The organism is Marinomonas sp. PE14-40, assembly GCF_051623805.1.
Taxonomy (GTDB): domain Bacteria; phylum Pseudomonadota; class Gammaproteobacteria; order Pseudomonadales; family Marinomonadaceae; genus Marinomonas.
The window spans coordinates 2,188,792-2,419,477 of record NZ_CP130700.1 but is presented as its reverse complement, the minus strand read 5'-3'; the positions used below and the strand labels follow the sequence as shown (position 1 = coordinate 2,419,477).

At 39.7% G+C, this 230,686-nt stretch carries 225 protein-coding genes, 3 tRNA genes and 1 pseudogene (1 of these 229 cut by a window edge); 151 read left to right on the top strand and 78 right to left on the bottom strand.

Annotated elements, in window-relative coordinates; genetic code table 11:
* From flhB to Q0A08_RS11100, 14 genes are all read left to right on the top strand, one after another.
* A protein-coding gene (flhB, locus tag Q0A08_RS11165; RefSeq protein WP_438467259.1) for a flagellar biosynthesis protein FlhB crosses the window boundary here: on the top strand, positions 1–37 show its 3' end. It extends 1,106 nt beyond the left edge of the window; only the last 37 of its 1,143 coding nucleotides appear in the window; its start codon lies beyond the left edge, outside the window; it ends in the stop codon at positions 35–37.
* A 51-nt stretch (positions 38–88) separates the two neighbouring features.
* Positions 89–2,212 carry a flagellar biosynthesis protein FlhA gene (gene flhA / locus Q0A08_RS11160; RefSeq protein ID WP_438467257.1) on the top strand — a complete coding sequence of 708 codons (2,124 nt, stop codon included), beginning with the start codon at positions 89–91 and terminating at the stop codon, positions 2,210–2,212.
* A 99-nt stretch (positions 2,213–2,311) separates the two neighbouring features.
* Positions 2,312–3,598 carry a flagellar biosynthesis protein FlhF gene (gene flhF / locus Q0A08_RS11155; protein ID WP_438467255.1) on the top strand — a complete coding sequence of 429 codons (1,287 nt, stop codon included), beginning with the start codon at positions 2,312–2,314 and terminating at the stop codon, positions 3,596–3,598.
* Between the two features lie 100 nt (positions 3,599–3,698).
* Complete coding sequence (locus Q0A08_RS11150; RefSeq protein ID WP_438467627.1) at positions 3,699–4,433, top strand: RNA polymerase sigma factor FliA; 735 nt, start codon at positions 3,699–3,701, stop codon at positions 4,431–4,433.
* A 54-nt stretch (positions 4,434–4,487) separates the two neighbouring features.
* Entirely contained in the window at positions 4,488–4,868 is a 381-nt protein-coding gene (locus Q0A08_RS11145) for a chemotaxis response regulator CheY (RefSeq protein WP_438467626.1), read from the top strand.
* Positions 4,869–4,877: 9 nt separating this feature from the next.
* Complete coding sequence (locus tag Q0A08_RS11140) at positions 4,878–5,660, top strand: protein phosphatase CheZ (RefSeq protein ID WP_438467253.1); 783 nt, start codon at positions 4,878–4,880, stop codon at positions 5,658–5,660.
* A gap of 11 nt (positions 5,661–5,671) precedes the next feature.
* Positions 5,672–7,966: a chemotaxis protein CheW gene (locus tag Q0A08_RS11135; RefSeq protein ID WP_438467251.1), complete on the top strand. Its 2,295-nt coding sequence runs from the start codon at positions 5,672–5,674 to the stop codon at positions 7,964–7,966.
* Positions 7,967–7,993: 27 nt separating this feature from the next.
* Positions 7,994–9,058, top strand: a complete 1,065-nt coding sequence (locus Q0A08_RS11130; protein ID WP_438467249.1) for a protein-glutamate methylesterase/protein-glutamine glutaminase — start codon at positions 7,994–7,996, stop codon at positions 9,056–9,058.
* Entirely contained in the window at positions 9,058–9,798 is a 741-nt protein-coding gene (locus Q0A08_RS11125; RefSeq protein WP_438467247.1) for a flagellar motor protein, read from the top strand. The genes Q0A08_RS11130 and Q0A08_RS11125 overlap by 1 nt, the downstream gene beginning before the upstream one ends.
* On the top strand, positions 9,788–10,633 hold the full coding sequence (locus Q0A08_RS11120) for an OmpA family protein (RefSeq protein ID WP_438467246.1): 846 nt from the start codon (positions 9,788–9,790) through the stop codon (positions 10,631–10,633). The genes Q0A08_RS11125 and Q0A08_RS11120 overlap by 11 nt, the downstream gene beginning before the upstream one ends.
* A 73-nt stretch (positions 10,634–10,706) precedes the next feature.
* Positions 10,707–11,480 (top strand): ParA family protein, encoded by a 774-nt coding sequence (locus tag Q0A08_RS11115; protein WP_438467244.1) that lies wholly within the window; start codon positions 10,707–10,709, stop codon positions 11,478–11,480.
* The gene (locus Q0A08_RS11110) at positions 11,481–12,521 is read left to right on the top strand and encodes a chemotaxis protein CheW (RefSeq protein ID WP_438467242.1); all 1,041 of its coding nucleotides are present in this window, start codon (positions 11,481–11,483) and stop codon (positions 12,519–12,521) included.
* 42 nt (positions 12,522–12,563) lie between these two features.
* Positions 12,564–13,046, top strand: coding sequence for a chemotaxis protein CheW (locus Q0A08_RS11105; protein ID WP_438467240.1), 483 nt, complete (start codon positions 12,564–12,566; stop codon positions 13,044–13,046).
* An 18-nt stretch (positions 13,047–13,064) separates the two neighbouring features.
* A complete protein-coding gene (locus Q0A08_RS11100) occupies positions 13,065–13,475 on the top strand; it encodes a DUF2802 domain-containing protein (protein WP_046015184.1) in 411 nt (136 codons plus the stop codon).
* Positions 13,476–13,524: 49 nt separating this feature from the next.
* Here Q0A08_RS11100 and Q0A08_RS11095 read toward each other — a convergent pair whose 3' ends face one another.
* Together Q0A08_RS11095 and fliK are read right to left on the bottom strand one after the other, a co-directional pair.
* A complete protein-coding gene (locus tag Q0A08_RS11095) occupies positions 13,525–13,764 on the bottom strand; it encodes an EscU/YscU/HrcU family type III secretion system export apparatus switch protein (protein ID WP_438467238.1) in 240 nt (79 codons plus the stop codon).
* Positions 13,764–15,872, bottom strand: a complete 2,109-nt coding sequence (gene fliK / locus Q0A08_RS11090; protein WP_438467236.1) for a flagellar hook-length control protein FliK — start codon at positions 15,870–15,872, stop codon at positions 13,764–13,766. Before fliK ends, Q0A08_RS11095 begins: the two co-directional genes overlap by 1 nt.
* Positions 15,873–16,038: 166 nt before the next feature.
* Here fliK and ccmA point away from each other — a divergent pair, with 166 nt between their 5' ends.
* The 12 genes from ccmA (at position 16,039) to Q0A08_RS11030 (ending at position 26,186) form a co-directional block, all read left to right on the top strand.
* Positions 16,039–16,653, top strand: a complete 615-nt coding sequence (ccmA, locus tag Q0A08_RS11085; RefSeq protein WP_438467234.1) for a cytochrome c biogenesis heme-transporting ATPase CcmA — start codon at positions 16,039–16,041, stop codon at positions 16,651–16,653.
* Positions 16,653–17,315: a heme exporter protein CcmB gene (gene ccmB / locus Q0A08_RS11080; protein ID WP_438467232.1), complete on the top strand. Its 663-nt coding sequence runs from the start codon at positions 16,653–16,655 to the stop codon at positions 17,313–17,315. The genes ccmA and ccmB overlap by 1 nt, the downstream gene beginning before the upstream one ends.
* Positions 17,315–18,061, top strand: a complete 747-nt coding sequence (locus Q0A08_RS11075) for a heme ABC transporter permease (RefSeq protein ID WP_438467230.1) — start codon at positions 17,315–17,317, stop codon at positions 18,059–18,061. The genes ccmB and Q0A08_RS11075 overlap by 1 nt, the downstream gene beginning before the upstream one ends.
* Positions 18,051–18,227: a heme exporter protein CcmD gene (gene ccmD / locus Q0A08_RS11070; protein WP_438467228.1), complete on the top strand. Its 177-nt coding sequence runs from the start codon at positions 18,051–18,053 to the stop codon at positions 18,225–18,227. Before Q0A08_RS11075 ends, ccmD begins: the two co-directional genes overlap by 11 nt.
* The gene (gene ccmE, locus Q0A08_RS11065; RefSeq protein ID WP_438467226.1) at positions 18,227–18,664 is read left to right on the top strand and encodes a cytochrome c maturation protein CcmE; all 438 of its coding nucleotides are present in this window, start codon (positions 18,227–18,229) and stop codon (positions 18,662–18,664) included. Before ccmD ends, ccmE begins: the two co-directional genes overlap by 1 nt.
* Positions 18,665–18,717: 53 nt before the next feature.
* Positions 18,718–20,661 (top strand): heme lyase CcmF/NrfE family subunit, encoded by a 1,944-nt coding sequence (locus tag Q0A08_RS11060; protein WP_438467224.1) that lies wholly within the window; start codon positions 18,718–18,720, stop codon positions 20,659–20,661.
* On the top strand, positions 20,658–21,191 hold the full coding sequence (locus Q0A08_RS11055) for a DsbE family thiol:disulfide interchange protein (protein WP_438467222.1): 534 nt from the start codon (positions 20,658–20,660) through the stop codon (positions 21,189–21,191). Before Q0A08_RS11060 ends, Q0A08_RS11055 begins: the two co-directional genes overlap by 4 nt.
* Entirely contained in the window at positions 21,188–21,610 is a 423-nt protein-coding gene (locus tag Q0A08_RS11050) for a cytochrome c-type biogenesis protein (RefSeq protein ID WP_438467221.1), read from the top strand. The genes Q0A08_RS11055 and Q0A08_RS11050 overlap by 4 nt, the downstream gene beginning before the upstream one ends.
* Entirely contained in the window at positions 21,610–22,797 is a 1,188-nt protein-coding gene (locus tag Q0A08_RS11045) for a c-type cytochrome biogenesis protein CcmI/CycH (RefSeq protein WP_438467219.1), read from the top strand. Before Q0A08_RS11050 ends, Q0A08_RS11045 begins: the two co-directional genes overlap by 1 nt.
* 64 nt (positions 22,798–22,861) lie before the next feature.
* Positions 22,862–23,830: a cell division protein ZipA gene (zipA, locus tag Q0A08_RS11040; protein ID WP_438467217.1), complete on the top strand. Its 969-nt coding sequence runs from the start codon at positions 22,862–22,864 to the stop codon at positions 23,828–23,830.
* Between the two features lie 89 nt (positions 23,831–23,919).
* On the top strand, positions 23,920–25,950 hold the full coding sequence (ligA, locus tag Q0A08_RS11035) for an NAD-dependent DNA ligase LigA (RefSeq protein WP_438467215.1): 2,031 nt from the start codon (positions 23,920–23,922) through the stop codon (positions 25,948–25,950).
* Positions 25,950–26,186, top strand: coding sequence for a YheU family protein (locus tag Q0A08_RS11030; RefSeq protein ID WP_438467213.1), 237 nt, complete (start codon positions 25,950–25,952; stop codon positions 26,184–26,186). Before ligA ends, Q0A08_RS11030 begins: the two co-directional genes overlap by 1 nt.
* Positions 26,187–26,250: 64 nt before the next feature.
* On the opposite strand, the gene cysE is transcribed toward Q0A08_RS11030, so the two are convergent.
* Positions 26,251–27,087: a serine O-acetyltransferase gene (gene cysE, locus Q0A08_RS11025; RefSeq protein WP_438467211.1), complete on the bottom strand. Its 837-nt coding sequence runs from the start codon at positions 27,085–27,087 to the stop codon at positions 26,251–26,253.
* Positions 27,088–27,197: 110 nt separating this feature from the next.
* Between cysE and Q0A08_RS11020 the strand changes: the two genes are divergently transcribed.
* Positions 27,198–27,536: a hypothetical protein gene (locus Q0A08_RS11020; RefSeq protein WP_438467210.1), complete on the top strand. Its 339-nt coding sequence runs from the start codon at positions 27,198–27,200 to the stop codon at positions 27,534–27,536.
* A gap of 57 nt (positions 27,537–27,593) precedes the next feature.
* Here Q0A08_RS11020 and mnmC read toward each other — a convergent pair whose 3' ends face one another.
* Both mnmC and Q0A08_RS11010 read right to left on the bottom strand, forming a co-directional pair.
* A complete protein-coding gene (mnmC, locus tag Q0A08_RS11015; RefSeq protein WP_438467208.1) occupies positions 27,594–29,579 on the bottom strand; it encodes a bifunctional tRNA (5-methylaminomethyl-2-thiouridine)(34)-methyltransferase MnmD/FAD-dependent 5-carboxymethylaminomethyl-2-thiouridine(34) oxidoreductase MnmC in 1,986 nt (661 codons plus the stop codon).
* 21 nt (positions 29,580–29,600) lie between these two features.
* Positions 29,601–30,143, bottom strand: a complete 543-nt coding sequence (locus tag Q0A08_RS11010; RefSeq protein ID WP_438467206.1) for a peptidylprolyl isomerase — start codon at positions 30,141–30,143, stop codon at positions 29,601–29,603.
* A 115-nt stretch (positions 30,144–30,258) separates the two neighbouring features.
* Here Q0A08_RS11010 and Q0A08_RS11005 point away from each other — a divergent pair, with 115 nt between their 5' ends.
* The gene (locus Q0A08_RS11005) at positions 30,259–30,549 is read left to right on the top strand and encodes a SelT/SelW/SelH family protein (protein ID WP_438467204.1); all 291 of its coding nucleotides are present in this window, start codon (positions 30,259–30,261) and stop codon (positions 30,547–30,549) included.
* A gap of 33 nt (positions 30,550–30,582) precedes the next feature.
* On the opposite strand, the gene Q0A08_RS11000 is transcribed toward Q0A08_RS11005, so the two are convergent.
* Together Q0A08_RS11000 and Q0A08_RS10995 are read right to left on the bottom strand one after the other, a co-directional pair.
* A complete protein-coding gene (locus tag Q0A08_RS11000; RefSeq protein WP_438467202.1) occupies positions 30,583–30,879 on the bottom strand; it encodes a YciI family protein in 297 nt (98 codons plus the stop codon).
* Positions 30,880–30,881: 2 nt separating this feature from the next.
* On the bottom strand, positions 30,882–31,418 hold the full coding sequence (locus tag Q0A08_RS10995; RefSeq protein WP_438467200.1) for a septation protein A: 537 nt from the start codon (positions 31,416–31,418) through the stop codon (positions 30,882–30,884).
* A gap of 66 nt (positions 31,419–31,484) precedes the next feature.
* Here Q0A08_RS10995 and Q0A08_RS10990 point away from each other — a divergent pair, with 66 nt between their 5' ends.
* The 6 genes from Q0A08_RS10990 (at position 31,485) to Q0A08_RS10965 (ending at position 36,857) form a co-directional block, all read left to right on the top strand.
* On the top strand, positions 31,485–32,336 hold the full coding sequence (locus tag Q0A08_RS10990) for a PHP domain-containing protein (RefSeq protein WP_438467198.1): 852 nt from the start codon (positions 31,485–31,487) through the stop codon (positions 32,334–32,336).
* A gap of 103 nt (positions 32,337–32,439) precedes the next feature.
* On the top strand, positions 32,440–33,060 hold the full coding sequence (locus tag Q0A08_RS10985) for an L-threonylcarbamoyladenylate synthase (RefSeq protein WP_438467196.1): 621 nt from the start codon (positions 32,440–32,442) through the stop codon (positions 33,058–33,060).
* Between the two features lie 130 nt (positions 33,061–33,190).
* Positions 33,191–34,081, top strand: coding sequence for a 23S rRNA pseudouridine(2605) synthase RluB (gene rluB / locus Q0A08_RS10980; protein WP_438467194.1), 891 nt, complete (start codon positions 33,191–33,193; stop codon positions 34,079–34,081).
* A gap of 15 nt (positions 34,082–34,096) precedes the next feature.
* Positions 34,097–34,552, top strand: coding sequence for a DUF1499 domain-containing protein (locus tag Q0A08_RS10975; RefSeq protein WP_438467192.1), 456 nt, complete (start codon positions 34,097–34,099; stop codon positions 34,550–34,552).
* A gap of 67 nt (positions 34,553–34,619) precedes the next feature.
* Positions 34,620–35,339: a response regulator transcription factor gene (locus tag Q0A08_RS10970; RefSeq protein ID WP_046015206.1), complete on the top strand. Its 720-nt coding sequence runs from the start codon at positions 34,620–34,622 to the stop codon at positions 35,337–35,339.
* 84 nt (positions 35,340–35,423) lie between these two features.
* Entirely contained in the window at positions 35,424–36,857 is a 1,434-nt protein-coding gene (locus tag Q0A08_RS10965) for an ATP-binding protein (protein WP_438467190.1), read from the top strand.
* Positions 36,858–36,924: 67 nt separating this feature from the next.
* Here the strand turns inward: Q0A08_RS10965 and Q0A08_RS10960 are convergent, their stop codons facing one another.
* Together Q0A08_RS10960 and argF are read right to left on the bottom strand one after the other, a co-directional pair.
* Positions 36,925–37,851, bottom strand: coding sequence for a LysR family transcriptional regulator (locus tag Q0A08_RS10960; protein WP_438467188.1), 927 nt, complete (start codon positions 37,849–37,851; stop codon positions 36,925–36,927).
* Between the two features lie 68 nt (positions 37,852–37,919).
* The gene (gene argF, locus Q0A08_RS10955) at positions 37,920–38,825 is read right to left on the bottom strand and encodes an ornithine carbamoyltransferase (RefSeq protein ID WP_438467186.1); all 906 of its coding nucleotides are present in this window, start codon (positions 38,823–38,825) and stop codon (positions 37,920–37,922) included.
* Between the two features lie 222 nt (positions 38,826–39,047).
* Between argF and grxD the strand changes: the two genes are divergently transcribed.
* Together grxD and Q0A08_RS10945 are read left to right on the top strand one after the other, a co-directional pair.
* Complete coding sequence (gene grxD / locus Q0A08_RS10950) at positions 39,048–39,383, top strand: Grx4 family monothiol glutaredoxin (RefSeq protein WP_438467184.1); 336 nt, start codon at positions 39,048–39,050, stop codon at positions 39,381–39,383.
* Positions 39,384–39,576: 193 nt separating this feature from the next.
* Positions 39,577–40,200, top strand: a complete 624-nt coding sequence (locus tag Q0A08_RS10945) for a peroxiredoxin (protein WP_046015210.1) — start codon at positions 39,577–39,579, stop codon at positions 40,198–40,200.
* A 72-nt stretch (positions 40,201–40,272) separates the two neighbouring features.
* On the opposite strand, the gene Q0A08_RS10940 is transcribed toward Q0A08_RS10945, so the two are convergent.
* The gene (locus Q0A08_RS10940) at positions 40,273–41,226 is read right to left on the bottom strand and encodes a LysR family transcriptional regulator (protein WP_438467181.1); all 954 of its coding nucleotides are present in this window, start codon (positions 41,224–41,226) and stop codon (positions 40,273–40,275) included.
* A 322-nt stretch (positions 41,227–41,548) separates the two neighbouring features.
* On the opposite strand from Q0A08_RS10940, the gene Q0A08_RS10935 reads away from it, so the two are divergent.
* Positions 41,549–41,941 (top strand): GFA family protein, encoded by a 393-nt coding sequence (locus Q0A08_RS10935; RefSeq protein ID WP_438467179.1) that lies wholly within the window; start codon positions 41,549–41,551, stop codon positions 41,939–41,941.
* Position 41,942: 1 nt separating this feature from the next.
* Here Q0A08_RS10935 and Q0A08_RS10930 read toward each other — a convergent pair whose 3' ends face one another.
* Both Q0A08_RS10930 and Q0A08_RS10925 read right to left on the bottom strand, forming a co-directional pair.
* Entirely contained in the window at positions 41,943–42,839 is an 897-nt protein-coding gene (locus Q0A08_RS10930; protein ID WP_438467177.1) for a LysR substrate-binding domain-containing protein, read from the bottom strand.
* A gap of 46 nt (positions 42,840–42,885) precedes the next feature.
* Positions 42,886–43,878, bottom strand: coding sequence for a 2-hydroxyacid dehydrogenase (locus Q0A08_RS10925; RefSeq protein WP_438467175.1), 993 nt, complete (start codon positions 43,876–43,878; stop codon positions 42,886–42,888).
* Between the two features lie 518 nt (positions 43,879–44,396).
* Between Q0A08_RS10925 and Q0A08_RS10920 the strand changes: the two genes are divergently transcribed.
* A complete protein-coding gene (locus Q0A08_RS10920; protein ID WP_009835384.1) occupies positions 44,397–44,606 on the top strand; it encodes a cold-shock protein in 210 nt (69 codons plus the stop codon).
* 227 nt (positions 44,607–44,833) lie between these two features.
* Here Q0A08_RS10920 and Q0A08_RS10915 read toward each other — a convergent pair whose 3' ends face one another.
* Complete coding sequence (locus Q0A08_RS10915; protein WP_438467173.1) at positions 44,834–45,592, bottom strand: sulfite exporter TauE/SafE family protein; 759 nt, start codon at positions 45,590–45,592, stop codon at positions 44,834–44,836.
* A gap of 117 nt (positions 45,593–45,709) precedes the next feature.
* Between Q0A08_RS10915 and Q0A08_RS10910 the strand changes: the two genes are divergently transcribed.
* Together Q0A08_RS10910 and Q0A08_RS10905 are read left to right on the top strand one after the other, a co-directional pair.
* A complete protein-coding gene (locus Q0A08_RS10910) occupies positions 45,710–46,261 on the top strand; it encodes a DUF2058 domain-containing protein (RefSeq protein ID WP_438467171.1) in 552 nt (183 codons plus the stop codon).
* 395 nt (positions 46,262–46,656) lie between these two features.
* On the top strand, positions 46,657–47,568 hold the full coding sequence (locus Q0A08_RS10905) for a porin (RefSeq protein WP_438467169.1): 912 nt from the start codon (positions 46,657–46,659) through the stop codon (positions 47,566–47,568).
* Between the two features lie 253 nt (positions 47,569–47,821).
* On the opposite strand, the gene Q0A08_RS10900 is transcribed toward Q0A08_RS10905, so the two are convergent.
* Together Q0A08_RS10900 and hpaR are read right to left on the bottom strand one after the other, a co-directional pair.
* The gene (locus tag Q0A08_RS10900) at positions 47,822–49,171 is read right to left on the bottom strand and encodes an aminotransferase class III-fold pyridoxal phosphate-dependent enzyme (protein ID WP_438467167.1); all 1,350 of its coding nucleotides are present in this window, start codon (positions 49,169–49,171) and stop codon (positions 47,822–47,824) included.
* A 243-nt stretch (positions 49,172–49,414) separates the two neighbouring features.
* Positions 49,415–49,837 (bottom strand): homoprotocatechuate degradation operon regulator HpaR, encoded by a 423-nt coding sequence (hpaR, locus tag Q0A08_RS10895; protein ID WP_046015219.1) that lies wholly within the window; start codon positions 49,835–49,837, stop codon positions 49,415–49,417.
* Between the two features lie 372 nt (positions 49,838–50,209).
* On the opposite strand from hpaR, the gene Q0A08_RS10890 reads away from it, so the two are divergent.
* The 8 genes from Q0A08_RS10890 (at position 50,210) to Q0A08_RS10855 (ending at position 58,372) form a co-directional block, all read left to right on the top strand.
* Positions 50,210–51,169 carry a tripartite tricarboxylate transporter substrate binding protein gene (locus Q0A08_RS10890; RefSeq protein ID WP_438467165.1) on the top strand — a complete coding sequence of 320 codons (960 nt, stop codon included), beginning with the start codon at positions 50,210–50,212 and terminating at the stop codon, positions 51,167–51,169.
* A gap of 33 nt (positions 51,170–51,202) precedes the next feature.
* Complete coding sequence (locus Q0A08_RS10885; RefSeq protein WP_438467163.1) at positions 51,203–52,600, top strand: aldehyde dehydrogenase family protein; 1,398 nt, start codon at positions 51,203–51,205, stop codon at positions 52,598–52,600.
* Positions 52,601–52,649: 49 nt separating this feature from the next.
* Complete coding sequence (locus tag Q0A08_RS10880; protein WP_438467161.1) at positions 52,650–53,177, top strand: universal stress protein; 528 nt, start codon at positions 52,650–52,652, stop codon at positions 53,175–53,177.
* Positions 53,164–53,694: a hypothetical protein gene (locus Q0A08_RS10875; protein WP_438467159.1), complete on the top strand. Its 531-nt coding sequence runs from the start codon at positions 53,164–53,166 to the stop codon at positions 53,692–53,694. The genes Q0A08_RS10880 and Q0A08_RS10875 overlap by 14 nt, the downstream gene beginning before the upstream one ends.
* Positions 53,695–53,707: 13 nt before the next feature.
* Positions 53,708–55,189 carry a tripartite tricarboxylate transporter permease gene (locus tag Q0A08_RS10870; RefSeq protein ID WP_438467157.1) on the top strand — a complete coding sequence of 494 codons (1,482 nt, stop codon included), beginning with the start codon at positions 53,708–53,710 and terminating at the stop codon, positions 55,187–55,189.
* A gap of 39 nt (positions 55,190–55,228) precedes the next feature.
* A complete protein-coding gene (locus tag Q0A08_RS10865; RefSeq protein ID WP_438467155.1) occupies positions 55,229–55,915 on the top strand; it encodes a response regulator transcription factor in 687 nt (228 codons plus the stop codon).
* Positions 55,916–56,045: 130 nt separating this feature from the next.
* Positions 56,046–57,350: an aspartate aminotransferase family protein gene (locus Q0A08_RS10860; RefSeq protein WP_438467153.1), complete on the top strand. Its 1,305-nt coding sequence runs from the start codon at positions 56,046–56,048 to the stop codon at positions 57,348–57,350.
* Positions 57,350–58,372 carry a phosphotransferase enzyme family protein gene (locus tag Q0A08_RS10855; protein WP_438467151.1) on the top strand — a complete coding sequence of 341 codons (1,023 nt, stop codon included), beginning with the start codon at positions 57,350–57,352 and terminating at the stop codon, positions 58,370–58,372. Before Q0A08_RS10860 ends, Q0A08_RS10855 begins: the two co-directional genes overlap by 1 nt.
* Positions 58,373–58,419: 47 nt before the next feature.
* On the opposite strand, the gene Q0A08_RS10850 is transcribed toward Q0A08_RS10855, so the two are convergent.
* The 11 genes from Q0A08_RS10850 to Q0A08_RS10800 all read right to left on the bottom strand — a co-directional run bounded on the left by Q0A08_RS10850 (position 58,420) and on the right by Q0A08_RS10800 (position 68,425).
* The gene (locus tag Q0A08_RS10850; protein ID WP_438467149.1) at positions 58,420–59,346 is read right to left on the bottom strand and encodes a p-hydroxyphenylacetate 3-hydroxylase reductase component; all 927 of its coding nucleotides are present in this window, start codon (positions 59,344–59,346) and stop codon (positions 58,420–58,422) included.
* A gap of 36 nt (positions 59,347–59,382) precedes the next feature.
* On the bottom strand, positions 59,383–60,552 hold the full coding sequence (locus Q0A08_RS10845; RefSeq protein ID WP_438467147.1) for a p-hydroxyphenylacetate 3-hydroxylase oxygenase component: 1,170 nt from the start codon (positions 60,550–60,552) through the stop codon (positions 59,383–59,385).
* Between the two features lie 127 nt (positions 60,553–60,679).
* Positions 60,680–61,858, bottom strand: a complete 1,179-nt coding sequence (locus Q0A08_RS10840) for a Bcr/CflA family multidrug efflux MFS transporter (RefSeq protein ID WP_438467145.1) — start codon at positions 61,856–61,858, stop codon at positions 60,680–60,682.
* A gap of 9 nt (positions 61,859–61,867) precedes the next feature.
* Positions 61,868–62,308, bottom strand: coding sequence for a GlcG/HbpS family heme-binding protein (locus tag Q0A08_RS10835; protein ID WP_438467143.1), 441 nt, complete (start codon positions 62,306–62,308; stop codon positions 61,868–61,870).
* Positions 62,309–62,324: 16 nt separating this feature from the next.
* Positions 62,325–63,188: a 3,4-dihydroxyphenylacetate 2,3-dioxygenase gene (hpaD, locus tag Q0A08_RS10830; protein ID WP_438467141.1), complete on the bottom strand. Its 864-nt coding sequence runs from the start codon at positions 63,186–63,188 to the stop codon at positions 62,325–62,327.
* 212 nt (positions 63,189–63,400) lie between these two features.
* On the bottom strand, positions 63,401–64,306 hold the full coding sequence (hpaA, locus tag Q0A08_RS10825; protein WP_438467139.1) for a 4-hydroxyphenylacetate catabolism regulatory protein HpaA: 906 nt from the start codon (positions 64,304–64,306) through the stop codon (positions 63,401–63,403).
* Positions 64,307–64,364: 58 nt separating this feature from the next.
* The gene (hpaI, locus tag Q0A08_RS10820) at positions 64,365–65,174 is read right to left on the bottom strand and encodes a 4-hydroxy-2-oxoheptanedioate aldolase (protein ID WP_438467137.1); all 810 of its coding nucleotides are present in this window, start codon (positions 65,172–65,174) and stop codon (positions 64,365–64,367) included.
* 9 nt (positions 65,175–65,183) lie between these two features.
* Positions 65,184–65,987 carry a 2-oxo-hept-4-ene-1,7-dioate hydratase gene (hpaH, locus tag Q0A08_RS10815; RefSeq protein ID WP_438467135.1) on the bottom strand — a complete coding sequence of 268 codons (804 nt, stop codon included), beginning with the start codon at positions 65,985–65,987 and terminating at the stop codon, positions 65,184–65,186.
* 9 nt (positions 65,988–65,996) lie between these two features.
* Positions 65,997–66,764, bottom strand: coding sequence for a fumarylacetoacetate hydrolase family protein (locus Q0A08_RS10810; protein WP_046015235.1), 768 nt, complete (start codon positions 66,762–66,764; stop codon positions 65,997–65,999).
* On the bottom strand, positions 66,764–67,510 hold the full coding sequence (locus tag Q0A08_RS10805; protein ID WP_438467133.1) for a fumarylacetoacetate hydrolase family protein: 747 nt from the start codon (positions 67,508–67,510) through the stop codon (positions 66,764–66,766). Before Q0A08_RS10805 ends, Q0A08_RS10810 begins: the two co-directional genes overlap by 1 nt.
* Positions 67,511–67,663: 153 nt before the next feature.
* Positions 67,664–68,425, bottom strand: coding sequence for a helix-turn-helix transcriptional regulator (locus Q0A08_RS10800; protein WP_438467131.1), 762 nt, complete (start codon positions 68,423–68,425; stop codon positions 67,664–67,666).
* A gap of 296 nt (positions 68,426–68,721) precedes the next feature.
* Here Q0A08_RS10800 and hpaE point away from each other — a divergent pair, with 296 nt between their 5' ends.
* The 5 genes from hpaE (at position 68,722) to Q0A08_RS10775 (ending at position 73,637) form a co-directional block, all read left to right on the top strand.
* Positions 68,722–70,173, top strand: a complete 1,452-nt coding sequence (gene hpaE, locus Q0A08_RS10795; RefSeq protein WP_438467129.1) for a 5-carboxymethyl-2-hydroxymuconate semialdehyde dehydrogenase — start codon at positions 68,722–68,724, stop codon at positions 70,171–70,173.
* A gap of 81 nt (positions 70,174–70,254) precedes the next feature.
* Entirely contained in the window at positions 70,255–70,635 is a 381-nt protein-coding gene (locus Q0A08_RS10790) for a 5-carboxymethyl-2-hydroxymuconate Delta-isomerase (protein WP_438467127.1), read from the top strand.
* Positions 70,636–70,735: 100 nt separating this feature from the next.
* The gene (locus Q0A08_RS10785) at positions 70,736–71,764 is read left to right on the top strand and encodes a TRAP transporter substrate-binding protein (RefSeq protein WP_438467125.1); all 1,029 of its coding nucleotides are present in this window, start codon (positions 70,736–70,738) and stop codon (positions 71,762–71,764) included.
* A 9-nt stretch (positions 71,765–71,773) separates the two neighbouring features.
* A complete protein-coding gene (locus Q0A08_RS10780) occupies positions 71,774–72,298 on the top strand; it encodes a TRAP transporter small permease (RefSeq protein WP_438467123.1) in 525 nt (174 codons plus the stop codon).
* Between the two features lie 10 nt (positions 72,299–72,308).
* On the top strand, positions 72,309–73,637 hold the full coding sequence (locus Q0A08_RS10775) for a TRAP transporter large permease (protein ID WP_438467121.1): 1,329 nt from the start codon (positions 72,309–72,311) through the stop codon (positions 73,635–73,637).
* Between the two features lie 149 nt (positions 73,638–73,786).
* Here Q0A08_RS10775 and Q0A08_RS10770 read toward each other — a convergent pair whose 3' ends face one another.
* Positions 73,787–76,681, bottom strand: coding sequence for a bifunctional diguanylate cyclase/phosphodiesterase (locus Q0A08_RS10770; RefSeq protein ID WP_438467119.1), 2,895 nt, complete (start codon positions 76,679–76,681; stop codon positions 73,787–73,789).
* Positions 76,682–76,960: 279 nt separating this feature from the next.
* Between Q0A08_RS10770 and Q0A08_RS10765 the strand changes: the two genes are divergently transcribed.
* Positions 76,961–77,605, top strand: coding sequence for a cupin domain-containing protein (locus Q0A08_RS10765; protein ID WP_438467117.1), 645 nt, complete (start codon positions 76,961–76,963; stop codon positions 77,603–77,605).
* A 65-nt stretch (positions 77,606–77,670) separates the two neighbouring features.
* On the opposite strand, the gene Q0A08_RS10760 is transcribed toward Q0A08_RS10765, so the two are convergent.
* Positions 77,671–78,168 carry a DTW domain-containing protein gene (locus Q0A08_RS10760; RefSeq protein WP_438467115.1) on the bottom strand — a complete coding sequence of 166 codons (498 nt, stop codon included), beginning with the start codon at positions 78,166–78,168 and terminating at the stop codon, positions 77,671–77,673.
* Positions 78,169–78,772: 604 nt separating this feature from the next.
* Here Q0A08_RS10760 and Q0A08_RS10755 point away from each other — a divergent pair.
* Entirely contained in the window at positions 78,773–78,985 is a 213-nt protein-coding gene (locus Q0A08_RS10755; RefSeq protein ID WP_046015243.1) for a cold-shock protein, read from the top strand.
* A gap of 110 nt (positions 78,986–79,095) precedes the next feature.
* Entirely contained in the window at positions 79,096–79,731 is a 636-nt protein-coding gene (locus Q0A08_RS10750) for a glutathione S-transferase (RefSeq protein WP_438467113.1), read from the top strand.
* Between the two features lie 45 nt (positions 79,732–79,776).
* Here the strand turns inward: Q0A08_RS10750 and Q0A08_RS10745 are convergent, their stop codons facing one another.
* Positions 79,777–80,619, bottom strand: coding sequence for an outer membrane protein assembly factor BamD (locus tag Q0A08_RS10745; protein WP_438467111.1), 843 nt, complete (start codon positions 80,617–80,619; stop codon positions 79,777–79,779).
* 164 nt (positions 80,620–80,783) lie between these two features.
* On the opposite strand from Q0A08_RS10745, the gene rluD reads away from it, so the two are divergent.
* From rluD to clpB, 3 genes are all read left to right on the top strand, one after another.
* A complete protein-coding gene (rluD, locus tag Q0A08_RS10740; protein WP_438467109.1) occupies positions 80,784–81,764 on the top strand; it encodes a 23S rRNA pseudouridine(1911/1915/1917) synthase RluD in 981 nt (326 codons plus the stop codon).
* A 33-nt stretch (positions 81,765–81,797) separates the two neighbouring features.
* Positions 81,798–82,559: a peptidoglycan editing factor PgeF gene (gene pgeF, locus Q0A08_RS10735; protein ID WP_438467107.1), complete on the top strand. Its 762-nt coding sequence runs from the start codon at positions 81,798–81,800 to the stop codon at positions 82,557–82,559.
* 126 nt (positions 82,560–82,685) lie between these two features.
* Entirely contained in the window at positions 82,686–85,265 is a 2,580-nt protein-coding gene (gene clpB / locus Q0A08_RS10730; protein ID WP_438467105.1) for an ATP-dependent chaperone ClpB, read from the top strand.
* Between the two features lie 77 nt (positions 85,266–85,342).
* Here the strand turns inward: clpB and Q0A08_RS10725 are convergent, their stop codons facing one another.
* Both Q0A08_RS10725 and Q0A08_RS10720 read right to left on the bottom strand, forming a co-directional pair.
* Positions 85,343–86,287 (bottom strand): adenosylmethionine decarboxylase, encoded by a 945-nt coding sequence (locus Q0A08_RS10725; protein ID WP_438467103.1) that lies wholly within the window; start codon positions 86,285–86,287, stop codon positions 85,343–85,345.
* Between the two features lie 301 nt (positions 86,288–86,588).
* A complete protein-coding gene (locus Q0A08_RS10720) occupies positions 86,589–87,602 on the bottom strand; it encodes a GlxA family transcriptional regulator (protein ID WP_046019216.1) in 1,014 nt (337 codons plus the stop codon).
* A 697-nt stretch (positions 87,603–88,299) separates the two neighbouring features.
* Between Q0A08_RS10720 and Q0A08_RS10715 the strand changes: the two genes are divergently transcribed.
* The 10 genes from Q0A08_RS10715 (at position 88,300) to Q0A08_RS10670 (ending at position 100,524) form a co-directional block, all read left to right on the top strand.
* A complete protein-coding gene (locus Q0A08_RS10715; protein ID WP_438467101.1) occupies positions 88,300–89,391 on the top strand; it encodes an FAD-binding oxidoreductase in 1,092 nt (363 codons plus the stop codon).
* A gap of 115 nt (positions 89,392–89,506) precedes the next feature.
* Complete coding sequence (locus tag Q0A08_RS10710) at positions 89,507–90,889, top strand: L-serine ammonia-lyase (protein ID WP_438467099.1); 1,383 nt, start codon at positions 89,507–89,509, stop codon at positions 90,887–90,889.
* 86 nt (positions 90,890–90,975) lie between these two features.
* Positions 90,976–92,226, top strand: coding sequence for a sarcosine oxidase subunit beta family protein (locus Q0A08_RS10705; RefSeq protein WP_438467097.1), 1,251 nt, complete (start codon positions 90,976–90,978; stop codon positions 92,224–92,226).
* Between the two features lie 11 nt (positions 92,227–92,237).
* Complete coding sequence (locus Q0A08_RS10700) at positions 92,238–92,534, top strand: sarcosine oxidase subunit delta (RefSeq protein ID WP_438467095.1); 297 nt, start codon at positions 92,238–92,240, stop codon at positions 92,532–92,534.
* Complete coding sequence (locus tag Q0A08_RS10695; RefSeq protein ID WP_438467093.1) at positions 92,531–95,548, top strand: sarcosine oxidase subunit alpha; 3,018 nt, start codon at positions 92,531–92,533, stop codon at positions 95,546–95,548. Before Q0A08_RS10700 ends, Q0A08_RS10695 begins: the two co-directional genes overlap by 4 nt.
* On the top strand, positions 95,541–96,134 hold the full coding sequence (locus Q0A08_RS10690; protein ID WP_438467091.1) for a sarcosine oxidase subunit gamma: 594 nt from the start codon (positions 95,541–95,543) through the stop codon (positions 96,132–96,134). The genes Q0A08_RS10695 and Q0A08_RS10690 overlap by 8 nt, the downstream gene beginning before the upstream one ends.
* Positions 96,135–96,482: 348 nt before the next feature.
* Positions 96,483–98,063 (top strand): inorganic phosphate transporter, encoded by a 1,581-nt coding sequence (locus tag Q0A08_RS10685; protein WP_438467089.1) that lies wholly within the window; start codon positions 96,483–96,485, stop codon positions 98,061–98,063.
* A gap of 141 nt (positions 98,064–98,204) precedes the next feature.
* Positions 98,205–98,921 carry a hypothetical protein gene (locus Q0A08_RS10680; protein WP_438467088.1) on the top strand — a complete coding sequence of 239 codons (717 nt, stop codon included), beginning with the start codon at positions 98,205–98,207 and terminating at the stop codon, positions 98,919–98,921.
* 82 nt (positions 98,922–99,003) lie between these two features.
* Positions 99,004–99,783 carry a hypothetical protein gene (locus Q0A08_RS10675; RefSeq protein WP_438467086.1) on the top strand — a complete coding sequence of 260 codons (780 nt, stop codon included), beginning with the start codon at positions 99,004–99,006 and terminating at the stop codon, positions 99,781–99,783.
* Between the two features lie 120 nt (positions 99,784–99,903).
* Positions 99,904–100,524, top strand: a complete 621-nt coding sequence (locus Q0A08_RS10670; RefSeq protein ID WP_438467084.1) for a LysE family translocator — start codon at positions 99,904–99,906, stop codon at positions 100,522–100,524.
* A 56-nt stretch (positions 100,525–100,580) separates the two neighbouring features.
* On the opposite strand, the gene Q0A08_RS10665 is transcribed toward Q0A08_RS10670, so the two are convergent.
* The 3 genes from Q0A08_RS10665 to Q0A08_RS10655 all read right to left on the bottom strand — a co-directional run bounded on the left by Q0A08_RS10665 (position 100,581) and on the right by Q0A08_RS10655 (position 103,861).
* A complete protein-coding gene (locus Q0A08_RS10665; RefSeq protein WP_438467082.1) occupies positions 100,581–102,524 on the bottom strand; it encodes a DNA topoisomerase III in 1,944 nt (647 codons plus the stop codon).
* A 591-nt stretch (positions 102,525–103,115) separates the two neighbouring features.
* Positions 103,116–103,595, bottom strand: coding sequence for a universal stress protein (locus tag Q0A08_RS10660; RefSeq protein ID WP_438467080.1), 480 nt, complete (start codon positions 103,593–103,595; stop codon positions 103,116–103,118).
* Between the two features lie 80 nt (positions 103,596–103,675).
* Positions 103,676–103,861, bottom strand: coding sequence for a hypothetical protein (locus tag Q0A08_RS10655; protein ID WP_438467078.1), 186 nt, complete (start codon positions 103,859–103,861; stop codon positions 103,676–103,678).
* A gap of 153 nt (positions 103,862–104,014) precedes the next feature.
* On the opposite strand from Q0A08_RS10655, the gene Q0A08_RS10650 reads away from it, so the two are divergent.
* A complete protein-coding gene (locus Q0A08_RS10650) occupies positions 104,015–104,635 on the top strand; it encodes an FKBP-type peptidyl-prolyl cis-trans isomerase (RefSeq protein WP_438467076.1) in 621 nt (206 codons plus the stop codon).
* Positions 104,636–104,736: 101 nt separating this feature from the next.
* Here the strand turns inward: Q0A08_RS10650 and Q0A08_RS10645 are convergent, their stop codons facing one another.
* The 8 genes from Q0A08_RS10645 to Q0A08_RS10610 form a co-directional block, all read right to left on the bottom strand.
* On the bottom strand, positions 104,737–105,153 hold the full coding sequence (locus Q0A08_RS10645; RefSeq protein WP_438467075.1) for a GNAT family N-acetyltransferase: 417 nt from the start codon (positions 105,151–105,153) through the stop codon (positions 104,737–104,739).
* A gap of 9 nt (positions 105,154–105,162) precedes the next feature.
* Positions 105,163–106,353, bottom strand: a complete 1,191-nt coding sequence (locus Q0A08_RS10640; protein WP_438467073.1) for a ribosomal protein uL16 3-hydroxylase — start codon at positions 106,351–106,353, stop codon at positions 105,163–105,165.
* Positions 106,354–106,455: 102 nt separating this feature from the next.
* Positions 106,456–107,829 (bottom strand): adenylosuccinate lyase, encoded by a 1,374-nt coding sequence (purB, locus tag Q0A08_RS10635; RefSeq protein ID WP_438467071.1) that lies wholly within the window; start codon positions 107,827–107,829, stop codon positions 106,456–106,458.
* A gap of 224 nt (positions 107,830–108,053) precedes the next feature.
* Positions 108,054–108,683, bottom strand: a complete 630-nt coding sequence (hflD, locus tag Q0A08_RS10630) for a high frequency lysogenization protein HflD (protein WP_438467069.1) — start codon at positions 108,681–108,683, stop codon at positions 108,054–108,056.
* A 12-nt stretch (positions 108,684–108,695) separates the two neighbouring features.
* Entirely contained in the window at positions 108,696–109,841 is a 1,146-nt protein-coding gene (gene mnmA, locus Q0A08_RS10625; protein ID WP_438467067.1) for a tRNA 2-thiouridine(34) synthase MnmA, read from the bottom strand.
* Between the two features lie 57 nt (positions 109,842–109,898).
* The gene (locus Q0A08_RS10620) at positions 109,899–110,279 is read right to left on the bottom strand and encodes an NUDIX domain-containing protein (RefSeq protein ID WP_438467065.1); all 381 of its coding nucleotides are present in this window, start codon (positions 110,277–110,279) and stop codon (positions 109,899–109,901) included.
* On the bottom strand, positions 110,221–110,949 hold the full coding sequence (locus Q0A08_RS10615) for a pseudouridine synthase (RefSeq protein WP_438467063.1): 729 nt from the start codon (positions 110,947–110,949) through the stop codon (positions 110,221–110,223). Before Q0A08_RS10615 ends, Q0A08_RS10620 begins: the two co-directional genes overlap by 59 nt.
* Positions 110,950–111,034: 85 nt before the next feature.
* Positions 111,035–111,316, bottom strand: coding sequence for a cold shock domain-containing protein (locus Q0A08_RS10610; protein WP_438467061.1), 282 nt, complete (start codon positions 111,314–111,316; stop codon positions 111,035–111,037).
* A gap of 299 nt (positions 111,317–111,615) precedes the next feature.
* Between Q0A08_RS10610 and clpS the strand changes: the two genes are divergently transcribed.
* Positions 111,616–111,960: an ATP-dependent Clp protease adapter ClpS gene (clpS, locus tag Q0A08_RS10605; protein ID WP_438467059.1), complete on the top strand. Its 345-nt coding sequence runs from the start codon at positions 111,616–111,618 to the stop codon at positions 111,958–111,960.
* Between the two features lie 21 nt (positions 111,961–111,981).
* On the top strand, positions 111,982–114,234 hold the full coding sequence (gene clpA / locus Q0A08_RS10600; RefSeq protein WP_438467057.1) for an ATP-dependent Clp protease ATP-binding subunit ClpA: 2,253 nt from the start codon (positions 111,982–111,984) through the stop codon (positions 114,232–114,234).
* Positions 114,235–114,310: 76 nt separating this feature from the next.
* On the opposite strand, the gene infA is transcribed toward clpA, so the two are convergent.
* Entirely contained in the window at positions 114,311–114,529 is a 219-nt protein-coding gene (gene infA, locus Q0A08_RS10595; protein ID WP_009835335.1) for a translation initiation factor IF-1, read from the bottom strand.
* Between the two features lie 280 nt (positions 114,530–114,809).
* Positions 114,810–115,529: a leucyl/phenylalanyl-tRNA--protein transferase gene (gene aat / locus Q0A08_RS10590; protein ID WP_438467055.1), complete on the bottom strand. Its 720-nt coding sequence runs from the start codon at positions 115,527–115,529 to the stop codon at positions 114,810–114,812.
* Positions 115,530–115,936: 407 nt separating this feature from the next.
* Here aat and Q0A08_RS10585 point away from each other — a divergent pair, with 407 nt between their 5' ends.
* The 7 genes from Q0A08_RS10585 to cobA all read left to right on the top strand — a co-directional run bounded on the left by Q0A08_RS10585 (position 115,937) and on the right by cobA (position 124,618).
* Positions 115,937–116,773: a hypothetical protein gene (locus tag Q0A08_RS10585; RefSeq protein ID WP_438467053.1), complete on the top strand. Its 837-nt coding sequence runs from the start codon at positions 115,937–115,939 to the stop codon at positions 116,771–116,773.
* A gap of 201 nt (positions 116,774–116,974) precedes the next feature.
* Positions 116,975–119,821, top strand: coding sequence for a DNA translocase FtsK (locus Q0A08_RS10580; protein ID WP_438467051.1), 2,847 nt, complete (start codon positions 116,975–116,977; stop codon positions 119,819–119,821).
* Between the two features lie 79 nt (positions 119,822–119,900).
* Positions 119,901–120,536 (top strand): outer membrane lipoprotein carrier protein LolA, encoded by a 636-nt coding sequence (locus Q0A08_RS10575; protein ID WP_438467049.1) that lies wholly within the window; start codon positions 119,901–119,903, stop codon positions 120,534–120,536.
* On the top strand, positions 120,536–121,936 hold the full coding sequence (locus Q0A08_RS10570) for a replication-associated recombination protein A (protein WP_438467047.1): 1,401 nt from the start codon (positions 120,536–120,538) through the stop codon (positions 121,934–121,936). The genes Q0A08_RS10575 and Q0A08_RS10570 overlap by 1 nt, the downstream gene beginning before the upstream one ends.
* 32 nt (positions 121,937–121,968) lie before the next feature.
* Positions 121,969–122,343, top strand: a complete 375-nt coding sequence (gene crcB, locus Q0A08_RS10565) for a fluoride efflux transporter CrcB (RefSeq protein ID WP_438467045.1) — start codon at positions 121,969–121,971, stop codon at positions 122,341–122,343.
* A 146-nt stretch (positions 122,344–122,489) separates the two neighbouring features.
* Positions 122,490–123,797, top strand: coding sequence for a serine--tRNA ligase (gene serS / locus Q0A08_RS10560; protein WP_438467043.1), 1,308 nt, complete (start codon positions 122,490–122,492; stop codon positions 123,795–123,797).
* Positions 123,798–123,877: 80 nt separating this feature from the next.
* Positions 123,878–124,618, top strand: coding sequence for a uroporphyrinogen-III C-methyltransferase (gene cobA / locus Q0A08_RS10555; RefSeq protein WP_438467042.1), 741 nt, complete (start codon positions 123,878–123,880; stop codon positions 124,616–124,618).
* A gap of 42 nt (positions 124,619–124,660) precedes the next feature.
* Here the strand turns inward: cobA and Q0A08_RS10550 are convergent, their stop codons facing one another.
* The 6 genes from Q0A08_RS10550 to hpf all read right to left on the bottom strand — a co-directional run bounded on the left by Q0A08_RS10550 (position 124,661) and on the right by hpf (position 127,282).
* A complete protein-coding gene (locus tag Q0A08_RS10550; RefSeq protein ID WP_438467040.1) occupies positions 124,661–124,981 on the bottom strand; it encodes a TusE/DsrC/DsvC family sulfur relay protein in 321 nt (106 codons plus the stop codon).
* 6 nt (positions 124,982–124,987) lie between these two features.
* A complete protein-coding gene (locus Q0A08_RS10545) occupies positions 124,988–125,275 on the bottom strand; it encodes a DsrH/TusB family sulfur metabolism protein (RefSeq protein WP_438467038.1) in 288 nt (95 codons plus the stop codon).
* A 2-nt stretch (positions 125,276–125,277) separates the two neighbouring features.
* The gene (locus Q0A08_RS10540; protein ID WP_438467036.1) at positions 125,278–125,625 is read right to left on the bottom strand and encodes a DsrE family protein; all 348 of its coding nucleotides are present in this window, start codon (positions 125,623–125,625) and stop codon (positions 125,278–125,280) included.
* A 7-nt stretch (positions 125,626–125,632) separates the two neighbouring features.
* Positions 125,633–126,025, bottom strand: a complete 393-nt coding sequence (tusD, locus tag Q0A08_RS10535) for a sulfurtransferase complex subunit TusD (protein WP_438467034.1) — start codon at positions 126,023–126,025, stop codon at positions 125,633–125,635.
* A gap of 99 nt (positions 126,026–126,124) precedes the next feature.
* Complete coding sequence (locus Q0A08_RS10530) at positions 126,125–126,784, bottom strand: Bax inhibitor-1/YccA family protein (RefSeq protein WP_438467033.1); 660 nt, start codon at positions 126,782–126,784, stop codon at positions 126,125–126,127.
* A 180-nt stretch (positions 126,785–126,964) separates the two neighbouring features.
* Entirely contained in the window at positions 126,965–127,282 is a 318-nt protein-coding gene (hpf, locus tag Q0A08_RS10525; RefSeq protein WP_046019251.1) for a ribosome hibernation-promoting factor, HPF/YfiA family, read from the bottom strand.
* Positions 127,283–127,516: 234 nt separating this feature from the next.
* Here hpf and Q0A08_RS10520 point away from each other — a divergent pair, with 234 nt between their 5' ends.
* The 52 genes and pseudogenes from Q0A08_RS10520 to Q0A08_RS10265 all read left to right on the top strand — a co-directional run bounded on the left by Q0A08_RS10520 (position 127,517) and on the right by Q0A08_RS10265 (position 167,441).
* Entirely contained in the window at positions 127,517–128,446 is a 930-nt protein-coding gene (locus Q0A08_RS10520) for a DnaT-like ssDNA-binding domain-containing protein (RefSeq protein ID WP_438467030.1), read from the top strand.
* Positions 128,412–129,170 (top strand): replication protein P, encoded by a 759-nt coding sequence (locus Q0A08_RS10515; RefSeq protein WP_438467028.1) that lies wholly within the window; start codon positions 128,412–128,414, stop codon positions 129,168–129,170. Before Q0A08_RS10520 ends, Q0A08_RS10515 begins: the two co-directional genes overlap by 35 nt.
* Positions 129,171–129,349: 179 nt before the next feature.
* A complete protein-coding gene (uvrY, locus tag Q0A08_RS10510) occupies positions 129,350–130,000 on the top strand; it encodes a UvrY/SirA/GacA family response regulator transcription factor (protein WP_438467026.1) in 651 nt (216 codons plus the stop codon).
* 140 nt (positions 130,001–130,140) lie between these two features.
* A complete protein-coding gene (gene uvrC, locus Q0A08_RS10505) occupies positions 130,141–131,961 on the top strand; it encodes an excinuclease ABC subunit UvrC (protein ID WP_438467024.1) in 1,821 nt (606 codons plus the stop codon).
* Between the two features lie 105 nt (positions 131,962–132,066).
* Positions 132,067–132,627 carry a CDP-diacylglycerol--glycerol-3-phosphate 3-phosphatidyltransferase gene (gene pgsA, locus Q0A08_RS10500; protein ID WP_438467022.1) on the top strand — a complete coding sequence of 187 codons (561 nt, stop codon included), beginning with the start codon at positions 132,067–132,069 and terminating at the stop codon, positions 132,625–132,627.
* 116 nt (positions 132,628–132,743) lie between these two features.
* Positions 132,744–132,818 (top strand) — tRNA-Gly (locus Q0A08_RS10495).
* Positions 132,819–132,839: 21 nt separating this feature from the next.
* Positions 132,840–132,913: transfer RNA gene (locus Q0A08_RS10490), tRNA-Cys, on the top strand.
* Between the two features lie 30 nt (positions 132,914–132,943).
* Positions 132,944–133,030 (top strand) — tRNA-Leu (locus tag Q0A08_RS10485).
* A gap of 187 nt (positions 133,031–133,217) precedes the next feature.
* Positions 133,218–133,637 carry an Arm DNA-binding domain-containing protein gene (locus Q0A08_RS10480; RefSeq protein ID WP_438467020.1) on the top strand — a complete coding sequence of 140 codons (420 nt, stop codon included), beginning with the start codon at positions 133,218–133,220 and terminating at the stop codon, positions 133,635–133,637.
* Positions 133,638–133,876: 239 nt separating this feature from the next.
* Positions 133,877–134,059: a KilA-N domain-containing protein gene (locus Q0A08_RS10475; protein WP_438467018.1), complete on the top strand. Its 183-nt coding sequence runs from the start codon at positions 133,877–133,879 to the stop codon at positions 134,057–134,059.
* Complete coding sequence (locus Q0A08_RS10470) at positions 134,034–134,180, top strand: KilA-N domain-containing protein (RefSeq protein WP_438467624.1); 147 nt, start codon at positions 134,034–134,036, stop codon at positions 134,178–134,180. The genes Q0A08_RS10475 and Q0A08_RS10470 overlap by 26 nt, the downstream gene beginning before the upstream one ends.
* Positions 134,113–134,385: a hypothetical protein gene (locus Q0A08_RS10465; protein WP_438467016.1), complete on the top strand. Its 273-nt coding sequence runs from the start codon at positions 134,113–134,115 to the stop codon at positions 134,383–134,385. Before Q0A08_RS10470 ends, Q0A08_RS10465 begins: the two co-directional genes overlap by 68 nt.
* Before the next feature lie 427 nt (positions 134,386–134,812).
* Complete coding sequence (locus tag Q0A08_RS10460; protein WP_438467014.1) at positions 134,813–135,220, top strand: hypothetical protein; 408 nt, start codon at positions 134,813–134,815, stop codon at positions 135,218–135,220.
* Between the two features lie 361 nt (positions 135,221–135,581).
* On the top strand, positions 135,582–136,328 hold the full coding sequence (locus tag Q0A08_RS10455) for a hypothetical protein (protein ID WP_438467012.1): 747 nt from the start codon (positions 135,582–135,584) through the stop codon (positions 136,326–136,328).
* Between the two features lie 531 nt (positions 136,329–136,859).
* Positions 136,860–137,156: a hypothetical protein gene (locus tag Q0A08_RS10450; protein WP_438467011.1), complete on the top strand. Its 297-nt coding sequence runs from the start codon at positions 136,860–136,862 to the stop codon at positions 137,154–137,156.
* A 616-nt stretch (positions 137,157–137,772) separates the two neighbouring features.
* Positions 137,773–138,792 carry an IS110 family transposase gene (locus Q0A08_RS10445; RefSeq protein WP_438467009.1) on the top strand — a complete coding sequence of 340 codons (1,020 nt, stop codon included), beginning with the start codon at positions 137,773–137,775 and terminating at the stop codon, positions 138,790–138,792.
* A 518-nt stretch (positions 138,793–139,310) separates the two neighbouring features.
* The gene (locus tag Q0A08_RS10440) at positions 139,311–139,520 is read left to right on the top strand and encodes a hypothetical protein (protein ID WP_438467007.1); all 210 of its coding nucleotides are present in this window, start codon (positions 139,311–139,313) and stop codon (positions 139,518–139,520) included.
* A gap of 29 nt (positions 139,521–139,549) precedes the next feature.
* Complete coding sequence (locus tag Q0A08_RS10435) at positions 139,550–140,077, top strand: hypothetical protein (protein ID WP_438467005.1); 528 nt, start codon at positions 139,550–139,552, stop codon at positions 140,075–140,077.
* A gap of 104 nt (positions 140,078–140,181) precedes the next feature.
* Positions 140,182–140,646, top strand: a complete 465-nt coding sequence (locus Q0A08_RS10430; protein ID WP_438467003.1) for a hypothetical protein — start codon at positions 140,182–140,184, stop codon at positions 140,644–140,646.
* A gap of 1,067 nt (positions 140,647–141,713) precedes the next feature.
* Positions 141,714–142,373: a hypothetical protein gene (locus Q0A08_RS10425; RefSeq protein WP_438467001.1), complete on the top strand. Its 660-nt coding sequence runs from the start codon at positions 141,714–141,716 to the stop codon at positions 142,371–142,373.
* A gap of 142 nt (positions 142,374–142,515) precedes the next feature.
* Entirely contained in the window at positions 142,516–143,307 is a 792-nt protein-coding gene (locus Q0A08_RS10420; RefSeq protein ID WP_438466999.1) for a hypothetical protein, read from the top strand.
* A gap of 117 nt (positions 143,308–143,424) precedes the next feature.
* Positions 143,425–143,847, top strand: coding sequence for a hypothetical protein (locus tag Q0A08_RS10415; RefSeq protein ID WP_438466997.1), 423 nt, complete (start codon positions 143,425–143,427; stop codon positions 143,845–143,847).
* Between the two features lie 119 nt (positions 143,848–143,966).
* Complete coding sequence (locus tag Q0A08_RS10410; protein ID WP_438466995.1) at positions 143,967–144,323, top strand: hypothetical protein; 357 nt, start codon at positions 143,967–143,969, stop codon at positions 144,321–144,323.
* A gap of 81 nt (positions 144,324–144,404) precedes the next feature.
* Positions 144,405–144,668, top strand: a complete 264-nt coding sequence (locus Q0A08_RS10405) for a DUF7660 family protein (RefSeq protein WP_438466993.1) — start codon at positions 144,405–144,407, stop codon at positions 144,666–144,668.
* 586 nt (positions 144,669–145,254) lie between these two features.
* Positions 145,255–145,590 carry a hypothetical protein gene (locus Q0A08_RS10400; protein ID WP_438466992.1) on the top strand — a complete coding sequence of 112 codons (336 nt, stop codon included), beginning with the start codon at positions 145,255–145,257 and terminating at the stop codon, positions 145,588–145,590.
* Position 145,591: 1 nt separating this feature from the next.
* Positions 145,592–146,167 (top strand): hypothetical protein, encoded by a 576-nt coding sequence (locus Q0A08_RS10395; RefSeq protein WP_438466990.1) that lies wholly within the window; start codon positions 145,592–145,594, stop codon positions 146,165–146,167.
* Positions 146,168–146,375: 208 nt separating this feature from the next.
* A complete protein-coding gene (locus tag Q0A08_RS10390) occupies positions 146,376–147,080 on the top strand; it encodes a hypothetical protein (protein ID WP_438466988.1) in 705 nt (234 codons plus the stop codon).
* Between the two features lie 436 nt (positions 147,081–147,516).
* Positions 147,517–147,810: a phage holin family protein gene (locus tag Q0A08_RS10385; protein WP_438466986.1), complete on the top strand. Its 294-nt coding sequence runs from the start codon at positions 147,517–147,519 to the stop codon at positions 147,808–147,810.
* Positions 147,807–148,328, top strand: coding sequence for a hypothetical protein (locus Q0A08_RS10380; RefSeq protein ID WP_438466984.1), 522 nt, complete (start codon positions 147,807–147,809; stop codon positions 148,326–148,328). Before Q0A08_RS10385 ends, Q0A08_RS10380 begins: the two co-directional genes overlap by 4 nt.
* Positions 148,325–148,636: a hypothetical protein gene (locus Q0A08_RS10375; RefSeq protein ID WP_438466982.1), complete on the top strand. Its 312-nt coding sequence runs from the start codon at positions 148,325–148,327 to the stop codon at positions 148,634–148,636. Before Q0A08_RS10380 ends, Q0A08_RS10375 begins: the two co-directional genes overlap by 4 nt.
* A 170-nt stretch (positions 148,637–148,806) precedes the next feature.
* A complete protein-coding gene (locus Q0A08_RS10370; RefSeq protein ID WP_438466980.1) occupies positions 148,807–149,382 on the top strand; it encodes a hypothetical protein in 576 nt (191 codons plus the stop codon).
* Positions 149,291–151,213, top strand: coding sequence for a terminase gpA endonuclease subunit (locus tag Q0A08_RS10365; protein ID WP_438466978.1), 1,923 nt, complete (start codon positions 149,291–149,293; stop codon positions 151,211–151,213). The genes Q0A08_RS10370 and Q0A08_RS10365 overlap by 92 nt, the downstream gene beginning before the upstream one ends.
* Positions 151,210–151,443, top strand: coding sequence for a gpW family head-tail joining protein (gene gpW, locus Q0A08_RS10360; RefSeq protein ID WP_438466976.1), 234 nt, complete (start codon positions 151,210–151,212; stop codon positions 151,441–151,443). Before Q0A08_RS10365 ends, gpW begins: the two co-directional genes overlap by 4 nt.
* Positions 151,440–152,795: pseudogene (locus tag Q0A08_RS10355) on the top strand (phage portal protein). Before gpW ends, Q0A08_RS10355 begins: the two are co-directional and overlap by 4 nt.
* The gene (locus Q0A08_RS10350) at positions 152,743–153,663 is read left to right on the top strand and encodes a S49 family peptidase (protein ID WP_438466974.1); all 921 of its coding nucleotides are present in this window, start codon (positions 152,743–152,745) and stop codon (positions 153,661–153,663) included. Before Q0A08_RS10355 ends, Q0A08_RS10350 begins: the two are co-directional and overlap by 53 nt.
* A gap of 26 nt (positions 153,664–153,689) precedes the next feature.
* Positions 153,690–154,466 (top strand): hypothetical protein, encoded by a 777-nt coding sequence (locus Q0A08_RS10345; RefSeq protein ID WP_438466972.1) that lies wholly within the window; start codon positions 153,690–153,692, stop codon positions 154,464–154,466.
* Positions 154,467–154,492: 26 nt separating this feature from the next.
* Positions 154,493–154,885 (top strand): phage tail protein, encoded by a 393-nt coding sequence (locus Q0A08_RS10340; RefSeq protein ID WP_438466970.1) that lies wholly within the window; start codon positions 154,493–154,495, stop codon positions 154,883–154,885.
* Positions 154,869–155,093 (top strand): tail protein X, encoded by a 225-nt coding sequence (locus Q0A08_RS10335; protein WP_438466968.1) that lies wholly within the window; start codon positions 154,869–154,871, stop codon positions 155,091–155,093. The genes Q0A08_RS10340 and Q0A08_RS10335 overlap by 17 nt, the downstream gene beginning before the upstream one ends.
* A 260-nt stretch (positions 155,094–155,353) precedes the next feature.
* Positions 155,354–156,106: a contractile injection system protein, VgrG/Pvc8 family gene (locus Q0A08_RS10330; RefSeq protein WP_438466967.1), complete on the top strand. Its 753-nt coding sequence runs from the start codon at positions 155,354–155,356 to the stop codon at positions 156,104–156,106.
* A 425-nt stretch (positions 156,107–156,531) separates the two neighbouring features.
* Positions 156,532–156,966, top strand: coding sequence for a hypothetical protein (locus Q0A08_RS10325; protein WP_438466965.1), 435 nt, complete (start codon positions 156,532–156,534; stop codon positions 156,964–156,966).
* A gap of 737 nt (positions 156,967–157,703) precedes the next feature.
* The gene (locus Q0A08_RS10320) at positions 157,704–158,033 is read left to right on the top strand and encodes a hypothetical protein (RefSeq protein WP_438466963.1); all 330 of its coding nucleotides are present in this window, start codon (positions 157,704–157,706) and stop codon (positions 158,031–158,033) included.
* A gap of 324 nt (positions 158,034–158,357) precedes the next feature.
* Positions 158,358–158,855 carry a hypothetical protein gene (locus tag Q0A08_RS10315; RefSeq protein WP_438466962.1) on the top strand — a complete coding sequence of 166 codons (498 nt, stop codon included), beginning with the start codon at positions 158,358–158,360 and terminating at the stop codon, positions 158,853–158,855.
* Between the two features lie 121 nt (positions 158,856–158,976).
* Positions 158,977–159,207, top strand: a complete 231-nt coding sequence (locus Q0A08_RS10310) for a hypothetical protein (protein WP_438466960.1) — start codon at positions 158,977–158,979, stop codon at positions 159,205–159,207.
* A 77-nt stretch (positions 159,208–159,284) separates the two neighbouring features.
* Entirely contained in the window at positions 159,285–159,635 is a 351-nt protein-coding gene (locus Q0A08_RS10305; RefSeq protein ID WP_438466958.1) for a hypothetical protein, read from the top strand.
* 817 nt (positions 159,636–160,452) lie between these two features.
* Entirely contained in the window at positions 160,453–160,887 is a 435-nt protein-coding gene (locus Q0A08_RS10300; RefSeq protein WP_438466956.1) for a hypothetical protein, read from the top strand.
* 457 nt (positions 160,888–161,344) lie between these two features.
* Positions 161,345–162,076, top strand: coding sequence for an ankyrin repeat domain-containing protein (locus tag Q0A08_RS10295; RefSeq protein WP_438466955.1), 732 nt, complete (start codon positions 161,345–161,347; stop codon positions 162,074–162,076).
* A gap of 459 nt (positions 162,077–162,535) precedes the next feature.
* Positions 162,536–162,964, top strand: a complete 429-nt coding sequence (locus Q0A08_RS10290; RefSeq protein ID WP_438466953.1) for a hypothetical protein — start codon at positions 162,536–162,538, stop codon at positions 162,962–162,964.
* A 50-nt stretch (positions 162,965–163,014) separates the two neighbouring features.
* Positions 163,015–163,551 carry a hypothetical protein gene (locus tag Q0A08_RS10285; protein WP_438466951.1) on the top strand — a complete coding sequence of 179 codons (537 nt, stop codon included), beginning with the start codon at positions 163,015–163,017 and terminating at the stop codon, positions 163,549–163,551.
* Positions 163,552–164,204: 653 nt separating this feature from the next.
* Positions 164,205–164,951, top strand: coding sequence for an ankyrin repeat domain-containing protein (locus Q0A08_RS10280; RefSeq protein WP_438466949.1), 747 nt, complete (start codon positions 164,205–164,207; stop codon positions 164,949–164,951).
* A 531-nt stretch (positions 164,952–165,482) separates the two neighbouring features.
* Positions 165,483–166,355, top strand: coding sequence for an antA/AntB antirepressor family protein (locus tag Q0A08_RS10275; protein ID WP_438466947.1), 873 nt, complete (start codon positions 165,483–165,485; stop codon positions 166,353–166,355).
* 490 nt (positions 166,356–166,845) lie between these two features.
* Positions 166,846–167,103, top strand: coding sequence for a hypothetical protein (locus Q0A08_RS10270; protein ID WP_438466945.1), 258 nt, complete (start codon positions 166,846–166,848; stop codon positions 167,101–167,103).
* A gap of 35 nt (positions 167,104–167,138) precedes the next feature.
* Complete coding sequence (locus Q0A08_RS10265; RefSeq protein WP_438466943.1) at positions 167,139–167,441, top strand: hypothetical protein; 303 nt, start codon at positions 167,139–167,141, stop codon at positions 167,439–167,441.
* A gap of 93 nt (positions 167,442–167,534) precedes the next feature.
* Here the strand turns inward: Q0A08_RS10265 and Q0A08_RS10260 are convergent, their stop codons facing one another.
* The 3 genes from Q0A08_RS10260 to Q0A08_RS10250 all read right to left on the bottom strand — a co-directional run bounded on the left by Q0A08_RS10260 (position 167,535) and on the right by Q0A08_RS10250 (position 171,437).
* A complete protein-coding gene (locus Q0A08_RS10260; RefSeq protein ID WP_438466941.1) occupies positions 167,535–168,314 on the bottom strand; it encodes an outer membrane protein in 780 nt (259 codons plus the stop codon).
* Between the two features lie 345 nt (positions 168,315–168,659).
* Positions 168,660–169,814, bottom strand: coding sequence for a hypothetical protein (locus Q0A08_RS10255; protein WP_438466939.1), 1,155 nt, complete (start codon positions 169,812–169,814; stop codon positions 168,660–168,662).
* A 504-nt stretch (positions 169,815–170,318) separates the two neighbouring features.
* Positions 170,319–171,437 carry a TRAP transporter substrate-binding protein gene (locus tag Q0A08_RS10250; protein WP_438466937.1) on the bottom strand — a complete coding sequence of 373 codons (1,119 nt, stop codon included), beginning with the start codon at positions 171,435–171,437 and terminating at the stop codon, positions 170,319–170,321.
* 713 nt (positions 171,438–172,150) lie between these two features.
* On the opposite strand from Q0A08_RS10250, the gene Q0A08_RS10245 reads away from it, so the two are divergent.
* The 5 genes from Q0A08_RS10245 to Q0A08_RS10225 all read left to right on the top strand — a co-directional run bounded on the left by Q0A08_RS10245 (position 172,151) and on the right by Q0A08_RS10225 (position 176,159).
* A complete protein-coding gene (locus tag Q0A08_RS10245; protein WP_438466935.1) occupies positions 172,151–172,987 on the top strand; it encodes a glycosyl transferase family 90 in 837 nt (278 codons plus the stop codon).
* A gap of 34 nt (positions 172,988–173,021) precedes the next feature.
* Positions 173,022–173,699, top strand: coding sequence for a glycosyltransferase family 25 protein (locus Q0A08_RS10240; RefSeq protein ID WP_438466933.1), 678 nt, complete (start codon positions 173,022–173,024; stop codon positions 173,697–173,699).
* 326 nt (positions 173,700–174,025) lie between these two features.
* Entirely contained in the window at positions 174,026–174,505 is a 480-nt protein-coding gene (locus tag Q0A08_RS10235) for a DUF1203 domain-containing protein (protein ID WP_438466931.1), read from the top strand.
* Between the two features lie 305 nt (positions 174,506–174,810).
* Positions 174,811–175,551 (top strand): substrate-binding periplasmic protein, encoded by a 741-nt coding sequence (locus Q0A08_RS10230; protein ID WP_438466929.1) that lies wholly within the window; start codon positions 174,811–174,813, stop codon positions 175,549–175,551.
* A 209-nt stretch (positions 175,552–175,760) separates the two neighbouring features.
* Positions 175,761–176,159: a hypothetical protein gene (locus Q0A08_RS10225; RefSeq protein WP_438466927.1), complete on the top strand. Its 399-nt coding sequence runs from the start codon at positions 175,761–175,763 to the stop codon at positions 176,157–176,159.
* A gap of 118 nt (positions 176,160–176,277) precedes the next feature.
* Here Q0A08_RS10225 and Q0A08_RS10220 read toward each other — a convergent pair whose 3' ends face one another.
* The gene (locus tag Q0A08_RS10220; protein ID WP_438466925.1) at positions 176,278–176,751 is read right to left on the bottom strand and encodes an FKBP-type peptidyl-prolyl cis-trans isomerase; all 474 of its coding nucleotides are present in this window, start codon (positions 176,749–176,751) and stop codon (positions 176,278–176,280) included.
* Between the two features lie 265 nt (positions 176,752–177,016).
* Between Q0A08_RS10220 and nadE the strand changes: the two genes are divergently transcribed.
* On the top strand, positions 177,017–177,835 hold the full coding sequence (gene nadE / locus Q0A08_RS10215) for an ammonia-dependent NAD(+) synthetase (RefSeq protein WP_438466923.1): 819 nt from the start codon (positions 177,017–177,019) through the stop codon (positions 177,833–177,835).
* Between the two features lie 135 nt (positions 177,836–177,970).
* Positions 177,971–178,645 carry a hypothetical protein gene (locus Q0A08_RS10210; RefSeq protein WP_438466921.1) on the top strand — a complete coding sequence of 225 codons (675 nt, stop codon included), beginning with the start codon at positions 177,971–177,973 and terminating at the stop codon, positions 178,643–178,645.
* Between the two features lie 135 nt (positions 178,646–178,780).
* On the opposite strand, the gene Q0A08_RS10205 is transcribed toward Q0A08_RS10210, so the two are convergent.
* On the bottom strand, positions 178,781–179,710 hold the full coding sequence (locus tag Q0A08_RS10205; RefSeq protein ID WP_438466919.1) for a LysR substrate-binding domain-containing protein: 930 nt from the start codon (positions 179,708–179,710) through the stop codon (positions 178,781–178,783).
* A gap of 118 nt (positions 179,711–179,828) precedes the next feature.
* Between Q0A08_RS10205 and yjjG the strand changes: the two genes are divergently transcribed.
* Positions 179,829–180,524: a pyrimidine 5'-nucleotidase gene (yjjG, locus tag Q0A08_RS10200; protein ID WP_438466917.1), complete on the top strand. Its 696-nt coding sequence runs from the start codon at positions 179,829–179,831 to the stop codon at positions 180,522–180,524.
* Positions 180,525–180,597: 73 nt separating this feature from the next.
* Here yjjG and Q0A08_RS10195 read toward each other — a convergent pair whose 3' ends face one another.
* Positions 180,598–181,809, bottom strand: a complete 1,212-nt coding sequence (locus Q0A08_RS10195) for an ammonium transporter (protein ID WP_438466915.1) — start codon at positions 181,807–181,809, stop codon at positions 180,598–180,600.
* 285 nt (positions 181,810–182,094) lie between these two features.
* On the opposite strand from Q0A08_RS10195, the gene Q0A08_RS10190 reads away from it, so the two are divergent.
* Positions 182,095–186,054 (top strand): PAS domain S-box protein, encoded by a 3,960-nt coding sequence (locus Q0A08_RS10190; protein WP_438466913.1) that lies wholly within the window; start codon positions 182,095–182,097, stop codon positions 186,052–186,054.
* 83 nt (positions 186,055–186,137) lie between these two features.
* Here Q0A08_RS10190 and Q0A08_RS10185 read toward each other — a convergent pair whose 3' ends face one another.
* From Q0A08_RS10185 to hemC, 4 genes are all read right to left on the bottom strand, one after another.
* Positions 186,138–187,382 (bottom strand): heme biosynthesis HemY N-terminal domain-containing protein, encoded by a 1,245-nt coding sequence (locus Q0A08_RS10185; RefSeq protein WP_438466911.1) that lies wholly within the window; start codon positions 187,380–187,382, stop codon positions 186,138–186,140.
* On the bottom strand, positions 187,379–188,968 hold the full coding sequence (locus tag Q0A08_RS10180) for a uroporphyrinogen-III C-methyltransferase (protein WP_438466909.1): 1,590 nt from the start codon (positions 188,966–188,968) through the stop codon (positions 187,379–187,381). Before Q0A08_RS10180 ends, Q0A08_RS10185 begins: the two co-directional genes overlap by 4 nt.
* Before the next feature lie 9 nt (positions 188,969–188,977).
* The gene (locus tag Q0A08_RS10175; RefSeq protein ID WP_438466907.1) at positions 188,978–189,739 is read right to left on the bottom strand and encodes a uroporphyrinogen-III synthase; all 762 of its coding nucleotides are present in this window, start codon (positions 189,737–189,739) and stop codon (positions 188,978–188,980) included.
* 72 nt (positions 189,740–189,811) lie between these two features.
* On the bottom strand, positions 189,812–190,738 hold the full coding sequence (gene hemC / locus Q0A08_RS10170) for a hydroxymethylbilane synthase (protein WP_438466905.1): 927 nt from the start codon (positions 190,736–190,738) through the stop codon (positions 189,812–189,814).
* 183 nt (positions 190,739–190,921) lie between these two features.
* On the opposite strand from hemC, the gene argH reads away from it, so the two are divergent.
* The 7 genes from argH (at position 190,922) to Q0A08_RS10135 (ending at position 200,247) form a co-directional block, all read left to right on the top strand.
* A complete protein-coding gene (argH, locus tag Q0A08_RS10165) occupies positions 190,922–192,322 on the top strand; it encodes an argininosuccinate lyase (RefSeq protein ID WP_438466903.1) in 1,401 nt (466 codons plus the stop codon).
* Between the two features lie 176 nt (positions 192,323–192,498).
* A complete protein-coding gene (locus tag Q0A08_RS10160; RefSeq protein ID WP_438466901.1) occupies positions 192,499–192,930 on the top strand; it encodes a DUF3015 family protein in 432 nt (143 codons plus the stop codon).
* Positions 192,931–193,111: 181 nt separating this feature from the next.
* On the top strand, positions 193,112–195,073 hold the full coding sequence (locus Q0A08_RS10155; protein ID WP_438466899.1) for an Lnb N-terminal periplasmic domain-containing protein: 1,962 nt from the start codon (positions 193,112–193,114) through the stop codon (positions 195,071–195,073).
* A 226-nt stretch (positions 195,074–195,299) separates the two neighbouring features.
* On the top strand, positions 195,300–196,532 hold the full coding sequence (locus Q0A08_RS10150) for an argininosuccinate synthase (protein WP_438466897.1): 1,233 nt from the start codon (positions 195,300–195,302) through the stop codon (positions 196,530–196,532).
* Positions 196,533–196,777: 245 nt separating this feature from the next.
* Positions 196,778–197,674, top strand: coding sequence for a ribokinase (locus tag Q0A08_RS10145; protein ID WP_438466895.1), 897 nt, complete (start codon positions 196,778–196,780; stop codon positions 197,672–197,674).
* A gap of 65 nt (positions 197,675–197,739) precedes the next feature.
* Positions 197,740–198,684 carry a nucleoside hydrolase gene (locus Q0A08_RS10140; RefSeq protein WP_438466893.1) on the top strand — a complete coding sequence of 315 codons (945 nt, stop codon included), beginning with the start codon at positions 197,740–197,742 and terminating at the stop codon, positions 198,682–198,684.
* Between the two features lie 321 nt (positions 198,685–199,005).
* Positions 199,006–200,247, top strand: coding sequence for an MFS transporter (locus Q0A08_RS10135; protein WP_438466891.1), 1,242 nt, complete (start codon positions 199,006–199,008; stop codon positions 200,245–200,247).
* 37 nt (positions 200,248–200,284) lie between these two features.
* Here the strand turns inward: Q0A08_RS10135 and Q0A08_RS10130 are convergent, their stop codons facing one another.
* The 13 genes from Q0A08_RS10130 to metG all read right to left on the bottom strand — a co-directional run bounded on the left by Q0A08_RS10130 (position 200,285) and on the right by metG (position 214,900).
* Entirely contained in the window at positions 200,285–200,614 is a 330-nt protein-coding gene (locus Q0A08_RS10130; protein ID WP_438466889.1) for a hypothetical protein, read from the bottom strand.
* Between the two features lie 207 nt (positions 200,615–200,821).
* A complete protein-coding gene (locus Q0A08_RS10125) occupies positions 200,822–202,156 on the bottom strand; it encodes an aspartate aminotransferase family protein (protein ID WP_438466888.1) in 1,335 nt (444 codons plus the stop codon).
* A gap of 349 nt (positions 202,157–202,505) precedes the next feature.
* Complete coding sequence (locus Q0A08_RS10120; protein ID WP_438466886.1) at positions 202,506–203,486, bottom strand: ABC transporter substrate-binding protein; 981 nt, start codon at positions 203,484–203,486, stop codon at positions 202,506–202,508.
* Positions 203,487–203,533: 47 nt separating this feature from the next.
* Complete coding sequence (locus tag Q0A08_RS10115) at positions 203,534–203,770, bottom strand: DUF1294 domain-containing protein (protein ID WP_438467622.1); 237 nt, start codon at positions 203,768–203,770, stop codon at positions 203,534–203,536.
* 110 nt (positions 203,771–203,880) lie between these two features.
* Positions 203,881–204,435, bottom strand: coding sequence for a GNAT family N-acetyltransferase (locus Q0A08_RS10110; RefSeq protein ID WP_438466884.1), 555 nt, complete (start codon positions 204,433–204,435; stop codon positions 203,881–203,883).
* Between the two features lie 25 nt (positions 204,436–204,460).
* Positions 204,461–205,096, bottom strand: a complete 636-nt coding sequence (nth, locus tag Q0A08_RS10105; RefSeq protein WP_438466882.1) for an endonuclease III — start codon at positions 205,094–205,096, stop codon at positions 204,461–204,463.
* Positions 205,097–205,124: 28 nt separating this feature from the next.
* On the bottom strand, positions 205,125–205,898 hold the full coding sequence (locus Q0A08_RS10100; protein WP_438466880.1) for an electron transport complex subunit E: 774 nt from the start codon (positions 205,896–205,898) through the stop codon (positions 205,125–205,127).
* A 26-nt stretch (positions 205,899–205,924) separates the two neighbouring features.
* Entirely contained in the window at positions 205,925–206,542 is a 618-nt protein-coding gene (gene rsxG, locus Q0A08_RS10095; RefSeq protein ID WP_438466878.1) for an electron transport complex subunit RsxG, read from the bottom strand.
* Positions 206,542–207,603, bottom strand: coding sequence for an electron transport complex subunit RsxD (rsxD, locus tag Q0A08_RS10090; protein ID WP_438466876.1), 1,062 nt, complete (start codon positions 207,601–207,603; stop codon positions 206,542–206,544). Before rsxD ends, rsxG begins: the two co-directional genes overlap by 1 nt.
* Entirely contained in the window at positions 207,604–211,362 is a 3,759-nt protein-coding gene (rsxC, locus tag Q0A08_RS10085) for an electron transport complex subunit RsxC (RefSeq protein WP_438466874.1), read from the bottom strand.
* Positions 211,362–211,961, bottom strand: coding sequence for an electron transport complex subunit RsxB (gene rsxB, locus Q0A08_RS10080; protein WP_438466872.1), 600 nt, complete (start codon positions 211,959–211,961; stop codon positions 211,362–211,364). Before rsxB ends, rsxC begins: the two co-directional genes overlap by 1 nt.
* 9 nt (positions 211,962–211,970) lie before the next feature.
* Complete coding sequence (gene rsxA / locus Q0A08_RS10075; protein WP_009832231.1) at positions 211,971–212,552, bottom strand: electron transport complex subunit RsxA; 582 nt, start codon at positions 212,550–212,552, stop codon at positions 211,971–211,973.
* 290 nt (positions 212,553–212,842) lie between these two features.
* Positions 212,843–214,900, bottom strand: coding sequence for a methionine--tRNA ligase (gene metG / locus Q0A08_RS10070; RefSeq protein WP_438466870.1), 2,058 nt, complete (start codon positions 214,898–214,900; stop codon positions 212,843–212,845).
* A 261-nt stretch (positions 214,901–215,161) separates the two neighbouring features.
* On the opposite strand from metG, the gene apbC reads away from it, so the two are divergent.
* From apbC to Q0A08_RS10055, 3 genes are read left to right on the top strand one after another with little or no spacing between them, the layout of a single operon-like run.
* Positions 215,162–216,229 (top strand): iron-sulfur cluster carrier protein ApbC, encoded by a 1,068-nt coding sequence (gene apbC, locus Q0A08_RS10065; protein ID WP_438466868.1) that lies wholly within the window; start codon positions 215,162–215,164, stop codon positions 216,227–216,229.
* Between the two features lie 48 nt (positions 216,230–216,277).
* Positions 216,278–216,859, top strand: a complete 582-nt coding sequence (dcd, locus tag Q0A08_RS10060) for a dCTP deaminase (RefSeq protein ID WP_438466866.1) — start codon at positions 216,278–216,280, stop codon at positions 216,857–216,859.
* 31 nt (positions 216,860–216,890) lie between these two features.
* Positions 216,891–218,048: a CobW family GTP-binding protein gene (locus tag Q0A08_RS10055; RefSeq protein ID WP_438466864.1), complete on the top strand. Its 1,158-nt coding sequence runs from the start codon at positions 216,891–216,893 to the stop codon at positions 218,046–218,048.
* Between the two features lie 10 nt (positions 218,049–218,058).
* On the opposite strand, the gene Q0A08_RS10050 is transcribed toward Q0A08_RS10055, so the two are convergent.
* The 4 genes from Q0A08_RS10050 to Q0A08_RS10035 all read right to left on the bottom strand — a co-directional run bounded on the left by Q0A08_RS10050 (position 218,059) and on the right by Q0A08_RS10035 (position 226,888).
* Positions 218,059–218,964, bottom strand: coding sequence for a response regulator (locus Q0A08_RS10050; RefSeq protein WP_438466862.1), 906 nt, complete (start codon positions 218,962–218,964; stop codon positions 218,059–218,061).
* Between the two features lie 107 nt (positions 218,965–219,071).
* Positions 219,072–219,476: a response regulator gene (locus Q0A08_RS10045; protein ID WP_438466860.1), complete on the bottom strand. Its 405-nt coding sequence runs from the start codon at positions 219,474–219,476 to the stop codon at positions 219,072–219,074.
* Positions 219,477–219,504: 28 nt separating this feature from the next.
* A complete protein-coding gene (locus Q0A08_RS10040; RefSeq protein WP_438466858.1) occupies positions 219,505–220,488 on the bottom strand; it encodes a GGDEF domain-containing response regulator in 984 nt (327 codons plus the stop codon).
* Between the two features lies 1 nt (position 220,489).
* The gene (locus tag Q0A08_RS10035) at positions 220,490–226,888 is read right to left on the bottom strand and encodes a protein kinase domain-containing protein (protein WP_438466856.1); all 6,399 of its coding nucleotides are present in this window, start codon (positions 226,886–226,888) and stop codon (positions 220,490–220,492) included.
* 184 nt (positions 226,889–227,072) lie between these two features.
* Between Q0A08_RS10035 and Q0A08_RS10030 the strand changes: the two genes are divergently transcribed.
* The gene (locus Q0A08_RS10030; protein WP_438466854.1) at positions 227,073–229,268 is read left to right on the top strand and encodes an NAD(P)-binding protein; all 2,196 of its coding nucleotides are present in this window, start codon (positions 227,073–227,075) and stop codon (positions 229,266–229,268) included.
* A gap of 70 nt (positions 229,269–229,338) precedes the next feature.
* Here Q0A08_RS10030 and Q0A08_RS10025 read toward each other — a convergent pair whose 3' ends face one another.
* Positions 229,339–230,238: a hypothetical protein gene (locus tag Q0A08_RS10025; RefSeq protein WP_438466852.1), complete on the bottom strand. Its 900-nt coding sequence runs from the start codon at positions 230,236–230,238 to the stop codon at positions 229,339–229,341.
* Positions 230,239–230,686 lie beyond the last annotated feature (448 nt).

Genomic DNA, 230,686 nt, shown 5'->3' with positions numbered 1-230,686 from the left:
TGTGCCTCAGGAGTTTCATTGGGACGGTGAATATTAAATTGACTGTTATTTTTTGTTAAAAAACATAGTGTAGTTTTAGGATTTAATATTGAAGTTTGATCGTCAACAGGTACTTGGCCAAGCCAAGGGGTTAGCAAATGGTAACTTAGGAGTGCCATTCCTGCTTTTATCCCTTTTGGCGATGATGATATTGCCAATTCCAGCGTTTTTACTGGATGTACTTTTCACCTTTAATATTGCGTTAGCTATCGTTGTATTACTTGTTTCTATCTATTCTTTACGACCTTTAGATTTTGCTGTATTCCCTACTGTTTTGTTGGTCGCTACCTTATTACGTTTAGCACTGAATGTGGCTTCAACCCGAGTGGTTCTTTTAAATGGGCATGAGGGTGGCGATGCCGCTGGTAAAGTGATCGAGGCGTTTGGTGAGGTAGTTGTTGGTGGTAACTATGTTGTCGGTTTTGTTGTCTTCGCTATCTTAATGATCATTAACTTTGCTGTGATAACAAAAGGTGCTGGACGAATATCTGAAGTAAGCGCTCGCTTTACACTTGATGCTATGCCTGGTAAGCAAATGGCAATAGATGCGGACTTGAATGCAGGCATGATAAATCCTGATGAAGCTAAAATAAGACGAACAGAAATCGCGTCTGAAGCTGAATTTTATGGGTCGATGGATGGTGCGAGCAAGTTTGTTAAAGGTGATGCTGTTGCTGGCTTAATGATATTAGGTATCAATATCATAGGTGGTTTTGCGATCGGTATGGCGCAGCACGGTTTGACCTTTAATGATGCTATTACAAAATATTCGTTACTGACGATAGGTGATGGTTTGGTGGCTCAAATTCCATCTCTAATGCTTTCAACATCTGCTGCTATTATGGTAACTCGTGTTAATGAAGCTGGCGACATGGGGAGTCAGGTTGTTCGCCAAATGTTCTCCAGTTCAAAGGCGCTGTATGTCGCTGCAGCTGTGATGGGAGTTATGGGGATAGTGCCTGGTATGCCGCACTTTTCTTTCTTGTCACTTGCTGCTTTGATGGCTGGTCTGGCTTACTTCTTTGAGTATAGAGAAAAGCAAAAAAGCCAAGCGAAAATAAAAATGCGAACTACTTCAGTAGATGGCTCAGATGCACCACAGACACCAGAGTCAAAAGATTTAAGCTGGGATGACGTCGCGCCTGTCGATATCTTAGGTCTAGAAGTAGGCTATCGACTTATACCTCTAGTTGATAAGTCACAAGGTGGTGAGTTGTTAGCAAGGATTAAAGGGGTAAGGCGTAAGTTATCTCAAGATTTAGGCTTTTTAGTGCCTAGTGTTCATATTAGGGATAATTTAGATCTTTTACCTAATGCTTATAGAGTGACCCTCATGGGGGTTAGTTTGGCTGATGCCGAGGTTCATTCAGATAAAGAATTGGCAATCGACCCAGGGCAAGTGTTTGGTAAGTTAGATGGAATTCCTGATAAAGACCCTTCTTTTGGTCTAGATGCTGTATGGATAGACCCCAAAAAGCGTGATCAAGCTCAGACCTATGGATATACGGTTGTTGATGTAAGTACTGTGGTAGCTACCCATATTAATCAGATTATGCATAAACATGCTCATGAGTTAATTGGTCACGATGAAGTGCAGCAACTGCTAGAGTTGCTAAAACAACATAACCCTAAATTGGCTGAAGAGTTAGTACCTAACACTGTGCCGGTAAGTGTGTTGCTGAAAATATTGCAAAACCTTTTAGTTGAAGGTGTTCCTTTGCGAGATATGAGGACTATTGCAGAAGCTGTAATGGGTGTTGTTCCTAAATCTCAAGACCCAATGGTCCTGACGGCTGCCGTGAGAACCTCGTTATCACGTTTAATTGTACAAACTTTGGCTGAAGGAGTGGATGAGATTCCAGTGCTAACATTGGATCCTGAATTGGAGAAAATGTTAATGCAAACGGTGCAGCAGAGTCAGCAAGCCGGAGTGAAGAATGAAGAAGCTTTGATTTTAGAGCCTTCAATGGCTGAGCAGCTTCAAACTTCGTTAAGGCAGTCTTCTGAGCAACAAGAAAGTAATGGTAATACACCAATTCTTATTGTATCTGCGCCTATTAGGCCTATGCTGGCGAGGTTCATGCGTTATGGTGGTATAAACATGGCTGTTTTGTCTTACCAAGAGGTGCCTGATCATAAGCGAATTACGGTTGTTGGCGTTATTGGTCAGTAAAATTGCTGTACTTGCCCTGATATCTTTCTATATTTATCAAATTCTTTCGGGTAAGCTATGGATTTGTAAGAGAAATTAACTTTAAAGGATAGGTCTTTAATGCAGATAAGGCGGTTTCGAGCAGCAGACATGCGCCAAGCGATTCGCAAAGTACGCGACGCTGTAGGCCCTGATGCCGTAATTCTGTCGAATCAACGTCTTGCAAATGGAGAGATCGAAATTGTTGCCGCTTTAGATTATGACGGTAGCATGCCTTCTAATTACGCTAGTCAGCCTAAATCGGAGCCACATCCGCCTGCCGCAGCTAAATCGGCACCACAACAAAGCTATCAAGAGCGTATTGAGCAGGCTAAGCAACCAGAAGTTAGTCAGTCAAATCAAGCCGATATTGCTCGGCAAATGTCCTCTGTGCCTGCTAATAAATATGTTTCTATGGTTGATGAAGATCCTATTATTGAAGAATCTTTATCTATTAAACAGCCTGAAGAAAGCGTTCAATTGAAAGAAATGGAAGCTGAGCTGCAAAAGGTAAAAGAACTGCTTGAGCAACAGCGTAAGCTTGGTGAGGTAAAGAAAAATGACCTTGATCCTGCACAAGCAAAAGTAAAAGAGAGATTGACCTCCCTTGGTTTATCGTCAAGTATTGTTTCTGGTATTCTCGATGATGTTGAATTATTAGGCCGAGAAGACGACTGGAATCGAGTGCTATCTCACTTGGCAGAGCATATTCCAGTTAAAAAGCAAGGTTCTGAAATGCATGGGTGCTATGCGTTTATGGGACCGACTGGCGTTGGGAAAACAACGACAATAGGTAAGATCGCAGCGCAACATGTGTTAAAACATGGTTCGGATAGTGTTGTTTTAGTCACCACAGATACCTATAGAATTGCAGCGCATGAACAGCTTCGTACATTTGGGCGTATATTAAATGTGCCCGTTGTTGTTGTAAATGAATATTCAGATTTGAATGAAGTGCTTGATAAATACTCTAATTTCTCACTTGTTCTGGTTGATACTGCTGGTATGAATCCGAGGGATAGAAACCTAGAGCGTCAATTGCTTATGATGAAAAGAGCTCATTCAAATCTAAAGAAACTGCTAGTGTTACCCTGTACAAGTCAAAGACAAGTATTAAAAACTGTTGTTGATGTGTATGCTCAGGTGCAATTAGATGGTTGTGTGTTAAGTAAGTTAGATGAGTCTGCTTCACTAGGTGAAGCGGTTAGTGTTGTTATTGAAGAGAGGTTGCCAGTCGTCTACATCGCAGACGGTCAGCGCATTCCAGATGATATTCAACCAGCAAGGGCACATAATATAATAAGCCGAGCAGTATATACTGCAGAGCAATATAGTCACATATACAGCTCATTGAAATACGGTAGTTAGTAACTTTATGTTATTTCAACCAGTAAGTTATAGAACAATATAGTACAGTTATTTCAAGAGTATTGGTTTAACAAATATAAGGTTACGTTCATCTTTGATTATGCAGTCCAGAACAGGTCTAAATGCCTATAATCAAAAACCGGCACCATCAGTTAATCAAATTATTGATGAATACGGTTTCTTGGTTAAAAAAATTGCCTATCATCTGCTTGCAAGGTTACCAAGCAGTGTTGAGCTGGATGATTTAATTCAAGCGGGGATGATGGGATTGATTGAAGCGTTCAAACGTTTCGAATCGACAAAAGGTGCTAGTTTTGAAACTTATGCAGGAATCCGTATTCGTGGTTCTATAATGGATGAGGTTCGTAAAAGTGACTGGGCTCCTAGGTCGGTACGTCGAAATGGACGAGCAATAGCGAGTGCGATTAAAGAATTAGAAGCTAAGCTTGGTCGTGAGGCTAGTGATTTTGAAATATCTCAGGCAATGGATATTGGTATAAATGAATATCATGAGATGTTGCAATCAAGTATGTCTACTCAGTTATTTAGCTTCGAAGAGTTGCTTGACTCTGAAGGGTTAAATATTGAGACAGATAATGAAGAGGATAGTGCGCCATACTCTTTTGTTGAAGATTTAGGTTTTCAAAAACAATTGGCGCAAGAAATAGATTCTTTACCAGAACGAGAAAAGTTAGTTCTATCTTTGTATTACAATGATGAACTTAACCTTAAAGAAATTGGTTCTGTGTTAGGTGTGAGTGAATCGCGAGTGAGTCAGATACATAGTCAAGCAGCTATGCGTCTTAAAGCTAGATTAAGTGATTGGCGAGATTAAATATGAGCTTTGATAGACTACCTTTGGGTTGTGGAGGTTGCATTGGATAAAAACATGAAGATCCTAATCGTTGATGATTTCTCAACAATGAGGCGTATCATCAAAAATTTACTAAGGGATTTGGGATTTACCAATACAGTTGAAGCTGATGATGGGACAACTGCATTACCTATATTACAAACAGGAACCATAGATTTCTTGGTTACTGATTGGAATATGCCAGGTATGACTGGGATTGAGTTACTACGTTCGGTTAGAGCGGATGAGAAGCTCAAAACGATTCCTGTATTGATGGTTACTGCTGAAGCTAAGCGAGACCAAATTATTTCCGCTGCACAAGCAGGGGTTAATGGTTATGTTGTAAAACCATTTACTGCAGTGGCGTTAAAAGAAAAAATCGAGAAGATTTTTGAACGAATTGATGCCGGAAAATAGGGGCTGAGAATGTCTGATAATTCTAAGTTACGGCTTGGTGAATTTGAGACTCAGGTGAAAGATGGTGCAGTAGATTTAATTAATCGTATTGAAACTGGCGACTTTGCCGGAGCGATTAAAATTATTCAAGATCTTAGTGAAGCGCGACATAACAACTTCTATAACGAAGTTGGCTACCTGACTCGCAGCCTTCACGATGCTATCCGAGATTTCAAAGTTGATTCTGTTGATCAAATCGTTGACCAAGTCGACGGCGCATCAAAAATTACTGATGCAACTGATCGCTTAAACTATGTCATTGATATGACCAACAGCGCTGCAAACACTACTATGGATATGGTCGATAGTAGCGTTCCAGTTGCTAGCCAACTACAAAATCAAGCAAGAGACCTAAGAAAAGATTGGGGTCGCCTTATACAGCGAGATTTAACCCCCGCTGAATTTCGTGAACTCTACAAAAGAATTGATGTATTTCTGCAAACAGCAGATGAAAGTGCAACAACCTTACATTCGAACTTGAATGCGATTCTTTTGGAACAAGGTTATCAAGATTTAACAGGGCAAGTTATTACTCGAGTCACAGAACTTATCCGTGATGTTGAAGAAAAGCTTGTTCATCTTGTTGCTGTTGCTGGGCGTGTTGATAGCATTTCTGGTATGGAACATGAAGACGTAGAAGATGAGGTTGATGACACAAAAGGTCATGGTCCAGCCATCAATAGTGACAACAACCCTGAAGTATTGAATAGCCAAGACGAAGTTGATGACTTGCTATCCAGTCTTGGTTTCTAGAGGAGCTGAGGATGAGTTTCGAAGTTGATGAAGAGATCCTACAGGATTTTTTAGTTGAAGCAGGTGAAATCCTTGAACAGCTATCCGAACAACTGGTTGATTTAGAACAAAACCCAGACGATATCGCTTTATTGAATGCAATCTTTAGAGGATTTCATACAGTTAAAGGTGGCGCCGGATTTTTACAGTTAAATGCATTAGTTAATTGCTGTCACTACGCTGAAAACGTATTTGATATTTTACGTAATGGGCAGAGAAGCGTTACCGCAGAGCTTATGGATGTTGTGTTACAGGCTCTTGACGCGGTTAATGAAATGTTTGAGGTGGTGCGTGCAGGTGGAGAGCCGGAGCCTGCTGACCCTGAAATAATCAACGCTTTGAGTAAATATGCCTGTCCAGCTACAGAAGATGAAGAAGCAGAAACTGAAGTAGAAATTGAAGATGTAGTAGATGAAGAGCCAGAAGAGCAAGTTGAAGAGGTAAACTCTACAACCGAAGATGAGAATGTTGACATTTCAGATGATGAATTTGAGTCACTTTTGAATGCTTTAGGTGATGATGAAGCTGCTCCTGCTAAAGTGCAACCTGAAGCTTCGCAGTCAGATAGTGCTGCGCCGGCTGGCGGTGATGATATTACGGAAAGTGAGTTTGATGCGCTTCTAGATCAATTGCATGGTGAAGGTGTACCTGGTGCAACAGATGATGCTGCTCCAGAACCAGAGCCTGTTAAAGAAACTCAAGCAACAGATGCAAGTTCAGATGAAATTACTGAAGATGAATTTGAGAAACTATTAAATCAACTTCATGGAGGTGGTGCTCCTGGGCAAGACGCGGCTAAAGAAAGCGAGAAACCTAAAGCTGAAAAAGTGGCAAGTGCTGCTGCAGGCCCTGATTCTGATCTAATCACAGAAGATGAATTTGAATCTTTATTAGATACTTTGCAAGCTGAGAAGCAGCAAGCACCAGAGACGCCTGTACCTGAAAGTAAGCCTAAAGAAGAAGCAAAAGCTAAGCCTAAACCTAAGACTGAGGCGAAAACTAAGCCAAAAGCAGAAGCAAAACCTAAGCCTAAAAAAGCAGAAGTTGTTGCGAAAGACCCTGCTAAGGCCAAAGATGATAAACCTAACGCGCCTGTTGTTCAGGAAACAACGGTTAGGGTCGATACTAAGCGCTTAGATGACATTATGAATATGGTGGGTGAGCTTGTATTAGTTCGAAACCGTCTAGTTCGTCTTGGTTTGCAAAGTGAAGATGAGTCAATGGGGAAAGCAGTTGCTAACCTTGATGTGGTGACTGGCGATCTTCAAAATGCAGTAATGAAAACTCGAATGCAGCCAATTAAGAAAGTATTTGGCCGTTTCCCACGAGTTGTTCGAGACCTTGCTAGAAACCTGAAGAAAGAGGTTAATTTAGAGCTTAGAGGTGAAGAAACCGATTTAGATAAAAACTTGGTTGAGGCACTTGCTGATCCATTAGTCCACTTAGTGAGAAACTCAGTTGACCATGGTGTAGAAGCGCCTGATATTCGTGAAGCCAACGGTAAGCCTCGCGGCGGTAAGGTTATTCTTTCCGCTGAGCAGGAAGGTGATCATATACTTCTATCCATCGAAGATGATGGTGCGGGTATGGATGCCGATAAACTGCGTCAGAAAGCTGTTGAGAAAGGCTTGATGGATACAGATGCTGCTGAACGATTATCGGATGATGAAGCTTTTAACCTGATTTTTGCTCCTGGCTTTTCGACTAAAGTTGAAATTACCGATGTGTCCGGCCGCGGTGTTGGTATGGACGTAGTTAAGACAAAAATTTCTCAACTTAACGGTACATTAGATATTAAATCAGTTTTGGGTAAAGGATCGCGCTTCTCAATTAAAGTGCCTTTAACCTTAGCTATTATGCCAACGTTAATGGTTATGTTAGAAGATCAAGCCTTTGCATTCCCATTAGTGAGTGTGAATGAAATCTTCCATTTAAATCTTAAAAAGACAAACATAGTCGATGGTCAGCAAGTGGTGGTAATTCGTGGTAAAACGCTGCCTATTTTCCACTTGAAGCACTGGTTAGTTAAAGGCCAGGCTGCCGATCTTAATCCAGAAGAAGCCCATGTGGTTGTGGTTCAGGTTGGGATGAATGAAGTCGGATTTGTTGTTGATCAGTTAGTCGGTCAAGAGGAAGTTGTGATTAAGCCTCTTGGTAAAATGTTGCAAGGCACATCTGGCATGGCTGGTGCGACTATTACCGGAGACGGACGAATTGCATTAATTTTAGATGTTCCTAGCATGCTTAAGAGTTATGCATCGCGATAGGTTAATTGGATTTTTAGGAGACGCTTTATGCCAGTAAATGTACTGGTGGTAGACGATTCTGGTTTTTTTCGAAGACGTCTGGTTGAAATTTTTGATGCTGATCCACGCTTAAAGGTTATAGGTACTGCAACCAACGGACAAGAAGCCGTTGATAAGGTGCAATCACTAAAACCTGATGTGGTGACAATGGACTACGAAATGCCTGTACTAGATGGTATAGCGGCAGTCGCCAGCATTATGAAATCACGACCAACACCTGTTTTAATGTTTTCTTCATTAACGCATGAAGGGGCAAGGGTTACGCTTGATGCACTTGAAGCAGGTGCGGTCGATTTCATGCCAAAAAACTTTGAAGACATTTCGCGTGATTCTACAGTGGTGAAAAAAACCTTAATTGAACGTGTTTTAGCTGTGGCACGAACTCGCTTTATGGGGCAGACAAAAATTGCTGCTCCAACAGAAAGGAAAGCAGCGCCAGCGCCTATTGTCTTAGAGCAAGGGGTAATCATTCCTCGTAGGCGTAAGAATGTCAGTTTAGTCGCAATAGGAACATCAACAGGTGGTCCTATGGCTTTGCAAACAGTCTTAACGAAGTTACCGAAAAACTTATCGGCACCACTTGTATTAATTCAGCATATGCCTGCTGCTTTTACTGGTGCTTTTGCAGAGCGTTTAAATCAGATCTGTGAAATTACCGTAAAAGAAGCAAAAGATGGTGACAAGCTTGAAGCAGGGGTCGCATTATTAGCGCCTGGTGGTAAGCAGATGATGGTAGATCCTAGAAATGGGGGCTGTGTCAGAATTCTTGATGGTGATGAGCGCTTAAATTATAAGCCTTCTGTTGATGTGACTTTTGGGTCTGCGTCAAAATGCTACCCGGGAAGAGTGCTTTCAGTTGTAATGACTGGAATGGGCGTTGACGGACGTGAAGGCGCTAGGATGCTAAAAGATACAGGTTCTCGAGTTTGGTCACAAAGTGAAGAAACTTGTGTTATCTACGGTATGCCAATGGCAGTAGAAAAAGCTAATTTATCTGATGATGTTATTCATCTAGAACAAATAGGCGAGCGTATTGTTAAAGAGGTTGGTTAATGGATCTATTGACCTTAGCCGGCCTTTTTATAGCCTTTTCTTCAGTAGTATTATCTAACCTTCTCGGTGGAGGTGAAATGGTACTACTGATAAACCTCCCTTCTGCAATTATTGTTATTTTTGGTAGTCTTGGTGCCGCTCTTGTACAAAGTAACATTGTAGAGGCAACTCGTTCACTATCACTTTTGAAATGGTCATTATTCCCTCCCGTTTTTGAATTTAGTAATGCTCGTGAACTAATCTATAAATTAGCTAATCAAGCTAGGCGTCAATCTGTTGTGAGCTTGGAGTCGGAGCTAAACTCATTAAATGATGGCTTTTCTGAAAGAGCTTTGCAGATGGCGATTGATGGTGCTGATCCTGAAAGCTTCTCTGAGTTATTACATGACGAGGTTCTGAGGTTTAGGGATAAGAGAATGGCTAGTGTGGACTTTCTTGAATCAATTGGTGGCTACGCTCCAACATTAGGCATTATGGGATCAGTGTTGGGTCTAATTCAAGCTATGGCTAATTTAGATAGCCCAGAAGCATTAGGGCACGGTATTGCTGTTGCTTTTGTATCCACACTATACGGACAAGGTTTTGCTAACCTGATTATTTTTCCAATTACTAAAAAGCTAACAAACTATGTTGATAAAGAGGCATTGTATTATCAGCTGATAGTAGATGGTATTTATGGTATTGCGACAGGTAAAAATCCTCACCGCCTTGATATTGAGTTGAGTGGTTATGAGCAATGATAAACCTGGTTCAAGGTACCGCTCTAGACGCAGACGGCATTTAGGGGTTCGTAATGATACGAATCAGAACAAAGATCGCTGGATTCTGTCTTATGCTGACTTTATAACATTGCTTTTTGCTTTTTTTGTAGCGCTTTATTCCATATCGTTAAAAAATCAGGGTGACTCTAAACTTCTTACAGAAACTCTCGAAGGTGTACTTGAGGCTGTTCAGTTATCTGTTAAGCCGATTAATATTGGACAAGTGACAACTGGCGAGGCTGAGGACGATGTATTTCAAGAGTTAACACCTGATAGGGATAGTAATCCAATTCCTAGCCCAAAACAGAACCCAAAAACAGTATTGAAAAAAGAGCTTAAGGTTGTCCAAGAGCTTAATCAAATGATACTAACTCATATGGGTGAATATCAGCAGAACGGTTTGATTTCAATAAATGAAAGTGAGCTTTGGATTGAAATTGAACTTAAAGCAGGATTACTTTTCTCATCTGGAGAGTTTGAGCTAACCAATGAGGCTGTTGCTGTACTTATTTCGATTAGTCAGGTCTTGAATCGATATAGTTATCCTGTTGTTGTTGAAGGGCACACTGATGATCTTCCAGTTAATAACTTTTATACCTCAAATTGGCAACTATCAAGTGCTAGGGCATCGTCAGTTGTTGATGAGTTAATTAACGGTGGTGTTAATCCAAAACTTATTGCTGTGATGGGGTTGAGTAGTGAGAAGCCAAAAGTGAGAAATAACAGTGACTTCTCAAGAGCAAGAAACAGACGAGTAACATTGAAAATTGGTAAAATTGAAGCAGAAAACCTATACGACTACTTGTTTGAATAGTTATATACTTCAATAAGATAATCATAGAAACTGTAAGTAAAATAATAGTATAGGCATTATTAGGGGATACAAGGTGCACATTTGGGCGGTAGCTAACCAAAAAGGTGGAGTAGGTAAGACAACTAGTGTAGTAACCTTGTCAGGTTTACTTGCAGATGCGGGTCATCGTGTCTTAATGGTTGACCTTGATCCTCATGGTTCTTTAACAAGCTATTTTCGTTTTGATCCGGACTCAATTGAGCACAGTGCTTATGATTTGTTTCTAGGTAATGGAAAAATCCAAGAGAATTTGCCAAAAGAACTTATTCTAGAAACAGGGCATCCAAATTTATCTTTATTGCCTTCATCTACAGCTTTGGCAACGTTAGAGCGTCATGCTCAAGCGCAAGGTGGTATGGGGCTCGTCATTTCTAAGACGTTGGCCATTTTATGGGATGACTACGATTATGTATTGATAGATAGCCCTCCTGTTTTGGGTGTTTTAATGATTAATGCATTAGCGGCTTGTCAGCAGCTTATTATTCCTGTGCAGACCGAGTTTTTGGCAATAAAAGGTTTAGAACGAATGGTTAGAACCTTAACCATGATAAATAGGGCTAGAAAGCGCCCCGTTCCTTATTTAATTGTGCCGACTTTATTTGATAGAAGAACCCAGGCTTCAAATAAAAGTTTAAGAAGCCTAAAAGAAGCTTATGATGAAGCTGTTTGGCATTCTGTGATTCCTATTGATACTAAGTTGAGAGATGCAAGTACAGCAGGTATTGCTCCATCTGCTTTAGATAATAATGCCAGGGGTGTTAAGGCTTATACTAGTTTGGTGACGACGCTATTGGAGCCAATGAGTTAAATGAAAGACGATAAACCATCAACAGAAGTGCTGATCGCGCCTCAGCTAGCAGTTCAGCGTTATTTGGATGAATTACTCCAAGATGCCACTGTGCATGTTGACGCTATTCCTGATGCTGATGATGTGCAGGTTAGTGAAGAGCAAGCTAGTGATGAAAAAAATAGTGAAAAGCAGCAAGAAGCGTTAGAGCTTCAAGGTAAAACAGATGCTGAAATTAAGCACGATCAGCAAGATGAGCGTGTTTTACATGAAATTGAAAATGAAGAAGATGCCTTTGCCGCTTTTGAATTTGCTGTTGCAGCGCTTGAGAACGAAACAGAAGTAGATGAGACTGGTTTTGTTGAAAAAAGCGAACCCGTTTTAGAGAAGGCACTGGTTGAAGATAAACACTTAGGTCAATCAGAACTTACTGAAGAAAATACCGAGCTCAACTCAGTAACTGAGCAAAAAACTGAATCAGAGACTAAATTAGATGAAACTGTTCAGGAAACGCAAGTAGAATCAGAACCTGCGAAAGAGCAGGAAGAAATTGCTTCCATTGAGACAGAATTTGTTTCCGATAAAACCAAACCTTTACCTTGGGCTGAAAGCCGTTTCGAGTGTTTATTGTTCAATGTTGGTGGTTTGAAGATGGCAGTACCCTTAGTTGAATTAGGTGGTATTCAAAAAGCAGATTATGAAAAAGTAACCAAAATATTTGGTCAACCAAATTGGTTTATTGGGGTTTCAAGCGTTAATGACCTCAGAATTCGAACTGTAGATACTGCTCAATGGGTAATGCCGAACCATTATAAAGGTGAGTTACATGACTCATTTAAGTTTATAATCCAGTTAGATCGCTCTAATTGGGGCTTAGCATGCGAAGATGTTGCGGAAGCAATTTCGTTGGAGCCTTCAGAGGTGAAGTGGCGATCAGATAGAAGTAAAAGACCTTGGTTAGCTGGCACAGTAATTGATCATATGTGTGCTATTTTAGATGTACAAGGTTTTATAGAATTGCTCGATGATCCTAAAAATGGATTTAAGGCTCATCTTAAATAACGATGCAGGTAAACGCAATCTTTCCACATTTGGAGAAATAATATGACGACAGGTAGAGCGGTACAGGAAGTAGATGATCCAGTATTACAATGGGTGACCTTTCGATTAGACGATGAAATTTATGGTGTTAACGTAATGCAGGTAAAGGAAGTATTACGTTACTCAGAGATTGCTCCAGTGCCTGGTGCACCTTCTTTTGTACTTGGTATTATCAACTTGCGTGGCAGTGTTGTGACTGTTATTGATACTTGCCAAAGGTTTGGGATTCAAACGGGTGAAATTTCAGACTCTACACGAATAATGATTCTAGAAGTGGATGGTCATGTTATTGGCATTTTAGTTGATGCTGTTTCAGAAGTGGTTTATCTTCGTCAATCTGAAATTGAACCATCTCCTAATGTTGGTAATGATGAGTCGTCGAAATTCATTCAAGGTGTGTGTAATAAGAGTGACACCTTATTGATTTTAGTCGATTTAGATCGATTGTTATCTGAAGATGAATGGTCTGATATTTCTTCCATGTAAGTTGGGTATGAGTGTTAAATGGAATCACAATGGCTATTTAATCTGCTGTTAGTCTTGTCTTTTATTTTGGTGGTTGCTTTATCAATTTGGATATTGGTAATTTCTAAAAAATTGAAAAAAGCATTACTTTTTCAAGCTGAAAGTGAAAGTAATCAAAAGAAACAAGTGCAAGTATTGGCTTCAGGTTCGATTGGCATGGGCAGGCGCTTGGTAGCAATAGAAAAGAAACTGAACATTGCAGTAGAAAGACAAACAGAGATTCTCTCCAAGGAAGGTGGTGTTTCATATAATAGAGCAATGGAACTATTAGAAATGGGCGCGACTGTTGATGATCTTGTTGCAAAGTGTGGTTTGATTCGCGCCGAAGCAGAGTTAATCGATTTACTCTTCAAAGAGTCTAAGCGAAGTGCTAATCACAAATATGAATAAAGGCCTAAGGGCCTTTTTTTATTGCCTATCAAATTTATTAGTGGCGGAATTACTTGAGAGAATGAGCAAAAGCAATGATCTCAGCAACAGCAAGATATAATGCTTCAGGGATTTCATCCCCTAATTCAAGACTGCTCAATACTTCTACCAATTCTGGGCTTTTATGAATAACAATGCCATTTTCTTCAGCTACCTGCATTATTCTTTCGGCAATTAATCCACTCCCTTTTGCGCTTACCTTTGGAGCCCCTTGGTAATCATAATGTAATGCGACTGCTTTCTTGTTCATTAGGTTCTCACATCAATTAGGTTACGCTTTACTTTTGTCTGAGTCTTTTCTTCAATAGGTTTGCAGAAACTATCTACTTGAGTAACCTCAAGCCCTTTGTTAGTGAGCTGTTTTGTTAAGCTCCTTGTTTGTTTTTGTATTCTATTTACGGTATCCCTTTCCTCAGCAACAAAGATGACCGCTAATTTATTACCTTCCACGTTGAGCCTTGCTTCAAATTTTCCTGTTTCAGGGAAATCGAATAGAAGTTTAGCTAACCATCTACGTTTATTGGGAGGCGCTGCACTGCTATTTTGATCTTTATTTATTTGAAGTTGAAATACAGACGTTTCACCTTTGTCTTGAATTGGGAACTCTATTGTTAAAGGTAAGTTCAAGCCTTCAGTTTTATTGGCTTCTAATAGGTTTCTAATTTGTGATGACGTTATTCGTTCAATGGCTTGTGATATAGCTAGACCTGTTTTTTGATCTAGACTTTCTTTCATGTAGGTTTGAGTGTTAGTTGATTCAGATTGGGGTTGAGCTAGATTTGTTTGTAGTTTTAGTAAATTTGCTTTTAAGTCATGAGTTAAATTGTCAGGACTTTTAAATAACTTATTTTCAAGAAATAGACCGCTGTTTGATAAGGCCTGCTTTAGCTCTTGAGGTGATTCAATGTTCTGACTTTGAGGGATGCTAGTTAAAATTTGTTGTATTAATCTTTGGGTGTTTTTATCGGTCTCAGGGTTTGTCTGTATTTGATTGAAGGAGTGAATGAGTTGGCTTAGCTCTGCTTTTGTTAACTGTTGGGGAAGGCTTTTAGCCAAATTCGAATCGAGTGTTTTACTTGGGAGCTCTTGAGTATTTGGAATTAACTGTAGCTTACCGTTTTCGTCCCTAATAACAGGGATTTTTTCGCCTGGGTTCAATGGCCGAGCGGACTCTAATATGAATTCTTGTGATGATTGGCTAACCTTGTATTGATTAGGTTTGCTTATTAGTTCAGTGCTTAATACTTGGCCTTGAACTATACGGCTCTCAGCTTTTTCTGGATTATTACTGGTTAAGTTAAAGCTGGGTTTGAAATTGTGAGTGATAGCTTCTGCTACATGTTTACTTGAAAGAGCCTGTATTGGTTTTGCATTTAGCTGGTTCTGTTCTTGCTGTATTGCTGTTGGTATTGGTGAAAAAGGTTTAGTGATTTGTTTAGAATCTGAACCTTCTATAGAAGGCTTACTTAAATATGTTTGGCTTTTATCCTGTTGAGCTGTGGGGTTTGAGTTTTGAATAGATTGCTTTTGCTGAACTTCGGTTTCGGATTGTGGTATTTTCGTGTCTATTGCTAATGATTGGGTAGGTATACTATTGATGCTTACTGGGGTTGTAGGCCCTTTTTGAGATTGCCCCTGAGCATTGGTTTCTGGTTTTATTTGAGAATAACGATTAAATTGAGTTTCTGTTTTTTGCTTCTGAGGCGGGTTCACTAATTGAGAGTCTATTAATAGGCTGCTTTGGCGAGGGTTAGTTGCTTTGGGCTCATCTTGTGATGGGAGCTTTGCTAATACGCTTATATATTCGATTTTTGAGGCTAGGCGTACGGGTATTTCTATATTCTTGTTTTGTCCATTGAGTGGGGGAGTCGTTCTTGGCTCACTTGTGGCACTCGCTTGATTTTGATAATGTTTATTAATAATCGCGTTTTGATTTTTTTGATCTAAGTTGTTGCTTTTTATATATGTGTTTTCGCTTTTTAAGCTAGTTGAGTCGTTTTTCAAGCTTCTTGATTGAGCTTCATTTCGTTTTGTTTCCTCGTTAAAGCTCAAGATAAATTGCTTTTTTGGGCTGTCGACAGTTAATCCAGCCTGCTTTACTTTATCGAGTGCTGGCTGTATTTGCTCACTTACCATGGTAAAGCTTTTATTATCCATGGTTCTAGCTTCTAAAAGCTGGGCAGGTTTACTATCAATAAATACTTCCCTACTGCCTGTGAGTTTAATTGGCTGAAAGCCCTCTATTAGTTTAATTTCGTTTACTAATTTCGTGAGTTTTCCAAGTTCCTTTGTTGAAACTGAATTGCCATTTAACAGGTTAAGCTTGTCATTTGTCATTGAGTTAATGAGGTTAGCCATTCACAAGTTCCAATAAAGTCGTTATTTAGATAGCTTTCTTTTATAATAAGTCGCTTTTTGATTTAGCAATATGTCGCTTTCTTACTCTTTAAGGCTAAATCAAGTGTATGTATGTAAGATAGTTTAGCGTCTTACTCCTATAATATCGGCTGATTTAGGTAAACCTTTGCACGCAAATCTTGATTTATCCATTTCTGGTTTGGTTATAGAGCGATCGGAAAGACTTCTGTGTGAAAACTTTTCTTGTTTTGTTAAAGCAGGAGAAGTCGCTCGAATCATGGGAGAAAATGGCGCTGGTAAAAGTACATTGCTGAAGGTAATTGCCGGCATACTCCAGCCTCTCGAAGGAAAAATTACTTTTTCTGGAGAAGATATAAGCTATCACAGAGACATACTTCATAGAGAGCTTTTGTATTTAGGGCATCATGCTGGCATAAAAGCTGTGTTTAGTGTCGCTGAAAACTTAAACTGGTATTGTCCTGGACAATCGATCGAAGCAATTGAGACTGCATTGGAAACCGTTGGATTGGCGGGATATTCGGATACACCGGCCCATCAACTTTCTGCAGGTCAACAAAGGCGTATTGCCTTGGCTAGGTTATGGTTAACTGACAAGAAAGTGTGGCTGCTAGATGAGCCATTTACGGCATTGGATGTGAAAGGGGTCGCGGTATTGGAAGCTAAGATAAAGCAACACACAGATACGGGTGGTTTAGTGATACTTACTACTCATCAAGCGCTTGATGACTCCTTGTCTGTGAAAGAGATAAAACTGGTTTAATGACTTATTCATCCTTTTTCTATTCCGAAGTGTTAGCAATCTTTCGACGTAAGCAAGATGCGGTTAATGCGCTTGTCTTTTTCTTGTTGGTGATTACATTATTTCCCTTAGGCGTTAGCCCTTCAAAAGAATTCTTGCAACCCGCTGCTGGTGGCATTATTTGGTGTGCTGTTGCTTTAGCTGTGCTCATGTCTGTGGAAGGTATGTTTAAAGAGGATTATAACGATGGTTCTCTTGAACAGCTTGTTGTCAGTGGTTTGTATTTACCCGTTTTAGTTTTGTTAAAACTTGCGGTGCAGTGGCTTGCTATCATGCTTCCCTTATTGATTCTGACGCCTATTTTGTCGCAGATGCTGTTTATAAATTGGGAAATATTGTGGGTTTTAATTTTAACTCTGATTTTAGGCAGCCCTGCACTGTTTTTGATTGGTACAATAGGCGCTGCTTTAACCGTGTCTTTAAGGCGAGGTGCAGTATTAATGCTGCTGATAATTTTACCTTTTTATTTACCAGTGATTATTTTTTCAACCGGAGCAATAGCTGCGGCGCAGATAGGGCAGCCATATAACGGTCAATTGGCTATCCTAGGTGCTATTTCTTTAATGACATTGACCTTGTCACCCATTATGGCTGCGGTCTCTATAAAAGCGAGTGTAAATTAATGAATTGGATATGGTTTCATAAACTGGGATCACCCAAGTGGTTTTTTCAATGGGCGAATAAATGGAGTAAGTTCGCTTTTGTGATTGGTCTTTTGATGCTTGCTGTCGGCATTGTATGGGGGCTGGCTTTTGCCCCAGCAGATTATCAGCAAGGCAATAGCTTTCGTATTATTTACATTCATGTACCAAGTGCTATTTTAGCACAGTCTTGTTATCTAGGATTAGGTGTTGCTGGTCTCGTTTCCCTTGTCTGGCGTATGAAGATGGCCCCTGTTTTTATTAAGGCTGTTGCGCCTTTAGGTGCTGTAATGGCATTGATCGCACTCGTATCTGGTGCTATTTGGGGTAAACCAACCTGGGGTGCTTGGTGGGTATGGGATGCAAGATTAACTTCTGTATTGATTCTATTCTTACTCTACATGGGAGTGATAGCCATTCAAAACAGCCTAGATGATATGCAGCTGGCAGATAAGGCTGTTGCAGTTATTAGCGTCGTTGGCCTTATTAACCTACCTATCATTAAGTATTCTGTTGAATGGTGGAATACGCTTCATCAACCTGCAACTTTTACTATTACTGCAAAACCTGCAATGCCAATGGAGATGTGGCTCCCTTTGTTATTATCAACTGTAGGTATGTACGGCTTTATTGCCGCTGTTGCTATGTGGCGTATGCAAACAGAAGTTTTAGTTCGTGAACACAGATCAAATTGGGTTAAAAAGGAAATTTTAGATAATGGCATTTGAATCAATAAATGAGTTCATTTCCATGGGAACTCATGGGCTATATGTGTGGTCTGTATATGGCATTTCTCTGATTTTACTTTTAGGAAGTTATCTCGCGAGTGTAAAAGCGAAAAAAAATCAGATAAAAAGGCTTAAACAAAGGTATTTAAGGGAGCAGAAGAGTTAATGCATCCAGTTAGAAAAAAACGCTTAATTACAATAAGCGCTATCCTCATCATTATTGGCGCTGCGGTAGGGCTAATGCTTTATGCGTTACAGCAGAATATCAATTTATTCTACTCACCAAGTCAAATTGCCGAGGACGAAGCTCCTGATAATGTGATGCTCCGAGTCGGTGGTATGGTTGTAGATGGAAGTGTAAAGCGCGACCCGAAAAGTTTGGCTGTTCAATTTCAAGTGACTGACTTTGCTCATAAGGTAACAATTGAATACAAGGGTATCTTGCCAGACTTGTTTAGAGAGGGGCAAGGAATCGTTGCACAAGGCAAGTTGAATCAAGATAAGGTGTTGATAGCTCAAGAAGTGTTGGCAAAGCATGATGAAAAATATATGCCACCAGAGATTACAGAAGCGCTGGAAAATGCCAAGAAAAAAGAAGATTGATGATAGTTCAATCTAACCTAACGAATCTTAATTTATAGTGAGTTGTATCTTTCATGTTGCCTGAAATTGGTCACTTTGCGTTAATTCTTTCGCTGTTTTTTGCATCAGCTTTATCTTTTATTCCTATTTTAGGATATATCAAAAAGAATAAAGTTTTAATGGCTTATTCAACACCACTGACTCATGTGTCGAGTCTACTTGTGCTGTTTAGCTTTATTGTTTTGTCTTATAGTTTTGCTGTAGATGACTTTTCTGTCCTTTATGTTAGCCAGCATTCAAATAGCTTACTCCCATTTGTATTTAAGTTGAGTGCTGTTTGGGGCGGACACGAGGGCTCTTTGTTGCTATGGGTTTTGATCCTTTGTGGTTGGTCATCTGCTGTTGCTTACAAAGGGAAAACCTTACCAGAAGATATCAGAGCGTTAGTGTTGGCGACATTAGGTACTGTAACCACAGGTTTCCTTGCCTTTTTGCTCTTTACCTCTTCACCTTTCGTACGCCTTTTACCTGATATGCCAGCAGAGGGCGCAGACTTAAACCCTTTATTACAAGATGTTGGCCTGATCATCCACCCGCCAATGCTTTATATGGGTTATGTTGGCTTCTCCGTTGCCTTTGCATTTGCGATCGCTGCTCTTATCTCAGGTAATTTAAACTCTTCTTGGGCAAGATGGGCAAGGCCTTGGACATCTGTTTCTTGGGCGTTTTTAACCTTAGGTATAGGGCTAGGTAGCTGGTGGGCTTATTATGAACTTGGCTGGGGCGGCTGGTGGTTCTGGGATCCTGTTGAAAATGCGTCTTTTATGCCTTGGCTTGCCGGTACCGCCTTGATTCACTCTCTCGCTGTGACAGAGAAACGAGGCGTATTTAAAAGTTGGACTGTTTTACTTGCTATCTTTACCTTTAGTTTAAGCCTATTAGGTACATTTTTAGTGCGATCTGGTGTTTTAACATCAGTACATGCATTTGCCGCTGACCCGACTCGTGGTGTTTTCATTCTAGTTTTGCTCTTCTTGTTTGTAGGTGGCAGCTTACTCTTATATGCCATGCGTGCAGCAGATGTTAAATCAGATGTCTCATTTGGATTTACCGGGCGGGAAGCAGGGCTTTTAATTAATAATATTGTGTTAGTTACTTTAACTTTAACTGTATTGCTAGGTACTTTATTCCCTTTATTGTTTGATGCTCTTGATATGGGGAAAATATCGGTTGGTGCTCCTTACTTTAATAGTATGTTTTCGCCAATAGCTTTGATTCTAATGTTAGTAATGGCTATAGGGCCGCTATTGAAATGGAATCGTACCAAGTTGGATACCTTAATTAAGCAGCTTTTATTTCCTTTTATTTTAGCCAGCGTGTTAACAGGCATTACCTTAATCTGGCAAAAGTTTGAATGGATTACACTTATCAGTTTGTTTGTTGCTTATTGGGTGTTGTTGCTAAGCCTAATTGATTGGATTTCTAAACTTGGAAATGCAGGGTCAAACTGGTGGCAAAGAGCTAAAAAACTGCCTCGTAACTATTATGGGATGTTGATTGCTCACTTGGGGATGGCTGTAAGTTTGATTGGTATTTTGTTTGTGAGTGTACAAAGCCAAGAAGAAATGGTTCGTATGGCGCAGAACGATAGTGTAACACTGTCAGGTTATGAGTTTGTCTTTAATGGTGTGTCGCAAGTTCAAGGCCCTAATTATACCGCTGATAGAGCGAATGTTTCTGTCTTTAAAGATGGTCGTCAAGTTGCTTCTTTGACTCCAGAAAAACGTGTGTATCAGGCGCGAACCCAGATGATGACAGAGGCATCCATTGATGCTGGATTATTCCGTGATCTATATCTTTCTTTAGGCGAACAACTAGATGGTAATACTTGGGGACTTAGAGTACATGTAAAGCCTTTTGTTCGCTGGATTTGGCTAGGTGGCATTTTAATGATGTTAGGTGGATTCCTGTCAGCATTGGATAAGCGTTATAGAAAAGTAGCAGGAGCGAGAATATGAGTGAGGGTAAAAATAGTAAAATGAAAAAAGTTGCGTTATTTATGCCTTTTTTAGTTTTTGCCTTATTAGCGGGAGTTTTCTTTTCTCAGTTAGGTAAAGACACTCAATACATGCCTTCTGCTTTAATCGGTAAAACTTTGCCTGATTTTTCTTTGGTTAGCCTTGAATCGAACAAGATCATGAATAAGCAGGACCTTGGAGAACAAGGTTTCTTAATCAACTTTTGGGGGACATGGTGTCCCGCTTGTAGCTTTGAGCATGATTATCTAATGAAACTTGCTTCTGAAGGTATCAATATAGTCGGAATTGACTATAAAGATGAAACACCAGCGGCGATTAAATGGCTTGATGAAAAAGGTGATCCTTATTCTGTTGTATTGCTAGATGAGCTAGGCAATTTTGGTGTTGATATGGGGGTCACTGGCGCACCAGAAACCTTTGTTGTAAATGCAGAAGGTGTTGTGACCTATCGTCATCAAGGAATTGTTAATGAGCAAGTGTGGCAAGAAATGAAGGGTTATTTGAAATGATAAGTTTACGTTTTTTAAGTATTGCTCTATTGGCTTTTTTCAGTCTCTCTTTGAGCGCCGAAGCTGAAAAGGTGCTGAACTTTAAGTCTGATGTTGACCAAATTCGATACCATGACTTAATCAGTGAGTTGCGTTGCCCTAAGTGCCAAAATCAAAACTTAGCGGACTCTAATGCACAAATCGCTATAGATTTACGTACTCATGTTTATGACATGGTAAATGATGGTACAAGTGATACCGAAATCTTAGCTTATATGGTGGCAAGATACGGTGAATTTGTTTTGTATAGCCCGCAAAAAAAGGGCGTTAATTTCATCCTCTGGTACGGACCATTTATCATTTTAGGTATAGGTTTACTCGGATTTATTTTGGTCATACGTAGAAATGCAAAACGTAGAAAACAGAGGACTAAAGGCTAATGCTTAGTTGGATTTTGATGGGGGCAATTTTAGTATTGTCACTCACTTATGTTGCCTATTATGTTAAGCGTACCATGCTTGAAGATACTGAATCTGATTTGGCAAATTTCTCTAAAGTCAGAGCGGCTGAAATCGATGACGAGTGTCAATCTGGCCGAATTAGTGATGCTGAAGCCAGTGTATTAAAAGCGGATTTAGCAACAGAAATAAATCTTGCTTCTGAACCCTCTAAAACTATTAGAGACAACTTTACGCAAAATGCTGGGCGACTGCCTAGTCAGATGTTCGCTTTAATACTTGTTATGGCGACGCTTGGGTCTGTCGCTTTATACCAGCATCTAGGATTTTCTAAAGAAGTGATTTTTACTGAGAAGATGCGATCGGGTAACATAACTCAAGAAGGTATGAGTGAGTTTTTACTATTTCGTGCTGAAAAGAATCAAAGGCCTCAAGATTGGTTTTTTGTTGCTCAAGATAAAGTAAGCCAACAGGATTACTTAGGAGCGCAATTTGCTTTTGAGCAGGCCATGAATAATCCTCCGGAAGACCCGAATGATGTGGTAGTGATTCTAACTGAATACGCACAAAGTATTTTCTTTGCTAATCAAAGAAAAGTTGATCCTAAGCTTGAATCTGTGATTGCGCAGATACTCGCAATTGATGCTAATAACTCAACTGCTTTAGGTCTACAGGGTATTATTGAGTTTGATCGTGGAGCATATAAAGAAGCGGTGTTGGTTTGGCAGCAAGCAATAAAATTTGGTGCAAGCATTGCAGAAAGAGAAGGCCTTCTACAAGGAATACAGCAAGCTCGAGAAATAGGTGGTATTACACAAGAGCAAGTGCCTAGTTTGATTAGTCATAAAATTAAACTAAGTTTTAGCATAGAAAATCCAGATAAACTGGCGTCAGATGCTGTTTTTCTTGTTTATGCTAAATTACCTTTAAGACCAATGCCAATAGCGATAAAGCGTTTGGGTCATGAGGCTTTGTTATCTCAAGTTGAGCTGACTAATCTAGATAACCTTATGCCAGGCATGACACTTGCTGAAGCTCAAAAGGTTGATTTAGTTGTAAAATTAGCCAGTTCTAGCGATCAGGATCTGACTAAAGGCTTAGAAATTGCTAAATTAAAGGATGTTTTGGTAAATCAGAACAAAGTTTTTCATATCTCTATCGAGTTGTAATTGCAACTGATGGGACTTAGCTTGATAATATCATTAACTTTATTGATGTAAGTCGGAATAAATAATGGAATTTAGCTTACGCGAATGGCTAATCTTAATCGGTGTGATCATCATAGTGGTGATTTTAGTCGACGGATTTCGAAGATATAAAAAATCGCAAAAATTTGATGAAGCAGAAGACGAAGATTATGTCGATCAGGATATGCTTTTAAAAGAAGCTATGTTGAGACGTGAATTACCCAATGGTGGTGCACGTTCTTCTTCTGATCCTGTTAAAAATGCTTTTCAAAATGCTAAGCAAACAGTTAATGCTCCATTAACTGATTTGCCGCATAAGGTTGATGCAGGACCTGAAATAGATAAAGCAGATGATTTACAGTTTGATGAACTCGCCTCTTTGGTTCCTGAAAGATTGGACTCTGAAGCTAATAGTCAAAAAGATTACTCAGACTTGCCTGATGAGACTGAATCTTTTGATCAAGAAGATGATTACTCAGAAGACAGCTTTGAGCGTCAGTATTCCAATGTTGATGTTAGCCAAGTAACGCCGCATGGCACTGCTGATGATCTTGACGATGATGATTTTGATGCGGAAATTGAAGAAGTTATTGTGATTAATGTATTTGCAGCTGAAGACAAGCCTTTTATTGGGATGGAACTCTTACAGTTGGTGCTTAATTGTGGCATGCGCTATGGGGATATGGATATTTTTCATCGCCATGAAGATGGTTTTGATCAGGGTAAAGTTCAGTTTAGCATGGCGAATGCTGTCGAACCTGGGACCTTCAATTTAGACACCATGGGTGATAATACATCGCCTGGTGTGAGTTTCTTTATGGGACTGCCTGGCCCTAAAAACAGCATGAGAGCGTTTGACTTTATGCTAGAAACCGCACAAACCTTGGTGCGTAACCTTGATGGTGAACTGCGCGATGAAAGGCGCACTCTGATGAGTGAGCAAAGTATTGAACATTGCCGTCAGCGTATTCGCGATTTTGAACGTCGCCGCTTAATGCGAGTAAAAAGTAATTAGTCACTTTGATGGTCCTTATCTTAGGATGAGGGCCATAATTACCTTTCAGTTTTTCCCCCTATCTTCATATCTAATAAGAGTTACCCATAATGTCAGATTCTATTGCCGTTCAAATTAGCGAGCTTGTAACCCGTTTAAATGACTACAGCTATGCTTATCATGTTAAAGATGAGCCTAAGGTATCTGATGCTGAGTATGATCTTGATTATCAAGCTTTAGTTGCCCTAGAAAGGCAATCTCCTGAATTGATACAAGCAGACTCGCCAACACAAAGAGTGGGAGAGAAACCTGACAGTGGTTTTCAAACCGTTGCTCACACTGTGCCTATGCTTTCTCTTGATAATGCCTTTAGTGATGAGCAGCTTGATGAATTCGAGCAAAGACTATTCAAATTAATTGGTACTCAAGCAATCAGCTATTGTTGTGAGCCTAAGCTTGATGGATTGGCTATAAGCCTTAGATATGAAGAGGGTATTTTAGTAAGAGGCTTAACACGGGGTGATGGTGTTGCTGGTGAAGATATAACCTCAAACATTAAAACTATAGGTTCAATACCGCTTAAACTCAGAACTCAAACACCGCCTCCTGTATTAGAAGTCCGTGGTGAAATTTATATGCCTAAGGCTGGCTTTGAAGCCCTGAATCAACAGACAGAAGAAAAAGGTGAGAAAGCCTTTGTAAATCCAAGAAATGCAGCAGCTGGTAGTCTGAGGCAACTTGACCCTAGTGTTACGGCTAAACGACCTTTGGTTTTATGTGCTTACTCAATTGGTCACACTGAAGGCTGGATCCAGCCTGACAGTCACTATGATTCATTGACCTTGATGTCTGAGTGGGGGTTTAAAACTAACCCTTTAATGGAGAAAGTAAGCAGTATTAAGGGCTGTATGGAATACTATCAACGCCTTACTGTGCTACGTCCAGATCTTACCTATGATATTGATGGTATCGTTTATAAAGTAGATTCTTTGAATTTACAGCAAGAGCTCGGTTTTATTGCCAGAGCACCTCGTTGGGCAATCGCGAGAAAATTTCCTGCAGAAGAAGCTATTACCCAAATTTTAGACGTTGATTTTCAGGTAGGTAGAACGGGTGCTATTACACCTGTTGCACGTTTAGAACCTGTGTTTGTCGGTGGCGTAACCGTATCGAATGCAACCTTACATAATAAGGACGAAATTAGTCGTCTTGGCGTTAAAGTGAAAGACTTTGTTAGTATTCGAAGAGCTGGGGATGTTATTCCTCAGGTAGTTAAAGTGATTCATGATAAGCGTGATCAGAATACCCTTGATGTTGTCTTTCCTGAAGTGTGCCCTATCTGCCAGTCTGAGCTTGAGCAAGTGACAGGTGAGGCGGTAATTCGCTGCACTGGTGGCTTAATTTGTGCAGCCCAAAGAAAGGAAGCGTTAAAGCATTTTGTATCCCGTAAGGCGATGGATATTGATGGTCTGGGAGATAAACTGATTGAGCAACTGGTTGATCTCGAGTTTATAAAAACACCTGTTGATATTTACCATTTATCCGATAAAAAAGAGCAGTTATTAGCCCTTGAGCGTATGGGGGAGAAGTCTGTAGAAAAGCTATTAACTTCTATTGAAGTATCAAAGCAGACAGAATTTCATCGCTTTATTTATGCATTAGGTATTAGAGAAGTTGGTGAGGCAACGGCGAGAACACTGACTAGTCACTTTAAAACCTTAGATAAAATTATAGAGGCGAATACTGAAAGCCTAGTAAAAGTAGATGATGTTGGTCCCATTGTTGCTCAGCACTTAAGACGTTTCTTCTACAAAGAATCTAATAAAGAGATGGTGATGGCATTACTTGATGCTGGACTTTATTGGCAAGAGAAGGAGGCTTCCTCAGGAGAGACTGCTCAGCCTTTGTTAGGGCTTACTTATGTTGTCACAGGTACCTTAACAGCACTTAAAAGAGACGAAGTTAAAGATAAGCTTATTTCATTGGGCGCTAAAGTTAGTGGCTCTGTTTCAGCTAAAACACATTGTTTGATAGCGGGAGAAAAAGCGGGCTCAAAATTGACGAAAGCTCAGGACCTTGGGATTCAAATACTTGATGAAGCAGGTATGTTGGCCTTACTAGAAGAGCATGGAGCTGTCTGATGGATACTATTATTCCCTTTGATTCTTTAGCCGAAGAAACTTTGAATAATATCTTAGTTGAAGTAGTGACGCGTGATGGCACCGATTATGGTGATTATGATCTGTCATTAGAACAAAAATGTCAGCAAGCTCATTTAATGCTTAAAAATCAGCAAGCCTTTTTGCTCTTTGATACAGAGAGTGAAACGATTAAGTTAGTGAGCCGTGACCAGATGTCACAATATGACATGGACTAGAATAGTGGACGAAAGTAAACACTTACTTTCGTCCACCGGCTTAAATAAAGTATTTAGAGAGAAGCTACTTACATTCACCTGAGGGTGTACGAACACAATGATTAATATTGTGATCCATTCCCAATGCAGGCTCGGCTTCAGTGTTGCGGCCAACTTCTTTAGCGGGAACCCCTGCAACAGTCGTATGTGATCTCACCGCTTCAAGAACAACACTACCAGCACCTACTTTTGCGCCTTCACCGACTTCAATGTTACCTAAAATTTTAGCGCCGGCACCGATTAATACACCACGTCTAATTTTTGGATGTCGATCGCCGTGCTGTTTACCTGTACCGCCTAGGGTGACAGATTGGAGGATAGATACATTATTCTCTATGACACAAGTTTCTCCAACAACCAAACCTGTAGCGTGATCGAGCATGATACCTGAACCTATTTTTGCAGCGGGATGTATATCAACACCGAACGCAATAGACATCTGCCCCTGTAAATACAGTGCTAAACTTTCTCTGCCATTATTCCATAGCCAATGGGCTACACGATAAGTCTGAAGGGCATGGAAGCCTTTGAAAAACAATAATGGTGTAGTTAATGACTCGCATGCAGCATCTCGATCAGGTATAGCCAAAATGTCATTTTCAATGTCTTTGACTATGCCTGATTCTGGATCAGAAAAGGCTTCTTGGATAACTTCTCTAAGTACCAAGGCAGGTACAGATATGCTATCTAATTTACTCGCGAGTAAAAAACTCAAAGCACAGCTTAAAGAATCATGCCTTAGTATGGTAGTGTTGAATAAACTGGCTAGAATCGGTTCACCCTGTGCTAATTGTTTGGCTTCATCTTTTAAAGATGACCATAAATTGCTTGATGTCACAGAGGATGTTGTTGAATGGCTCAAGATCTGTCTACCTATTTGAATTTGAAGCTAGAATGAAGCTTAATATGGGTAGAATGTAACAAAACAAGGGGGAGTGCAATGATTGCTGCTTCACCTAAGTTGGAGAGAATATGACTATCAAGACTGTTGCAGATGCTTTGCATGTGTTTTACGAATTAAACAGTGAGTTTTCTAATGCTTATTGGGAAATGAATGAAATCAATAATAAGGATATGTTTTTTGCAATGAAGTGCATGTTGCAAGACGAGCTTGATGAATTGCATAAGCTAAGCATGCAGGATCACGAATATCCATATGAAGTGATAAACCCAGTGGTCCTTAACTTAAGTATTAAACTGAGAAGGGTTTTACCTAAACTAGATACTGTCGTGTTTAGAACTGAAACGCTGAATAATTTAGAGAGGTTGATACCATTAGCTTGTGAGCTATTTGAAAGCAAAGCAAACTAATTAACAGTCAGCTTATCGATTAAAAACGCTTATGTTTTCCACATAAGCGCTTTTTTGTTATTGGCCTTTTTTTAAGCTTCTCGCGAGAAATCTAGCAGGGTGGATCGCATTTTCTATGTCTCTTTCATAAACGGAAGTTTCTGAAAGAATCAAGCTAGCTAAATACTCTCCTGATAAAGGCGCTGATATGAGCCCGCGAGAGCCATGACCAATATTGATATAAAGGCCTGGAAGGCTCTCAATGATTTGATTCGTTTTCCATTTCGCATTTTTTGAAAGGGTTTTGTAAGCTTCCCTAAACGCTCTCTGATCAGGGATAGGGCCAACAATCGGAGCGTAATCAGAAACCGTACAGCGAAAGGATACTCTTCCACTACAGTCAATATCTCTAGCTAGCCAATCATGCTCAGGTAAGAGCTCAGAGAGCTTTCTAAGGTTGCTTTGATGGTCTGCTAAGGTGACTTCTTTGCTGGTATCGTTCAATCCGTAAGAAGAGCCGAAATTGAGTACATTATCAATTGCTGGAGAAACATAGCCTGTTTGGCAAAGTACTTTATTTAAGGTTAATGGCTTAGATAAAGTGAGCGCTGATACTTGCCCTCTAATTGCTTTAGTCGGCAGATGAAGAAAGCGATCAACTACTTCTTTGTGATTTGCTGTACATAAAATAAGGGTGTTTACTTTTTCGGTTTTTGTCTCACCGGTTAGGGTAAGGTTTGCACTTACTTCCCAGCCTGAGTCTATTTGCTGCAGCTCTGCTAGCTGGTGGCTAGCATGAAATTGAATATTCTCATGTTGAACGAGTTGTTGACACCATTTTTTAGGGCATACCCAACCAGAAAGAGGTAAGTAAATTGCCCCTTTATCTGCTGGCTCGACGATACTGTCAGGATATAAACCTTGATGGATTAGTTTGTCGAACTTTGCAGCCTCACTATCACTGGTTGGTCTTTGTTCAAGACCTGTTTGTTGCCAAATTCCTCTATTGTCTGCCCCTAATTGGTTGAGCTTTCTATTTGCATATAAATAAGAGCTAAGATAGAAGCGGTTAATGCTGGTATCTTGACTTGCAAGTTTTGGATAAAGCATACCTTGCACATTGCCAGAGGCCTCTTCGGCAACGCTTGGGTGCGAGTCCCAAATGTCTACTTTGATTCCTTTATTAGCAAGCGCTCTTGCGGTATGACAGCCAGCAAGACCTGCCCCAATAATTAATACTTTTTCATGAGAAAGGGGTTGTGTTGCTCTATTGTTGAACCAAGCGAGACCTTCACTTTGGCGTTGGCCATAGCTCAAAGCTTGTTCGTTCAATTTACCTACGGCCATCTCTCGTTTATGCCCAAAGCCTTTAACCTTGTTAACTTCAAAACCTATGGACTTAAGGCCGCGGCGCACTATGCCAGCAGCCGTAAACGTTGAAAAACTTGTACCTGACTTACTAAGCCTTTTGATTTGTTGGAAAAGGTCTTCATTCCACATTTCAGGGTTTTTACTGGGGGCAAAACCATCTAAAAACCAAGCATCGACATCGGCATTCATGCTGGCAAACCCTTCGGCTGCCTCACCAAAATATAGGCTAAGCTGCATGCGACCTTGATCGAGCTCTATTCTATGTAAGCCTTGGCATAAAGTAGGATATTTAGCGATCAGTTCATCTGATAGATGACTCAATGATGGCCACATATTTAATGCATTTTTAAGCATCTCTTTACTAAGTGGATATTTCTCAACTGAAATGAAATGCAGGCAACTGTGTTCAAGGTTGGGCTTATTTTCTTGGTTTAGCTCTTGCCATAGTGACCAAGCACACAGGAAGTTTAACCCTGTACCAAATCCAGTTTCTGCGATTGTGAAACTGCTTCTGTTGCTGTCTTGTGCAAGTCTTTGCCACCTTTCTTTAAGCTGGTTATGCTGTAGAAAAACATAATTGGTTTCATCCAGGCCGGACTTCTGGTCAAAGTAAATATCATCGAATTGGTTTGAACGGGGAACACCATCAGCACCCCATGAAAGTTGAGGTGCTTCAATTTTATAGCTTTTCAAGCCGAGTTAACCTTTTATCTGTTAGTTGCGAGTAATGCTTTTAATGATGACGGGCGTTTGCGGTACATTCTGATAAGGGCCAACATTTCCTGTTCGCTGAGCTGCGATTTTATCAACCACATCCATACCATTTAAAACTTTACCAAAGACAGTATAACCATAACCATTTACGCCATGATTAAGAAAGGGGTTAGATACATGGTTAATAAAGAACTGTGATGTGGCGCTATTTGGATTAGAGGTTCTAGCCATTGCTAATGTGCCTCTGTCATTGAAAAGACCATTTTGACCTTCATAAGGAATAGGCTTTTTGCTTTTCTTTTGCGCCAAATCTTTAGTGAATCCACCACCTTGGACCATGAAACCTGGCATAACCCGATGAAAGATGGTGTCGGAATAATAGCCTTCATCAACATAGGTTAGAAAATTCTGTACCGTGATAGGTGATTCATTATCGTATAGCTCTACTTCAATGTTTCCAAGGTTTGTGGTGATACTTACCTGAGTTGCAAAGGCAGACATGCTAGATAAAGTGATAAACAATAGGCAAATGAGCTGTTTCATAGATTGAATCTTCCTTATAAAATTTGCTTTATACTAGTGATTCGATTCTCTTGAGCCAATAGCTTAAGTTGAATTTTAAAGAATTAATGAAGAATTTTGATATATATGGTGATGTATGCGAAATGTCGATGTAGAAATTGAGTACTGTACCTTATGTCGTTGGATGTTGCGGGCAGCTTGGTTGTCGCAAGAGTTACTGTCGACTTTTGATGAAGATATTAAAAGTGTAAAGTTGATTCCTGTACAGGGCGGGATATTCAAAGTCAGAGCGAATGGCGAAGAAATTTGGTGCCGTAAGCAAGAGGATGGCTTTCCAGATGCAAAAGCATTAAAGCAAAGACTAAGGGATTTAATTGACCCTGAAAGAGACCTCGGACATCTAGATAAGCACAAAAAAGCCCAATAATAGTTGGGCTTTTTTGTTTAGCTGGAAAACCTTTTAGAAAACTTGTTTAAAAGGTTTTACGGTAACTGATTGGTAAACGCCTGCTTTAAGATAAGGATCTGAATCTGCCCAGCTTTGTGCACTTTCAAGGTTATCAAATTCAGCAACGACTAAACTGCCGCTAAAACCTGCATTACCTGGATCATTGTTATCAATTGCTGGGTGTGGACCTGCTATGACTAAACGACCTTCGTTGCGAAGAGCTTGCAAACGCTCTAGATGAGCTGGTCTAGCTGCTTGTCTGCCGGCTAGGCTATTTTCAACGTCTTGGCTAATAACAGCGTAAAGCATGATTAATCCTTATTTTGAATGTGTGAAGACAGGTAAATACCTTGAATAATGACGAAAACAAAGGTTAAGCCAAGTAATCCAAAGAGTTTAAAGTTAACCCAAATTTCTTCACTAAATTGAAAGGCAACGTAAAGGTTTAATGTGCCAGATACTAAGAAGAAACCGACCCAAGCAAGGTTCAGAGTGCGCCAGACTTTAAAGGGAAGCTGAATTTTCTCTCCCATCATACGCTGCATGATATTTTTCTGGCCAATAAATTGACTGCCAAAGAACACAACTGCGAATAACCAGTTAACTATGGTTGGTTTCCACTTAATAAAATCGCCGTTGCCAAACAAAATTGTGGCACCACCTAATAAAATGACGAGAACAAGTGATACTAGGTGCATCTTTTCAACTGTCTTGTGCTTAATCCAGTTGTAACCGACTTGAATAATGGTTGCTGGAATAAGAACTGCTGTTGCCATGATTAAATCTCCTGTGTACTTATACACTGCGAAGAAGATAATGATGGGTAAAAAATCGAATAAAATTTTCATATAAAAACCAAATTATGTATGCTGGAAGCATAATACCTACCTATAGACCCAAAGAACAAGAGAGACATGCAAGAGTCTTTATTACATCGCCGTATCGATTTACACACACATTCCACCTGTTCAGATGGAATGTTAACACCTACAGAGCTTTTAACTAAAGCGAAAGAGCAGAATGTTGAAGTCTTCTCTTTAACTGATCACGATACACTAACGGGTTTGGAAGAAGCCCAAGAAGCGGCAGACGAACTGGGGATTAAACTTATTCCAGGTGTCGAGCTATCTGTTCAATGGTCAGGCATTCCATTGCATATGGTGGTGCTAGGCTTTGATAAAAACAATGATGTTTTAGCGTCGATTGTTGCAAAAAATCAACAGACTCGATTAGAAAGAGCAAAGCGAATTGCTCAACTATTGGTTAAGCAAGGTTTGCCGGATCTATATGAAAAAGCAGTATTAGAGGCTGGTCCTAGCCAAATAGGCAGACCTCACTTTGCAAGGGTAATGGTGAGAGAAGGTTTAGTGAAAGATGATAATAAGGCTTTTGATCAATACCTAGGGAATAAACGTTTAGGCAAATTGCGAGATGTTTGGCCAACTCTTGAAGATGTGGTGCCTGATTTGGCGAAAACCTCTTGTGATTTAGTGATGGCACACCCTAAACGTTACCCTCTGACATTAACTAAGTTAAGGCGCTTAATGACACACTTTTCTGAGCTTGGCGGTAACGCAATGGAAGTGTCCTCTGGTAATGAAAATCCACAAAGTGTTCGACTCCTAGAAACCATTAGTCGTGATTTAGGATTATCTGTATCAGTTGGCAGTGATTTTCATGGACCATATGGACCTTGGTGTCAGGTTGGAAAGTTCACTTCAATTCAAGAGGCGAGTTTAAATCCTATTTGGCATAAATGGCTGTAAATATTAGATTGATGATTTAAATCGGATTTTGCTTCATTAATAGGCTAGTATCTAATTGATGTCTAAATATTTTCTCAAGGAATGAGGCGGGAGAGATTAAATCATGAGTCAGTTCTTTCAGATCCACCCAGATAACCCTCAAGCAAGATTGATCCGTCAAGCTACGGATATTATTCGCAATGGTGGTGTTATTGTCTACCCTACCGATTGCGGCTATTCCTTGGGGTGCCATATAGGGGACAAATCGGCTCTTGATCGAATTCGTCAAATTAGACGCTTAGATGACAAACATAACTTTACGCTTGTGTGTAAGGATTTATCTGAGATATCGACTTATGCCCGCTTTGATAATGGTCTTTACCGTTTGCTAAAACATCATACTCCTGGGCCTTATACCTTTATCTTTGGGGCAACCTCTGAAGTACCAAGACGTTTATTACATCCTAAGCGTAAAACGATTGGTATCCGTATTCCAGAAAACAAAATCGTACAGGCTTTATTAGATGAATTAGGCGAACCTATTATGAGCTCGTCGTTAATCTTGCCTAATGAAACTCTACCTATGATGGACCCTTATGATATTCGTGACACTTTGCAGCATCAATTAGACTTAGTAATTGATGGCGGATACTGTGGAATGGAGCCGACAACCGTGATTAAAATGGATGTTGATGATATGGCTGTGCTTCGCCAAGGGGCCGGAGATGCCAGCGCATTTATTTAATTACATTTGATCACTTGGTATTAAAAGGCGTGCCGCTTATAATGCGCCCAATTGCATTAGTTTTGCATGACACACAGAATTTGAATTTTAGTAATAAGGTTGCTGAGAAGCATTCCAAAAAGAGGTCGTAATGGACGAGAAGTTACAAAAAGTATTAGCACGTGCTGGGCAAGGTTCACGCCGTGAAATGGAAACGCGAATTCGTGAAGGACGCGTTTTAGTTAATGGCGAAGTAGCAACTTTGGGTGACCGAGTGAAGGTTACTGACACTATTAAACTTGATGGTTATGAAGTAAAAGCCACAGAAGCAGGTGCAAGTCGCAGAGTTATTATTTATAACAAACCAGAAGGTGAAGTCTGTACTCGTAAAGACCCGGAAGGTCGTCCTACTGTGTTTGATAAGTTGCCTAAGTTGAAAGGCGAGCGCTGGATCGCGGTTGGTCGCCTTGATATTAATACGTCTGGACTATTGTTATTTACTACAGATGGTGAGCTTGCTAATAAATTGATGCACCCATCAACAGAAATTGATCGTGAATACCTAGTACGTGTTATGGGTGAAATTAATGATGATCATATTGAAACTCTGAAAAAAGGGGTTTTACTTGATGATGGTATGGCGAAATTTACTGATATCGTTGATGGTGGTGGTGAAGGTATTAACCGTTGGTTCTATGTCTGTGTCATGGAAGGCCGTAACCGTGAAGTAAGACGTTTATGGGAATCTCAAGGGGTTAAGGTTAACCGTCTGAAACGAGTTCGTTTTGGGCCTGTATTCTTGCCATCAAAAGCAAAAATGGGCCGCAGTGTTGAAATGGATGAATCAGAAGTAAATGGTCTTTGTGACCTAGTTGGTTTGTCTCATGGTGCAGTGAAACCTAAAACACAGCAACAGAAATCGGATGCCAAGCGCCTTAAAGGTAAATCTATGGGAACCCGTAAGCCAAAAGGGTTTGATTGGCAGTCCTCAGATAAACCTGAATTTAAGCCTAAAAAATCAGGTAAGCGTACTTTTAGATAATGGAATAGGAAGTTTATGATGCGTTGGTTGGTTTTATTATTAATTAGTTTGTTGGTTGCAGCTTTTGTTTATATCAATATTAATAATGGTACTCCGGAAGAACTTGGTGTGACGAATGGACAATTTAACGTCTGCCCTGAGTCTCCTAACTGCGTGTCTAGCCTATCGGATATCAGCGATGAACAGCATTTTGTTGAGGCGATTAGTTATCAGGTTAGTCGTCCTCAGATGCAGTTGGCACTAGAAAAGTACCTGCTTTCGACCTCGAAATATCGAATTGTAAAAAGTGAATTAGGTTACCTGCATACGGAAGTGAAGAGTGATTTAATTGGTTTTATAGATGATGTTGAGTTTTATTTACCTAAAAATGAAAATGTTATCCATATTAGATCTGCATCACGTGTTGGTTTTTCTGATTTCGATGTTAATCGAAACCGAGTTAGACAAATCAGCGCGGCTCTTGTAAAGTAATTTGGTATGTTAAACATGGACTTAACTTAAGTTTAAGTCATTAAAATATTGTGGATGAGGGCTGGCAATGAGCGCCGAAGAAAGTCAATCAATTCTAATCGTAGAAGATGATGAGAGATTAGCGTTACTCACCAAGGAATATTTACAAAAAAATGGTTATCAAGTCGATGTGGAAGCAGACGGAAGTCGAGCAATCACACGAATAATTGAAACCCAGCCATCCTTAGTGATTTTAGATTTAATGCTTCCAGGAGCTGATGGTTTTACGGTTTGCCGTAGTGTGAGAGAGGGGTATAAATCACCTATTCTTATGCTGACAGCACGTAGTGATGATGTGGATCAGATTCTAGGTTTAGAAATTGGTGCAGATGACTATGTATCTAAGCCAGTAAAACCACGTGTCCTTCTTGCTAGGGTTCAATCATTACTACGTCGCAGTGTGATGGATGTTGGCAAACAAACAGGTGGTAGCCAAGGTGAGCAAAACTTGACCTTTGGGCCTCTTGTTATTGATAACACACGCCGCGAAGCTTGGGTGCATGGTGAAGAAATTGAATTAACCAGTGCTGAGTTTGACCTACTATGGTTATTGGCAAGCAATGCTGGACGTATCTTGAGCCGTGAAGAGATTTTTGGTGAGCTACGTGGTATTGAGTATGATGGCCAGGATCGTTCTGTTGATGTGAGAATTTCACGTATTCGATCTAAAATCGGTGATGACCCTGTTCATCCAAGAAGGATTAAAACAATTCGTAGCAAAGGCTACTTATTTGTTAAAGAAGTCTAGAGGCTCATGCGTCCTGAGTTCTGGCGGTTATATCGCCATTTAATCTTTGGAAGTATACTGGTAATCCTTACCAGTATACTTTTTTTGCTTTTCTCAAGTGTTCAACGAAATACCTTATTAGCTCAGAGTAATGTATGTGCTGATGCTGAAATTAGCTTAGCAATGGCATTACATGGCATACCTTTGCAAACACCTTATGACTCCCAGTTTGATCTCTCGTCTTTGAGTGGCGACACTTATTCAGACGCAGATATTAAAGACATCATTCAAAATAAAAAAATCATTACTTCTTCTCTAGGTATTTCGAATTTAGTGCTGCCGGATACAGCCCAATCCGCAGAAATAAAAAGTACGCGGGATGATAATGTACTCCCTCTTACTCGTTTGTTTTCACAGTTCCTACAAACACCTCATATTATTGAAGCGAAAAAGCTTGAAATGCTTAATTGGATGGAATGTGTGCAAATTAGTCCATTTGAGCAAGCTAAGCAGCCACTCGCCACAGACTTTTCTCATGTATTCATTCAGGGAGAAGGCTTTGCATACCTTTGGCAGTTGGCTGATAAACGAGTATTTCAAGTATCTATCGTTTATAAACGTTATTATCAAACAGCGATCATTATTACGATAGTGTCAATTGCCATGTTGATTATGCTGGTTTTTGTTTGGAAAGAGTTTTCTTCGCTCGAAAATCGCCGTAAGAGTTTTGAGAACTTTACCCGAAAAATTGCGCAAGGTAATGGCCGGATTCCGGATGAAATTCCAGATGGTAGTGGAGCCTTAAAAGAGTTGGCCTATTCTTTTGATTCTATGTCATCTCATATACAAAGATTATTAAAAGTACAAAGGGAGATGATTAATGCGATTTCCCATGAACTTAGAACACCGATAGCCAGATTACGTTTTGGTTTAGAGGTGATTAAAGATGAAGTTGATCAAGATAACTTAATGACAATAGAGGCATTAGAAGGGGATGTAGAAGAGCTCAATACCCTTGTTGATGAAGTGCTCACTTATGGTAAGTTAGAGCAAGGCTCTCTCAATCTTCATTTTGAAGACACTAATATACGTCAGCTTGTGGATGGTGTGCTACAACATAACTCTCTCTTACTTTCTCATCTAAAGGTTGAGGTTGCTTTTAATGAAGATGAATCTGGTGTACTAGCAGATGCTCACCATATGCACAGGGCATTGCAGAACTTGATATTAAATGCAGCAAAATATGCTAATACCAAGGTAAGAGTTGTTTTTCATCAAGATGCAGAGCGTTGGCAAGTTGATATCGAAGATGATGGATCAGGTATACCGCTAGAAGATAGAGATAAGGTATTTATTCCTTTCCAACGTCTAGATAATAGTCGCACACGAGCATCTGGTGGCTATGGTTTAGGTCTTGCCATTGTTCAGCGTATTGCTTTTTGGCATGGTGGCGCTGTGCTGGTGGATGAGTCTAGTCTTGGTGGCGCCAAGTTTAGTTTTATTTGGTCTCGTAACCAGCATAAGAACACATTGTCATAGTTCAGCTAGTAATAAAAAAACCGCCCTTAGGCGGTTTTTTTATTACTAGCTGAACCTGCGTTCTTAATCAAAGGTCTGCAGCTAAAATTCCCTTTAGGTTTTTAAAGCAGGTGTTTTTCGCTGTATTAATCAAGTCTTCCATATAAGCGTTATGCCTTTGGTCTTTTCTTACCGCAAGGTAAAGCTTACACCAGACACCTTCTTCACCTAACGATTTGGTAATAACGTATTGACGATTTGTATATTCAGTCAATGCCCAATTTGGTAAACAGCATACACCGCGGCCACTGGCAACCAACTGCATCATCATGAGAGTTAATTCACTGTGACGTACTTTTTTGGGTGAAACACCAGCAGGCTCTAAAAAGTGCTTAAACACATCCAATCGTTCTGATTCAACTGGGTAGCTTATTAGAGTCTCTTCTATGAAGTCTTTAGGTTCAAAGAATTCTTTTTTAGCTAAAGGGTGGTGACGTGATAACGCAACCTGAGATTCGTATTGAAATAATGGAATATAATCAATATTTGGCAAGTCAGTTGGATCTGATGTGACAACTAGGTCTAGGTCTCCGCGAGCCAAAGCGGGTAGAGGCATAAAGCTGAAAGCGTTGGATAAATCTAACTCTACATCAGGCCAATGTTCGCGGAAATGATCTATGGTCGGCATTAGCCATTCATAACAAGAGTGGCACTCTATCGCAATATGAAGTCGGCCGCTTTCCCCTTCGGCAAAACGCTGAATATCTCTCTGAGCAGTACGAAAAGAAAGCAATACATCATCCGCTAATTGCAGTAAACGTAAACCAGAGCTGGTAAATCGTACTGGTTTTGTTTTACGAATAAATAATGGACAGCCTAGCTTTTCTTCTAAATCTTTTAGTTGATGAGAAAGGGCTGATTGAGTTAGGTGAACGCGTTCTGCAGCTTCCACTAAACTACCTGTTTCGCGTAATGCGGTGAGGGTTTTAAGATGACGAACTTCGATGATACTCATGTTTGAACTAGATCTGGCTCAAAGGGTGATGGTAAGGGCTGAGGTAATGTTACAGCCCTTATCAAGTGTTAGCTACATAATAAGAACTCAAGTAGCGCTTTTTGTGCGTGTAGGCGGTTTTCGGCTTCATCCCAAACAACTGAATCAGCAGCGTCAATCACATCTGCTGTTACTTCTTCACCTCTGTGTGCCGGTAAACAATGCATGAATAAAGCGTCATCATGTGCCAGTGCCATCAACTCTTTATTGACTTGGAAGCCGTCAAAGTCTTGTAGGCGAGCATCTTGTTCATCTTCTTGACCCATTGATGCAAATACGTCGGTAACGATAAGGTCTGCATCCGTTGCCGCTGCTTGAACATCTTGAGTGATAGTCACACGGTCTGCGTATTTTGCTGTTAGTTCTGTATTTGGTTCATAGCCCTTAGGGCATGCAACAACAAGTTGGAAATCTAAAAGGTGTGCCGCATTCATATAGGAGTGACACATGTTATTGCCATCACCAACCCAAACTACTTTTTTCCCTTGTATTGAGCCTCTATGCTCTAGGTAAGTTTGCATGTCAGCTAATAATTGGCAAGGGTGGAAATCATCCGTCAGGGCATTAATGACAGGAACCGATGAGTACTCCGCAAAACGTGCAACCTTTTCGTGCTCAAAAGTACGTATCATGACAACATCTACCATGCTTGAAATAACACGTGCACTGTCTTCAATTGGTTCGCCACGGCCTAACTGAGAATCACGAGGAGAGAGGAAGAGTGCATGTCCACCAAATTGGGCCATACCTGCTTCAAAAGAGACTCGTGTTCGTGTTGATGATTTTTCAAAAATCATAGCCATGACTCGATTCTTAAGCGGCTGGTATTGGGTACCATCACGGTGCATTTTTTTAAGTTCAATAGCGCGTGAAAGTAGCTGCTTTAGCTCGTCAGAAGTAAGGTCTGTAAGCGTAAGAAAATGTCTTGGCGACACGATAGTCTCCTTGAGTTTTTAAAAGTGAATCGGCGAATGTAATACAGTCAAAACCGCTAGTAAAGCAGGTTTTGTTGATAGTTATGAAAAATTAACCTTGTAATCGTAAAAAGGCACCCCATAATCTGCTATCAATCGCCTTTAATTTTTGTTGGTATATAAAATATACAAAATGAGTCAAGGCTAATCCGGTTAATTAGATAGTTTAAATGAGGTTTTATTGTGAGTACTTTAGATACGATTAAAGAACAAATCGAGAATAACTCGGTACTGTTATACATGAAAGGTACACCTCGTATGCCTCAGTGTGGTTTTTCTGCTCAAACTGTTCAGGCTTTGATGTCTTGTGGTGAACGTTTTGCTTTTGTAAATATCTTAGAAAATCCTGAAATTCGCGCAGAGCTTCCTAAATATGCTAACTGGCCAACTTTCCCTCAACTTTGGGTTAATGGCGAGCTAATTGGTGGTTGTGACATTGTTGTTGAAATGGCTAACAATGGTGAATTAACGCCTATTGTTAAAGCTGCATCAGGCGAGTCTGACGAAGCGGCTGAATAAATTTTACAATTTAAATTTAGCTAAAGCTTGATTTGTTTAAATGATAATAGCCTTTTTATATCAGGCTAATAAATTGTTTCAATCAGTCTGTCATAAAAAAATCGGTATAATGCTAAATCATATTGAGTTGTTAAAACCTAAGCTAAATTTTTTACGTTAAATACTTTAACTACATAAATGGAGAACTATTAAGATGTCTATCTTAGTTGGTAAAAAAGCACCTGATTTCACTACTCCAGCAGTACTTGCTGATGGCTCTATCGTTGATTCTTTCAACCTAGCTGAGACAATTAAAGGCAAATACGCTGTTGTATTCTTCTATCCTTTGGATTTCACTTTCGTATGTCCTTCTGAAATCATTGCTATGTCTAACCGCATGGAAGAATTTCGTAAAATGGGTGTTGAAGTTGTAGGTATCTCTATCGATTCTCACTTCACTCATAACGCTTGGAGAAACACTCCAGTAAACGAAGGTGGTATTGGCCAGGTTGAATACACACTTGCTGCTGATATGGATCACGCAATTGCTCAAGCATACGGTATCGAATCTGAAGGTGGTGACTCTTACTACCCAGCTGGTGTTGCTATGCGTGCTTCTTTCGTAATTGACCAAAAAGGCTTTGTACGTTCTCAAATCGTAAATGATGAGCCTATTGGCCGCAACATGGACGAGCTAGTACGTATCGTTGATGCGCTTCAGTTCTTCGAAGAAAATGGTCAAGTTTGTCCTGCTGGTTGGAACAAAGGTGACAAAGGTATGGTTAATACACCAGAAGGTGTTGCTTCTTACCTAGCTGAAAGCAGCGAAGGTCTATAATACATAGCCCTTGCTCAAGCAAAAAAAAAGCCGACATTTATGTCGGCTTTTTTGTTTCTGTAAGTCGTATTATTAACGTTTAGCTTGGGCTTGGAGTTCGTTAGCTAAGGCAATGACTTGCTTTCGGAACCAGTTATGACTCGCGTCATGATGTAGTAATGGGCTCCAAATCATCTTTAATTCGATTGGAGGGATGGTAAAAGGTGGTTCTAAAATTACCACGTCTGGATTATTTTTGTTAACCATGGCAACTTTACGAGGTAAAGTCGCAATCAAATCTTGCTCGTGGGCTAAGTGCATCGCGGTATGATAACTACGTGTAAAAACACGAATACTGCGTTTTCTGCCAATTGTCTGTAAAGCTTCATCGACCCATCCAAGCTTTTGCACATCATTTGGGTCCATACCGACACCAACGCCAAACCCTGTTTTACTAACCCAAATATGTTGTGCTTCTAGGTAAGCGTCGAGATTGAAGTTGTTTTTTAATGGGTTGTCAGAACTCATCATACAAACAAAAGTATCATGCCAAACACTTTTCTCGTGGAAAGACTGAGGCAACTCTTCAAATCTATTGATTGCCATATCAATCTTGCCAGCTTCCACATCATGAAAAGTAACATCACTTGGTGTCATGATATCCAAGGTAATGCCAGGTGCATTTTCTCTTAGACGGTTTAATAAACCAGGAATCACAGTAGATGCGGCATAATCGCTAGCCATAATGCGAAATACGCGTGTACTTGTTTTCTCATTGAAGTCAGCTTCTGGCTGTAATGCCTCCTCTAACTCTAATAAGACTTTACGAACGATCGGTTGAAGCCTTAATGCTTTTTCTGTTGGCTTCATACCTTCACTGGTTCGAACAAGCAAAGGGTCACCAAGTAAGTCTCTCAGTCTTTTAAGGCCATTACTCATGGCAGGTTGTGTGATATTTAACTTGTTAGCCGAACGAGTAACATTGCATTCACGTAGGAGCACGTCGAGATAAATAAGCAGATTCAGGTCAATTTTATTTATATTCATTATCGTTATGCAGTTAACTTCCAAAAGAGTGATGAGCCGAGTAGTTAGTAATACTACTTTGCTATTTGAATTAAGAGATAAAAAGTCGCTCTATTGTAAACGACTGTTCAAGCTTAGTTAAAATATTTTATTAAGTAGATCATATTTTTACAGAAATGGCTTAACAAAATGTGAGTCAGTTTAGAATAGTGTGAGTTTGATTAAAGCCATAAAGCATAGCTTGGAGCAAGGCTTAAGCTCTGGCATAATGCCGAGATAACTAAAGCGCTTAATTTTAGTGCATGCATTTTGTCGACAAAATCGGCGTTAGCAGAGGCTTTATATGAACGCATCTTGTTTATGTGGACAGGTTAAACTCGAAATCAAAACAGCATTTATTAGTTCAAGTATTTGTCATTGTCAGCAATGCCAAAAATCTCATGGCGCTGCAAATGCAGCTTATGGTGTTGCATTAAAGTCAGATGTTGAATGGATCTCTGGCAAAAAAAGAGTGAGAAAATTTGCTTCTTCAGAACGAGTGAGACGAGGTTTTTGTAAAGACTGCGGTACTAATATCTATTTCTACGATAAGGATTGCCCTAATCACTTAGATATACCGTTAGCAATTTTAGATTCTGAGCCTAGTGTTACACCTCAGTGCCATATTTTTGTTGATTCAAAAGCTGCTTGGGAGTCCATACTAGATGACCTCCCACAGCACAGTGCTAGTTACTAACTTATTCTTGATTTCTTATCTCTTCATTACTTAGACTACGGCATTGATCTACAAAACACTGTGCGTTTTGGGTGAGGGCTGAGCCTTTAGGTGTAACAATTAGAAGGTTACGGTTAAGTTTTAGTGGTGTTTTATAAAGACGAATGTGACCCGTTTCTAATTCTTGAGAAACGGCCATTCGAGAAAGGCAGCCTAGGCCCATCTGGTGAATAACGGCTTGTTTCACTGCTTCCATATGAGTGAGTGATAGGGAAACTTTTAATTGGGTGAGTTGTTCAGAAATAGCTTGCTCGAGAATCGTTCTGGTACCTGATCCTCCTTCTCGCATGACCCAATTAGACTCTGCTAGCTCTTCCCAGCTGAGTTCGTCACCTCTATCTTCTTTAGCAGATCCAAAAACCACTAGCTCATCTTGTAACCAAGGTTCCACAGTTAACTCTGCATGTTGACAATAACCTTCGATAAAACCTACTTCAGCTTTGCCTGTGAGTAATTGCTGAATTACACTTTGTGTATTGCCAATATCTAAGTTAAAGCGGATTTGAGGATGTTGCTGGCTAAAGCTTGCCATTTGCTTTGGTAATAAATAGTTACCGATACTGACACTGGTTGCTAAATGAAGGGAACCACTTAACTCGTCAGATGTGCCCATACTTTCAATTTGATCTATTTGGGATAACACCGCTCTTGCTTGAGGAAGTAAATTTCTAGCTTGAGGCGTAATTTGTAACCTTTTTCCATGGCGTCTAAATAAAGGGCGGCCTAAAAGAGCTTCAAGTTCTCTAAGTGCTTGGCTAGCAGCGGGCTGACTGATTGCAACTAAATCAGCCGCCGCGGTCACTGAACCAGTATGTACTACTGCTTCGAAAATTTGTAATTGGCGTAATGTTATCTTCATGGTGCCCTTAACTAAGACTGACTATAAGGGATGAATTCTACACGCTTTAGGCTGTAAGTTGCCGATTATTTGATTTTCCTGATTGAAAACAGGTGAGATTTTCTATGCTGGTTTGAGCAATGTGCTCTAAGGCTATGTCCGTAAAGTAGCCTTGATGTCCAGTTACCATAACATTGGGGAAAGTTAATAATAATTGAAACACACTGTCTTGAATTATGGTGTCAGACATATCTTCAAAAAACAGCGATCCTTCTTGCTCGTAAACATCTAGTCCAAGATAACCTATTTTCTTTTGATATAACCCATCAAGGGCATCTTGAACATTGACTAAGCCACCTCTACTTGTATTTATTATCATCACCCCATCTTTCATTTGAGCTAGACTATTTTTATTAATCATATGTTGGGTGTGTTCGTTTAATGGACAGTGTAGGCTAATGATATCTGCTTCTTTATAAATATCTTCTAATGATGAATATTTTACCCCTTGCTTTAATAAGTCCTCATTGGGATATGGATCATGGCAGATTACATGACAGCCAAAACCTTGCATTATTTTAACAAAAGCCAGTCCAATACGGCCTGTTCCAATACAAGCAAGGGTTTTACCTGAAAGGTTAAAGCCCATTAGACCTTCTAAAGCAAAATTTCCTTCCTTGACCCTTTGATATGCTTTATGTGTCTTTCTGTTTAAGCTCAATATGAGGGCAACTGCGTGTTCAGCAACTGAGGTAGGGCTATAATCGGGTACATGAAAAACCTGTAAACCGAGTGTGCCTGCGGCCTCTAAGTCGACATTATTAAAGCCTGCGCATCTAAGAGCGATACATTTAATTCGATTGGCAGCGAGCTGTTTTATAACTTGTTTATTAAGTTGGTCGTTAACAAAGCAGGATACAGCATCAAAGTCTTTAGTAAGACTAACCGTTTCTTCACTCAATCGACTTTCAAAAAAGTGGAGTTGGATATTCGTGTTTTTATTGGCTATATCTAATGTGCGTTGGTCATAGGGTTTGCAAGAAAAAACAGCAACTTTCATAAAAACCTCTTCCTGAGTTATCTATTGGCGTTTAGTGATGAAACGAAGAATTATATTAGCAAGATAGTGTTAGATAATTAATAAAAGTCACTTATATGGCCATTATTCCCTACAAATATTTAAAAAAATAAGCTCAGATAAGTCTGAATTATAAGAAGAAATTATTTCAATAAGTTTTATTATTTACGACCATCGGGCTCATAAGATAAATAAAACGCCATGATATTTGTGTTCCTTGTCTGAATAGGCGCATTTTTAGCATTTTAGATTAGACTTTGACCAATCGTTTATAAAAAATAAGCGTGACATTTCATTGACCCATGATTTTTAGGGGGATACAATGTCCGCGTTAGAAAAGAGTTGGCAATGTATTTATGTCCAGAGTTACGATGTTACCTTCAAGTAATTTCGCGTCCTGTTCGTCATAAGTAATTCCGAGTTTTTCAGCAATCTCTTATTTACGCATAATCTATTTTGGATATGTGGATGAGTTAATTTATTTAATACAGGATAACGTTATGTCTGAAGTAGTAACAGGTACAGTAAAATTCTTTAACGAAACTAAAGGTTTCGGTTTCATCACTCAGGACAAAGGTCCAGACGTTTTTGTTCATTTCTCTGCAATCAACTCTAGCGGCTTCAAAACTCTTGCTGAAGGCCAAAAGGTTGAGTTTCAAGTAGCAGACGGCAAAAAAGGTCCAGAAGCACAAAACGTAACTCCTTTATAAGATCTCTTTTTTGAGACAAAGGAAGTAACGTTCGAGAATTTCTCGAGTGTAGACTTTTAAAAAAGACGACTTAGGTCGTCTTTTTTTATGTTTATAATTTAACTTATTTCGTCTTTATGTTTTTTGGGGTAAGATTTCATTGATTATATTTAATATGACAGAGTAAAGCCTAAGTCGTTTAAAGGCGGCAATAACCACCTTTAAAGTTCTTAGTTGAACAGTCTATTTTAAGTGAGAAGTGCTGCGATACTGCCACAAACTGTCATAATAAAGAGGAACCATTTTAGGGTTTTTGGATTGGCTTTAAGTGCAAATTTGACCGCTAAATGTGAGCCAAACATGGTGCCAACAGCTAAGATCAAACCAGGTATCCACATAATCTGATCATTCCAGATAAAAACAGCTAATGAGATGATTGTAAAAGCAATCGTACATAGCATTTTTAATGCATTAGTACGAATTAAGTCATACCTTAGTGTACCTGCAAGAGCTGCAATGAGAATAAATCCTACCCCGGCTTGAACAAAGCCACCATAAATACCTGCTACAAATAAAGCTATCCAAGCACTGGGTTTTTCTCTTATTTTATGAGGTATGGTGTCTTCAGGTGGAGAGATAACACCTGGTTTAATCAACATGATTAGGGTCATGCTCACCATAGCAATCAGCAGTAAAGGCTTTAGGTATTGAGGATCAACATAGGAAGCTAGCAAGCTACCGATTAGCCCTCCAACTAATGTCGGTATTAAAACGGGTGTAATATCATTAGTATCAAGCTTTTTAGCTTTTTTAAAGCCTGCAACTCCAACAATAGATTGCATTATGACGCCAACACGGTTGGTTGCATTGGCAATATCTGCAGGCATTCCCATTACCATAAGTGCTGGTAGCGTTAAATTCGAGCCACCGCCAGCTAAAGTGTTTATAATGCCTGCTATAAAGCCTGTACCTATTAATAGGCTGACTGTAAAAAAGCTAATGTCCATTAAAGCTAATCCTTTATATAAGAGGGGGGGGTATAGAGGCTGTATTTTAATCGCCTCAAAACGGGTGCTGTAACAGTATTTTATTAATGGGCGTGACAATAACATAAAGGAGCATTCATGGCCGCAAAATCTCTACAAGATCAATTACTAAAAGCTGGATTGGTAGACAAAAAGAAAGCGAATAAATTAAAAGCTGAAAAACTGCAAAAAAAGCAGAAAATTAAGACGGGCAAAGCTGTTGCAGAAGACGATTCTGCCAAGCAAGCAGATCTAAAGAAACAACGTGATGAAAAAATAGAACGAGATAAAGCGCTTAATAAGGCTAAAGAAGAGGCAATGCAGTTAAAAGCTGTACAAGCTCAAATTCGTCAAATGATCGAACTTAATAAGTTAACCCATAAAGATGGCGAAGTTGCCTATAACTTTAAAGACGAGAAAAAAGTTAAGAAAATCTATGTGAGTGAAAGCATTCATAAAGATCTTTCTGTTGGTCGCTTAGCCATTGTTAAACTTGATGAAGGCTATGAGATTATCCCTGAGCAGGTTGCCGCTAAGATTGCGCAAAGGGACGAGTCATATATTCTGGTCTGTAATGATAGATCCGAAGAAGAGTTTGATGAAGATGATCCTTACGCGGACTTTAAAATTCCTGATGATTTAATGTGGTAAGCATTTAAATCGAGTAAGAACGGCCATATTTGATGGCCGTTTTTTTTTGCTTTTTTCTAAGCTTAATCTTATTTACTTCATAAATTGATAAATAGCAGGATTTTTGGAATTTGAAATTAGCAAGAAATAAGTACTTGTTCTTAATAGTAATAATTCTTTTCTTAAAGTTATCTCATTGTTTTAAAAGATAAAAAAATAGAATCGGAAGATTTTAATGAAATCCTTATTTCCTGTGATATTTCAATTAGTTAGCAATTAACTGTGAAGAAGGAAGAAACCAAGCATCAACTTATTGAGTTAATTCTCGCTGAGGTTAAATTGGTGTTGTTTTCTGTTTCTACTAATAAACAGTGAAGCTGAATAATGATTGAAATAAATAAAACGGGGATCTTGAAATGAAAAAAACACTAGTTGCAGTTGCTGTTACTACTGCTGCCTTTACAGCTGTCACTGCACAAGCTGCTGACATCAATACTTACGGTAACATTCAATTAGTTTATGCTGATGGCGAAGATACAGCTGAACTAACTGATAACGGTTCTACTTTTGGCTTTAAAGGCGAGAAAGAACTTAAACACGGTCTAACAGGTTTTTTCAAGTATGAACTTGAAGCTGATGCTGACGAAAAAACATCTGATGTCGACGTTAACCTAGACCAAGCATACGTTGGTTTAAAAGGTGACTTCGGTAAAGTACAAGTTGGTACTTTTGACAGCATCTATAACAATGCAATCCAAGACGGTATCGATTCTTATGAATATGCTGGTCTAACTGGTTCTTCAACTACAACTGAAGGCGATACAATTGCTTACTTCTCACCAGAAATGAATGGTTTTGAAGTACAAGTTTCTGCTCAAGTAACTGGCGACGGTGAGTCCGAAGTGACAGCGACTACTCCAACTCAAGAAGACGGCACAGCACTAACCGCAGTTGTTAAGTATTCTGCTGGTGATTTAGAGCTAGCTGTTGGTTATGACTCTTTAGAAAATGCTATCAACAAAGATAGTACTATTGGTCTAGCTGCTTCTTATGACCTAGGCGTAGCGAATGTTATGGCTAAATATGAAGACAACTCTGATGAAGGTACAAACATCGGTCTTGGTTTTAACGCTGATCATGCTGATGGCCTTCTTTATGGTTCAGTTCAAACTGTTGATCTTGAAACAGGTTCTGACTATGACGAATATGCAGTTGGCGTAACTTATAACTTAGACTACGACGGTGACGTTTATGTTTATGTTGAAGCTGGTCAACAAGGTACAGCAGAAGATTCTTTCTCTGCGCTAGGTGCTGTTTACGCTTTCTAAGTGTAACTTGATAGCCTGATAAAATTGATTATCTGACGTTATCATTGGGCTCTTGCTTGCGAGAGTCCAAGCATAACTTTAGCTAACCAGCCAAAGTCCCTATCATTCAAGGTTCCATTTTGTCTTTTAGATCGATTGGAACATTTGCGTCTAAGCCGTCAGGTTTAGGCGCTTTTTTTATTCTAAAAAATAGCCTAATCAAATATTGATTAGGCTAAAGGGTCCCACGGGTGTAGCCGAGAAATACTTAAACTTATTGTGCTTCTTGAAATGCTAAATCAAGAGCATAAGCAATCTTATCTGCTTCAGACTCTGTCAGAGTAAGCGGTGGAGATAAGATGATTTTGGTTCCGACTGGCCTAACTAAAACACCATTGTTTTTTGCGATATCTGCAACTTGATTTGCATAACCTTCCATTGGGTTAACTGGCTCTCGTGTTGCTTTATCTTTGACAAGATCAATTGCTAACATTAAGCCTTTACCTCTAACTTCGCCAACAGCATCATATTTTTCAGTGAGTGGTTGTAACTTTTTATTTAAATGAGCACCTATTTGGGCTGCATTAGCTGGCAGGTCTTCTTGCTCGACAATATCTAATACGGCAAGTGCAGCAGCACAAGCAACGGGATGCCCTGAGTAGGTGTAGCCATGCATTATCATGCTAGCAAAGCTTTGACTGTTTTCAATTGCATCGCTGATACGTTTGTTAAATACCGTTGCACCTAAAGGAATATACCCAGCAGATATGCCTTTTGCTAAACAAAGAATGTCTGGTTTAACCCCCCATCCACGTGAACCTAACATGCAACCAGAGCGGCCAAATCCTGTGACTACTTCATCTGCAATCATTAGAATATTATATTTATTCAATAATTCTCGCACCGCAGGCCAGTAACTATCTGGTGGTACAATAACACCACCTGCGCCTTGAACAGGTTCAGCGATAAAGGCGGCAATATTTTCTGGGCCATTGAAAACAATTTGCTCTTCTAACTGCTTGATACAATGTTGAGTTAATTGCTCTGGGTCTTCACAGTTCCAAGGGTTACGGTATAACCAAGGTGTATCCACCTGTATGCAACCTGCTAGCATAGGCCCGTGATTTAATAGAAAGACGTTATTACCACCAATAGAGGTGCCGCCCATATGGACACCGTGATAACCATTTCTTAAGGAAATAAACTTAGTACGTTGTGGCTCTCCTGCTGCAATCCAATATTGGCGTGTCATTTTGAGTGCGGTTTCTACTGCATCAGAACCACCACTGCTGAAAAGTACTCGTGCCATATCTTCTGGCTGAAACATTTTAATAAGTTTGTCGGCTAAATCATATGCTCTTGGATGAGCAATGCCATCAAACATCTGATAATAGGATAGCTCATCCATCTGCTTGTTAATTGCTGCTTTTACTTGAGGGTGGTTGTGACCGATATTGACATTCCATAGGCCACCAACGCCATCAATCATTTGATTGTTATCAACATCAGTGACATGGTTTCCATCGGCAGAAGCGATAATAAGCGTCTCGCCTTTATTCCCTGGAGAGGTAGGACCCATAGGATGCCAGAAGTTTTTTGGGGCGGTTTTATATTTTTCGTACATTATTTACTCCGATAATCTAATAACTCACATACGTGAAAAGAGTGTTATTAATTCAAGTGATAATGCCGATCTTAAAGCCTTGAAGGCTAACATCTGCTCCCATAAAACTAGATATATTCAAAGTTTTAACAGCGAGCTGGCATAGTCACTTGTTCTATCTTTTGTGAAGATGCCATTAAGTCTATGGTTTTGAAGAGAGGAATCTATGTCCCGAAAGGGACATATTTGGTTTCTACTGGTTTGCTAAGGTTTGATATTACAAAGTTGATTTAGCAAATCGTTTAATTGATCCATTTTATCTTGAGATAGTTGGCTGGTCATTTGAGCATACTTAGCTTCGAGCCTAGGGCTGATTTCGTCAAACATAGTTTGCGCTTTATCACTAAGACTAATTAATACTCGTCTTTGGTCCTCGGTAGACTTTTTTCTCACTATATAGCCTTGAGCTTCTAGTCTATTTAAGATACCTGTTAGGCTAGGGCTTAAAATGCAGCAATGTACGGCAAGCTGTTTGGACTCTAATTCAGCATGCTCATTTAATGCTCGTATAACCCGCCATTGTTGCTCAGTTAGATCAACCTCTTGTAATAATGGTCTGAAAAATACCATTGTCGCTTCTCTCGCTTTGAGTAATTTTAGAGGCAGAGAGTCGTCAAATTTTCGCATAAGTTATGCCTATCCATACTGAGTAATAAGTGATTTCAATTTGTATTTTATAGCAAATATTTAAGGCTATAAAACTAATTAATATGTTAAATTAAATTTAAATTCCTTTCACTCGAAATCTAACCTTTATTAAACCAAAATTAATAAAATCATTTTTCAAATTAAATAAGATGTTGATTTTAAAGTATATTAATACATTTTTATTATTGATTTACTCGCTCTTGATTAAGCCTACCTTCTTTAACTCATAAATTTTTTCTGATTAAAAAATAGCCCTTAATTTATAAAAATGTCCCTTTAGGGACATGGGGGAGCTTAAAAGCTTTGTGCTAATTTAGGTTTAAATCAAAAAAATAAAAAGGTAGAAGGTTTATGAGACACTCTAAAATAGTTAAAACATTTAGCATGCTAGCTATCGCTGCTTCATCTGTTGTAATGAGTGCTAGCGTCACTGCTGCAGATAATTATCCAAATCGTCCTGTGAAGTTTATCGTGCCTTGGCCTCCTGGCGACCTTGAAGATATATTAACACGTGTTATTGCCGAAGAAATGAGTAAAGAGACAGGTATGCCAGCGACAGTGGTGAATAAACCTGGCGGCGGTGGGGTACTTGGCGCTGCTGAAGTTGCACGTTCACGTACTGATGGTTCAGTGATTGGTTCATTTGTAGTGGACCTACTGACAACGAGCGTTATGTCAGGTAATGCGCCTTATAGTCGAAATGATTTTGAACCAGTCGGGATCTTTTTAGATTATCCTTTTGTATTAGCCGTAAGAGCTGATGCGCCCTACAGTACATTGGAAGAACTGGCTGATTATTCACAACAGAATAACGTTTCTTTGGCTCATTTTGGTTATCAAAATTTACCTACAGCTTTGACTTTTAAAGCGGCCGAACAACTCAATATCAAGTTCTCATCAGATGCCGCTTTTGACTCCAATGATTGCTCAACCCTAGCCAATGGCGATGCTGATGTTATAAATACAACGACTCAGCAAATTCTTCCTTGTATCAATTCAAAACAAGTAAAACTACTTACCTCCTTTACCCATGACAGATTGAGAATTGCACCAGAACTACCAACTTTGTTTGAGAAAACAGGTATTTCACAAACACCTTGGAATGGTTTGTTTGTTAAATCAGGCACATCTGAAAAAATCAAAGAACGTATTGCTCAAATATCAGAGAAAGCACTTCAAAGCCCTAGAGTGCTTGAGTTAATTGAAAATACGGGGGCTGTTGTGTATTGGACAGGCCGTAATGATGCCGAAAAAGTAGTCGAGCTGGATTACAACAACTCAGAAAAATTAATTGAATACATGAATAAGTAATTTTTTCTGGTGAAGAATGAGAAGGTAAAAATGATGTTAAATGACGAATGTGTTTTCACTGGTAATCAACAAACAAAAGTAATTAATCCAGCGACAAAACAAGCGATAACTTCTGTTTCAATCAGTGATGTTGATGATGTGAATAAAGCAGTACTAAATGCTCAACAGGCTTTTTCCGAATGGTCTAATTTGGATCAAGCTGAAAGAGGTAAACGGCTTCATAAAATTGCTGATGCCATTGAAGCTGCTCAAACGGATTTAGCTGAAACAATAGTGGCAGAGCAAGGAAAGCCTATGCCATTAGCTATGATGGAAGTGGGTGGTGCAATTGGTTGGACTCGTTATCATGCTGAGTTAGAGATTCCTGTTGAAGTACTAGAAGATAGCCCTCAAAGGAAAGTTGAAGTTCATCGAAAACCAGTTGGTGTGGTGGCGTCTATCACGCCTTGGAATTGGCCTTTGATGATTGCCTGCTGGCATATTATGCCGGCATTAAAAGCCGGTAATACAGTGGTGATTAAGCCCTCAACATTTACGCCTTTAAGCACACTTAAGTTAGTAAAGATTATTAATCAGGCTTTGCCTGAGAAAGGTGTTGTTAATTTTGTATTAGGTGAAAAGGATGTAGGGGAAGCCCTAGTTCAAAATACCTTAGTGAATAAGGTCGTGTTTACTGGATCTACATTAGTTGGTAAGCATATAGCAGGTTTGGTTTCGCCTACTTTAAAAAAGGTGACTTTAGAACTAGGTGGTAATGATGCTGGGATCGTACTCAAGGGTGCTGATATTAGTAAAATTGCAGAGCCAATTTTTAATACTGCTTTTGTCAATATGGGTCAAACTTGCGCAGCCTTGAAACGCTTGTATGTTCATCGAAGTCAATATCATGCTTTATCGGATGCTCTTGTTGAACTTGCCATGAGCCAAAAGGTAGGTGATGGCATGCAAGATGGTGTGAGTTTTGGTCCTGTACAAAATGCTGCTCAATTTAATAAGGTTTCAGAGCTAATTACTGAGGCTGAAGCCGCAGGCGCTGAAGTTCTGAGAGCAGATCTTCCAGCAGATCTTCAAGGTTACTTTATTGCGCCAACGATTGTGAAAGGGGCTTTAACAACCATGAGAGTGGTTAGTGAAGAGCAATTTGGGCCTGTTTTACCTATCATAGTTTATGACGAATTAGATGACGCCATTACGCAAGCAACCAATACTGATTTTGCACTAGGTGGATCTGTATGGGGAGAGACAGGTGAAGAAATGGACTATGCAGTGGAGCAATTGGATTCCGGAACAGTATGGATAAATAACCACGCTGAGGTTTTGCCCCATGTACCATTTGGCGGTAATAAAAGCTCTGGTTACGGTGTCGAATTTGGTCTTGAAGGCCTGTTAGAAAATACAGTTCGTAAAGTTGTAAACCTTACAAAATCATAATCTCAAGTGAAAGGGAGGGCGAAAGTCCTCCTTTTTTTATGGAGCTTTTATGGATAAGAATTTCAATAGCATTCTCTATTCGTCTGATTTAAATCGAGGAAGTAGAGATGTGTTTAAAATTGCTGTAAAGCAAGCAATACAGAATAAATCGACTATTTATTTTTTACATGTATTTGAACCCTTTATTCGTGACGATGGCGAAGCATCAAGCCAATTTCGAATCAAAAAAGCACATAAGCAACATCTAGACTCAGTTACCAAAGACATGAAAGCGCTGCTAAATAAGCGTATTTATGACTTTATGGTAGAGGAGCTAGAAGAGAACTCTATTGATATTGAGTCAATTGAAGTATTAGTTGAGTTTGGCGAGCCCAGCAAAACCATCATAGATATGTCTAAGCAATATGATATTGATTTAATTGTAATGGGCGATCGTAGAGTAAATGCTTTAACACGAGTTTTTTTGGGCTCTACTGCACAAAAAGTCATTCATAAATCAAAAATACCTGTGTTGATTGTGCCTATCTCAAACCAACTTAAGAATAAAAAAGAGGGTTCGAGTAATGGCACCTACTGAAAAAAAAGATGATTACCTGTTTATCTATGTATTTGTGATTACATTAATCCTCATCTTGATACATCCCACTCAAACGAAAGAGATTAGCTCTAGCAGAGGTTGGTTTACTCAGCCTTATGTTGCGCCTTTGTTTGGTTTATCCATATTGGCTTTTTTTTCTTTTATTAAGTCTGTTATTTATCTGAAAAGCACGCGAGATTTTAGTGATTTCTCTCTCGATTTTTTGATGACTGCATTGTCGAACTATCGTGTCATGCTTATTACTTCGGTTCTGTTTTACTTCTATGTATCGAGTATTTCATTAATAGGCTTTTTCTTTTCAACCTTAATTTTTGTTCATTTATTGTTGTGGCTATCTCGTTTATTAAACCCATTCTGGTCCCTTTGCACCTGCTTAACTGTCATTGGTGTTGTACTCATATTCCGTGTAGGTGTGAATATTTGGTTTCCAGACGTTGCCCTATATGAAGCTTTCTTTGAAGGCGAATTATTGTGGTTTATGAATAAATATTTTTAGTTAAGAGACGCGTATGGAACTGCTAACGTTAGGCATTAATGAAGTCTTTAGTAATGGCGTTATTTTTGCGGTAATTCTTGGGGCCTTAATTGGTGTCACAATTGGCTCTATTCCTGGTTTAGAGCCAGCAGGTGTAATGGCAATCTTGCTGCCACTCACTTTTTCGATGGAACCATTATTTGGCGTCACCCTGCTACTTGGTGTCTATGGAGGCGCTTGGTATGGCGGTGCCATACCTGCAATATTGATGAATACTCCTGGTACTCCTGTTGCAGTGTTGACAACCTATGATGGTCATCCAATGGCAAAAAAAGGTAAGGGTAAGAAAGCTCTTTCTATTGCCTACACCTCCTCTTTTTTCGGAGGCATTATCAGTGTGTTATCACTGGTATTTTTTGCTCCAATTCTATCCCAAGTAGCAACTCTTTTTGGAAGTGCAGAATTTGCGATGCTAGCCTTGTTAGGCATGGTATTTGTGGTGCTGGCTCACAATAAATTTGTACTTGAGGCGGCTACTATGATTGGTCTAGGGATCTTTTTGGGGACAGTTGGCATCGACCGATCTTATAACACTCAAGTATATACCTTTGATCAAGAGTGGCTGCTAGGTGGAGTGCCCCTTGTACCAGCTGTGATTGGTCTATTTGCCATGTCACAAGCTTATATTTTGCTTTCAACTAGAGGGCAAGACTCAAGTACTACAAAACTGGAAAAGGGTGACTTCTTTGAGGGCTTCTTTATCCTAATGCGCAATAAGGTAACCGCTGTGCGTTCTGCCTTTTTAGGCGTGGTAATGGGGCTTTTACCTGGTGTAGGCGAGTTTGGCTCTCAGTTTTTCTCCTATACGCTAGCGCAAAAATTCTCAAAAAAACCTGAGGAGTTTGGTCATGGTGCAGAAGCGGGTTTAATTGCCTCTGAAACGTCAAATAATGCGGTAACAGCCTCGGTATTGATTCCATTGTTGGCCTTTGGTATTCCTGCTGATGCATTAATGGCGATGTTGTTATCTGTTTTTATGGTGCATAACTATATCCCAGGGCCTAGGTTGTTCTCAGAACACCCTGAGTTTATCTCCGGGCTTTATGTTTCCTTATTTGTCATGAATGTCTTTGTTTTCTTTTATTTAAGTATGGCAAGTAGATTCATCGTAAACATTACTCGTATTCGTGGACGATTTATTGGTGCGTTCATTTTAGTATTGGGCTTCCTCGGTGCTTATAGCCAAAATTACCAATTCAGTGATGCTTTGATTGCACTCTTCTTCTCTATCATTGGGTACATTATGAAGCGCAACAATATTCCGGCAGTGCCAATTATTTTAGGGCTAGTTTTAGGGCCAGTATTTCTCACCCGAATGAGACAAGCCTTGGGGGTATCTGGTGGAGACTTTATGGTTTTTATTGAGCGACCTATCAGTTTAACTTTGCTAACGGTTACTCTTTTAGCCATATTGATTTTTGCCTATGGCCGTTTCAAATCATTCGCTAAACATTGATAAGTGTCGGAGGCTAAAGTTTTAGCCTCCGACATTATTATGATGCTACCAAACGCCACTTTTTTACCTCAATTTCAAACTCAGAGCCTGAGTCTTATTAATTCACTCATGCCAATCACTGATGCCGTTTTTTTTCTGGTCGAAGAAAATGACCATCATAATAGTGTTGTTAGTTATAGGGGAAAATACGATATAGAGAGTCAGTATTGCCGTAATTATAAACAGTTTGACCCATTGAACCTAACAAAATTTAAGGGGAGCAAGATCAAACTTGCAACCTTGGATTCACAAATTAAGCCTCACTTTTTAAAACAAACTCGCTACTTTCAAGACTTTATGGTGCCTAATAACCATAGATATGTACTTGATATTTTTTTGCGTGTTGAAGGCAAGATAGTGGCTGTGATTAGCCTTTTAAGAGAACAAATTTTAGACGACTTTAGCCAGCAAGAATTAGATTTGTTAAAGAAGTTACAGCCTTTTTTAGAGTTCTCTTTAGGGACGATATATTTGCCTCAGCGAACCAATCAAAAGCAGAGCCTGAAAACCAAATTTGGCCTAACTCAAAGGGAGTTTGATGTTTTAGCTTTGTTATTAAGAGGCATGCAGAACAAACATATTGCGAATGAGTTAGGCCTAAGTCTCGCGACAGTGAAAACCCATCTAATTCATATTTTTCGTAAATGTCAGGTCAATTCACGTAGTCAACTAATGATGCTTTCTTAGCTCAAACCTAAATTTAAACGGCCTATCATCAAGTTTAATAAAATAGGGTTTCAACCTTTTGGTTGATGCCCAATTTGCCCGCCTAACTTGATACTTATCTTCTAACATTTGAAACATAGAAGATAAGGTTATGAAAAAAAGTACGACTCATGAGCTACTCGCTCGCCGCTTTCAGGTGATGGGGCAACATAGCCCTGTTTTTTATGAGCAGCCTTTACATCTGGTACGTGGAGAAGGTGTCTGGCTTTATGATAAACAAGGGCGTCGATATTTAGATGTCTACAATAATGTACCTCATGTAGGCCACTGTCATCCTCATGTGGTTGAAACCTTAAATAAGCAAGCAAGTCAGCTAAATATCCACAGCCGTTACCTTAACGATAATGTGGTTGAGTATTTAGAGCGTTTAACAGCAAGCTTTGATGACTCACTATCCATGGCTATGCTGACCTGTACTGGCAGCGAAGCGAATGAATTAGCCTTACGTATGGCTCGCCATGCAACCAATGCTCAAGGTGTGATAGTGACAGATTTTGCTTATCACGGTAATACTGAATCGGTGGCCGAAATTGGTACAGGTTTTATGCCAGAGGCAAAACGAACCAAGCGTGTCAAAGCCTTTGCAATACCAGATTCTTACCGAGGTTTAGCGGGTGTAAAACATGAGGAGCTTGCACAAGCTTATGCTGCTCAAGTACGCACAGCGGTTGATGAATTTGAAGACGCCGGAATAAAGGTTGCAGCTATATTAGTCTGTCCTGACTTTGCTAATGAAGGTTTATTAAATGTACCCGCAGGTTTTTTAGAGGAAGCTGTAGCCGTAGTGCGTAAGGCTGGTGGACTCTTTATTGCTGATGAAGTGCAAGCGGGTTTTGGGCGTACTGGCAAGCATATGTGGGCTCATCAGGCCTATGGTGTGACTCCAGATATTGTCACTTTAGGTAAGCCCATGGGCAATGGTCACCCACTAGCTGGTGTGGTCGCAAGGCCTGACTTAGTAGAAAATTTCAGTAAGCAAGCCATGTACTTTAATACTTTTGCTGGTACCCCCGTATCCAGTGCGGTTGGTATGGCTGTATTGGATGTTTTAGCTAATGAAAACCTTCAACAAAATGCGATATCCATAGGAGATTATGTAATTAAGGGCTTAAAACGATTACAGAGTAAGTTTGAGCTTATTGGTGATGTTCGAGGCTTAGGAATGTTTTTTGCTCTGGAGTTAGTGCTTGATAGAAAAACTAAGCTGCCAGCGATCCATCAAGCGAAACGTCTTATCAATATTATGCGAGAGAAAGGAGTATTAATTAGCACAATAGGTGTTACCGACTCAATTCTAAAACTACGTCCTCCCATGCCTTTTAATGAAACTCATGCAAACCTTTTATTAGAGACTTTAGACGCTTCTTTTGAGCAATTAATTGAGGAGGGGCATTGATGAAAGGTTTCTATCAATTAGATCAGTATGAACAAGAAAAAAGACTGCAATCATTAGGCTCGAAAGCTTTAGCTTTTTGGGGGTTAGAAGAGGCTGATTTAAGCTTAATTAAATATCGAGAAAATGCCGTTTATGAAGTAAGACTGAAGGATGGCAGAAAATATGCTTTGCGTATCCACAGGCCTGGTTATCACACTGACAAAGCGTTAAATAGTGAACTGCTTTGGTTAGGCGCGTTAGCTGAGTCGAATATTTTAGTGCCCGAAGTGATTCCTTCTTTAACTGGCGAGCTGTCTATTGTGGTTCAGATTGAAGAGGTGCCAGAGGCTAGGCAAGTCGACTTATTTGCTTGGGTTGAGGGTAAGCAAATTGGCTCTATTGAAGCTGGGTTAGGACAAAATATAGCTGAGATAGACTGTATGTTTGCTTGTCTAGGCGAGCTTGCGGCCAAACTGCACAACCAATCGAGTCGTTGGCCATTACCCGAAGGCTTTGAGAGGCATTCGTGGGATCAAGCTGGCCTTGTTGGAGAACAGCCTTTTTGGGGGCGATTTTGGGAGTTGGCATTATTAACCCAAGAACAAAAAACGCTACTTATTGAAGTGAGAGAAAAGCTTGAGAAAGACTTATCTCACTTGGATAAAAAGCAGAATAATTATGGTTTGATTCATGCGGATTTTGTTCCTGAGAATCTGATAAATGATGCTGGAAAAGTACGCTTGATAGACTTTGATGATGCTGGCTTTGGTTGGCATATGTTTGAGCTGGCTACTGCGCTTTATTTCATACGAGAAGAAGAAATTTACCCTGTAGCAAAAGCTGCGTTATTTGCAGGTTATAGAAAGTATCGTAATTTAAGTGAGGCAGAAGAATCTAAGTTAGACTTATTTTTAACTGCTCGAGCAATGACATATCTTGGTTGGATTCGGACTCGACAAGAGACAAGTACCGCAAGGGATATGGCGCCTAAGTTAATTCGTTTAGCCTGTAATCAAGCTTTGCGTTATTTAAACAAAGGATAAGCAAAGTGCCCCATTAAAATTGAAATACGTTAATGGGGCAATTAACTTTAAGTGAGTAATTTAATAAGAGATTGATTGAAAGACGCGATTTGATCTTGGCTAAAGTTTTGAAATACTTTCTCCTGTTGTTGCTGAGCTAGACTCCATAACTGATCCGCTTTTTTAGCGCCTTTCTCTGTTAGTTTAATAAAGTCTTCTAACTGTCGAATAAAACCTTTATCAACTAAGCCTTCAATGGTGTTGTTCACATCAATAGCCGGCATGGCAACAGCTTCCTCTAACTGCACTAAAGGCAAGCTTGGTGCTTCGGCAATTATCATTAGTATTCGTGCTTCACTAACGCTAAGCCCCATAGACTCTTGAATAGGTTGATAGCTTTGTTGATATTTTCGTACAACTTGGGTCATTAAATAAAAAAGATTTGATTCTAACTTTTTCGGCTGATGACTAAAGATATCTGCGGCATTCATGTCCTTTTTGGGAGCAGGGAAAGGGACGGCTCCTGCATAGCTGCCTTGAGCATAAAGCAAAGGCGCTTTATTTGAGGTATTAAAGCTCATGACTTTACCAAGCATGATCCAATGGTCACCGCCATCTAGTATTTGATGGTTTTCGCATTCAAATTGAGCAGTACAATTCTCTAGAAGAGGTGCTTGGCCTAAACCAAATGTGTGTGGGATATCAGCAAACTTATTATCACTAGGTTTGGCAAAATTATTTGATAAATCTATTTGGTCAGCAGCTAGAATATTTACAGCGAAATGACTTGCTTGCTCAAAAATAGTAAAGCTACTGGACTGTTTTGCGATACTCCATAAAATTAATGGGGGATCAAGTGAGACAGAGTTAAAACTATTCGCGGTAACGCCAGCTAATGCACCGTTAGTGTCTTGTGCTGTAATGACAGTGACGCCCGTGGCAAAACTACCTAAAGCGTTACGAAAGGACTTAGTATCAAAGTTTGAATCAGACATATGAATACCTACTTTTAATATTGAATATAATGTGGCTTAAAGTAATGCTGGATCGGGTTCTAGCCCCATCAACTCTCGACCTAAAATCTGAGCGCAAACATCATAATCTGTATAAGCATGTGCTCCTGTCATATGACAATCTCTGAATAGTCTTTGAGCTTCTTTATCTTCAAACCAGTTATTACCGCCAATGGCTTCAAATAAACGATCTACCGCTTGAATACACATTTTGACGGCATAAGCTTGGTTTGTTCGCCAATGTGTTAGGGTTTCTGTACTTGGATATTTATGCTCTAACGCGTGTTGTTTATGCTCCTGCCATGTTGCTTGCATAAAAGCTTTAGCGGCACTGACTTGATGATGAGATTCAGCTAAACGCATTAAGGCTGGGGTTGCTGCGCCCACTTTTGCACCAGTATAAGCTCTTACACGAGTTTTCGTAACATCTCGAAAAACCTCTACCATACGTTCAGCAACACCCAAGCTCATTGCCGCAAAGCCAGATGCAAAATAAGGACGATATGGGGCAAAATATATTTCAGATTCTGGGTATAAATTGAAACCTGATGAGCGTCCTTCCATCATATCTTTAGCTTTCTCGATACGATGTTCAGGGACAAAAGCATTTTTTATTTGTAAGGTTTTTGTACCGCTGCCTTTCATGGCCATCGCATGCCAATCATCATCAATTTGATAGTCACAAGCAGGGATGACAGCAAAACAATAGTCCTTAGCGCCTGCTTTGTTATCTCTTAAAAAGCCAACAATCGCCCATTCAGCATGATCACAGCCACTGCTCCAACGCATGTCGCCGTTAAAGATAATACCGCCTTCAGTTTCTTGAGTTTTACCAAAAGGTGCGATGCTACTGCAGGCAGTGGCATCTGGATCGTCTCTCCATACATCTTCTTGTAACTGTTTTGAGAACATTGCCATTTGGTGGTTGTGAGTACAAAGCAAGCTGAAGGCCCATGCAGTACTACAACAAGCACCTGCTAATGCTGAAATACACTCGGTAAATTCAGGTAATGACACTTCAAAGCCGCCGTATACCTTAGGCAGAAATGCTTTGTGTAAACCAACACTTTTTAATAGTCGGATATTTTCATCTGGCACACGGCGCAAGTCTTCAGCGTCACAAGCGTTTTTAGCGATAAGAGGAAGAATACCTTTTAGGTCATCTAATAGAGGGTTTTGAATCTGCATAGGGCACCTTTTATTGTTATTGAATGACTTCACTTACTGAAGTCTTGGTTCAATTATTAAAAAAAAGGCGTTGGGTTTGAATGTAGTTTTCTGAGGAAAACGGGTACTTTTCTGTTTGGCAACGAATTTATGTACTGTGGTTCTTTTGGCTGAGTTTTAGAAAGAAGAGGCCAGATAAACCACACAGTGACATGATTAAAACCATGGCTTTAGGGCTAGCATCAAAGAAAAAACCAACAAAAAAGCTAGCAATAGCACCTAATCCAAATTGTATCGCGACGGCTAAACCTGCAGCTGCACCTGCTTGTTTGGCAAAAAGGTTGAGTAAATTGGCGGTTGAGTTCGCTGCAATGACGCCAGTAACACTGATATACAAAAAGGTAAAAAGTACCATTGTAGTTAATTGATCAAAGAGCCAATAACTAACAATAATAGCGACACCACTTAAGCCACTTAAATGGCTTGCATAAGATAGTAGGGCTTTTGAGGTATCGTGCTTTAACCGTTTGGCATTCGCTAATGTCATGATAAATATTCCTGCAATATTTAAGCTGAATAACCAAGCGTAGGTTTGGGCTGACGTACCATAATATTGAATATATACAAACGAAGAGCCTGTTATATAAGCAAACATACCACTGAATGAAAAAGCATTGCAGAGTATTAAACACAAGGCTGTTGGCTGTTTTAAAATCAGGAAATAGCTGTTAAAAGCGCTTTTTACGCTTGGTGTATCAAGTGTTTCTGGTCGGGATTCCTGAATTTTTGTTTGAACAAAGAAAAAACAGATGCAAGCAAGCAGCATGAGTAAGATGAAAATAATGCGCCAACCTAAAAAGAGAATAAGGTATCCCCCTAATAAAGGGGCTATAAGTGTCGCAACCATAGTCACTAGATGCATTAGGGACAAGATTCTAGCGGTATCCTTGGCCGCAAAAATATCTCTTACGATTGCTCGAGCGAGCACAGAGGCTGCACCGCCTCCTAGTGCTTGAATAAATCGCCAAATGAGTAACTGATCAATATCTTGAGCCATAGCGCAGCCAAAACTTGCCAGAAAATAAAGGCCAATACCAATTAATAAAGGAGGTTTACGGCCATATTTATCCGATAGAGGGCCGTATAAAAGCATGCCTAGAAACAGGCCAAACAAGAATACCGTAATGCTCTTTTGTACATCAGATTCTATAGCGTTTAAGCTAGTTGCAATCAAAGGCAGGCTAGGCAGATACATATCAATAGACAAGGGGCCAAAGGCAACCAGGCTAGCTAATAAAATAATAAGGTAACGGGGGGATAGCGTCATAGGTGTGCTTTATAACCTTGCTTCAAGCAGACTGCTAAGAGCATTTATCGCTATTTGCGCACATTGCATGTCCTCTTTTTCACTGGCACCTGAGACACCAATTGCAGCAATGACTTCTCCTTGATATATCAACGGAAAACCTCCTCCCAAAGATGTAAATTTTGGTTGTAAGGAAAGGGCATTCAAGGTTTCTGTTTGGCTGGCAAGTTTTTGTTTCCAGCTATGGCTTGCTAATCCAAAGCTGGCGCTAGTATAGGCTTTATCTAATGCTATTTTTGCACTATGAAGAGGAGCCTTGTTCATATTTAGGCTTACCAGCATCGCACCTTTTGGGCAAAGGATGCTGATGCAAATATGTAAGTTTTCTTGTTCAGCATAGTCAGCTACAAGAGCGGCCAAAGACATGGCCGTCTGGTAACTTAATGCTTGATGTTGGATAAGCGCATTCATATTGATGAGTCGGCACTTAATCTAGGGGTAAAACAGGAAAAACCATATTAATTTGACCTGTTCCTGAGCTTGGGAAATAGGGCGTGATTATTTCGCCTTTTCCTTGGTATTTTTCCCAACCAAGTGCGCCAAATAGCATGGCTGTATCATGCATTCCTCCTTCACCACTACATAGGTTTGCATAATCAGGTAGCATGGCTAAAAAGGTGCTGATATCCCCTTTTTCCAGTAGTTCAACTGCTCTTAAATCTACTTGTCGGTTAAACTCTTTAGAAATGGTAAAGGTACCGTTATTTGCTTCGTATTTATCGTTATCCCAAATACGGTGAGAGAGCGAGCCTGATGCCAGTAGCATAACTTTACTGTCTGACTCTTCGATTGCTTCACGAATGGCTTCCCCTAGCTGACGCGAATCTTCAATACTATGTACTGTACCCCAAGCTGCAACTGAAACTATTTTGAGGTCCGCTTCTTTATTCATAAAGTGCATAGGGACTAAAGTGCCGTATTCTAACGTTAAGGTTTCAACTTTATGGGAAAGGGTAAAGACCCCTTTAGCCGTCGCTTTTTCTGCAATGGCATCGCCTAACGCGCCATTCCCTTTATATTGATAACCCATGTTCTGAATAAAATGGGGAAACTCATGACTGGTATAAACACCTTCAAAGTGCTCATTACTGTTTATATGAAAACCTGCATTCACAAGCCAATGGGTATCAAGTACAACGACAGTGTCGACACCAGCTTCACGAGCACGACGAACAATCTCTTTATGCCCATCTATCGCAGGTTGACGACAGCCTTCAAGTCTTCCTGGTTGTTCTGACATTAACATGGTTGGGACATGTGTAATTTTGGCTGCAATACTAAGCTCACCCATAAACTGGCTCCTAAAAAAGTTGATTGCTGAATGCGGATTTAAAAAAATAGTTAACATGTTAATAATTTATGTGTCTTCAATAACAAAGTCAATCATTAAAGCTGGTACAAAAATGTTTGAAAGAGGGTTTTTTATGACCTCAGTGCTAGTTATGAAAAAGCATTACTTTTCTTTCTGCTGAGCTGCCAAAAATAACGCTAACAACCGCTCCTCTAATTGTTTTGATTTAAATTGTAACGGAACAGTTTTGGGTTGATGCCCCGATATTTCCTAAAAAATCGTGAAAAATAGGACGGGTCTTGGAAGCCTAGATGATAGCAAATTTGACTCATACTCTTATTTGTATGGGTAAGTAATCGCTCACTTTCTTTTATTAGGCGATGATTTATCAGCTTTTTAGGTGGTGTACTCGATACTCTCTGGCAAATGTTATTAAGCCGACTTTCACTGATATTTAATGCTTCGCAGTATTGGGTGAGTGGTTCATGTAGAGTGTAATTTTGCTCAATTAAATTACAAAAATTTCGAAATATTCTTATCTCTTCAAAGTTTGAGGTAGAGGTTTTAGCCTTGGTTGCCGAAATACGTTTTAAGTGGATAAGGAGTAAGCGAATTAAGGTTTCTAGAGCCAGCATTTTATCATCTGAGTCCTGATCCCACTCATTTTGTATTAGCTGCAATGTTGCTAGAAAAGCCGACCAGTGAGCTTGTTGTTCATGTGGGATCTGGCTTTCTTCAATGCACATAGCAGGAATGCTATCTCGGTAACCTTCCTGGATCTGGCAATCTTGTATTAGATTCCAAACTAACGAGTTATGGATTGTGATGACTGAACCTTGGGCATTGTCATCTGTTAAAATAGCATGAGGGGTTGATGCAGGCGTTAAGAAACAAGCTCGGCCTGATACATGATAAACCTTCTCTTCCAAATGAAAGTGTGTTTCTCCTTCATTAATAACATGAATTTGTAGATATTGAGCATGTAAATGGATAGGCATATCTCGACCAAAGTGGTCAGCCAAATGGGTAAGTTTATCTAAATGGATATTGGCGTTGAGGTACTTTTTATCGTAGTCATTACCTATATCAATATTGGGAATCCAATCATCATTAGTCATATTAACCACTTTTAAAAAAAGCCCATGATGTCATGGGCTACAAGGCTAGTTCCAATCTTTAGTATATGCTCACAGGTGTTTCTGTGGCTGATGTTTTAGCTGTTTGTTTAAAACTGCTAACTAAATCACCGCTTGATTTCATCAATAAACCAGTATCACTGCCTACCGCAACAAACTTGGCTCCTAACTCTATATACTTTTTGGCCAAGGTCTTGTCTGCCATTAAAATACCAGCAGCTTTACCCGCATTTTTAATTAAGCAGATTGACTCTTCTATTACTTTTTGAACATCAGGGTGAGTTGGATTACCAATATGTCCCATGGCAGCGCTTAAATCCGCTGGGCCAATAAAAACCCCGTCAACACCTTCTACCGCTAAGATGTCTGATAAACTCTCAACACCTTTAAGGGTTTCTATTTGAATCAGAACACAAATTTCTTCATTTGCTGTTTGAAGGTAATTAGGTGTCCGGTTAAATTGAGAGGCACGTGCTAAAGCACTACCAACACCACGAATCCCAGCAGGTGGGTAACGACTTGCTTTGACTACATCGATGGCTTGCTCTGCCGTTTCTATCATAGGTGCCAAAATAGTTTGTGCCCCTAAATCCAAAATTTGCTTAATACGAACAGCATCAGGCCAAACGGGTCGAATGATAGGGCTAGTGTTATATGCAGCTATGGCTTGTAATTGAGAGAGCATTTCTTGTTGGTCATTTGGTGCATGCTCAGCATCTATTAATAACCAATCAAACCCAGCACTCGCAATTAATTCAGCGCTATAGCTATTTGCTAACCCTAGCCAAAGACCAATTAAAGCTTGCTCTTGTAGTAACGCCTTTTTGAAATGATTTGTTGAAGCACTCATTTTAATCTCCTAAACAAAATGACAAGAGATGTTGCCAAGTGGTCCATAGTCAACACTAAACGTGTCACCCTTCTTGGCTGCCACAGGGCGAGTAAAAGAGCCGCCGAGTATAATTTGGCCGGCTTCAAGGCTAATGCCATGGGGGTGTAATTTATTTGCCAGCCATGCAACCCCATTTGCAGGGTGGTTTAAAACCCCAGCGGCCACACCTGTTTCTTCAATCACCCCATTTTTCGACATAATAGCGCTGACCCATCTAAGATCCAACTCATCCACTTTAATTGGGCGGCCGCCTAAAATAATACCTGCATTAGCAGCGTTATCAGAAATAGTATCGAATACTTTACGAGGTCGACCTGAGCTAGGATCGATCGATTGGCTACGAGCATCAATTAGCTCAAGAGCAGGTATGACATAACTTGTTGCGTTATAAACATCAAATAAGGTGCAATTAGGACCGCTTAGCGGCTTATCAAGAATAAAAGCGAGTTCAACTTCGATTCTTGGTACGATAAACCTCTCGGTAGGAATTTCTCCACCATCTTGAAACAACATATCATCGAGTAAGGTACCATAATCTGGCTCATCTATTTGGGATGACATCTGCATTGCGCGGGAGGTTAGGCCAATTTTATGACCAATCACTTTTCGGCCTTCTTCAATTTTTTTATCTATCCAAACTTTTTGAATTGCATAGGCATCTTCAATACAAATTTCCGGATATTGCAAAGAAAGCTGGTGGACTTGTTTACGCGATATTTCAGCTTGATGTAACTGCTCGGCACAATCATGAATAATGTCTTTTGATAACATATCTTTTTCCTATTTTGCCTGCTTATTTAAATAATCTTCTTCACTGATAATGGTGTTACGCAATTGGCCTACGCCTTCAACTTCCACTATGACTTCGTCACCAGGTTTAACATCGGCAAGACCTTCAGGAGTACCTGTAAAAATCATATCGCCGGCGGATAAGGTCATGATGCCACTTAGGTATTCAACAAGGTAAGGAATGTTAAAAATCATATCTTTAGTACTACCTGATTGTTTTAGTTCGCCATTGATATAGGTTTTAAGCGCTAAATTATGCGGGTCACTTATTGCCTTAGCGTCAAGAATGAAAGGGCCAACAGGAGTACAAGTATCTCGACTTTTTACTCTTAAATTTGGGCGATAATAGTTCTCAAGGTAATCTCGGATCGCATAGTCATTGCCTAAGGTATAACCTCCTATGTACTCCATAGCGTCGGCTTGACTGACATTTTTTGCTGTTTTACCTATGACGGCGACAAGCTCACATTCATAATGCATGTAATCAACATTTGCAGGACGAACTGTTTCTTGGTTATGTCCGATTAAGGTATTCGGGCCCTTTAAAAAAACTAATGGTTCAGTTGGAGCGCTGAAAGCAAGTTCACTTGCGTGATCGGCATAGTTAAGGCCGAGAACAAAAATCTTGCCATCACAAGGTGGAAGCCAATGAGCATCGCCTTCTTCGATCAGGTTTCCATCAGGGAGAACAGCTTGATAATCATTGTTTACCTGAACCTGAGTAATTTCATTATTTAATAAAATTCGACCATGTTTCATTAGATTTGCTCTCCTTCAAAAACGACTTTATTACTCAACTGTCCAATACCTTCTATCTCTATCATGACCTCATCGTTTACTGCCAAGGCAAGTTGCTCTGTGCGAAGAGGTGTTCCTGCAATAACTAAGTCACCTGGTTGTAAGCTAATGAAGCTGCTGATGTAGCTGATAATTTGAGCGACGTTATAGTGCAGCTGATCTGTGTTAGTTTGATGCTTTAACTGGCCATTAACATAAGTATCAATATTTAGCTTATTTGCATCTGATACTTGGGCTTTATCAACAATAGCTGGGCCAATAGGGCAAAAACCATCACGACATTTTGCTTTTACTGCCGGACGGTAAAAGGAGGTTTCTTCTAGGCTAACTTCATTTACTAAGGTATAGCCTTGAATAAAATCTTCTGCTTGCTCTTCGCTCACACGACTACAAACCTTACCAATAACGATACCAAGTGAGGGCCCAGCATAAATTGTTTCTCCTGAACTTGGGGCAGGAATGTTTTGCCCAAAGCCAATATGAGTATTATCTGTTTTGATATGTAAGACGGGGGTATTTGGAGGTGAAACATGTGGTTTTTCATTAAAAGCCGTTTCCATACTTTCTCTCAGGCCTTTATCGTTCAAAGCCACCCCTAAAACTGTGCCTGTAATTGCAGGTAACAGATGATATTTATTTGGATCTAGGGCTGATGGGCTCGAAATAGCATTCACACCCTTGTTACTTAACACTCGGTAATGAAACATAAAACATAAACTCGCATTTTAGTTAATATGTTAACTATATTTATACTTAAAGATTTATTTGTCAAGTATTTAATATATTAAGTATTTATTTTTGGATTTCAAGTTTTCACTTTTATCTAAATTTTATTAGAAAAGAAGTGTTACTGATTTTTGTTAGTGGCTGTTGTTCAGAAATAGGTGAAAGAGCTCACATTGAGACTTCACACCAAGCTTTCGATAGATACTTTTTCTGTGATTTTTCACTGTACCCTCGGATACAAAGCACTTTTCAGCAATGGTGGGCGATGGATTGCCATCAAGGATAAGAGTGACAATTTCGGCTTCACGCTTAGTAAGAGCATGCTCTTCATATAGAGGGTTACAAACAGGGATAACTGCCTCAAAGTTATGTGAGCTTGGCTCTAACGTTAATTGTTGAGAGTTAAGGTGCTGATAGATAGCGGCATTCAGAGACTTGAAAAAGCTTTGTTTCATTTCTTGTTCAAGAATTTCTTTGTCGTTACATGGGGTAAAACTGATGCTAATGACATTGCCAGAATCATGATTTACGATTAAAGAAGTTTCGTTCTTCCACCCCGTTTTTTTATAAAAATCAGTGTAATAGCTAGTATTCTTAAAGTTTTCAGGGGCTAACCTATCTAGGCTATATATCCCTGTCTCAACATGCCCTTGAATGGCATTGTAAACAGGGTCTTCTAAATAGGCGCTATTTGAGTAGATTTTATCAAGTTGCTGAATATGATTGCTTTTTTCACTATGAATAAAACTAGGATGCTCTTTTTCTGAGTAGCGAATCACATTAACCCCTGTTAAAGGTTGGATAGATCTTAATGCTTTGACGACATGTGCATAGAAATCAACTTGTCCTATGTGCATAATTACTGCGGGTAAAGTGTCATAAATTCTTGTTTTCATAGTGTTATCTTTCTTATCATGAATAAAGTCTAAAATTCAGCCTCCATACCACCTTATAACAAAGATATTTCTCAGGCCAGCAATCCACTGAAGCCCCATCTAATTTTTATTCTATCTAGTTTTATAACTGAATTAAAAATAGTAGATAGAGTTATAAAAATCAATTTAAAAGTTATTAGTTAATATATTTACTAACAGTTTGTTGACAAGGTGTATGCCGCTAAATTAAATTAGTTAATATATTAAGTAAATAACTATTTTACTTTTCACATTTAATTTTTTTGGAGTGACTCGAAATGATAAAAAATTTAATTAATGGTAAATGGATTGAATCTAAACAAACATTTGAAACAACTAACCCGGTAAATGGGGATGTACTAGCTGAAGTGGCGCACGCATCTGATCAACAAGTGGCCGAAGCAGTTCAAGCTGCAAAAGATGCTTTTCCTGCATGGGCGGGTATGCCTGTGGCCAAACGTTCAAAAATTATTACTCGTCTAGGTGATTTAATTGCCGATAATGTCACTGAGTTGGCCTTAATGGAAACTAATGATACGGGTTTACCGCTTTATCAAACTCATAATGCCTTGGTTCCAAGAGCGGCAAATAACTTCTACTTTTTTGCTGAAATGACGAAGCAAATGAATGGTCATACTTACCCTATGGATGACCAAATGTTGAACTATACCTTGCATCAACCTGTCGGTGTGTGTGCACTTATCTCTCCTTGGAATGTGCCATTCATGACAGGTACGTGGAAAACAGCACCTTGCCTTGCGCTTGGAAATACAGCAGTAATGAAACAATCAGAACTCTCTCCTATGACCACTGACTTCTTAGGTCATTTAGCCTTAGAAGCGGGTATACCAGCAGGTGTATTTAATATCGTACATGGTATGGGTGCTACAACGGGTAATGCTTTAATCCAAAATAAAGATGTTGATGTTATTTCTTTTACTGGGGGGACTAAGACAGGTGAGCACATCATAGCGAATGCCGGTCTTAAGAAGTTCTCTATGGAGCTGGGTGGTAAGTCTCCAGTGATGATTTTTGATGATTGTGATTATGACAGAGCTATGGATGCTGCTGTATTTGGTATCTTCTCTATCAATGGTGAACGTTGTACTGCGGGTTCGCGTATATTTATACAAGAAAGTATTTATGAAAAGTTTGCGGCTGAATTTGCTGAGCGAGCTAATAACATTAAAGTTGGCGACCCTCTTGATATGCAGACCCAGGTTGGTTCTTTAATCTCTAAACAGCACTGGGATAAGGTAACTAGTTACATAAAATTAGGGGTTGAGGAAGGCGCTAGTTTAATTGCTGGTGGAATCACTGAATTCTCAGGTTCATTAAGCCAAGGTAACTTCTTAAGACCGACTGTATTCAAAGATGTCAAAAATAGTATGCGTATTGCACAAGAAGAAATCTTCGGCCCTGTTGCTGTTTTAATTCCTTTTAAAGATGAGGCAGATGTATTGGCGATGGCCAATGATAACGAATATGGTCTTGCTTCTTATCTTTGGACCAGTGATAACGGACGAGTACACCGTATCGGTCGCCAAATTGAAGCTGGTATGTTGTTTGTAAATAGCCAAAACGTTCGTGACTTACGTCAACCGTTTGGCGGCATTAAGTCCTCTGGTACAGGGCGCGAAGGAGGAACTTATAGTTTTGAGGTTTTCTCAGAGCTTAAAAATGTTTGCATAAGCATGGGTGATCATCATATTCCTAAGTGGGGTGTGTAACACAAGAGCTATTAGAGTTGGGCATGAATAAATTATTGATGCCCATTTTAAGTTATAGATGCTGTTATCAAAGGAAGTCTTATGCCTCATTTTATCCTTGAGTATTCATCAAATTTACATGAAAAATTGGCTTTTCAAACATTATTTGAATCATTACATAAGTATCTAGTTTCGACTCAAGCTTTTCCTTTAGGAGGCATTCGCAGTCGCGCAATTCGTTGCCAAGACTATAGAGTGGCAGATGGAAGAGAAGAGTTTGCCTTTATCAATCTTAATTTAAAGATAGGGCCAGGCCGAGACATGGCACTTAAAAAAGAGGTCGCTGATCAAGTGTTTAAAATTTTTTGTGATTGGATGGAACCAATTACCAAAGAGGATTATTGCCAGATCTCATTTGAAATGACTGAGTTGGATCCAGTTCTAAAATTTAATAAAAATAATATCCACTCACTCTTTAAGTAATCCACGAAATATGAAGAAATGAAAATGTACATTTAAACCCCTTATCCAAATCTGAGCTTTATGTTTAGAAAGTGCTATTTTAATTAAGTCGGAGAATCTAATGAAAACAATAATATCAAATATCCGTATCGGTCTTATCTCGCTAGTATTGTTAACTTCAAATCATTTATTTGCAGATACTGTTCTTAGAGTCGCTAGCTGGTTACCTCCAACAAACCCAATGAATCAAGTGGTTATTCCAACTTGGGGGAAATGGATTGAAGAGGCTACAGAAGGTCGAGTTAGTATCAAAATAGAATATGGAATGGGTCACCCTAAAACGATGTTTAACTTAGTTGAAGATGGGGTTGTTGATGCCAGTTATGGCTATCATGGTTATGTGCCAGGCCGTTTTAAATTACCTCAAATAGTAGAACAACCAGGGTTGGAAGGAAATGCGGAAATGGCTTCTTATGCACTTTGGAATGTGTATAACAAATATTTCCTAGATGCGAATGAATTCGAAGGGTTAGAGCTAATGGCTCTCTTTACCCATGGACCCGGACAAATACATTCTTCTTTTAAAGTAGACTCTATTGAAAGTTTGACGGGTAAAAAAATTCGAATTGGCGGCGGTGTACAAAGTGAATTAGCAGAACGTCTTGAAGTCACTCCTGTTGGTGCTCCTGCTCCTAAAGTCTATGAGATGATGCAACAAGGTGTCGTTGATGGCGCTTTTTTACCTTCTGTAGAACAAAAAGTACTGCGCCTTTCAGAAGTAAGTAAGCACCTAACCATTTTTCCAAATGGTATGTATTTAGGTAGTTTTTCTATGATTATGAACCCTGAATTTATGGAATATTTAAGCAAAGAAGATCAAGATGCGATTCGCTCAGTATCTGGAGAGCGACTTTCGTTATTAGCTGGTAAAGCCTGGGATGAGAGTGATACAGCAGGTATTGCTAGTGCTCAAGAGCAAGGGGTAGAAATTTATTTTGTGCAGCAGAATGATGAATTAAACATTGCTTTTAATGACTTAGCGAAAGGTGTTTCACAGGTTTGGTTGAACAGTGTTGCTAAAAAGGATGTTGATGCATTAGGAGCATTAAAGGAACTTAGAAGTATGGCCCAAAGTTACTCTACTAAGTAGGGGGATAAGATGAAGCTTAATGCTTGGTTAGCCACCCATTATGATGAGACTGGGGTAGCTAAATGGCTATCTTTTACCCTCGAGTGTTTTGCTGGAGCGACTCTTTTTGCGTTAATGGTACTCACTTGTGCTGATGTGATTGGGCGTTATTTTTTTAATAACTCTATCAATGGCGCGACCGAATTAACTGAGCTTGCCATTGCGATAATGATTTTTGCCGAAATGCCTGTCATTACCTTAAAAGGAGGACATGTGGTGGTGGATATCTTGGACCGTGTGCTAGGAAATAAGCTAATTAAAGCCTTTACATTGGTGTCTTATCTTCTGATTTCGTTTGCATTTTATGCGCTTGCTGAACGTATGTTAGTACAAGCTGGAAGAGCACTTCGTCGCGAGGAAGTGACTGAATATCTTGCTCTCCCAGTGGGTCATATTATCGAATACATTGCCACTATGAGCTATTTAACGGCGGCCGTATTGGTTCTATTTGGCATTCGCCGTCTTTTTATTACTTCTCAACCAATTTCAAAATAAGGAGCCAGTTATGAGTGCGGCATTAATGGGCTTTGCCATTTTATTGGTGTTTATCTTGGTAATGCGTATTCCTATTGCTTTTGCGATGGGGTTGGTCGGCTTTTTTGGCTTCGCTTTTTTACAGGGGCTAGGTTTTGATAATTTATTGAGTTTTCGTTGGACAAGTGTGCTATCTCTGGCTTCTAACCGAGTCATAGATACAGTCCAAGATTACAGCTTATCTGTGATTCCCCTTTTTATTTTAATGGGAAATTTTGTGACTAAGTCGGGTTTGTCATTAGATTTATATCAAGCCTCAAATGCATTTTTAGGGCACAAAAAAGGTGGTCTTTCTATGGCGACAGTCGTCGCTTGTGGTGGTTTCTCTGCCATATGTGGCTCGAGTTTAGCGACATCCGCAACGATGGCAAAAGTTGCTATGCCACCTATGCGAAAGTACGCTTATGCGGACTCTTTGGCGACTGCATCTATTGCTGCCGGTTCAACTTTGGGAATATTAATTCCTCCAAGTGTGATTTTGGTGGTGTATGGCTTATTAACTGAAACCAGTATTCGAGAATTATTTGCAGCAGGATTTATTCCTGGGTTACTGGGTATTGGTTTATACCTTTTAGCTGTTAGGTATACAGTATGGCGTAACCCAGATGCAGGTCCTCAAGGGGAGCGTTTACCTTGGCCTCAAAGGCTTGCGACTTTAAAAGGCGTAGCTGGGGTATTAATGCTTTTTGTACTTGTTATGGGAGGAATATATTTAGGTATCTTCACACCCTCGGAAGCAGCCGGAATAGGTGCTGGCGGCGCATTTATAATTGCCTTGAGTCGTCGTAGTTTAAACCTTGGGGATTTGTTCTTATGCTTGAGCGATACTTTAAGAACATCGGCTATGCTATTTTCGGTTTTAATTGGTGCCTTGATCTTCTCTGATTTTATTAATAGAGCGGGTTTACCTGCTGACCTTTTAAGTTTTGTGAGTGGTTTAGACGCGTCACCTATGATGGTTATCGTGGCTATTTTAGCCATCTATATTGTGCTTGGAATGGTATTTGAGAGTTTGTCCATGCTGTTGCTGACAGTGCCTATATTCTATCCTCTAGTGCAAAGTATGGGTTTTGACTTAGTCTGGTTTGGTATTGTCGTTGTAGTGGTGACAGAAATAAGTCTAATTACGCCGCCAGTTGGGATGAATGTGTTTGTTTTAAGTGCAGTACTCAAAGGTGTTCCAACAGGCACAATCTTCCGTGGAATAACCCCTTTTTGGACCGTAGATATGATACGTCTTGCACTGATTACTTTCTTTTCTAGTATATCTCTTTTTCTTCCTTCTCTTTTATATCGCTAATCTTGCTAAAGAGAATACTTCTTTTAAGTTAGTGGAGGCTGTCAGATATGAGGCCTCTAACCGCGAATAAAAGCCTAAGATTGAACTCACTTTTAATTGTCCATCTTATCAAAGTATAAGCCCAGATCAGGGCTTATACTTCAATCAACTTAAACCACCTCATAGCTGTTAATTAAGTTAGGCTTACCATGTTGTCCATGCTTAAACCTTTGTGCCATGGCGTGAGCAGTAAGAGGCTTATCATAATAAAAGCCTTGTCCCTGTGAGCAGTTCAGCTCTTCCAGTAGGCTTTCTTGGTCTGTATTTTCAATCCCTTCAGCAATGGTTGTCAGGTTAAAATGCTCAGCAACAGCTAAGACTGACGCAATGATGGCACTATCGTCACTATCATTAGGAAGGTCTTTAACGAACGCTCTATCAATTTTAAGCTTATCCAGAGGGAAGCGCTTTAAGTAAGACAGGCTTGAGAAACCAGTGCCAAAGTCATCAAGTGCAATCTTAATACCTAACTGACGTAGTTGAGATAGAGTGCCTATTACTTGTTCTGGATCTTGAACCAATATGCTTTCAGTGATTTCTAGGGTTAAGCAGTGACTAGGGAGTTTGCTTTGTTTTAGTGCCTTAATCACGGTAGCAACTAACTTATCATTGAACTGTCTAGCGGATAGGTTAATGGCCATATCGATAGGGCGTTTATACTCCTCACTCCATCTAGCGGCTTGTTTACAAGCTTCAAATAGTACCCATTCGCCTATCTCATTGATCATGCCAGTTTCTTCCGCCAATGGGATAAAATCGATAGGAGATACAAAACCCTTAGTTGGGTGGTGCCAACGTATTAGAGCTTCACAACCTATGACCTGTTTATTATTTAAATCGACCTGTGGTTGGTAATAAATTTCAAATTGCTTTTTCTTCAAAGCACGGCGTAAATCGTTTTCTAATGACAATCTTTTCAGCGCGTCTCTATTTAGATTTGTAGTAAAAAATTGCACATTATTACGACCTTGCTCTTTTGCTCGATAGAGAGCTGCATCGGCGTTTTTCAGTAAAATATTGGTACGGTTACCGTCTTTAGGATAAAGCGTCGCGCCGATACTCGGGGTGACAATAAGAGAACGGCCAAGCACATCCATTGGCTTTTCGATACTTAGCATCAAGTCTTTGCAGAAATTTCTAACCGCTTGCTCAGAGGAAATATCCTGTAAAACAATGACAAACTCATCACCACCAAGTCGACTGACTATAGTGTTTTCATCCTTATGCTCAAGCAATCTTTCTGCGATGATTCTGAGTACTTTATCTCCTGCACTATGTCCAAGACTGTCATTGATAAACTTAAAGTAATCGAGGTCTAAAAAGAGTAGAGCAAACTTATTAATAGGTTCAGTTGGCTTTCTTTGTTTATCAACATCAATAATGTGATCAATTTGTTCTTTGAAAAAACGTCTATTTGGTAGGTCTGTTAAAGAGTCATAGTCCGCAAGATGCTGAAGGGTATTCTCTGCCTGCTTTCGCTTGCTGATATCAACTATGCTGCCAATATAGTTAATTGTTTTTCCTGATTGGTCTTTATAAACATTGATAGATAACCATTCTGGAAAAAGGTGGCCTTTCTTATGTTGATTGATTACTTCTCCCTGCCACAGACCTTTCGTTGTGATTGAATGCCACATATCACTGTAAATCTCTGGGTCTGTGAGTCCTGAAGCAAACGTGTTCGGTGTTAGCCCTATGATCTCTTCTTTTTCATAGCCAGTTATGCGGCAAAAAGAAGAGTTGCAGGTAATGATTTGATTAAACTCATTTGTAATCATTATGCCTTCAGAGGTGCTATCAAACACCCTAGCAGCAAGTTCTAACTCCGACTTGTTTTTTAATAATAACTCATGCTGTTTTTGGCTATGATTATGATAGTTTACGAAAGCGTTCCTCAGCCATAAGGCCACCCCTAAAGCGATTACGAGGGAGAGACTGGTAAGCAGTGAAAACTCAAATAAGAGGGTCTGCATGCTTTTTTGTTGGCTTGTCTTGAGCATATCTAATTGGGATTCAGCAGCGAATAAAATGTTCTTATTGTTATAGCCGCCTACTATTGTCCAGCCCCAATGATTGATTGTGCTAGTGAAAGAGAAAGTATTGTTTCCCTTGGTGATATTTAAATCATTATTAGCAAAATTGGTTTCTAATCTATTTTCTATTTGAGTGATGAAACGTTTTGCTGAACTTGCTTCTTGTAATTTTTCTGCGAACTCTTCCGACAAGCCTTGAGCTTGGTAAATAAACTTGCCTTCATTGTCGAAAATAATAAAAAAACTGTTTTTTTGTATTTCTAATGAGGATAACTGATTGATCGCTTTTTGCTGGAAGTCAGTTTCCACTTGTTGCATATAATCGCCTGTGCCTATCACCCAATTATAAGGTTCAAATTGACGCATAAAGCTGATTTTATCTTGCATTTCTTCTTTGCTGTTTGGCGCATACCAGCGGTATTGATAGTAACCTTGTTTATTCTCGTTTTGAGTCGCCTTAATAATATTACGTATGTGGATGACCCCTTTATCATCAACTTGACTATAAAGGGACTTACCTTCTAGAGAGGGAAAAGTTGGAAGTAAAACAGAGGTACCATCCATTTCATCAATAAATAGATAGCCTCTACCAGAAAAAAAGCGTATCTCTCGCAAGGCTTCTTTAATCGCTAGTTTAATCTCTTTATCTGCTAATAAGGGTTGTAAATTATGGTGGAGGGAGCGTGCAATTGCATGGGCCTTATCAACTTGAAGTTTTGATTCTGCCTTAAGATAGGGTATTGTCTGTAAACTAAAGTTGTTTAAATTTTCAACAATTTTTAAACCATCGGAATTTATTTTTTGCTCTTGTTGGGTGATGAGTTGACCAACTAATTTTGTTCTCTGCTCTTCGCTAATATTACCTTCTCTAATAATGAGATAACCCATAATGCAAGACATGGTACTGATAACGACAAACAGTACGGCAAATGTTTGCTTTAAAGGAATTTGAGAAGGGGGAAGTAGCGTCATTCTTCACTCGTAGAAAACTAATCAATGGTTTAAGTTGGGCGCTGATTCGGTTTGATACTCGATAATTTAGTTAGATTAATCGACCTTATTAGCTGATGGATTTTAGAGCAGGTATAACTCTACCTTATCTTCGTGATGAGTTGTTTGCATTTAATCGCTTTGTTGATTTAAATCATAAAGCCAATAATAAGAATAAAATTATAACGATTGTCTGGCTTATCCCTTGCTTATTTGAAACTAATTTAAGGTGTAATCCAGAACTGCTTCGGAGACGTTGTCATGTTAAATATGGACTTTCTAAAAGAAGTTCTTATCGATAGTAAGAATCTTGATTGGCAAGCAAGTCCAATGGCTGGTGTTTGGCGTAAGCCGTTAGCACGAGAAGAGGCTGAAAGAGGTCATGCAACAAGTATTGTGAAGTATGAAGCGGGTTCTTTTTTCCGGTCCCACCCCCACCCAGGAGGAGAAGAGATCTTTGTGATTAGAGGTACCTTCTCCGATGAATCTGGCGATTATCATGCTGGATCTTATTTTCGAAACCCTCCTGGTACATCCCACGCGCCACATAGCGAAAGTGGCTGCGAGCTTTTTGTTAAATTACACCAATTTGATGTGAATGATAGAGAGCAGGTATTTATTGATACCAATGCATTTCTACAAAGCGAGATAAATTTTCATCTTTTACACGTACATGAAAAAGAAAGTGTTTACTGGATTAAATTAACGCAAACGTCTGATTTATCTCGTTTATATGAAAAAACGGAAGGAAATAAATCGATCGAAATTCTTATGTTAAAAGGTAAACTAAGCTATCAGCATAATATGCTAAACGAAGAGTCTTGGTTTAGGTGTCATGACTTTAAAGCTGACCTTTTGAATATAGAAGCCAGCGCTATTCTTTTATGTAAAATAGGTCATTTTTAATATTTGGTAATAATAATTATAAATATTATTACCAAATCTTCTAAAAAACGAGAGATGAATACGACTTAGGCTTCCTGACTCGTATCGATTCCCAAATTGAATTTATTATATAAACTCTCAAGTTTGTTCGCTTGAACTAATTCAGCTCTCTGTTTGAGCAATTCAATCGCTACTTCAGCAGTACAAAGGCCAGTACTTTTCTGGTTGCGTCTCAGCTGATAACTTGAGGGATAATCAATGTTTAAAGGGTAGTGAGCTAATGAATGTAAATAAGGGCTACGGTTATACATCTTTCTTGCTTCTTGCCAGGTTCCATCAAGAATAATAAAAGTATTAAATTCAACTAAAGCATTAGAGTTTTTTATTACAGGAGCCTGTTTATGTGTTTCTGGATATATAAGTAATGCTTTAGTGGTATCTAATTTGCTGGTTAAGCGACTATCTGGTTCTGTACGTGACCATTCAATCACATCACATTGATTACTAAGCGCTTGCTTAACAAGTGGCCCAGTAGCTGATTTTTTGTTTAACTCACGAGAGTGGGTAAGAAGGATAAAGTACATGGATAAAAAATAAAGCTAGTTTAGATATTGGATTAGTTATGATAACAGTTTAATGGCTCTATGAGTCTCATTTTTTGTTATCGCAATGCTTAGCCAAGAATAAAAATGAATGCTTCATGATGTGAGAGCAGAAAACCAAAAAAAACATTTCTTTAAATTTGAATCAAGCTCAATACTTAATCATTATGACATTTTAGTTAATTATTAAAGATTAAATTTATTTATTTAACCTATTACTTATTAAGATAATGCTAAGTCACTAAAACATATCAGGTTTAATAATGATAAAAAGAATGCTTTTTTATTAAATGGTTATTAGTAAAGATAAATATTACTAATACTATCTTGAACTTATTTAAAATTTCCTGGTTTCGTTTCATAAAGTTACATTTCAATTAATATATTTTACATAATTTAACTAAGTTTATTTTTTGCGCCTTCCTATTTTTTTTTTATCGTCATATTATCGATATAGTTAAGTATTTTGATTTGGACCACCTTCTGATAAATAACTTGACCATTATGGATAATGTTGAAAGGTCTAATGCTTTCAATGCTAAAACTAAACTGTATATATGCAGTAGATAGAAAAGATGAGGTTTGTATGTCAGGTCAATTAGTTTCCGGTATCGTTAAATGGTTTAACGACGAAAAAGGATTTGGTTTCATCGAGCGCGAAGGCGGTCCAGATGTTTTTGTTCACTTCCGTGCTATTAATGGTACTGGTCGTCGTACACTACAAGAAGGCCAAAAAGTAACTTTTGAAGTTACTCAAGGTCAAAAAGGTCCTCAAGCAGAAAACGTATCAGTTGTTTAATCTGTAAGACCTTTTAAAAAACCGCTCTTCTTTTAAGGGCGGTTTTTTTATGTCTGCTTTTTTGTTTTAATCAGGTTTAGATAAACTGTTTTTTGATTTAGAGATATTCTGTGTTTCCTATTTTATATTCTTTTAGACGTTGCCCTTATGCGATTAGAGCTCGCTACGCCCTGTCTCTCCTAAATATTAAAGTTGAAATTAGAGAAGTGGTGCTAAGAAATAAGCCTGAAGCTTTATTAAGATTAGGTGGACGCTCTAGTGTTCCACAAATGATTTGTGAACAAGGGGTCCGTTATCCAGAGAGTATGGATATTATTCGCTGGGCAATGGCCAGAAAGCAGAATGCGAACATCTACTCTAAGCCACAAGAAAGAGAGATTGCCGCTTGGCTTTTTCAGACTGATCACAGGTTTAAGTTTTGGTTAGATAAATATAAATATGCAGATCGCCATCCTGATTTCTCGCAAGAATATTATCGCTCCCAAGGTGAAAGGTTTTTACGCAGGCTAGAGAGCAAGTTAAGTAAACAGGCTTTTTTGTTGGGTGATGAAATGAGTATGGCTGATGTGCTTGTGTTTCCGTTTATACGTCAGTTCCGTGGTGTTGATAATACTTGGTTCGATCAATCTCAATATACGAGTGTGAAGTTATGGCTGAATCAGATCATTGAAGATAAGACTTTTGAAAAAGTAATGATCAAATTGCCACCTTGGCAAGAAGTTGATGAACCTAGGTATTTCCCTTAACAACAAAAAAGCCGACATAAAGTCGGCTTTTTAATGTAGCGAATGTTAGTCCATCCAGCCTAATGTCACCCAATACCAAAAATCAGGATCGGCATCTTTTGGTCTTGCTGGAATGATAAGTTGTCCATTTTCATCAAGATGCGTTGAGTCCGGATAGTTTTCTACTAAGATGGCTAGGCTTCTGCCTGCCAGCTCTTCTTGCTCTAATTCAATATAAGCTTGAACGCTAACGGCTAATGCTTCTTCTATAGAGTCTGAGCTAGGGTATTGGTTTAACACTGTTTGACTTCTATGTAGTGCTGCAAGTGGTGCGTCACGTTTGAAGTAATACTTGGCAACCTGTAGCTCGTGTTTCGCAATGGTATTACGTAAATAAATCATACGAGATTTAGCATCATTCGCATATGAGCTTTCAGGGAAGCGTTTGAGCAGGTCAGCAAATTCACGAAATGCTTTAACAAACTCACTGGTATCTCTTTGGCTTGGGTCTTGATTCAAAAAGCGAGCGCTGAGTGTTTGGTCACCTTTAAATGTTGAAAGGGCGCGATAATAAAAAACATAATCTATGGTTTCAAAGTCTGGGTACTTCTTAATAAAGCGTTCAGCATTTGCATGTGCAGAAATATAGTCACTTGCTAAGAAATAAGCATAAATCAATTCAAGCTCTGCTCTCTGGCTGAACTCACCAAATGGATAGCGACTATCAAGGTCTTTTAAGTTTTTAACTGCGACAAGTGGGCGACCTTGATCAAATGCTTCTTGGGCATTTTGATAATATTCTCTTTCAGGTAGGTCTGGTTCTTGAACCGGAGTGTTGGAGCAAGCCCCTAGTAATAAAGAAATTCCTACGAAACCAGATAATTGCAGCAAAGACTTGCGTAATCCCATGTATAATCAAACCTTGAATAGTTAAATGTAGTGCTGCCTTGATTGACTCTAAAATAGTCATAAAGTTTCCAATGGCAGCTAGATACACCTTTTTTCTTTGTAACTTGATCGATAATACGTAAAATTTACGCAAATTAAGATCAACTCGAATTTAAGTACATTGTATGGCAGAGCGCATAGTAAAAGAAGCCCAAGTTCCATTTGAATTGAATGGGCAAAGGTTTGATTTAGTCGCAACAGAACTCTTTAGTGATTATTCAAGGTCACGTATCCAAACATGGATCAAAGAAGGGGTTCTATTGGTTGATGGCAAAAAGTCAAAGGCAAAAGAGAAGTTGTTTGTAGGTGAAGTTATTAGCCTAGAGACCGTGGTTGAAGATATTGATGACCATCAGCCGGAAGACATCCCTCTAGATATAGTCTTTGAAGACGAAGATATTATCGTGGTGAATAAACCATCTGGTTTAGTTGTTCACCCTGCAGTAGGTCATCGTACAGGGACTTTGATGAATGCTATTCTATTTCATTGTCCTGAATCTGCTCATGTTCCTAGAGCGGGTATTGTTCACCGTCTTGATAAAGAAACCACTGGTTTGATGGTTGTTGCTAAAACATTGGCAGCACAAACTGAATTGGTTTCTCAGTTACAAGATAGAAGCATGGGACGTGAATATGAAGCGGTGACGATAGGGATAATGACTGGCGGTGGTACTGTAAATGAACCAATCGGTCGTCATCCTCAGAACCGTCAAAAAATGGCAGTGGAGCCTTTAAATGGTAAAGATGCGGTAACGCATTATCGTTTATTACAGCGTTTTAAAAACCATACTCATATTCGATTAAAGCTTGAAACAGGACGTACTCACCAAATTCGTGTGCATATGTCCCATATTCAATTTCCTTTATTAGGTGACCCTCAATATGCGGGACGCATGAAAATGCCTAAAGCCTGTATTCCTGAGTTGAGAGATGAACTGCAAAACTTTAGACGCCAAGCGTTACATGCAAAAAGGTTAGAGCTCTCACACCCTATTACGGGCGAGTTTATGGAATGGGAAGTCGACTTGCCTGATGATATGAAGCAATTAATTGAGTTACTTAACCAAGATTTGGTGGAAACGGACAGCGTAGAAGGCGACTTCTAGGCCCTGTTTTCCTTTAATTTATTTGGAGATAAAGTGACCTCAACTTACTCAAATGTGTCGTATATCTGCCCGCAATGGCCTGCACCGAAACAGATCAAGGCTTTCTCATCGACTCGCCAAGGTGGTGTAAGTGAAATGCCTTATGGCTCGTTAAATTTAGGTGCTCATGTAGGTGATCAGATGGAAGCTGTTACTGAGAACCGACAGCGCTTTGCTCGCCACATAGATATGCCCTCAAGCTTGCGTTGGCTTAACCAAGTTCATGGTACTAAAACGGTCACCTTGCCTTCAAAAGCCTTGGGTGATTTAGAAGCCGATGCCTCTTTTTCACAAACAAAGGGGCAAGTGTGTGCTGTAATGACAGCTGATTGCCTGCCCTTGTTGATTTGTAATAATAAGGGAACACAAGTTGCTGCGTGTCATGCTGGCTGGCGAGGGCTATGTGACGGCGTCATTGAGTCCAGTATTGCAGAATTTGATGATGCGAGCGATGTGATGGTTTGGCTTGGTCCCGCCATAGGTGCGAATGCTTTTGAAGTTGGTGGTGAGGTTAAAGATGCGTTTTTGCTGCAAGATAAGCACGCAGAAAGTGCTTTTAAGGCATCTAAAAATGAAGGTAAATGGCTGGCTGATATTTATTTATTAGCCCAGTTGAGGCTAAAAGCCTTAGGCGTAAATAAAATTTACGGAGGTAATTATTGCACTCATGAGGATGAGGCGCAGTTTTTCTCCTATCGACGGGATAAACAAACAGGTCGATTAGCCAGCGTGATATGGATTGACGCAGATATTTGATAAAAGGAGCCGAGAGGCTCTTTTTTTATGAGTGTCAAAAAAATGACACTCAACAATTGAATTTTAAAAAGTGGGACCTATCTAGAAAGGTATCAAAGGTATTTTTCGGATAATTAGGACTTTAATATGAGAATCGACCGATTAACCAGTAAATTACAAATCGCACTTTCTGATGCTCAGTCTGTTGCTTTGGGCAGAGACCACGCCTACATAGATGCCGTCCATTTATTAGTTGCTTTATTTGATCAACAAGGCAGCGGTATTCGTCCTATTTTACAACAGGCAGGTATTCAGGTAGCGAAATTTCGTGAAACCTTAAACCTTATTCTTGATAACTTGCCTGAGATGCAAGATCACGATGGCAATATTCAAATGTCGCCAGAGTTAGGTCGCTTATTGAACCTAGCGGATAAAGAAGCACAGAAGCGAAAAGATCAATATATTTCCTCAGAATTAATTTTGCTAGCCATGTTTGATGGTAAAGACGAACTAGCCAAAGCCCTTAAAAAAACGGGTGTCAGTAAAGCTGATATTGTTGCTGTTATCGATCAAGTACGAGGTGGCGAAGGGGTTAATGATCCGAATGCAGAAGAAAGCCGCCAAGCGTTAGACAAATTTACTGTGGATTTAACCGCACGTGCCGCTGAAGGTCAGTTAGATCCAGTGATAGGTCGAGATGATGAGATACGCCGCACGATTCAAGTACTACAGCGCCGTCGTAAAAATAACCCTGTTTTGATTGGTGAACCTGGGGTGGGTAAAACCGCCATTGCTGAGGGGTTAGCCCAACGCATAGTCAATGGCGAAGTGCCTGAAGGGTTAAAGAATAAGCGTGTTTTATCATTAGATATGGCGGCTTTGATTGCGGGTGCAAAATACCGTGGAGAATTTGAAGAAAGGCTGAAATCCTTATTAACAGAGCTTTCCAAGCAGGAAGGTCAGGTTATCCTGTTTATTGATGAAATACATACCATGGTCGGTGCGGGTAAGTCTGAAGGCTCTATGGATGCGGGCAATATGCTTAAACCTGCGCTTTCTCGTGGTGAGCTGCATTGTGTGGGCGCAACAACGCTAGATGAGTATCGTCAATTTATTGAAAAAGATGCAGCCTTAGAGCGACGCTTCCAAAAGGTGTTGGTAGAAGAGCCTAGTGTGTCGGATACCATCGCCATTTTGCGTGGTTTAAAAGAACGTTATGAAATTCACCATGGGGTGGATATTACAGATTCGGCAATTATTGCAGCCGCTAAACTATCGCAACGTTATATTACCGACAGGCAACTACCTGATAAGGCGATTGATTTAATTGATGAGGCAGGCAGTCGTATCCGTATGGAAATGGATTCTAAACCTGAAGATATGGACAGGCTTGAACGTCGTCTGATTCAGTTAAAAATTGAAAAGGAAGCCCTGAAGAAAGAGAAGGATAGGGCCTCTAAACAACGACTTTCAAAACTAGAGTCTGATATAGCTATTGCTGAAAAACAGTTTAGTGATCTAGAGGAAATCTGGAATGCTGAGAAAGCCCAATTACAAGGGGCGCAAAAGCTAAAAGAGGAATTAGAGTCAGTACGTCAAGAGATGGAAGAGGCCAGACGTGATGGTAATCTTGCTAAGATGTCTGAGCTGCAGTATGGAGTGATTCCCATGCTAGAGACGGAAATAGAAAAAGCCAGTATGGCAGAAGAACTAGATCAAGCTCAGTTACTTAAAAATCGCGTCTCCGAAGAAGAAGTGGCGACGGTTGTGTCTCGCTGGACAGGGATTCCTGTAGATAAAATGCTGCAAGGTGAGCGTGAGAAGTTATTGACCATGGAGACAGATCTGCATAACTCTGTTATTGGACAAGAAGAGGCGGTAACGGCAGTGGCTAATGCCGTAAGACGCTCCCGTTCTGGCTTAGCTGATCCGAACCGTCCTAATGGTTCTTTCTTATTCTTAGGGCCAACAGGGGTGGGTAAAACCGAACTCTGTAAATCTTTAGCGACTTTTTTGTTTGATACAGAAGCATCTATGGTCAGAGTGGATATGTCTGAGTTTATGGAGAAACATTCTGTTGCTCGTTTGATTGGTTCCCCACCTGGTTATGTGGGTTATGAGGAAGGCGGCTATCTAACGGAAGCCGTAAGGCGTCGACCTTATTCTGTACTCTTACTCGATGAAATTGAAAAAGCACACCCGGATGTTTTTAATATTTTATTGCAGGTGTTAGATGATGGTCGCTTGACTGATGGGCAAGGTCGTACGGTTGATTTTAGAAACACTGTGATAGTGATGACATCTAATCTAGGTTCAGATTTGATTCAAAACTATCGTACTAATGAGCAATATGAAGAAATTAAACAAGAAGTGCTTGGCGTCGTAGGCAATCACTTTAGACCAGAGTTTATTAACCGAATAGATGAAACAGTGGTGTTTCATCCGCTTATGCAGAGCCAGATCCATGGTATTGCACGTATTCAGATGACACACTTAAATGCCAGGTTACAAGAAATGGGAATGACATTAACCTTGTCTGAACCTGCGTTGGACCACCTTGCCGAAGTAGGCTATGACCCTGTTTATGGTGCAAGGCCACTTAAAAGAGCAATACAACATTGGCTTGAAAATCCATTGGCCAATGAACTTCTGGCAGGCAACTTCGTATCGGGAGATGCCATAGTGGCAGATTTAGAAGCGGGAAGTATTGTTTTTAAAAAGCAGTAGTGTTCTTTCTGAATCATACTAAGCCGCCAAGATAATAAGCTTATCTTGGCGGCTTTTTTTATTGTTTTAAAGTGCAGTTAAATTTCAATCAAACTTGCGGCACTGATTTTTTGCTGCTTCATGTATTCCTTAAAACGTATGGTATAACCACAGCTTAAGCTTTGTTCGACTTGATTCATTAAGGTGTGTTCAGTATGAATTTCAGCTTCATCGTTAAAGCTAATAATGTCAAAACAACTAGGTTGAAGTAGATGAATTAATTGGTTAAAGATATTCACCCTGTGCTGTTTTATATCAAGGTTTGTTTCAAAGCTAACATAGGAGCTTTTTTCCTGGGGCGTGATATGCATAGTGGCATATTTATCTCCAAGAATGGCATTCAGCGAATAGCCAAAGGGCTCAAATACATATTCATCAATTGTGAAACCTGGCAACAAGGTATCAAGGCTTAGCATGCTACGAATTGTGCTTGTGTCCTGACCTTCTTGTCGTAAGTAATTTGCCGCTTTGCCTTCGATGTGATACATCAATAGTTCAAAGGTTTTATCTGACTGATTCGGGGAATAAGGCTTATCAAGGTGATAAATATAATTGTGATGGCTATCAAGATTGCCAAGTTGAAACGCCACACCTTTAAGTCTTTTTTGTAACTTAGTAATGTCTTGTTCAAATGATGTTTTCTGCAGGTGTGACTGGTACTCATTTTTACGTTGGAAAATGATGGATTCAATTAACTCAAATTGACCTTCAAATTGGCTTTCAAGATGATCGAGAAATGCCTGTAGTGAATTGACTAGGGTCGTGGTGCCGCACGTAAGCATCAAGAAGTGATGGTCCCAGACAAACAAACTAGATTCAGATAAAAGGTAAGCATCACATTGGTCATTAGAAATGCTTGAAAGAATTTCAGCTTCACATTGAGCCACTATGCTGGACCAAAAGTCGACGCCAAGACTTCTTAATGAGACAGCATCATGTGACATGACAAGCTCAACTTTTTTCTCTGAACCTTCAAAGAACATAGGACAATCCTCTATATACTAGGGCGCCCTAAAATGTGGTTAAAGCAACTATTCGCTCAACACAATTCAGGGCGTTTTTACTTTTAATTTATGAGACCTCTTAGCAAGTTTTATGCTTGCTGAAATTTGAGTGCGGCTATTGTATCCATCTTTTTTAAAAGCGAAAGACAATTTTTACCCTAGCGTTAAAAAGTTAATAAAAAATTAAAGATGTCAGTTAAACAGGTATAAAAAAAGAGCCTTAAATGGCTCTTTAATTTGATGTTTTTTGTCGCTTACAGATACTTTTTAAGTACTTTGCTTAAGCACTAAAAGCGGCACCCTGAATTCCCATGAAAGGGACTTGAGTATGGGGTGTGATACGTTCATTGCGTGGCGGTATGCCAAAATATTCTCGATAGCACTTACTAAAATGGGGGGTGGAAACAAAACCACAGGCGATACCTATGTCGGTAATAGACATGTTTGTCTGTGTCAGGAGTTTTCTAGCCCTAACTAAACGCAGTTTTAGGTAATAACGTGATGGTGTGCAATTTAAATGTTTTTGGAATTGTCGTTCAAGCTGGCGCCTAGACATGCTGACAAAACTGGCAAGCTCATCTAATGAAATAGGTTCTTCTAGATTTGCTTCCATTAATGAAACCACTTCCATTAACTTAGAATGGCTTGGGCCTAAGTAAGTTCTCAGTGGGATACGCTGTAAGTCGCTTTCTGTACGAATTCGCTCAGACATAAACTCTTCACCAATCGCTGCACTGAGTTCATGACTAAAGTGTTTACGTACTAGATTTAAAAACATGTCCAATGGTGCAGTACCGCCAGCACAAGTGAAGCGGTCACGATCAAATGAGAATAGTTTTAAGTCTGTGTAAGCATTAGGAAAACGTTCACAGAAGGTTGTCATGTATTCCCAGTGAACAGTACAGCGATAGCCATCCATTAAGCCTGCTGCAGCTAGAATAAAGGCGCCAGTACAAATGGCTCCCATAGCAGTGCCTTTTTTCTCTTGTTCTCTTAGCCAGTGCAAGAGCTGTGGGTCACAGTGTTTTTCAACATTGACACCAGAGCAAACAATAATGCCATCGAAATTAGAGAGATCCTGTCTAAAATCAAGATCTGCTGCGATCATGATATTGTCACTGGCTTTTGCTGGCTGTCCATCTTGAGTAATGGTAAACCACTCATAAACATCATGGCCCAACAAGTAATTTGCCATACGCATAACTTCGATTGCTGATGTCATAGGCAGCATGGAAAAGTCCTCTACCAGAACAAATCCATAGCGATACTTTTTGGTTGGTGCGGTTGTTGTCATTACGACTACCTCTGAATGTTGAGTGGGTGTTTATTTAAATCTTTTAATCAGAGGTAGAAGGTCAACTTAGTGATTAAGATTAATCTTTGTTGAAATTTCCTACTGTTTTACCGATTTCAGACTTAAATAACGGCCATATTTTTATTTTAGTACCCGATTCGTACTGTGCCATGTCGGTTAGGGGTAAGGGTGTTCTAATAGCGACAATATCTCATTTAAAAGCGTCATAACCTATGATTTTATTAAAATTTTATTGGCAGGTATGACGCAAAAAATATGACAAGGTCATGTTTAATTACTCAAAAGGCCTAATTTTTAATAAGTTAGGCTCAATTTTGACAAAAAATTGATGCTTTTAAGTGTCTAAGATCAATTGCTTTTCTATCTTTATTCTTTATGCGACACAGAATAACCCTTTTGTTTATAGACTATATAGGTAGCTCAAGCTGCTTATTCTCTACTTGTTAGCTTGATAATCATTCTCTGTTAGGGCCTGTAAGCAGGAATTAAAAGCAATTACTTTGTTCTATCTGAGAGGGTTTTTTTAAATTTGGATGGTTAGAGTATAAAAATGTCGTTTTTGAATAAACGAGTAAAGGCCGCTAAACACATACTCCGTTTTATTCAGACTCAGCCTATTATTTATGGCTACCTTTAATAAGAAAAGCATAAGAAGAAGACAAGAAGAGTAAAGTCGATGAATGATACTTTTTTAAACACAGTAAATACGCAAACATGGGCTAACGGCCGTCACCAAGTCAGATGTGTAAACCGCATTTGGGAAACACCTGATGTGACGACTTTCTGCTTTATGGCAGAACAACCAATCATGTTCTTCTTCAAACCAGGTCAGTTTGTAACGCTTGAATTAATGATTGAAGGTGAACAGGTAATGCGTAGTTACACTATCGCATCATCACCTTCTGTTCCTTACAGCTTTTCTATCACAGTAAAACGTGTGCCAGGTGGTCAAGTATCAAACTGGTTGCATGATAATTTATCTGAAGGTGATGAACTAGCTGTTCACGGCCCAATGGGTATTTTCAACTGCATTGATCACCCTGCCGAAAAAGTGCTGCTACTTTCTGGTGGTAGCGGTATTACACCAACCATGTCTATGGCGCGTTGGTTCTATGACACCAATACAGGTGTTGATATGGTTTTCTGCCATAGTGCTAGATCACCGTCTGATATTATTTTTAGACGTGAATTGGAATTGATGGATTCACGTGTTCCTAATTTACAAGTTAACTTTGTTTGTGAAACCCATGGCATAGGTGAAACTTGGTCGGGTTACCGCGGCTATTTAGATTTATTCAAGCTGCAACTCATGGCACCTGATTTTAAAGAAAGAACCGTCTTTTGTTGTGGTCCAGCACCTTATATGTCAGCCGTTAAAAAGATGCTGCAAGATGCTGATTTCCCAATGGAAAACTACTTCGAAGAAAGCTTCGGCGAGCCGCCAGCAGATGAAGATCTAGATATTCTAACGGAAGCGGAAGAAGAAGCTCTGGAAGATAGATCTGAAGGTGCCATGGTTTCCTTCACTAATATTGGTAAAGGTATCAAGGTTAAGGCGGAAGAAACCGTTCACTCGGCTGCTACTCAGTTAGGCATTCGCATTCCTAAAGCATGTGGTATGGGTATTTGTGGTACCTGTCGTGTTCTTAAAATCTCTGGAGAAGTAGAGATGGAGCATAACGGTGGTATTACAGATGATGATGTGGCTGAAGGCTACATACTGTCATGCTGTTCTAAGCCCAAAACAGACGTCGAAATCGAGGTTTAATCAAAAATCGTGTTTCCTATTGGAAACTTTGTGTTCTAATAGGGAAAAGATTAATCCTTTTCGCATGCCGGTTGATTTTTATTAACTGGCAGGCTTATTCACATGAGGCGTTGTTATGGCTATTAGTTTATTTGATTTATTTAAAGTTGGTATTGGTCCATCAAGCTCACACACTGTGGGTCCTATGGTGGCAGCTAATCAATTTGTCCACTTTCTTGACGATGAACAACTCACTCCTAAAGTGACACGCGTTATGTGTGAGCTTTATGGGTCGCTTGGTGCGACAGGTAAAGGTCATGGTACGGGTAAAGCGGTACTCATGGGCTTAGAAGGTGAACTTCCTGATTCTATTGAGCCAGATACGGTTGATCCTAGAGTAGAAGCGATTGAATCAACTAAACAAATTAGTTTGAATGCTAAGCACAGTGTTGCTTTTGAACCTGTCACAGATTTGATTTATCACAGAATCGATCGTCTTGATTTTCATGCTAATGGCATGACATTGCGTGCCTATGATGAAACGCAAACTTTGATTTGTGAAAAGACTTACTACTCAATTGGTGGGGGGTTCATTGTTAATCAAAATGATCAAGGTGAAGTTGAGCTTGTAGAAGATGATACTCAACTAGCTTATGACTTTCATAGCAGCGAAGAACTTCTAAAACTGTGTAAAGAGCATGACCTTAGTATTGCTCAAATCATGCTAGAAAATGAAAAAGCATGGCGCAGCGAAGAAGAGATTAAAGCCAATATTCTTTCTATCTGGCAAGTTATGAAGTCTTGCATAGATAAAGGTATTCAAACCGAAGGTATTTTACCTGGTGGTTTAAAAGTTAAGCGACGTGCTGCGAGCCTTTACCAAGACCTCACAAAGAAAAATAAGATGGATATGATTACACCGTCTTTAGGGGCTATGGACTGGGTTAACTTATATGCCCTAGCAGTAAACGAAGAAAATGCAGGTGGTGGTCGTATTGTGACTGCACCAACAAATGGTGCTGCTGGCATTATTCCAGCGGTACTTCATTACTACTGGGACTTCTGCCCTCGTTCAAATGAAGAAGGCATTGTTGATTTCTTTTTAACGGCTGCCGCAATTGGCCTGCTATTTAAAGAGAATGCGTCTATTTCAGGTGCTGAAGTAGGTTGCCAAGGTGAAGTTGGATCAGCGTGCGCAATGGCAGCAGCAGGTTTAGCTGCAGCAACAGGTGGTTCACCTGAGCAAATTGAAAATGCTGCAGAAATAGGTATGGAACATAACTTGGGACTGACATGTGACCCGATTGGTGGTCTGGTGCAGGTTCCTTGTATCGAACGTAATGCGATGGCGTCAGTTAAAGCGATTAACTCTGCGTCCATGGCACTTCGTGGTGATGGAACACACTATGTATCTCTAGATAAGGTGATTAAAACCATGCGAGATACAGGGCGTGATATGAATGATAAATATAAAGAAACTTCGCGAGGGGGATTAGCCGTTAACGTTATTGAATGTTGACAGGCGTTACCCTTTATTCCTAATAAAGTAGTTATTTAGTAGTTGATGGCAGTGAACAATATGGCAGCAATTTCTAGGGTGGTGATATGAAACGTTATTCAGTGTTTAGTCTTTTTAAGCATGCTCTAAGTCATCATGAAAATTGGCAAAGAGTTTGGCGTAATCCTAAACCAAAACAGGTTTATGATGTTGTCATTGTTGGTGGTGGTGGCCATGGTTTGGCCACGGCTTATTACCTAGCAAAAGAACATGGTATTACCAATGTTGCTGTAATTGAGAAGGGCTACCTAGGTGGCGGTAATACCGCGCGTAATACCACCATTGTTCGCTCTAACTACTTATGGGATGAAGCTGCAAACCTGTATGAACATGCAATGAAATTGTGGGAAGGTCTTAGCCAAGACCTTAACTACAATGTCATGTTTTCACAGCGCGGTGTATTAAACCTTGGGCATAACTTACAAGATATGCGAGATATCGAGCGCCGTGTAAATGCAAACCGCTTGAATGGTATTGATGGCAATGTGCTTAATGCTGCCCAAGTAAAAGAAATTTGTCCGTTACTGGACTGTTCAGACAATGCGCGTTACCCAGTGTTAGGGGCGTCTTGGCAACCAAGGGCGGGTGTAGCTCGTCATGATGCCGTCGCTTGGGGTTTCGCTCGTGCTGCTGATGCTCTGGGTGTTGATTTGATTCAACAAACAGAAGTGACAGGTATTCGTCGTCATGAAGGCGCTGTTTGTGGTGTTGAAACCAATAATGGTTTTATCGCAGCGAAAAAAGTAGCTTGTGTTGCTTCTGGTAACTCATCTGAACTTGCCCGTATGGTTGGTTTAGAGCTTCCTTTAGAAAGTCATCCTCTACAAGCCTGTGTATCTGAACCGATTAAACCGATTATTGATACGGTTGTTATGTCGAATGCAGTGCATGGTTACATGAGCCAATCAGATAAAGGTGACTTGGTTATTGGTGCAGGTATCGACTCTTATAATGGCTATGGTCAACGTGGATCATTCCAAGGTATTGAGCATACGCTCGCAGCCATTTGTGAGCTTTTCCCTGATGTTCGCCGTGTACGTATGAACCGTGCTTGGGGTGGTATCGTAGATACGACACCTGATGCGTGTCCAATCATTAGTAAAACCTCTGTACCTGGTTTGTATTTCAACTGTGGCTGGGGTACGGGGGGCTTTAAAGCTACACCTGGCTCAGGTAACGTTTTTGCGCACACGATTGCGCATGATGACCCACACCCATTGGCAAAAGCCTTCACTATTGATCGCTTTAATTCTGGTTTCTTAATTGACGAACACGGCGCTGCCGGCGTTGCCCACTAGGAGGTATTCTTATGTTGCATATCTTTTGTCCTCATTGTCAGGAATATCGTGAGGAAGATGAATTTCATTATCGTGGTCAGGCGCATATTGTGCGTCCTAAAGATCCAGAAGCTTTATCAGATGAAGAGTGGGGAAGTTACTTATTTTTTAGGAAGAACCCGAAGGGCATTCATCACGAACTTTGGTATCACACCACCGGATGTCGTCAATTTTTTAATGTTACCCGCGACACGGTAACTTACAAAATTCATGAAAGTTATAAAATAGGTGAAGAGCCTGCAGTGAAAAGTGAGGGCGACGTAACATGAGTCAGAACAAACGCTTAGCCAGTGGCGGTCGTATTGATCGTAAAAAAGTCATTAACTTTAGTTTTGACGGTAAATCTTATAAGGGTTTTGAAGGGGATACACTTGCTTCAGCCTTATTAGCTAACGGTGTCGATATTATTGCCCGTAGTTTTAAGTATTCTCGTCCTCGTGGTATCACAGGTCATGGTAGCGAAGAGCCAAATGGTGTCATTCAGTTAGGTACTGGCGCGTCTACTATTCCCAATGTCAGAGCAACGCAACAGGAGTTGTATGCAGGTCTTGTCGCAAATCCAGTTGCAGGCTGGCCGAGTGTCAACTTTGATTTGATGGCTACGCTTGGAAAAGCGGGCGCTATGATGCCGCCAGGTTTTTACTACAAAACCTTTATGTACCCACAAAAATTGTGGATGACATATGAGCACTTTATTCGTAAAGCGGCAGGATTAGGTAAAGCACCTACGGCTCCAGATCCAGATACTTACGACAAAATTAATCATCATTGTGATGTGATGATTGTTGGTGCGGGTCCTGCTGGTCTTTCTGCGGCACTGGCTGCAGCTAAAACGGGTGCTCGTGTCATTATTGCTGATGAGCAGAATGAAATGGGTGGCAGCCTACTTAGCACGACTCAAACAATTGATGGTGCTCCTGCAAGTCAATGGCTAAAAGATACTATTGAAACATTAGAAGACTATTCAAATGTGATTGTACTGCCTCGCAGTACTGTTATGGGATATTACGATCATAACTTCTTAGCTGTTATTGAGCGTCGTACTGATCATCTTGGTGAGATCTCTCCAAGAGGGGCACGTCAACGTATGCATCGTGTCCGTGCGAAACAAGTTGTCTTGGCGCCAGGTGCACAAGAGAGACCTTTGATCTTTGCTAACAATGATATTCCAGGGGTAATGTTAGCCTCGTCTATCAGTGTTTATCTAAATCGTTATGCTGTAGCGCCTGGTAATGCTTTGGTTGTCTCGACAGCTAACGACTCAGGTTATCAAGCGGCAATTGATTGGCATAAAGCAGGCCGTAAAGTGATAGGTATTGCTGATAGCCGTGCTGAATCAAATGGTCAGCTTGTCGAAGAAGCTAAAAAATTAGGTCTTAAGATCTGGTTCTCACATGCTGTCACTGAAGCAAAAGGTAGCCGTCGTGTTTATGCTGCGACTGTGGCGCCAATTAATGCAGAAGGTACACAAGTAACAGGTGCTAGCCAGAATTATGATTGCGATATTATTGCAACTTCTGGTGGTTGGAGTCCTGTTGTTCATTTGAGTTGTCACACAGGCGCTCGCCCAGTATGGAACGATGACATTATCGGGTTCTTACCAGGTAAAACGGTACAGAAGCAACATTGTGTCGGTTCCCTAATGGGGCAGCACCAGTTGCATGACGCGTTAGAGCAAGGTCTAGCAACAGGTGCGCAAGCGGCATGTGAAGCAGGGTTTGGTGATGGTTCTAACTCAATTAAAGTACCGAGTGTTGATCTTGTTAAAACAGGGCAAGCTCAGGCGTTATTCTTAGTACCGCACTCTAAATCAGTTAGTCGTGCACCTAAGCAGTTTGTTGATATGCAAAACGATGTGACCGCGGCGGGTATCCAACTTGCGACACGTGAAGGTTTTGAGTCGATTGAACATGTTAAACGTTACACCGCGTTAGGCTTTGGAACAGACCAAGGTAAGTTGGGTAACATTAACGGTATGGCTGTTGCTGCTCAGTCTTTGAATAAGACAATTGCAGAAACAGGGACGACTATCTTCCGTCCATCTTATACACCAACAACTTTCGGTGCGATTGCTGGACGTGATACAGACAGTTTGTTTGATCCTATTCGTTATACCGCTATGCAGTCTTGGCATGAAGCTAACGGCGCTTTGTTTGAGGATGTGGGCCAATGGAAGCGTCCTTGGTATTTCCCTAAGCCTGGTGAAACCATGCAACAGACACTGGATCGTGAATGCTTAGCGACACGTAACAGTGTGGGCATATTGGATGCTTCTACACTTGGTAAGATTGATATCCAGGGTAAAGATGCACGTGAATTCTTAAACCGTGTTTATACCAATGCTTGGAGCAAGTTAGCAGTCGGTAAATGTCGTTATGGTCTTATGCTGAAAGAAGACGGCATGATTATGGATGACGGTGTTACCTCTTGTATTGCGGATGATCATTTCATTCTAACAACCACAACAGGTGGTGCAGCTAATGTACTTGAGTGGCTAGAATTATGGCATCAAACAGAGTGGCCTGAACTAGAAGTCTATATGGCATCAGTGACAGATCACTGGTCAACCATGACCATCTCTGGCCCTAACTCTCGCAAAGTATTAGCGAAAGTATGTGATGATATTGATCTTGATAAAGATAGCTTTAAGTTCATGGATTGGCGCAGTGGTACCGTTGCCGGTGTTAAATCTCGTGTCTTCCGTATCAGTTTCACTGGTGAGCTATCTTACGAGATTAACGTGCAAGCAAATCATGGTTTGCATGTTTGGGAAGCGATCATGGAAGCGGGTAAAGAATTTGATATTACCCCTTATGGTACTGAGACAATGCACGTATTACGTGCTGAAAAAGGCTTTATCATTGTTGGTCAAGACACAGATGGTTCTGTTACGCCACAAGATATGGATATGAGCTGGTGTATTGGTAAGAATAAAGAATTTAGCTTCATTGGTAAGCGTTCCTTTACTCGTCCTGATACTTCACGTACAGACCGTAAGCAGTTTGTTGGGCTTAAGCCAAAAGACGCTAATGTTATTTTGCCAGAAGGTGCTCAAGCTGTTCGTAATCCGAATGAGAGTATTCCTATGACAATGGTCGGGCATGTGACTTCAAGTTATTACAGTGCAGTACTTGGTCATAGCTTTGCGTTAGCTGTAATCAAAGATGGCCAGAACCGTAAAGGTGAGTCTGTTTACTTCCCGTTAGCAGATGGCCGTACTATTGAAGCTGAAATTACTGACTATGTTTTCTATGATGCCAAAGGGGAGAAACAGCATGTCTAATGTAAATGTTAAAGTTAGGCCTGATACACCACTGGCTCATATTAGTTTCCCATCTGCAAAGCAAGGTGGTGTCACTTTTCAAGAACGTGGTTTTTATGGACACCTGACACTACGCGGTAATAGTGGTGATGCTGGATTTGTTTCTTCTGTGGAAGACGTTTTAGGCTTAAGCCTGCCAGTTAAAGCCCTAAGTTCAGCGAGCAATGCCGATGTTTCTATTCATTGGATCAGTCCAAATGAGTGGCTAATTATCAGTGCTAAAGGTGATGAGGCCGAATTAGAAGCTAGCTTACGTGCAAAACTAACAGGCCATTTCTCTGTCGTGGATGTTTCTGGAGGCCAAACGGTATTTGAGCTTTCTGGCGATGATGTGATCACCTTAATGAAAAAGAGCTGTGGTTATGATGTTGAAGCTGAGTTGCCAGTGGGTAAAACAGTAACAACTCATTTTGCTAAAGCCAGTGTTGTGATGAATCGACTTGATGAGAAGTGCTTTATGCTAGTCGTTCGCCGTAGTTTTTCTGATTATGTGTGGCGTTGGATTGAAGATTCGAGCCAAGAATTTGGACTTGTCATTAAACTGTAATAAAAAATTCATATATTAGACACACTTTTGAAGCATTTTAAAAAGCGTCTAATATTATGTGATTGATTATAAAGTGAATTTTATAATCAAACGTCAAAAGAGGCCTAAAATGGCCTCTTTTTTTGTGTCATATGCTTGTAATAAACAAGAGTTTTAACGCTTTTTATCTGTTTTTGCTCAGTGTAGAATTGCCGCCGTTACAACTTCATGACGAATTTGTTTCAGCTCAATATAAAAGCCAAAGATTCAATGTCGATTGCATGGATTGCGACCTTAATAAGCGAGGTCGAAACAGATATTGCGAATAAATACTTTGGTACCATTAAATTTAAATAGAGAAGACCCAGAATGGATCGTGCAAAATCAAATTCTGTAACAACCAGCTCTTCACTTCTAGGAAGTGATCTTGTTCGTCTAATTATTGCTGTTGCCTTTGTTGTTGCTACAGGTTTCTATGCAACAATGAATGGCGAGAGTATCTCAAACGTTTCTATTCTTGCGATCGCTGCTGCAATTGGTGCTTATATGGCGCTAAACATTGGTGCTAACGACGTGGCAAACAATGTAGGCCCAGCGGTAGGTGCGCAAGCCCTAAGCATGACCGGTGCTATTTTAATCGCGGCTATCTTTGAAGCATCTGGTGCTTTGATTGCAGGTGGTAGTGTTGTTAGTACCATCAAAAAAGGGATTATCAATCCTAATGCAATCGCTGACAGTGCGACCTTTATTTGGGTAATGATGGCAGCTTTATTAGCTGGAGCGACTTGGCTTAACCTAGCGACTTATTTAGGAGCGCCTGTTTCTACGACTCACTCAATTGTAGGTGGTGTATTAGGTGCGGGTATTGCTGCTGGTGGCTGGGATATCGCAAACTGGGAAAAAATGTCCATGATTGCGGCAAGTTGGGTTATTTCACCTGTATTAGGTGGTTTTATCGCAGCAGGCTTCTTGTACTACATTAAACACTCTATTACTTATAAAAATGACATTGTTGCCTCAGCACGCAAAATTGTACCTTTGCTTGTTGCTCTAATGGTATGGGCTTTCTCTACTTACTTGATCATGAAGGGTCTTAAAAAGATCTGGAAAACTGACATAGTAACAGCGGCTATGCTTGGCTTTGCAATTGCTACAGGGGTTTACTTCTTTGTTCGTCCAATTGTATTTAAAGCATCAGAAAGCCTTAAAAACCATAAAGACAGTGTTAATAGCTTATTCACTATCCCACTGATTATTTCTGCTGCACTACTAAGTTTTGCTCACGGTGCGAATGATGTTGCTAATGCGATTGGACCGCTAGCTGCGATTAATGATGCGCTAATGTCTGGTGGTATTTCTAGCAAAGCATCGATTCCATTATGGATCATGTTAGTCGGTGGTATCGGTATAGCGTTTGGTTTAGCGCTTTACGGTCCTAAACTGATTCGTACTGTTGGTTCTGAAATTACTGAGTTAGATAAGACACGTGCTTTCTGTATTGCTATGGCTGCTGCCATTACGGTAATTATTGCATCTCAGCTTGGTTTACCAGTAAGTTCTACCCATATTGCGGTTGGTGGTATCTTTGGTGTGGGCTTCTTACGAGAGTACCTTAAGAAGTCATATGAGAAAAAATTGGCAGAAATCGTTGAGCACTCAGAAGACGCTGGTCATGACAAAGATGAAACAAATAGCTTTGTTAAGCGCTTTGAAGCGGCTGATGTGGAAGGCAAACGTGCAATCTTACGTGAACTTAAGCAACTTAGAGACGAATCACCTATCTCTAAGAAAGAGCGTAAAGGTCTGAAAAAAGCAACTAAACAAGAGCTAGTTAAGCGTTCAGCTCTATTTAAGATCGCTGCAGCATGGATTATCACGGTCCCTGCATCAGGCTGCTTAGCTGCTATATTGTTCTACATGCTTGTTGGTTTTAACCATATTAATGGCTAATTTTTCCAAGTAGTAATTGAAAGGCCAGCTTATGCTGGCCTTTTTTGTAACTAAGTTTAGCGGAATGATATAAACTGAAGAGTAGTGTAAACAAAGTTACACTCAGTTTTCTTGTTTTTACGATTTTGAGTTAAGTCATTTATGGATAATCTGCTAATCATAGTCACCTTTGTATTGTTTGTGTCAATTTTAATTATTGGCTCACAATTGGCACGTATTATTGGTGCCCGTAGAAGAGCGCAACTATTAGCAGATAATTTATTGCAGAAACGCTGTGATCGTATTGCTGGCATTTTACATCTAATCTCCGATCGTTATATGCCAATTCAAACCAAAATGATTCTGACAGAGTTTCTGATAAGTGGTTTGACCCACTTACAGAAAATGAGCAAAAAAGAGAGTCATGAAGCGACGCTGAATGAAATGACCCATGTCGCCAGTTTAATGAAGGCAGGAAAGTATACTCTTAACCAAGAAAGGGTGTCGTCCAAGGCGCATTTGGATAAGGTGAATGAAGGTTTAACCGTATTACCTACCTTTTTAAAAGGTCTGACTACCCAAGGGCAGCTTGATAAAAGCATTGCTCTTAAGCAAGTTGAGCAAATACGCTTTATGAGGCAGCTTGCCACAACCGATTTTTTATCTCATCTTGCTCAGCAAGATTTGGATGCAGATAGGTTAACTCAAGCCAGAGAGAAGTATTTGAGTGCGTTAGCTGGTTTAGAAAAGTTTGTATCAGTAGGCAATTCAAAAGATGAAATTGAAAAGCTTCAATATAAAATAAGTCGGTTGGATCAAAAATTGCATACTAAGATGAAAGCTCAAAATCAAGAACATACAGCGACTAGGTCAAACTGAACTTTTTAACTTAGGAACTGATACCAAAAATGGTGAGATTTAAGATTATGCTATTGTTACTGTCAATCGTCAGAGGCTTCTAATGTCTTCTTTTATTATTATTGGATTATTAGTTGTCGGCATTGGCTTTATTGGCTTTGTTGTAACCTTGCAAATGAAGGAGCAAGCTAGGTTAGAGAAGTTAAGAAAAGTCGCTATGCTGAATAACCAAACGCGACAAGTGCGTCATTACCTTGATGATTTACCGCCTCAATATCAACCAAAGGATATGCGACTTTGGCTTTACTCTCGCTTGGTTGGAATTCATGAAGAGTTAATGAAATTAGCGCCTGATGAAAAGCTCGCTAAACGCCGTAGTCACGTGGTTGAAGAGATGGAAAAATTTCAAACCAGCAAGCAAAGGCGTAAGGCAAAACCTATTAATGATGAATTATTGATTATCAATATTCGCCGTTTGTTAGATTCTTTCTTTACCTTTATTCAGCAATCTAAAGAAGATAAAAAGCTCGATCCTGATTCTTGTCACAAGTACGGACAGCTTATTGGTTTTTACCGGTATAAGCTAAACGCTGATCATAAAGCCTATCAAGCTCGTCAATTCTTCTTAACCGGAAAATTGCAAGAAGCCGTTGATATGTATCGCACTGCCGCGGGTGAGCTAGAAGAAATAGAAGAGACACCAGAAGCAAAAGAAGCTATGAATAAGTACAACTCTGCTGCTGATGAAATTGAAAGTGATTTGAAATTACAACAGCAAGAAGCCGAAGCGGCTGCTGAAGATCAAGAGGAAGAAGACGGCCTTGATGATGAATGGAATAAGTTCATTGAAGAGGGAGAGTTTACTAAGAAAAAAACCTTCTAACTTTGTTCGTTTCTCTAAGTGTGACAGTCTAAATTTATTTAGTTTTACCTTGCCCGTTAGTATTGATTTTTCATGATTTGCATGAGACTTTAGCCCTGTTAATTTACCTAAGAGGCTAAAATGGAAATAGCACTACTAACAGTCTTTATCCCCACATTTTTCTTTGTTTCTCTAACACCCGGCATGTGTATGACACTCGCTATGACAATGGGCATGACGATTGGAGTTAAGCGTGCTTTATGGATGATGCTTGGCGAGCTTATTGGTGTCGGTCTAGTTGCCGCATTGGCTGCAGTTGGTGTGGCAGCGTTACTATTAAATTACCCTAATTTCTTCTTAGCTTTCAAGATTCTTGGTGGCCTTTACCTTGCTTATATTGGCGTTCAAATGTGGCGTTCAAAAGGCAAAATGGCGATTCAGCTTGAGCAAGAAAAAGAGCAAGCGAGCAGAAGGGAATTAGCATTACAAGGTTTTGTAACAGCCATTGCCAACCCAAAAGGCTGGGCATTCTTTGTTGCACTTTTACCGCCTTTTTTAAACCCAGAACAAGCGTTAACATCGCAACTTGTGACACTCATTAGTGTGATTCTAACGCTAGAGTTTATTTGTCTTATGATCTATGCAAGTGGAGGTCGAACATTACGGACACTACTGCTTCAATCAAGCAATGTAAGGGCCATGAATCGATTTTCTGGCAGCTTGATGGTAGGTGTAGGTGCATGGTTAGGACTTGGCAGCTAAACTAAAGCTGACTTAGCTAGATCGCTATCACGTTAAAATTAATTAGCCTAAGACAATTAGCTTGTCTTAGGCTTTTTTGTGTACTTTGACGCTGCTTTTTTACGGTAAGTGGATTTCTTTTTGTAGGGCTTTTTACTTGGACTGGGTAGTGTGGCAAATGCCTCTACCTTGGTCGTTTTGGCTTGTTCAATGAGTTGAACTAAATTTGTCTTTAGCTCATTCATGAAATTTAAATAGGAACCACTGCCTTGGCAAATATCATTTAGACCTGCTTCCCATTTCGCTGTCATATCAGGTGTAATTAAACTTTCAGGTAAACTATTGATAAGGGCTCTACCTGTCTCGGTCGAGAGAATATTTTTACCTTGTCGCTTTAAAAAATCACGTCTAAAAAGTAACTCGATAATGCCTGCTCGTGTTGCTTCTGTTCCCAAGCCATCGGTTTCTTTCAAAATGGCTTTGATATCCGCTTGTTTTACATAGCGACTGATACCTGTCATTGCAGCAAGTAAGCTCGCATCAGTAAAGGCCGGTGGCGGTGTAGTCACTTTAGAAATAAGCTCTCCATGATGACAAAATAAGACATCACCTATGGCAACTTTAGGCAACATATTGCCTTCTTCCTCGTCTTTCTTTTTATCTGGTAGCAACGCTTTCCAGCCAGATGATAGCTGGGTATGCCCTTTACTACGAAATACTCCGCCAGCAATAATGAGTTCAATAAATGAGTCTAAATATTCATAGTGAGGGTAAAACTGCATCAAGTATTGTCGAGCAATAAGCTCATACAACTTTTTCTCTGATTGTGATAAACCGTCAATATTAGCTTGTTTAGCTGTAGGGATTATCGCATGATGTGCTTGTACTTCTTTATCGTTCCACGCCTTAGAGCGTTGGCTGGTATTAGCTTTATTTAATTTATCCTGCCATTGCGGCAAGTTATTTTTCAAACTGTTAATAACACCTGGCGCATCTTTAAATTGCTCGGTCGGCAAATAGCGACTGTCGGATCTTGGGTAAGTAATCAGTTGGTGTCTTTCGTACAGAGCCTGACAGGTATCTAGTACTTGTTGAGCAGACATAGAAAATGCTTTAGCGGCATCTATCTGTAAGCTAGAAAGGCTATAGGGTAAAGGAGGTGCTTGACGCTTATTCTTATATTGCGCTTGATGTACTTTAGCGTCTTGCCCTTGAATGCGTTTTATCACATTTTCAGCAAGTGCTTTATTTAAGACCCTGCCTTCACTGTCCATATGAGGTGCGCAAGCTTCACTCGGAATCCACTTTGCTTTAAAGACTTCATTCTTAGGTGTTTCTATATTGGCTAAGACTTGGAAGAAGTCTTTAGGAATAAAGTTCTCTCTTTCTGCGTCTCTTTTTACGACTAAGCCTAATATAGGCGTTTGAACTCTTCCTATTGAGAGCACGCCTTGATAACCACCTTGCTTCCCTTTAATGGTATAGGCGCGGGTTAGATTAATACCATGTAACCAATCTGCTCTGGCTCTAGCTAAGGCTGACCTTGAAAGTGCTGAAAATTCTTTGTTTGAGCGTAATTGGTTGAGAGATTTTTTCACTGCCGACGGTGTTAAATCGCTTATAAGTAGGCGTTGGATATTATCTTGTTTAGCTTTTGATACTTTTAGATAGTGTATGACTTCATCAACTAAGAGTTGTCCTTCTCTATCTGGGTCTCCTGCATGGACTAATTGACTAGATTTCTTGATGAGCTTTTTCAGTACATTAAGTTGCTTTCGAGTTTTACTTTTTTCTTGCCATTGCCAAGTTTTTGGGACAATGGGTAAATGATCCAACTGCCAGCTTTTATAAGCAGGATTGTATGCATCAGGTTCCGCTTGCTCTAAAAGGTGACCAATACACCAGCTCACACAATCGCCATTAGGCAGCCAAATACAGCCATCTTCTTTTTTTTGCGGTTTAGGGAAGGCTGAGGCAATAGCACGCGCTAGGCTTGGTTTTTCGGCAATATAAAGAATCATAAATGGCTACTGTGTTTTTATACAGTAATAGTTTATCTAAGATGCTTTTTAAAGGCCAGTAAATATCTGTGCTTACTTTATTGGATAAGGTACTAAGTTATTAAGAAACCTGCGAATAAGCCCTCCACCTCAGCGTGTGGATAAAAGTAACTAGATTTATGAAGAGGGACGTAACTTAATCGTTGCTTTATTGATAAGGTCCTTAACGTAAATATAGGGCTTTTAATCATATTCTTTGAGTCTTTTAGAAAAGTGGCTCCTTGTGTTGTCACTTCTTAAAAGAGCAGACTGAGAAGAGGTGGTCAATCACAGCTACTTTAACATGTTTGATCTATATTACGTCTTGTTAGCGCCATTTCGACAAATTCTCTAATACCTTGCTGCTGGCTACGGTTTTTTAACCAAACCATATGTTCAGTGATATCCATGGTGGCTTAAGCAACTGGAACAGGGAGTGCGAGAGTTTGCTTGGTTAGCTTTATTTGTGATTAGAAGAAACGAGGGCAGAGCTAAAAAGAAATTAAAGAGTAATAAAGTGAGCCATCTTTAATTGAAAACCAAGGAGACTCACTTCTTACATTAGCTCGTGGCTTATCTTAATGGAATAACCATAACTGGCACTTGGCTTTGATGAATGACTTTGTTTGCAGTTGAGCCAATGATCATTTGGCCAATTTTGCTGTGGGTTCGGCTGTTCATAACAACAAGATCCACTTTATGATCTTCAACAGCATGTTTAATGGCGCTGCTTGCATCTTCTTGAATAATTAAATATTCAGGCTTTTCTGGAAGCTCGTTATCATTAGCATGGTTTTCATAAAAGATGGTGATTTGAGTCTCGATTGCATCTTTCACACTATTCAGTGCTTCTCGTCTAAGTGATTGTAACTCTTCAATTGGCAAGTAGTTATTTATCATGCTTTGAGCTTGGTGGTTCATAGGTTCTATGGCATGCATGAAAATGATTTTGGCTTTTTGGCTGGCTGCTATCGACATCACAAGGGATAAAGATTCTTGTGTTTTATCTTCTAAATCACAGGCAAATAGAATGGTTTTAACTTGAGGTAACATGGCTTAACTCCGTTTGGCTATCTTGGTTATAGTGTATGCCTAGGGGAGTTAAAAGTGCTGACTTATATCATAAGCAGGTCTTATTTGAGGTTTAATTGGGCGCTCTTTAAAGACGGGCTTTGATTGGCTTCTTGATAGCTATCATAAAAGAAGCTGCTACTTGCTATGATGAAAATTGCACAGACAAAAGCAATGTCCCAAGCAGGACTGTTAGGTTTGATTTGCTGTGAATGATTTGAAATCTGGTTAAAGTCAGAGAGTTTCATTTTGATCGTCCTTATTGAATAAATAAATTATAAATGATAATCAATATCATTCAATATTTTTTTAACAAACTTGCATGTTTTTGCGCTTCGGTTCTATTAAATGACTGTGATATGATGCCCGCTTTATTTATTTAATGAAGAGAGTAAGAAATTATGTCTGAACTATCGTTCGACTCAAAAGAAGCTAAAATTGGCTATGGTATTGGTCGTCAAATCGGTGATCAATTAGGTGGAAGTGATTTAGGTGATATTTCTCTACCTCACCTTTTTGCTGCAATCGAAGATTCCCTAAAAGGTGCTGAAATGCGCGTTTCTGGTGAAGACCTAGAAGCTGCTTTTGCTAGCCTACAAGAAGAAATGGAAGCTAAAACATTAGCTGCTTCTGAAGAAACGATTGCTGCAGGCGTTGCTTTCCTAGAAGAAAACAAAGCGAAAGAAGGCGTTCAAATCACTGAGAGCGGTCTTCAGTACCATGTTGTTGAAGAAGGTACAGGCGCGACTCCTACAACTGAGTCTACTGTACGTGTTCATTATGAAGGTCGTTTAGTTGACGGTCAGGTTTTCGATAGCTCTATCGCACGTGGCGAGCCAATTGAATTCCCAGTAACTGGTGTAATTGCTGGTTGGACTGAAGCACTTCAGTTGATGAAAGAAGGTTCTAAATACCGTCTTACTATCCCAGCTGAACTAGCTTACGGTGCTCAAGGCGCTGGCGCTATGATCAAGCCTCACTCTGTGTTGGTATTTGATGTTGAATTGATTGCTGTAGTGTAATTAATTTGATCACATAAAAAAGCGAGCTTAGGCTCGCTTTTTTATGTGTTTTATTTCTTTTTAGGCACTTCTCAAGAAAGAGGTTTTTAATGATGGTTAAGCTAAATTTCTCTTTCCATCAGTACGTGTAGAATGCCTGACTCTAAAAAGATTTTACCATCCGTACTAAAACCATGGCGCTCATAAAAGACTTGGGACTCAGTTTGAGCATGGAGAAAAATACGCTTCAAGTCCATTTCTCTGGCTACTTGAATCGCTTTGCGTAATAGCATGGTTGCATAACCTTGGCTACGATAAGCTGGAAGTACGCTAAGTCGTCCAACTTGCCCTTCTGGCGTTAGTCGACAAACCCCCGTCGGCACTGCTGTTGTGCCAAAAGAAACGAAATGCACTGCATCTTCGTCTAGGTTGTCCCATTCATCTCTTTCATCAATACCTTGCTCTATGATGAAAACTTGTTTTCTGACAAAACTAAGTTGAGCCTTGCTACTTTCCCAATCTGTGGTTAGTACTTTCATGTCTAATCCCTATTCTTCTGTCGGCAGATGAACCACACCTTGTTTACTTATTAAGAAGCTTAACATAGGTAATATGTCTTTGTGTTTGTCTGTTTCAAGGGTACTGAAATCAAACTCAACTTGGTCACATATAGCATGAATAAGTGGCTCAAGTTCTTGGTCTATTTCGATTTTGGCACCATTACAATAAAGTTGAATAAGTGCGTTATTTGGCGCTGCATGATAACAAATACGTGCATCCCCTGGTCTAAAGAAAGGTACGCCTTTAAGTGCATCTTCAAGGCTTGCTTGTGTGTCTTCTTGATTAAGGTCTCCATGAAACTCAGGATACTTTACTTCACTCATGTAAGTCCCTAGCCAGTCAGCAAGCATCTCAGGCTGATCAATCATGGCTTTTAGTTCTTGCTGTAAATAGCTAATGTCAGAATGATGTATCTCTGCATGATGTGGCTCTTCATGATCGGATGGTGAGCTAAATCTGTGTTTCTCATTATCTACTTCACAAATTTGATCTCTAATACCTGTCAGCACTTCTTGCATGCTGGGTGCTCTAAAACCAATCGAGTAGGTCATACAGTCATCATCAAGGGCACGACCATTATGAGCGAAATTTGGTGGTAGATAGAGAATGTCACCGGCTTCAAGTTCCCAGTCTTGTTCTGGGTCTGCTTTGAAATTAGATAAGATGTGTAGATCAATATCCTTGATAGCTTGATCTTGATAAGTGTCAGGAGCAAGGACTTGCCAGCGTCTTTTGCCGCTGACTTGAACAAGGAAGACATCGTATTGATCATAGTGAGGGCCAACACTACCTCCTTTGGTTGCATAACTCACCATAACGTCATCTAAGCGCCAACTAGGTAGAAAGCGGAAACGCTCTTTTAGTTCCTGTACTTCAGGTACCCAGTGATCAACAGCTTGAATGAGAAGGGTCCACTCTTGATCTGGTAATTGAGCAAACGTGTCTTCTGTAAAAGGGCCTTTTATTGTCTGCCAAGGCGTTTTACCTTGCTCGATCACAATACGAGATTCAACTTCACTTTCCATTGCCATGCCTGCAAGTTCATCAGCCTCTAGTGGTGGCTCGAAGTCACTTAGACCAGCACGAATAAGAAGTGGCTTCTTTTGCCAATAATCACGTAGAAATGTATTCGCGCTCATGCCGCCTAGAATGGAAAGGGGAGTATCAAGTGTTGTCATAAAAATATGTAATTTCGCTAAGGTTATGAATGAGAAAAAGCCGAGTAAGTCACTTACTCGGCTTTTGAGAGTGTTAATTATATAAGGAGTTTACCTTAATAATTAGCTTTTTATTGCTTTTGCTTGCGCTGCCGCATTACCAATATAAGTTGCTGGTGTCAGTTTTTTCAATTCTGTCTTAGCGTCTTCTGGTATTTCTAATGTATCAACAAAGGCTTCGATGGTCGCTTGATCAATCGTGCGACCACGCGTTAGCTCTTTTAGTTTCTCGTAAGGTGACTCAATGCCGTAGCGGCGCATCACTGTTTGAATCGGCTCTGCTAATACTTCCCATGCGGCATCTAGATCCTGCTCTAGGCGTGCCTTATTGATCTCTAGTTTACTAATGCCTTTTAAGCTCGCTTGGTAAGCAATTAAGCTGTGTGCTAAACCAACACCTAGGTTACGAAGTACCGTTGAGTCAGTAAGGTCACGCTGCCAGCGAGAAACTGGGAGTTTAGCGCTTAAATGGCCCATAATTGCATTAGCAATACCCAAGTTACCTTCTGAGTTTTCGAAGTCAATTGGGTTAACTTTATGAGGCATGGTAGAAGAGCCAATTTCACCCGCTATGGTTTTTTGCTTGAAGAAGCCCATAGAGATATAAGCCCAAACATCACGATCGAAGTCCAATAGAATCGTATTGAAACGACTGATCGCATCGTAAAGCTCAGCAATGTAATCATGGGGTTCAATTTGTGTTGTGTAAGGGTTCCAGCTAAGGCCCAAAGAGGTTACAAATTTCTCAGCATGTGCTTGCCAATCTATATTTGGGTACGCTGAAAGGTGGGCGTTGTAGTTACCAACGGCACCGTTAATTTTACCTAAAAACTCAACGGCTTGAATTTGTTTGAACTGACGAGACAAACGCGCTGCCACGTTAGCCATTTCTTTACCCATGGTAGATGGTGATGCTGTTTGGCCATGTGTACGAGACAGCATAGGCTGTTCAGCATGTTCAAGAGCAAGCCCTTGAATCGCTTCGATCACATTCGTTAGTTCAGGCTTGATCACATCTTCCAATGCTTCACGTAGCATTAGGGCATGAGACAGATTGTTAATGTCCTCAGAAGTACAAGCGAAATGTACGAACTCAGATACATTATCGAGTTCAGTCAATGCTTTCATCTTGTCTTTGATGAAATACTCAACCGCTTTCACGTCGTGGTTAGTTGTTCTTTCAATGTCTTTAATTGCTTGTGCGTCAGCTTCACTGAAGTTTTCTGCAAGTTGATCTAAGAAGTTAGTTGCTTCTTGGCTAAGAGCTGGCACTTCTTGAATTTGTTCGTGAGCTGCAAGGGCTTGTAACCACCTTACTTCTACTAGAACTCGCATTCTTAATAAACCGTATTCACTAACAGAGCGACCTAGTGAACGAGTTTTTGAACCATAACGACCATCTATTGGGGAAATAGCATTTAAGCTAGTTAATTGCATTGAAATAACGCCTCGACCGTGGATTACTGAGTGGTTTTCAGGGAAGGGCTATTATAGGGAAAAGCCTAGAAGTATGCTATCGCTGGCTTTTTTAATATGGTCAGATACTCGGTTTTTTAGTGAGATTTTGGTGATTTTTTAAGATGTGAGACGAGACTGAAACTAGGTTTTCAGTCTCATGAAAAACGCATCTTTTGTAGCAGTTATTTTGATAGTATTAAGGTTTATTTAAAGTTATTTAAAGCTGCTAAAATTGGCTTACGTTTAAAAATAAGGTGCCAGCGTCGACCACCTAATTGGCGCCACAACATGGCTGCTCGGACTCCCGCTAATAAACTTGCTCTAACTTGATCTGATACTAAACTTTGCTGTAAGTAGCGGCTGTCACCGTGCACTTGAATACGAAAGTTTAGTTTGCTCAGGTTATCCTGATAAATACCAGAAATAGCGGCAAGCATATTGGGGTGTATCATATCTTCATAGTGTTCTTTTTGACGCTCTAATTGGCTAATCCTTTGGCCCAGTGCAGATAGCATTTGAGGCTGTTTAGCTAGCTTAGATTCTAAATGCAATATACTTAAAGCATAACGGATGGTGTCTGGGTTAACACTGGTTTTGTCTTTGCCAATGGTTTTTTGGCAAATGGCATTACCAAGCTGTAAATTATCAAAGAGCTGCCAGTTACCACCGTAAATTTCGTCTGTACTGGTAACATTCGTTTTTAATAAGCTATCCAATAAAGGGCGTAAAGCCGCCTCTGGTGCATTACCATTTTTAGCTAATTGTGAGACGAGTTCTGCTGCTTGAAATAAAGCGCTTAACGCAATTGCTTGATCGTTTACTTGTGTGCTCATTCTTTATTTAACCTAGCTATTCTTATTAAATGCGCGATTGATAATGCCGCCACCTAGGCATTCTTCATCAAGATAAAATACAACAGATTGACCTGGAGTAATGGCTCTTTGTGCTTCAACAAAACTCACCTCAATCGAACCATCTGCGTTTGCTGAGATTGTGCAATCTTGATCTGCTTGGCGGTAACGACATTTTGCTTTGCATTTTAATGGTAGTTCTGGTGCTTTTCGAGCGACCCAATCCATGTTGTTCGCATTTAAATGCGTTTTGTATAACGGTTTGTCATCACTGCTTTGAGTCACTAATAACACATTGTTGTCTAAATCTTTTTCAACCACATACCAAGGCTCGTCTGAATAGTTTGCTAAACCTCCAATACCTAAACCTTGGCGTTGACCTATGGTGTGGTACATAAGGCCGGAATGTTTGCCTATGGTATCCCCTTCTAGGGTTTTAATATCGCCAGGTTGTGCTGGTAAATATTGTTCTAAGAAGTCTTTAAAGCGACGTTCACCGATAAAACAAATACCAGTACTGTCTTTTTTGTTGTGAGTAATAAGGTCATGCTCTTGCGCCAAACGACGCACTTCAGGTTTTTCCAATTCACCAACAGGGAACAAACTTTTTGCAATTTCATCTTTGCCAACAGCATAAAGGAAGTAGCTTTGATCCTTATTATTATCAAGCCCTTTTAAGAGTTTGGCTTGATTGTCATCTTGAGTTCGTCTGACATAGTGACCTGTCGCTATATAGTCAGCACCTAAAGCGTTAGCGTACTCTAAGAAGGCTTTAAATTTGATTTCTTTGTTACACAATATATCTGGGTTAGGTGTTCTGCCTGCTTTATATTCTTCAAGGAAATGCTCGAATACATTATCCCAGTATTCTGCAGCAAAGTTGGCGGTATGTAGCTTGATGCCTAATTTGTCGCAGACACTTTGGGCGTCGGCAAGATCATCCTTTGCGGTACAGTATTCGGTACCATCATCTTCGTCCCAGTTTTTCATGAATAAACCCTCTACCTGATAGCCTTGCTGAATCAAAAGTAGCGCGGATACAGATGAGTCAACACCACCAGACATACCAACAATGACTTTGGTATTTTCGTTTGGGGTAGCTAGGTTTTCAATAGTGGAAGGTGTTGTGCTATTCATCATTTAACTGTGTATGCTCATTGGGTTGAATTAAAGTGTCAATATTGTAACTCATTACGATTATAGATGCTTATCGCAGATGAGAGATAAAGGGTATATAGTGCCTGCTAAATAATCTTCAAGGCACTTCTTTACAAGAGGGCTTCGAAGATCATGATTCAGTATTTCTTCCTTATTTAACCAAACTGCTTCACAGATATCTTTATCAATTTTGTCACTCATTTTAGTGATTGGTACGCAAATAAAGCAGGCCCTATGATAAGTTTCCTCACTTTTTTCTGGTGTGAAGCTATAAAAACCGAGTAGTGATTGAACAAAAACTGACCAGCCTGTTTCTTCAAGTATCTCTCTTTCAACTGCTTGACTAAGGCTTTCGTTATTTTCAACGTGACCCGCTGGTTGATTTAGAACGAGCTTTCCCTGTTTGTTTTCTTTGACCATGAGAAACTTTATGTCTTGGTTCGTCTCTGTGTGGGGAATGATTGCTGCGACGGTGAGTCTGGGCAGGTTTCCTCTGTCTTTGTTTGCTTCTGTTATCTTCAAACTTCTTTAACTCCAAGGTGAGTTGCTCGTCGATTGGCTTTTCTTGCCATTGTCCTGAATCCAAGCCCTTGATTGAGTAAGGACCAATTTGTGTTCGAATTAGTCGTAATGTCGGAAAACCAACTGCCGCAGTCATACGCCTTACTTGACGGTTTTTACCTTCAGTAATGGTGAGCTCTAACCAGCTAGTTGGAATGTTCTTCCTTTCTCTAATGGGTGGTACTCTGGGCCAAGCTTCAAACTGTTCAGTACGTTTTGCTTTTGCAGGCTTTGTTACCCCATCTTTAAGTTCAATACCGCTAGCTAATTTTTCCAATGCGTCATTGGTGATTTCACCTTCTACTTGGACAAGGTAGGTTTTAGGCATTTTATGTTTGGGCGAGGCAATAAGGTGTTGTAATGCACCGTCATTCGTAAGAAGTAGTAGACCTTCAGAGTCGTAATCTAGGCGTCCTGCAGGGTAGACGTTAGCTTTATTGATAAACTGAGAAAGGGTGGCTTTTTCTTCATCAGAGGTGAACTGGCTTAAAACCTGAAATGGTTTATTAAAAATGATTATAGAGGGCATGACTTTCAGTTTAAAAAGCCAACCTTATGCCATCAAGAGTTTTGAGTCAAAATTGATTTGCATAAGGCTGGGGTTGTGAGTCTATTTAGGCGCTGGCTGTGAGTTCAGGATGCGTTTCACCATTAACATTAAGGTGGCTTAACTCTGCTTGATCTTTATCATCTGTAATAGGGGTTATCTCTATGGCATGCATTCCTTGTTTGCCTGGGGAAATTTCAAAGGTAACGGATTGTCCTGCTTTTAATGTTTTGTATCCATCAATCATAATGGATGAATAATGGGTAAATAAATCTTCATCAAAACTATCTGACACAATAAAACCATACCCTTTAGCGTTATTGAACCACTTTACTCTTCCCTGATACATACATCACTCCATTTGAAAAATTATGTCAGTGTCTTAGTAAAAAATAATGTAACTAATTGTTTTCAGTTAACCTGTTATCCAAGTATTCTTTTTTATAAATATTGCTTTGTATTTCTTAGTTTCAAAAAACTGCCTTCAAGGCATGACATTGCATAAAGAAAAGCGTAGAAGTAGATAAAGGCTTTGTAAAACTAATGCCAATCTTTTGTTTTATCGCAGGAGAACTTGTTTGTTTCAAAGATGTCTCCATATAAATAACTAGCCGATAAATTTTAATTTTTGTAATTCAGAGACCCAGGATGAATCTAAATCAACAAATTCGACTAACCTTAGATAATGAGCAAGGAGATATAGGTGTTGTACTTGCTCCTGAGGAGACTGAGTTAAAACCACCTTCAATGTACCAAGTGGTGTTATTGAATGATGACTTTACACCTATGGACTTTGTGATATTCGTTTTGCAAAAGTTCTTCTATATGGATGGTGAGAAAGCACAAAAAATAATGCTAGAAGTTCACAATAAAGGTAAGGGTGTATGTGGGGTATACCCGTTTGATATTGCAGAAACAAAAGTCGCAATGGTTCAGCAGTTTGTAGAACAAAATGAACACCCCTTGATGTGCGATTTGCAAAAAGTCGACTGATTTATAAGAGAGGGTACACCTATGTTAGATAAAGAATTAGAGCAAACCCTAAATAGTGCATTCAAATTAGCGCGTGACAAACGTCATGAGTTTATGACGGTTGAGCACCTTTTATTAGCCTTAACAGAGAATGATGCCGCCTCTGTTGTATTAAGTTCATGTGGCGTAAATTTAGATACTTTAAGACAAGAGTTAATTGAGTTTGTCGATAGCACGACACCTTTAATTCCTGAAGATGATGCCGAACGTGAAGTACAGCCTACATTGGGTTTTCAGCGTGTTTTGCAAAGAGCTGTTTTCCATGTGCAGTCGTCCGGTAAAAGAGAAGTGACAGGTGCAAATGTCTTGGTTGCTATTTTTAGTGAGCAAGAAAGCCAAGCTGTGTACCTACTAAAAAGACAAGGTGTGGCAAGAATTGATGTGGTCAATTATGTCGCCCATGGTATTTCTAAGGTAGGTGATCAATCTTCTCCTGATTCGGTAGAGCAAGAAGAAGAGGGTGATGACAATGCAGCACCTCTACAAAAATATGCTTTGAACCTCAATGAAGAAGCTAAATCTGGCAAAATTGATAACTTAATTGGCCGAGATTATGAGGTTTCTAGAGTTGTACAAACATTATCTCGACGCCGTAAAAACAACCCTTTATTAGTGGGAGAATCTGGCGTTGGTAAAACTGCCATTGCTGAAGGTTTAGCTAAGAGAATTGTTGATGGTGATGTGCCTGATGTAATCAAAGATGGTGTGGTTTATTCATTGGATTTGGGTGCGTTATTAGCTGGTACTAAGTACCGTGGTGATTTTGAGAAGCGCTTAAAGCATTTGTTAAGCGAGCTTAAGAAGCTGCCAAATGCTATCCTCTTTATCGATGAGATACATACCATCATTGGCGCTGGAGCGGCATCTGGTGGGGTGATGGACGCATCTAATCTATTGAAGCCTGTGCTTGGTGCTGGTGGATTAAGATGTATTGGGTCCACGACTTTCCAAGAATTTCGAGGGGTGTTTGAAAAAGATCATGCTTTAGCAAGACGCTTCCAGAAAATTGATGTGAATGAGCCAAGTGTTGATGATACCTATCAGATATTGAAAGGTATCTCGGCTGCTTTTGAAGCTCATCATGAAATTAAGTATGAAGAGCCTGCTTTGCTTGCCGCTGCTGAACTTGCTTCAAAATACATCACGGATAGACATATGCCTGATAAGGCGATTGATGTTATTGATGAAGCGGGAGCATATCAAAGGCTGCAAAAAGAGGACCTTCGTAAGGAAGTTATAACGGTTGAAGATATTGAAGATATTGTCTCAAAAATTGCTAGGGTTCCGGTTAAATCTGTTAACTCTGATGACAGGAAGGTGCTAGAGAACCTTGAGCGTAACCTTAAGATGGTTGTGTTTGGTCAAGATCAAGCCATAGTATCTTTATCTGATGCAATTAAACTCTCACGAGCAGGTCTGAAAGCTGATCAAAAACCAATAGGTTCTTTCTTAATGGCGGGCCCTACTGGGGTTGGTAAGACGGAAGTTACACGTCAGCTTGCTAAGCAGCTTGGTGTGGAGTTAATTCGTTTTGATATGTCTGAATATATGGAAAGGCATGCGGTATCTAGATTGATAGGTGCTCCTCCTGGCTATGTTGGCTTTGATCAAGGTGGTTTATTGACGGAAGCTGTAACAAAACAGCCTCACAGTGTGGTATTGCTCGATGAAATTGAGAAAGCACACCCTGAAGTCTTTAATCTACTATTACAGGTTATGGACCATGGTACCTTGACCGATAACAACGGGCGTAAAGCAGACTTTAGGAATGTGATCCTTGTGATGACGTCTAATGCCGGTGCAGAAGTGCTTGCTAAGCGTTCAATTGGCTTCTCGAGTCAGGATAATTCTACAGATGGTATGGAGATAATTAATAAAACCTTCACTCCTGAATTTAGAAACCGTCTAGATGCTGTGATTCAATTTAACCAGCTAGATGAGAAAGTCATTTTTAATGTGGTTGATAAGTTCTTAGTAGAGCTTCAAGCGCAACTTGATCCTAAAGGCGTTCTCATGGATGTTTCTGATGAAGCAAGAGGCTGGTTAGCAAGTAAGGGCTATGATAGACAAATGGGTGCTAGGCCTATGGCTAGAGTAATTCAAGAGCACTTGAAGAAACCACTAGCTGATAAGATACTCTTTGGAGACCTTGATGCCGGCGGGCATGTCTTGGTTAAGCTTGATGAAAAACTTGATGAACTAGCATTTGAAATAGAAAAAGAAGCGGTTGTGTAATATCAATCGTATTTCTTCTAGACATAAAAAAACCGAACTAGTTAGTTCGGTTTTTTTATGTCTAGCTGACTGAGTACTAGCGAGAACGGTAAACAATACGACCTTTAGATAGGTCATAAGGTGTTAGTTCTACTTTTACTTTATCGCCAGTCAAAATACGGATGTAGTTTTTTCTCATTTTACCGGAAATATGAGCAGTCACTACGTGTCCGTTTTCAAGCTCTACGCGAAACATGGTGTTAGGCAGTGTATCAATGATAGTGCCTTCCATTTCTATGCTTTCTTCTTTTGCCACAATATGTGTCCTATGGTGTTATAAGTTTTTTAGTTCGTTCAAGCTTAAAGTCATTAATCATGCACTTTCGCAGAACGACTACAGGTCTGAACTTTTGATGTCTCACCTGTTTAGGCGAAGTATAGTTCGACAGTATTTGCTTAGTTTGAATAAATACTAGGAAATACGCCTAAAAATTAATCGCGCATATTTTGCCTAAAATTTGCTGATTAGGCAAATGCTTCTCTAGAACAAGGTGCAAAATAACCATATTAGCCAGTATATTTAATGAAATTTACGCTCAATTAATTGCTAGAAGTACTTTGTTAATTAAATTGGTATTTTTATCAGCCTTCGGAATCGCTTTTTGTAATTGTTGCAAAAAGCGTTTACGAGGAACTAAATTAGCACCGAGTGACATAAGATGCTCGGATTCAACTTGGCAATCTATATAGTCGATATCTAAGGCTTTAGCGTTTTCACAAAGGCCATAGAGAGCCAATTTAGAGGCATTGGCTTCTAAGGAAAACATAGACTCTCCAAAGAAAAAACGACCCATAGCAACGCCATAAAAACCGCCTATTAAGCGGCTATCTTGCCATACTTCAATAGAGTGGGCGTAACCTGCGTTATGTAGTTCAATAAAAGCAGATATTATTTCATCTGAAATCCATGTGCCTTCTTGCTCTAGCCTTAATTGAGCACAATGTTTAATGACGGTTTCAAATTCAGTGTTGACTCTTATTTGTCCAGAAAATTTACGGATATGCTTTTTTAGTGATTTTGAACAATGGAATTTGTTTGGGTTAAGTTGGCACCTTAAAGAGGGATGCCACCATAAAATTGGGTCGGACTCGCTGTACCAAGGAAAAAAACCATGTTGATAAAGATGAATTAAGCGTTCGCTCGATAAATCACCTCCGATTGCAGCTAGTCCATCTGGATCATCTAACGCTAAGTTAGGATCAGGAAGTTCTAATATGTCTTCTGAGAGGATTAAAAGCTGTTTTTGTTCGTTCATTTTATGGGCTTTTCAACTAGAAATGATAAGTTATGTAAACGAAAATTCTATCAGAGAGCATCAAGAGAATAACGGCATTTTGTCTAAAATCTTTAAAAAAAATTGGCTTAAGTCGAATAAAAGATGAAAAATGCAAAAAATAAGAAAAAAATGTTGATGAATGCTTGACCTACAAAGGAAAACTTGGTTTTAATCAACGCAGTCTTAAATGGCGTCAAATTCGAACTTAGGCAAAATGACCTTAGTGAGATGACGGTTGACTTTTTTGTACTAACTGTCATAAAAGTGACACTGCTGGGTTTTAGTATTTCAGAGTCGTTGATTTTTCAGCGTTTCTTCGATAGGTTAGTCAAAGCCTTTCGAAAGGTCTAAAAGCCAAAAAAATATAATATAAAGGGGAATCTTGAATGAAAGCGATTAAACTTGCTTCTATCTTTGCAGTATCTGCTGTTGCAGCTGCTGTTTCTACAACGACTATTGCAGCTGAGCCAGTTTTTTCTGGTGATGCTGGTTTATCTTATACAGACACTGATGGTTCTGACGGAAGTTATGGTTCTGAAGGTGAAGTAAATATCAAAATTGACACTGGTGTTGTTTACATGGACCTAGACTGGGAAAGTGGTGATGATGGTGGTTTTGATCTAGATGAAGCATATGTAACTCAAGGCGCTGTTCAATTTGGTGATTTTGACGGCTCTTTGATCGACTCTGCTGCTGTTTATGGTGGTGTTGATAATGGCGATGATTACGTTTCTGATTTAAGTGCTAACTTGGGCGTTCGTTATGCTGTAACTGATGAGTTGACAGTTGCTTTTGAGGCTACTCAGGATACTGATAACGACGGATTAGCTGTTGCGTATACAACTGATCTTGATGTTGCAACTCTGTATCTATCTGGTGGTATTCATGGTGATGACGGTTCTGCCGTAGCTGTTGGTGCTGAAATTCCACTTGGTAATGCTTTTACTTTAGCTGGCTATGCTCAATCTGGTACTACAACTGCTGATGCTGATATGGGTAGCTATGCAATTGGTTTCGACTTTGCAGTATCTGATGCGCTTACTCTTTCTGCAGCATATATGGAAGATACTGAAACTGATGATGTTTCAAATGTTGAGTTTACAGCTTTCTACACTGCTGGTGATGTTACATATATGGTAGATTATGTTGATTACTCTGATGAAGATACTGTAGCTAACACAAGAGAAGATTTTGTTAAAGTTAGTGCGGTAGCTTCTTTCTAAGATCTACTTTATAAGTAATTCTTAGTATAGAAATCCAAAAAGCCAACCTTCGGGTTGGCTTTTTTTATGGTAAGCTAGTCCCTTCTAAAGCCCTTTTCATCATTTTTTTATAGTTCTCTTAGATGCTGTCGTTAATCTTTAAAGGGAGCCTATTGAAATGGGTCTACATTTATTACTTTTTTTTAGAATGGATACTTTTGTATGAGTGAGTCGTTACGATCACCTGCTATGACAACGATTACCAAACAAGGTTTAGGTTTATTTGCCTTGTTGATATTTCTTTTTTTCAGCTTTGCGACATTTTCTTATGATGTACATGATGCTGGTTGGTTCTATTCTGGTGATGGTTCAGCAACCCAGAATTCTATGGGGGCCATAGGCGCTACTTTAACGGATATCCTTTCCGCCTTTTTTGGTTCTCTTTTTGTTACTTTCCCTTTCGTATTTTTACTATGCGCTTTTATCTGTTGGCGTAATATTAATCAATTGCAGTCTATTACTAATGTGTCTTTAGTAACCTTTGGTTGCCTTCTATATTTATCTGCTGGTTCTACGCTTTGTTTTTTGCATTCCATTGGGTATGACAACTTACAATATGGTCATGGTGGTATTCTTGGTCGAGCTTTAGGTGAATTGCTATTTTATTGGGTTGGTTATGATGGGGCGACACTGGTTAGTTTGGCTCTTTTTATTCTGTCCATAACCCTTATTAGCCAAGCTCATTGGGCGCTTATTGTTGAGAGGCTAGGTTTTTATGTGCTTAAAGTGCTAAATAGCCTAAAAGCGAAATTTGAAAACAGACAAAAACATAATTCAGAAGAAAGGAATGCCGACTATGATGATTCGCTTGATGAATTGGATGAGCCTGCCTACAAGCGAAAATTAAAGAAGAGCAAGTTAGAACCGACAGGCACTTCGTCTAAAGTTGAGATTTTGTCTGCATCTAATGAAATTGACGATTCTTCATCTAATATTCACTCTGATAATAAAGGTAAAAAACTCTTTAATAGAGTGACTTCATTATTTAAGCCCTCAGAAGAAGAAAAGTCTGAAGAAGCGATTGCAGAGTTAGATCATCTTAAATCAGATAGGAACACTAGAGCTAAAGATGACACAAAATCTAGGGTTTCTAAATCAAAAGAAGAGCCAAACTTTGGGTCTTTAGATGATATCGCATTGGATGATGTTGACCTTGCGTTCAGTGATACCCTTTATATTGAAGATGAAAATGACCAAGGGTTAGAGGGTGCAGATGGGCGAGGCGATTCTAATCAAGTGGCGGCCAAACAAGATGAAAATAGCAAAAGCCCTGAGGCAAAAATTATAGAAAGCGCTGAAAAGGCCAGTGAAGTAACGCCTATAGAATCTCAAGAAAGTCAGCTTGCAGAGGTTTTTAAACAGAAGAGCCTTAATAGCTTAGAAGAGAATGCTTCAATTAGGGATGAGCTTGAACAAATTGATGCTTCCCAGAGTAAGCCAGCGGTAAAAACATTATCTGAAGCTAAACAGCTAGATAAGTTAGCAAGCCAAGAGCCTAATGGGCAGACTAAAGAGGCTGTGATGAGTTATTCATTGCCTGATAGGAGTGTTTTGACTCAACCACAGCCTAAAAAAGGCGGCTACTCAGAAGAAGAGTTGCTTTCTTTGTCTGCTTTATTAGAGCAAAGGTTAGCTGACTTTGGTGTAAAGGTTGAAGTGGTCGAAGTAAATCCTGGTCCTGTTATTACCCGATTTGAAATACAGCCAGCGCCTGGAGTAAAGGTTTCTCGCATCACTAACTTAGCGAAAGATTTAGCGCGCTCTTTAAGTGTGATGAGCGTTCGTGTAGTTGAAGTAATAGCAGGTAAATCGACGATAGGTATAGAGATTCCTAATGATGTAAGGGATATTGTTTACTTTAGCGAAGTCATTAACTGTGATATTTACGATAATGCCACATCTCCACTTACCATTTCTCTTGGCCATGATATTTCAGGAGAACCTGTCGTTGTCGATCTAGCTAAAATGCCGCATTTATTAGTTGCTGGTACAACGGGCTCTGGTAAGTCTGTTGGTGTTAACTCCATGATCATGAGTATGTTGCTCAAATCATCACCAGATCAAGTTCGAATGATCATGGTTGACCCTAAAATGTTGGAGCTTTCAATTTATGAAGGTATTCCGCACTTACTTACACCTGTAATAACGGATATGAAAGATGCGGCTAATGGGCTTCGTTGGTCTGTTGATGAAATGGAACGTCGCTACAAGCTCATGTCTAAATTAGGAGTAAGGAATCTAGCTGGTTTTAATAAAAAAGTGAGAGAAGCTATAAAGGCGGATAATCCTATTGAAGACCCACTATGGCAGCCAGAGCACGATGCTATGTTCTCACAAGATGGGGTGGCTAGAAGTGTTCCTCTGTTAGAGCCCTTACCTTATATCGTTATTGTTGTGGATGAATTTGCCGACATGATGATGATAGTCGGTAAAAAAGTAGAAGAGCTGATTGCTCGTATTGCCCAAAAAGCAAGGGCTGCGGGGATACATTTAATACTAGCAACACAAAGGCCTTCTGTGGATGTTATTACCGGTTTGATTAAAGCTAACGTGCCGACTCGAATGGCTTTCCAAGTATCTTCAAAAATAGATTCGAGAACCATTTTAGATCAAGGTGGTGCTGATCAGTTATTAGGGCAAGGTGATATGCTTTATTTGCCCGCTGGTCTTCCTACTCCAATTCGAGTACATGGTGCTTTTGTTTCTGATGAAGAGGTACATGCTGTAGTTGAAGAATGGAAAAAGCGTGGAGAGCCTCAATATATCAACGATGTCGTTGTTAACCCTGAAGATTTGATGACTGATTCTGGTTCAGAAGATAAAGATGCATTGTATGATGAGGCCGTAGCCATTGTTATTGAAACAAGAAAGGCATCTATTTCATCTATTCAGAGGAGGCTGAAGATTGGCTATAACCGCGCTGCAAATTTAGTTGAGGCAATGGAGTCAGCTGGTTTGGTAAGTTCTATGGGAACTAACGGACAGAGAGAAGTTCTGATACCTGAGTAATTTTGTTGTTGTCTTTTGGCTGCCTACTTGTTATCAGTTAGCTTTAGCTATTTTTTTTATTAGAGTTTGAGATTTTAAAATGCAAAAAATATTAGTGATGTTGGTGCTGTTTTTAAGTGTGAATGTCAGTACAGCAAATGAACTTCTAACTCAGTTATTGGAGTCTAATCGTAATATAGAAGGTGAATTTCGCCAAGTTACCTATGATGAGGAAGGTCTTCAACTGCAGGCTAATGAAGGGGTTTTTCTATTGGCAGAACCTAATCGCTTTGTATGGGATACGATTACACCTTTTCCGCAAAGAATAATTTCTAATGGCCAATGGATTACAGTTTGGGATGTAGATCTTGAGCAAGCGACACAAAAGCCGCTTGAGGGTGCCCTAGGTAATTCGCCTGCAGCTTTATTAGGTCGTCCTGCTAATGATGTTTTACCTCATTACGAAATTTCTCAATTAGGCGAACAAAGGTTTAGATTAGAGCCTAAGGAAGAAGTTGATCTTTTCTCTACTTTGACTCTGTCATTTAGAAGTAATGACATTGAAGCTATGAGCATTCAAGATAGTTTGGGTCAAACCACAGTGATTGAATTTAATAATGTAGAGCACCACGATGGCGTTGCAGATGGTAACTTTCAAGTAGACTTGCCTGATGAAGTAGACTTATTGATTGAGCCAAGTTTGTTGGAGAAAACAGCAAAAGCAAAGGCTAATTAATGCAAGATTTGTTTGAAAGCCAATGGGATTTATATGAGCCGCTAGCAGCTCGTATGCGTCCTAGGCATTTATCTGAATATTTAGGTCAAGATCATCTGGTTGGTGATGGAAAGCCTTTAAAGCGGATGATAGAAACAGGTCGATGTCATTCATTTATCCTCTGGGGGCCTCCTGGGGTGGGTAAAACAACGTTTGCCAAACTATTATCACATCAACTGCAGGCTCACTTTTTAGAGTTATCTGCCGTAATGTCTGGTGTAAAAGATATTCGAGCAGCAGTAGAGCAAGCCAAGCAACATAAAATGATGAACTCAGGGCAAACAGTCTTGTTTGTCGATGAGGTGCATAGATTTAATAAGTCCCAGCAAGATGCATTTTTGCCTTATATCGAAGATGGCACTTTTTTGTTTATTGGTGCCACAACTGAAAATCCTGCGTTTGAATTAAACTCAGCCTTACTTTCAAGGGCGAGGGTTTATAGCCTCAAGAAACCAGCCCAAGCTATTATTCGACAAGGACTTGAGCGAGCGCTTACAGATCAAGAGCATGGCTATGGAAAGGATAATATCCTGATCGAAGCTAGCTTCATTGATGCTATCGCCCATGCAGCAGATGGTGACGTCAGGCGATCACTTAACCTTCTCGAAGTTTTAGTGGATATGGCGACCGAGGAGGATGGTAAAAAGCAAGTAACAGAAGCTCAACTGGTTGATGTTTTAGGGCAATCTTATAGGGCCTTTGATAAAGGTGGGGATGCTTTCTATGATCAAATATCCGCATTTCATAAGTCAGTAAGAGGTTCATCTGCTGATGGTGCGCTTTATTGGATGGCGCGTATGCTAGATGGAGGTTGTGACCCTCTTTATATAGCAAGACGTCTATTGGCGATTGCATCAGAAGACATTGGCAATGCAGACCCAAGAGCCTTACAAGTAGCACTTAACGCATGGGATATTTACCATAGAGTAGGTCCTGGTGAAGGGAATAGAGCTATCGCACAAGCTGCAGTATATCTTGCCTGTGCGCCTAAGAGTAATGCGGTTTATAACGCTTTCAAACAAGCAATGTCCTTAGTTGCTGAGCAGCCAAGTCATGATGTTCCGAATCATTTGCGTAATGCACCGACTAAACTGGCAAAAGAAATGGGGCATGGGGAAGATTATCGATATGCTCATAATGAAGAGAATGCATTTGCCGCAGGAGAGTCTTATTTGCCACCAGAGCTAGCCGGACAAACTTTCTATCATCCGACGGATAGAGGCTTAGAGAAAAAAATCTCAGATAAGCTGGCATGGTTAAATGAGCTAAATGAGTCAAGTGCAAATAAGCGGTATGAGTTTGACTCTCATAACTCTCATAACTCTCATTATGATAATTCAGATCCATATTCTAATGATTAACCTTCTATTAACGACTAGATAAGAATCTTTATATGAGTGCATATTTGATGGTTGCTTTAGGCGGTGCTATTGGCGCTATGGGGCGATTTTCCGTTGCAAAATACTTTGCTCAGTTTAACCAAGGCGCTTTCCCACTAGCGACCTTTACGGTTAATGTCATTGGCTGCTTCGCTATGGGGATGCTGTTTGTGCTAATGACGGAGCGCATTACCGCTTTAGAAGCTTATCGACCACTTTTGATGGTTGGTTTTTTAGGGGCTTTTACCACCTTTTCTACTTTCTCATTGGAAATCGTCGCGTTACTGAACCAGCAAGCTTGGCTTAGTGCGATTGGCTATTTATTATTGAGCTGTTTTTGTGGTGTTATTGGTACTTGGTTAGGGATTTTAGTGGCAAGGCTAATTTAATTGCAGAATATCATACATCTTATTGTTTAATGTTAAGTTAATCGTAGTAGTATAGTCGCCCTTAAATAATTTTATTAATTCTTGTTACGCGCCGTTATGTATAAATATAACCATAGCGCTAACTCATAGAGGAAAGAGTTGCAGAAATGTTGGACATTAAAGCATTAAGAGCAGACCCAGAAGCGGTTGCTCTAAGTCTCAAGAAAAAAGGTTTTGAACTAGACGTTGCCGCTTTTGTTGGCCTAGAAGAGCGTCGTAAATCCATTCAGGTCGAAACTGAGAATCTGCAACAGTCCCGTAACTCTGTTTCCAAAGAAATTGGTATGGCCATGAAGGCTGGCGATAAAGACAAGGCCGCTGAGCTTAAAGCACAAACAGCAACCTTGGGTGATGATCTAGCTAATGCGAAGGAGCAACTTGCTCAAGTTCAGCATGATATGGATCTCATATTGGCTAGTATCCCTAATGTGCCTCATGAATCAGTACCCGCTGGTGCGACAGAAGACGATAACGTAGAGATTCGCCGTTGGGGTGATATTCGTAAATTTTCTTTTGAGCCTAAGGATCACGTAGATCTAGGTGAAGGCCTAGGTCAGCTAGACTTTGAAGCTGCGGTTAAAGTAACAGGTTCTCGTTTTGCTGTTATGAGACAAGACTTGGCACGCCTACACCGTGCCTTAACTCAATTCATGATTAACACTCATGCTGATGAGCATGGTTATAGTGAAGTTTATGTTCCTTACTTGGTAAATGAGCACTCTTTAAAAGGAACAGGCCAGTTGCCGAAGTTTGAGGCCGACCTGTTTAAAGTGCCTGTCGATAAAGAAAGTGGCAACAATGATCTTTACCTTATTCCAACAGCTGAAGTGCCTGTGACCAATTTGGTGCGTGATGAGATCCTAAATGATGCAGAACTTCATAAAAAGTTTGTTGCTCATACGCCTTGTTTTAGAAGTGAAGCTGGAAGCTATGGCCGTGACACACGTGGCATGATTCGTCAGCATCAATTTGAAAAAGTTGAACTAGTGCATGTTTGTCGTCCAGATCGCTCTGAGCAAGTGCTTGAAGAGCTGATTCAAGATGCTGAAGTTATCCTGAAAAAATTGAACTTACCTTATCGTACAGTAATACTGTGTGGTGGAGATTTAGGCTTCTCAGCACATAAAACCTACGATATTGAAGTTTGGTTACCTGGACAGGGTAAATATCGTGAGATTTCATCTTGCTCAAATATGGGTGACTTCCAAGCTCGTCGTATGCAAGCTCGCTGGCGTAATCCGGAAACAGGTCGTCCAGAATTGGCACACACCTTGAATGGTTCTGGTCTTGCTGTTGGTAGAACTTTAGTAGCAGTGCTTGAGAATTATCAAAACGAAGATGGTTCTATTGATATCCCTGAGGCACTTGTGCCATATATGGGTGGAAAAACTAAGTTGAGTGCGAATCAAAATTAATTTAGTTCAGCTAAACTAATTTATAAAGGACGCCTCTCATTAAAGAGGCGTTTTTTTTGACAAATTATTTGAGAAAATTTATGAGTGGTAAGGTTTATTTAGTTGGGGGCGGTCCTGGTGACCCGGAATTATTAACGCTAAAAGCCCATAGAATATTAACTCAGGCTGATGTTGTTCTATATGACCGTTTAGTCGGTGATCAAATTGTTGCGTTAATTCCAGACAATGCTGAAGCCTTATATGTTGGGAAGGCCAAATCAAAGCATAGCTTGCCTCAAGAAGATATTAATAAGCTTTTGTGTGAAAAAGCGGCTGAAGGTAAGTGTGTTGTTCGTTTAAAAGGGGGAGATCCTTTTATTTTTGGACGCGGTGGTGAAGAGATAGAAGAGCTAGTGGATGCCGGTGTTGAGTTTGAAGTCATCCCAGGGGTAACGGCTGCAGCTGGTTGTGCTGCTTATGCTGGCATTCCATTAACTCATAGAGACTATGCGCAATCTGTGCGCTTTGTAACCGGACACTTAAAAGATGGTTCAACAGACCTTCCTTGGAATGAGCTAGTTCATCCAGCACAAACCTTGGTTATTTATATGGGGTTAACTGGCCTTGCTGAAACGGCTGAAAAGCTGGTTGCTCATGGCATGAATAAAGACATTCCTGTTGCTGTGGTTGAGAAAGGAACAACACTTTCTCAAAGAGTGTTTACCTCGAATATCTGCGAGATTAATCAAGTGGTAATAGAAAACGAAGTGAAATCACCTAGCTTATTAATCATAGGTGATGTGGTTAAGCTGCAAACGCGTTTATCTTGGTTTAAGCCTTAAGCTGTTTAGACTGCTTATATTCTTTGGCAAGCTTGCCTGAGCTTATAAGCAGTTAGCGGGTTTGGGTAAGCCTGCAAGTTTTGTTATGAGCTTAGCGGGGCTGCCTGGAAAGAGTTGCATTAAATAGATGCTCTTGCCTTTATCTGCACCAAGCTTTTTGCTAACGGCCTTAACTAAAGGTCGCATGGCTGGAGAAATTTCAAATTCCTGATAAAAGTCTCGTAGTAATAGAATAATCTCCCAGTGAGCATTCGTTAATGCGATGTCTTCCTGATCAGCTAAATAGAGTGTTAGTTCTTCAGACCAATCTTCGAGTTTAATCAGATAGCCTTCTTTGTCTAATAATGTTTCAAAAGATGTCATGTCTTGCTACCAAGCTGTGTGCTGTTCAAATTCTGTGGTTAATTCTAACCATTTTTCATTGTTAATTATATTTAGCTTTTCAGTGGCTAATGCATAAGCCTTAATATCTTGCTCTAAGCCATAAATTTTAATGTTTAAGCTATTTGCCTTTCGAAATAAAGCGTCATCTTTGTCGGCTTTAAGAATCGCTTCTTCAATGAGTAAGATGGCGTCATTCTGCTGCAAGCTTAAAAGGATCTCGTGTTCTGTATTCGCAGCATAATGGGCTTTGTTGAGCTGATGTAAGCGAGGCATGATTAAAACCTAAAAGTGTGTTGGTAGCGAGTTAGCATATCTTTCCACTCTAACTCAGATAGCGTAGAGGCAAGAGAAGTAATTTCTATACCTACTTTCGGGAGTTGTGATTCAGGTAAGTAGAGATTATTAATATCATAAAATTCGAAGCTAGCGAGCATTTTATAGAGGGCTTTTCCCTGGCTTTCGTCTGGCGCTTGTTTTTGATGAAGTAGCGCAATTCCGGCTCCTGAAAATGCTAAATCAACGTCTTGTTCAAATGTTGCTAGCACCATAGCGAGATCTAATGCTTCTTTCACCGCCAAGCCCGTGTAAGGTGAACTGGTGATATGTATGAGAGTTTTGCTCATCTAGGACTCACTTAAAGCTAATTATTTTGTCGCAGTCATTCATAAAGGAAACAAGCGTCCCTAAGCCTTCTAGTTGAAATTGAGGGGCTAAACTGGCGCTTTCGAGCTCATATCTTTTGCTTTCAGATTCGCTAATAATGCCACGTCTTACGGCAGCTGCAATGCACAGCGTTAGCTCAATGCCATGGTCTTTAGATAGCGACTGCCAAGCCGCTTGAATATCAAACTCATCCCTTGGGTTTTGGTTAAAGCGATTGCCAATAACTACTGAGTCTTGATAAAAAAATACACCTTTTAATTGGTGTTCTTTGCTGGCAAGAATGGTTGTGGCAAAAGTCAGAGCAGAATGACAGGCTTTTGTTTGAAAAGGAGAGCCGTGGATGAAAAGTGCATAAAGCATGTTAGGACCTAACAAAAGAATTATATGACAATCAAAAAAACTAAAGGCCACAAATGCGGCCTATAGTTATGAAGCTAATTGCTGATTTACAAGCAGAGATTAGTCATCATTTGCCATACCAAGAAGTGCTAGTAGGCTAAGGAAAAGGTTGTAAATAGAAATGAACAGAGTAACAGTGGCCATTACATAATTGGTCTCGCCGCCTCTAACAATTTCACCTGTTTGATACAAAATCATAGCAGCAGAGAATAGTGCGAAACCTGCTGAGATGAATATTTGTAATGCAGGAATTTGTACAAAAAAGCCAAGAATCATAGCAAATAATAGAACAAATACACCAACAGTCAGAAAGCCTTTCAGAAAGCTAAAGTCTTGCTTAGAAATCAATGCATAGGCAGAAAGGCCTAAGAAAGCTAAACCGGTTAAGCCTAAAGCGTTCATAACTAAAGATGTGCCGTTAGGCAAACTTAGGTAAGCGTTTAAAATTGGTCCAATGGTGATTCCCATAAAACCTGTTAAAGCAAAAACTAAAACAATGCCTAACCCTGAATTTTGAAACTTACTGATGAAGTATAGTAGGCCGTAAAAACCAACTAGGGTAATGATTAGTCCTGGGTGAGGTAAGTTGAGTGCCATACTAGCACCAGCAGTGAAAGCACTAAAAAGTAGTGTTAATGACAAAAGGCCATAAGTATTTCTTAAAGTTTTGTTTGCAGCTTCTTGCGTTTGGCTTGAACTGATTGCATCGGTATAACGCATCATAATCTCCGTTAAGGTCAAATCTATATAGCTAATATGGAGATGCTTGTCATAAAACTCAAGTGTTTGTGCGTAATTTCCTTGTATTGCTTTGTTAAAAAAGTGGAGAAATGAGTGGGATATAAAAAAAACACCGCTAATAAGCGGTGTTTTAGGAAAATTAATATGATTTGATTTAGATCAAGATGCGACCATAGGTTTTTGGTGGTTCGCACTTTTTCGGGTTTTATGTTTATCAATCTGTCTCGCGAGCTTTTCTGTCATAGCATCGATGGCATGAAATAGGCGGTTTTCAGAAACAGCAGCGGCAAAAAGTTCCTTACCTGGAAGATGAATGGTTGCTTCTGCTTTTTGTTCGTTATTATCTTGCATTAGAGTAACGTGAATAGTGGTGATCTGATCGCTTAGTCTACCTAACTTATCCATTTTTTCATTGATGTGTTCTTTTAGAGCGGGAGTGACGTCGACGTGGTGTCCAGTAATATTAATTGTATACATACAACTTTCTCCTTGGCAAAGTTGGACCGTTAAAATAGGTTTTTTTAAAATAAAAACCATACGGCACAGTTTCAGCATAGAATCCTGATAAATGCCTGTCAATACGCTTTAATCACTCTATAACAAAAAATGTTTAGGCCCATGGTGATTTTAAAAGCATCCTTTTAGTGCTTCAAATAAGTCAATTTGCTACACTGCATTTTGATTTAAAGACAATTAAAGTAGATAGATAAAATGCCCAGCAACGATTTTATATTGCCGATTTCATTTCGCACAGCTCAAGAGATTGGCTTAGAAGAATCTGTTTTGATTGCGTTTTTAGAGCAGCATGCTTTTATGTTATCAAGCAGAGTGCTCAGCTTTGAAATGTCAGTACTGGCGGCCCAACTTCCGTTTTGGACTGGCCCTATGTTGCAGCGTATTTTTTCTAGCTTACAAGCAAATCAAATGTTAAGTTTTCAGAAAGAAAATGGCCGACTGATAGTGCATTTAAATGATCAGAATCAAGCGAATGATATTGATAATCAGATAAACACTCCAAGCTATCAAGCATCTACGGCAGTGCCTTCTAGTTCAGAATCACATCAAGTGAATGATGAATTGGTAGATAGAATTGGCCGTTTACAAAGACAAGCTAAAAATCAGCCTTCAGCGAATCCGGAACCATCACAGCTAAAAAGTCGTAAGAACTTAGCTAGTTCACATATGCAATATGCTAACAAGCAAGCACAAAACCAATACCCAACACCTTCTGAACCTAAGCCTAGAGCTGCAACAAACTCTTGGCTAGGAGCGCATAAAAGCCAAGAAGAAAAACGTCGCGGAGTGTCTGACTTCGATCTATATTTAGAGCAGAAAGAAAGGACACGTCAGCCAGACCAATGGCAGCCCGAAGAGAGTACTTTAGAACAAATTTCACAGGCAGGTATTAATCGCCAATTTGCGTTACAACTGCTAGCAGAATTCTTATTACGGATAAAAGAACAAAGAAAGAATGTACGCACTTGGAATAGCGAATTTTTCAAATATGTAAAACGTCAATGGCAATATAAACAATCGGATAGATCGTCGCATGAAGGCACCCAAGGCAGCTCATACTCTAATAGAACCTCTAAAGAACAAGTTAGCGATGCACTCACAAACATCCACGACACAGACTGGTAGTCACCAAGAACGCAGCCAACAAACACAGCAAGAAAATACAGAAGCCCAGCAACAAACTCGGGTTTTAGTGAATATGCTGTTTGCTCGTTTTAAAGCTATTTATACTCATAAATTTGCGTCTGCCTATGCGAACCCTGATGAAGTAAAACTAGCGAAACGAGAGTGGGCGATTGCCATCAAAGGGTTTAAGGAACCTTTGTTGGCTTATGCAGTAGAAAGGTCAAAAGAAACTTATGCTTGGCCACCTACCATCGCCGAATTCTTGCAGTTAATTTCAAAAGCTTATGGTGCTTATGGGTTAGTTGATACCAGAACAGCCTACCTTGAAGCCAGCCAATGCCGAATAAATCCTTTAGAGTTTTCTTGGTCTCATCCTGCCGTTTATTATGCGGGAGCGGCAACAGGTTGGTATAGTCTGAAGTCAGATGAAGAGGCTAAAACATGGCCGGCATTTGAAAAGAATTATAATGAACAGGTAGATAAAATCGTTCAAGGACAGGTGCTAATAATTCCTAGTGTGCCTTTGATCGAAAACCGTCAGGAAGATCATCTTGCCAGTTTGATTCCTGATTTAATGCAAAAAACAGGATTAGCCGAAGGTGATGTCGCTTGTATGCTTTATTATCTAAAAAAAACCAAAGGGACTCAAATCAGAGCGAGATATAGAGCCAAAAGCCAATCAGATCTCGATCAAAAAGGATTTGATATCCAGTTACCAGAATAAAGGTGAAGGGTTAACTAACTTTACGTAATTGTTTGAAATATAAGTGTTTAGACCTTCTAAGGTAGGGTTCAATTGTGTTGATTTGTGTTTTTGACATCTATTTTGACGAAACAATTTTAAATACAAGAAATAATCCCTTATATTGAAAACTTGAAAGCGTAAAAAAGAGGTGAAATTAGGTGCTGAAAGTATTAATTGTTGATGATCACGAAATTGTCAGTACTGGGATCAGTCGCATGTTACAGGATGTGTCCAATTTGCAAGTTGTAGGTTGTGCTGCAAGTGGTGAAGAAGCCATTTCGCTTACCAAAGAGCAACAGCCAGATATTGTACTTATGGATGTTCACATGCCAGGAATTGGTGGCTTGGGTGCAACCAAAGAAATTAAGCGCCTTGTACCAAAAACAAAAGTCATTGCACTTTCTGCCTTAGATGATAACCCCTATCCTACCAAGCTGATTGAAGCGGGTGCCTCTGGCTATATTACTAAAGGTATCGCCCTAGACGAAATGATAGGCGCGATTGAAAAAGTAGCGAAAGGTGGCAAGTACATAAGCTCAGACGTCGCTCAAAAAATGGCTCTCTCTCAAATGTCGAAAGAGGAAGGGGAAACACCATTAGATATTCTATCTGACCGTGAGTTACAGATTGCGCAAATGATAGTCGACTGTCGTAAAGTACAAGATATAGCTGAAAAATTAAATCTAAGTGCTAAAACGGTCAATACTTACAGTTATCGTATGTTTGAAAAACTATCGATTGGCAGTGATGTAGAATTAGCTCGTCTGGCAATGCGCCATAACTTATTAGGTGTTGGGGCTGTCGATTAAGTTAAATCGATAGCGAATACCTGATTAAGTCCTCCCTCTAGGGTCAACAAGCTCTCTGAATTTTGCTACATTATGGAACACATCATCTAACCTAAAATTAGGTGTTCTATATTGACTTTATTTGGCTGCTTGAGGTTTGTTTGACTCACATTGAATTTGATGCAAAACATTTTATTAGTAACTTAACGACCCGACCTGGGGTTTACCGTATGTATGGTAAAGGTGAGTTGCTATATGTGGGTAAGGCGAAAAATCTAAAGAATCGTGTCTCTAGCTACTTTAGAAACACAGGTCTTACGACAAAAACAATGGCTTTGGTTAACCGCATCGATGAAATCGAAGTAACCTTAACCAAAAGCGAGACAGAAGCGCTTTTGCTTGAACAAACGCTAATCAAGCAACATAGACCACCTTATAATATTCTATTAAGGGATGATAAATCCTATCCCTATATTCTTTTATCTCAACATCAGCACCCAGCCTTGTTATTTCGCCGTGGAGGTAAGTCTGAAGAAGGTAAATTATTTGGCCCTTTCCCAAGCGGTACAGCGGTTAGAGAAAGTCTTACAACCATGCAAAAAGTCTTTAAAGTGCGTCAATGTGAAGACAGTTATTATGCCAACCGTTCTCGACCATGCCTCCAATATCAAATCAAACGTTGTTCAGCACCTTGTGTAGATCTCATCACAGATGAAGAATACGCCAAAGATGTACGCCATACACGTATGTTTTTAGAGGGAAAAGACCAAGAATTAGTCAGTGAGATTACTCAGAATATGAGCGCTGCCGCAGCTGAGATGGAGTTTGAGCGGGCAGCAGAATTAAGAGACCAAATTACACAGCTGAAACATATTCAAGAGCAGCAGTATGTTTATGGACAATCAGGAGAGGCGGATGTGCTTGCCGCTCTTATACAGCCTGGTGGGCATTGCGTACATCTTATGATGATTAGAGGCGGCAAGGTTGTTGGTAGTAAAAGCTACTACCCTAAAATGCCACTTGAAATGAATGAAGGTGAACTATTAACTAACTTCATCGCTCAATCTTATATTGGTGGTGCACAGGAGTTGCCTAAGGCACTGATTCTGAGTCACGAACCTAGCGATACCGAAGTACTGACTGCTGCGATATTTGAAAGTACCTTAAAGAAAGTTGAAATAACCTGCAATGTAAGAGGCCAGAGAGCCAGATGGCTTGACCTTGCTAAGTTAAATGCTGAACAAGGTTTGCAAACCCGTTTACTAGATAAAAAGCATCACTTTAGCCGAGCAACCGCTTTGCAAAAATTATTAGGCTTGTCTGAACCGCCAAAGCAAATGGAGTGTTTTGATATCAGTCACTCTAGTGGTGAAGCGACCGTGGCCTCTTGCGTTGTATTTGGACCAGAAGGGCCAGACAAAAAGCGATATCGTTCTTTTAATATAGAAGGCGTAGAGCCCGGTGATGATTACGGGGCAATGAAGCAAGCGCTCACAAGACGTTATAAACGCGTTAAATCTGGTGAATTAGAGGCACCAGATGTTCTGTTAGTAGACGGAGGTAAAGGTCAGTTAACCCAGGCCGAAGAGGTATTAAGCGAGTTAGGTTTAAATCAGATCTTCTTGTTAGGTGTGGCAAAAGGCGAAACTCGAAAGCCAGGGCTAGAAACTCTTTATATAGGTTGTAAGGAAGATGAGGTAGTATTGCCACCTGACTCAGCTGCTTTGCACCTCATACAGCACATTCGTGATGAAGCGCACAGGTTTGCAATAAAAACCCATAGAAAAAGACGAGATAAAAAACGCCGACACTCTACTTTAGAAGGGATTCCAGGAGTAGGCCCGACTCGTCGTAAAAGTTTATTAACGGCTTTTGGTGGAATACAAGAGTTAAAAGCCGCGAGTCAGGAAGAAATAGGTAAAGTGAAAGGTATCAGTAGCAATATGGCACAAGAAGTTTACCGCTTTCTCCATCAAGCATAAGTGTTATGATGATGTTACTAAATAGCATCACCCTTAAAAATACATCGTATTAACGATTAATCGGCTCAACCGATTGATTAGCAATAAAATACTAAGCAGAAAATAATGAATATACCGAATATACTGACATCTATCCGAATCTTTATGATACCTATCTTAGTGGTGTTGTATTATTTGCCTTGGGATGGGCGTTATGTAACTTGTGCTGCGGTATTTGCAGCTGCCGCAATAACCGATTGGCTAGATGGCTATTTAGCGAGAAAGTTGAACCAAACATCTGCCTTTGGTGCTTTCTTCGATCCGGTTGCTGATAAGCTTATGGTGTCAATTGCACTTGTGTTACTTGTCGAAAGTTATGCTAATCCATTAATGACAGTCGCAGCTGCAGTGATAGTGGGTCGTGAAATTGTTATTTCAGCCCTAAGAGAATGGATGGCAGAAATGGGGAAACGAGCAAGTGTGGCGGTTTCTTATGTCGGCAAGCTAAAAACAAGCATGCAAATGTTAGCCATCTTTATTTTGTTGGGTAATGAGCCAGATACTAAATGGGCAAACCTAGGTGAAATTGTACTGATTCTTGCTGCGTTATTAACGCTTTGGTCTATGTATGTTTACCTAAAAGCAGCTTGGCCGCACCTAGCACCATCAGTATCGGATAAAAAATAATCACTTAGAACAATTATTGATCTAAAAAGAAATAAAACGCTAAGTTAATGGATTTATTTAGAATTATTGCTTGACGCAGGATCAGAAATACATAGAATATGCACCATCTTCTGAACGCGGGAATAGCTCAGTGGTAGAGCACAACCTTGCCAAGGTTGGGGTCGCGAGTTCGAGCCTCGTTTCCCGCTCCAGTAGAAGATGATCTGATTTAAGGCCGGATGGCAGAGTGGTCATGCAGCGGACTGCAACTCCGTCAACGCCGGTTCGATTCCGACTCCGGCCTCCATAATCAGAACATGTAGCAAAAGCTAGATGTGCCCGGGTGGCGAAATTGGTAGACGCACAAGACTTAAAATCTTGCGGTAGTAATACCGTACCGGTTCGATTCCGGTCCCGGGCACCATTTGGTGCCTTTTTTTATGCCTGTAATAAATTCAAACTTCCTCAATACCCCGCCAATTCTGGCTTATAGCGCTTTTAGCTAACCTATCTAAATTGTTTACTTTCCCTAAGATATGCTATCTTTTTCGAAACTTTGCACCGAATCTGCACCACAGATTGCACCGAGCAATGTACGAGAGGGAATTTAAATGGCGTCAATCTATAAGCGTGATGATGGAACATGGCGCGCACAAGTAAGCGTGCCAGGTAAAAGAAAAAGTAAAAGTGGCTTCCCAACCAAGCGAGAAGCCAACGCATGGGCGACAGAACAAGAAAGACTCGCAGAAGAAAGCCAATCCACAGATATTCCTGATAGACCCTTTAAAGACGCTCTTGAAAGATACCGCGACACCATCAGCGTATCCAAGCGAGGCCAAAAGTTCGAAATTCGCAGAATTTACCGCTGGCTAGGTGAGGGCGAAGTAGACCCAGACCCGCTTTGTTATATCCAACTCGAAAACCTTCAATCAAAACACTTTGCCGAATGGCGTGATAGGCGTTTACAACAAGTTGCAAGTTGCCGTCGGAACCGTATTAAGAGAATGGACCGTATTGTCTGCCGTATGTAGCCAATGTGCGAAAGAATGGGGCTGGTTACGTGAAAACCCAATGTCCAGAGTTAAGCGACCAGCCGAACCAGACGCACGCACCGCGTTTTTTTTGTGGCCGGAGTCCGCCTGTTATGGTGGGTCTTTATTAGGCTAGGCCGTTACCTTTGGGCGGTTGTGAGATCCTGATTTAGACCTGCCACCCTTTGAGAATCTCACCTCTTAGAGTGGTCAAATGATCTGACCAAAGGAGGCCATAGATGGCTCATATCACTATCTTCTCAAAACTGATCCGTACTCTCGATGGATTGTATTCTCTTAATGATTTACATAAAGCTGCTGGTGATGAAAGTCGGTACCAACCTGTATTTTTCATTCGTACTAAACAAACTCAAGAATTAGTGGCAGAAATCCAGTCTGCATATTCCGCAGACTGCAGTTAAATCGATTAACGGCGGTAAAGAGAGAGGTACTTGGGTCTGCAAAAAGCTTGTCTATGTCTATGCAATGTGGATCAGTGCTAAGTTCCACCCGTGCTTTCGATCAGCTCGCTCTTTCTTCTGATGCGCTTTCTCGCTCTGAGCTTCCTCGCTCTAATCAAAACAATGAAGCGACTAAGACGATGGCGAAGTTGCTTGAAGGGAATATCTTAGCGTTAGCGCAAAAACGCTCTCAAAATAATACGCTTGTTGAAAATATCAAAATCGGTGAAGAGGTGAATAAACACCTTGGTGTAAGCAATCTGGATCAGGCACCCCTGCCCAATTAGAGCAAGGCTTAATCTTCATCCAAACAGCGTTAGAAGGGGAGTACCTCAGCAGGGCAGACAACCCAACCAACGAATACGTCGCATCAATGGAACGCAGGGTCGAGTACTACGAATATAGAATGAAACTCATCCACTCCCACACCACCACGATGAAAAGAGACTTCCCAATCGTCATCTCCCCAACACTCAAAACAACCAACCACAGACTTTACGGCGACGCCCGAGAACACCTACACGTCGCACACATGTACAGTAAAGTTTATTAGCGCGGGTGATCGATATAAAGTATGTAGGGTCAATCGTTAATGATTATATTCGCGTTAGTTAATTTAAAATAATTAAGGTATGACGTTTAGTGTGATTAATGATATTTATCTCATAAGATTTACTATCTTATTAAGATATTAAAGTATGGAAGGGCAAATTTATGTGTGATGAAAATGATGAGCGAATAAAAAGGTTAGTAGATCAAGCAAAAACTTGGTATTCAACTTTGACTGATTTTGTTTTTAAACATACAGCGATACAAACTGTTGTTTTAGGGTGGATCCTGTCTTCTCAACGACTGCATGAAACAATGGAAAATATGCAATCTGTAGAGCGGTTTATTCCTGGCATATTGCTAATTAGTTATTCTTTTCTGGTGTTTATTATATTTAGGAGACTTGCTAAAAAATCTGATTATGTCTTTAAAGAAGTTAAGCGTATAGATGAATCTATTTACCTCGAAATTTGGGGCTATCGTATAGATAAGTCGTTTTGGTTAGCAATGGCAGTTGTACATTTAGCTTTATCAATTGTAAGTTGCTATTTTTTATATTTTACAAAGGTTTAAAAAACAAAATGTACTGTAAAAATTTATACGGAACCATTCAGAACCCCTATAAATGCAGCATATCTAATGTCCAATATTATCTAAGTTATTGAATCTTCTTAATACACAATTAAATTTTTCTTGACGTTGCTAAGACGAAAAACCGTTGTATTCCTTATGGATGCTTTAAAGAATGGCTTTATCAAGAATAAGTGCATTAAAACTTTAAACTGAGATTGGTTCATATAAGTATTGTGTGTCTAAGTTATTTCTTGTTATGGTTAAAAAATGAACAAGCTAAGGAAGGCGTCGTTTGCAAAAATCCTTTCTTTTATGTTCTGGAAAATCAAATGATTTTATTGAAACGTAGGTGAGGATGATTATGTTACGTCTTATTATTGGTTTTTTGGTACTTACGGTAAGTTTTATTAGTTTTGCTGAAGGTGAGGACTCAACAACGGGAAGTTCAACAACGGGAGAATTACAAGCTGGGAAGATTTATAGATTATCTGTAATGGTAAAAGTAAAAAGAGCGGATGGTGTTGATGACGTAGAGTATACAGCACTAAAAAATAGTAAATATGAAGTTATTTCAATAAGAGATAATGAATACACAGTTAAATTTAATAAGATCTACCCAAGTAATCCAAGTAGCCTTGATGAGGCCCATCTAGAAGGTTTAAAGTGGGTTAATTATGATTTTACGTATATTCTAAAGCGTGATGTTTCAGATAAATTTGATCTAAAACAAGTGTCTAAAGAGTCGCTTACTGGGCTATCTTCAGGGCCATTGGTAGTTCCTTTCAAGTATCGAACAAATAGTAAATCTCTATCTGGTGATGCCACAGTCGGTTTATATGCAGGAGTTAATTTTGAGCCTGGGTGTACTACTTCAAATTGGTGCTTTCGAATAACCCCATTGATTTCTGCAGGCTTATCAGAAGTCTCTGTTGTTAATGGAACGAGTACTGAAACCAAAACGGCTGTTACTTGGGCTGCTGGTTTTTTGGTATCTAACTGGGATGACGTGAATATCGGTGTTGTTTATGGGCAAGATAGAATTGGAGGCTCTACCTGGGAACATGAGGGTAAAGGTTGGGTGAGCATTATGATCGGTTGGGATATTTAAAGCATAAGTGATAAAAATATATTAAAACCACCTTCGGGTGGTTTTTTTTGTATCTAAAATCCTTAGTTATTAAAGGAAAATATATATTTATAAAAACATCTATTCTAAAAAGGCAGAATGTCAATTTCAATTTCAATTTCAATTTCAATTTCAATTTCAATTTCAAATTTAATTTTTATTGATGGTTTTTAGGGAAAAGTTAAGTGAAAGTTTAGTTAATGTTAGGTTTAAATATAATTAAAATTTATTTTTATGTTTTATTTGTTTTAATTATAAGTGTTTGATTTATATGTGTTTATGTTTGTTTTTTACTATTTGTTTTTTATTTTAATCATGACTTTGTATTTAATTGTTTTTTTATATTTTATGATTTCAATTGATGTTATACAGTTTCAATCGAGCAAGGTTGTACAAGGAAGTTAAGTTTAATATTTTAATATTTTAATATTTTTAGTTGATTCTTTTATACGGCAATACTTGTTATCAATAAATTTACAAATTAAATTTCATTATAGAAATAGGGAAATAAAAATGGCTAAAATCAATGATATAAATGCTCGCTTGGCTAATGATACATCGACTCAGAAATCTCTTTTTACTGGTTCATTTAGCAGTATCACTTCTATTCGTTTGTTGTTATCTCCGGTTGCTGCTGGAACCGCTAACTTCGCTATTTATGAAAATGGCTCAGAAGTTAAAAATGAAAGAGTTACTGCTGACCAATCCGTCTCTTATACAGCGACTTCACCAGATTCAAAGCTGGAGTTTCATGTAAATTATTATGATGCCTCTGATCTTCCTCAAGTTCATGCTTCAATCGCTCTTTAGTATTAAAAAGACCGTCTTTTAAACCACCTTCGGGTGGTTTTTTATTATCTGAATGAACGAAATGTCTCATATTTAAACTAAGTGACTTCTGAAATTGAATGATTAGTTAGTGAAAAAAATGTTCTATTTACCGCCCGTATGCCGCCCGAGGCTTTTAATGATAGGTATGAAAAGTTATTAATAATCATATGGATAGAATGCTAATTTCCGTTTTGTAAGAAGAGAAAGAAATCTCTGATAAAACTGGCTGTATATACAGTTCATTTTTCAAATTACTAAATTGTTAATAAATTTGGCACGCTTTAGCACTATAGATATCTGTGATATGGCATGTTTTGTCATTGTGCCCATTTTTAAAATATGTAGAATCAATTAGTTATGAGAAGGGCATGAAAATAACCGTGACCGATAAGCAAATTTAGGAATTGAAATAACACGCATGCGCGTTTCGCTGGGAAAGTTTTCAGTTGATAAGTGGCCTTTCTTCAAATTAATTAAGCAGATGTGACGTTTTAGGTGCGGTGGATAAAGCGGCAAATCGAGCGTGCGTATTATTAAAATAATGAAATGGACACCCCTTCTATACTGAGTTAGTTCTTCAGTTTAGGAGGTTAATATGGAATGTATTCAAGTAGCAGGTATTGATCTTGCTAAATCGATATTTCAAGTGTGCGCCATTAATAGCGCTGGTAAACCAATTTTGAATCGATCATTTAGGCGTAATCAGTTACTTAAATTTTTTAGTAACCTAACGCCCTGTTTAATTGGTATGGAAGCTTGCGGTAGTGCGCATTATTGGGCTAGAGAACTTCAAAAATTAGGTCATGAAGTTAAGTTGATGCCACCGCAATATGTAAAGCCTTACGTTAAAACGAATAAGAATGATGCAGCAGATGCAGAAGCTATATGTGAGGCTGTGACTCGACCAACGATGCGTTTTGTAACGGTTAAGAGTGAAGAGCAACAAGCACTACTTTTAGTGCATCGCGAACGTGACGGTGTGGTTAGAGATAGAACGTCACTGATTAATCGGATAAGGGCGAGTTTACAAGAGTTTGGTGTCTCGATACCGTCAGGACGGTTTAGGTTACATAAATGGTTTCGAACAGAGTTTGGCCTAATTGAGAGTGATTTACCTGTACTGCTGAGTCGTCATATTCAAACAATGTTGAAACGTTTGCATGATCTTGAAACCTATATTAAAGAGCTGGATAAGCAGATAGACATAGTTGGTAATGAAAATCAGCAATGCCGATCAATACAAGATATTCCTGGGGTAGGGCGATTAACTTCATCCGCTATTGTTGCAAGTGTGGGTGATGCAAAAGTGTTTAAATCAGGGCGGCAGTTTGCAGCATGGTTAGGCTTAGTGCCGAATCAACATTCAAGTGGTGGGAAGTCTGTTTTACAAGGAATCAGTAAGCGCGGGGACGCCTATTTAAGGCGGATGCTAATACATGGAGCGAGAGCGGTAATTAGGCATATGAAACCGGGCAAACCATTTTATTATTGGCTGCAGAAGTTACAAGAAAGAATGCATAAGAATAAAGTAATCGTTGCATTAGCAAATAAATTAGCGCGAGTAACATGGGCTATTTTAGCCAATAATAGAGAATATAAAGCGCAGTTAAGTTAACAAATTAACTGCTTATGAATGAATAAATAAGATACTCAGTTTTGCTAAGTATAAAAGTTGATGACTAAACAGATTGAACCGTGACTTGGATACTCTGGGACTAACATCGTTTCTTTAGAAAACGTTAAAATGATTAGAACCAAGTCAGCGAAATTCATCAGGGATAGAGGTTAAAGTCCTCATTTAAAATCCGAATAGATGGCTGCAAAACCTTACTTGTCAGAAGATGTTTTTGCTTGCAAAAAGCGGGGTGTCCATAGATGTTAGCCTCTTAAGATGGAATATGTTCGAGCATCACAATAAATACACAAAAGCTTCGTATTGGCTCTTGGTAATAAATAGTCTTGTTGGATTTGTCTTTATGGGAATGCTCCTTCCCAGCTTAGAGGGAGGGCAGCCTGTACTGGTCTACGGCATAGCAATACTGTTAAGTATTATGCTTTTACTCAATACGTATTTTTCATATCGCATCTTAAAAAAGAACTAGAGCACTTAAATTATGTTTATGGCTCTACGGTTTGCAAATTATAGGTTTTGAAACCGAGAACTGGGCATTGAGCTTAAATTTTGGCATGAATGCTTCATTAACATGGAGTTACGAATTTACGAATATTACCTTTAACGTACTGGCAATTCTAATTTGGTTTGTCGTATTCAAAGTACTACTTAGCGTAACTAAGGCTAACAATCCACTCAAAGGCGACGGCGATAAAGCCGCCGCGCTTTAGTGGGGCGTTAGCTATTCAAGGAGAATATAGTGCAAATCAGGAATGTAATATTAATTTCGATGACTTTAATTTTGAGCTCATGTTCTTCAACTACTGATTCAAATTCAACTAATAATATTGCAGAGGAATCGGTTGAGACTATAAAACAAAGTATTACCGATAAACATCCAATAAGTTACATCACATTAGCTACAAAGTTATTGAATGAAGGCAAACTTGATGAAGCGGTTAAGTGGTACTACGTTGGTCAAATGAGATTCAGAGCCTACTTAATGGCTAATCCAAATTTGGAAAAATCCGGAGATCCTGCACTTTATGCTTCATTAAATTACGTTATAGGTACTCCCATAAATGAATATGCTGGTCAAAACTCAGATCATTGGGTGAAACTTATCGAAGAATCTATTAAATGGCATAGCGACAATCCAAATGGTTTTACTCCAAAATCGACTCATGAAGAAATTTATAAAGAAATTGAAGGTGACTTTTTTAAATTCCGTGATTATGTTTTAGAGAACAAAGAAGAAATTCGAGAGCAAAGAGCTAAGAATAGCTAACAATCGCATTATGACGGGACTTCTAACAGTTTGCTCGGTTTCATTTCGCTACACAATTTTAGCCATGTATTATCAGCCCCTTATTGGGGCGTTAAGCAGTAATTATGATTGAGCAAAGAATTTCTATAGTTATGGGTTTATGGGCCGAAGGATATTTCACTGATAATGAAATGATATCTTGGGCTGATAAACAAATAATTGAAATCGAAGGCGATATCTATGATCCTTTGATTGAGCTTTCTTTAAAGGGGCCGAAGGTTTGTGTTAAAAAAGCGAGTTATGATTTCCCTGACAGAATGGAGTTTTCATATCAACAACGCTTTGCTATACGATTGATGAGATTGGATTTAAGTGCCCGCCCTGATGTTAGGAAGTTTATATCATGGGTAGCATCCAATGCTATGGGGGAAGATAGTAAATCCCCAGAAGTAATGTTTGGGTATCATCTAGATCATTACCTTTATTATGATGAAATAGATCCTGAAATTTACTTTGAGAGGAATATTCAAGAGTATATCGACTCAAGTGAAGCTCTTGTCCGATCCTTACTACGGAAAGCCAATGCTTAACAATACATTGGTGATCGATCGCCCATTCTGGGCTGGGACGCTTTCGCGCCCCACAATATTGACGTTAAATTTCTAAGGACATCATGAAAGAGGATTATTCGCCACTAGGGAAGTTTATATCAGCATGTCTTTTAGCTTTGTTATCGCTGCAAGCATATTGGCTCTTCACTTTCCTCGCTAACCCAGAGAATCCTAACCGCTATGAAATATTAGCTGGTATTGGTTATACGTCGCTATTCTCAATAATTTTATGGGCACCAGGAATTATTCTTGGTTATTTAATTTGCCATAGGCTGAAAAATAAGTCTGTTGGCATTTTCACAGTTTCCGTCAGTGCAGTTCAAAGTGGTATATGTTTATGGGCACTCGCGAACTAAAATTTAGCAAGGGGTGCAATGATCACCTGCGGCTGGACAGCAGAAAGCCTGGCTTCGCCACTATGCTGCCCATTCACTAGGAGTTAACCCCCATGAAAAGAAAGCCGCCAACAGGCTGTTTTTTTTGCCTTAAGAAAACTAAATTACTTCTAAATGGATAACGATTAAATCAAACTTTTACTGAAATAGCATAATTAAAACGCGAAAAACACCCTCTATTTTCCGCCCGTATACCGCCCACGGCTTTATGATTATGAGAAAGGTATAAAAACTTATCAATAATCAGATTTTTAGAGTGTCAATTTCCGTTTTGTAAAGAGAGAAGGAAAATTCTAATAAAACTGTCTGTATATACAGTTTATTTTTCAAATTACTAAATTGTTAATAAATTTGGCACGCTTTATCATTATAAATATCGATGATGTGGCACGCTTTGTCATTGTGCCTATTTTTAAAATATGTAGAATCAATTAGTTATGAGAAGGGCACGAAAATAACCGTGCCAGACAAGCTAGTTTAAGAATTGAAATAACGCGCATGCGCGTTTAGCTAGGAAGGTTTTCAGTTGATAAGTAGCCTTTCTTTAAATTAATTAAGTAGATGTGACGTTTTGAGTGCGGTGGATAAGTCGGACAAATCGAGCGTGCGCATTATTAAGCTGTTATGTGTGTCTCAACTTGGGAGTGAAATTTGAACATTGAACATTCTAAATCAACTGTAATTGATAATGTTTGGTTGTACTCTCGGTATTATGGCAACCAACTTGCTTTCTTACGCGAAGTGGAAGGAAATGGGAGTGCTGCTTTAGTTTATCTGTTTAATTTATTAGAAGGCATCTTAAAATCTAACTTAAGTGATTATGAATCATCCTTTCAAGATGTAGTAAAAAAATCATTAAGTAGCGGAGCTATTAATAAAATTGAGCATGATTTTTTAAACAACAAAAAAACAGGAATACGAAAACTAAGAAATATCTTTGCTCACGCAAACTTATCTCAGTTCAATGTTAAGTTTAAGGGTGATGAAATACTGTACCCATTAACTGAAAATGATAATTGCCAACTTTTATACTCAAAACTGTCAGATGTTATTTTTAACATTATTATGAAAGTTGCAATAATTCCGCTCAACGTTGACCTTGAAGTAAACGTTGATAGCGCTATAAAATTGCTTAAATACGAAATTATAACGTTTACGCCAGAGGATATTTTACTTGATAAAGGTATTGATCCTAAAACTCTTCATGGTTGGTCTGACTTAAATTTATCAGAAAGATACAGGCAAGCGGAAAACGCTCAAAATGTAAAAGTGCTTGCTCATATATTTTCAGGCTTGGTCGAGCGAGAGTAAACACACATAACAAGCTGTTAAACAAGGACAAAAAACAGTTGGCTTTTGCTCCTTCGTCGCTTATTTTAGCCAACTATTTTATTGCCTGTTAACAGGGCGTTATGTGTTCTTACATGAAAATAAGAGGTCTATTTTAAAATATATGAAACATATTACTTTGTTAGCATTAATAACATTCGCTAACTTTTCTAATTCTTCTGAGTGGGAAGAATATCAAGACCTTACAAATAGTTTTTATTATTTGACCGATTTAAATATTAAAGAGGTTACTTGCCATATTGAGGTTCCATTAATAACCAATCTCATTAAGCAACTAAATCAACAAATGCTACCACTAGGTAGCAATGTAATAGTATCTTCTGACCTAAATACATTTTCGCTGAAATATTCGCCAAAGAAAGGCTTAAGTTTTACTAAGCCAACTTTTGATATCGAGTTAGCTTCTATTGAAGGGGTTGCAGATCCAGTAAAGGTAGAGCAAGGAATATCGATGATGAAGACTGGATTCAACAATCAAGTTGATGGTGTGATTAATCAGATAGAAGGATACTTTGTTGAATATAACAGACCTGTACCACTGGATTATTCAAATTTGATTGTTAATGGAAACTCAGTTTCATACCTCAAAGATAAAATGAATGTAAAGTCTACTTTTAATGAAGATGAAGTTGTAACTGAGTCATCAGGAAATGGTACAAAATTAAGCTCTCATTCAGAATATAAAAAAATACAGGGCGAGAAGTATGTTTTAGAGTCCGCTGATTTATCAATGACTATGCCTACTTCAGACATTAAAATGAGTGCATCTATTAGTTATCAAAGTATTGATGGCATAGTATTTCCCCTCTCTATTAACACTTCTTTTGAAAATAAAGTTCAGACTATTAGTCAGACAGGTAAAATACAAATAAACCTAACACAATGCAGTATTTAGGCTGCACACATAACAAGAGCGTGCAATCTGACTCCGCAAACTGTCACGCTTTTTGTTCCAAAAAGCCCGCCAGCTTGCTACGCAGTTGACGCTGGCGTTATGTGCCTCTGGAGCTCCATGTTTAGCGAATATTTTGAAGATTGGGAAGTTAAGCCAGAATTTGAAAAGGAATTTGTATCACTTTGGTCTGGGTGGCTTGGAAGCGAGAATTATCACAAACTTGATCTGGTAACTGAACGCGACTGGTCACGTTTCAATGCTTTCATTAAGAATCTGGCCGTTAATTTCAAAATCGAGCATGTTAGCTTAGATACTAAATCGACTATTGAAGTTAAATACATAGAATCCTGCTTATCCACTTACAAAGAAAGCATGGATAAGGATGAATCACTTTTTACAAAGCTTATATTGCCGGAGCTTGGATGTGTTATTAGCGAAGAGTGGGATTACACATATATTATCTGGCATAAAAACAACGGTGCAGTTGAAGCGCTTTCACCCTACATTAACCAGTCTGGATTAAAGCACTTCCATGACTAAGCACATAACAAAAAAAGTCACGGCGACCCAATACTCTCCACTTGAGCTTTGTGCGCAAAAATACTCGCACAAAGCTCAAGCTCCGGTATTGGGCGCGTGCTTTAGGCGTTATACGTAATATGAATTCTGAAGAATATAAGAAAATTTGTAACGCACCTGATGTATTACCTAAGAATATACTTATAGAGACTCAAAGTGTTCTGGTAAATGGGAGCGTTCGTGAAGCTTCGGTTGTAAAAATAGCTTTGCTTAAAGGAGCTATTCCATTCCCTGATAATCACAATGGTGATTCTTCAGTGACCTATCACAAAGTTAAGTGTTTAAGTGAAGAGGCTGAAAGTATTGCTGATTACTTATTTGAACGAGAAGCTGAATCTGTGCCTGTAAGTGGCATAACAACGCCTGAAACATCGAAACTTGTTACATTGGTTAATGTTTGGCATGAGCTTGCGGATTATATTCAAGAAAACGTATAACAATACGCTGAAATGCGTTCCGGCCAAAAAGACAGCCTCCACAGGACGTGCTAGTCGCACGCCCTTTAGCTAAAGCGTTAAATGGCAAAGGAAGCTATGAGCGAACTTTCTAAATTATTGGAAGAGGTGAAAGATGAGAAAAGCTTTCTACTCTTTGTAAAATCTTTGATAAAAGATCGACAGTCTCCTGATAGTTGGGAAAATAACACTATTAGTGATTTCTTAGAGTCATCTGTAGCGTGGGCAGAAGATTCTGATTTTGGCATTAACCAAGACTCAGAATTAGAAACAAATAAATGGAAGCAATTCGCAGTATTTTTGTATTGCGGAAAGATCTATGAATAATCACCATTTAACAAGGCGCTCAAGCTTTGGACGCAGTAAACTGCGCCGCTTAGCTTGGCGTTAACACCCATGATAAGAAAGCAGCCACTCGGCTGTTTTTTCGCCTTACGAAAGCTCAATTACTCTTAAATAGGCGTAGGTTAGAGACAACTATTACGAATAATATGTGAAAAAGACACTCTATTTACCGCCCGTATGCCGCCCGCGGCTTTTTGTATGAGGTATGAAAAGTCATTAACAATCATATATTTAGAGCATCAATTTCCGTTTTGTGAAAGGAGAAGGAAATCTCTGATAAAACTGGTTGCATGTACAGTTTATTTTGGGTTTTGTTCAGTTTTAGTGAGAGTCGTGCGCTTAAACATTATAAAAATCAATGATACGGCACGCTTTGCGATTATGCTTATTAATAAATTAGGTAAATATATAAATAGCAGATGAAACTTGTTTTCTCTTGAGTTATAAACGTGATTATGCAAATTAAAAAGCATTAAAATTAAATTAGAACATGGGGCTTGATTTTACTTGTCTTCTAATCAAAAAACTGGGTTAGTTTTAACTGCATTAATCAGGAAGGTGTTGCGTAATGAAATGGGTTTGGAAAGATCCTGTATGGAGCAAGGTAATTGCCCAAGTAATTACTTGGGGGGGAGGGATAATTATTGTATGGATTGGTGCATTGTATTTAGAAATAGGCAAAACAGATATTCAGCCCCAAAATAATTTTACTGAAAACACTGCTAATATTTATTCTGAAGAAATTGATTTTAAAAAAAGTCAAGGTGATAAGGGTTTAGGTGATAAGCCTTCTATTAATACTAGTATTCAGGAAGATTTAACTGATAAATATCAAAAAAATATTAAGAAAACAGACCCTTGTATTAGCGATAACCCTAAAATAAGTTGTCTATGGAGAGAGTAAATTGAAAAAAATAATTGTGTTATTGATCCTTTTTTTTGTACAGACAACTTTGATGGCGGCTGAAGAATGTCAAACAAAACTATCAAAAAATGATGATTATAAAAAACTAAATGAAATAATTAGTTGTCTAAATAATCGAATTAATTATTTAGAGAGTAAAAATATAAATTCAAGTAAGACTGTTATAATTAAACCTAATGGTGCTGAACTTAAAAGTGAGCAAGTCATACACTTTGCTGGCTTTACATTTAACTTACTCAGTTGTTCAAGAATTGGAGGTTCTGTAGAGTGCACTGTTAGAGCTAATAATAATCAAAATGATCGTATTGTACCGTTTTACTCAAGAAAAAATGAAACTAGAGCAATTGACTATTCAGGTAATGAGTATTTTGCTTCTGGATTATCTCTTGGCACTAAGAAGCTTACTACTTACACTAAAAGAAATTTTGTAAATGGGATTCCGGTTTTGATAACCTTACATTACCCAAGTGTTAAAAGTGATGTTAATTCATTTGCTTTGGTTGAAATAAAAAGTGGGGAAGGAGGTATAAGGTTTCGAGATGTTCCAATAATTTAACAAACTTACAATATGGCCTTACATAGCTTTGTTTTAGTGAAGTTTACTTATTTTGACAAATAATAAGCAAATTTATTGAACCTAAAATTGAAAAAGTGAATACATTCTGTATTTATAAGGATGCAAAAAGGTGTGCAGCCCTTACCTAGGGTACATAAACATATAGCTATATCTATGATTGCGTGGTTGATAATGACAAGGAGTTTTAATGGCTAGAATGGCAAATACCGCAGCAACATTTGGCGGAGTTGGAAGTGGGGTTGCTGGTATAACTGGTGGTGCAGGTTTTGTTTCGGAAATGGTTAATGGCGCCAGTAGTCTTCGAGTTTATGGTTATACAACAATAGAAATTTCGAGTGTTTTAATTGTAATTTTAGTTTTAGCTTTATCATATTATTGGTTTTTTAAGAAAAGAACTGATAGTAAAAAGCTTACTTTGATTGATGGTCTCAAGATTTTTTTAATAAGTCTAGCTATTACTTTTCTGGTTACGTTGACTGTAGGTATGTACAAAATAAAGCCTGATCGTACATTTGAGACAGCTGGTGTACAAGGAGAACTTATTGGCTGCTTTCAATCTGGTAGTGCTTTGAGGTGTGACTTTATATTAGAAAACGTAAAAAAATCTGGTGGTATTGAACTGTCAGTGTTACGCACATCGTCATCAATTGTTACTCCTTCAGGATCATCAATTAAGCCTTACCAAATGTCTGTAGGTGATGAAACAAAAGACCATACCCGTGGTATGGAAGTGAACTTACATCAATCTGGACATGCATATATTTCATTTGATTTTAAACTCTCACAAGAGAGCAGTATTAACAAAATTCAAGGTTTGGAGTTTGTTATGTCTATTGATGGTATTACTGAAACTAATACATTGATAGATATTTGGGTTGAATCTGGTTACTAGATTTTAAGCTACAACTTAATAATCAAGAAGAATAAGCAGCCAATCGGCTGCTTTTTTTGGCCATACGAAAACTCAATTACTCTTAAATGGGTTTAGGTTAAACCCGATTATTACTAATAAAGCACTAATATATAGCGAAAAATACACTCTATTTTCCGCCCGTATGCCGCCCAAGGCTTTTTGTGTTAGGTATGAAAACTTATTAATAATCAGTTTTTTAGAGTATTAATTTTCGTTTTGTAAAGAGAGAAGGAAATTGAAGAAATACGCGCGAGGGGTATTGCAACCCTAGGAATTAGAGTTTAAATTTTACCCATGCTGTCATATTTGTGTTTGGCGGCGAACAATTCTTTAAGGCTCACAGGTATGTGGGCCTTTTCTATTTCTAAGCCTCGCTAATCAGCGGGGCTTTTTCGTTTCTGGATATCACAAACCTATGAAGATCTTGCCAGATGAGCTGTTTGAAATTGCGTTAGCTATGGTGGTTGCAAGTATTGGTGGTGCTGTTAAGTACCTTATTCGAATTCAGCAAGATCCTAGAAAATTCTCATTAATTCAATTGCTTATCACCGTTTTTATTGGCGGTTTTCTAGGAATGATTACTTACTTTCTTGGTGTTTCTCTTGGCTTGGATGGCGGTGCAATCGGCTTTATGTCTGGTGTTGCTGGCCTAATGGGAAATGAAGCGATTAGACATTATGAGCAACGCTTTAAGCGGGGTGGTTTATGAGTTTGAACTTGTTACAACTGAAGGATCTTGTTGTTAAGCCTGTGTTGAAAGACTTAGGCATGTATTCGATAGCGGCTGAGCAATTGGTTTTAGGGACGATCTGCCAAGAGAGTGGCGGCATTCACCTTAAGCAGCTAGGCGGTGGGCCTGCGTTGGGTATCTGCCAGATGGAGCCAAACACCCATAAAGACATTTGGATTAACTATCTCAAGTATCAAAGAGACATCGTTAAGGATCTTGCGGGTTACATCAGCGCAGCTGCTGAAGATGTGTATGCCGTGGCTGATTACCCAGACCATGATGAGCTGATTAGTAACTTGAAATACTCGGTTGCTATGTGCCGTGTTCACTTCTGGCGTAAGCCTAATGCATTACCTAAAGCGAATGATATCAATGGTTTAGCCTCTTACTGGAAGCAGTTTTATAACACTGTTAAAGGCGCTGGAAAGGTTGAAGAGTTTATTAATAACTTTCCGTTTGAGCTGTACGGATTGAAAAAACAGGAGAATGTGAAATGAAGATCTTTAGTGCGATTGTGAGTTTGGCGACGGGGAACATCCCCGCTTTGATTGGTGGTCTTGTGGTGGATACTTTGCAAGCAACCATTCGAAAGGTGGACTGGGCCGTAGTGATTGAGCGCTTGGTGAGTCGTGTTGTTGTGATGGGTTTGCGTAAGCTTGAACGCATGACAACAAACCAGCTAGTGAAGGACACGGTTGATAACATTATTGAGCAGTTAAACCACTCTTCAAATCGCCTTCCTCAGGTTAAAAAACAGGATGAAATCATCAAGAAAAGGGTGAGTCGTAGAAGGCGTGATAAATAAAAGTGAATTGGTGTGCAAAAAGTGGAAAAAGGTACTCCCAATAGGGGCCTTTTTCCTGCGGGTTTTACACTCGCGACCTCACAGAATTTTTTGAAAATATCCTTCGTATTACCTCTACCCCTTTTTGGGGTGTTTTTTATCAATTTATTAACAAATGAGCGTTTTTAACTATGGCTTCTAAAAAACAATTAGCAGATATCTTGGGGATAACTGTTAAAACTCTTCGAAACAATGAGAAAGACGGCTATTCCCCTGTTTATCTAGAGTCTGGCGATGTGGATATCGATGCATCGATTCGAACTTTCATTAAATTCCAGTCAGAAGTGATCAGAATCATGAAAGCGAACCTAGGGAGGAAACAGGGGGGTAACAGTGGAAATACGAAAGCTCATAAATCGACCGAAGATTGGCGAAAAGAGAAGGAAAAACAAGCCGCCATAAAACTGCATATTGCTAACTCAGAAGCGATGGGAAATTTGGTGCCAGCTGATGCTATGACAGAGCTCTATAATGCGCCTCTTTCTGTGTTTAGAAACCACCTTTCTGACCTCTCTAATCAAATTCAAAAACGCCTATCAATAAAACCCAAGGATGTGAGTGCAATCGACCAAGTTGTCGAGGAGGTTTTCGACAGTTTAGAAGAGGTTGGCAAAGATGAGTTACAGCCGCTTATCGATAAGGTTCTTGAGAAATATTCTCGACATTACGTCCCCACCGAAGAAGATACCTTTAACGGTTTGGAGTAAAAAGCACAAAAACCCTGAAGCACAGATTTATCCCCCTAAGTCTTTTCAACGTGCTTGGCTATTGGCGATGGAGTCACCGCTAATAGAGAAAATCGTTTTAGCAAAAAGCGCCCGAGTTGGTTACGCCATTTTTATTAATACCTCGGTTGCTTGGTTAGTGACGAACGACCCTGGCAACATCATGATTGTTCAGAATACTCAAGGTGATGCTGAGAAGTTTGCGACTAAAGAGATTGGCCGTGTCTTTAGTTATTGTGCGCCTGTTGTATCTAAGTTGTTTGGTAAAAACACGTCGACCGAAAAGAACTTTTATGGCGGTGATCTTTCGGTTGTATGGGCTACGTCTGGCAGTAGCTTTCGTTTGGTTACGATCAAATATCTCTTTATGGATGAGGTGTCTGGGTATTTAGACAATGTCGATAAAGAGGGTGACCCAATCGACCTTGGGATAACCCGTACAGAGAGTGAAGCCCAACGAAAAATCGTATTAGGTTCGACACCTAAAGAGGCGGGCACTTGCAAGATTACCCGAGAGTTTCTATTAACCGATCAGCGTTATTTATATGTACCTTGTCCTCATTGTCAGCATAAGCAAAGGCTGAAATTAGAGAACTTTCGATACTCGCCAAAAGACTTTTTATCGGCTCACTTTGTTTGTGTTAAGTGCAGTGGAAAAATTAAAGAAGAACACAAATTCAACATGGTTGATTCGGGAGAGTGGCGAGCAACCCGCGAGTTTGAATGTTGTGGTGTACACCAAACACCTGAGAAATGGGACGAAACAGGTTCGGCCCTTTGCTGTAAATGCGGTGAACCTGGTGATACCAACGAAAGGGGCAAATTGGATGCAGGCTTTCATATCTGGTCTGCTTACAACGATAACCCAAATACCGCTTTGCCTTCGATCGCTGGTGAATACGATAAGGCCAAAAAAGACCCTTTAAAAATGCAGACTTTCATGAATACGAAGGTCGGGGTTGAGTATTCAGATGCAGCACATGCCCTCAAGCTGAATAACTTTGAAGTCTTGTATGGCAGGCGAGAATACTACTCACCAACTGAGGTATTACCGGAGCAAGTGCGCTGTGTTTTAGCAACGGTAGATACTCAGAAAAACCGCTTTGAATATCACTTTTGGGCGATTGGTGAGCGAGGAGAAATTTGGGCGGTTAACTATGGGCAAGTGCTGGGTGACCCTGAAGATGAAAGCACCCAAGCTAAGCTCATTTCTATTCTGAGTACTGAACTTACCTTGTCATCAGGTAATAAGCTTAGTGTTTTTGCGGTGGCGATGGACTGTAACGGCCATGCATGGAAAGCCATGCTTGAGTTTTGCGCACCATACCAAGGCTGGATCTTCGCTATTCGTGGTGAATCCAGTACTAAGACTAAGTTTAAGTCTGAATTTACGCTTACTTATAAGGTTCACCCTGAGGCCAAGTGTGAGTATCGAAGCCTCAATGTTCATCAAATCAAAAACCGTGCTGCAGAACGTTTAAACAACGAATTGCCCGGTAAAAATTACATTCATTTCCCGTTTAACGATGTGTTCGATATTCAGTATTTCCAAATGCTGACTGCCGAAGAATTAAAAGGCAGTGGAACCAATGTTAAGTGGGATAAGAAGACAGGCCAATCTCGAAATGAGCCATGGGATTTGCTGGTTTATGTGCTTTGGCTTTATGACTTTTTTAGACCTGAGATACAGCAAGCAAGCCCATCTGAGCCACTTGGCTTAATCGACCCTGCTAGCCAAAAGCATGGCGATTACGACTTAGAACACACCTATGTAGATCACTACGAAACATCTAATTATGAGGATTACGGATGACAGTTTATGCCACTGCTGAAAACCTGCTGGTTGTCCAGCAAGCCATCACTGATTTAGTGAGTGGTAAGCGACAAGTGAAGGTGGAATACACCACACCTCAAGGCAGCAAAAATAGCATGCAATACACAGAGGTGAGTTTGTCTGAATTAAGAGCCTTAGAGCAGCAAATGCGAAACGAACTCACCCCTATGCCTTTGATGGAAAGTGTTGATGTTGAGGTGCAGTTTTGAGTTATTCCAGTGTCGAGAAGTCAGCTTTATTTTCTGATGCACAGGCGCATGATAACGAGAAAAGCGAAGCGGCATTACTCAAAGAGATTACGGCTAGTCACCATCTCATTCGAAACAACCCTTTATTGAGGGTGGGTGCATCTCGCTTTAGGGCGAGTTGTATTGGGGATGGCTCCACACCTGTTTTTGATCCTAATTTGTTTAGCGCTGAATTTATTCAAAGCTTTAATGAGTGGGCAACTTACTGCGACTTTTACGACAACACGAATTTTGCTGGTGTGCAGGCGTTAGGCGTCATGACCATGTTGCTAGATGGCAGTGCATTTATTGTGCGCCGACGTACTTTGGATCGTATTCCATTACAGCTTCAAGTGGTTAGCCCTTTAAGTTTGGCAACTAACTTAGAGCGGACGGGATCAGGCAGCTATGTGCGTGGCGGCATCTTATATTCGAAGAATGGCAAAGTTAAGAAATATGCCTTTTATAAGTTACCTCGTGACCATCCTGATTTTGACGAAGAGTCTGTGAATTGGCTACCTGCTGCGGATGTCATTCACCTTAGAGATGTAATTCATGCTGGGCAATCTACAGGCCAACCTTGGATCACAGCAGGGGCTGATTTTGCTAAGTAATATAAGGACAACCAAACAGTCGAGATAAAGTCTCGGATGAAGCGAATAGGCCAACAGGTCTTTGCTTTAAAAGATACTGAGGTTAGCCAAACAGCGGGTGCTCCTGGTGTTCAAAAAGCACCTCAAAAACTCATACTTCAAGCAGGTGGCGTCACCTTTCTAAATGGTGTTAAAGAAATCAAGACCGCGTCACCTGCGGAAATAGCGGGTAATTATCAAGAGCATAATAACCAAGTGCTGAGAATGATTGCGGGCTTGTTGGGTATTACCTACGAAATGCTAACGGGCGATCTTACCCAAGTGAATTACTCCAGCATCCGTGCTGGGATGATTAACCACAGGCGTTTTGTTAGTCAGCTTAGAACCATTGTTTTAGAGCCAGCGTATAACCGTATTTTAGGTTGGTTTATCGAAGCTTATAACCTCAGTGGAATAGGCCAAATAGCTGACTATTTTGATAACCCTTATCCCTATCTATCACCAAGCTGGATTTGGCCTGAGTGGGAAGAAATCGACCCTCTTAAAGCGGCTAAAGCCTTGGTGCTTGAAGTTAATAATCATATCAATTCACTAGAAGACGTTGCCAATAGCCGAGGTAAAACCCTCGATCAACATCTTGATAGTGTGCAACGCAGTAAACAAGCAAAAGAAGAGCGAGGATTAAATGATGCGCCATCTGACTCAGCTGATGACGAACGCCCCTATGCTGATGACGGTTGATGCTCATCAATCCAATTTAGCACTGCTTAACCAGTTTTATCAGAACCCCAAATTGTTTTTAGACAATGATGCCACGAAAGGCAGAAATACCTTCTGCCACCTTTCCGTATTTGGGCCAACTTCTCACCGTTTTAATGAGTTAGATGCCAGTTGTAATGAAGTGGTTTCTTATCGTGATCTACGTACAAACTTCACTCACTTGATGACTAACGATGAGATCAAACAAGTGTTTGTTGAGTTTGATGGACCAGGTGGAGAGGCAACAGGCTGTTTCGATTTAGCCTCTCATATTCGTGCGCTTTCCAAAGTGAAACCTGTGATTGGCTTTATTAACGGTAATTGCTTTTCAGCGAATTACGCACTGGCAAGTGCTTGCTCTCAGCTCTATGCCAGCCCTCATAGTATGGCGGGTTCAATCGGTGTGATTTATGGCCGTCGGGAAGTCCAAAACGACAAAGAGAAAATTACCTATTTCACCACGGGCGAGGCTAAGGCAGATGGTTCGCCTCATACCGAATTAACAGATGCTGAAAGCCAGCGACAACAAGCGATTGTTGATCAACTTGGTGAGTCTTTCTTTTCGTTAGTGGGTGAGTTTAGAGGGCTTGAAGTCTCTGCGCTTAAAGACCTACAGGCGCAAATATTTAACGCGAATCAATTATTAAGCCATGGGCTAATTGATGGAATCAAAACCGAAGAAGAGATTAAAACCATGATGACAGATGGAAAGCACAAGCGAATTGTGGCTGAGATTAATGCGGCTCTGGCTTTAGTCGCCTTGCCGAAGTCGAAAGCCGGTTCCTACAACCACGCGAAGCGGGCTCTTATAAATCGAAACGGCCACGTATTGGTAAGTATGGCAGGCTAGCAGGCTTACTCGGTGGTGGTGCGGCCTTGTCGCTTTTCTCAGGGGCTGCTAACGCAGGTGGTATGGATTTAAGCAACATTGCCATGGCAGGTGCGGATATCGCAGGCGCAGCAGGTAGCCTAACCGAAGCCTTGCCCATGGCAGGCATGATGAAAGGCGCAGGCAAACTCTTTCGACCTTTAGATATAGCCCTTTCAGGTGCGGCTTTAACCTCAGCAATTTCAGAAGGCGACAACGAACAAATCGGCGCTACAGCAGGTGATATGGCAGGTGGTATTGGTGGCGCAGCCGCAGGGGCAATGGCTGGAGCAGCCATTGGGTCAGTCGTACCTGTTATCGGTACAGCAGTAGGTGGTGTACTCGGCTCTATTGTCGGTGGCCTCGGCGGTGGCGCATTAGGTGAATGGGCAGGCAGTAAAGTTGGCAGTCTTTTTAATGATGACGAAGACGAAAACCAGCAAACCAAAGCAACCGAACCAAACACCCTAAACCGCTTAAGCAATTGGCTAGGGGAGCAGCTCCCTAATTGGATGTCAGAAGACAAAACCGCTCAACCCATAGCCAATGCCAGCGCAAACGGGCCAGCCAATCAGCTTGCACAGCAGCAAAACAAAGCCAAGCAAACCTCAGTGAGCTTTGCGCCAGTAATCAACCTAACGCCAACAGGTAACCCAAGTTACGACCAAGAACTAAGCGACCAAATAATCCAACGCTTAAAGGACGAACTCACCCCAACCTTAATGGGCGGCTCAGCTGTGGCAATGAGTATCGATGCTAGCTTGTCGGATAATCAAAACTCTTAACTTGCTTACTTCCAAAAGAGACCCCAATGAAACAAATGATGTCCCTCGGTGGCTTTGTGTTCTCACTCGGCCAAGGCACACCCTATACAGGCCTACAACGTACCAGCGATGGTGGTTGGCGCACCATCACCCGATACGGCCAAAAGCCCATCAGCCAAAACACAGGCCAAAGCCTTGAGAATATCAGCCTCACTGGCACATGGTTTAAAGCCGAAGGGCTGGATAACCTTGCAAGCCTGCGCACACTGCAAAACCAGCGAGAGCCACTCGTACTCGCAGATGGTTATGGCAACAATCTTGGTCTCTGGACGATAAAGCGCCTAAACGAAAAACAAGACCGCATCATAGACGATGGCACTCCCATCACCTTGTCATTCACCCTAGAACTAGAGGAATACGCAGGTGAAAACATTACGTAGCCGAGAAGGCGACAGCATCAGCCTTATCCTCTGGATGGGCCTAAAGCGCACAGACGACGAAGCCGAGCGAGCACTCTACACCTTAAACCCACACCTCACACAATACGGCCCCATCTTACCCGCAGACGTACTCATCACCTTGCCAGCACTCTCTCAGCAGGCTCAAGAACAAATCCAAACAGACAGCATGGTAAACATATGGGATTAGGCTACAAACCAATTGTTCAAGTCACCAGCGAATCAAAGCAACTCGCCAACATCATCAACCAACGCCTCATCTCATGGAAACGAACCGATGCACCTGGCATACAAACCGATCAAATCACCCTCGTTATCGACACCCAAAATCAAGACGGATTACCCAAAGAAGGCGCCATACTCAACTGGCACGAAGGCGTAGACGACACCCTAATAGACAGAGGGGCATTTAAAATCACCCGAATCACCCCCGTACTCTTCCCGCCCACCATGACAATCGTCGCAACCGCCGCCCCCTTTCAAGTCGAAGACAACACCCGCTTTAAAGAACGACAAACCAAAACCTTCGAGAACATCACCCTTGCCGATCTCTTTCGACAAGTTGTCACCGCCCACGGCTTTAGCCCCAGAGTCGCCCCCGAATATGAAGACGAACTCATCGAGCACCTAGACCAAACAGATGAAACAGACGTTGCCTTTCTGACAAGGCTTGCCAGAGAGCGAGACGCCATCGCAAAGCCGGTAAACGACTTATACGTCTTAGCCCCAAAAGGGCGAGAGAAAACCCTCTCAGGCCAGCGTTTGCCCACAGTCACCTTATCCATGCCGAGCAAAAACACACCCAGCGACAGCGGCTTTATCAACTGCCAACTAGAGCAATCAAGCCGATCTTCGGTAAATGGCATCAAAGCCAACTGGACCGACAGTGAAACAGGGGAGGAGCACACCATCAGCACAGGCAGTGCGCCTTTTAAGAAGCTGAGGCAAGCCCATTCAACTCAAGCCACCGCCATGAAAGCAGCCAAAGATGAGCTCTTAAAAATGCAGCGTAGGCAAGGGTCTAAGCTCACCCTAGAAGTGCCAGGCAACATACCAGATCACGAGGCGCTAGTCGTTGGCGCTCAGCTGATCTTAGATGGGAGCTTTCCTGCGATTTTAGCTGGAGCGTGGCGAATAGAGTCCGTCACCGCCAGCGGGAATAAGCAGGGCTATAGGGTGTTAGTGAAGGCGAGTGATACTTGAAAGGGTTTAGGTTAAAGGTTTAAAAGCGAGATAAAGAGACGTAAGATCATGAGGTTATATGGAATAGAGAACTTAAAAACGAGGACGAGAAGTTTCATGATGAAGTTTATGGAAACGTTAGACCTTACTAAACAATTGAAGATGCTTTACTGGCTTGTTGTAGCACTTTCTTCTTTCTCTTTATTTTTGTTAAGTGAGAGTAGTAGCATCATTCACTCAATAAAATATATTGTCTTTGGATTACTAGTAAATTATTTATTCATTTATAGATATGTTTTTAAGTTAGATATTTATTTGATTTCATCACACTCCTTGAAAGCAGGAGAGTCAAAAATATTGCGATTAATGTGCTTTTCTTTTGGGCTTTATATTAATACGGAAGTCTTTATAGTCTTATTTAATTGATTTTAATTTTAGAGAGCACAATGTCAGAAGTTGAGTTTAATTCGTTTTATATCCTTTGGTCATTATTCGTTAGTTATTGCACTACATACTTTTTTTATAAACGTAATAAGAATCTTAAAAAAAGCTTTGCTTTAGCTATGAGTATTTTTCTTATATTGACAGGGGGAGCTGCTCTTTATAGTTACAATAAACTCTCCATGATAGCTGAGAGAGTTAAAAATAATGACGTTTCCGTTGCAACAGGGAGTATAAAAAATCTAGAAAATTTTAACGGAATGGATTCCTTTATGATTGATAATACAAAGTTTGAAATCGACCATAATGAAATTCATTGTTTAAGTGTTCAGAAGCTACTAGAAGAAAATATGAATGTAACTATCAAATTTGTAAAAACTGGTCTGTTTCGAAAAGAAGGTGGCCAATGTATTATTGATATAGAGTATTCCAGGAGTTAAAAAAGAAACGCTCTACATTTTTGGTAGTCTATTTTAAATTTCGAAGAGGAACACACCATCAGCACAGGCAGTGCGCCTTTTAAGAAGCTGAGGCAAGCCCATTCAACTCAAGCCACCGCCATGAAAGCGGCCAAAGACGAGCTCTTAAAAATGCAGCGTAGGCAAGGGGCTAAGCTCACCGCTCTCTAATCGAGAATGTACCAAGAAACATACCTGATTCTCAGGCGTTAGTGGTTGGTGCCCAGCTGATATTAGACGGGAGCTTTCCTGCGATTTTAGCTGGAGAGTGGCGAATAGAGTCCGTCACCGCCAACGGGAACAAGCAAGGTTATCGAGTTCTAGTGAAGGCAAGTGCTACTTGAAAGAGCTTAAAGTAAAAGGTTTAAAAGCGAGATAAAGAGAGTTAAGATCACGAGCCACTTAAAAATATTAATAGGATAAACTTTTGGTAGTTATTTTTTACATAATATTCACAATAATTCTGAATTCTTTTATAACAAAGTATATTAAAAGCAAAAAATCCATCCATATCTATTACGCTTTTTTACTGATTTTTTTTATTGTAATTGAGGTGCGTATTCCATTATTTCTTTTAAATAGGGAATATATCGTTAATAACAATATAAATGAAGTATTATGCTCAATAATATTGGTTTTATACCCTATTTATTATGGTTTTAGATGGGGGAGAAACGTACATAGATGAAATAAAAGTAATCGCAAAGCCGGTTAACGACTTGTACGTCTTGGCCCCAAAAGGTCGGGAGAAAACCCTCTCAGGTCAGCGTCTACCCACCGTCACCTTATCCATGCCGAGCAAGAACACACCCAGCGACAGCGGCTTTATCAACTGCCAACTAGAGCAATCAAGCCGATCTTCGGTAAATGGCATCAAAGCCAACTGGACCGACAGTGAAACAGGGGAGGAGCACACCATCAGCACAGGCAGTGCGCCTTTTAAGAAGCTGAGGCAAGCCCATTCAACTCAAGCCACCGCCATGAAAGTAGCCAAAGACGAACTCTTAAAAACACAGCGTAAGCAAGGATCTAAGCTCACACGTATCTGACAGAGAGTCTAATCGAGAATGTGCCAAGCAACATACCTGATCACAAAGCGCTGGTTTTTGGGGCTCAGCTGATATTAGACGGGAGCTTTCCTGCAATATTAAAGGGAACGTGGCTAATAGAGTCCGTCAACGCCAGCGGGAATAAGCAGGGCTATAGGGTGTTGGTGAAGGCGAGCACTAATGATACTTGAAAGAGTTTAGTGTTTAGGATTTAAAGTTTAGATAAAAATGCGTAAGATCATGAGGCTATAAACAGAATGAAACTGTTTTATATGTGTCGGGCATATGCCTGTATAGAAATGGATAAATAGAGAGAAAAATAAAGTGAGTGATGATTTGTACTTTTTACTTGTTTACATCTTACTTGCATTAATGTTGCTAGGAGTTGTTTTTGAACATACTTGGAATTCATTTTTTTATAATTACAATGTGACTATTTATAATAAAAACACAAGTAATAAAATTAGAAGTGATAAAAAACTAGTTGAAAAAGTTAGTGATGTAATTAATGAGCTAAACTTATCTCAAATAGTATTTTTTGAAAAAGATTCAAATACTATATACATAAGAGAAAAGTTAGTACAAAAAGGTCCTCATACAGTTACTGTCATGAATGCTGTTATTAAAATGACTGATGATAAAGTAGTGATTAAAGGATTACTTAATTGGTCTGTTGTTTTTGCTTATTCTGCATTTATTTTACTTGGAGCAATAAATGGGCTTGAAGTGGCAGTTTTAATAATATTAATTACTCTTGCTGTTATTGCCTATGCTTATTTCAAACAAATGAAAATGTATAATGAAATCATAAAACTATTTTGATTCCCTTTAATAATCTGAGGTACTTAGCTTTATTTACAAAACAGGGGAGGAGCACACCATCAGCACAGGCAGTGCGCCTTTTAAGAAGCTGCGGCAAGCCCATTTGAACCAAGGCACTGCAATGAAAGCAGCCAAAGACGAACTCTTAAAAACGCAGCGTAAGCAAGGGTATAAGCTCACCCTAGAAGTGCCAGGTAACATACCTGATTACAAGGCGCTAGTTGTTGGGGCTCAGCTGATATTAGACGGGAGCTTTCCTGCAATTTTAGCTGGAGAGTGGCGAATAGAGTCCGTCACTGCCAGCGGGAATAAGCAGGGCTATAAGGTTCTAGTGAAGGCAAGTGCTACTTGAAAGGGTTTAGGTTAAAGGTTTAAAAATGAGATAAAGAGACGTAATATCATGAGGTTATATTGCTTTTGGAGACTTTAATGCTAGGCGATAAGTTTGTCGGGTTGATCTTTTCTTCTAAATTTTCGAGGTTGATTTCTAGATATAAAAACAATTATTTAGTTAGAGTTCTGTTTGTTTCAATTGCAGCAACTTCTTACTATTTAATTAATGGCTCATTCATTAATGCATTTGTGCTATTTGTTGGACTTGATTTATATATAACGGATTTATACTCAAATCGAACTATGGCTCCTGCAATTTCAATAATGACTGAAAAATTGCATAAAATAAAAGTTACTGATCCAGAAAGCATAATAATTAAAAAGCATTTTTTGATAATAAATGGCATTGCTTTTTCTGGAATTGTGTACACGGTATTCTTCTTTTAATCATTTCACTTATAGCTTTATCCAGATAATAGATTTATTGATTTTTTGTTAGAGGTTGCATGGGGAGCTATAAGAGAGGAGCACACCATCAGCACAGGCAGTGCGCCTTTTAAGAAACTGCGGCAAGCCTATTCAAGCCAAGGTACCGCGACAAAAGCAGTGCAAGACGAGCTCTTAAAAACACAGCGTAAGCAAGGGTCTAAGCTCACAGCTCTCTAATCGAGAATGTACCAAGAAACATACCGAATTCTCAGGCGTTAGTCGTTGGGGCTCAGCTGATATTAGACACGAGCTTTCCGGCTGTTTTATCTGGAGAGTGGCGAATAGAATCCGTCACCGCCAGCGGGAACAAGCCCGGCTATAGGGTGTTAGTGAAGGCGAGTGATACTTGAAAGGGTTTAGGTTAAAGGTTTAAAAGCGAGATAAAGAGACGTAAGATCATGAGGTTATATGGAATAGAGAACTTAAAAACGAGGACGTGAAGTTTCATGATAAAGTTTATGGAAACGTTAGACCTTACTAAACAATTGAAGATGCTTTATTGGTTTGTTGTAGCACTTTCTTCGTTCTCGTTATTTTTGTTAAGTGAGAGCAGTAGCATCATTCACTCAATAAAATATATTGTCTTTGGATTGCTAATAAATTATTTATTCATTTATAGATATGTTTTTAAGTTAGATATTTATTTGATTTCATCACACTCCTTGAAAGCGGGAGAGTCAAAAATATTGCGATTAATGTGCTTTTCTTTTGGACTTTATCTTAATACGGAAGTCTTTATAGCCTTATTTAATTGATTTTAATTTGAGAAAGCACAATGTCAGAAGTTGAGTTTAATTCGTTTTATATCATTTGGTCATTATTCGCTAGTTATTGCACTACATATTTTTTTTATAAACGTAATAAGAATCTTAAAAAAAACTTTGTTTTAGCTATGAGTATTTTTCTTATATTGATAGGGGGAGCTGCTCTTTATAGTTACAATAAACTCTCCATTATAACTGAGAGAGTTAAAAATAGTGACTTTTCCGTTGCGACAGGGAATATAAAAAATCTTGAAAACTTTAATGGAATGGATTCTTTTATGATTGATAATACAAAGTTTGAAATCGACCATAATGAAATTCATTGTATAAGTGTGCATAACCTAATAGAAGAAAATATGAATGTAACTATCAAATTTGTAAAAACTGGTCTGTTTCGAAATGAAGGTAGCCAATGTATTATTGATATAGAGTATTCCAAGACTTAAAAAGGAATGCTCTACATTTTTGGTAGTCTATTTAAAATTTTGGTGAGGAGCACACCATCAGCACAGGCAGTGCGCCTTTTAAGAAGCTGCAGCAAGCCTATTTAACCCAAGCCACCGCCATGAAAGCGGCCAAAGACGAGCTCTTAAAAACACAACGTAAGCAAGGGTCTAAGCTCACACTTATCTAACAGAGAGTCTAATCGAGAATGTACCAAGAAACATACCTGATTCTCAGGCGCTAGTTGTTGGGCTCAGCTGATATTAGACGGGAGCTTCCTGCGATTCTTGAGGGCGAGTTGCGAATAGAGTCCGTCACCGCCAGTGGGAACAAGCAGGCTTGTCTAGTTTAGAGAGCGGGTGCAGGTGAGGGCGAGTCTGTATAAATAGTAGCTTTAAATTAAATTTGATATAACCTCTATCTTGCTGAGAGTTTAATAAAGAGTTACTAAGGAAGGGCATGAAATACATATTTTTAATGGTTGTTTTTTTATTTGTTGGTTGTAGTTCAAATAAATACGTTTTGCATGGTGTCGTAGAGGGGTCAACTAACCAACATGAAATGAATGAATTTGTCTCAACCTTAAAAAGTAATGATCTAAGTGATGCACGAAAATATATTGAAGAAAATAATTTTGATATTAACTTCGTAAATAATAATAAACTTTCCCTGTTAGTTCTCTCAATACTCAATGAAAACCATAAAGTGGCTAAAGCATTATTAGAACTTGGAGCAGATCCTAATGCCAAGGGAAGCTCTTATGAAGGTATCTCTGCAATGGGGCTAGCTGCATCCTATAAAAATTCAAGCTTCTTAACGTTATTGCTTGAGTATGATGCTGATCCTAATTATGTATTGAATCAAAGTTCTTTAAATCCATCTCCTATTTTTGATGCGCTGTCTGCTGATCGAGTTCAGAACTTTAAGGTTATGATTGAAGTAGGTGCAAACTTGGATCAGAAAAATCGATTTGGCAATACTGTAGCAAAAGTTGCGGCAGGTAGGGGTGACTGGGAAGCTTTATACTTTTTATTAAATGCTGGGAGTGACCCGTTTCTTAAAAATAATTTTAATAAAACAATCGTTGATACTATTGAGATTCAAGGTTTGGGTGAGGATAGCCCTTGGAGAGAAAAAGTTTTTGAATTCTATTTAGATAGAGGTGTAAAAATAAAAGATATTTATAAATGATTTTATCAATTCTCAAATTATCAGTGCGCCTTTTAAGAAGCTGCGGCAAGCCTATTCAAGCCAAGATGCTGCATACAAAGCAGCCAAAGACGAACTCTTAAAAAACACAGCGTAAGCAAGGATCTAAGCTCACCGCTCTCTAATCGAGAATGTGCCGGGCAACATTCCTGATTCCCATGCGTTAGTCGTTGGGGCCCAGCTGATCTTAAACGGGAGCTTCCCTGTGATTCTTGAGGGCGAGTGGCGAATAGAATCCGTCACCGCCAGCGGGAACAAGCAGGCTTGTCTAGTTTAGAGAGCAGGTGCTGGTGAGGGCGAGTGCTACTTGAAAGGCCTTAAAGTTAAAGGTTTAAAAACGTGATAAAGAGACGTAAGATCATGAGCTTAAATACATATAAGGATAGTTTTCGATAAAAATTACCTTGTTTATAAATAATATGTTAACTGAGATAAATTAAGATGCTTTTTGAGTTTATTGAAAATAGCTGGGGTTATATTGCCTTTTCTTGGGTTTTACTATTTGGCTTAAGCGTGTTTATTTGGAGAAAAAATAAATACGTTAATAAACCCATAATAATGATATTTTTTGTTATATCTTCTTTTCTTTCTTTTAACGCAATCTTTGAACTTTACCAATCAAAAATTTTTAAAAATGACTTTGAGAATGGCCGATTCTATAAGGTAAATGGTATTGTTGATGGCCTAAAATCCTATGGTGGTAAAGATGTTTTTAAAGTAGATGGTGTTAGGTTTGATCTTTATTATTATGATAGACAATGCTTAAGTGGCAAAGGCTTAGTTAACCATAATCAATCAATAACTGTTAAATACCTAAAAATTAAGTCACTTGGTAATTATGTAAAAAGGTGCATAATTGAGATTAATTAATACTCAATAGTTTTAAATTTTATGAGTGTACTACAAAGGGAATTAACTAATTGCAAGAACCAAAAGAAAGTAAACCAAAAGAAAGTAAATCAAAAGGTAGAATAATATTTAATAAGTGGGCGCTTCTTTATCTTGCCTTACTTATCGTGGCGAGTGTCTTTTATCAGAACTATACATGGCGTGATGCTAATACAAAGGTTTATCCTTTTTCAGGGACTAATGTAAATTGCTATATAGGTGAGAATGCTAATTCATATGAAATGAGTTTATTATCGCCTAATGCTAAAAAACTAAGAATTCAAGAGTCATTTGAATTCTCTGACTGCGAAAGGCTTAGAAGGTCTTTCTTAGAAAAAGCATCAAGCATTCATTCTCTTCCACATGAGTTTGTACTTAGAGTAGAGGGCGACGGGGAAGAGCTTTATCAAGCAGAAAAGTCATACTTTTTGATGCTATTTTGCGCTGCATTTGTTTGGGCTTTTACTATAGCGTTTATAGAGCAGGTAGGCTTTTTTGGACGTTTGATTTGGAGAGTAATCTGCTACCTTTCGAGTGGAATTGGCAAGCCAAAAGATAGGGATAGGTAGCTTGATCAAAAGTAATTAATTTGTAGTTACAATAAAATTTTTAAGGGTATTTATTAAGTGGATAATTGGATTTTCTTAAACTTATTAGTGTTGATTATGGGAAGCCCATTTGTAGCGTATTATGTTTATTTATATAAAAGATACTCTATAGAAATATTTGATGAAACAGACGCGCCTTATAAGAAATGCGTAACAGATGATAAAGAAAAGGGAAGTTATGTTAAACATAAAGCAATACTAAAGCGAATGAAGGAACGTAGTGTGTTCTTTTATTACTTCTACTATTTCTACATGTTTTTAATTTTCGTATTTATAGGGGGTCAAGCATATTTAGAATAGCCAACAGGACCGACAGCAAAACAGGGGAGTAGCACACCATCAGCACAGGCAGTGCGCCTTTTAAGAAACTGAGGCAAGCCTATTTAACCCAAACAACCGCCATGAAAGCGGCCAAAGACGAGCTTTAAAAACACAGCGTAAGCAAGGGGCTAAGCTCACTCTAGAGTTGCCAGGCAATATACCGGATGCTAAAGCGCTGGTTGTTGGGGCTTTTTCACTAAAGTAAGTAATAGGTACACGAGTTGTTATACCTCATACTATAGGGCATTCAATGCAAAGTATGTATGATGTAATTGATTAAAAAGGAGACAAGGATGAAGAAGCTTATACCTATTTTAATATGTGGCCTTCTTATTAGTTGCAGATCAGAGCCACCTTTATTGAATGAGTTTGATCTTGCTTCAGATCAGAGAGACAGCGTTGAAAATTTATTGGAAATCTTATCCGATAATGATTTAGGAACCATTAAAAAAATTATCGATAAAGAGAAAATTGATATAAATTTTATTGATAGAAAAGGTAAATCCCTACTTCTAGTTTCTTTGCTAAACGAAGACTACCTCTTAATAAGTAAACTTTTGAAATTAGGAGCAAATCCAAATTTAAAAAGTGGTGTTTATAAAAAAAAATCATTAATAGGTTTAGCTTCCTCATATAAAAATGAAAAAATATTATCAATGTTTCTTGATAATGGAGCTGATCCTAATTTAATTATCAAAGATGAGTTTACTACATTACCTCCTATATTTGATGCTATAAACACTAATCGACTGAATAATATGAAATTATTGATCTCCTTCGGAGCTGATGTAAATATTACTGATAGAGTCGAATTTACTCCATTAATGTTAGCGGCAGCAACAGGGAAATGGGAGGCTTTATTTATTCTGTTAAATTCAGGCGCAAACTATAGTTATATTAATAAATATGGGAAAAGTGTTGTCACATATGTTGAAGTACAAGGATTAGGTGTTAGTGGCGAACAGGGGCAATGGAGAAGAAAAGTTTTTGGTTTTTTTAATGATAAAGGATTGGTTCTAAATCCTAGGGTCCCACTTTAATTAATCTATCAGCATACTAAATATGAGAGTTTAAATAGTGCATTCATTCCAGTAAGATTATTTTTATTCATGATCTAGTTCTATTGAATTTACTCAAGGATGAGGAGTCTAATATGCCCTTTTTTAGTTAGCTGTAAATTTCTAATAAGCCTTCAAGATACATTGTATTATCATTATGTACTTTGCTTATTTCTGTGTACTAGTGATGAGATGCAGGCTGAATCTTCATCATTTTACCGCTAATTCATTTATATTTACTCTCTCATTGACACCTAAACCCTCTTAGGTCTACCATTTAATGGCACTGGCAAAATCCAGTGCCGGGATTAGTACCCCGTTTTTCCGTAGCGGCCTCAAACACGCACCGCGTGTTTTTTTGTGGCCGGAGTCCGCCTGTTATGGTGGGTCTTTGTTGGGCTAGCTTCGGCTAGGCCGTTCCTACGGGCGGTAGTACTAACCTAATTCAGACCCACCGCCTTTTGAGATTAGTACCTCATCTGGTGGTCAAAATTAGACCGTAGGAGGCCACAGATGGCTATGCAATCCGAACAACAAGTAGAGAGCTTGAACTCTACCGAAATCCTTTCATTACATTCTCACGTCATCAATGATCAAACTTGCGATACTGTTTATTCCCGTGATTTACATGCCTTTTTAGAAGTTGGTCGTGATTTCTCTAATTGGATGAAAGCCAGAATCAATCAATATAAATTTGTTGAAGATGAAGATTTCATTTTGATCTCTTTAAATGATCAAAATGGGTTTTCGCCAAAACGGGCGAAAACCCCAAATACGGGCGGTAGGCCGACAAAAGACTACTTCATCACCCTCGATATGGCGAAAGAACTCGCCATGGTAGAAAGGAACGAAAAAGGCCGCGAAGCCCGCCGCTACTTTATCAACTGCGAACGCCAACTCAAAGCCACTAACTCGCAATCTCCAGCCATAGAAAACCAAGCGATCGACCCCGCAAACGAAGCGACCAGAACCATGGCCAAGCTGCTAGAAGGGAATATTTTAGCGTTAGCCAATAAACGCTCTAAACACCATATGAGTGTCGAGTGCGCTAAAATTGGCGAAGAGGTGAATAACTACCTAGGTGTGAGAAAACTGGATGAGGCAACCCCAGCACAATTAGAGAAAGGCTTAATCTTTATCCAAACAGCGATAGAAGGCGAGTACCTGGGCAGAGCAAACAACCCAACCAGCGAATACGTCGCCTCAATGGAACGCCGTATAGAGTTCTATGAGTACAATATGAAACTCATCCACTCCCACACCACCGAGATGAAAAAAGACTTCGAAGGCGCCATCTTCCCAACACTCAAAACCACCAACCCCAGACTATACGGCATCGCCAGAGAGCGCCTGCACATCGCACACATGAACAGTAAAGTTTATTGATAAGCATGCAGACTGGAGAACGCCCACTAAACCAGTGGGCTTTTGTCTTAAAGGTGTTTAAGATCAATACATTAATAAAATGGAAAAATGTATATGGAGCTCTTTAAGAGTGAGTACTTAGAATTCATAGCCTTAATTTTGGCCTTTATTATTGTGAGGGCTGTTGTTTTATCTTTGTATAAATTAGTAAAAGTAAAAAGATGGCTATATCCGGTGCCATTATTTTTGAGCATGTCTTTTTCAGCTATACCACTAACCCTAGCTCAAGTAGGTGTTTTGTCTGAAAACCTCCCAAATTTTATCTTTGTAGTTTTCAATCTAGTTTACATGGTTTATTTAATGTACAAACTAGGGAAGCAGTATAATAATGACTATAGATAAAGTGAACATTGTCTACGTAGAAAGCTATTTTCATGACAGTCATTGTATATTTCTTTAACATTTGATGACTGTGTGAATAGATTTTAAGATGGTTAAAATAAGAGGTATTATGCAAATTGATAGAGAGATAATAGATTTTGCTTTTTTAATATTTTCTACACTACTATTTCGTATCAGTTTTGCATTTTTTGATATTTTAATACGAAGAGTACCTTCAGTATATTATGTTAAAATGATTGTCGTTATTTTTGCAGGAGCTGCCCCTTTTATTAATATTGATAAATTGAGTGATACAAACTTAATTGGATGGACCGCAGCAATTTGTACTTTTTACCTTATTTTTTCAGGTTCAAAAAAAATTGAATGAAAAAGTGGATCTACATTGAGATAAGTTAAGTTGATGTGAGCAAACTGGATCAGGCAACCCTTGCTCAATTGGAGCAAAGCTTAATCTTTATCGAAACAGCGATAGAAGGCGAGTACCTGGGCAGAGCAGACAACCCAACAAGCGAATACGTCGCCTCAATGGAGCGCCGTATTGGGTTCTACGAGTACAATATGAAACTCATCCACTCCCACACCACCGCGATGAAAAGAGACTTCGAAGGCGCCATCTTCCCAACACTCAAAACCACCAACCCCAGACTATACGGTATCGCCAGAGAACGCCTGCACATCGCACACATGAACAGTAAAGTTTATTGATGTTTATACCTTTTATCAACAACGGCTTCTTGGATTGAAATTTTAAGGCATAAAAAAGCCGACTCTTGTGGTCGGCTTTGTAATCTGATGCAATTAGAACTGTTTAGTCAGTGCTAAGCGAAGGTTTTGAGAAGAGAAATCAGATCCATAAGTGATATCTGTATCGCCATCGTTATCTACATCAACCTTTTCATCCATAATATCGCTAAAGTTCAAATAGGTATAATCGAATCGTAAAGATAGGTCGCTAGATATTAGGTAATCAAAACCTAAGTTTGCAGATACACCGATAGACGTTTCCTTATTTTCAATACTGGTATTATGACCTGTTCCATGTGTATCAGAATAGGTATTGGTAGTTGAAAATTCTGAAATGACAGGGCCAGCAGAAAAATGCATAAGGAAGTTGCCAGTTGTATAGCCAACTTTAGGTCGAATACTAAGCATATAATCAGACTTAGCACTTGAGGTTATTGTGAAATTTGAAGTGCCTGATGTTGTATCGAAATTTGTAGGCCCCTCAGACATTGATTCAGAAAAATCTGAATGAGTTAGGTCTGCTTCAACGCCATATACAAATCTATCAGTTTGGAAGTGATATCCTAGAAATAGAGAGCCACTTATTGAATTACCATCCAGTTCTTTTTGTAAGATTGGATTAACTTGGTCTCGATCACTTCCTGAACTATTATCGTTAAAGTAACTGCCATCATATTCTACTTGTGATGTCGGTGATGCTGTACTTGAAGAGGTGCCAATAGCAATACCTGTATAAAGGCCTTCCCAGTTTACAATTTCTGTTTCTTCTGCTTGCGTAACTGAACTTCCAAGAGCTATTGCTACAGTAAGTGAATATGTAGAGAGTTTGTTCATGAATTGTCCCTAATTTATGGTGCGGTAAAATATAATTTTGTTATTTATAGTTGATTCCGCCGTATTTTATTTTAAAAAACTAAATTAGTGAACGCTTATTTACTGAAGGTTCTAAGAATGTCTTTCGAAGCTCTGAAGCAGAAGATTTTACACAATATGGCATATCCTTAGTGTATTTTCACTTCGTATATGTGAAGTGCATTACCTATTGGCCTATATACTTTGAGAGTATTCTAAAAAATTGAGATGGATAATTGGATAAGCCTACCATTCGGTAGGCTTTAGTCTAAAGTGTTTAAGAAAAGTTGATAGGATTGATTATATTAATTCTGTTAGTTACATTCTTTAAGCTGCATTATAAAAATCAATTATGCCAACTGTCGTTGCTTTTCCTAGGGCTTCTTGCACTTGCTCAGAAGACATGCCTATTTCAAGGTCTGCATCACTTGCTTCTAGATTGAGCTTAAGAGTTCCTGCTTGATTATAGGCAGCGTTCCATTCTTTGATTGCTTCATTAATATCATCTAACACTGCAGTAAAGTTTTCTGATTTAGCGTCTGATGTTGCTGTATGAATGTCGGAAATAGCACTATTTATCTCACTTTCTAAAGCAAGCCATTCATCTAAAATTGCTTTTAGATTCGTTTGCACTTCTTTTGACTTAGTTGCAAATGCTTGATAATTGTCTGCTAAAATTTTTAAAGTTGATACATCTGCAGTTAATTCATCCATCTCTTTTTGTTTTGCTTCAATTTTGGCTTTATCCGCTTCTATTTGTAATGCGTCTAATGCAATGTAAGTTGAAGATACCGCAACAATCGGACCCATCACAAACCATGTTAATGCTCCAACAGGCCAAGCAGCTATTGTTGCAACAGTACCTAGTGTAAAAGCAACCCCATCTGCAATACCAAGGCCTATAATAGCCGCTGTCAAAGAATCAATTTCATTTCTGAGATTAGCAATCATGGTTGTTAGTTCTTCAATTTTTGCTTCATCAGCATCTGATGTTTTTATGGCTAAATCAGCAATAGAATTTAGCTCTTTAGCCATTTGTGGTAATACGTTTTGAAATTTTGTTAGTGCATCAACTGCCCCTGTTACAAATGTAATAACTAATCTCAGTTGGCTTGAGATACTTGTAAGATCACTTTTTAATAATTGTTGGCTGTTAACATCTGTAGGTTTCTTTATTAAATTTTCAGTTTGTGTTTTTGCATCATTCAATAACTGAGAAATTATTCCATTATAGCTTTGTACACTATCTGGAACACTTAAGAGCCTTGCCATAACATTGTTTGTCCAACTTAATGCATCTGCTTTAGCTGCAGTATAAGTGTTTACAAACTCATCCCAGTTTGAAGGCGGAGTATTGAGAACCGGTAACTGGCTTGCCGAAATGCTAACCATCAAGTTATTAACTGTAATTACATTTTTTTGATAAGCTTCGTTTGTTGAAGCTTTTGGTGCATTTTTTTTAATCGCTAAGGCTAAAGACATATCAGTTATTCCTTTAATTAATTTTCTTTGGAGGTTAAAAAATATACAGTTTCAGAAAACTTTCTATTACACGGTAATACACGCTCATGATTTTGAATGATTTACTGTGTAGATTTTGGTTTCACTTTTTTAGTCTGAACGAAAATTATAATTTTAAAAAATATTGTTTCATTCAAAAAATGACATTGGCTTCTTACCTTAAACTTCTGCTACTCTAAGTTGAATAAAGCTTCGGAAATGAGTTTTCAAATTGCTTGTAAGTTGTTGATTTATAAAGACACGATTTCTAGAAAAATTTGGAAATAAATTCTCGAAAACCCTTTAAATTCAAAGGTTTATTCTGGCTCTGAATTGACTTTGACATGGATGAGGTCGGCAGTTCGAATCTGCCTAGCCCTACCATTAAAATGTATTGGTAGCTTTGGTTATTCATACATTAAAAAGCCCCTTAGATTAGTTTCTAATGGGCTTTTTTGTGCTAGTTAATAATCTTCTTAGCTGCTTTCAAGAGGTAATGCTATAACCATTATTGGTTTTTGTGGCATCCACCAGTTTTTGGAAGATTTTATCGTCCCCTAATATATTTCTTTTGATAGCGGTCCATGTTTCGTTATTTGGTCCACAGCGTCTAATCCATTCTTCTCTTTCTTCATGGGTGGGAATATAAATGCTAGTGCCTAAGCCTTCAAAGCTGTGTGTACAATCCCCTCTTACTTGGCTGATACTGCTTAAATGTTCTCTAAAGGTTTTTTCAGAAGCATCTTTGAGTACTAGTTTTAATTCTAAAGGTAAGCGGTTAAACCATTGTTGGCTTACTACTGCTATCCAGCCATCATAAACACTTTGAATTTGTGAGATGTTTCCAATTTGATGACGTAAGCCTTGAGGCCCATTATGTAGGCCAATAATACTAGGGTCTAATGCTTCAATCCGACCGTATTGTGCCATAGCGGCAACGCTTACCCAGTCAACATCTACAGGTGATGCGCCAGCTAATTCGTAAAAATTTTTGAGTGCGTTACTGTTAGGTATACGAAAAATAGTGCCTTTAACCTCGTCGGGCCGTCTAATGACTTTACCGTATTTCACGGTTGAACTTGCTGTTCTTGAGCCCGGTAAGTAATGAAATAAAACATCTAATTTTCCCTGAGATTTCACTCTATTAATAATGAGTTCTTTCCAAGTATTAGAGGTAACAAGGTTTAAATAAGCTTGGTCTGTAGCTGACCAAAACGGAATATTAAGAATATCGAGTTCAGGGGCTGCGGGTGTTAGGTTGGAAACCGAGACTAATCCTGCTGAAATAGCACCTCTTGCTACCTTGGCCATTAGTTCATGGCCCGTCCCTAAGATGCCATTGTCTTTGATATCAACGTAAATTCTGCCAGAAGACATTTCTTCAATATTCTTTTTAAATTCGAAGTGCATATGAGGGCAGTATTTGTAAGCATTACTTACATAGGGAGAGGCATAAGTCATTATGTATTCAGCGGAGTTTCGAATTTCAACATCACTTTCAGAGCTCGACTCAATGGCTGTCAGCAAAGGATGGTTAGTACATAACGCTACGCATCCACTGCCTTTAATAAGCCTTGAAATCCAAAGGCGTCTGGTTTTATCCATTAGTCTCCCGTCAGGTGAATATATGCTTGTCTAGAGCTTAGTATAGACAAGCTAAATAGGTTTGCTTTATTACTTTAGAATAGAATTTCCTAATTGAGATTGTTTATGCATCTTTAGCTATGGTTTTTTGTACCCGTATCAGAGACTTTCAGAAAGTAACGAGTGTGAACCGTTATAGCTAATCGGTCCTAATTACTTCTAATTAGTTTTTTTATATTTTTATATAAGTTACTTACTATCTGTTTATATAAAATATTCACTATCCATTAATAGCTTATTTTTTATTAAAAATAATCTGAATGTAAACGAATTGAATATTATAAAGCTAATTCTTAATTTTTAGCTTTATAAAGATTACAAAAAATTAATCTTACCTTAACATTAAAAAAAGTTAATGTTCGATATTGATAGAGATACTTTATAAAGTCTTTGTTTTTCAATGAGTTGCATCGCACCTAGTTCATTGTTTATTGCTTAGTTAAGTATTCTGTTTTCCTTTTAGATTACATTTTTTTAATAAAATCATTTAAAATCAGTATGTTAAGTTATCCAGATGGTTTTGAAATGAATTCTGCTTCAATAAAATTTATTCTCTGGGTGCTTATGTTTTTTTATCTTCTTATAATAAAACATCTAAACTGATGTTTTATACTGGGGCCTTTGTAAGGCTATCCATGCCTTGCTACTTCTTTAAAAAAAGAAAGAAGCGCTTAATGACAATAAGTGATGCTAATACTCAAAATATTGAAAGGCGTATTCGTTATTATCTAAAACAAAATACACCTTTTATTACTCCTGATAATGCTAAATTGATAGGTGATTTCAAAAAAGAAAAGCCTAGCGCTTATTATTACGACCTAAAGCAGTACCTTTATTATTTTTCGAGCGATCTGAAGTTTAATCATAGGTTTGGCGATGAGACGTATTTAGAAGATTATCCTTATATCGTTAAAGCTAGGCCTATTGAAGGGGATAATAAGCATGCCATTTTGATGAATCTAGATAAGCATAGGCATTTCCAGTTTGTTGATGATCCCTACTCATTTCGCCAGAAAAAAGACATGCTAGTTTGGCGCGGTGCCGCTTATCAAAAGCATCGTAGAGAGTTTATGAAGGCGTTTCATGATCATCCTAGATGCGAGATTGGGCAAACTAATAAACCTGCGGAGGATGTGGTTTGGCAGAAAGAAAAATTAACTATTGATGAACAGCTGCAATATAAGTTCATTCTATCTATAGAGGGCAATGATGTTGCGACTAGCTTGAAATGGAGTATGTCCTCTAACTCTCTTTGCTTAATGGTTAAGCCTAAATTTGAAACCTGGTTTATGGAAGGTACGTTAGTTTCTGGCGTGCATTATGTGGAGCTTAAAGAAGACTATTCAGATCTTGATGAAAAAATGGGTTACTACCTTGCTTATCCTGAGCAGGCTGAAATGATCATAAAAAATGCCCATCAATTTATAGCGCAGTTTCAAAACCCTAAAGTGGAAGACGCTATTTCTATTTTACTTTTACAGCGCTATTTCGAATTATCTGGCCAGCTTTAGTGCTGAGTCAAAATTGATATTAGGTTTTAATTTTATGAATATTTATTGTATCCATGAACGCCTTGATAAGTATGAAAACCGAATGCTTAATATTCAAAGGCAGCTCTGTGAAATCGAAGATGAATATAATTTAAGTTGGGTCGATTCATTTCCTGCAAAAGATTTTAATCATGGTTGTTATACCCCATTTAATAATTTGCATTTATCTCGGAATAAAGCGGAGAAGTCTTGCTTTTGGAAGCATTATGATGCGCTGAAAAGAATCTCGAATAGCGATACTCATGGTTTAGTGCTTGAGGATGATGCCGCTTTTAAGTCCTCGATTGTGCGTGATTGTAAAACCTTATTAAATGCATTGGATGGAGAAGAGAATTATTACATCAATATTGAATATTGCAGCTATGATGTGCCGATTTGGTATTTAAATAAAACCTTAGTGAAAATGAAAGGTACAAAAAGGGCGGCGGGTTATTTGGTGAGCCCTTTAGCAGCGAAAAAACTATGTGATGTGATAGAAGGTTATTTAGCGAGACAAGAGGCATTTAACTACCCAGCAGACGCCTTTGTTACTTCTTGTTGGGAGCAAGCTGAGCTAAACATTTTTTGGTCTGTTAAGCCTTTAGTTTGGCAAGGTTCTAAGACAGGCCGATTTGAAAGCGATTTGTCTTTGAGAAAAAGTACCAAACACTTTTTGGTGAATGAATTTGTATAATTTTACCTCATGCCTCTAATCAACAAGGTGAGAGCAAGTTTTAGAGCTAAGATTAAAGATAGAATCATAGGTTGGGTTTAACACTTTTCTCTTTATTTAGGTTTGAACATTTCTAGTTACATAGAGCTAATCATCTAGTGCTGATGAGTTAGCTCTTCCTTTTAGCACTCTCCTAGTACTCTCTCTAGCTGCTTTCTAATTTACTTATAGTTATTGCTTATTCGATACAAAAACAATATCTGGATGTTTTGCTTTAAAGGCTCAGTTTTTAATGATCACTTATTTTTTTGAATGATAGTAACAACGATGAGTGGTTAAGGATGAAGATGAAGTATCAAATAATACCAATTAGATCTGAATTTTTAGATAAAGTTAGAGTTGAAGGGCTGGATGATCAAAACCAAGCGGTTGAGATAATAACGGCTTCTGGAGGTGAACCATGTCGAGATGTTTTTAGATGCGCTAAAGCTGGAGAAAAGCTGATCTTAGCCAGTTATTGTCCCTTTAGTGTATCGGGTCCTTATAAGGAGTATGGGCCAATATTTGTACTAGCGAATGCGAGTAATGAAGTCACTGATGGTTTGAGTTTGTCTTATCTGAGTAGTGAACAGGCCAGCTATTTAACGAGCCCATTTGTATTAAAAGCCTATTCTAAACATGAGCGAATACTAGATGCTAAGCTAACCAGTATAGAGGATGCAGAGGCAAATCTTATTGATTACCTCTCTATTGAAGGTGCCTCTTTTGTGATGGTAAGGTATGCGGCTTATGGATGTTTTAGTTTTCGGGTAGAACGTTTAGTTTAAAGGTTTGGCTAGTTGCCAGTTTAGTGCTTTATTGTCTTAAATAGCTTGCTTTAAAGTGTGACGAGTTTTCGCTTTTTAAGATAAATTCTTTAGACTTTTAAAGGAACGTATTTTAGCTATCACAGATTAGCAAGAGTAGAGACATTAAGATGCTGCTAAGCTGACTAGGTTTGAAATTTTGATTGGATAGGGCAGAATAACAATTTAAATATTGTGGTGATGATAGGGATAGCATTATCTAAGTGACACAACTAGGCTAAAGGTGTGGGGAGAGCATCGACAGTTTTAGAAAGGGGCTAGATTCCATGCACTTGCGCTTGTTATTTCTTGTATTTATCTTGTTGAGCTGTTTTGTTCGTGCGGACCCCCATTTAGAATTAAGAGTCGTTACAGAGAACTTCCCTCCATATAATTTTGAAGTTAAAGATAAAGCAGAGGGTGTGTCGAGTGAAGTTGTTTTGGCTGTGCTTGAGCATGCAGACCTTGATGTCGATATTGAGTTCCTTCCTTGGCCTCGTGCGTATAGAACCGCTCAGATTGAACCTAATACTTTAATCTATTCCATTGCCCGTATACCAGAGCGTGAGTCCATGTTTGTTTGGCTTGGTACTATCGCGCCTTATCGAACGTCTTTTTATAAACTAAAATCGAATACGGATTTACATATCCATTCCTTTGAGGATGCCAGAGCCCATAAAATTGGCGTTTCTCAGGAAGATGCCATCAAAATGTATTTGGAGAACCGTGGCTTTAAACACCTAGAGGTCGCGAATGCTGATCAGTTTGTTGTGCGTATGCTGATTTATGGACGCATGGAATTAATTGCTTATGATGAGGCCTCTCTTCCTTATCAGGTGAAGGAAGCTGGGTTGGATCTCGATCTGATTGAGCGGGTACTTAGGATCGAAGATTTATCCGAAGAGTTATATCTTGCTATGCATCCAAAAAGTGACCCTTTGTTGATCCAAAGGCTAAAAGAAAGTCTCAAGGCCATTAAAGAAAGTGGCCAATATCAAAAAATTCTGTCGCGTTATTTTCCTGAATAATCGACTTTTACTCCCAAAAGCTGAAATAGGTCTATGACTTATAAACGGTATTTTTCGAAATCGCTTAGAGTTTGTTATCTTAATTTTTGGATTAATACATATTATTTATGGCTCTTCCTTATTTATTTCGCTTATTGCTGGTTTATCTCTGTTTTTTTAATGCTTATATCTGTTTTAATAAGCAAATAAGATTTTATTAGGAAAGAAGTATGTTGGTGTCAGGCTATAAAAAGGAACTTTTGATTGTAAATGATCAGCCAAATATGATGGCTGAAATTACGAAGCTGGACAGTGACGAAGGTATTGCAGAGATTGTGTGGTCTATGGCCATATATGACTTTAATCAGCAAAATATCACAATGGAAACAATGGATTACGCCATGGCGGCAAATGACATTAAGGCCTTATGTCAGTCTCATTCTGATTCGGTTGGGCTAGAAGGTAGTTGGCATATTATCGCTGGCTTTAGCTCACTAGGTATGAGCAGTTTAGGCGAAGGGCATTTCCAATCCCCTAATACTAGGGCACATGTGACAATTGATAATGCGAATAGCTTGAATCCTCTGATCTTAAATTTTCAAGTCGTGGGCATCTTATTAAATAGCTAGGTAAACGGCTAATAATCCCCATTTCTGCATGTGAAAAATGCCAGAGATTTAACACGAGAGTAACTGTTTAAAAGCCACCACTTCTCATCAAGCGATGGCTCTTTTCTTGATACTTTATTTAGTTAACTTCAAGTAATTCAACATCAAATATTAGGGTAGAACCAGGTGTGATTATGCCTGCTGAGCTTTCACCATAGGCAAGTTCACTAGGGATAAATAAACGACGTTTTTCACCAACTACCATGAGTTGAACACCTTCTGTCCAGCCTTTGATCACTTGATTTAATCCAAATGAAATCGGCTCTCCACGATCAACAGAACTATCAAAAACACGTCCATCTACTAAAGTGCCATGATAGTGCACTTTGACTTGGTCCGTGGCTTTTGGGTGCACATCACCTGTGCCCTGTTGCAGTATTTTAAACTGCAGGCCTGAGTCTGTTGTTACAACATCTGGGTCTTTTGCATTTTCAGCTAAAAAAGCGCTACCAGCACTGGCATTTTCTATGGCCAGTTGTTTATTTTTCTTGCTCTTGTTAAACCATAAAAAGGCAAGGGCAACTATGATCACGAGTAGGATAATTTTAGACATAGGCTTAACTCAAAACACCATAAAATAAAGGAATGAGCACTTTATCTGGGTTAATGCTTTTGCTCAAGGGTGAATTTAGTTCTTCCTCAGGAAAATAGGCGTTTACACCCATTCACTATCACTCTTAAAATAGCGTCATATTATCTTTATAGACTCTCTAAGCATAAGCTTTGTAAAAAGTTATCAGGCGGATAAGTATGGCCCGATAAATGCTTTGTTTTAGTGAGTATGAAGAATCTGAATTAACCATGAGTAGGACAGATTAATGGAAGCCTTAAAGCAGCAAATAGTGGCAGAGATGCGTGTTCAACCTAGCATTGATCCGGATCAAGAGATAAGTCGACGTGTAAACTTCATTAAAAGCACACTAAAAGCATCTGGCATGAAAGTGCTCGTGCTAGGTATTAGTGGTGGTGTTGATTCGTCTTTATGTGGTCGTTTATGTCAGTTAGCTTGTGAAGAATTAGGTGATGAATATAAGTTTATTGCTGTGAGGTTACCTTATGGTGTTCAGGCAGATGAAGACGACGCTCAATTAGCTCTCAGCTTTATTAAACCAGATATATCTTTAGCGATAAATATTAAAGCGGGCACGGATGGTATTCATGAATCTGTGATGGCAAGCGTAGCAGATGCAGGAATGGAAGCACCGAGTGACTTTAAGCGAGACTTTACCAAAGGGAATTCTAAAGCCCGTATGCGTATGATTGCTCAGTATGAAGTCGCTGGCATGTACAACGGACTGGTACCTGGAACCGACCACAGTGCAGAAAATATTTCTGGCTTTTATACCAAACATGGAGATGGTGCTTGTGACCTTGCGCCTTTGTTTGGTCTTAATAAACGCCAAGTTAGACTGCTAGCACAAACCTTAGGTGCGCCAGACTCTGTTCATGGCAAAGCGCCAACAGCGGATCTTGAAGACGATAGACCGCAGCTGTTAGATGAGGTCTCTTTGGGCGTTACCTATGATGAAATTGATGACTTTTTAGAAGGTCGTGAGGTGAACGCTAAAGCAGAAGAAACTATCTTGAGCAACTATTTAAAAACTCGTCATAAGCGTGATGATATTCCAACCCCTTAGGGAAAAGGCGTAAAGAGGGTAAAATTAGTGTCAAACTAATTTGCCCTCCATCCTTGGCTTTTGCGGTTTGCTAATGCCAGTGTTATGGTCTGTTTTCGTTATTTAATTCTGCTTTATCAATACAAGGAAATTAGTTTGAAAGCTCTTGTTTTACCTCGTTTAAAGTCGCTTCTAATCGGAGCTGTTAGTGGTGTTTTGTGCTTATCTTTTAGTGTAACTGCGCAAGCTGAAGGTGCTTTTTTAAGTATTGATGAGGTAGAGACGGAAACAGGATTTTATCAGCCTGATTTCTTGTTAGAGCTAGGTTATGGGCCTGATATGAGCCATGTTGAAATTGGTATGGACTTTCAGAAAGAACAAAGCATGGGCTTTGCTGGTTTGTATTTCTCTCGAACTGAATATGATATGACAGCGACTGAAACTGCGACTATGACAGCGGTTGGTATTCGTGGTTTGAAATACAGCTCGCCTATTAATGATACGGTTGGCGCTGATTTGCACTTAGGCATTAATCAAACCAAGGCCGGTAATTATGAAAGAACAGGAATAGAGTTCGCCTTAAGTTTTTATGAAAGCATCAATGATTCAACGTCAATGATAATCGGTTTTAGCTTTCGACCTGAGTTTCTTGCCTTTGACTGGAATGAAGGTGTCATTACCGAGTCTGGTTATGAGTTAGGTATTAATCATCAGTTCTCACCGCAATTAAATTTGTTTGCTAAGTATTATTATGAGAACTTGTGGCAAGATAACTTTACCTCTGACCGCATCAATGATGGTGCTATGTTAGGTGTTAATTATCTTTTCTAGATAAATTTAATTGCCCACTACTAGAAAAAACTCTTTGCTTTTTTCTAGCTAAAGAGAAACCGTTATTGGCACCTGAAATAAGGTTTAAGGTAACGGTTTTTTTATGCCCTTAAATTCTCCCTTCCAGTCTACTTTCTAAGACAAGCCTTGATCCCAAATCGGTGTATCACCGCCTATTTCTTGTTGAAGAAAATCAATAAAGACTCTGACCTTGGTGGCTAGGTGTTTACGTTCTGGAAAAATAGCATAAATACCATGGATAGGTTGAGGGTAGTGAGTGAGCACTTGAGTTAGCTTGTTTCTTACAAGGTCAGGTCCGACGATAAAGGTTGGCATATTCACTATGCCAAGCCCAGCGATAGCTGCATCATGCAAAGCGTCAGAGTTATTGACGCGATAATTTCCCTTGGGAGTCACCTTAATAAACTCATTCTCTTTTTTGTCTGCTTTTTTATGAAAAAGCCAATCTTGTCCTGCTCGAAAATATGAGTAATAAAGGCAGTTATGATCATTTAAATCGTGAGGCTTTTGCGGTGTTCCGTGTTTGGCTAAATAAGCCTCTGATGCACAAATCACACTGCGACAAAGGGCTATCTTCTTCGCGACTAGACTGGAATCCTCTAGTTGCCCTATACGAATACCAATATCAAAACCTTGCTTGATAAAGTCTTGGCGTTTGTCATCCATTACCATTTCAATTTGAATATCTGGGTAAAGCGCGAGGAAGGTTGGAATTAAGTTGCTGACATAAAGTCGACCAAAGGTCATGGGAACACTGATCTTCAGCTTTCCCTTTGGTTTAGCTTGTAGCCGACTCACCGCATACTCTGCTTCTTTGGCTAGGCTAATTGCTTGGCTAGCATAGTCATAATACTCTTCACCTGCTTCTGTTAAGGTCAGGCTGCGGGTGGTGCGATTAAATAGGCGTACACCTAAATCACTTTCGAGTTGGCTAATACGTTTACTGACAGCCGATTTAGAGGTATTGAGCTGTTCTCCAGCTTTGGAGAAACTGCCTGCTTCTACTAAGGCAACAAATATAGGTAAGGTATTAAAGCTCGACATAGGGCACCAAGATAAAATCAATATTGTTGAGATTATAGCAACAATATATCTCATTAAATCAGTATTGTTTGTAATAGATCTGAACTATATACTGCATTTTTTGAGGAGTAAGATGTTAATGAAATATCAATGGCTTTTGTTTGATGCCGATGAAACCTTATTTTCTTTTGATGATTTCGCAGGCTTAAAAAAGCTATTTATTGGCTATGATGTACAGTTCTCTGAACAGGATTATCATGAGTATAAGCAGGTCAATAAACCTTTATGGACAGCCTACCAAGAGCAAAGGATCAGCGCACAAACACTCAAAACAGAACGCTTTAACCTTTGGGCTGAAAAGCTAGGGGTCAGTGCGAACGAACTCAACTCGGGCTTTTTGAATGCAATGGCTCAAATATGTGCACCACTGCCCGGTGCCGTTGCCTTACTAGAAAGCTTATCAAGCCGAGTTAATATGGCCATTATTACCAATGGTTTTACAGAGCTACAGCAAGCAAGGCTAGAGAATACGGGTTTAAAGCATTATTTCCAAGATGTGGTTATTTCTGAACAGGTGGGTTTAGCAAAACCAGATGTGGCTATTTTTGAGCATACTCTGGCTAAATTGAATCATCAGGATAAGGCCTCTGTGCTCATGGTTGGGGATAACCCACACTCGGATATATTAGGAGGAATGCAGGCAGGGATAGATACCTGTTGGCTGAATCACCATGCCAAACCTGTCCCTGACAATATTGAACCAACCTATGAAGTCGCTAATCTAGATCAGTTAAGACGCTTGTTACTTGATAATGCTTTAATCAAGACTGAATGATAATGACATTAAAAACGCCCTAACGATTAGGGCGTTTAATTTAAGTGTATATCAGTGTTTATGAAGGGCTGCTTTAGTCTTTATTCATCGAATTAATTTTGTGAATAGATAAGTCGGCGCCGTTAAACTCATCTTCTTCGCTTAGACGAATACCCATGACAGCTTTCATCACGCCATAAACGATAAAACCACCAATTAGCGCTACGGCAATGCCTGCCATTGTACCAATGACTTGAGATGCAAGGCTGACACCGCCTAAACCGCCAAAAGCTTGGCTGCCAAAAATACCTGCAGCAATACCACCCCAAGCACCACAAATACCGTGTAATGGCCAAACGCCTAGTACATCATCTACTTTGGTCATTTTTTGCTGGATAACAACAAATAGCCAAGTGAAAAGAAAGCCTGCAATCACGCCAGTGAAAAGTGCGCCAATTGGGTGCATGACATCAGAACCAGCACATACAGCGACTAAACCAGCAAGTGGACCATTATGAATAAAGCCTGGATCTTTCTTGCCGAAAACCATCGCACTCAAAATACCACCTACCATGGCCATTAGGGTGTTTACAGCAACTAAGCCACTGATTCCATCAAGAGTTTGAGCAGACATGACATTAAAGCCAAACCAGCCTATACATAAAATCCAAGCCCCTAATGCAAGGAAAGGGATATTGGATGGGGCAAATGCCATCAGTTTACCGCCGCGCATTCTGCCATTACGTGAACCTAATAGCATGATGGCAGCTAACGCAATCCAACCACCGACACCGTGAACGACGACAGAGCCTGCAAAGTCATGGAAGCCATAGCCAAATTGATTTTCAAGCCAAGCCTGGAAACCGTAATTGCCATTCCAAATGATACCTTCAAAGAATGGATAAACTAAGCCAACTATCATGGCTGATGAGATTAACATGGGGTAAAACTTGGCTCGTTCCGCCACACCGCCAGAGATGATAGCTGGGATAGCAGCAGCAAATGTCATCAAAAAGAAGAACTTAACGAGTTCATAGCCATTGTTCTGTGCCAAGGTCTCAGCACTGGCAAAAAAACTTACGCCATACGCTACTTGGTAACCTACAAAGAAATAGACCACAGCAGAAACACCAAAATCTGTCATAATTTTGACTAAGGCGTTTACTTGGTTTTTGTTTCGTACCGTTCCGACTTCTAAGAAGGCGAAGCCTGCATGCATGGCGAAGACCATAATGGCGCCAAGTAAAATAAATATAGTGTTTGAACTTGAGACCAGTATCTCAACAGCACTGTTAATAGGTGTCATAGGGTTTCCCTTGCTTTATTTCGGTGCACAAAAAGTATTTTTGCACTTATTTTTATCGTTTTTGTTTTGGTTTGGTGCGCCTTTATTGTTTTGGTGCACTCTGGAGCATATTTTGCAATTAGTGTGCCCAATGTTCTTTTTTGGTGCTTCCTTAGTGTTTAATGCTTGTTGCTAGGGCGTCGTTTAAAAAAACTGGGGTAAATGAAGAGATATTGAAAAAAGGAATAAAAGCAGGCTCTTGAGTTTGTTAAGCTGGTTGTCTTAATAAGTTGGTGAGGTTAATGGATGTTGTTTGGACATGTGTCCCAATTACTGAATCGAGCGACAAGTAAATCTGTTAAAGCATGGTTGCCTAACTATGGTGTTGCTTTTGTTGTCCTGCTTTTAGGGATTCCTGTGGCGAATTATTTTGCTCAACAACAAGGCATTAATAATGCTAAACGAATTGAATTTGATTTAAACCTTCAATTACAGAATTATCAGAAGCGACTTCAAGATGAGTTTCGTTATTATGAATATGCACTGACTGACCTACAGGCATTGGTAAATAGTGTCGAAAACAACATACTAACGCAGCAGCACTTTAAAAAATTTTCAAAAGCAAAAAATTATTCTCGAGAGTTTCCCAATATTACTAGCTTTGGCATCGTCAGGTTTGTGCCTCGAAATGAAAAACGTCCTTTTGAAAAGTGGATGTCTGAACAGCTTGGTAGCAAGTATATTATTACCCCAGCAGGTGACGATGCAGAAAACTATTTCGCGGTGCAATATACCAATGCGCCTTTAGACCAATCTATGCAAGGCTATAATTTTGCTTTTAATGCAGTGAGTCATGAGTCTGCTCTGAATGCGGCTTTACGCAATAACTTTCAAATAACGCCCCCTATCTTTTTTAAGAAAACTGCTTCAATTGATGAAAGGGGCTTTCTGATTTTCTTTCCTATGTATAAAGAGTCCCGTTATACACAGGTCAATGAGTTTAGTGAAAAGGACTTAATCGGTTGGAGCTATGCCAAATTCTTAGGTAAAAATCTCGCACAAGCGATTGGTATCAAATCAGGTTCTTTAGCATTTAGTATGCGTGATGTTACTAACTTGAATGACCAAGTGTTTTATCAACAAACGGTGACTAATCCCACGCATTATAAAGTAAGTGCAGATCTTAATTTTTATAATCGTAGCTGGCATATCGAACTAATCGCAGGCCAAGATTATATTGAAGCTATGCATCTAGTCGATGAAGACAGCGTACAAAAGACAGTGCTAGCAGGCGCGTTTCTTTTTTCTGCAGTTATCTTCTTTTTAATCACTTCCTTAACTAGGCGTCGCCAGGTTGTACGCCAAAGTATTCGCCTTAACTCAATTTTAACCAGTGTAAATGAAGCCATTATCAGCCTAGATAATGATGATTGTGTATTAAGCTGGAACCCAGCGGCAGCCTTGCTTTTTGGTTATAGCGAAGAGGAGTCTTTAGGGCGATTCTTGCCGGCTATGATATTACCGAATGATAAGTGGGCCGAATATGATATGGGTAAGGGCTTTATTGAAAAGGGTCAATCTTACAATATCTTGGATACTCAAAGGCTGCATAAGGATGGCCGCTTGCTCTCGCTAGGTTTGCATGTAACGCCTATGATAGACAGCAATAATCGCCCTATGGGAATGACGATTGCGGCGGTTGATATTAGCCATATGAAACGAGCAGAAAAGGCACTGCAGCGTTCTAATGAAGAGCTAGAAGAGGTGGTTAGGCTTAGAACAGAGCAGATGAAGTCGGTGCTGAATTTACAGTCTGGCATTCTAAATAGTACTGCTTTTGCTGTAATTGCCACGGATCTAGAGGGCTTGGTGACTTTTATCAATCCAGCGACTAAGTATTTATTCCAATACACAGAGCAGGATGTGATAGGCAAACCAGACAGTGTGCTATTTGCCGACGAGTTAGGGGTTGATTACCCCACTTATTATAGCCAAGGGTCTCAATTGGCTAGGTATATGAAGCGCACCTTGATTGAAAATGAGTTATTACATAGAGGTAAACAACATAATAACCATGAAGATCAGGAAAGAATTTTTTTACGTAAAGACCTTAGTCAGTTTCCCGGTAATTTAAGTGTTAGCTTGATTCATAATGATCAAGGGGAAAACATGGGCTATCTTGCCATAGTGACGGATTTAACCAGGCAAAAGTATTTAGAGTTTGAATGGCAGTTGGAGAAAGTGTCTACTCAAGCAACCTCAGATGCTGTGTTCTGGATGAACGAAAGAGGTGACATGATTAAGGTTAACCAAGCGGCTTGCCAAGCCCTTGGCGTTGAGAGCCAAATGCTACTTGGTCGTAAGTTATTTGATATCTTTCCTGACCACTCTTTTAGCTGGTGGCAACCTTATCAAATCGAATTACAGAAATCGAAAAAGGTATGGTTTGATACCAGCTTTGTAAATAATCAAGATGAAGAAATGCATGTGTCTGTTAATGCCAACTTGATTTATCTCGATGGTAAAGAATACGTTCACCTTGTTGCACGAGACATCAGTGATAGACTGAAAAAAGAGCATGAATTAGCTCGAGCAAAAGACAGAGCTGATATCGCCAGTGAGGCAAAATCAAGCTTTTTAGCAAACATGAGTCATGAGCTAAGAACCCCAATGAATGCGGTAATTGGCTTGCTAGAATTGGTCAAGAAAACGTCTTTATCACCTACCCAGTCTGACTTTATTGATAAAACCCAAGTAGCGGCTAATTCTCTGCTAAAAATACTTAACGATATTTTAGATTTCTCAAAAATAGAAGCTAACTCAATGTTGATTGAGAAGCATGAGTTTGAACTTTCAAGCTTAATTGATGAAATGGCATTGATACTGTCAGCAAGCTTAAATAATAAAGAGATAGAAGTATTATTCGATATTGATAAAGGTTTGCCGAACAAGGTTCAGACAGATGCCCTTAAGTTAAAGCAGATACTATTAAACTTAGGCAGTAATGCGATTAAATTTACGCAATCTGGCCATGTATTAATAAGCTTAAAAATGGTGTCTGAAAGAGAGCTCGCTATCTGTGTAGAAGATTCTGGTATTGGTATGAATACGGATCAGCTAGAGCATATCTTTACTGACTTTAAACAAGCAGAAGCCTCAATTAATCGACGCTTTGGGGGAACCGGCCTTGGGCTTGCGATTACAAAGAAACTCATTGAGTTAATGGGCGGGACGATTCGAGTAGAGAGTCAGGTTGGCAAGGGAACCTCATTTCATGTGTTGTTACCTTTGCAAGTTCATCCAATTCAACGGGAAACCTTGGTGCCTACATCTCTACAAGAACGTATTCATAAGGTACTTATTGTGGATGATGATGAGCGCTCTATTAGTGTGCTCGAACAGCAAATGGATCAGTTTGATTGCCAGATAGATTCAGTCAAAACTGGGTTAGAAGCTATTGCAAAACTCACGAGTGTGAATGATTACGACTTCGTTATCCTCGATTACAATATGCCTGCTTTTAATGGTTTAGATGTGATTGAGCAAATACATCAACTAGACAATACATTGATGCCAGCTTGTTTGTTAATGGTAACCGCATTTGATCAGCAAAACTTGTTAGAGAAAGCCTTGGTGTTAGACAATTATCGAGCGATTACACTGGATAAGCCTGTCACTAAAACGGCATTGCTGAAGGCACTTAAGCGTCTCTTCTTCACATTAAAAAGTGTTAAAAAAGCAGATTTACTCGAAGTGAATTATCTTTCTGAAATGGATTTAAATACCTTTAAATTAGCTAAAACGAATCAAGAAATTTGCGACATGTTGGCAGATGATTATGCTTACCTTGATGATTTAGCAGGTGAAGATAAAGCGTCTCTAGTCGGAACCAATTTGTTATTAGTTGAAGATAACCCAATTAATAGTCTTGTGGCGGCTGGTTTACTACAACATGCTGGTGCAAATGTTGTATCGGTGGCGTCTGGGGTCGAAGCATTATCTTATTTGAGCCAAGAGAATGAAATCAATTTGATCTTGATGGACATACAAATGCCAGATTTTGATGGTTATCAAACCACCTCTGTTATCCGAGAGGAATTAGCATTAACACTGCCTATAATTGCCATGACAGCCAATATTCAATCAGAAGTCATTGAGCATTGTTTAGCTGTCGGTATGAATGCCCATGTGCCTAAGCCATTCGATTTACATCATCTTGTGGGCACGATTCAAAAAATGCTAGAAGCTGAGACAGTAGAAGAATAACGATAAAGCAGAAGAATAAGAGGCGTATCATTCGCCCCTTATTCTAATTTGTACTTGGTCTGTGCTTATTCGACCTGTACTTATTAGTGCTGACTTGTCACAGGTAGGGGAAGGTTTTGTTGAGGCTTACCTTGGCCATTTAAGCTTGCCAAAAATAGCGCTTGGCTTGCCTCATTGTCACCTAATGCATTGAGTAAACGACCTAAATCTGAGATAGCTTCAGATGTCGGTTGAATATCAATAGACGATTGGTAGTAGTCTCTGGCTTTACCCCATAGTTGTTGCTTCTGACTAAGACGACCACAGGTTAGTAATAACTCTGAGCTATCTCCATGCTTACCTAACCAAGATTCAGCTTGTTGTAGCGCCTTCTTAGCGTTCTTATGGTCAATTTGGCCGTACACAAGCACAAGTTGATCTGACCAAAGTTTGTTTAGACACTTACGGATAAAGCTTTCTGATTTGGTTTCATCCCCAAACTGCGTCATCGCCTTAGCATAGGTAATACGCATGCTCTCATCATCTTCTAAACCATCTAACTTTTGCCAAACAGATTCTATTGTTTTAAGAATGTCGTCGTGACTATGGCCTTGTAAGGACTTATGAGTAAAGTGCTCAAGTAGGGCGTTAAAGGCCTTTTTCTCTAGATCCAGCATATTGCTGTCATTAAGGATGCCTTCTTTTTTAAGCATTGGTGTTAGGTTTAACAGCGCTTGCCAGTCTTCTAAATGGCTATAAGCTTGCACTAACATTTTCAGTACTTGTCTATGTTTTGGCTGAATTTTATGAAGGCGAAGCAAGGTTGCTAAAGCACTTTCAAAATGGCCTTGACGCATTTGAATCTGGCTTTGGGCAAAACTGATGGCAAACTCGGCTTCAGGAGAAGAGCGATGTGCCTCTCGTAATAAGGTTTTGGATCTTTCGTGGGCATCCTGTTCACTGGCAGCATAAGCTGCTGCAATGTGATTAATGAGAGGGTAGGAAACATTATTGGCACTCTTGGTCAGAAGCTTCTCAGCCTTAGACCAATTACCGCCTACCAGTTCTAATAGGCCTCGAATTGTATTTCGAGATGCGCGTTTTTGATGCATATTGCCCGTTAATTTAGCGAGTGAGCTACCAGGCCTTAAACTGGCAAATAAAATACGTTTCACCCAACTAAGAACAAATAGCAGTACCAAGATAAAACAAGCAAATACCCAGATACTCGTCTCTAGTGTGATGTTGCCATAGGATAGCAGTACATAGCCTGTATCCTGTTTCATCAACAAGCCTAAGGTACCGCCAGCGACTAAAACCGAAACGATAATTAGGAATAAACGTCTCATAGGCTAGTCTCCTGTTCAGAGGTAGCTGGTGCTTGGATAATGGCTTCTTCTACCGTATCAGCTTCTGTAGCTGTAGGCCCTGACGTGTTTGTCCCTCCAGTATTTGTTTCTGCGGCACTTCCATCTGAGGGAATAATTACTTGTTGGTTCGAGCTCTGCTCTGTTTGAACATCCACTGAAGGCGTTTGTGTTTCTGGATCAGGCGTTGGTAATTCTTCTTTTTTCACTACAGCAGCTTGGTCTTCGACTTGCGCTTCTGTTACAACCTCTGTGCTTTTAGGGACAACTTTAATGAGCTCTGGCACGTCCTGCGCTTGAGGCTTAGCAACTATGTCTTGCTCTTGTGTGATGCCTAATGTTTCAGCCGGCGCTTGAATCGCAAGGCGATTATTCCTACCTGTACCGTTCCAGTTTTGCATTAAGTCTTTCATGCTTGCTAAAGAACCGCGAGGTAAAGGCAGTTCTGGCGAGACATTAATTTGTTGCAATGCTGTTAAGCTGGTTAGATAGCCTGATACTGCTGCTGAATCAATATCAAAGTGTTCATTAATTGCATTGGCAATATGCTCTAGTGCGATCTGATAAACACTGCTTTCTTGTTTCATTAGCGCGAGCTGAGCCACATTGACCTGTAGCTGAATACCAGTAATGAGTTGTTGATATTCTGTGGGGGGTAATAATGGCTTAATGGGTTTGCTGTTGTAATTGATGACAACTAAAGATCTAAGGGTTTGCCAAATATCCTGTACTAAGACTTTTGCATAACTGCCTTCACCTGCTTCATTCGTATCTGCAGGTGTCGTTGGGGTTGTATTTTGACTAAATAGCTTACTTGGTTCTTTTTGCGGTAGGCTATTTACGAGAGAGGAAAGCGCATCTAACTGCAGGTAAACCCCTTCTAAATCGAAAGAGCGAGTCGACTTAAGGGCTTGAATATCTTTTGCGAGCGCGCGCCTAGTATCAAATAGAATAGGATCTTTCATCTCTGCAAGAATAGTATCCGCGCTAACTAATAACTGTTCAGCCCCATTAATGTCTTTCTCCATTAATAGTCGCTGATTTGCTAAGCGTACTAGGTATTCGGCTTCGGCTAACTTCCAATCTTCTTTACTTGTGTTCTTTAAACGGCTTAGCTGTTTACGTACCGAAGTGATTTCAGATCCGAGTTTGGCACTGTTTTCTTGAATGTTTTGACCGTCAGTTTCGAGCTTTTTCAGTGCGGGAATCACTTTACTTAAAGAAGACTGAATAGGTGCAACTTGCGCCACCGCTTGGGTTTGTTGCGCCAAAATGGTTTCTAGCTTGGCGTTGCTTTGACTAATACGATCTAGTTTTGTGTCGTATTCTTTTAATTCTGCTTGATAAAACTGCCAACCACTTAGACCAAAAGCCCCTGCGCTCAGTAAAAGGGTGGCATAAATTAGGCCACTTTTGGCGTTATTTGTCGTGCTGGCTGGCGTTTGTTTCTTGGGCGTCATATTTGTGTCTTGTTTTGGTGTTTGACTAGTTGTGGCTGACAAATCCTGATCTAACTGCGTATCTGTATCTTCTGCGCTTTTTTCTTTGTTTTCGATTTGGTCGGCCATCTATGAGTCCTATAACTGAGTTAGGGTGGCGTATAAGCTGTCGTCATCGGCACCGTTTGCGTTAACGACATTTTTCCAACCAAGTTGTAGAGCTATATCCGTTACTCTTTGGCTGGGGGTGATTATTAGCTTATTAAACCAGTTTGTATCATGTTGGGAGAGGGTATCAACCAGATTTTCTAGCCCTTCACCACTTGTAATCAATATTACTTCACAGCTTTCGGCCTCGGCAACCTGTTCTGCTACATAGTCAATCTTATTTCGAGAGTAGAGGGGAAGATGGTTAACTTGGGCGCCGCGCTCTATAAGGCTTTTCTCTAACTTACTGCGCCCACCTTCGCCAGCCATGATTAAAATCTTTTGACCTGTAACATTATGCATGCAAGCTTGATTAAGGAGCTCTTCTGAGGTGTGTCCTGATTGGTCCATGGTTAAGGCTTGAATGCCTAAGTCAGTGCCCAACTCGTTTAAAAAATGACTGGTGCCTTTACCTATGCCTATCCAAGTAATACCAACCGGTAGCATTGGCCAGCAATCTTCTATCCATTCAACCCCATGGCGTACTGCATTCTTACTAATAAAAATAACCTTGTCATAAAGGTCTAAATCGAAGATTTGAGATTGAATGTAGGCTTCTTGATCTGTTAAAGCAGCAATTTTCATCATGGGTAAGGGTAAGGTATTCGCGCCCCATTGCTGAAATCGCTCACAACTAACTTGGTTCTCAGGCTGAGGACGTGTAATTAAAATGTGTTTGCCAGATAGTTGCATTGAATGCCTTTAATGTATCAATGGGGTAACTGACTTTGCCAATTACCCCATTTAGTTAGAACAAAATATTGCTTAGTCTTTATTAATTTCAGCAAGCAGAGTATCGGCACCTGCGTCGATCAATTTTTCGGCTAGTTGTACACCTAAAGCATGAGCATCATTTTTAGAACCGCGAATCTCATCACGTAAAATGACAGATCCATCCACAGAGCCAACCAAACCTCTTAAATACAACTCATCACCTTCAAGTATTGAAAAAGCAGCTATAGGTGCTTGGCAACCACCGTTTAGCCTTTCATTAACAGCGCGTTCTGCAGTGACTCTGTAGTAAGTCTCTTGGTGTTGTAGCGGTGCAAGCAGTTTTATCATGTCCGTATCATCGCTACGGCACTCGATCCCCATAGCTCCTTGTCCGCCTGCAGGTAAGCTATCAAGATCAGAGATACGTTCTTTGATACGATCTGTCATTTCAAGGCGCATTAAACCTGCTGTGGCTAATATGATTGCATCATATTCTTCATTATCTAATTTACGTAAGCGCGTATTAACGTTACCTCTTAGGTCCTTAATAACAAGATCAGGGCGAGCAAGGGCAAGTTGAGACGAACGGCGTAGACTTGATGTGCCCACAACTGCACCTTGTGGTAATGCTGCTAGGTTATCGTATTTGTTAGAAACAAAGGCATCAGTGGGATCTTCTCGCTCGCAAATAACCGCTAAACCTAAACCTTCAGGGAAAGCCATAGGTACATCTTTCATTGAATGCACGGCAATATCCGCGCGGCCTTCTAGTAATGCATGCTCTAGTTCTTTTACAAACAAACCTTTGCCGCCAATTTTAGAAAGCGGTGAGTTTAAGATTTGGTCACCTTTGGTTGTCATGCCCAGTAACTCAACCTGTGTATCTGGGTAAAGTGCTTCTAGAGAGTCTTTAACATTATTAGCTTGCCAAAGGGCTAGCTGGCTTTCACGGGTGGCGATGATGATTTTATCTTTCACTAGGCATCCTGACATTGATAGAGAATGAATGTTAGAAGAATTAAAAAGCCTCTAACTAAATTGTGACCATGATACTAAGAATGAGTCTAAGCGTCATCCTTATGGTGCTTTATATGTGGTCTTGGATCAGGTAATCTTGCAGTCTTTAAAGCTAGCCTTAAATTACTATGTGGGAAGGAATAAATGACTGACACGAATAAAGCCACTAACCAGCAATGGGGTGGACGTTTCTCTGAGCCTGTTGATGCTTTTGTAGCACGTTTTACTGCATCGGTTGAATTTGATCAGCGTATGGCTGCTCAAGATATTCAAGGTTCTGTTGCTCATGCGAAAATGTTAGCCAGTGTGGGCGTGCTAACTGACGCAGAACGTGACCAGATCATTCAAGGTTTAGCTGAAATTAAAGAAGAAATTGAAAAAGGTGAATTCAATTGGTCAATTGAGCTTGAAGATGTGCACATGAACATTGAAGCTCGCTTAACGCAAAAAATTGGTATTACAGGTAAGAAGCTTCATACAGGCCGTTCACGTAATGACCAAGTTGCGACAGATATTCGCCTTTATATGCGTGATGAAGTTGACTTTCTTTTAGAAGAACTAACACGCTTACAGCAAGGTATTTTAAGTCTGGCAGAAAAAGAAGCTGATACCATAATGCCAGGTTTCACTCACTTACAAACTGCGCAACCTGTTACTTTTGGCCACCATTTAATGGCTTGGAATGAGATGGTTCAGCGTGACTATGAGCGTCTTTTAGATTGTCGTAAGCGTATCAACATCTTGCCATTGGGCGCGGCTGCGCTTGCTGGAACGACTTATCCAATTGATCGTAATATGACGGCTGAACTACTTGGTTTTGAGCGTCCTACTTATAACTCGCTTGATTCTGTAAGTGATAGAGATTTTGCGATTGAGTTTACCTCAACAGCGGCTATCATCATGATGCATATGTCTCGCTGGGCGGAAGAAATGGTGCTTTGGGTATCGGCTCAATTTAACTTTATTTACCTACCAGATCGCTTCTGTACCGGTTCTTCTATTATGCCGCAGAAGAAAAACCCAGATGTACCAGAGCTAGTACGAGGTAAAACGGGTCGTGTTTATGGTCACCTAATGAGTTTGTTGACCTTAATGAAGTCACAATGCTTGGCTTACAACAAAGATAACCAGGAAGATAAAGAGCCTTTATTTGATACGGTTGATACCTTAAAAGGTTCACTGCGTTCTTTCGCTGATATGATCCCTGCGATTGAATCTCGTAAAGAGCACATGTATGAAGCGGCGCGTCGTGGTTTCTCTACTGCCACTGATCTAGCTGACTATTTAGTAAGGCAAGGTGTTGCTTTTCGTGATGCTCATGAGATTGTTGGTAAGGCGGTTGGTTTTGGAGTAGAGCAAGGTCGTGACCTTTCTGAAATGACGTTAGAAGAACTGAAAGGTTTTGGTGACATGATTAAGGCGGATGTGTTTGACGTTTTAACACTAGAAGGCTCTGTGGCTGCCCGTGATCATATCGGTGGTACTGCACCTGCTCAAGTACGTGCTGCGGTTGCTCGAGCTCAAGCTGAAATTGCTAAGCGTTAATTAAAGTGCTAATAAATTGGTATCTCTTAACCCTTATTAGGATAAGATGATACGTTATTTGAAAAGCCAGACTTATGTTTGGCTTTTTTATTGGAAAAAGGCTAATAAAGGTTTGTAAGCACAATGTTTGTTATGTCAGAATGCTGAAAATTACTTCAATAAATGGAATGAATGAAATGAGAGTTTCAAAAGTTTTAGCGATAGGTTTATTGGCACTATCTCCACTTTCAGCCATGGCTAATCCCGGTTGTGGTATAGGTGCGGAAGTTTGGGAAGGTCAAAAAGGATTGTTTTCTCATTTGTTCGCAGCATCAACAAATGGCACTTTTGGTTCAGGCTTTAGTTTGACATCGGGCACATCAGGCTGTGACACCTCTAAACCAATTGTTGCTGCAACAATCTTCATTGATCAAAATATGGAGCAAATTGCAGAAGATATGGCGATGGGTGAAGGAGAAGTTGTTTTCGCATTAACTGAATTACTTCAAGTGCAAGAAAAAGAAACTTTCATCAACTTGATGCAAGAAAACTTTGATCAAATCTATACTTCTGACAGCATGAGTGCAGAAGAAGTTATGCAGAACATCCAAGGTGTTGTTGCTGCCTAACTTGTCTAAAGCGTAGTTAAGGAACTCAATAGTCGACTTCCCCTTTTGTTTGACTATTGAGCGACTTATGTTTTTATGGCTTAACTTCTGACTAGCCTTACCCCTTTCTGTAAATACCTCCTCAACACAGCTGCCTCTTAGGTCGCTTCTGATCTGATTAATAAAGGAATGAAAAGACATTATGGTGCGTTTCACCTTATTAAAACTTTCGTTAGTTAAGGTTTTACTCTTATTTTCATTCGTCTTATCTAGTGCTTTAAGTGCTAATGAACATTCTAGAGTTGAGCCCTCTTTTGAGTCTTTGCAAAAAGATAGCTTACGCCAAAAGCTTATTCAAAAAGCCCTTGATCAAAATTTGTATCTTGCCCCTAGGTGGAACAAGTTATTGCATTACAAGCCAGACTGGCAAAAAGGCTATGAAAGTATTGTTGATGATGGCGATTTTTTTATATCTGACGAGGGTAAATTTAAGCCTGAACTCGAACTCGTTGCCAACATCGAATTGTTGTTGAGTGAGCAAGAAAAAGATAAAGAATCTGCCTGTCGTTTTCCTGCTAGAAACCGTTTTTTATACGAGGCGCTAGCCCTAACGTTAAGCGAGCAGGAGAAAGGCTTATTAGTAGAGACAGGTTTTGATGGAAAATCATCTTATTGTCAGGAGTATTTGGTTTGGCGAAATGAGAATCCAGTAAAGCAAGCTTGGCTTATTTTTCCTACCGCTTTTCTGAATAGCCCATCGTCCATGTTTGGCCACACTTTGCTACGTTTAGATTTAAAAGGGAAATCCACTCTTTTATCTAAATCAATTACCTATGCTGCTCATGCTGAGGATGATCACCATGGTGCTATGTATGCGATAAAGGGGCTTTTTGGCGGGCACCCAGGCTACTTCTCTATCTTGTATTATCATAAGAAAGTTAAGGAATATACGCGTACTAATAATCGCGATATATGGGAGTATCAGCTTAATCTTAATGAAGATGAAACTGATTGGATTATAGCTCATTTATGGGAGTTGCAAGAGGTAAGGTTTGATTACTACTTTTCGACACAGAATTGTTCTTACCAGTTATTAGCTGTCCTAGATGTCGCTAGGCCTGAGCAAGATTTAACCGCCGAGTTTGATTACTTGGCGATTCCGGTTGATACCATTCGTGCCTTAGAAAAACGAAACTGGATTGAAAAAAAGCAATTTAGGGCGTCTGAAAATCGTTTGTTTTACAGCTATCTTGAGCATTTAAATCAAGTTGAAAAAGACTTGGTGTTAGACCTACAAGAAAGCAGTTATAACCAACTTGCTGAGCAAATAAAGTCATTGCCACGTGATAGGCAAAGATTAATTCTAGAAGCGGCTTATAAGCTAATTACTCTAAGAGAGAAAGAGGCTAAGGATAAGAAAAAACGTTTAGGCCTTCCTCTTCTGAGAGCAAGGAGTAAGTTGGGTAAATCAAGTGTGGCATTGCAAATCACTCAACCTGTGGCGCCAGAAAAAGGGCATTTAAGTCAAAAGTTGGGGCTAGGTTTTGTAAAGACCAGCGAACAAAATAAAGGGGTGTTTGATTTAAAGTTAACCCTTCATAGTCTAGATGATCCGGTTTATGGTTTTGATAAAGGCTCACAGATTAACTTTTTACAACAAAGAAGTGTATTTGACGAAAATGACATCAAACTTGAACAATTTGATCTGCTCAATATTCGATCTTTGACGCCTTCTGATCGGTATTTAAGTAATACGGCTTGGCAGGTGAGTACAGGATTAGAGCGGCATCTTATGCCAGATCATAGTCGTAGACTTAATAAGCAAATTGTTGCAGGTTTTGGGCGTAGTTGGCGTTTCAATCAAGTCGATATTTATGCATTATTTGGTGGGCAATTAGAAGGTTCGAACGAGTTTCAAGATTACCTTGAGTTCGCTCCTAAAATCGATGTTGGATTGTTATTGCAAAATGATACTTATACGAGTGAATTACATGCGACTCAATATCGTTTCATTAATGCAAAGTTTAATCGTATGAAGTTACGTTGGACGGGGAGTTGTGCTTGGCAACAAAACCAAAGCTTTAGCCTTAATGCTGAACGTGAAGAAGTATTAGGGAAGGCTAACTTTCATCAGTTATCACTACAATATAACCATTTTTTCTAAATGAAATTTCATATCTTAAAAATTTCATAGGGTAAAAAATGTGAGTGAATTGAATGGGCTTAAAAAAGAGTTAGAAATGCAGCTCACTTAATGGCATCTAGGCTTGCTATGACTGGGCCTAGGTCATACACTAAGCCCCTATTTTATTAAACTCAATTTTTCGTATTTTGAGACCTGTAATTACTCAAAAATACCAAATTGAACCTCATTTAGGAGTAAATAAGTAATGTCTGACGTGAAGAAGGTTGTTTTAGCCTATTCTGGCGGCCTGGACACTTCCGTAATCGTGAAGTGGCTTCAAGAAGAGTACCAGTGCGAAGTAGTAACTTTTACCGCTGACCTAGGTCAAGGTGAAGAAGTTGAACCAGCACGTGCTAAAGCACAAGCGTTAGGCATTAAAGAAATTTACATCGAAGACCTACGCGAAGAGTTCGTACGCGACTTCGTATTCCCTATGTTCCGTGCTAACACCATCTATGAAGGTGAGTATCTACTTGGTACATCTATTGCTCGTCCACTTATCGCTAAGCGTTTGATTGAAATCGCTAACGAAACTGGTGCTGATGCAATTTCTCACGGTGCAACAGGTAAAGGTAATGATCAGGTTCGTTTTGAACTAGGTGCCTATGCGCTTAAGCCTGGCGTAAAAGTGATTGCGCCTTGGCGTGAATGGGATCTAACATCACGTGAGACTTTAATGGCTTACTGTGAAAAGCATGAGATTCCAGTTGATTTCTCTACAAACAAGAAGAAATCACCTTACTCTATGGATGCGAACTTGCTACACATCTCTTATGAAGGTGACATGCTTGAAGATCCGTGGACTGAAGCTGAATCTGACATGTGGCGTTGGTCTGTATCTCCAGAAGATGCGCCTGATGAAGCAACCTATATTGAAATCGGTTATGAAAAAGGTGATGCGGTTTCTATCAATGGTGAAGCATTATCACCTGCAACGATTCTTGAGCAGTTAAATAAGATTGGTGGCGCGAATGGTATTGGCCGTGCTGATATCGTTGAGAACCGTTTTGTTGGCATGAAAGCACGTGGTTGTTATGAAACACCTGGTGGCACTATCTTGCTTAAATCTCACCGTGCAATTGAATCTATCACATTAGACCGTGAAGCTGCTCACCTAAAAGATGAGATGATGCCACGTTACGCGAAAGTGATTTATAACGGTTTCTGGTGGTCTGAAGAGCGTAAGATGATGCAGGCTATGATCGACGCTTCTCAAGAATTTGTGACTGGTACTGTTCGCCTTAAGCTATACAAGGGTAACGTTATTGTTGTTGGTCGTCAGTCTCCTTACAGTCTGTTTGATAGCTCTATTGCAACATTCGAAGATGATGCGGGTGCTTATGATCAAAAAGATGCAGCGGGCTTTATTAAGCTAAACGCATTGCGTATGCGTATTGCTGCTCAAAAAGGACGCTCTTTCCTTAAAGACGAAGAATAAGCTTCAATAGGGCTTAATTGCTGTAAGCAATACAGTCTGATATTTGCACTTCTATAGGAATGCAAATAATAAAAACGCCTCGTTACTCATACCAGTAGGTAAAAGATAACGAGGCGTTTTTCTTTTTTATGTACTCAAGCTTTTGAACTTGAGTATTATTAAAACTAATGTTTCAATCTATGCACTTTTGTTATTTGTAGTAAAATAACAAGTTTAATAGATAGATAATAAAGAGGAAGTGCGCCATGACGATTTATAATTTCGGCTCGATTAATTTGGATCACCTTTATCAAGTTGATCACTTTGTTCGACCTGGTGAGACCATGGCCTCTACCCAGTACCAGTTATTACTAGGCGGAAAAGGGGCTAACCAGTCGGTCGCCTTGGCTAAAGCGGGCGCAGATATTAAACATGTTGGTGCTATTAATAGTGCTAACCAAGATATTTTGATGCAACTGTCAGAATTGGATGTGAATACGGATTTAATCGCACAAGTTCCTGAAGCGACGGGACACGCTATTATTCAGCTAAACAAAGAAGCTGAAAATGCCATTATTTTATTTCAAGGCGCTAATCATGCTTTAACGAAAGCACAGGTTGATTCTGTTTTAGCACAAGCGAGCTCTGATGATTGGGTGTTATTGCAAAACGAAACTAATCTTGTTGCATATACCATTGAAAAAGCACACGAACTAGGTATTAAGGTTGCTTTTAACCCAGCACCAATGGACGCAGATTTGACTCGCTCTGTACTTGCTTCGGTCGATTTACTTATCGTCAATGAAGTTGAAGCGATGGACTTAATGCAAGTCACCAGCATTGATGAAGCCAAATTAAGTTTAGCGAATACCTATGCCGATCTTGCCATACTGATGACGCTTGGTAGTGATGGTGTACGTTATTTGAATGCAGGGCAAGATGAGTTTGTACCTGCGTTTAAAGTGACAGCACAAGATACAACAGCGGCAGGTGATACCTTTATTGGTTTCTGTTTAGCGGCATTAACAAACAATCTAACTATGACGCAAGCCATGCAGCGTGGTTGTGCCGCGTCTGCAATCTGTGTCACCCGTATGGGGGCAGCGCCAGCTATTCCAAGCGTTGAAGAGGTTGATGCATTTTTACAAGAGCACGCCAAATAATATTAGCAGGCAAAAAATTAAAGCGGCTAAAACAGAATAGCGCGATAAAAAAGAGGACATGGGAAATGACACGTAAAATTATTATAGATACAGATCCTGGCATCGATGATGCTATGGCGATCTTTTTTGCTTATAAAGCAGAAGGGGTTGAAGTACTGGGTTTGACGACAACGTTTGGCAATGTGCCAGTTGATAAAGCGACAGAAAATGCATTAACACTAAATGAAGTGGCAGGTGTATCTGTGCCTGTTGCTAAAGGTGTGGCCTTACCATTAGTCAGAGATCCACTTCCTCATCCTGACTTTGTCCATGGAAAAGATGGCTTTGGTAATATTAACTGGCCAGCATCGACAAATCAGCCTGTTACTGAAAGTGCCGCTGAGTTTATTGTTAATACGGTTAAGACGCACCCAGGTGAAGTGACTATTGTTGCTTTAGGGCCTTTGGGTAACTTGGCCAAAGCGCTTGAGCTTGATCCTGAAATTGCAGGACTTGTGGATGAAGTTGTACTTATGGGTGGTGCGCATCTTGAGTATGGCAATGTAACCCCAGTTGCTGAAGCTAACATAATTAATGATCCACATGCGGCAGATATCGTGTTTACGGCTAACTGGCAAGTTACCATGATTGGCCTTGATGTGACTCATCAGGTTCTGTTAGATAATGAAAGACTCGCTCGTATCAAACAAGCTAACCCTGTTGAAGGGGATTTCTTGATGCAATCTGCTCAGCACTATATTAATTTCTATGGCGAAACATTTGGTGTTGAAGGGTGTTACTTTCATGATGCATCAACGATAGCTTATGTATTGCAACCAGAGCTCTTTGGGCTGGAGTTAGGTACTGTGCGTGTGGCTTGTGAAGGTATTGCTATTGGGCAAACTATCGTTGCCCCTGAAGGCAAAATTTTCCCAGCCGAAGCGTGGAAAAATATACCAACGTCTCAAATTTGTATGGAAGTTGACAGTGAAAAGCTACTAGCGCTTTTCGAAGAGACTTTATCTAACTAGGTCCTGAACAATACACTTTTCTAAAAGTGTATTGTTTGATCTGACTCTAAGCAGGTATGGCTTTAGGTTCTATCTGCTTTGTCTTTTAATTTCTTATTTTGCTACCTAGATGTAGCTTTTATTCCTCCACCAAGAATCTTCTCCAATAATCCCTTAGTTTGTCTTTCAAAGATAAAACTAAGTCGGGATTCGAGTTATCTTCTCCTCATAAAAGCGAATAATGATAGTTTGCCCTAAGGCAGGATCTGAAGCGTTTATCTAGCGTGTTCGAATGGGGACCAGCCCAGTTAAATACGCCTTATTGATGAGGGATAGTTAATCATGTTTATGGCACTTGTTTTTGCTTTAAACCAGGTCTTAAGCCACGGATTTGGGCTTTTTCTTTTTGCTGCACTTGTGCCTATGATGCGCGAAGATATCGCGATAACTCATTGGCATCTTGCTTTGGTCGGCGCTTTAACGCAAATAGCTTATCTTGCTGGTGCGCTTTTGCTCGGCGCTATAGGCCCTAAGATAGGTACTTCTCGTTTATCCGTTATTACTGGCATTACAACGACCTCATTATTAATGAGCTTATCCATCATTGAAGATCCTGTGCTTATTATTATCTTGCTTTCAATTATGGCGGCGAGTGCTTCAATTAGCTGGGGGACCATCGTTGAAATTATCAGTCGTCATGCTAACGCGAATCAATGCGCAACCTTTTTAACGACAGCATCAAGTGGAACGGCTTGGGGCTATGCAATAAATGGCGGCTTAATTCTTTTTATTGTGCCTTTGCTAGGCTGGCAAGCGAGTTGGCTTATTGCCGCATTATTTGGTGCATTGGTTATGGGCTTAACCTGTTACTTATTACTAAAGCTTAAAAAAGCTGAAGTGGAGGCAGAAGCTGAACCACATAGTGATGCTAAAGCCAATGTTAAGAGTAAGAGTAGTCAAGAAGCCTTATCTTTTAAAGCCTTACTCAGCACGGTTGTGAATCACCCTGTAGCCCTTTTTGCCTGTGTTGTTTGTCTGTTTGTGGGTTTTGCGACTATGCCATTTGCAAACTGGCTCAATACTTATTTAGATAGCTTGCAGTTACCCTCAGAGCTTGGCGGTTACACTTGGACAACTGCTGGAATAAGCGGCATGTTTGCAGGGTTTTTGATTGGCAAATTGGCGGATACTAAAGGGCACCCTAACGCTTTGATGCTGATTTTTTTTGGTTTTTTTGTGTGCTGTTTAGCCTTTCTTTATGACGCAGAATTGTTTGCTCCGGTGGCAGGTTTTGGTTATGGATTGATGTACTTCCCTATGTGGGGAGTGATTGCTGGTTGGGTTAGCCAATCATTTAATGCCACAGCGACTATGCAAATTAATGGTATTTGTATGGTTTCATTTGGCTTTGGTGGTACTGTTGGAAACTTATTAGCTGGCTATATTTTTGATTTCACTCAATCGCTTGATTTGGTGTATATGATTATTGCTGCGGATGCGTTTCTACTCGTTATGTTAGGGCTGTACATTATTCAGCATCAAAAAAGGTCGATGAATACATCATTACAAGCTGAGCCTAGTTAACCATATAAAGGTTTGTGTTTAGTTAGCTCTTAGTTTGCTATGCGTGAGCCCTTACAAACCTTTCTATAAAGTCACTGTCTTCCTGTTTAATATGCTCAAAGTGCAGCTTGATATAGTGCTTATCATGCTCATTCAATACATCGAGGTCCATGGCGCAAATTGCCTTGATGTGACGGCTCTCTCCTTCGTGAATAGCATCAAGTTCTAGCATGATTTTGGGTGAGCCTATTAAGGCTTGTGGAATTTCGACTTCTACTTGTTTATTTGAAATGTGAGTGCAATGAAGAGGGAGATATTTACCATTCAGTAGCTGCATTTTGCCTGTCCAAAAACATCGAACATAGGCCTGTGAAGGGTTCTTAGCCATGCTAAACCTTAAAACTTTAAAGATTAATAATTTTTATATTCTAACCTTAAGCCGCAAGGTTTTAGTGCTTTTTAATCATTTTTGTGACAAATAGCAAAAATTACTGTCTTTCAGAACCAAAGCTGTACTTAGTCTTAATCATTCAGCTAGACAAATAAAAAGCCCTTCTAACGATGCAGTTAGAAGAGCTTATATAGTGAGCTTTGTCTATCCCGTTTCTTTCATTGAATCCGCTAGGGCGTTAATCATATTATCCATTTCATTTTTACTGGTTGAAAAAGGTGGAGCCATTTGAATCGTGTCACCACCATAGCGAACATAAAAGCCTTTTTCCCACATGCGCATGGCAACTTGGAAAGGGCGTTTACCAGGTTCATTATCGACTGGGGCTAAGGTTACCCCAGCAGCAAAGCCATAGTTTCTGATGTCTGTCACCATGTCACTTGTTGCTAGCTGGTGGACACAATCTTGATAAGTGTTGCTCATTTCTTTAACACGGCCAATTAAGCCTTCTTCTTCCAATTCATCAAGGGCAGCGAGTGCGGCTGCACAAGCAACAGGATGAGCTGAATAAGTATAACCATGAGGAATTTCAAGCTGATAATCAGGCCCGCCATGTTCCATAAAGGTGTCATAAATTTCTTGTTTAAAGGCAACGGCCCCCATAGGAATCGCTCCATTAGTCACTTGCTTAGCCATGACGATGGCATCCGGTGTCACACCAAAGGCTTCAGAGCCTGTTTTTGCACCCATACGACCAAAGGCTGTGATGACCTCATCAAAAATAAGCAAAATATTATGCTGATCACAGATTTCACGTAAACGATTCAGATAACCTACCGGAGGGATAATAACCCCTGCAGAGCCTGACATAGGCTCGACAATCACAGCAGCAATATTAGAAGCATCATGTAGTGCAATTAAGTTGATCAGTTCTTCTGCTTTGTGAGCACCTTGTTCTGGCATACCTTGGCAGAACTCATTACCTGCCACTTGTGTATGAGGTAGGTGGTAAGACTCTAAACCTTGGCCATAAAGGGTGCGGTTAGCAGGAATACCGCCCACACTAAAACCAGAAATACCTGCACCATGGTAACCTTTTGCACGGCCGATAAACTTGGTTTTAGTTCCTTGGCCTTTTTTACGCCAATAAGCTCTCGCAATTTTTAATGCCGTATCAACTGACTCAGAGCCTGAACCAGTAAAGAAAATACGATTTAAACCTTCTGGCATGTATTGCCCGATTCGCTCCGCTAACTGGAAGGACTTTTCATGACCAAATTGAAATGCTGGCGAATAATCTAATTGCCCCATTTGTTGGCTTACAGCTTGGTTGATGCGTTTAACATTGTGACCAAGTCCACAGGTCCAAAGGCCTGATAAACCATCAAAAATTTTACGTCCATCAGCATCAGTATAATAATTACCGTCAGCGCTTTGGATGATTCTTGGGTCTTGTTTAAATTGGCGATTGCCTGTGTAGGCCATCCAGTGCGCGTCAAGTTGAGCTTGAGTAAGTGTTGATTTAGCGATATGTGTCATGGACCTATCCTATAAAACTGAATCTGTTTGTGTGCGAATAGGGTCAGTATTGAATGCTAGGAAAGTTTATTAAATTCATTGTTATTTACACTTAGTTAAGTAAAAAATTAACTTTAATCCTATTGTGAGAGACGGTTTATAAAATCTAGTTTCGTACAATTTAAAGGAGCGCTATCTGCTTGTGCTGAGTCGGCACCTTAGGAGGCTTTGATTGAGCCTTTTAGATAGCGTGTTTTTTAGGATGAGCGCTCTGATAGGCTAGAAATAATAAGAAGGTGATAAGCTTGGTTTTAAATCGATGACAAACCAAGCTTTCTTAATGTTTGAGCTTAATATCTTGGTTGATTACTTATAAAGCGTTATTTATCTTTTGGCTGATGCTTTCTGGTAGCCATGCTTGCCAAACATCTGGGTAGGTTTCAAAAAAATAGTACATAGCTTCTTCACTATCCGCTTGATTATCTTCCATCCAAGCAAGCATTTTACTCATCTGTCGATTGTTAAAGCTTCTCTGGCTTACATATTGATAAGCGGCAGGTGAATTAATTGCAAAAGATTCGGTAGTAATACTATACACAGGGGAAGGTGGGTACATGGTGGCTTTGGGTTCAAGACAACCTGGTTGAGTAATACAAGTTTGATAACCTTCAACATCAGTTCCTGTACCAAAGTCTACTTTGACCATTTCGTACTTGCCTAATACTTCGGTAGGTGACCAGTAATAGCCAAACCAAGGTTCTTTTCTTGAATAAGCTTTGGCAATAGAGCCTGATAGACCAGCAGCTGAACCAGGGTCTACTGTTTCAAAACCTGATTCTGCAAGGTTAAGGGCGTTAAACAAATTCTCAGTAGTAATCTGACAAACCCAGCCTGCAGGGCATGAGTAAAAAGCAGATAATTCAGGGTCTTCTGGGTGAACAAAGATATCTGCGTTTTCTTTAATACCTGCTAGTGTATTGATATTCGGGTATTGCTCAAGTAAATAAGCGGGGACCCAAAAGCCTTCTTCTCCCCCTTCTGATAAAGAGCGGCCAGCTTTACGTAAGCGCTTTTCTGCTATGCCTTCTGCTAGTGCTTTTTTACTGCCATTTGTCCAAAATTCTGGTGCGATGTCCGGCTGGCCTTTATTTAACATAGATGTAATGGTCGGAATGCTATCACCCGGAATGAGTTCCGCGTCGCAGTTAAAGCCTTGATTTAAAATAAATTGATCAATATGTGCCATCAAGCTGGCAGAATTCCAGTTCATATCGGCAATGGTGACATTGCCACATTCCTCTGCTTGTAAGCTAGTGGAGAGTAAGGCAAAAAAGACGAGTGATGTTTTCATAGTATCTTCTTTTAAAAGTGAATAAAGCAGTGTTTTCAGGGGGAATTCTACGCTTGATAGATGAATAATAAGAGTAAAATTAAGTTAAAACTGATAGAGAATAAGCTTGATTTTATGAAGTTTGTTTTTGTTGATTTATGATGCAGTAAACTTTGCGCGAATAGGGCTCCAGGCCAGCCTCCTAGAAAGATGAAGACTAATAATGTGCGTTCTCGGATGCGTGATTTTGCTTTTATTGCTCTGTATTTATCATTTGTAAATAAAGCAAAGCAGATCAAACTCATGCCTAAATATAGGTAAAGAAGAGCAAGTTGAAGGCCACTGACTAGTGTGAGAAACGTTAACAGCAGTATAAAGAGTGTGGCAAAAACTACGCGCTTCATGAGGCTAAGGGCTAAGCTTGATTGGCAGAGGGCATATGCCACTCATGTTGGAGTAGTGCAAGTACTGAGGTAGACCACCATCTTTGTTTGAAAAAACGATTTTCGAGAAATGTCGCTTCATGGCGCATGCCCATAGCTTGGCATAATCGAATGGCAGCTTTATTTTCAGAGATGGTTTCTGCATAAAGTCGGTGGCAACCCAACTGTGTAAACGCAAATTCAATGAGGCAGGAAATTGCTTCTTTTGCGATACCTGAGCTGTGATGTTGGCGGCTTAAGCCACAGCCCATACTTGCTTGTCCTTGGGCTTCTAAGCGAATGCCGCAAACGCCAATTAGTTGCTCTGAGTGTTTATCAATAATGGCTAGATTATAGCTTTTTCGGTCAGTAAGTTTGGACTCACTTACAAAATGATTCACTAAAGTCGAGGCTTTATCTGGGTGGCAGTCTTCTTCACTGTAAAACCTCTGATATTTTTTATCTGAGGTAAAGGCTTGGTAGGCAGCCTGATCTTCGGGGTTGAAGTCCCTTAAAATCAGGTGTTGTGTTGTCAGTTGAAATGGCATACTCAATCCTTGAGCGCTAAAAAAGTTAGGTGCTGGTTTTTTCTTTGAATTCACATAAATCTTCGATCAGACAGGCATCACATTTAGGCTTTCTGGCAATACAGATATAACGGCCATGTAAAATCATCCAATGGTGCGCATCGAGTAAAAACTCTTTAGGCACAAATTTCATGAGCTTTTGTTCCACTTCTAGTACGTCTTTACCTGGAGCAACTTTAGTTCTATTGCCAAAACGGAAAATATGCGTATCTACTGCCATGGCAATTTGGCGAAAGGCTGTATTTAATACGACATTGGCTGTTTTGCGACCAACACCTGGTAAGGCTTCTAGGGCCTCTCGTGTATCTGGCACCACACTATCGTGTTGTTCAACCAGTATACGGCAGGTTTTGATTGTATTCTCTGCCTTAGCGTTAAAGAGGCCAATGGTCTTGATGTATTCTTTTAGACCATCTACCCCAAGGTCCAAAATGGCTTGGGGGGTATTTGCGATAGGGAAGAGTTTACGGGTTGCTTTGTTGACGCTGACATCTGTTGCTTGAGCAGATAAGAGTACGGCAATGAGCAGCTCAAACGGACTTGAGTATTCTAACTCTGTTTTAGGGTCTGGGTTTTCGGCTCTTAAACGGCTAAAAATTTCATGGCGTTTGGCTTTGTTCATTGTCTACTCTAGCTTCTTCTAAGGCTTGTTAGCCTGTTACTCTAACACGACGATCGACGGCTTCGGTATCTGCCTTGTTCTTTTCTGCTCTCTCTTTGGCTTTTTCATCCCAACTGTTTTTGAGGGCTATAAGTAAGCCTAATCCTATGAAGGCTCCAGGTGGAAGTATGGCAAAGAGAACATCTGGGTAATCATTAAAGACTTCTACCTTCCAGTTAATAGCGATATCACCTAATAATAAATGCATGTCAGAGAATAAGGTTCCCTGACCGATTAGCTCACGCATCGCACCAAGTATGACAAGTACAGCCATGAAACCGAGTCCCATCATAAGTCCATCTAGAGCAGAAGGGAGAACAGGGTTTCTCGCTGCGAAAGAGTCTGCTCGGCCTAAGATGGCACAGTTAGTCACGATGAGAGGAATGAATATACCGAGAATTTGGTATAGCTCATAGGTGTAAGCCTGCATGATCAGTTCAATTGAGGTTACAAAAGAGGCGATGATCATCACAAAAGCTGGTAAACGAACGGCGTCTGTCACATAGTTACGAATTAATGAGACAGCGATGTTGGCACCGACTAATACAACCAAGGTAGCAAGCCCTAAACCAATCGCGTTTACTACCGTACTGGTCACTGCCAATAGAGGGCAAAGGCCTAATAGCTGGACCAGTGCAGGGTTATTTTTCCAGATACCGTTGTAAATAATTTCACTGTAGTCAGCTCCAGTTGCAGCGGGTGCTTCTGTTTGAGACTCGGTGCCTTCTGCTTCAGTGTTTAATTCTGTGTCTAAAGTACTCATAAGCTGATTCTGTCTTGTCTTATAGGTTATAACTTAATCAGTTCATCTTTGTGCTGATGAAAATATTCTAATGTGTTTTTAACGCTTTTCACTATGGCTCTTGGGGTAATAGTCGCCCCTGTGAATTGATCAAAATGACCATTATCACGTTTTACTTTCCATTGCTTTATATCTAGATTTGCAAAGGATTTATTTTCAAACGAGCGCATCCAGTCAGATTTTTTCATATCAATTTTATCACCAAGTCCAGGTGTTTCTTGATGGCGAATAACACGGCTACCAGTGACAACGCCGTCGCGATTAATGGCTACGAGTAAAGACATGCTGCCGTTATAGCCACCAGGTGCAATGGATTCAAAAATGATACCGGAGAATTCACCGTCAATACGACCAACATAGGCAAAGCTTGCTTCTTTTGTGCCAAGTAAAAGATCGGGATCAAGACTAATTTGACTCTTATAAAGATTATTATCGTAATATTGATCAGGTAAGATTTCACTAAAAGCTGCTTGCTGTGCTTGCAGGATATTAGTTTCAATACGCTCTTGAGTAACTTGTTGAGTCACCGCAATCAGTCCTGCTGTGACTATGGCAAAGATACCTAAACCAATACTATTTTTGCGAATAGAACTAATCACTTCCATTATTTGTTAGCTCCTGTCTTTAAGCCTTTTTTAGCCTTTTTATGACCATAGCTTCTCGGTTGTGCATAATAATCGATAAATGGCGCTGCAAAGTTCATCAGGAGTACGGCAAAAGCGACACCATCAGGGTAACCACCCCAAGTCCGAATGATATAGATTAGAAGGCCAATACCCGCACCAAAGTAAAGCTTGCCCTTGTTACTTGTACATGATGACACTGGGTCGGTTGCTATTAGGAAAGCGCCGAACATGGTGGCACCTGTTGTGAGGTGGAACCAAGGTGTTGCTGCATTACTGATGTCTATTATGAAGAAGAAACCTGAGATAACAGCTAGAGTAGCCAAGATAGCAACAGGTGCATGCCAGGTGATAACACGTATGTAAATTAAAAATAGACCACCTAGTAAATAGGCGAGGTTAACCCACAAAATAGCGTCTAAGTTCGCTGGTCCCAATGCTTTAACGCTGGCGAACGCTTCCTCACTCATTAAGCCTTCTTTGTGTTTGAAGGCATCAAGTGGCGTTGCCATAGTGTAAGCATCTATATTCGCAATACCGGATGAGAAGATGGTTTTGAGGCTATCGACAAATGGTAAAGTTTGCTGAGCGAGTGATAACTCAGACACAGTTAACCATTGAGTCATAGGGACAGGAAAAGAAACCAGCAAGAGGGCATAACCGACCATGGCTGGATTGAATGGGTTGTTGCCCAAGCCGCCATAAAGCTGTTTACCAACAATCACAGCAAACGCCACACCTGTGACAGTTAACCACCAAGGTACGATGGGGGGAATTGCCAAGGCCAATAATAATCCAGTAAGCAGTGCGCTGTAGTCTTTGAGGAAGAAGCTAAGGCTGCGTTTTCTTAGCTTTAATACTAATGCTTCGCTAGCAAGGGCAGTAATGATTGCAATCATCACATTGATTAAAGTGCCGTAACCAAATAACCAAGTTTGCATAAGCAAACCTGGTAAAGTGGCTAAAATCACAATCTGCATAACCCATGATGTACGGTAACCTGCACGCTGTGTGTGGGGCGATGTAATCCTTAATAAGGCCATTTAGTCTTTCTCTTGCACTGATAGGTCATTTAATTTTGCCAAAATACGCTGAGCTTGTTTTTGCTCGATACGTACTTGGTCCATGTCATTACGAATAGTTTTGGCGTTATCTGGTTCTTTGTCCAAACGTATCTGTAGTTTCATTAGCTTTGCCTTGGACATAGCTGCGGCTATTTTTTGCTTTTTACTTTCAGCTGCTCTTCCGTTTTCATCTAAATGCTCAAAGCTTGGCAATTCAGGCAGTAGATCGTCAGGTTTAGGCTTAGCGGTAGGCACAGGCTTGGTTAAAGGGCCTCGTTTAGCAATACGTTCTTGCTCTGCTTTTAATGTGTCTTCCTGATCCATTTTACTTTCAACTTGAGCCAATAGGCGCTCTTTTTCTGCTTTTTCTTGAGGCAGGTTTACGGCAGTAATGTCCGCTTCACTGGCGCCATCATCTTGCATGCGTCTTATCGATAAAAGCACCTTGTTAAGCGCTGCTTTTGCCATTGCATGCTCAATTTTTAATGACTTTTTTGAATCAGAGTTAGGATTTGCTTTAGGCTCTGACTCGGATACAGTTCCTATGTTCTGAGTAACACTTTCACCTGAAATGACCGCTTTTAAATTTGCTGCTAACTGCTCTGCACGGGCAAGACTTGCTTGGTGCTGATTATTTAAATCAGCTAACTCATCAAGCTCTAGTTCTTGAGCACGTTTAACCGCTTTCTCGATTTTAGCGGCTGAGGCTTTTGCCATTGCGGCTTCTATCTTAAGTTTTTTAATTTCGGCGTCGCTTAAACTCGTTTGAGGTTCCGCATTTGCTTCTGTATTTATTGCCTCAGTGCTGATAGAAGGCTTAACTGCTTCCGCTTCTACTTGAGGCTTGGCGTCAGCTGCATTTAATGTATCGAGTGCGCCTTGGGCTTTTTCATGCTGTGTTTCAAGCATCTTAACCTGATCAATCAAGTCTTGATTATCTGGCTCTTCTGCCAGCTTCTTTTGTACCTTCTTAAGTTTGGTGCTCGCCATAACAAGCTCTATCTTGGCTTTTTTGAGCGCTTCTTTTGAGGCTGCAGGCGCTGCTTTTACCTCTTGGCTAGCAACCTTTTTTGCTTCCGATGCTTCTTCCGCTTTTTGTTCTGAGGCAAGTTTAGCTTTAGGTGAATTTGTGATCGCATCTAATGCAATTTGAGCCTGTTTAGTTTCTTGCTCAAGCGTTTCAACTTGATCTTTAAGCGTTTGGTTATCTGAATCTTCCGTTAGCTTTTTCTGTGCTTTCTTAAGCTTGGTACTTGCCATAGCGAAAGCGATTTTAGCCTTCTTCACTTCGTCCGATGCAGGTATTGGGGCTGCTTTTGCTTCTTTAATCGGTGCGGCATTATTTGTATTGTTAAACTTGTCTAACCTAGCTTGAGCATTGGATTGCGCTGCTTCTTGCTGAGTGATTTGCGCTTTTAAATCTTCGTTTTCAGGCTCTTGCTCTAACTGCTTATTTAACTTTTTAAGCTTAGTGTTAGCCATAGCTAGGTCGATTTTTGCTTTTTTCAAATCGTCGCTATTTGCTTGTACCGCAGGCTGGCTGACACTCGATTCTTTTGGAGCCGTGTTTAATTTATCAAAATCGGCTTGTGCACTTTCAACTCGCTTCTTTTGTTCTGCTAATTGGGTTTGTAAGTCGCTGTTAGATTCATCCGCAGCTAGCTGTTTTTCTAGCTTCTTAAGTTTTGTGCTCGCTATGGCAAGGTCGATTTTAGCCTTTTTCAAGTCTGCACTCATGTCAGAGCTTGCTTTAGCTGCAGGCGCTGCTTGGGGCGTTTGGCTATTGGCTTTGTCTAATGTCGCTTGTGCCGTTTTTACCACCGCTTCTTGTTCATTGATTTGCTGAGCAATATCAGTATTAGCGTCATCTTGGCTAAGTTGTTTTTGCAGCTTCTTAAGTTTAGTGCTGGCGATCGCAAAATCGACTTTTGCTTTTTTAACAGCATCACTGACAGCAGGTTTTGCTGTACTAGGCGCTGACGCTTTGGCATTAGTTGTTGTATCTAATTTTGCAAGAGCTTGTTCTAGCTCTGATACTACAGCTTGCTGCTCTTTTTGTGCTTGAGACAGGGTGTTAATCTGTTCTAGATCTGCTGCTTCTTGCGCTTGAGTTAGCTGCTTAGTGGTTTTCTTTAGCTTGGTATTGGCAATCGCAATATCAATTTTAAGCTTTTTAACCTGAGCTTGATTATCGTCTTTAGCTTCCGCTTTTGGTTCTGCTTTAGCTTGTGCTCGTGTTTTAGCATCTTCGTTTGCACTTAAATCCGCGGCACGTTTTGCTGCACTAGCCGCTGCTTTAGCACGAGAAGCCAAACGCTTAGCCTCTTTTTCAGCTGCTTCAGCTTCAATACGAGCTTGTCTTGCTTCAAAGCGTATTTTGGCGTGATCAGATTTTACTGCAGCTTCTCTTGCTTCTCTTATGGCACTTTTCGAGTGGCGATAGTATTGCACAAGGGGAATGCTACTAGGGCAAACATATGAGCAAGCACCACATTCAATACAATCGAATAGGTTATGGTGTTCGGCTTTGTCATGTTCTTGGCTTTTGCTGAACCATAATAGTTGCTGAGGCAATAAGCTTGCAGGGCAAGCCTGCTCGCACATACCACAACGAATACAAGCTTGTTCAGGCGCCGGTGTTGGTAGTTCTTGTTTACTGGCTGCTAGAATACAGTTACTGGTTTTTACCACAGGAACCTGACTGTCCGTGATGGTGAATCCCATCATAGGGCCGCCCATTACCAAACGCTCAAGTTGATTACTATTAAAGGCTGCATAATCTAATAAGTGTGCGATAGGAGTACCTAACAACACTTCAACATTCTGAGCTTGGCCCATAGCATCACCTGTTAACGTGGTGATACGAGAAATAAGGGGTTTACCTTGATAAATGGCATCATAGATAGCAACGCAGGTACCTACGTTCTGGCACATAACGCCAATATCTGCAGGTAATTGTCCACTAGGTACTTCTTTACCTGTAATCAATTGAATTAGCTGCTTCTCACCGCCAGATGGGTATTTGGTTGGCATAACAACCACATCAATGGTGGCTTTGGTGCGTTCAACTTCATCTACTAAAAGCTTAATAGCCGTTTGCTTATTGTCTTCTATGCCTATGATTGTCCGTTCAGCTTCGATTAAGGTTTGTAATACTTGAATCCCTTTAATTAGCTGTTCAGTTTTTTCGCGAATAAGCATATCGTCTGCGGTAATGTAAGGTTCACATTCAGCCGCATTAATAATAAGTTCGTGGATAGTGTGTTTGGTGGCGCCGGCAAGTTTTACTTGAGTCGGAAAGCCTGCACCACCCATGCCCACTATGCCCATTTCTGCAAGGTGAGCAACAACATCAGCTTTTGGAAGCTCTAACCAATTATTCAGTTGAGTTAATTCTGTCCAACTGTCATCCCCGTCAGGTTGTAACTCAATGCATACTTCATCTAAACCTGAAGGGTGAGGTACTCCATGATAATCAATAGCAAGAATCTCGCCAGAGGTAGGAGCGTGTAAAAAACTACTTAAAAAGCCATTGTTAATCGCAATCGCCTGACCTTTTAGTACCTTGTCGCCAACCTTAACTAAAGGTCTTGATGCTTGGCCAATATGCTGACCCAGTGGCAGAATAAGGCGCTCAGGTAGTGATGGACGGCCTAAAGGCAGTTGCAGTGATTGGGTTTTATTTTCTGGCGGGTGAATACCACCGTGAATATGAAACTCAGCTTGGCTTAAGCTCATTATTGCACCTCCGTGAAGGGAGTTTTATCGGTTGCAATAATTTGCTGACTTGAAAGGGCAACGCCAGCGGGTTGCTGCCAAGACCAATTACGAGATGTCACTGCTACTTCTACCATATCAATACAATCTACTGGACAAGGCTCGACACATAGGTCACAGCCTGTACATTCATCACTTATTACTGTGTGCATTTGCTTTGCAGCGCCTAAAATAGCGTCCACAGGGCAAGCTTGAATACACTTAGTACAGCCAATACATTCATCTTCACGAATAACGGCAACTTGTTTTTTCGGCTCTTCTGCGGCATCTCCATCTAGCGGGATAGCTTCTACATCGAGTAAATCTGCTAAAGCTTGGACCGTTGCTTGTCCGCCTGGTGGGCAACGGTTGATTGCCTCACCATTCGAGATTGCTTCAGCATAAGGGCGACAACCTGGGTGCCCACATTGACCACACTGTGTTTGTGGGAGAATGGCATCAATCTGTTCGACGATTGGATCGCCTTCAACATGGAATCTCACATTGGCATAGCCCAGTAAGGCGCCAAAAATTAGGCAAAGTAGAAGGAGAATGCCAACGGCTAAAATTATTGTTGTCATCGTCAGTTCCTATATTTGCACTAGGCCAGTGAAGCCCATGAAAGCAAGCGCCATAAGACCTGCTGTGATCATGCCAATGGCTGAACCTTTGAACACACTTGGTACATCTGCAAAATTGATACGTTCACGCATAGCAGAAAACAAGATGAGGACAAATGAGAAGCCAACAGCAGCACCAAAGCCATATAGGATGGATTCTACAAAGCCGTTCTGTTTGCTGATATTTTGCAGTGCCACACCCAATACGGCGCAGTTGGTCGTAATAAGAGGAAGGAAAACCCCCAGCACTCGATATAAGAGAGGGCTGGTTTTACGTACAACCATTTCGGTAAATTGCACTACAACCGCGATTACTAGAATAAAAGAAATGGTTTTTAAGTACTCAAGCCCAAGGGGCTCAAGAATAAATTCATAGGTTAAAAAGCTGCATAAGCTGGATAAGGTTAGGACAAAGGTAGTCGCCAGCGCCATGCCGATAGAGGTTTCAAGTTTGCTCGATACGCCCATGAAAGGGCAGAGTCCAAGAAATTGCACTAATACAAAGTTATTTACCAATATGGTACTAACAAGTATCAAGAGATATTCAGTCATGGCTTTTAAGTTAGCTCTTTAAAGTTGTGTAAAAGAAAGTAGCAAAAGTAGAGATCGCCTAATTTTATAGGGGCAATGATACCAATCTCTATATAAGTAACAACAATAATAATTCGATTTAATAGTCTAATTTCGAATAAGTATAATTGGATTCATAAATATAGAAATAAGCCTCAAATGCGGTTTCGCGTTTGAGGCTTATGACAAATCTGAATCAGATTTAGTTATTTTAGTGCCTTTGTCATTTTATGGGTCTGGCAAAGGTCACATTTCAACATGATTTACTTAAATTACATGACACGCATGCCTGGTTTTGCGCCAGCATGTGGCTCTAATAACCAAAGTTCATCACCACCAGGGCCTGCTGCTAATACCATGCCTTCTGATAATCCGAATTTCATTTTTCGTGGTGCAAGGTTAGCAACCATGACGGTATGTTTACCTTCTAGTTCTTCAGGTTTGTAAGCTGATTTGATGCCAGAGAATACAACGCGAGTTTCACCACCAAGGTCTAAGGTTAGTTTCAATAGCTTGTTGGCCTTCTCAACATGCTCAGCTTTAGCAATAAGAGCAATACGCAGGTCAACTTTAGCAAAATCGTCAAACTGAATTTCGTCTGCGATTGGATCCTTGCTTAGTTCAGTCTGTTCTTCTTTCTCTGCTGTCTCCTGGCTTTCATTTGTCGCCGCTTCAAGTGCCGCTTCTGCTTTACCTTCTTCAATCATGGCATCAACTTGCTTTTGATCGATACGAGCCATTAGTGCTTTAAACTTATTCACGCTCTTTCCAAATAGAAGCTCTTCACGGTTATTCCATGTTAGCTCTTTACCTAGGAATGCTTCGGCATCAGCCACCATGTTTGGCAGAATAGGTTTTAGGTAAGTGGCTAGAATAGAGAAAAGGTTAAGTGACACAGTACACACTTCTTGTACCTTAGGGAGTGTCTCTTCATTTTTAGCCAATACCCATGGTGCTTGATCGGCAATATAGGTATTTGCAACATCAGCAAGGCGCATGATCTCTCTGATACCTTTGCTGTATTCGCGATTCTCAAAGCAGTCTGCAATCATGTCGCCAGCATCGATGAATGATTGAATCATGTCTGCTTCACTGATTTCTGTTGCAAGTTGGTTATCAAATTTCTTATTGATAAAGCTTGCTGTACGACTGGCAATGTTAACCACTTTACCAACCACATCAGAGTTAACACGTTGAATGAAATCTTCAAGGTTAAGGTCAATATCGTCAGGTGTTGCATTTAACTTAGCTGAGAAATAGTAGCGCAAGTATTGTGGATCAAGGTGGTTCAAGTAGGTGCGTGCCTTGATGAAGGTGCCACGAGATTTAGACATCTTTTTACCGTCGACTGTGACGTAACCATGAGCATTGACGGCAGTTGGTGTACGATAACCCGCGCATTCAAGCATTGCAGGCCAAAATAGCGCGTGGAAGTTGATGATGTCTTTACCGATAAAATGGTAAAGCTCGGTATCAGACCCTTTAGCCCAGTAATCATCAAAGTTTAAACCGTCAGTGCGATCACATAGGTTTTTAAAACTCGCCATATAGCCAATCGGTGCATCTAGCCATACGTAGAAGTATTTACCTGGTGCATCTGGAATCTCAAAACCAAAGTAAGGCGCGTCACGACTGATGTCCCACTCTTGTAAACCTGAGTCTAACCATTCGGCCAGTTTATTTGCAACTTGATCTTGAAGTGTGCCGCTGCGAGTCCATTCGGCTAAGAATGTTTGGAATTCAGGCAGTTTGAAGAAGTAATGCTCAGATTCTTTTTCAACGGGTGTTGCTCCAGAATAAACCGATACAGGGTTAATCATTTCCATTGCTGTGTATGTGGCAGAGCAAACTTCACAGTTATCACCGTATTGATCTTCTGCCTTACATTTTGGGCAAGTACCTTTAATGAATCTGTCTGCCAAGAACATTTCTTTTTCTGGGTCGAAAGCTTGAACAATTGAGCGAACTGCAATTTTGTCGTTATCTCTCAAGGTTTTATAGATATGGCTTGATAGCTCACGGTTCTCTTCTGAGTGAGTCGAATAGTAATTATCATAATCAATCATGAAATCATTAAAGTCAGCCATGTGCTCTTGACGTACGCCTTCGATCAACTGCTCTGGTGTTTCACCATTTTTGTCAGCTTTGATCATGATGGCTGTACCATGGGCGTCATCTGCACAAACCGCTGTACATAGGTTGCCTCTTAGTTTTTGAAAGCGCACCCAAACATCCGTTTGTATGTGTTCTAGCATATGACCTAAATGGATAGAGCCGTTGGCATAAGGCAGTGCGCTAGTAACAAGTATTTTTCTTTGTGATTGAGCCATATAAAAGCCTATTGGATTCGTAAAAGATGGTTAGTGTTAGCTGCGAATCTGTATGTGCTTGTGGAGCAGAGGCTGGCAGAGCTAACTTTTTGACCGCCCAATTATAAGAGGCGCGAAATTAGGTGCAAGCACTGGGCTTGCTTTTCTTTAATTTGCCCCCATTTTTCCTGTCAATAGAGCCGACTTTATTACTTTTTTGCTTTTGTCCTAGAGTCAGTTGAGTGCTCATACCTTAGATCGCGAGTTTGGAGAATGAAAAAAATGCTTACTGATACGCAAATCTTAGCTCAATTAGCTGAGCTTGAAGATAAAAATACCGGACTAGCCTATGGCTCAGTTTGGCAGATTTTAAGTGATGATAAACGTCTTCATATTCGCCTTTCTCTTGCTTATGCTGCATTAGGCGAACTGGCTGAATTAGAACAAAGAATCACAGAGAGTCTCGGTGATGATAGACAAATAGTCTTGGATATTGATTTAGCTATCAAAGCACATTCAACTCAAGGTGAATTGGCTGGGCTTAAAGGTGTGAAGAACGTCATTGCCGTCGCTTCAGGAAAAGGAGGGGTTGGTAAGTCGACCACCACAGTCAACCTTGCGTTAGCTATGGCAAAAGAAGGGGCGAAAGTCGGTATTTTAGATGCTGATATCTATGGCCCGAGTCAGGGAATGATGATGGGCTTTGCGCCGGATACTAGGCCTAATGTTCGTGATGAGAAGTTCTTTGTACCGCCTATGGCTCATGGTGTGCAAGTGATGTCTATGGCGTTTCTGACAACGCAAGATACGCCTATGGCTTGGCGTGGACCTATGGTGACTGGTGCTCTAATGCAAATTATTAATCAAACTGATTGGGATGATTTGGACTATCTCTTTATTGATATGCCACCTGGTACCGGTGACATTCAGTTAACACTGTCGCAAAAAGTACCTGTAGCAGGTTCTGTGATAGTCACGACACCACAAGATATCGCTTTATTAGATGCAAGACGTGGTATTGAAATGTTTAATAAGGTGAACATTCCTGTGCTTGGTGTGGTTGAAAATATGTCTGTACATATCTGTTCAAACTGTGGTCACCATGAGGCCATTTTTGGTGACGAAGGTGGCGCAGCACTCGCAAAAGAATATCAAGTTGAGGTGATGGGGAAATTACCCCTTAGTTTAGATATCCGCCAGCAATGCGATGCGGGCAGTCCAAGTGTTATTCAAGATTCAGATTCAGAAGTTGCTAGAATCTATCGTGGCATTGCGCGTAAAATAGGCGCCGGTTTAGCAATTAAAGAAAATCAATTCAGCATGCCAACTATTGGTATGAGTGACGACTAATGTAAGTTGCCTGTAAGGCAACTTTTGTTATCAATTTAGGAAAACATAATGCGCTTATGCGATCGCGATATTATCGCCGCTCTTGATGAAGAAAAAATTATTATTAACCCAAGACCAGATAATTCAGTTATCAGTGGGGTATCAGTTGATTTAACTTTGGGTAATTCTTTTCGTATTTTTCATGGGCACCCAGCTCCTTATCTAGATTTAAGTGGGCCTAAGGAAGATTTAAATAAAGCGATCGAATCCGTGATGGGTGATGAAATTTTGCTAGACGATGGCGAACCTTTCTTTATTCACCCTGGTGAGCTTGTGTTAGGGGTGACAAAAGAATCTGTCACTTTACCTGATGACTTAGTTGGTTGGTTAGATGGTAGATCATCTTTAGCGCGATTGGGTTTAATGGTGCATGTTACTGCTCATAGGATTGATCCAGGCTGGAGTGGTGCTATTGTTTTAGAGTTTTTAAATGGTGGTAAGTTACCTATTGCTTTACGTCCGGGTATGACAATAGGTGCAATTAACTTTGAAACCATGTCTGGTGCGGCTGATCGCCCTTACAATAAGCGTGATAACGCTAAATACAAAGATCAAACATCTGCTGTTGGTAGCCGTATTTCTAAAGACTAATCAATTCTAGCCTAAAGTGAGGGCACCTTTCATGACGCAACCTTTGCCCTCATATCAAGGCATTAAAGTTAATTTAATTACAGGTTTTTTAGGGGCGGGTAAGACGACCCTAATAAAGCATCTTTTAACGCAAATCCCCGAAGGGGAGCGTTGGGCTGTTTTAGTGAATGAGTTTGGTGAAATTGGTTTAGATCAAACTCTGTTAGAAACGAACCTTACCTCTGGTAAGCATAAAAAACTACTCGAACAGGTTGCGATTAAACAAGTGGCTGGTGGATGTGTTTGTTGTGCTACATCCGCTGCTTTTCAAGTCGCTTTGAATGCCTTAATCAAGGCTCAAAACCCTGATCGTATCATCATAGAGCCAACAGGTTTAGGGCATCCTCGAAATATACTTAAACAACTTAATGGACCCCATTATCAAGGTGTTTTAGATCTTGAGCCGAGTGTTTGCCTGTTAGATGCACGTAATTTAGGAGATGAAAGGTACACCTTACATCCTAATTTTATAGAGCAGGTGGCTATGGCTGACATATTGCTTGCGAGTAAATGTGAAACCTATCAAGCAAATGACTGGCAAGCTTTTGAGCACTATTTAGACGCTCTGGAGCCAGCTAAATTAAGGGTTGAAAAAATATCTCATGGCCAATTAAGCTTAAGCCAATTGAGTATTTACCAAGAAGCGCTGGCTTTATCAGAAATGCATGATAAGTGTGATAAACCTATTGACGCTTCATATCATCATGCGCATTATGGAAATGCTTACCAGCATGACCACTCTCATAATCATCATTCTCATGACCACCACACTGATCATGAGCGTCATTTCCATTCTCTTGAGAAAGATAACTTTTCTTATTCTAGCCAAAATGACCAAGAGGACTTTTATTTTAAGGTGTCTCAAGATGGATTGAATATGGCATGGATATTTCCTGAAACGAACATTTTTGACTCTCTTTTACTTGAAAGCGTGCTCGAAAAGCTTCATGCAATGGAGAATGTGTTACGTATGAAAGGCGTGTTTAAACTTGCTTCTGGGGCTGTGTTGTTAAATGCAACGCAAAGGGATTTCTCTGTTTATAAAGATGAAGCGAAACAAACAGAATCAAAGCTTGAGTTGATTCTGTCTGCTGATTTTGATGTAAAAAACCAAGATCAAATTCAATCTTGGATATTAGGCTTAATCTGAATTAGCCGTGTTATTGAGGTCTAAGGTCAATTCTAACTTTGACCTTATTGCCTGGTGCTTCATATTTCAGGTCGTCAAAGCTAAAGAGTTTAGCGATTGCTATCCCTCTACCGTGTGGGTCAGTAATGCGTTCGTTATCGATTTCTAGAAACTCTTCCCAATTAAAACCTTCACCTTGGTCGGTAATAATGATCTCTACCATTTCAGCGTTCTTATCAATCTCTAATGTGGCATTTTTTTCTGTATTTTCACCAAGGGTTAGCCTTCTTTCGACTTCTTCTTCCCATTGGTCAATTTCCATTAAATGGGTTTTTTCTTGATAGCTAATGCCTAGGTTGCCGTGCTCTATGGCATTAATCATTAACTCCCTTAAGCCAATTGGTGTATTGATATTGTGAGGGAACATACTGCTTAAGCTTTCAACAAGGCAATTAACATCATGTAAGGTACGAAAGTTAAATTGCCCTTGATTGATTAGGCTAAAAGCATCGGCAAATTTGTCTTGGTTTTCTACTAAAGAGCGTATGCTGTTTAATTCATTTAGCGCGGCTTTAAGGACAGAGAAAAGAACATCCTGCCCTAATGGTTTCGTTAGGTAGTAAAAAGCGCCAGCATTTAAGCCTTTGGAGATAGCGGAAGGGGCACTTAAACCAGAAATCATAATAGCTGGGACATGTTTATACTTGTCTAGCTCTTTTGCTTTTTTTAATAGCTCAAGACCATCTCCATCTGGCATCACCCAATCAAGTAAGAGCACATCAAACTGATAGTCATCATTGGTTAAGTATTCCCAAGCCAGTTTGCTAGATTGCGCAAATGTAACTTGATAGTCAGATTCTGATAAATAGTGCTCTAGAATCCTTAAGTTAATTTCTTCGTCATCAACGGCTAGTAAGTGGGGGCGAATATTTGTCAAAGCGACGTCCTCATATTTGTCTTAACCCTAATATAGACGCTTGTTATAAGCTTGCTCATCTTACTATGTTTATTCTTGTAGTTGAGTGGTTAAATGAGTCATATTTGTTATGGAATTGTTATTGCTACTTGATTATTACTGGTTTTCATTAAAGCATTTTTAACACGAGTTTCTATGACTAAATAGTCAAATGGTTTTCGAATACAATCATAAGCACCATTTTCAATTGCTATTGAGGCCTCTTTTCGATACTGATCACTGTATAAGACAATCACAGGAATGTGTTTGGTTGCATTGATTTCTTTTAATTGGGTGAGGGTGTCTAAGCCGCTCATGAAAGGCATTAGCAAGTCTAATAATATCAGGTCTGGTTTATATAGCTCGGCTTTACGGAGGCCTTGAGTGCCCGTTTGGGCACAAGAAATTTGAACTTTGTCTCTTAGGAAGTTACCGAGGATTTGCAAACTGTTTTTATCGTCATCAATAATCAATACTTTTTGATTAGTATTCATGACAGGACCTCCTTGTCCTTTATAAACGTTAAGCGTCTAAATAACTTACTTCTTCCACTAGATCATTTCGATAATGTACTTGGTTCTTGCCTGACTTTTTAGCGTCATACAGTAACGCATCGGCAGCATTTAATAGCCAATTCGGAGACAATTTTTTACTGGGTTTACAAGTAACGCCTCCTAAACTGATAGTCAGGGTATTGTTATTAATACATTGAGCTTGTTCTTGCGTGGCTTGAATTCTGACATCTAGCTTTTCTATCTCTAAACGACAGGACTCAATGATTTCCTCTACATCGCATGCTTTTGTGCCAGGCATAAGAAGAATAAACTCTTCACCGCCATAGCGTGCAACGAGATGATCTTTATTACTGTTTATTGATCTCATTGTATTCGCGAGAGTAGAGGCAACTTGTTTTAATACCTTATCCCCCGAAGTGTGACCAAAACTATCGTTGTGTAGCTTAAAGCTGTCGATATCTATCATGGCGACAGTTAAAGGTTGCTCTTCATCTAAGCATTTAAGCCATTGTATTTTAAAGTCCTGGGTGAATTTTCTACGGTTTGCAATAGCTGTTAAAGGGTCAATATGAACTAGTTCATCTAATAAAAAACGTTGCTCAATCAGTTTGAGTTGTAAGCCGATGCGTGCTTGCACGATATCTGAATGAAAAGGTTTGTGAATATAGTCACATGCGCCTAGTTGAAAAGCATGAGCTTCGTGATTTGTTTCGCTCAAGGCGCTAATGAAAATAACAGGGATCTCGTTTGTACAAGGGTTCTGTTTGAGGATTTCCATAACCTCAAAGCCTGTCATAACAGGCATCAGTATATCGAGGATAATAAGATCTGGCTGAAAACGCTTACTGAAGTCAATTGCTTCAGCACCATTTTTAGCACAAAGGATTTCACAATCACCTCTATCATTTATGATGCTGGTGAGAAGAATACGATTAATCTCTTCGTCGTCAACCAACAGTATAAGATGCTTTTTATGAAAAGACTGACTCATATTAGATATCTCTATCATCTCTAGACAGGTTGTTAAGAAGTTGCTCTGTTAAAGCTGATGCTTTTTCAAATTCAACGTCTTCAACCCAGTCAACTAACTGCTTAATCTGTACTTCTATTCGACTATCTTTAGCTAGCGTTAGTAATGCTTGCATATCCTGCTCCACGCTAAAATCTGAAGAATGTAGCAATGGCAGCATACTGGTTAAATAATCTTTTAGTTTTATATCTATTTGAAGCTTACCCAATGCTGGGTCAGAATCGCTCATGGCTTCAGATAGTTCTATTATCAGCAGTTTTAGTGGTCCAGTAATATTATTGAGAAGGCCTGTTAATAAAGATTCCGTTTCTTCATTAAGGTCACTTGTTTTATTTTTATATTGTTCCAACTCTTTTTCTAATAGGGCACTTTTATTATATAAATCTAATGCCCCAATATAGATAGCATTTGATTTTAAAGAATGCACCTTAATGAATAAGGTCTCAAATTTTCTTTGATTAAACAAGTCATTAAGTTCACTCTCTAGGCCAGAGTTATCTTTTAAGAAGCTTTTTACTAATTGGATATAAAGCTTCTGCCGCCCTTTTAAGCGGGCAAGAGCTTCATGAGTAGATAATAAATTAATCTTTTCGAGTTTTTCTATTTTAGTGTTTAATTTTTGATCGTCAGTTTGTTTTTTATCTATAATCTCAGGCTTTATAAGGCTTTCAGGCTTTTTCTCTTTAATCCATAAAGCGAGAATTTTCTCTAAATTATCTGGATCAATGGGCTTGGAAATATAATCATTCATACCCGCACTTAGGCATTTCTCTTTATCTGATGCTGTTGCATGAGCCGTCATTGCGATAATGGGTAGATCTTTCCATTTAACATGTTCTCGAATTCTTTTGGTTGCACTAAAACCATCCATCAATGGCATTTGGATATCCATAAAGACGAGGTCGTACTCTTGACGTGTTAATTTTTCTATTGCTTCCAAGCCATTTTCAGCAAGGTCAATATCAGCTAATGTTTCTTTTAAAAGTCCTTGAGCAACCTGGCGATTTAAGGCGTTATCTTCGACTAATAATATTTTTCTAGCTTGATAGAGCTGAGGTGGTTTACTTTCTTTCACTGTCTTAGATGAGATCAGCCTTATATTTTTATCTGCAAAAGCTAATAACACCCTAAAACCAAATGTCGAGCCTTTACCTGGCTCACTGTTGACCCAAATTTCACCTTTCATTAGCTCAATTAATTCTTTTGATATAGCAAGCCCTAAGCCAGTTCCACCATATTGACGGGTGATAGAGTCATCGCCTTGGCTAAATGAGTTGAATAATTGACTGATTTGAGTTTTATTCATCCCCACACCTGAGTCAATTATCTCAAATTTGAGCTGGGCAAGACCGTGATCGTTTGGCTCTAAATAAATATGTATTTCCACTTTACCCAAGTGGGTAAATTTCACCGCATTGTTTGCTAAGTTGATTAAAACTTGTTGTAACCTAAGTGGGTCACCTTGCAATAATGGGATGTTTTGATCATGACAATAAATATTGAGTGCAAGGCCTTTTTCTTTGGCCTTAATTGAGCAAATGGAAGTGCTGTTTTCAATGACTTCATTTAAATCAAATGGGATAGATTCCAGTGATAATTTATGAGCTTCAATTTTGGAGAAATCAAGAACGCTATTAATCAAATCTAATAAGACTTCTGCGGATTCAAGGATCTTGTTGAGATAGTCTTTTTGTTCTAAATCTAATTGTGTTTTTAACGCCAAGTGACTTAAGCCAATAACCGCATTCATTGGTGTACGTATTTCGTGGCTCATAGTTGCTAAGAACATGGATTTTGCTTGGTTGGCTTCTTCCGCCTGCAATTTAGCTAGATTTAACTGCTTGGTTCTCTTATTAACTCTATCTTCTAAGTTTTGATAAACCAGAGCGTTGTCAATTGAGATGGCAGCTTGTCCTGCTAAAATATTTAATACCTCTAAACGATCTTTGGTAAATGCGCCCGCAATCAAATTGTTTTCAAGGTATAAAATCCCCATCAAAACACCTTGTTTTAGGATGGGATAACAAAGTAAAGAAATAGGGTTTTGCTGTTGGATGTATGGGTCAATGGCGTAATCCAGACAGGCGCTGGCGTTATCTAAAATGACCGGTGTACGGGTGCGTTTCACATAGGTCAAAATAGATTTAGGTAAAGCCGAGCTGTTTTGATTCTCTGAATTAAAATCTATTTGTGTTCCAACAGGAATACGCTCTTCATCATAGTCTTGGTTATTGTCAGAATGACTATTTATAGCTGATGCTTGTACGCTCCAACTTTCATCCGTATTAAGCAGAAGTTCGCCTGATTGAGCACCTGCTTCAGAGATAATTGTCGCCATTAATTTTGTTAGTAGTTGGTCAATTTGTATCTCACTCGAAATGATTTGAGCAGATTTTGTGACAGACATTAGATCGAGTGAACTTCTTTCAAAGTTACGCGTATTTAGAGTATTTGTCTGCTGTTGAGAGGTTTGTAGTTTGAGTTCAGGGTAAGCTTGTTGTAATTGAACCGCTTTATCTTTTGCTCCCCAGTTTAGAAAATGGGTATAGGCTTCTTTTAGGTAGCTAACTGCAATTGTTTGCTTGCTGTTTTTAAACCAAAAGCGGCCAGCGAGTTCATTGGCAATCCCTGTATGGTAAATAAAGTCGCCTTCACTCGCCCCTAAAATGGCATCATCATATAAATCAAGAGCAGCTAATGTATCGCCTTCCAAACTTGCTAGCTCCGCATCAATTAACTTCAATTTAAAGCCAAAATTCACGTCACAGTTATTTGCCCAGTTTTGCATTTTATCTTTGTTTTCAGTAATTTTTTGCAACATTTCTTTTTGAGTAGAAGCATCTAAGTCGGCGGCTTGGTATACCTGAATTAAACTTAATGTTTGTAAGAAACAATGCTCAGAAATACTGAACCAACCAAATGTAGCAGCCAATGTTTTTTCTGCTTCAATGGAGAAATCTAGCGCTAGCTGATAGTGCCCTAAAATAAAGGCTTCCATCATTTTGCTAAAATGATAGTAGTTAAGACAAAGTATATGGTTGGAATCTACGAGAGTTTGTACAAACTCAGTTTCATTGAACTCCTCATCATCCCAGCTTAAATCGTTGTTACTTCTACCTTGTAAAAGGTTGTTGGAACGCATGAGTATTTCATGCACTTCCATTGTATTTGGGTCGGCTAATTTCTTAATTACACCGTTTAGTTGTTTGCCTTCTTCTTCTATTATGTTTAGTGGTTGTCCACTTAGTAACATATGCTTGAGTATATGAAAGGCACTGTAACTGGCAAAAACAATTTCACCGGCTTCTAGTCCCGCTTTTAGCGCTTTTTTCAGGTACTCAATATTGCCTGGCAAGTGAGAAGACCAAGGGCTGTTTGTTACCCCAAACATGGTATAAATTTTACAGGTAAGAGGTGAATAGGGAGTGCGCTTAACCAAGTCTACAGCCAACTTACCGAACTCATAACCTTGCTGATAATTGCCCATAAAAGCAGCTAGCATGGTGCCATAGTTAACATACCCGAAGGCAGACATATTTGAGTTGCCCTGCTGGATAGAGAGTTTTACCATTTTGACAACGGCTAAGGTGCTCATATGTAGTTTTACATTGATTGCAGGCCCCCAAATATGGCCAAAAAGGTCCATTAAAACTAAGGTATTTGGATCCTGCATTGGGGGGAGTTCAAGTAAGCTTTCAATGCTTTTAGCCTCGATGAAAGTGCCTATTTCTGAAAGCTCTATCCCCATTTGTTGCTGCAATGCTTCATCTTCATCTGGCCAAAAAACACCTAAAAGGCGAATACCTTCTGAGCCCGCGTTAAGAGCTTGATCAAATTGGCCTAAGCCTGCATAAAGTTCCGTCTTGAGTGCGAGTATTCTAGCCCTGTCTATATCTTCAATCTGGTGCTCTAAGATAAAATCACAGGCTTTGTGAGCAGCATCAAAGCGCCCAGCCAAATGTGCCGCTTCTGCCTTTTCTTTATAGAAGTTAAGAGCGATATGGTAATTGTTGCGCCAGCAATTATCCGTTAAAAACTGAATGCCATGTTCAAGGTAATTCAGAGCTGGCACATACGCATTTGAATCTTTTGCTTTAATTGCCGCTCTTAAATTAAGCTTGATTAAGGCATGAAGCTCTTTTTCATCTGTAAAGAGAGATTGAGCAAGGTTGAAGTGATGGAGTAGGTTAAATAGCTGATCGTCTGAGTCTGGCCCTTGCTTCTCTAGTAAATTTTGTCCCAGTTCTAAGTGAATTCTTTCGGCGTTAACTTCTATACCTAGGTTGTAGGCAGCTTGTTGTATGTTGTCATGGCAAAAACGAAATTTAGGGTTAGTGATTTCGAGTAACTCACTCTGACCAAATGTTCTGTAGCTACTATCTATTGCTTGAATAAAGCCATGATCAATACAGACAGATAAGTGTTGTGCGCATAAAGCAAGTGGCTGCTTGATTAGCATGCAAAGGGTTTTAAAGTCGAAAGTAGTGCCTATAAAGGCGGCAAGTTTAAGGGACTTTTGACATGCGTAATCTATTTTCTCTATCTTGCTGATCATAAAATCAGCAACATTATCTGTTACTGCCCAGCTTCTGATCTTATCTATATCCCAACTCCAACGCCCTTTTGAAGGGGTAAAACTAATCAGCTTTTGTTCATAGATGGCATACAGAAACTGCGTTAAGAAAAAAGGGTTTCCTAGCGTTTTCTCATAGCTAAGCTCTGCTAATGTATAGGTATCTTGCGTTGCTAGAGATAGGCTAGAAGCAATTAATTGATTAACTGAGTGTAAATCTAAAGGCTGCAATTGAATACGTATGATATCTTTTTCGGTTTTACTGATTTCATTAAGAGTTAGGTTTAGTGGATGGGCATGGCTAATCTCATTCTCTCTGTAAGCCCCTATGATGAGTAGATGATTTGAATCTTCGTCACTCAAGATCGTTTCAATCAAGTTAAGTGATGCTGAATCTGCCCATTGTAGGTCATCAAGAAATAATGCAATAGGTGAGTGTCTATGGCATATGGTTTTAAAGAAGGTTTTTAAAGCCGAATTAAATCTACTCTGTGATTCACTTCCTCGGGTTATATCTGGTTCAGGCACCTCATCAAAAATAAGCGCTAAGCTTGGAATAAGGTTGCTGATAAGCTTTAAATTATTCCCTAGAGCAAGTGTTAGGGCATTACGCCATTGACTAACAATGTTTTCATCTAGGCTTAATATTTGTTTTACCCATTGGTTTCCTGCTTGGCTAAAGGCAAAGTAAGGAATATCTCGGCTATATTGATCAAACTTTCCTGATATAAAATGACCATGTTTAGCGACAACATTTTTATGTACTTCATTTACTAAAGAAGATTTACCTGTACCTGCATAACCTGTCACTAATAATAAGCTTGAAGGTCCTATACTTGCTTTGTTAAAGGCATTATTTAGTTTTTCCGCTTCTTGGGTTCGTCCACTTACTGTTTGTGTTACCTGGAAGTTTGTTCTGATATCTTGTTGCGCTATTTCGAATTCAACGAGTTCTTGTTGGTTCTCAAGTGTATCGATACATAGTTTTAAATCGGCTTTGAGACCAAAAATACTCTGATATCTTTCGTCTCCTGTTTTTGCCATTAGTTTTAAGACGATATCACTAATAACCTTAGCTATCTTATTATTGAGGGTGCTTGGAGAAGGAGGGAGCTGACTTAAATGACTGTGAATAAGTTGAATAGGGTCTTTACTAATAAAAGGCAGCTGATTTGTCAGCATTTCAAATAAGGTAACACCCAAGGAGTAGAAATCAGCACGATAATCTAGGGGTCTATTCATTCTGCCTGTTTGCTCTGGTGCTGTATAGGCTAATGATCCTGCATGGATGCTATCAGCAATTTGAGCATGGCCTGACTTTGATGTGTTGGTACTAATACCAAAATCGATTAATTTTGCTGCCTTATCTGAGATATTCCAAAGTATGTTATTTGGATTGATATCACAATGGATTAAATGTCCGCTGTGAATGTATTGAAGGGCGCTGGCAATATCAAAGGTGATTTTCAGGCTATCTATTATTGAAAGCTTTTTATCTTTTATTAGTGATGAGACTGGTATGCCTTTGCAATCTTCTAAAACCATATAAAGCGTATGGTTAGATTTTTCTAAACTGAGAGCCTGTCTGATATGTTTGCTCTTATTTAAAGATTGAATAATCTCAAATTCTTTTCGGTACCCTGCCAATAACTCTGGCGCTGGGGAGTTCCCCCTGATGACTTTAAGTATGACTGATTTAGCGTCACTTTTTCTGATTGCACGGTATATGAGGCTATTTGCCCCCTCGTGAAGTTGAGTTTCAGTTTTATATTCGGCTAACTTAATCAAGGATAATCCTCTATTTTCACTAATAAAACGACATTCTCTTATGTCGAATAGGATTTCTAGCATACTTCCATTCAAAATTAAATTATTGAAATTGAAGATAAGTTCATCTATTTCTAAATACGGTAATTAATAATAGGAACAATGATTTAATTATTGAGCTTAGACTAACTATTTTAGTAGATAAATGAAGTTACTCTTTTTATTAAATATTGAGGAAGTTGTGATGACGGATGTAAGGAAATTAGCGGTACTTGGTGGTGGTGTTTCAGCTATAACAAGTGTGTTTGATTTAACCAGTCAGCCGGATTGGAAAGAAAAATATGATATTACTCTTTATCAAATGGGATGGCGCTTAGGGGGAAAGGGAGCGAGTGGACGTAATTTAGATGATCATGGCAGAATTGAAGAGCATGGCATCCACGTATGGTTTGGCTTTTATTATAATGCGTTTAAATGTATGCGTGCTTGTTATGACGAGCTAGACAGACCCAAAGATATGCCTCTCTCATCCCTTTATGAGGCATTTACTCCGCATCACTCCACCGCATTGGCGCAAGACTTTAGGCATGAATGGTCTGTTTGGCCGGTTAATGTTCCGCCATTACCTGGCAAAGTGGGTGAAGGGGCTGATCCAGTTGATATCTTGGAAGCCTTGTCTGTTTTAATTAATTGGTTATTAAAGCACGCTGAAAAAGAACCAGAACCGTTAGATGAAGATGCTAATTTTTTTGACTTTATTTCTCATGTTAAAGACGAAGTAGAAGATTATTTTGAAGATGAAGTTATTTTAGCCGCCGTTAAAAAACTAAAAGTTGTCAGAAATGGTTTGTCTGAATGCACGACTCAAAAGGATAAGAACAAATTTGATAAGCTCATTAATGAAATAATCTGCATCATGGAGGATGTTAGGGAGACTCTAACAGGGCTGCTTTCTATTCCTGCTAGGCTAAATGTAAAAATTAATCGCATTTATACCAGCTTAGATTTTGTTTTAACCATGGGCATTGGTGTTTTAAAAGGGGAGCTTTATTTACCTGGTGCGTTAAGCAAGATTAATGATCAAAACTTTATGGATTGGTTAACTTCATGGGGGGCAAGTGAATTAACTACCTCAGGCCCTTTAATGAATGGTATGTATGGCGGTTTCTTTGCTTATAAAGATGGGGATTTATCTAAACCGGATGTTGAAGCTGGCACTGTCATCAAAGCTGGTTTGTGGGCAATTGTTGCGGTTAGAGAATCTTTTGTCTGGCGTATGCAGGCTGGTATGGGGGATGTGGTGTTTGCTCCTTATTATGAGCTGCTTAAACGCAGAGGTGTGAAATTTAAATTCTTTCATCAGGTTGAAGAAGTTTGCGCGATAGAAAAAGAGGGAAAGCATTTAATTAGTGAAGTTCGTATGGTCCAGCAGGTACCTCTAATAGAAGAAGGGCAAGAATATAACCCTCTAGTAAGTGTAGAAGATTTGGCGTGCTGGCCTTCAACACCTTTATATAATCAGATTGAACCAAGTGTTGCAGCTAAACTGATCGAAAATGATATTAATTTAGAATCCTTTTGGAGTGATTGGTCTGAGCTTTATGATCAACCTAAAGTAATCTTAAAAATGGATGAAGATTACGATCAGATTATTTTAGGTATTTCCGTTGCTTCGCTTCCTAGTATTGCGCCTAGTTTGATGGCATTAAACCCTGTTTTTAAAGCAATGGCAGAAGGTTTGTCTACTGTGGCGACTCAAGCTTATCAGGTGTGGCAGAATCAGGACATAAAAGTGTTAGGTTGGCCTGAGTATAAAGAAGGAGAGGAAGAACCTGAGATTCTCGGCTTTGATTCACAAGCTTTGGACTCATGGGCTGATGTTAGTTATTTGGTGAATAGAGAAGAGTGGAAAAAAGGAGATCCTGACTCGCCTAAAGATATCAGTTATTTCTGTGGTGTGTTTGCACCTGATGCCGCTCCCAAAGCCCCCGATCCTTCCTATCCAAAATCACAAAAGGCAAAAGTTGAGGCAGGCGTAAAGGACTTTATGTTAAATCGAGTCGGCTTTTTATGGCCAAACGCTAACCCTAGAGAGGGTGTGTACAAATGGGAATATTTAGTTGCACCTGCTGATATGAAAGGGGAGGAGAGATTAGATGCTCAGTATTGCAGAGCCAATATTGATCCTAGTGAGCGTTATGTTCAATCAACGGTAGGGACAACCAAATTAAGGTTAAAAACAGATGAGTCTGGTTTTGATAATCTATTGATTACAGGTGATTGGATTTTAAATGGTTTTAACATGGGCTGTGTTGAGTCAGCAACTATTTCTGGCTTACAGACGGCGAGAGCTGTCAAAGGTGAGAGTTATGGTATTTTCGGTGAAACCTTATTTGATTAATACTTAATGGATGATAAGAGGTTTAATACGAGTTTGTATTAAGCCTCTTATTTATTTTACCTAATTTAATCTACTCTTGAGGGGGGATTGGGTAGGGGTAGCAAGGCTCTTTTTCTTCTAAGTAACCAGTGAGGAATGGTGCTTGATCATATTTTTCTGCGGCTGCATACATTTCTTTTATGTGCGGTTTGATAATCCAGTCATCTAAGATTTTTACTCCAAAATCTTCTAGCTGAAAAGCATCTTTAATAATTTCTTTTAAATCAGGTTTCTCTTTCCAATCTTTTATTATGTCGAAAAAAACCTCTTTAAGGGAGAGTTCATCCCCTTCAATTATGGCTAAATCATCTTCAGTTAGTGGATAATTTGTTGGATAAAAGTCAGGCAGACTTGTTATTAATTTGACCGAAAAACCTCTAGGGTCTGCTAATAAAGAACCTAGTTCACCAAAAATAGTGGCATCTTCAACCATAGCTTGAGCAAAGAGTAATCTGTATAAAATGATATTTAGAAACTTTTGCTCAATGTCGTTTTCCTCTCTGGCATCGTTTAAGTAATACTCGAAAGCATTAAGTATGGTGGTGTTGTGGGCTTTGTACCAATGCTCTGCGGTTGGTGACTCTAAGTAATCTAACCAAACTTGCACCGGTATCGGTAAATCAGCTTGGGTAAGTTTTTCGTCAAAAATTTTCCCCGCTAATTCTGAATAATAGATAAACCTCAGGTTCACATTACGCCACCAAGGGCTACCTGCTTGAATTGGGTCATTAAGTGGGTTAAATACGCCACGTTTAATTTCCCATTTTAAAAAGGCTATCTCTGAGTCCCCATAATTATAGGGGTCGAGTATGGTTGAACTTCCATGATTGAGGTAGAAGTCTTGTCGTACTTTTAGCCTTTGTTGAGGTTTGTTTTCAATATCTTGGCAAAGCTTGGTGACTTCTTCTACTAATTGAGCATAAGTTTTCATCGTTTCCCTCTCTTTCCTTTTGATGATTGATATTTCTATATAAGTTAGTTCTAAACTAATATTAATCATCATAAGTGTAGGATCAAATTTATGAATCACTATTCAGAAAGATGAGGGTCTTGTTTAATGAGCTTTCATTTCTAATTGGTAAATGTCTTTGATAGCTAGAGCTGCTTAATATACATAGTGTTGAAGTAGAGTATTCCTCCAAAAGAAGCCTTGGTTATTTTTATAGAGATTGATGAAGGTATTTCGGTTTAATTGGGTTGCTTTAAACAGCAAAAATATGACAATTACGCTTATTCGATAAGATTAATATTTATACTATGCATATTTTTGTTACTAATCTTGGTAGCTTTTGTTATTGAGAGAATGTGAAGAATAGCCGAATCTGTTAGTCATAGTTACCCTGTTGTAAATAAATGGGGACAAATGAAAAAAACAATAA

Excerpts from the sequence above, each read along its gene's own strand:
- flhF (WP_438467255.1), top strand. The coding sequence starts at position 2,312 with ATGCAGATAAGGCGGTTTCGAGCAGCAGACATGCGCCAAGCGATTCGC.
- Q0A08_RS11150 (WP_438467627.1), top strand. The coding sequence starts at position 3,699 with ATGCAGTCCAGAACAGGTCTAAATGCCTATAATCAAAAACCGGCACCA.
- Q0A08_RS11145 (WP_438467626.1), top strand. The coding sequence starts at position 4,488 with ATGAAGATCCTAATCGTTGATGATTTCTCAACAATGAGGCGTATCATC.
- Q0A08_RS11140 (WP_438467253.1), top strand. The coding sequence starts at position 4,878 with ATGTCTGATAATTCTAAGTTACGGCTTGGTGAATTTGAGACTCAGGTG.
- Q0A08_RS11135 (WP_438467251.1), top strand. The coding sequence starts at position 5,672 with ATGAGTTTCGAAGTTGATGAAGAGATCCTACAGGATTTTTTAGTTGAA.
- Q0A08_RS11130 (WP_438467249.1), top strand. The coding sequence starts at position 7,994 with ATGCCAGTAAATGTACTGGTGGTAGACGATTCTGGTTTTTTTCGAAGA.
- Q0A08_RS11125 (WP_438467247.1), top strand. The coding sequence starts at position 9,058 with ATGGATCTATTGACCTTAGCCGGCCTTTTTATAGCCTTTTCTTCAGTA.
- Q0A08_RS11120 (WP_438467246.1), top strand. The coding sequence starts at position 9,788 with ATGAGCAATGATAAACCTGGTTCAAGGTACCGCTCTAGACGCAGACGG.
- Q0A08_RS11110 (WP_438467242.1), top strand. The coding sequence starts at position 11,481 with ATGAAAGACGATAAACCATCAACAGAAGTGCTGATCGCGCCTCAGCTA.
- Q0A08_RS11105 (WP_438467240.1), top strand. The coding sequence starts at position 12,564 with ATGACGACAGGTAGAGCGGTACAGGAAGTAGATGATCCAGTATTACAA.
- Q0A08_RS11100 (WP_046015184.1), top strand. The coding sequence starts at position 13,065 with ATGGAATCACAATGGCTATTTAATCTGCTGTTAGTCTTGTCTTTTATT.
- Q0A08_RS11095 (WP_438467238.1), bottom strand. The coding sequence starts at position 13,764 with ATGAACAAGAAAGCAGTCGCATTACATTATGATTACCAAGGGGCTCCA.
- fliK (WP_438467236.1), bottom strand. The coding sequence starts at position 15,872 with ATGGCTAACCTCATTAACTCAATGACAAATGACAAGCTTAACCTGTTA.
- ccmB (WP_438467232.1), top strand. The coding sequence starts at position 16,653 with ATGACTTATTCATCCTTTTTCTATTCCGAAGTGTTAGCAATCTTTCGA.
- Q0A08_RS11075 (WP_438467230.1), top strand. The coding sequence starts at position 17,315 with ATGAATTGGATATGGTTTCATAAACTGGGATCACCCAAGTGGTTTTTT.
- ccmD (WP_438467228.1), top strand. The coding sequence starts at position 18,051 with ATGGCATTTGAATCAATAAATGAGTTCATTTCCATGGGAACTCATGGG.
- ccmE (WP_438467226.1), top strand. The coding sequence starts at position 18,227 with ATGCATCCAGTTAGAAAAAAACGCTTAATTACAATAAGCGCTATCCTC.
- Q0A08_RS11060 (WP_438467224.1), top strand. The coding sequence starts at position 18,718 with ATGTTGCCTGAAATTGGTCACTTTGCGTTAATTCTTTCGCTGTTTTTT.
- Q0A08_RS11055 (WP_438467222.1), top strand. The coding sequence starts at position 20,658 with ATGAGTGAGGGTAAAAATAGTAAAATGAAAAAAGTTGCGTTATTTATG.
- Q0A08_RS11050 (WP_438467221.1), top strand. The coding sequence starts at position 21,188 with ATGATAAGTTTACGTTTTTTAAGTATTGCTCTATTGGCTTTTTTCAGT.
- Q0A08_RS11045 (WP_438467219.1), top strand. The coding sequence starts at position 21,610 with ATGCTTAGTTGGATTTTGATGGGGGCAATTTTAGTATTGTCACTCACT.
- zipA (WP_438467217.1), top strand. The coding sequence starts at position 22,862 with ATGGAATTTAGCTTACGCGAATGGCTAATCTTAATCGGTGTGATCATC.
- ligA (WP_438467215.1), top strand. The coding sequence starts at position 23,920 with ATGTCAGATTCTATTGCCGTTCAAATTAGCGAGCTTGTAACCCGTTTA.
- Q0A08_RS11030 (WP_438467213.1), top strand. The coding sequence starts at position 25,950 with ATGGATACTATTATTCCCTTTGATTCTTTAGCCGAAGAAACTTTGAAT.
- Q0A08_RS11020 (WP_438467210.1), top strand. The coding sequence starts at position 27,198 with ATGACTATCAAGACTGTTGCAGATGCTTTGCATGTGTTTTACGAATTA.
- Q0A08_RS11010 (WP_438467206.1), bottom strand. The coding sequence starts at position 30,143 with ATGAAACAGCTCATTTGCCTATTGTTTATCACTTTATCTAGCATGTCT.
- Q0A08_RS11005 (WP_438467204.1), top strand. The coding sequence starts at position 30,259 with ATGCGAAATGTCGATGTAGAAATTGAGTACTGTACCTTATGTCGTTGG.
- Q0A08_RS11000 (WP_438467202.1), bottom strand. The coding sequence starts at position 30,879 with ATGCTTTACGCTGTTATTAGCCAAGACGTTGAAAATAGCCTAGCCGGC.
- Q0A08_RS10995 (WP_438467200.1), bottom strand. The coding sequence starts at position 31,418 with ATGAAAATTTTATTCGATTTTTTACCCATCATTATCTTCTTCGCAGTG.
- Q0A08_RS10990 (WP_438467198.1), top strand. The coding sequence starts at position 31,485 with ATGCAAGAGTCTTTATTACATCGCCGTATCGATTTACACACACATTCC.
- Q0A08_RS10985 (WP_438467196.1), top strand. The coding sequence starts at position 32,440 with ATGAGTCAGTTCTTTCAGATCCACCCAGATAACCCTCAAGCAAGATTG.
- rluB (WP_438467194.1), top strand. The coding sequence starts at position 33,191 with ATGGACGAGAAGTTACAAAAAGTATTAGCACGTGCTGGGCAAGGTTCA.
- Q0A08_RS10975 (WP_438467192.1), top strand. The coding sequence starts at position 34,097 with ATGATGCGTTGGTTGGTTTTATTATTAATTAGTTTGTTGGTTGCAGCT.
- Q0A08_RS10970 (WP_046015206.1), top strand. The coding sequence starts at position 34,620 with ATGAGCGCCGAAGAAAGTCAATCAATTCTAATCGTAGAAGATGATGAG.
- Q0A08_RS10960 (WP_438467188.1), bottom strand. The coding sequence starts at position 37,851 with ATGAGTATCATCGAAGTTCGTCATCTTAAAACCCTCACCGCATTACGC.
- Q0A08_RS10945 (WP_046015210.1), top strand. The coding sequence starts at position 39,577 with ATGTCTATCTTAGTTGGTAAAAAAGCACCTGATTTCACTACTCCAGCA.
- Q0A08_RS10940 (WP_438467181.1), bottom strand. The coding sequence starts at position 41,226 with ATGAATATAAATAAAATTGACCTGAATCTGCTTATTTATCTCGACGTG.
- Q0A08_RS10935 (WP_438467179.1), top strand. The coding sequence starts at position 41,549 with ATGAACGCATCTTGTTTATGTGGACAGGTTAAACTCGAAATCAAAACA.
- Q0A08_RS10930 (WP_438467177.1), bottom strand. The coding sequence starts at position 42,839 with ATGAAGATAACATTACGCCAATTACAAATTTTCGAAGCAGTAGTACAT.
- Q0A08_RS10925 (WP_438467175.1), bottom strand. The coding sequence starts at position 43,878 with ATGAAAGTTGCTGTTTTTTCTTGCAAACCCTATGACCAACGCACATTA.
- Q0A08_RS10920 (WP_009835384.1), top strand. The coding sequence starts at position 44,397 with ATGTCTGAAGTAGTAACAGGTACAGTAAAATTCTTTAACGAAACTAAA.
- Q0A08_RS10915 (WP_438467173.1), bottom strand. The coding sequence starts at position 45,592 with ATGGACATTAGCTTTTTTACAGTCAGCCTATTAATAGGTACAGGCTTT.
- Q0A08_RS10910 (WP_438467171.1), top strand. The coding sequence starts at position 45,710 with ATGGCCGCAAAATCTCTACAAGATCAATTACTAAAAGCTGGATTGGTA.
- Q0A08_RS10905 (WP_438467169.1), top strand. The coding sequence starts at position 46,657 with ATGAAAAAAACACTAGTTGCAGTTGCTGTTACTACTGCTGCCTTTACA.
- Q0A08_RS10900 (WP_438467167.1), bottom strand. The coding sequence starts at position 49,171 with ATGTACGAAAAATATAAAACCGCCCCAAAAAACTTCTGGCATCCTATG.
- hpaR (WP_046015219.1), bottom strand. The coding sequence starts at position 49,837 with ATGCGAAAATTTGACGACTCTCTGCCTCTAAAATTACTCAAAGCGAGA.
- Q0A08_RS10890 (WP_438467165.1), top strand. The coding sequence starts at position 50,210 with ATGAGACACTCTAAAATAGTTAAAACATTTAGCATGCTAGCTATCGCT.
- Q0A08_RS10885 (WP_438467163.1), top strand. The coding sequence starts at position 51,203 with ATGTTAAATGACGAATGTGTTTTCACTGGTAATCAACAAACAAAAGTA.
- Q0A08_RS10880 (WP_438467161.1), top strand. The coding sequence starts at position 52,650 with ATGGATAAGAATTTCAATAGCATTCTCTATTCGTCTGATTTAAATCGA.
- Q0A08_RS10875 (WP_438467159.1), top strand. The coding sequence starts at position 53,164 with ATGGCACCTACTGAAAAAAAAGATGATTACCTGTTTATCTATGTATTT.
- Q0A08_RS10870 (WP_438467157.1), top strand. The coding sequence starts at position 53,708 with ATGGAACTGCTAACGTTAGGCATTAATGAAGTCTTTAGTAATGGCGTT.
- Q0A08_RS10865 (WP_438467155.1), top strand. The coding sequence starts at position 55,229 with ATGATGCTACCAAACGCCACTTTTTTACCTCAATTTCAAACTCAGAGC.
- Q0A08_RS10860 (WP_438467153.1), top strand. The coding sequence starts at position 56,046 with ATGAAAAAAAGTACGACTCATGAGCTACTCGCTCGCCGCTTTCAGGTG.
- Q0A08_RS10855 (WP_438467151.1), top strand. The coding sequence starts at position 57,350 with ATGAAAGGTTTCTATCAATTAGATCAGTATGAACAAGAAAAAAGACTG.
- Q0A08_RS10850 (WP_438467149.1), bottom strand. The coding sequence starts at position 59,346 with ATGTCTGATTCAAACTTTGATACTAAGTCCTTTCGTAACGCTTTAGGT.
- Q0A08_RS10845 (WP_438467147.1), bottom strand. The coding sequence starts at position 60,552 with ATGCAGATTCAAAACCCTCTATTAGATGACCTAAAAGGTATTCTTCCT.
- Q0A08_RS10840 (WP_438467145.1), bottom strand. The coding sequence starts at position 61,858 with ATGACGCTATCCCCCCGTTACCTTATTATTTTATTAGCTAGCCTGGTT.
- Q0A08_RS10835 (WP_438467143.1), bottom strand. The coding sequence starts at position 62,308 with ATGAATGCGCTTATCCAACATCAAGCATTAAGTTACCAGACGGCCATG.
- hpaD (WP_438467141.1), bottom strand. The coding sequence starts at position 63,188 with ATGGGTGAGCTTAGTATTGCAGCCAAAATTACACATGTCCCAACCATG.
- hpaA (WP_438467139.1), bottom strand. The coding sequence starts at position 64,306 with ATGACTAATGATGATTGGATTCCCAATATTGATATAGGTAATGACTAC.
- hpaI (WP_438467137.1), bottom strand. The coding sequence starts at position 65,174 with ATGAGTGCTTCAACAAATCATTTCAAAAAGGCGTTACTACAAGAGCAA.
- hpaH (WP_438467135.1), bottom strand. The coding sequence starts at position 65,987 with ATGTTATCAAAAGACATTATTCATGATTGTGCCGAGCAGTTACATCAA.
- Q0A08_RS10810 (WP_046015235.1), bottom strand. The coding sequence starts at position 66,764 with ATGAAACATGGTCGAATTTTATTAAATAATGAAATTACTCAGGTTCAG.
- Q0A08_RS10805 (WP_438467133.1), bottom strand. The coding sequence starts at position 67,510 with ATGTTTCATTACCGAGTGTTAAGTAACAAGGGTGTGAATGCTATTTCG.
- Q0A08_RS10800 (WP_438467131.1), bottom strand. The coding sequence starts at position 68,425 with ATGAAAACAAGAATTTATGACACTTTACCCGCAGTAATTATGCACATA.
- hpaE (WP_438467129.1), top strand. The coding sequence starts at position 68,722 with ATGATAAAAAATTTAATTAATGGTAAATGGATTGAATCTAAACAAACA.
- Q0A08_RS10790 (WP_438467127.1), top strand. The coding sequence starts at position 70,255 with ATGCCTCATTTTATCCTTGAGTATTCATCAAATTTACATGAAAAATTG.
- Q0A08_RS10785 (WP_438467125.1), top strand. The coding sequence starts at position 70,736 with ATGAAAACAATAATATCAAATATCCGTATCGGTCTTATCTCGCTAGTA.
- Q0A08_RS10780 (WP_438467123.1), top strand. The coding sequence starts at position 71,774 with ATGAAGCTTAATGCTTGGTTAGCCACCCATTATGATGAGACTGGGGTA.
- Q0A08_RS10775 (WP_438467121.1), top strand. The coding sequence starts at position 72,309 with ATGAGTGCGGCATTAATGGGCTTTGCCATTTTATTGGTGTTTATCTTG.
- Q0A08_RS10770 (WP_438467119.1), bottom strand. The coding sequence starts at position 76,681 with ATGACGCTACTTCCCCCTTCTCAAATTCCTTTAAAGCAAACATTTGCC.
- Q0A08_RS10765 (WP_438467117.1), top strand. The coding sequence starts at position 76,961 with ATGTTAAATATGGACTTTCTAAAAGAAGTTCTTATCGATAGTAAGAAT.
- Q0A08_RS10760 (WP_438467115.1), bottom strand. The coding sequence starts at position 78,168 with ATGTACTTTATCCTTCTTACCCACTCTCGTGAGTTAAACAAAAAATCA.
- Q0A08_RS10755 (WP_046015243.1), top strand. The coding sequence starts at position 78,773 with ATGTCAGGTCAATTAGTTTCCGGTATCGTTAAATGGTTTAACGACGAA.
- Q0A08_RS10745 (WP_438467111.1), bottom strand. The coding sequence starts at position 80,619 with ATGGGATTACGCAAGTCTTTGCTGCAATTATCTGGTTTCGTAGGAATT.
- rluD (WP_438467109.1), top strand. The coding sequence starts at position 80,784 with ATGGCAGAGCGCATAGTAAAAGAAGCCCAAGTTCCATTTGAATTGAAT.
- clpB (WP_438467105.1), top strand. The coding sequence starts at position 82,686 with ATGAGAATCGACCGATTAACCAGTAAATTACAAATCGCACTTTCTGAT.
- Q0A08_RS10725 (WP_438467103.1), bottom strand. The coding sequence starts at position 86,287 with ATGTTCTTTGAAGGTTCAGAGAAAAAAGTTGAGCTTGTCATGTCACAT.
- Q0A08_RS10720 (WP_046019216.1), bottom strand. The coding sequence starts at position 87,602 with ATGACAACAACCGCACCAACCAAAAAGTATCGCTATGGATTTGTTCTG.
- Q0A08_RS10715 (WP_438467101.1), top strand. The coding sequence starts at position 88,300 with ATGAATGATACTTTTTTAAACACAGTAAATACGCAAACATGGGCTAAC.
- Q0A08_RS10710 (WP_438467099.1), top strand. The coding sequence starts at position 89,507 with ATGGCTATTAGTTTATTTGATTTATTTAAAGTTGGTATTGGTCCATCA.
- Q0A08_RS10705 (WP_438467097.1), top strand. The coding sequence starts at position 90,976 with ATGAAACGTTATTCAGTGTTTAGTCTTTTTAAGCATGCTCTAAGTCAT.
- Q0A08_RS10700 (WP_438467095.1), top strand. The coding sequence starts at position 92,238 with ATGTTGCATATCTTTTGTCCTCATTGTCAGGAATATCGTGAGGAAGAT.
- Q0A08_RS10695 (WP_438467093.1), top strand. The coding sequence starts at position 92,531 with ATGAGTCAGAACAAACGCTTAGCCAGTGGCGGTCGTATTGATCGTAAA.
- Q0A08_RS10690 (WP_438467091.1), top strand. The coding sequence starts at position 95,541 with ATGTCTAATGTAAATGTTAAAGTTAGGCCTGATACACCACTGGCTCAT.
- Q0A08_RS10685 (WP_438467089.1), top strand. The coding sequence starts at position 96,483 with ATGGATCGTGCAAAATCAAATTCTGTAACAACCAGCTCTTCACTTCTA.
- Q0A08_RS10680 (WP_438467088.1), top strand. The coding sequence starts at position 98,205 with ATGGATAATCTGCTAATCATAGTCACCTTTGTATTGTTTGTGTCAATT.
- Q0A08_RS10675 (WP_438467086.1), top strand. The coding sequence starts at position 99,004 with ATGTCTTCTTTTATTATTATTGGATTATTAGTTGTCGGCATTGGCTTT.
- Q0A08_RS10670 (WP_438467084.1), top strand. The coding sequence starts at position 99,904 with ATGGAAATAGCACTACTAACAGTCTTTATCCCCACATTTTTCTTTGTT.
- Q0A08_RS10665 (WP_438467082.1), bottom strand. The coding sequence starts at position 102,524 with ATGATTCTTTATATTGCCGAAAAACCAAGCCTAGCGCGTGCTATTGCC.
- Q0A08_RS10660 (WP_438467080.1), bottom strand. The coding sequence starts at position 103,595 with ATGTTACCTCAAGTTAAAACCATTCTATTTGCCTGTGATTTAGAAGAT.
- Q0A08_RS10655 (WP_438467078.1), bottom strand. The coding sequence starts at position 103,861 with ATGAAACTCTCTGACTTTAACCAGATTTCAAATCATTCACAGCAAATC.
- Q0A08_RS10650 (WP_438467076.1), top strand. The coding sequence starts at position 104,015 with ATGTCTGAACTATCGTTCGACTCAAAAGAAGCTAAAATTGGCTATGGT.
- Q0A08_RS10645 (WP_438467075.1), bottom strand. The coding sequence starts at position 105,153 with ATGAAAGTACTAACCACAGATTGGGAAAGTAGCAAGGCTCAACTTAGT.
- Q0A08_RS10640 (WP_438467073.1), bottom strand. The coding sequence starts at position 106,353 with ATGACAACACTTGATACTCCCCTTTCCATTCTAGGCGGCATGAGCGCG.
- purB (WP_438467071.1), bottom strand. The coding sequence starts at position 107,829 with ATGCAATTAACTAGCTTAAATGCTATTTCCCCAATAGATGGTCGTTAT.
- hflD (WP_438467069.1), bottom strand. The coding sequence starts at position 108,683 with ATGAGCACACAAGTAAACGATCAAGCAATTGCGTTAAGCGCTTTATTT.
- mnmA (WP_438467067.1), bottom strand. The coding sequence starts at position 109,841 with ATGATGAATAGCACAACACCTTCCACTATTGAAAACCTAGCTACCCCA.
- Q0A08_RS10620 (WP_438467065.1), bottom strand. The coding sequence starts at position 110,279 with ATGGTCAAAGAAAACAAACAGGGAAAGCTCGTTCTAAATCAACCAGCG.
- Q0A08_RS10615 (WP_438467063.1), bottom strand. The coding sequence starts at position 110,949 with ATGCCCTCTATAATCATTTTTAATAAACCATTTCAGGTTTTAAGCCAG.
- Q0A08_RS10610 (WP_438467061.1), bottom strand. The coding sequence starts at position 111,316 with ATGTATCAGGGAAGAGTAAAGTGGTTCAATAACGCTAAAGGGTATGGT.
- clpS (WP_438467059.1), top strand. The coding sequence starts at position 111,616 with ATGAATCTAAATCAACAAATTCGACTAACCTTAGATAATGAGCAAGGA.
- clpA (WP_438467057.1), top strand. The coding sequence starts at position 111,982 with ATGTTAGATAAAGAATTAGAGCAAACCCTAAATAGTGCATTCAAATTA.
- aat (WP_438467055.1), bottom strand. The coding sequence starts at position 115,529 with ATGAACGAACAAAAACAGCTTTTAATCCTCTCAGAAGACATATTAGAA.
- Q0A08_RS10585 (WP_438467053.1), top strand. The coding sequence starts at position 115,937 with ATGAAAGCGATTAAACTTGCTTCTATCTTTGCAGTATCTGCTGTTGCA.
- Q0A08_RS10580 (WP_438467051.1), top strand. The coding sequence starts at position 116,975 with ATGAGTGAGTCGTTACGATCACCTGCTATGACAACGATTACCAAACAA.
- Q0A08_RS10575 (WP_438467049.1), top strand. The coding sequence starts at position 119,901 with ATGCAAAAAATATTAGTGATGTTGGTGCTGTTTTTAAGTGTGAATGTC.
- Q0A08_RS10570 (WP_438467047.1), top strand. The coding sequence starts at position 120,536 with ATGCAAGATTTGTTTGAAAGCCAATGGGATTTATATGAGCCGCTAGCA.
- crcB (WP_438467045.1), top strand. The coding sequence starts at position 121,969 with ATGAGTGCATATTTGATGGTTGCTTTAGGCGGTGCTATTGGCGCTATG.
- serS (WP_438467043.1), top strand. The coding sequence starts at position 122,490 with ATGTTGGACATTAAAGCATTAAGAGCAGACCCAGAAGCGGTTGCTCTA.
- cobA (WP_438467042.1), top strand. The coding sequence starts at position 123,878 with ATGAGTGGTAAGGTTTATTTAGTTGGGGGCGGTCCTGGTGACCCGGAA.
- Q0A08_RS10550 (WP_438467040.1), bottom strand. The coding sequence starts at position 124,981 with ATGACATCTTTTGAAACATTATTAGACAAAGAAGGCTATCTGATTAAA.
- Q0A08_RS10545 (WP_438467038.1), bottom strand. The coding sequence starts at position 125,275 with ATGCCTCGCTTACATCAGCTCAACAAAGCCCATTATGCTGCGAATACA.
- Q0A08_RS10540 (WP_438467036.1), bottom strand. The coding sequence starts at position 125,625 with ATGAGCAAAACTCTCATACATATCACCAGTTCACCTTACACGGGCTTG.
- tusD (WP_438467034.1), bottom strand. The coding sequence starts at position 126,025 with ATGCTTTATGCACTTTTCATCCACGGCTCTCCTTTTCAAACAAAAGCC.
- Q0A08_RS10530 (WP_438467033.1), bottom strand. The coding sequence starts at position 126,784 with ATGCGTTATACCGATGCAATCAGTTCAAGCCAAACGCAAGAAGCTGCA.
- hpf (WP_046019251.1), bottom strand. The coding sequence starts at position 127,282 with ATGTATACAATTAATATTACTGGACACCACGTCGACGTCACTCCCGCT.
- Q0A08_RS10520 (WP_438467030.1), top strand. The coding sequence starts at position 127,517 with ATGCCCAGCAACGATTTTATATTGCCGATTTCATTTCGCACAGCTCAA.
- Q0A08_RS10515 (WP_438467028.1), top strand. The coding sequence starts at position 128,412 with ATGCACTCACAAACATCCACGACACAGACTGGTAGTCACCAAGAACGC.
- pgsA (WP_438467022.1), top strand. The coding sequence starts at position 132,067 with ATGAATATACCGAATATACTGACATCTATCCGAATCTTTATGATACCT.
- Q0A08_RS10480 (WP_438467020.1), top strand. The coding sequence starts at position 133,218 with ATGGCGTCAATCTATAAGCGTGATGATGGAACATGGCGCGCACAAGTA.
- Q0A08_RS10475 (WP_438467018.1), top strand. The coding sequence starts at position 133,877 with ATGGCTCATATCACTATCTTCTCAAAACTGATCCGTACTCTCGATGGA.
- Q0A08_RS10465 (WP_438467016.1), top strand. The coding sequence starts at position 134,113 with ATGTCTATGCAATGTGGATCAGTGCTAAGTTCCACCCGTGCTTTCGAT.
- Q0A08_RS10460 (WP_438467014.1), top strand. The coding sequence starts at position 134,813 with ATGTGTGATGAAAATGATGAGCGAATAAAAAGGTTAGTAGATCAAGCA.
- Q0A08_RS10455 (WP_438467012.1), top strand. The coding sequence starts at position 135,582 with ATGTTACGTCTTATTATTGGTTTTTTGGTACTTACGGTAAGTTTTATT.
- Q0A08_RS10450 (WP_438467011.1), top strand. The coding sequence starts at position 136,860 with ATGGCTAAAATCAATGATATAAATGCTCGCTTGGCTAATGATACATCG.
- Q0A08_RS10445 (WP_438467009.1), top strand. The coding sequence starts at position 137,773 with ATGGAATGTATTCAAGTAGCAGGTATTGATCTTGCTAAATCGATATTT.
- Q0A08_RS10430 (WP_438467003.1), top strand. The coding sequence starts at position 140,182 with ATGATTGAGCAAAGAATTTCTATAGTTATGGGTTTATGGGCCGAAGGA.
- Q0A08_RS10420 (WP_438466999.1), top strand. The coding sequence starts at position 142,516 with ATGAAACATATTACTTTGTTAGCATTAATAACATTCGCTAACTTTTCT.
- Q0A08_RS10415 (WP_438466997.1), top strand. The coding sequence starts at position 143,425 with ATGTTTAGCGAATATTTTGAAGATTGGGAAGTTAAGCCAGAATTTGAA.
- Q0A08_RS10410 (WP_438466995.1), top strand. The coding sequence starts at position 143,967 with ATGAATTCTGAAGAATATAAGAAAATTTGTAACGCACCTGATGTATTA.
- Q0A08_RS10405 (WP_438466993.1), top strand. The coding sequence starts at position 144,405 with ATGGCAAAGGAAGCTATGAGCGAACTTTCTAAATTATTGGAAGAGGTG.
- Q0A08_RS10400 (WP_438466992.1), top strand. The coding sequence starts at position 145,255 with ATGAAATGGGTTTGGAAAGATCCTGTATGGAGCAAGGTAATTGCCCAA.
- Q0A08_RS10390 (WP_438466988.1), top strand. The coding sequence starts at position 146,376 with ATGGCTAGAATGGCAAATACCGCAGCAACATTTGGCGGAGTTGGAAGT.
- Q0A08_RS10385 (WP_438466986.1), top strand. The coding sequence starts at position 147,517 with ATGAAGATCTTGCCAGATGAGCTGTTTGAAATTGCGTTAGCTATGGTG.
- Q0A08_RS10380 (WP_438466984.1), top strand. The coding sequence starts at position 147,807 with ATGAGTTTGAACTTGTTACAACTGAAGGATCTTGTTGTTAAGCCTGTG.
- Q0A08_RS10375 (WP_438466982.1), top strand. The coding sequence starts at position 148,325 with ATGAAGATCTTTAGTGCGATTGTGAGTTTGGCGACGGGGAACATCCCC.
- Q0A08_RS10370 (WP_438466980.1), top strand. The coding sequence starts at position 148,807 with ATGGCTTCTAAAAAACAATTAGCAGATATCTTGGGGATAACTGTTAAA.
- Q0A08_RS10365 (WP_438466978.1), top strand. The coding sequence starts at position 149,291 with ATGAGTTACAGCCGCTTATCGATAAGGTTCTTGAGAAATATTCTCGAC.
- gpW (WP_438466976.1), top strand. The coding sequence starts at position 151,210 with ATGACAGTTTATGCCACTGCTGAAAACCTGCTGGTTGTCCAGCAAGCC.
- Q0A08_RS10350 (WP_438466974.1), top strand. The coding sequence starts at position 152,743 with ATGCGCCATCTGACTCAGCTGATGACGAACGCCCCTATGCTGATGACG.
- Q0A08_RS10340 (WP_438466970.1), top strand. The coding sequence starts at position 154,493 with ATGAAACAAATGATGTCCCTCGGTGGCTTTGTGTTCTCACTCGGCCAA.
- Q0A08_RS10330 (WP_438466967.1), top strand. The coding sequence starts at position 155,354 with ATGACAATCGTCGCAACCGCCGCCCCCTTTCAAGTCGAAGACAACACC.
- Q0A08_RS10325 (WP_438466965.1), top strand. The coding sequence starts at position 156,532 with ATGTCAGAAGTTGAGTTTAATTCGTTTTATATCCTTTGGTCATTATTC.
- Q0A08_RS10310 (WP_438466960.1), top strand. The coding sequence starts at position 158,977 with ATGAAAGCAGCCAAAGACGAACTCTTAAAAACGCAGCGTAAGCAAGGG.
- Q0A08_RS10305 (WP_438466958.1), top strand. The coding sequence starts at position 159,285 with ATGCTAGGCGATAAGTTTGTCGGGTTGATCTTTTCTTCTAAATTTTCG.
- Q0A08_RS10300 (WP_438466956.1), top strand. The coding sequence starts at position 160,453 with ATGTCAGAAGTTGAGTTTAATTCGTTTTATATCATTTGGTCATTATTC.
- Q0A08_RS10295 (WP_438466955.1), top strand. The coding sequence starts at position 161,345 with ATGAAATACATATTTTTAATGGTTGTTTTTTTATTTGTTGGTTGTAGT.
- Q0A08_RS10290 (WP_438466953.1), top strand. The coding sequence starts at position 162,536 with ATGCTTTTTGAGTTTATTGAAAATAGCTGGGGTTATATTGCCTTTTCT.
- Q0A08_RS10280 (WP_438466949.1), top strand. The coding sequence starts at position 164,205 with ATGAAGAAGCTTATACCTATTTTAATATGTGGCCTTCTTATTAGTTGC.
- Q0A08_RS10275 (WP_438466947.1), top strand. The coding sequence starts at position 165,483 with ATGGCTATGCAATCCGAACAACAAGTAGAGAGCTTGAACTCTACCGAA.
- Q0A08_RS10270 (WP_438466945.1), top strand. The coding sequence starts at position 166,846 with ATGCAAATTGATAGAGAGATAATAGATTTTGCTTTTTTAATATTTTCT.
- Q0A08_RS10260 (WP_438466941.1), bottom strand. The coding sequence starts at position 168,314 with ATGAACAAACTCTCTACATATTCACTTACTGTAGCAATAGCTCTTGGA.
- Q0A08_RS10255 (WP_438466939.1), bottom strand. The coding sequence starts at position 169,814 with ATGTCTTTAGCCTTAGCGATTAAAAAAAATGCACCAAAAGCTTCAACA.
- Q0A08_RS10250 (WP_438466937.1), bottom strand. The coding sequence starts at position 171,437 with ATGGATAAAACCAGACGCCTTTGGATTTCAAGGCTTATTAAAGGCAGT.
- Q0A08_RS10245 (WP_438466935.1), top strand. The coding sequence starts at position 172,151 with ATGACAATAAGTGATGCTAATACTCAAAATATTGAAAGGCGTATTCGT.
- Q0A08_RS10240 (WP_438466933.1), top strand. The coding sequence starts at position 173,022 with ATGAATATTTATTGTATCCATGAACGCCTTGATAAGTATGAAAACCGA.
- Q0A08_RS10235 (WP_438466931.1), top strand. The coding sequence starts at position 174,026 with ATGAAGTATCAAATAATACCAATTAGATCTGAATTTTTAGATAAAGTT.
- Q0A08_RS10230 (WP_438466929.1), top strand. The coding sequence starts at position 174,811 with ATGCACTTGCGCTTGTTATTTCTTGTATTTATCTTGTTGAGCTGTTTT.
- Q0A08_RS10225 (WP_438466927.1), top strand. The coding sequence starts at position 175,761 with ATGTTGGTGTCAGGCTATAAAAAGGAACTTTTGATTGTAAATGATCAG.
- Q0A08_RS10220 (WP_438466925.1), bottom strand. The coding sequence starts at position 176,751 with ATGTCTAAAATTATCCTACTCGTGATCATAGTTGCCCTTGCCTTTTTA.
- nadE (WP_438466923.1), top strand. The coding sequence starts at position 177,017 with ATGGAAGCCTTAAAGCAGCAAATAGTGGCAGAGATGCGTGTTCAACCT.
- Q0A08_RS10205 (WP_438466919.1), bottom strand. The coding sequence starts at position 179,710 with ATGTCGAGCTTTAATACCTTACCTATATTTGTTGCCTTAGTAGAAGCA.
- yjjG (WP_438466917.1), top strand. The coding sequence starts at position 179,829 with ATGAAATATCAATGGCTTTTGTTTGATGCCGATGAAACCTTATTTTCT.
- Q0A08_RS10195 (WP_438466915.1), bottom strand. The coding sequence starts at position 181,809 with ATGACACCTATTAACAGTGCTGTTGAGATACTGGTCTCAAGTTCAAAC.
- Q0A08_RS10190 (WP_438466913.1), top strand. The coding sequence starts at position 182,095 with ATGTTGTTTGGACATGTGTCCCAATTACTGAATCGAGCGACAAGTAAA.
- Q0A08_RS10185 (WP_438466911.1), bottom strand. The coding sequence starts at position 187,382 with ATGAGACGTTTATTCCTAATTATCGTTTCGGTTTTAGTCGCTGGCGGT.
- Q0A08_RS10180 (WP_438466909.1), bottom strand. The coding sequence starts at position 188,968 with ATGGCCGACCAAATCGAAAACAAAGAAAAAAGCGCAGAAGATACAGAT.
- Q0A08_RS10175 (WP_438466907.1), bottom strand. The coding sequence starts at position 189,739 with ATGCAACTATCTGGCAAACACATTTTAATTACACGTCCTCAGCCTGAG.
- argH (WP_438466903.1), top strand. The coding sequence starts at position 190,922 with ATGACTGACACGAATAAAGCCACTAACCAGCAATGGGGTGGACGTTTC.
- Q0A08_RS10160 (WP_438466901.1), top strand. The coding sequence starts at position 192,499 with ATGAGAGTTTCAAAAGTTTTAGCGATAGGTTTATTGGCACTATCTCCA.
- Q0A08_RS10155 (WP_438466899.1), top strand. The coding sequence starts at position 193,112 with ATGGTGCGTTTCACCTTATTAAAACTTTCGTTAGTTAAGGTTTTACTC.
- Q0A08_RS10150 (WP_438466897.1), top strand. The coding sequence starts at position 195,300 with ATGTCTGACGTGAAGAAGGTTGTTTTAGCCTATTCTGGCGGCCTGGAC.
- Q0A08_RS10145 (WP_438466895.1), top strand. The coding sequence starts at position 196,778 with ATGACGATTTATAATTTCGGCTCGATTAATTTGGATCACCTTTATCAA.
- Q0A08_RS10140 (WP_438466893.1), top strand. The coding sequence starts at position 197,740 with ATGACACGTAAAATTATTATAGATACAGATCCTGGCATCGATGATGCT.
- Q0A08_RS10135 (WP_438466891.1), top strand. The coding sequence starts at position 199,006 with ATGTTTATGGCACTTGTTTTTGCTTTAAACCAGGTCTTAAGCCACGGA.
- Q0A08_RS10130 (WP_438466889.1), bottom strand. The coding sequence starts at position 200,614 with ATGGCTAAGAACCCTTCACAGGCCTATGTTCGATGTTTTTGGACAGGC.
- Q0A08_RS10125 (WP_438466888.1), bottom strand. The coding sequence starts at position 202,156 with ATGACACATATCGCTAAATCAACACTTACTCAAGCTCAACTTGACGCG.
- Q0A08_RS10120 (WP_438466886.1), bottom strand. The coding sequence starts at position 203,486 with ATGAAAACATCACTCGTCTTTTTTGCCTTACTCTCCACTAGCTTACAA.
- Q0A08_RS10115 (WP_438467622.1), bottom strand. The coding sequence starts at position 203,770 with ATGAGTTTGATCTGCTTTGCTTTATTTACAAATGATAAATACAGAGCA.
- Q0A08_RS10110 (WP_438466884.1), bottom strand. The coding sequence starts at position 204,435 with ATGCCATTTCAACTGACAACACAACACCTGATTTTAAGGGACTTCAAC.
- nth (WP_438466882.1), bottom strand. The coding sequence starts at position 205,096 with ATGAACAAAGCCAAACGCCATGAAATTTTTAGCCGTTTAAGAGCCGAA.
- Q0A08_RS10100 (WP_438466880.1), bottom strand. The coding sequence starts at position 205,898 with ATGAGTACTTTAGACACAGAATTAAACACTGAAGCAGAAGGCACCGAG.
- rsxG (WP_438466878.1), bottom strand. The coding sequence starts at position 206,542 with ATGGAAGTGATTAGTTCTATTCGCAAAAATAGTATTGGTTTAGGTATC.
- rsxD (WP_438466876.1), bottom strand. The coding sequence starts at position 207,603 with ATGGCCTTATTAAGGATTACATCGCCCCACACACAGCGTGCAGGTTAC.
- rsxC (WP_438466874.1), bottom strand. The coding sequence starts at position 211,362 with ATGAGCTTAAGCCAAGCTGAGTTTCATATTCACGGTGGTATTCACCCG.
- rsxB (WP_438466872.1), bottom strand. The coding sequence starts at position 211,961 with ATGACAACAATAATTTTAGCCGTTGGCATTCTCCTTCTACTTTGCCTA.
- rsxA (WP_009832231.1), bottom strand. The coding sequence starts at position 212,552 with ATGACTGAATATCTCTTGATACTTGTTAGTACCATATTGGTAAATAAC.
- metG (WP_438466870.1), bottom strand. The coding sequence starts at position 214,900 with ATGGCTCAATCACAAAGAAAAATACTTGTTACTAGCGCACTGCCTTAT.
- apbC (WP_438466868.1), top strand. The coding sequence starts at position 215,162 with ATGCTTACTGATACGCAAATCTTAGCTCAATTAGCTGAGCTTGAAGAT.
- dcd (WP_438466866.1), top strand. The coding sequence starts at position 216,278 with ATGCGCTTATGCGATCGCGATATTATCGCCGCTCTTGATGAAGAAAAA.
- Q0A08_RS10055 (WP_438466864.1), top strand. The coding sequence starts at position 216,891 with ATGACGCAACCTTTGCCCTCATATCAAGGCATTAAAGTTAATTTAATT.
- Q0A08_RS10045 (WP_438466860.1), bottom strand. The coding sequence starts at position 219,476 with ATGAATACTAATCAAAAAGTATTGATTATTGATGACGATAAAAACAGT.
- Q0A08_RS10040 (WP_438466858.1), bottom strand. The coding sequence starts at position 220,488 with ATGAGTCAGTCTTTTCATAAAAAGCATCTTATACTGTTGGTTGACGAC.
- Q0A08_RS10030 (WP_438466854.1), top strand. The coding sequence starts at position 227,073 with ATGAAGTTACTCTTTTTATTAAATATTGAGGAAGTTGTGATGACGGAT.
- Q0A08_RS10025 (WP_438466852.1), bottom strand. The coding sequence starts at position 230,238 with ATGAAAACTTATGCTCAATTAGTAGAAGAAGTCACCAAGCTTTGCCAA.